Consider the following 230,686-nt stretch of genomic DNA (forward strand, 5'->3'; position numbering starts at 1 on the left):
AAAGACGGAAGTTTAGTAGAAAATGGTACTTTATTAACCACCTTGTCTCAGCTCAATGAAGTCTACGCTTACTTTTCGATTCCGGAAAATATGTACTTTGAGCTTCTGGCCAATGACAAAATCGGAAATCACCAAAAAATTGAACTTACCCTTCCTAATGGCGTAAATTATCAGTTTAACGGAGCTTTAAAAACAGCGGAAGGGGAAATAGACAGAGCTACCGGATCTATCCGTTATAAAGTACTTTTCCCGAATCCGGACCGACTGATCAAGCATGGAACTTCTGGAAAGCTTATTATCTCGGAGCAACAGAATAACGCCATTCTTATTCCGCAGAAATCTACCTTCTCTATTCAGGATAAAACTTACGTTTTTGTGGTAAATAAACAGAACAAAGTGAAAATGACCAATATTAAGATCGGAACAACCTTAAGAGATTCTTACATGGTGGAAAGTGGTCTTAAAAAGGGAGATTTAATCATTTATGAAGGAACTCAGTCTTTGAAAGATGGAGATATCATCAAAATCAAAAAGAAGTATTAACCTTTCATAATTTTTAAATCAATTAACAATGGTAGAAATGTTTATAAGACGAAAGGTTCTTTCGTTGGTTATTTCCATAGTGTTTGTACTCCTGGGAATTATGGCTCTTTTGAAGATGCCAATTACCCAGTTTCCGGATATTGTACCCCCTTCTGTAACCGTAACCGCAAAATACACGGGAGCCAATGCCGAAGTATCAGCCAATGCGGTGGCTCTTCCTTTAGAAAGGGCAATCAATGGAGTTCCGGGAATGACTTATATGTCGACCGTAACTTCTAATGACGGTCTCACCTTGATTCAGGTTTTTTTTGAAGTAGGAACAGATCCTGATGTGGCAGCAGTAAACGTTCAGAATAGAGTAACAACAATTCTTGATGAGCTTCCTGAAGAAGTAATCCGGGCTGGAGTAACAACTGAAAAGGAGGTAAACAGTATGCTGATGTACCTCAATATTACGAGTTCGGATCCAAGCCAGGACGAGCAGTTTATTTACAACTTTACAGATATTAATGTTCTTCAGGAACTGAAACGTATTGATGGAGTAGGACGTGCAGAAATCATGGGGCAAAAAGAATATTCTATGAGAGTGTGGCTGGATCCGCAGAAGATGGCTGCTTACAATATTTCAGCTGATGAGGTGATTACCTCATTGCAAAAGCAGAATATCTCGGCAGCACCAGGAAAGGTGGGGGAAACCTCAGGGAAAACTTCCAGCCAGCTTCAATACGTTATTAAATATAAAGGAAAATTCTTCGAACCTAAACAATATGAAGAAGTTCCCATAAGATCAGATGTAGACGGAACCATTCTAAAACTGAAAGATATTGCCAAAGTAGAATTTGGAGCTATGAACTATGGGATGGTTTCCAAAACAAACGGAAGACCATCCGCTTCAATCATGATGAAACAGCGTCCTGGTTCTAATGCTTCAGAAGTAATAGAAAGTGTAAAGACCAAAATGGAAGAGCTGAAAGTATCTTCTTTTCCTCCGGGAATGGAATATAACATGGCTTATGATGTGTCCAGATTCCTGGATGCTTCTATCAGTGCTGTACTTACGACTCTTATTGAAGCCTTTATTCTGGTAGGAATTGTTGTGTTCATTTTTCTTCAGGACTGGCGTTCAACCCTGATCCCTGTGCTGGCTGTGCCGGTAGCATTGGTAGGAACCTTTGCTTTTATGAATATGCTGGATTTCTCAGTAAATCTGTTAACCCTTTTTGCTTTGGTTCTCGCCATTGGAATTGTGGTAGATAATGCTATTGTTGTTGTGGAAGCTGTCCATGTTAAAATGGAAGAAGGAATGAATGCAATGGATGCCACAATCAGTGCTACCAAAGAAATAGCCGGAGCCGTAGTTGCTATTACCATTGTGATGTCTGCCGTATTTATTCCGGTAGCATTCCTTGATGGTCCTGTAGGAGTATTCTACAGACAATTTTCATTGACACTGGCGATCAGTATCGTGATTTCAGGAGTAAATGCACTGACACTGACTCCTGCGCTTTGTGCGATTATTTTAAAACCCCATAATCACCATAAAAAGAAAACAATCGTTGATCGGTTTTTCCAAAGTTTTAATACCGGATTTGAGCGGCTGACAAATGGTTACGTAGGGATTCTATCAAAATTTGCAACAAGAACCACAGTGACTTTCGGAATACTATTCTTATTCGTTGGGCTAACTTTTGTGACCAGCAAATTTTTGCCAACAGGTTTTATTCCTATGGAAGATCAGGGAATGGTATACGTAAGTGTAACTACTCCACAGGGAGCAACAGTAGAAAGAACGGAAAAAGTACTGGACGAAGTGACCGTTATTGCGAAGAAAATTGAAGGCGTAGAAAATGTAACAACACTTGCCGGGTACAGTATTGTGACAGAAATTGCGGGCTCATCTTACGGAATGGCGATGATCAACCTTAAAGATTGGAAAGAAAGAAATATCTCAGTGAATAACCTGATTGAAGAGCTTTCAGGCAAAACCAAAAGCATTGCTGATGCCCAGATTGAAATCTTTGCCCCTCCAACAGTTCCCGGGTTCGGAAATACGAGCGGCTTTGAGTTACGCTTGTTGGACAGAACCGGCGGAACCATCGAAAATACAGATAAAATCACCAAAGATTTTGTAAAGAAACTGAATGAGGCTCCAGAGCTCAAAAACAACTTTACCAGTTTTGATGCTACTTTTCCGCAGTATATGATTAATGTAGATTACGATATGGCGGCAAAAAAAGGAGTTTCGGTAGATAATGCCATGTCTACACTACAGACAATGCTGGGTTCTTATTATGCGACCAATTTTATCCGTTTCAGCCAAATGTATAAAGTAATGGTTCAGGCAAGTCCGGAGCACAGAGATACCCCCGAAAGTATTCTGAATCTATACTTAAAGAACGATAAAGGTGAAATGGTTCCTTTTTCCACATTTATCACCATTGAAAAAGTCTACGGCCCGGAAGTATTAACCCGATACAATATGTATATGTCTGCAATGATTAACGGAGAGCCTGCGGATGGGTATAGCTCTGGAGATGCTATTGCAGCAGTGGAGCGTGTGGCGAAAGAGGTGCTTCCGAGAGGTTTCGATATTGAATGGTCGGGAATGACCAGAGAAGAGATTTTATCAGGAAATCAAACCGTTTATATCTTCCTGATCTGTCTCTTATTTGTATACCTTTTATTAGCTGCCCAATACGAGAGTTTTCTTCTTCCAATGCCTGTATTATTAAGTCTTCCGACAGGAATTTTCGGTTCCTATATCGCTTTGGTACTGGCTGGCTTAGATAATAATATTTATGCACAGGTGGCTCTGGTAATGCTGATCGGACTTTTGGCTAAAAATGCCATCCTGATTGTAGAATTTGCCGTTGCCAGAAATAAGCAGGGGTTTGATATCATTCCGGCCGCTATTGAAGGTGCAAGACAGCGTCTGCGTCCAATTCTGATGACTTCCTTTGCATTTGTAGCAGGACTTATTCCTTTGTGTATCGCATCAGGAGCGGGAGCCATTGGTAACCGTTCCATTGGTACAGCAGCTGCGGGAGGAATGCTGATCGGAACGATCTTCGGACTAGTTGTCATTCCGGGGTTGTATATATTCTTTGCAAAACTTGAAAATAAGAAGAAAGATGAAAAGATTAAATCATAGAAATATAATATACGGAATTGCTGCATTGAGTTTAGTTTCATGTGCAGTTCCGCAAGTCGCAGATCTGAAAAAAGCTCAGAGCTTACCGGAATCACCTGTTAAACCTGCAAGTTCAGAAGAATTTCAGCATCTTAATCTCAAAGCATATTTTACAGATCCTCTATTGCTTGAACTTTTTGATAAAGTAGTACAGGCTAATCCGGATTTTCAGATTGCACAGCAAAGAGTGGAAATTGCCAACAGTTTTCTCCAGCGTTCCAAAATGGATCTTTTGCCCTCCCTTGAAGTGGGGGCAGAGGTTTCCGGTAACCGATACGGAAAATATACGATGGAAGGAGTAGGAAACTACGATACCAATCTTTCGCCCAATATTACGGAGGAGCAGAAGATCAATCGGGATTTCAATCCCAGCTATTGGTTAGGAGCCCGAAGCAGTTGGGAAATCGATGCCTGGGGAAAACTGAAAAATAAAAAGATTGCTGCCCAAAAGAAATTTCTGGCTTCTACAGAAGGATTGAGGCTGCTTCAGGTTGAACTTTTCACAGATATTGCCAACTTATATTATCAACTGGTAGCTTTAGACAATAGACTGGCGATTTATCAAAAAAACTATAACCTTCAGCAGAGAGCATTTGAAATTGTTCTGGCTCAGCGTGAAGTGGGAAAGGCTACAGAACTTGCGGTACAGCAGTTTAAAGCACAGAATAACAACTGGCTTGCTGAGATTGAACATATTAAAGTCGAGATTGTTACAGTAGAACAAGCCATTACAACTCTTACAGGAAGTTATGGTGGTGAAGTAAAACGAGGTAAAATGCTTATGCCAACCAATTTGGATGTTCTTAATAAAACGATTAATGTAGAAGCAGTGATTCATTCCAGACCGGATGTTGCCGCCAATTATTACGTTTTGGAAGCTTCTCAGGCAGATGCAAAGGCCGCAAGAGCTGCTTTTTATCCAAAAATTGACTTGGGAGCAGGTTTCGGATTAAACTCTTTCTCCGTTGAAACACTTTTCAAGCCAAGTTCATTAGCTGGGCAACTGCTAGGAGGGTTGATGGTTCCGGTTTTTAATAAAGGTCAGCTGAAATATGAATTTAAAGTAGCCAGTAAAGAGCAGGAAATTGCTTTTTTAAACTATCAGAAAAGCATTACAACAGCTTTTAATGAACTTCAGTCTATCCTGAAACAGACAAAGATCTATGAGCGTGTTTTAAAGCTAAAGTCTGAGGAAGTTGGTTTTCTGGATCGGGGAGTTGAGGTATCTAATGATCTTTATCTGACGGGATACGCCAATTATTTTGAGCTGATCAATTCTCAAAAAAGCAAACTTACCGCGGAATTGGATTTATTGCAGTTTCAGCATCAGAATACCAGAAATAACGTCCTGTTGTTTAAAGCACTGGGCGGAAAACTGGATTAATTTTTACTTTTTTACGATGTAAGAAAGCCACCTGAAAAGGTGGCTTTCTGTATTATTTACAATTCATTGGTAAGATTTTACAAATGAATAGATCAAATATTATTTAACAATCTGAATGTTAACCGCAGAAAATCCTTTAGGAGACTTTTCTTTTTCAAAAGATACTTTGTTTCCTTTTTTTACCGCTTCTGCACAGTTGTTGTTATGGAAGAAGATGTTTTCTTTGGTATTGTCTTCAGTAATGAAACCGTATCCTTTTTCACTGTGGAAAGTAATGATTCCGGTTTTTCTTGGATCTTCTTCAACGATAGGAGCTGCACCTAGCTGGATCTCATCAAGGTTTACTTCCTGTCTTTGTTCAGGGGGAGTAGAAGTCAATCTTCCGAATTCATCTACATACATGAATACATCCTCCATGTCTTTCCCTTTGTTGTTGTTCGTTTTACGTTCTTCGCGTCTTAGCGCCTTTTCTTTTTGCTTTTGAATTTTTTTCTTGAAATTTTCCTTTTTAGAAAAAGAATCTGCCATAAATTATTTTTAGTATTTAGTTTCTATAAATTGTATTGTTCACTCCGGTCTCCAATAGACCCCTATAAAGCCTGCCGATGTTTCCTGTTTTGGATTTTCCCAATCATACAGAGCTTTAAAATTCCGACAAGTATTGTTCTTAATAGAAGAATAAAAGTGTAAAATATGGCTGCTCAAAAAGCAAAGACTGAATAAAAAGTTATTCTGGTCGTTACAGAAAACAAAGTAATGACTTGGTTAATAATATGCAAATATACAACAATAAAATGAATAATGCTCTTTTAAATGATTGATTATCAGAAATGGTTTTTTGCTCCGAGTGCCAAAATTCTTTATAACAGGAACATAACAGGATATAAAGCTGTTTTTTGCAGATTTCACAAAAAATCCCCAGCTTGCTGAGGATTTGTGAAAAAAAATATATTATAGAATGAAGTGGTGTATAATACGGCTGATAAAGTATCAAATGTTGTGCCTAAAATGTATTGCTATTGGTGAAATATATTGAAGTGTTTAATAAATGTACCACATTGTAAAGTGTATCTATCTGGTAAATAGTGGAATATTGATGGAGTGCTGTTTGTGTAAAAATTTAAATTTATGATGAAGAAAACTATTTCATTTTTGATAAAAACGATCGCAACATACCCAGATAAATAAAAACCAATCATTCTTCCCAGCCATTATATTATGAAAAAATTAGGCAGAGTTTCAGTTTTAATCGAATGTCTTATAAAAATCATATGCATATACCGTAGTTGTGCTGAATCAATATCCAGAGTAAATTTTGAGATAATTCCCGAAAACTTCACCATGTTGAGATAACTTTTATTATTCATCTTTGTCTTCTTAACATTCAAAATAGAAAAAAATGTCAACACGAGATGTACAAGGAAAAGTTGTTTTAATTGCCGGAGGAGGTAAAAACCTTGGGGGATTATTAAGTAAGGATTTCGCTGCAAAAGGAGCAAAACTGGCCATCCATTACAATAGCGAAAGTTCCAGATCTGAAAGTGAAAAAACACTGGCCGAAGTTCAGGCGTTGGGAGCAGAAGCATTTCTGTTTCAAGGAGATCTTACCAAAGTAGATAACCTCACGAAATTTTTTGATGAAACAATTTCTCGTTTTGGCGGAATAGACATAGCCATCAATACAGTAGGAATGGTTCTTAAAAAGTCGTTTTCAGAAACTACGGAGGCAGAATATGACACCATGTTCAATGTTAATTCAAAGTCAGCGTATTTCTTTTTGCAGGAAGCTGGTAAAAAATTAAATGATAATGGTAAGATCTGTACTATTGTTACCTCATTATTGGCTGCTTACACAGGATTATATTCTACTTATGCGGGGGCAAAAGCTCCGGTGGAACATTTTACAAGAGCTGCTTCCAAGGAGTTTGGAGCAAGGGGAATTTCCGTAACAGCTGTGGCACCTGGCCCAATGGATACTCCTTTCTTTTACGGTCAGGAAACGGATGATGCCGTGGCTTATCACAAATCTGCATCCGCATTGGGAGGGCTTACCGATATCAAAGACATTGCCCCATTGGTAGAGTTTTTAGTAACGGACGGCTGGTGGATTACCGGGCAGACTATTTTTGCCAATGGAGGTTATACCACACGATAATCTGAAATAAACCTATAAAAAAACTCACTGAAAACTATTTTCAGTGAGTTTTTCATTTAGAAAATAAATGAAAAGTTAAGCGGTCTTAGTCTTTCCTTTTTCTAATATACTTTTAACGATAAAAAAGAGTCCGAGCAGAACAAAAGGAATACTTAGAAGTTGTCCCATATTCAATATCATTCCGTGTTCAAATTCAACCTGATCTACTTTGATAAACTCAATCAGAATTCTCATTATAAAGATAAGCAGAATACTGATTCCAAAATAAAACCCTTTTCCAATCTTGAAAATATTTTTCTTATAAATGAAATAAACAATCATGAAAATAATCAGATAAGAAATTGCTTCGTAAAGCTGAGCCGGATGTCTGGGTAAATTATCTACCTGTTTGAAAACAAAAGCCCACGGAACATTCGTAGGAACCCCTATAATCTCCGAATTCATCAGATTCGCCAGCCTAATGAATGTTCCTCCCAAAGGAAGTACAATGGCTATTGCATCCAATATCGTCATAAATGGAATAGAATATTTTCTTGCATACAAAAGTAGCATAATCACCAGTCCTATACCCCCTCCGTGACTTGCCAACCCCGCAAAACCTGTGAAATGATAAGCTCCGTCAGGTCCTTTCTGGATAGGCAGAAATATTTCTAACACATGATGAGAATAATAATCAAAATCGTAAAAAAGACAATGTCCCAATCTTGCTCCTACCAAAATTCCGATAAGGGCATAAGAAAAAAGTGCCTCGTGAGCCTGTGAGCTTAGATTTTCCTTTTTATAGATCTTTTTTAAAATGTTTAAACATAAAACAAGACCTGCAAGAAATAATAACCCGTAATATTTTAATGGAATACCCAAAATATTGACGATCTCGGGATTGATGTCCCAATTGATATATAGTAAATTCATTCCTGCAAAGATAATAAAACCATAATTTCTGAAGATAAAAGCCTTTTTTGATTTATTGTTTGTTTGATTTTTAAGGTCTTATGGTTTTTCTGAGCTGTGATATTGGCTTTTCAAAACAATGAATTATAATTGTTGTTAAACTGATAATCGGTAATCATTAAAGATCCTAAAAAAAATAATAAATTTTGAAATTGAAATCCTTATTATCTTTGTTGGTAAACCACTCATTATGAATAAACTTTTTATTGCTTTCACAGCATTTCTTTTGTGTATCGGTACTTCTCTGCAGGCTCAGAAAATACTACCATTGTCAGAAAAGTGCTATATCTATCTTACCTTCGACGACGGTCCGCTTAACGGAAGTGAAAACATCAATGATATTATTTTAAAAGAAAAGATTAAGATCAGTGTTTTTATGGTAGGTGAACATGTGGTAAAGGATAAGCAGATGGATACCTATGCTAAATATTATGACCAGAATCCTTATATAGACGAGTACAATCACAGTTTTACTCATGCCAACGATCATTATGAAGCATTTTATAATGATGTAGATAAATCGGTAAAAGATATCCTCTATAATCAAACCATTCTGAAACTTCCTTATAAAATTGTACGCCTTCCGGGACGTAATATGTGGCGGTTGGGAGGCCGTTCAAAAAATGATGTCACCAACGGAATACAGACTGCCGACCAACTGGCTGCTCTTGGTTATAAAGTTGTAGGTTGGGATGTGGAATGGCAGCATCGTCCTTCAGACGGAACTCCTATACAAACGGTGAGTGAAATGTATTCAGCGGTTCAAAAGCTTTGTACCTCAGATAGAACATTTACCAAAAATAATGTAGTGATGCTCATTCATGATGAAATGTTTCAGAAAACGTGGGAAGAATCCGAACTTAAACAGCTTATTGACCTGCTGAGAACCAATCCAAACTATATTTTTGAACAGATGAGGTTTTACCCTCAGTAAATAAGAGTAATTTAAAATCATTCTTGAAAAAACATTTGATAACTTTAACATGAGTTTAGGGAGAAGAAATCAGATGTATGAAAAATACCATGATAGCAATACTCCACTCGTTATTATAAGCTAAAACTAATACAGATATGCATCATACGTTAGAAAAACATTATGTAAACAGAGTAGGGTGGCTTCGGGCAGCTGTGTTAGGGGCTAATGATGGGTTGTTATCTACCACAAGTATTGTGATTGGAGTTGCTGCAGCAGAACCAGAGCGGCATATTATCATTCTGGCCGCTTTAGCTGGAATGATTGCCGGGGCAATGTCTATGGCAGCAGGAGAATATGTGTCCGTAAGTTCACAGGAAGATACAGAAAAAGCAGACCTGATCCGTGAGCAACGCGAACTTGAACAGATGCCTGAAATAGAACTGAGAGAACTTGCGAAAATTTATGAAAGAAGAGGGTGTTCCAAAGAAACGGCAATGCAGGTAGCCACAGAACTCACAGAGCATGATGCATTAGGTGCCCATGCCAGAGATGAATTGGGAATTAACGAAATTACTCAGGCAAAACCTCTACAGGCGGCTGTAGCTTCATTTGGATCTTTTGCTGTAGGAGCATTATTGCCGTTTACCGTTTCTCTTTTGGCGCCTATTCATCAGATGGTGTATTTCCAATATGGCTTTTCCATTATATTTTTGATGTTGCTGGGAGCAATATCCGCCAGAACCGGTGGATCGAGTATTAAAATTGCGGTATTGAGAATTTGTTTCTGGGGAACAGTAGCAATGGGCATTACCGCTTTTGTAGGACGCGTTTTCGGTGTCAATATAGGATGATGATTTTTTATAAGTTTTTGATTTATAGAGAGTCGTGTGCCTAACGGTTGTTAGTAGTAGAATTACTACACTTTTTCATTTTTATCCTTAAAAATCATTTTGTTATCGTAAATACATCTAAATTTGGTGATATAACCAACATCAAATCACAAAATAGTAACGATTAAAATTTACGATCATGGCAGAAAGAAATTCAAGAGGAATCTTAAAATTCAACAACGGAGAAGGACAAAAGCTATTGAGGCTTAATTACAGTGTATCAAGATCTACTGACGTTTCGGGACGTGTGGCTTCAGATCCTTCCAATGCACTTATCAAAATTACGGTAGAAGCTACAGAGAAATCAGACATTCTGGAAAGCCTTCTGAACGGGAAGTACAAACCGACTGTGGGAGAAATAACATTCAATAAATCTCACGAAGAAGGAACATTAACCACATTAAAATGGCAAAACGGGTACGTTATCCAGCATGAAGTAGATTTCGATGCAGTGGATGAAAACAGTATGTACATCAGTTTTGTTGTAAGTGCAGAACAGATTGATCTGGGAGATTCTTCTTACCATGGATTATGGCCTTCTGCATAAGAACCAATCCCTTAGAAATCAAATAAACATCAAAACAGAATGGTACATCCGATAGGGTGCTGTTCTGTTTTTTTGTCTGTTCTTATTCTACTCATGACACTGTATTTCTCGTATTGAATTGCCGTTATTTTAGAAAAAAACGTATAGATGTGACTTAAATGTTGTGAAAAAATGATAACTTTATATGAAGATCGTCTGTTTTTAGAATTTTTCCAAAAATGAACATCTTGCCAAACACCTTACATAATATGAACAAAAATGTCTCGAATTCCGAAAAGATTTCGGAGAATCATATTCCTGGAATCAACCGTGTGGTGAAACTGGATATCGTGATTGAAGGCAAAATGATAAAGCACTTCAAGCATTTCCGTTTACAGCAGAGTGTAAAAAAGCACCATGATTTTGAACTTACTTTGGCACACGATACCTTGAACGGTATACAGAATCATGATTTGGAAGAAGCCCAGCAGTTTTTGGGAAAACGCCTTACCGTGGTATTTAAATATAAAGATGTGGAAGGAAGCCCGGAAAGAACTTTTGTAGGAGTGATCACGAAAGTAGGCTTCAGCCAGGAAAATCATAGCCTTGGAAATATTGTTTTAAAAGGATACAGCCCAACCATTTTATTGGATGCTGCACCCCACACCCAAAGTTTTGGAGGGGATCAGCCCGTCAATATGGGAATCATTGCCACGAATGTTATTAAACAGGGAATAGAGAACGGTAAATTTGATGTGAAAATCAATGCTAAAGCTTCTTCACAAATTCTGTACAGTGCACAGTATAATGAAACCCATTACAATTATCTCTGCAGAATGGCGGAAGCTTATGGCGAGCAGTTCTATTATGATGGAGAAATCCTTCATTTCGGCAATATGCCTCCTCAGAATAAAGCCCTGGAATTGGTATACGGCAGTAATGTCTCTGATATCAGTGTAGAATTAAAGGCCGTCCATATAAAACCCAGTTTCTATGGGTATAATAGCAGTTCCAATGCTAAGCTTACCTCTGGAGAAACTCCCATACAGCATATAGGAAATCTGGCTAAAACTGCTTATAAAAATAACGACGGAATATTCAAAACTCCATCACTACAGGTGGCTCCTATAAAAGCTGCTACAGATATGGATGTGGTAATTTCCCAGACGAGTACTGCAGGAAGTAAAGCGGTGGAAGTGTTTACTGTTTCAGGGGGCACCACCATTCCTTTTCTGTATCCGGGATGTGTTGCCGATATTAATATGCGGAAAACAGATACCAATCAGACTTCTTATTTTACAAAACTGATGATGACAGAAGTCATTCATGAAGTAGATGCTTTAGGACGTTATTCGGGGAGATTTGAAGCTATCGCATCAGATACAGGGTATATTCCGACCCCCGACTTTACTTTGCCTATTGCACAGCCTCAGACTGCCACTGTAATTTCAAATACAGATCCTTTGGGGCAGGGAAGAGTTACCGTGCGATTCGACTGGCAGCTGCATGATACCACCAATTTTATTAGAATGATGTCTCCCGATGCAGGAGGTACAGATCAGATCACTCAGAATAGAGGATATGTTGCCATACCGGAAATAGGAGATCAGGTAATGGTAGGATTTGTACACAATCATCCGGATCGTCCTTTCGTGATGGGAGGGATGTTCCATGGGGGTACAGGTCTTGGAGGTGGAATTGATAACCACCTGAAGTCTATCCAAACCAGAAGCGGAATCCGCATTTTAATGAATGATACTGAAGGTAGCGTTAACATTATCGATCCTAGCGGAAACAACTACTTTATGGACGGCAAAGGAAATATATCGGTAACCGCTCCAAAGAATATGACCTTTAATGCCGGTGAAAACCTTACCATCAATGTAGGAAAAGATATGAAAACCAGTGTAGGAAATGATAATGCCATCAATATTATCAATAATCACCAGTTTACTTCAAAAAACTATGCACAAACGATCAATGAAAATAAAACGATCGACATTACAGGTGATCTGAAAGAAACAACTTCCACAACGACCCACAAAGCAAAAAACGGAGATATTTTATTACAAAGCTCAGGGGTTGCCAAAGTACTTGGTAAAATTGATGCCAAGGTAAATAAAGGATAATGTATGAAGAGAATTTCTGCTTTCAGACTTCCATAAATAATTGTATAATGAACAAGTTCATAAAATATCTATTAAGCATATTATTCTTTACCCAGATCTCATGTCAGGAAAAGAAAGACCATCAAAAAACAAAAGCAATGACAAAATATGAATGGCTGGAGGCAACTTCAGCTCCCTTAGGATTTCCCGTAGATGTATATCGAGGAGGATTGGAAGCCGCAGACGGAGAATTTACAAGCCTGTATAGCGGAACCACAGGCGGATCATGGGGAGAAGCCAACAGAGGAATGAGCAACGGAAACAAAAGCATTCCCAACCATTTGCATGTCATTTGGGTTTCTTATGCAGAAAAAATATTTTACGAAGTAGATACAGATATTGAGTACGACAAAATACAGAAACTTTTTAAAGACGGATATTTTGTACCCTCAACCAGTAAAGACAATCCTCAGCCGAGGAAAGAAAACTACGATCAGATTATTGTAGGGTTTGCTCCGGGAGGAACTGTTATTATTTGGCTATCAGGAGCGGGAAGACAACAGGAAGTAGGACGATACCAAGGGAAAAAGATCACAATACCTCAATCCGAAATTGATGCCCTCAGTCCCGGACCACAGAGAAATATGTTCGATCCCAATTATCAGAATAAAGTGATGCATGAGTTTGGAATTATTCCAAAAGAAGTCATAAAAGCAAACGAAGGTAAGCCTATTCCTTATAAACTATGGGATACATACAGACAGAGGTATGACTGGCGAACACAATTTGAATTCCCTAATACCGGAATAACCGATGAAGTAGATTATTATTTATTAAATGGAGAACACGAATTTTTATTTGGAGATCAGCAGATCAAAGAATACAAAAATATCCCGGATGAACTGAAATGGAACAGCAATAAAGAAAAAGCGGTACCTAAAAAAATATATTTCAGTTGGTTTAAAGGTAAGGAAATTTACGAAGGAACAGTAATTTTCGATCCACAGGAGATTACAAAAGCCTTCGAAACTTTGAATAAAGACAATCAAAAAACTCAAATCCAGATTCTTATCAGGGTTAATGAGCTGAGAAACTTTGCCTCTGTAAAATTAACGAAAGGAAAACAGGAAATCTGGTTGAAAAACAATGAAATAACGGTGAACTAGAAACAAAAAACACTTATTAATGATTGAATTATGAGTAAAACATTTGTTTATAATACAGGAAATCCCCAACCTCCACCCCCTGAAGAACTTCATATTTGTTTTGGAGTGTTTTTCGATGGAACCCGAAACAATCTCAAAAATACAGAGATTCGCAAAAAGGTTCAGGGGAAAGGAGAATTTCGTAATATTTCGGCCTCCGAAGAAGAAAGGAGGATCTTTGAAAAATATGCAAAAGATGATAATAGTTTCGGCAACGATTTCACCAATGTTGCAAGGAAGTATATGTGCACCCAAAGAACTTCTTACTCCATTTATGTAGAAGGAATTGCCACCATAGATAAAGATGATGATGAAGGCAGTGGTTTTAAATACGGCCGTGGAAAAACAGGCGTTATTGGAAAAGTAAGAATCGGATGTACGGCATTGGCCAAAGCGGTAAAGAAAGCTAATGATGAAGGGAAAAGTAAGAAAAAACTGAAGTCAATAGTTCTCACCGTTGATATCTTCGGATTTAGCAGGGGAGCTGCTGCCGCCAGAAACTTTGCTTATAATTTACAAATGAGAGCCTATGCCCCAAAATCTTACTATCCACCGGTTCAAGGTGCTACGAAGATTGAGGTTGATCATGAGACAAGTGAGTTTATGGGCATTGAAAAATCATGGGTAAAAGATGGTCTCCTACCTAAATTTGGACATTTAGGCACGGCTCTTTTACAGGCCGGACTGGATCGGGAATTGGTAGATTCTATGACGATTCATACCAGATTCATAGGCGTTTATGATACCGTTGCATCTTATGATCCAACCTGTCTTCTTCTGCCGAGTTTTCAAAAGAAAGTAGGCGAACTTCATCTCCATGAATTGGGCGCTCCAAGAAAAGCGGTTCATTTTACAGCCGCTGATGAACATCGTAAGAACTTCTCGCTGACGAGATTCCTTCCTGTAGATCTTAAATCAGGAATTGAAAGAAATTTCCCCGGCGTACACAGTGATGTTGGAGGAAGTTATAACCATGATGTAATGTCTGCAGCAGAAATCAGTGAAAGTGGCTACGCTCCGGATCCCGCAGAAGGAGTAACAGAAAGAGAATATGTCTGGCTTGAAAAGGCCTATTTCTCAAGCTCACTGGAAAGTTTCAGAAATGAATTAATAGAACAGGGATGGTTTAAAAATGAACAACTAGCCGTGGAAGCTCATTGGAAGTATGTACTTACAGGAACCCGGTATCTGTACAGAGGGTATAGTTTTATACCACTTCATTTTATGTGTGACTATGCTTTGCCTTATCTTAATGAGGATACCGATTACCTATATTATTCAAAAATAATGGAGGATTATGCACTGAATGACACCTTTTTGGATGAAGTAAAAGCATACATGAAGATACATATTATCGACAACAATGAAAACTGGACTCTTAAAGGAAACTTTAAGCATGAAAATGAAGAACCGGAAACAACGGAAGAAAACAATGCAGAAATGCCGGTAGAAACCACTGTCGAAAATCCCGTGGCGGCTGTACAATTGGAAGAAGTGGTTGTTACTGCATATAAGTCAGATTATCTGCTCAGAAAACTTAAAAACAGATATCTGCACCGGTCAGCAAAAATCAATACCCTGTTGGATACCCTTGCGTATTCGCCAACTGATGACCGAAGAAGAATGGAATTTTAAAAGATAAATAAAGCTGATATTGGAACATCCTCTTAAAAATTTCTGCAAAACATACAGATTGGAGACCGTGGTTATTTCTAATCCCGGAACCTCTTATTCATCAGCGAAAAGTTATGTGAGAACAACAGAGGTATATCATTTGGGAAATGAAAAAGAATATTTTAAATATCATGTTCTCGTGGTAGATTTCAATTTCTCAAATGATGATAATTCGATGGGAAAGTTATTAAAACAAATCAGTTATTTATTTGATGAGCTGGAAGTATCCGTTGATCAACACGGAAATATAGTTAAAATTGATAACCTTAATGCTCTTCGTTTAAGATGGATCGCAACCGTCACAAAACTTTCGGAGAATCATGAAGGTGATGCGATAAATCAATATTTCAGTCAGATCAGCAGTTTACTGGAAGATGAAAACAAGCTTATTGATTTTCTGAGTAAAGATCATATGTTTGGACTGCTTTTCAATGGATTATTACAATCATTTGATGAACCCAAAAAGAGAATCACTCCTGAAGGGTTTACAGAAATTACCCATCCCGTAAAAAATGGCAATACAGTAACTTTAACCATCTCCCCTGAAAATCTGGACTCTACAGATGTGGAACATTTCAGAGGATTATTTGTATTTAAAGAAGGACATCATGAAGAAGGCTTCACGGAAATTATAAAAGATAATACCCATTTAAAACATTCATTATTATGGATAGGTTAAATAACGATAAAGAAAATCCTTCTCCGGAAAACCAGAATCAGAGTCCCAAAACTCCGGATGAGGTAAAGGCTGCCAATAACCAAAAAATGGAGGAAAAGCGTGCTGAAAACGAGGAAAAAGATAAAACAGAAGAAGGTTTGCTGCTGGCTATAGATGGAGCGAAAATAAAATTCAATGCTCACATGGGAACGTTTAAGGTATTGACTGATGTTCCTACTACGCAAGATAAACTGACAGGAACGATTGTAGAAAAGCAAATTCCTAATTTTATTTTTAATGATGGTTTTCAAATGATTAACCTCACACAATGGCAAGATTTTGGAACAGCAAAAGTACAGGACAATTATGTATTACTCAAAAAATCTACTTTACCGGGAATCGGCAAAATGCCAGGAAATATTCCCCCCGAAAGCGGAAAAATAGAATTTGTAACCTCCGGACAGGTAAATGCTCCGGAAAGTGTTGATACTAAGGGAGCTCCGGTACCAGAACAAAAAGACGATAAAAAGTGTTTTTGTAATAGAGATTTTACACCTGATGAAATAAAAGAAATTGTAGTTGCATTAAGAAAGGGTGAAGTTACTGGATATACGACAAAAAAAACGGTTGAAGTTGTAAATGGAGTTAAGAAGAAAGTATCAAAAAAGGTTGCATTAACAGTTTATGATATGCCACATACTAAAGATCTATTATTTGCAAATCAAACAGATGTTAAAAGAGCAGAGCATCTTTCATTAGATGATTCAAGTTATGATAAAGTAACAGATGCAATTAATAAAGCCTTTAAAAATTATGATATAAATACTTGTATAAGAAAAATTCATTTTATAGCTCAAGCTCATCACGAATCTCACAGATTTCGGGCAACATTTGAAGGGCGAACAGAAAAAAATACTCCCTCAAATTATAGTGGTGGGTATAATTTTCAAGGAAGAGGTTTTATGCAACTGACTCATGATTATAATTACGTAAAATATTATAATAAAGTGTTTAAGACAAAAGAAGATTTGAAAGATAAAAAGTTTTATAATGATAAATTAATTCCTTTTGCTCAGCTATTAGCAACAAATGTTGAGTATGCATTTGATTCAGCTGGGTGGTATTGGAAAAATGATGATAAGGTTAATGCGATTGGAGTAAGTATGAATGTGGCTGCAGATCAGGATAATACACTTTATGTCTCACAAGGGATTAATGGTAAGGTAAAGCATCCTAATGGATTAGAAGAGAGAATTAAATACGTTGCTGATCTCAAAAAAATTATGAAATATGAAAACTGTACTAATAACAAAAAATAAAGCTATCTATTTATTAACCTTTATATTAATTGGGATTTTTACGAATGCTCAAGATATAAAAATCTGGAATAAAACTTTAAAGACCAATATTGTTGCTCATCAGAAAGTTGGTTCAGATAGTGTTTATTTATCAATAGATAAAATGGATAATGAATGGTTGGGAAGAAATGTAAATGTAAAAACGGTTAATTATTGGAACAATGCTTCGATTGAAGTTACCGCTGATTGTTGCAAGAAGAATGTTTTGATTATCAAACGAACTTTCTTGGGAAATAATATTGTGGGAGATAGACTTTATTTTAAGAAGAATAGAAATAAATATTATTTTAAAGCTCTTAAAGAATTTGAACAAAAAGTAGAATAATAAGACACAATTACAGCTGAAAAGATCAACAATATTTGTTACACTAAAATATAGTATAGTAAAAAAGGACATCTGCCGAAGCGCAAACATCCTTTTTATCTGTGTTAATAGAATCTTGTTTCCGAAGGTAAATGGGAACTGTTACCTGTTTTACTTAAATTCAAATAATGAATTAATCTATTCGAATTACATTAATGGTAAAAGGAGCTATAATATTGGTAGAACCTGCTGTTGACCCAAAAGAAAGGGCCTGAAATGAAAGTACTTCACCAGCACTTATCTTGAGTAAAGCTGAATTTGTACAGGTAATGAAGGAAGGAGCTCCCGATGTTTCCGGTAATGTTATCTTGGCACTTGTATAGGATTGCTGAACTCCGTTTAAACTGATTTGAGAATATCCTAAATATCCGTCTCCATCATCCTTATCAGCTCCTCTTTGGGGGTAATTAATTGTAAGATCAATCTTATATAAACCTGTTGAGGTGGGGATAAAAGTGTTTCCTGTCAGTTCATTCAGATTATCGAAACTTTTTGAAGAAATTGCTGTATCAGCAAATGTATTATTTGTCGAGATAGTTACAGAGCCGGTCCCTCTGGCAGCACTTATGCTAGATGAGTTTTGTAGTTGAACAATGCCTTTATTGTTTACAGTTAAAGTTCCTGTTGAGTTGGAAGAAGGTTGTAGTCCCTCCAACCTCATAGGATTGGTGGCATTAACGTGTAGTCTGTTTGTAGGGGCAGTTGTTCCGATACCAACACTTCCGGTAATAGGGTTAATCCTCACTCTTTCAATCAAACTTCCTCCTACTGAGTTTCCAATATAGAAATCTTCTTCTGTACCATTCGTTAAGGTCGCTCCGGTACGAATAGAACCCAATACCCAGTTTGCACCTGCGGCAGACGGCCCGTTATTGGTAAAGCCTAGTAAAGAATAGTTTCCTGTAGCTAAAGCAGAAGTGTTTCTTAAGGCCATAATTCCAAATTGAGTACTGCCGGTTGTGGCATCAATCAGATTATATCTGTTAGATATGGGAATAGTTGAAACTACATGAAGTTTTGTTTCAGGTGAGCTTGTTCCAAATCCAATTCTGTGATTGGAGGCATCCACGGAAAGCGTAGTTCCGTCAACAGAAAAACCATTAATAGAAGTAGACGTAAATGCTAAAGTATTACCATCCTGCGTTACGACTCTGTTTCCTGAAAGATATCCATCTGAATTGTAGAGATTGACTGAAAAAGGAACCCATTGTAATCCTGTAAAATAATGATATCCTGTACTATGAATACTGCCAACACGTGCTGCACTCGGTATTGTTCCGGAAGGCGCCGTAATATCTGTAATATAAACAATTGCTCCTGTCTGATCACTTCCATAGGTCCCGGATTCCTTTTCAGCCAATTGCTGCTTAGAAATTCTTGGAGGCAAAATACCATCAGTCATATTAGGGTTTGTACTAGCCACAACATCCAACGTTGCATGTGGAGTGGGGGTGTTGATTCCTATTTGAGAATAGGCCATAGTGACCGTCGTGCATAGGACGATCAGGGGATAAAATTGTTTGATTTTCATGCCTCTGTTTATTAGTTTTCGGTTTATTAGTTTTCGGTTTATTAGTTTTTTACAAATCACGGATGTATTTATGTTCTTAATTTTAAGTAAAACAAAATAGATCAATGAGATATTGTGAATTGATTGGACAAAACTAGTTCAATTTTTTATACTGTAATCACGTATAAATACGTGATTTTTGGCGAAAAATAAATAACTAAGTAGGGATTGAATAAATAATGTTTTTTTAAGAGAAAAAATTTAATAATTTCAGTGTTACACGAAAGGGATTAATGTTGAGATTTGCATGACTTTTTTAAGAGCGATGTGTTTTTAACAATCTCTACAATAGAACGTAAAGAAATCTATTGTTTCATGACCTTTATTTTCAAAAAGCTTAAACAAGTTTATATTTGTACAGAAATTAATAGCTATGAAAAAATATAAGGTTTCTGTAGATGATACGAAAAATGGTTAACTATTTATTCAGGCTTATAAAAGTTTAAATAGAAAATGTATTAAATAATGAAGGATTATATTGATATAGAAACATTACCTCATTGTAAAATTGAAGAGAAAAAGTTTGATTGGGGAGAACCTTACTCAGTACAAACGGCAATTTTTATTTTAAAAAAATTTTCCTCTTCCCAATTGGAGAATTCAATAATCTTCTTTGGGGAAAATAATTTCAAACAGCAATTATTATCTCTTTATAATGTCATTAATAATCATGAAGAATTTGAAAGGCTTGAAAATTATATGGGGGAAGAATTTAGCAGAAAAACAGTATTGGAATTAATTGATTCTTTCATTAAAAAAAATGAAAAAATAGCGGCTCCATGGGGGAAATATGATATTGGATTTACAGAATATGATTATATAAAATATGCCGAAGAGCAATTGAAAGAAAGCTTATACTATGTTAAAATACAGTAGATAATCGGTTGTAAAAGCAAAAACCTCTGAAAATCAAATGATTTCAGAGGTTTTTTGTACCCAGGACCGGGATCGAACCGGTACTCCTAAGAACTGGTGTTTGAGACCAGCGCGTCTACCAATTCCGCCACCTGGGCTTGATGTTTACTCCAAACATATTGTTTGTTTCAAATTGGTGTGCAAATATAGGAACTTTTTTCAATGTTCAAAAGCTTTTTGAAGATTTTTTTTAAAAAATAATTTCCAAACCATCGTAGGCTAAATGCATTCCGTCCGGAAGTTGTTTATCTTCAATATCATGCATACCTAAATGGTGACTGATATGAGTTAAGAATAAATTTTTAGGTTTTAGCTCTTCAAACAGTTTTATCACATCGGGAAGTATAAAATGGGCCGGATGCGGATCAAATTTTCTGATACAGTTTAATATCAAAACATCCAGACCTTTCAGTTTTTCCTTTTCAGTTTCAGAAATAAAGCCAGCATCAGTGATGTAAGCCAGTTTTTTAAATTTATACCCAAAAACACTGATTTTATAGTGGATCACTTCAATGGGGGTAATGTCCGTATTTAGCACATGAAACGGTTGATTTTCGATTTCGTGAAGCTCAAAAGCCGGGGCTCCGGGATATTTTACATCGGCAAAAGCGTAAGGAAAGCGATTTTTGATCTCATGCGCTACCCTTGAATGGCAGTACAACGGTACATCTTTTCCACTTTTGAAAATCAGCGGACGCATATCATCCAATCCAATAACGTGGTCGTTATGCTCATGAGTGATCAGGGCAATATCCACGCTGTGCTCATTGTTGGTGAGCATTTGTTGTCGGAAATCCGGACCGCAGTCGATCAATATTTTTTTATTTTCTTCCGTAGTTACCATCACGGAAGAACGTAAACGTTTGTCTTTGGGATTTGTGGAAGTACAGACTTCACATGTACAACCTATAACGGGTACACCTTGAGAAGTTCCAGTTCCTAAAAATTTCAACTTCATTTTGTTTTGAGGTTGGTTTAATTTTGGTAAATTTACAAAAAATTTCACGTCCTAATGTATCAGAAACTAACTCCTAAGCAAAAAGCATTAACAATTAATCTAGATCCTACTATTTATGGTACTTTCGCAGAAATTGGAGCCGGGCAGGAGACTGTTCGTCACTTTTTTAGAGCAGGGGGAGCTTCCGGTACAATTGCTAAGGCAATGTCTGCTTACGACAAAGATTTTAGTGATGCCATCTACGGAAAAGAAGTCAAAAACAGGTATGTAACCCAAAACAGACTTCGCAAAATGCTCCGTTATGAAGTCGCATTAATTGAAGAAAGAATCTCCAGAGATAATAATCCTGACAGAAAGTTCTTCTCTTATGCGAATACGGTAACAACAATTAACTTCGACAAAACAGTTAAAGGCCACGGTTGGGTAGGAATTCGTTTTCAGACCAAAGAAAATGAAGATTACAACGAGATCGTCATCCATGTAAAGTTCAAAGAAAATGATGCTACTTTACAGCAGGAAACATTAGGTAATCTCGGAGTCAACCTTATTTTTGGGGCTTTTAATTACTTTGACAATCCACGAACACTTGTTGAATCCTTGTATGATGATATCGCAAAAGACAACCTTGAAATTGATATGATCGATTTTAGCGGACCGGCTTTTGCTTATGTAGACAACAGACTAATGTCTTTACAGCTTGTGAAAAATGGAATGACAGACGCCGTTATTTTCAACTCTCAAGGGAGTAACATGCTTCCTGCCGATGTGCTGTACAAGAAAAATATCTTCGCTATAAGAGGAAGCTTCAGGCCCGTAACAAAAGTAAATATTGATATGCTTAAAAACGGGATGGATATGTTTTTCAAAGACGCTATCTGTACCCATGAAGAAACTGAAGTCCTTATTGAAATTACAATTTCCAATCTTAGAGCAGACGGTGATATTGATGAACGTGATTTCCTGGATAGAGTAGATATTCTTGGTAAACTGGGATATACGGTTATTATTTCAAACTTCTCAGAATATTATAGGTTGATTGATTATTTTGCGTCTTACACAAGTGGAGATATTGGTGTAGCCATGGGAGTGAATAACCTGTTGATGGTATTTGACGAAAGATATTATAAAGATATGTCCGGAGGAATTCTGGAAGCATTCGGTAAGTTTTTCAGAAACGGAATGAGAGTATATCTTTACCCATATAAAGACCCGGAAACCCACCAGTTATTAGATTCTTCAAACCTGAAAGTAGAAGAAAATCTGAAAGAACTCTATAAATATTTCAAACGTAATAATCGTATTGTAGATATTACCAATTATAATCCGGAGTTTTTAGAAATTTACTCAAGAGAGATTTTGAGAAAAATTGCCTGCTGTACCAAAGGTTGGGAAACCCAGGTTCCGGAAGGTGTTGCAGAAATGATCAAAGAGCGCGGAATGTTCGGCTATAAAGAAGAACTTTCCCTAAAACAATTCTCTTAAAATAATAAATACAATGTCAGAATTAAAGAAAAGACTTTCCTCAATTCTTGAAAGTCCTAAACATAATACCAACGAAAAACTTGAAAAAGTTTGCCACCTGCTGGATCAGGAAATTTCTTATTTCAACTGGACAGGTTTTTATTTCAAAAACGGTGATAAAGAGGAACTGATCTTAGGTCCTTACGTAGGAGCTCCTACCGATCACACCATTATTCCTTACGGAAAAGGAATTTGCGGACAGGTTGCCGTTTCCAATGAAACATTTGTTGTTCCGGATGTACACGAAGAAAGTAACTATTTAAGCTGTTCTATCGATACAAAAGCAGAAATTGTAGTACCTATATTTAAAGACGGACAAAACATTGGCCAGATTGATATTGATTCTCACACCATAGATCCTTTCACGGATGAAGACAGAGAATTATTGGAATGGCTTTGTAATGAAGTTTCAAAAATTTTGTAATTACAGTTTATAAGATGTAAAAAACCTCCAGCTTTCGAAAGCTGGAGGTTTTTTTTAGTTTCTAATTAGTATTTATCAACGAGGATTATTCGTCGTGATTACAAACATTATTAAAGGTTCATCACCTGTATTTTCAATAGAATGGTACCCTACAGAATGAATAGAAGTAATATCCCCCTTTTGAAGAATTTTTTTACGTATTGATCCTTCCAAAGCGGTTCTTTCCCGATATTCTCCAGTTCCGTGTACCACGACATATAATTCCTGTTCATTTCTTTGGGAATGGGTATGAAATCCCGACTCATCACCTTTATTCAGTAAAACCATATAGGCTGCGAGACGATTGTTGGCAAGTTCTACTTGATCAAACATCTGTATCATATAGACAGTGCCTTTTCCTCCATACATATTTTCCCGCCTATCGATGCGGGTGAAACTTCGTTCATCCTTTTCAAAGGGCATTGCATAGAGATTAATGTATTTTGAAACTTCCTGTACAACATGGTCGAACTCTGTTCCTTCGGATAATATAACTGTTCCAGACATGGGATAAATGGTAATTTAAATTACATATCCTTGCACCAAAAAGTATGCAAAAAGATAAAGATTAGGTTTGATAAAATAAATACCGTTGCTCAGTATTGTCTATCAATATAAAAATCAGCTTTGTTGTACCCAAAGAACTTCAGCAAGCATTTCCTTGAAATAATCTTCACACTTTGCAATATGCGTCCCATACCAGGAAAAAGCTTCACCATCTACAATCATTATTTTTTTTTCAGGATAAACGGTTTTCAGTTCAGCAATGTGTTTTTCCTTAAAAGGGAAAGGTTCTGATGAAAGCATGATTATATCTGCTTCCGAAAGATCTTCTGTGGTGATAACAGGGTAGCGGGTTTTGTTTTTAAAGATATTTTCAAATCCTATTTCGGATAAAATCCTATGAATAAAGGTATCAGCCCCAATGGTCATATAAGGATTGTTCCAGATCAGATACGCAACTTTTATAGTGTTCTCAATCTTAGTCTGATTTAGAATTTCGTAAATTTTAAGATTGAAAATCTGTGCTCTTTCTTCTTTGCCAAGAAGGTTTCCTAGGTTTTTAAGAAGGTAATAATTGTCTTCAATGGTTTCAACATTGGTAACAATTACTTTACAATCTTCCATTAAAGCTTCAACCTGCTCTTTGATGTTTTCTTCTTTGTTGGCAAGAATAAGATCTGGTTGTAAAGCTTTGATTTTCTCTATATTGATATTTTTTGTACCTCCTATTATGGTTACTTTTTTTACTTTATCCTGAGGATGAATACAAAATTTCGTCCGTCCGATCACTTCATTTTCGGTCAGCCCCAAGTCGAATAAAGCCTCTGTAATAGAGGGTACAAGTGAAACGATTTTCATATTGGCATTTTAGATGATGCCTAAAATTACAAAAGTTTTCCGGTTAAGAAAAGTCCGGCTACGGTAAAATAAATGATAAGACCTGTTACATCCACTAATGTTGCTACAAAAGGAGCAGAAGAAGTCGCAGGATCGAGCTTTAATTTTTTTAATACAAAAGGAATCATAGAACCTGATAAAGTTCCCCAAAGCACAATAGCGATAAGAGAAATGGATACACTCAGTCCTACATATACCCAATATTCACCATAATTGAAAAAACCGATCTTCTGCCATAGCATGATCCTGATAAAACCAATGGCTCCTAAAATAGCTCCCAGGCATAATCCGGAGATTATTTCCTTTTTCATGACATACCACCAGTCTTTCAGATTGATTTCCTGAAGGGCCATCGCACGAATGATAAGAGTAGCAGCCTGCGATCCTGAATTTCCTCCACTGGAAATGATCAACGGGACAAATAAGGCAAGGACGACTGCTTTTTCAATTTCTTTGTCAAAATATCCCATTGCTGAGGCGGTCAGCATTTCAGATACGAAAAGAATGATAAGCCAAGTCGCTCTTTTTTTGATCATTTCAGTCCATGAAGTCTGGGTATAAGGAAGGTCTAATGCTTCCAATCCCCCAAATTTCTGAATATCTTCCGTATTCTGCTGTTCAATCTGATCAAGAATATCGTCAATCGTTACAATACCTACCAAAACACCCGCTTCTGTGATGATCGGAAGAGCTCCACGGTCATATTTTTCGAAATAAGTGACGGCATCTTCCTTGGAAGTTGTAGTAGTAATGGCAACAAAGTGATTGTCTGTAATATCAGAAACCAGAGTGTCTTCTTCTTCAAGAAGTAAAGTTCCGATAGCAAGGTCATCAATCAGGCGGTTTCTTTCATCCACTACATAGAGGTAGTTCATTGTTTCCACCCTTTTTCCTACCTTTTTAATCTGTTGAAGACATCTTTTTACGGTCCACTCCTTACGGATCTGGATGTAATAAGGAGTCATCAGACGGGCAATAGAGTCAGAATTATAGCCTAGTAGTTTTAAGGCAATTCTTCTTTCCTGAGGGTTAAGATGATTGATAGAATACTTGATAAGCTCATCCGGAAAATCCTCGAAAAGCGCCGTTCTGTCATCCGGAGTCATGGCATTCAAAATTTCAGAAACTTCATCGCTTCCGATACTCCTGATGGTATCCTCCTGAAAATCAGGGTCAAGGTGAGAGAAGACTTCCGCTTTGTATTCTTTCGGAACCTTCAAAAACGCGAGCAGCCTCTCATCAGCAGGAAGTTCGCTGAGAGTTTCGGCAATATCGGCAGGGTTGAAGATAAGTTCGTCTCTAGAATTCAAAACGTGAAATTTTTTGGATATGCAAAAATAATTCAAATTTTTAAGACTGACCAATAAACTGGGAAAATTAAGGATTAATTAAAGTGTAATACTTTTTGATACCCAAAAAAAACACCCACCGAAGCGGATGTTCAAAAATTAAATTTTAAAAAATTATAATGCCTATATTATTCAAAAATAGGTTCACATTGTAAGATAGGAGAGAGTAAACACATTCCTCCTTCGCAGCATTCACCAGGGCCACATTGTGCGCTGGAACTGCATTTTTTGATAGGGCCGCTGCCTTTAATGGCTTTTTGTTCCTGTCTGTTCAGCCTTTTTAGATTAGAGTTTTTCATGAAATTAATTTTGATTGTTAATACATAAAAGGGTACTATTCTTCAAAACAGGCATTTTCCATACATGCACCTCTACAGCAAATTCCAATAAAGCAAGGTCTTGTTTCACTGCATCGGATGGGGCCAGCACCACCATTAATTTCTTTAGCAGCTTTTCTACTGATTTTTTTTAGATTTTTCATATGTTTTAGATTTTAATGCAAAACTAAAATAGTAATTTTTTTTAAATTATTCATTATTTGGTGAAAATATTTAATTGTTAATCAGCTTATTGTGTAGGTTTAATAAAAAAACACCTGTTGGAAGCAGGTGTCTGTATATAAATTTTTGTAAGATGTTATTCTAAAGGACATGGATATAAAACACATCTGTTGCGGCAGCATGACCCACCCGGACATTCAAAATGCTCTGTACATCCTCTGATGATGCCATTTCCTTTAATTTCTTTTTGCTCTTGTCTGTTGAGTTTCTTAAGATTTTTCATATGATTTAGGTTTTAATGTAACACTAAAATAATAAATATTTCGCAATTATTCATTGATTTGTGAAAATTTAAAACCTTTAATCATTTGCTTTTGTGATGTTTATGTTAGTGATTTAGATTTTTTTTAAATTTAAGTATGGAAAAATATGCCTGTGAAGCGATGTCAGGCCATAAGAATAAATTAATAAAACGCTGCTTTATATTGAGGTCTAAAGTTCAGCTTCCGTTGGTTTTAGCTTTCTCAGTTTCTTGATAATTCCTTTAATAGCTCCTTCGGTACCAATTTTAACGGAATTTACAGTAGAACCCAGCAGACGCATATTTTTACGATAGGTATCATGGTCTGATTCTGTTACCAAAGTTCCGTCAGCACCAAAAAGTTTCATGCTTACAACTACCTGATTAGAGAAAACATATTTCCCAAAACCTACTTTAAAATATCTCACTTTGGAAACAATAGCGAAGTCAGCATCATTATTAACACAGTAATCCATTATGGTCTGCTTATCGATGCTGTCGTACGGAATCTGAACTTCAGCTCGGAGCATTTTGTTCCTTTTTCCACCGAAATTGTCGGAAACTGCATCAAAAAAAGCATGATTGGTAGGGTCTTTTATCTCCTCAATATCAGGCTCTACTTCGGGATTGAAGTACAGTACTTTTTTTATTTTATCATCAGCATTTCTCTGGGCTTTCACTGAAGTAAAACCGATCAAGAAAAAACTAATAACTGCCGTAAAGAATATAATTTTTTTCATTTGTAATTCGAATGCAAAATTACTGCCTTTTCGTTGTATTTTGTAAAATTTATTAAGAATTTTTTAACATTTTTTTCTATCAAATTTGATTTATGAAATCAATAATGTTTGCAGAATCAAAAAATAGTCGTAATTTTGCACCCGTTACATAATAATCATTAAACAATATTGGAATGTACTTAACAACAGAAAAAAAGCAGGAAATTTTCTCAAAACACGGGAAATCTGCACAAGACACAGGAAGTGCTGAAGGACAAATCGCTCTTTTCACTTTCAGAATCAACCACTTATCTCAGCACTTAAAGGCTAACCGTCATGATTTCAACACAGAGAGATCTCTAGTGAAATTGGTAGGTAAGAGAAAAAGTTTACTAGATTACCTTAAAAACAAAGATATCGCAAGATATAGAGCAATTATTGCTGAACTAGGTTTAAGAAAATAATCTATAAAGATTTTCAAAATAAAAGCAACTTCGAAAGAGGTTGCTTTTTTTGTTTGTTGAACATTCGTACCATTGTTATTCCTATCCTTAACGAAAAATTTTCACTATTTTATTTGTACGCAGCATGATTGCGTATTTTGTCTTTTACTTTGCCGTATCAAAATAGGAATTCTAATTCCAGTAAAAGTAATACCATGAAAATACGTTTCAAAAACAAAGAATTAATCACACGTCCCCATTTACTTCAGGATGAATACAGAGTTATTATCAAAGAAAAAACTCTTCAGGGATATTATTGTTATACGTTTTTTAATGATCAGCTGCATGAGTTGACCGTGAATGAAAATGAAGTGGAAGTAACAGATCATGATATGTCTGATATGATACAGAGGAATGATCTTGGCTATGGAAGAGAATTATATATCAATGAATTTTTAATAAAGTTATTACCCTTACAACCAGGACAATTTATAAGTACAAGATCTCTTTGGACAGCAGGTAAGCTTTTCAGGTATTTTGAGAAATATAATTATGAAATTCCGGATTCTTATAAAGAAAAAGTATTGAATGAAAGTTATAAAATGAATCTTATCGAAGGTTTCCTGATGGCGATAAATCCTTATATGGAAAGAAAGTTTAAAGGTGGAAATTATTTTGAAAGTTTTGAATTGTATAAAGGGAAGGCTGTTTCGGAAATTGACCTTAAAATTAATGATAGTCTTAATGAGCTTGATCGTAAGGATTATAAGGATCTACTGAAATACTTTATTGAAAAGGCTTTATATGATACCGATGATAATGAGATGCACTCTAAAAACTTTTCAAGTACCCTGTTTGTTTTAATAGACTCTTTATTCGTTTATGATATTACCCGTATCTATTCCTATAAAACCTTCTATGATAATTGTTTTGTTATAGAATATCAGAATGAATATTATTATTTGAATCAGTTTTGGTGGGGATAATCAAATTATTCCCTGTTCTTTCCGATTTTGCCCAGGTGTGTATTCTGGAAGCTGTCAGGATATTTCAATCCGTACCCTAAAATCCTGTCAAAGGAAGAATGAGAAAATAAGATGGCTCCGATCATCTGCAAATAGGGAAGAGATAGATATACTCCCGCAAGATAAACAAGGATGGCTACTCCCAAATGATGAAAAAAATTATAAAGAAGTGCACCTGTTTTCGTATTAACTGTATACCCCAGCATGGAAATATCCGGCGCAAAGAATAACCCTGCAAACCACCACCAGGAATATTCTGTTTGGGCAAAAGCATATATTCCTAGTAATAGAAATGCAGCATATTCGAGTTTTAATTGTAATTTCATGAGCATCATACTTTGTAAAGGATATCCAATAAGTTCTTTTTTTTCGCGAAAAGTTACATTTCTGAATCTAAAAAAGCGGAATATCTTGAGATACTCCGCTTTATATATTTTTGTATAATTGATTTTAGTGTCCTGATTTGTTTTCTGTGCTTTCTACGTGCCCAAGATATTTGGTGCAATAAGCTCCGAAAATCAGAATAATAAGATAGCAGAATACAGGAATGATAAACGAATGCTGTACTCCAAACTGATCCGCAAGATACCCCTGGAAAATAGGAACAATTGCTCCTCCTAAAATCGCCATTACAACCAAAGAAGATCCCTGACTGGTATATTTTCCAAGCCCGGAGATGGCCAGAGTATAAATATTGGAGAACATAATAGAATTGAAAATTCCAATTCCCAAAATGCTGTACATCGCTAATTCACCATGATTTACCATCGCTGAAATCAGTAATATAACATTGATAGCAGCAAAGATGGATAATGTTCTTGCAGGAGCCGATTTGCCAACAAAAAACGCAATAAAATTAAGCACAATAAATACAAGGAAAAAGCTGACCTGTGCAAAATTAAGGTTAACAATGCTGAAAATAACAAGGAACACAGCACCTGCTGCGCCAAGCATATAAAGCGCTTTCTTTTCCTGGCTCAATGACTGGTTTAAAGAGATAGCCCCAAGGAAACGTCCAATCATAGCACCTCCCCAGTATAGTGAAAGATAGTTTTTACTGATAATTTCATTAAAGCCCATAATCTGTGGCTGCTCCAAAAAGCTGATGATGAAACTTCCTACGGCAACTTCACCTCCTACATAACAGAACATGGCAAAAACCCCAAATTTCAGGTGGCTGAACTCAAGAGCTCCCCAGCCCTTTACAATCTCTTCTTCTCCTCCCGTTTGGAAAGACGGAAGTTTTACGCGGGAAATCAGTAATGCTACCAATAAAAGAATCCCTGCGAAGATCAGATAAGGTATACGGGTTGCTACCGCACTGAACGACCCGTCTGGAGACGAGAAAAACTCAAAAATAAGGTGGCCACCCAATACCGGAGCAATGGTAGTTCCGAATGCATTGAATGCCTGAGTCATATTCAAACGGCTTGAAGCAGAATCTTCACTTCCTAATAAAGAAACATAGGCATTCGCTGTAATCTGTAACACAGTGAAACCTAATCCTAAAATGAATAAAGCACCCAAAAACAAAGGGTAATACGAAAAAGTAGCTGCCGGATAAAATAAAACACAGCCAAAAGCGGCCAGAAATATTCCAAACAGAATTCCTTTTTTATATCCTAATTTATTAATAGGATCTCCCTTGGTGATGGAAATTATGAAATAGATCAGCGATCCGATAAAGTACGCTCCGAAGAAACAGAACTGTACCAGCATGGATTCGAAAAAGGTAAGATTGAAAAGTTGTTTCAGATAGGGAATCAGGATATCATTCATACAGGTAATGAAACCCCACATAAAAAACAGCAGGGTGATGGTAATCAACGGTACCGTATAATTCCTGCTTTGCGGTTGTACTTCTTTATTAATCATAAACATTTATTTATCTGTGTAAGGAAAGGTCCTTAACTTTTTTGCCTACAGCATGCTATTTTGTGAAGTAGGGCAAATATAGGGATCAGCCTATATTTTTGCAATTATTTTGAGATTTTTTATAAGGAAAAATATATTTTTTGCCGGTTTAAAATATTATTTCCATTTTTTGAGACAATAATACAAAAAGAACAGGGTTTTTCAATGCAATATATTTAAAAAGACCGCTTTTTATTTTAATAAATCATGAACAGGTTTGAATGAACAGTGTTAATTATTTAATCTTTCATGAAACTGATAGCCAAAATTTTGTATTTTAAGGGCCTATTTAAGCAATTGAAAAATTTAATATATCATTATTATATAGTACCTTTGCAAACGAAATTTAAAGAGTTTAAATATTAATCATACTCAATACGGAGTATAAAGAAGCAATTTTATGAGTATACCTCAAGCGTTTACAGAAACGATTATCCTTGCAGACGGCAGGGAAATCACTATTGAAACGGGAAAGCTGGCGAAGCAGGCTGACGGATCTGTAGTGGTTAAATGTGGTGGAACAATGCTTTTAGCAACTGTTGTAGCCAATAAAGAAGCAAATCCTGGTGTAGACTTTTTACCATTAACGGTAGATTACAGAGAAAAGTTTTATGCAGGTGGAAGAATTCCTGGAAATTTCTTCCGTAGAGAAGCAAAACCATCTGATGATGAAGTGCTTACAATGAGATTGGTAGACAGAGTTCTACGTCCACTTTTCCCTGAGGATTTCCACGCGGAAGTACAGGTGATGATCTCATTAATTTCTTACGATAAAGAAGTAATGCCTGAAGCATTAGCAGGTTTGGCAGCTTCTGCAGCTATTGCGATTACAGATATTCCTTTCAACGGGCCAATGTCTGAAGCAAGAGTAGTAAGAATCGACGGACAATTAGCCGTGAATCCAAGTTACGAAAACTTATTAAAATCAGATATCGACATTATGGTGGGAGCTACTAAAGACTCCATCGTAATGGTAGAAGGAGAAATGAAGGAGATTTCTGAGCAGGAAATGCTTGAAGCAATCAACTTCGCTCATGCAGAGATCAAAAAACAGATCGAAGCTCAGGAAAGACTTGCTGAAAAAGTAGGAAAATCTTTCCCTAAAAGAGAATACAGCCATGAAGATCACGACGAAGAAATTCGTGAAAAAGTATGGAAAGAGTGCTACGACAAAGTATATGAAGTAGCAAAAACTCCATCTAATAAAGAAGAAAGAGGAGAAAAATTCAAAGCTGTTCTTGCAGATTTCTTGGCACAATATGCTGAAAACGAAGAAGAATTAGCAAGAGTAACTCCTTTCGTTAAAGTATACTACCACGATGTAGAAAAAGAAGCAATGCGCCAAATGATCCTTGAAGACAATATCCGTCTTGATGGTCGTGATCCTCAAACGATCCGTCCTATCTGGTCAGAAATTGATTATCTTCCGGGTGCTCACGGTTCTGCAGTCTTTACAAGAGGAGAAACTCAGTCTTTAACAGCAGTAACGTTAGGCTCTGTGAAAGATGCAAACATGATCGACAGCGTAATTACGCAGCACGACGAGAGATTCTTCCTACATTACAATTTCCCTCCATTCTCAACAGGTGAAGCAAGACCTTTAAGAGGAACTTCAAGAAGAGAAGTTGGACACGGAAACTTAGCTCAAAGAGCTTTAACAGCAGTAATTCCTGCTGAGAATCCATACACTATCAGAATTGTTTCCGATATCTTAGAATCTAATGGTTCTTCTTCAATGGCAACCGTTTGTGCGGGAACATTAGCATTGATGGATGCTGGGGTACAGATTACAAAGCCTGTTTCCGGTATTGCAATGGGATTGATTACGGATACAAAATCCGGTAAATTCACCGTACTTTCCGATATCTTAGGAGACGAAGATCACCTTGGAGATATGGACTTCAAAGTAACGGGTACTGCAGACGGTATCACAGCGTGTCAGATGGATATCAAAATCCAGGGACTTTCTATGGACATCATGGAAAAAGCTTTGATGCAGGCTAAAGACGGAAGATTACACATTCTGAATAAAATTACTGAGACAATTGCTGCTCCTAGAGCAGACGTTAAACCTCATGCTCCGAAGATGGTAGTAATGGAAATCGCTAAAGATTTCATTGGTGCTGTAATTGGACCTGGTGGAAAAATTATTCAGCAGTTACAGAAAGATACTGAAACGGTTATTGCTATCGAGGAAGTTGGAGAAATCGGACGTATCGAAATTTCCGGAACAGACAGAGAGAAGATTAATGCGGCTATCGCAAGAATCAATGAAATTACTTTCGTACCGGTTATAGGAGAAGTTTACAAAGGTAAAGTTGTAAAAGTAATGGATTTCGGTGCTTTCGTGGCGATTGCTAAAGGTACAGAAGGACTTCTTCACATTTCAGAAATTGAATGGGCTCGTCTGGACAAAGTTCCTTATGCAGAAGGTGACGAAGTAGAAGTGAAGTTCATGGGTTACGATGATCGTAAGAAAATGAAACTTTCCCGTAAAGTTCTTTTACCAAGACCTCCAAGACCAGAAGGACAGGGTAGACCAGAAGGGCAAAGAAGACCGGAAGGACAAGGTAAGCAGGATGGACAGAGAAGACCGGAAGGGCAAAAGCCACAAGGTGAGAAACCAGCTGAAACGCAAGAACCTTCTAACGAAGCTTAATAAGATTTATTCTTAAATATATGAAATCCCTCATTTTTGAGGGATTTTTTTATGCTTTTATTCTTTCCATGCATTTTTTTGTAAAGCATTATTTCCATGTACATGACAAGAGTTTCTGTAAGCATTACGGAGCCTCCTTTCTCATCAGGGTTGATCTGGCTGTTTCCCCAAAGGTGAGAAAGCTCATGCCCGGAAAGTTCATTGATGACATCCTGCTTCTTATCCGCATCAATATGGGCATGAAAAACCATATCTTCAGGCATAAAAATAGCAGATGGATAAGCCGTTGCAGCAAATCCTCTTGTAAAGGATAAATCTCTGCAAAAGTGTCGATTTAAAAGGATATGGAGCAAAATTTTGCTGACAGTAATTCAGGGTAAGTTTTGCATTTAATCACAGTTTTTGATTAATTTTAAATAACAAAACAATTGAAGTCATGGCTTACAGTACAGAACTTGCCGATCGGGTACGTGAACGGCTTTTTATGGAAAATAATATAGAGATCGAGGAAAAGAAAATGTTCGGCGGATTGTCTTTTCTTGTGAACGGAAAGATGTGCATCAATATCAGTCGTGATAACCTGATGTGCCGTTATGATCCTGAAATAGAAGACGAAGTTTCGGAGAAGAAAGGTTTCTTACCGATGATCATGAAAGGAAAGCAGCTGAATGGCTATTGTTACGTAGAACCTATTGGCTTCCGAAAACCCGATGATTTTGAATATTGGATAAAAATAGGTCTTGATTATAATCTGGTGGCGAAGGCTTCGAAGAAGTGAATTGTTGGAGTTGAGGGCAGGAGAGTGAGAGTGTTGGAGATTGAGAGTTTTTGAGAGTGGGAGTGCTGAAATGTAACAGTCCCACTATTCATAACTCGTTATTGATAAAGGTTTTTCCTCATTTCGATCAGTATTTTGGTCGTTTTTTCTACATCCGGATAGTCAGGTAAATGGGAGGTAGAATAAAGGTTATCAATAGATTGAATGAGCTCCTCGGCTTTTTTCATTACTGCCTCGTAAGATTGGTGACCTGCTTTGATATCAAGAAGTTCTTCACGATTATCAACACGAGTCTGAAGGGTGTTATGTTTAAAAATAGATTCACATGACTGAAGCAGTCGGATAGTGTGCATCATATTTTTGCTGTCGTAATTCTGCCCATGAGTCTGATTAACATTGTAACGGTCTTCATTGCGCTCAGTGACCCATTTCCAATATTCCCTGTAGTCTTTACAGTAAACAGAGTAGGCATCGAGATTGCAGAACAGATAAGCAACGGGTTTTTCGCCTTTGGGAATGGATGATACAGAAACCTGATTCGCTTCTTCATTCTGAATAATTCCTTTGTATCCCAATGTTCCCGATTCATCATAGAATAAAGCATACATACCTTTTGTATGATCAATGCTTATCAATCCGCAATTTTCCTGTGATGAACCATCTCGTCCTGCGAATACTCCTTCAGAGGAAGAAGATTTATGTAGCCATTCTTTCAGGGGCACAGAACCTTGTCCCTCAAGAATAAAACAAAAATCCAGAATTGATTTTCTTTCTTTATCTATTGGGTTTAAAATTTTTTTGTTGAGACCTTTTGCCTTTTTAATCTGTGAAACAGCATACCCGGCAAACGTATCTTTGCATAATTTTGACAGGAAATCTTCAGTTTTCAGAAAATCCATCAACGGATGTTTGTATTGAATACAGTCTTCCGGACTTGCCAGAATTTCCAGAATATTAGGATTGTTTTTCTGAAGCAATTCTACAAACCTCCCGATTTCATAATACGTAATATCATTCGTCTCATTGGAAATCTGCGAAATATAGTTCAGTCCAAAGAAATCCTCCTTAGGCAAATAATATACTCCACGAATATCTGTATCCGAATTTTCTGTTGCCAGCCCAAAAGCCCGGCTTCCGGAAATAGCTTCGAAGAGGAGGAGGTTTCTGTTTTTTAAATCCTGGATCGTCATCATTTTTAAAGAAATTTGAGTCTTTCGTATTGTAGTTTCTGAATAGTATTTTTTAAATATTTTTCTCTTTTTTTGTCGTTTGTAGCGATTCTTCCATGTAATATACCACCGGTAATGACATATTCATTGTCTTGAATGGGAATGGCAATATGTAAGCAATCATAGGTGTTTTGATTAAAATCCTTAAAACATCTGTTAATGAAGGCAAGATTTGTTTCTTGTGATATAAATTTATTTTCCAGTAATGAAAAACTGTTTTGTGCAATGTCAACCATCTTTTGAAGGCTATCGTAGTTTTCGTTATTGGGATATATTTTGAAGTATGTTTGGGCAATATATTTTATAAAGTCAGGTTTATAAAAAACTTTACAGCCTTTAAAATTTTTAATGGCCAGATACATGGGGTCCTCAGAATCATTTTTAGGTTGCGATCCCCTTATTTTGATCGCTTCCGGTACCTCAATTCCGTATTGGGTATATAGGTCTTCACAATGTTTGAGAAATATATTTCCATCTTTGTATATCACTTTTATTTCTCCTTCTGCAATGGCGTTATGAATGCTTGTAAATGCAGGGTTTGCCCCTTTTTGCCAGATTCCATTCAAAAAAATCAGTGAGAAATATTGATACTCAGTTCTGTTTTTTGCATTAAAACTAATAAATAATGTGTCTCTTTCCTGAGCTAAATACTCAAAGTCGAAAATGTTGTTTCCCGTGTTTAATTTTAAGAGTATTCTTTCCATCGAAATTCCATTCTCAAAATCTTCGATAGGTTTCATTATTTTTCCTCTTATCCGCGACTCTTTTGTTCCGATATAACTTTTTAAAGTCCAGATATAAATATTTTTTAGATCAAAAATATTTCCCTCCAGACATGTACAAAACTTTATTTCATTATTAGGTACACACATATTGATTTACTATAAAAAATAGGGTGAAAAGCTAATTCCCTGGATGCCTCCCGGAACAGGAAGTACGTTGTCTGAGTTCATGGTTACTTCATAATCCTCACATGTAAGCTGAGAAACATTTTGATACCAGTTTTTGTGATATTCTTTTTTAATATCGTCTGTTTTGATGAGACAATGTAATCCTCCATTAGTTTTGATAAAGGTCAGACAATCAGAATTAATACAATTTTCCATGTCTTTTTTAAATCTTTCAATGGCAGCCTGATGATTTTCAGTTTTAAAATCAATATCCAGATCAAAGAATATTTTTCGTGATGCAGAGGTCTGAATAATATTCAGAGAAAGAGTATGAGGATTAATAGCTTTATCATTCCTGATCAGTTTATCGGAGATCTCTCTCATCATGAGTAGAGATGCTTTATGAAGATCTCTGGGATTGGGGGTGATGTAGAGCGCCAGATTATCCTGAGAAACTTCAGTATTTCCTGATTCATATCTTCCTGTAGGAAGCTCAAGCTGACTGATTTTGTGAAAAAGCATTTCTTTGGTAGAAATAAAACGCTTTAATTGAGCTTTGTCAGACTTCAGTCCGGTTTCTTTGTTATATTTTTTTCTTGCTAGCAGCTGCACATAGTATTGTTCATTAGGCAGCAACTCAGGAAGCCAGTTGATGAATTCCTTAAGTTTTTCTTCGTTGTATATGATTTTATAATTCATGGTTATTGCTTAGAAAAGACTCTGAAAAACCTTAGTTTTCCAGAGCCTTAATATAGTGAAATACTTTGTCACTCCATCCATTGATTTCTGCGGTCCAGTTTCCTGTTTTTATACCGTGGGTATGAGTTGAAATATCAATGATATAAGAGTTTTTATAGGGTGAAGTATCCGGTTTTCTATCCGATCCGTAATGGGCATCAATATCCTGACTGTCTGAGATTACTACCAGACGTTCTGCATCTTTTGCATACCCATTTTCTTTCAGCCATTCGCATAACTGATAAGTGAAGATTCCTCCATAACCGATTTGAGCATTGATCTCTGTTGCCTGATTGAAAATCCCAAGTCCTTTACCATTATTTACCACCAAGTGTTTTCCCACTCTGTGATGATCGTCTCCGGCGGTAAATACAAGGATGATATCTTCAAAAATATAGGAACCTGTTGCTGCCATAGCAAAAGCAAGATCCATTCTTGAAAAACTCGATTGTGATGAAGTTATTTGCCCCATGCTTCCAGAGACGTCAATAGCCAGTATAGTAGTCCCTTTGATTTTCTCACCGGAAAAACAGTTTTTCATCGCTTCGTCAATATCAGCAGTATATTCTATTGCATTTCTTTGAGCAGCCAAGAAGTTCAAAGGGGTTAGCCATGAACTTTTTACCTGTGAAATAGCTGTTTGTATCATTGTTCTGGATAATCCAGCTTCTTTCATATTTCTTACGTTTCTCAGAATGGCCAGAGAACCCAGACTTTTTTCAGAAATCATTCTTTCGAAAGTTTCCTTTTTATCGGCTCCTTGGGATAATGCAGATTCCCATGTATTAGCGGCTTGTAAATTGTCGTTTACAAGAGCTTTTAAGGCAACCTCATTTCTGGCTGTTGGCTTTGGGTGTACCAAATTAACAACATCTACCAAGGATAGCTCCATATTACTTTTTCTATATTTAGCGATCTGGTATTCGTCATACTGATCAAAGGCTTTTGCCAGACCTTTTTTGATTGGTTTTGACATTTTATAAGATCCGTTTCTTACTTTCAGCATCTGAAGCAGATCAATAGTCATATCCGGTCTGTTAGCAACTTTGGCAATAGCATCTTTTACAGAAATTCCGTGAATTTCCTGAGCGAGAATAAGCAGCCATAATGGAGTGTGTCTCAACTTTTGCTGAAATCTACATTCTATAGCCAGTTCAATAATCTTTTCAGGATCTACTTTATGACACAAATCTTCAATTTGCTTCATAATCTCATCGGAAGATTGGTAATAATCAGATTCGAAAAGAAGATTGGCTAAAGTTACTCTTCTTAATAGTTCATAATCTGAATATTTTCCTGCTTTATCTGTCAATGTTCCGGCAATAATACCAGAGTCGAACCCAGTTTTTTTTGTGTTAAATTTTGACATTTCTATTAGTTTTTATATTGATAAAAAAGAAGTGGTTAAAAACAATTAAAGTGTAGTTTTGTCTTGAAATACGAAGTAACTTTAATCTCACACCACTTCCTCTGAAAGACTGGCCGGAATCGAACCGGCATACACGGCTTAATAGGCGAAGTAACTTTATCATAACACCTGGTTGCCAGGTTAAAACGTAATAAAGTAATGTACGTTGCTCTACCTTTTGAGCTACAGTCTTTCTTAATTATGATGCAAAGTAAAAAGGTTAATGCGCATTGTTTTTGCGTACCATAAAATTTTTTTAAATTTTCTATAAAAAATAAGTCTGCTTCAAAAATGAAACAGACTTAAGATCGTAGTTATTTATTTTTAATACAGCTTTGTACAATCACTTGCAGGGCTTTTTCGGCATCACACGCATACAGTCCGGAACACCATGCAGGGTTAGCTTCAATCAATGCCCAGCCTTTTCCTTTTATAATTCCGAAATCCAGAACGATGGCAACGGGCAGCGTGGAAGAATATTTTTGAATAAAGGAGTCAAAAAAGCTAAACATATCGTTTTTTTCTTTTTCTGAAAGTTGATGGGTATCAAATACATTATTTCGCCAATAAGAAGAATAGGTTTTAATTTCATTATTTAAAACAAAACATCTTACTTCAAGTTCCCATTCTACAACTTCAGAGGTAAAAACCATACTTTCTAGATCCAGTGTTTCAAAACCTTTAATATTCGTTACTTTATCGAAAACACCTGCTTTAAAGCTTTTAAAGTCTGAACATTTGATGAAAATATTTTCTTCATGTGCAAAATCTTTCAGCTTTCCGTAAACAATTTTCCGCTTTGTAAATTCTTCTGAGACTTTTGAAAGCCAGTTATCGTCAGGTTTTGTTAAGGTTAAATTACATTGGTCTGCAACAATTTCTGCATAAATATCTTCGCCATACACTGCCATCACATCGCCGCGAAATTCTTCAGGAACATTCCATTTTGCATTGAATCGGTTAAGTTCATAAGGAGAGTTGAGTGATGCTTTCTTGAGATTGTTGCTGTCTTCCGTATACATGGGAGACAGGGCGATTATATTTCTCATTTGATTTTATTTAATAAGATTAATAATGATTTTGCTTATTGTCTAAAGTTTCTTTGATGATTTCCTGTAAAGGTCTGAATTGTGTAAGAAATTTATATTGTATTCCTTCAGTTGTTTTATAGGATGATAAATTATACCCTACATTACCTTTTTCTTCATTATTGAGAACGAGATTGTCATAATTTCCCAGATCCATGGTGATAATCAGTTCTTCTCCAGACTTTTTGAACTCTTCATAACAATTGTTGATAAAGTCAAAAGAAGGATTTTTTCTGTCAAAACAATCTTCTTTTATACGGAATTCATAAACTGCATCATCAAGCTGCTGTAACAACGTATACAAATCTGCATCCTTTCCGTGAGCTTCTTTGTATCGGGTAACAACTAATTTAATAAAAGCTTCCGTATAGAAAATGATAAAACTGTCATCACTCACATCCCAAAAAATACTATAAAAATAATTGTGCTTGGGAAGATTATATCTTGTAAAAGTTTCGATCACAGAGAGAGGAACTTCAATTCCCATTTCGTCCTTTAAAAATTTACATCTTTCAATAAATTCATGCATTTTCTCTTTGGGAATCAATTTATCAGTCTCCTCTTGAAGGGGTTGAGTATACTTCTTTTTGAAGAAGTTAAATATTTTCATGTTATCTTTCTTTAAAGTGTTAATATCTCCCTAAAAACCCTCTCCATCTCTGCTTTATTAGCCTTGCCTCCTGGAAGACCCTTTGATTTTTCTTCATTCTCAGCGATCGTTTTTTCAAGAAAATCAAACAGTTCCCAATCGTTCGGATGATAATAAGATTCTCCTTTGGATGCTTTTAAGGCAACAAGATCTTCTATTTTTCGTCTGGTTGCATCATCTGTTAACACTAACAAATCACTGAATAGTACAGGAGGAACTGTTCTTTTCTCTATGATCCATTTTCCGGTAAGGGTAGTTCGGAGACAATAAAAATAACTTTTTAATTTTACTTCATCACTTCTGCATGCTTCCAGATACTTCTTGCTCATGCTCAAATAATGGTAAGAAACCGCTATTGGTGAAAAGCAGGCATTAGCCAGAGGTTTGAAAAGCTCTACGAATCTCTCATTTGCTTTATAAACGATTGGAGAGTAGAACCAGCTCAGCAAAGCAGCGTTCGATTTTAGTAAAAGATGAAAAGTCTTTCTCAGATCCCAACCGGAGCCGTCCAGATCGTCTTCTGTCATAAATTCTATCGTTTCATCCTTATCCCAGGGAGAAAGATACCAGTCTTTTTCATGACGGTATATAAAACGTATATCATAATCACTGTCAGGAGAAGCAAAACCCCACGCTCTGCTCCCTGATTCTACAGCAAGAAGTACTTCTACACCACGTGTAGTCTCAACCTCTTTTATTTTTTCAAGTATTTTTGATGTCATTGTTTTTCATTTATAATGCAAAGTAAGGGGTGTTGTGCGTAATGTACTTGCGTATTTTTTTGAGTTGCAGGATTTGAGTTGTAGGGTTTGAAGGTAAGAGAGTAGGAGAGTTGTTGTGAGAGAGTTTGTGAAACGATGATTTTTAGTTTCTAGATTTAGGGATATGGTTTTCCACTTGTAAAAATTGCAGACAAACGTTACATAATATCTCCTGTTTTACTAATATTGCATTTTTCCATTTAACATAACTATCAACATCCATGTTATCATCAGAGTTACAACACAAAATTGATTTTAAAACAAAACCTTTAGGGGCATTAGGACATCTTGAGCACATTGCTCACAAAATTGGAATGGTTCAGAAAACGACTTCTCCTAAGCTACTGAATCCTCATATGGTGGTTTTTGCTGCCGATCATGGGATTGCTACAGCAGGAGTAAGTGCTTATCCGCAGGAAGTAACCTATCAAATGGTGATGAATTTCCTTGGAGGAGGAGCTGCCATCAATGTTTTTTGCAGACAGAATGATATTAAGATTAAAATTGTGGATGCCGGAGTGAATTTTGATTTTCCCGAAGGACTGAATCTGGTCGATAAAAAGGTCAGAAAATCCAGCCGTAATATTCTGGAAGAACCTGCTATGACTCCTGAAGAATATCAGCAGGCGCTTAAAAATGGAAAAACCGTGGCTCACGACATTGCACGGAAAGGTTGTAATATCATTGGTTTTGGAGAAATGGGGATCGGGAATACTTCCGCTTCTTCTTTAATGATGAGTAAATTGTTTGATATTCCGATTAAAAACTGTATCGGACGCGGAACGGGACTGAATGATCATCAGTTGCAAAACAAGGTTCATATCTTAACTGAAGCTATAAAAAAATATCCGTCCGAAATGACTGAAGACGAAATTGCGCAAACTTTCGGTGGATTAGAAATAGCCCAAATGATTGGAGCAATAGAAGAAGCGTATCACCAGAATATGCTGATCATGGTGGACGGATTTATTGCCACTGTAGCAGTAGCTACGGTCTGGAAAAAGAACCCGGAAATTCTGAACAACTGTATCTTCTGCCATGTAAGCAATGAAAATGCCCATCCTCAATTGCTGGGACTGATGAGAGAAAATGCTCTTTTAAATCTGAATCTGCGTTTGGGTGAAGGAACGGGATGTGCATTGGCATACCCGCTTATTCAAAGTGCGGTTAATTTCCTGAATGAAATGTCAAGTTTTGAAGATGCCCATATTTCCAATCAATCATCTTAAATTTAGATAAAAATAAAGGGGCTATGATGCCCCTTCAATGTTTTTACAGTACAATGTATTAGTACGTTTTTACAATATTTTTGCCTACAAACATCATACGTACAGGCTTTCGCTGAATAGAACTTTCTTTGAATCTAAATGCATTAAATGTCTGCGTATCGGGAATGTATCTGTATAATCCATCATCTACCATATATATTTTACCGTCGTTGGTATTTTGTACGAGCTGGGCTGATGAAGTGATATCAGGTCCTCTGTCTCCGGTAAGTTCTTCGTCTACATTTCCAGGAAAAACAATAAGGGGAGAGAATAGGTTATTCATAACAGCTGCGGACTCAATACGTCTTAGAGTACTTTCAAACACTACATACAGTGCTCCCGTATTATTATCCTGGTAGAATTGTCCGTCACGAATTCGATACGCTTTAGGTTCTGAATCTTTTAAGTAGAAAGCAAGTCCCTCATAAGCATACCCGTCTTTTCCATCTCCCAGTTCATTCTTGTCTCTGGTATAGAAGTGAGTTTTTTTACCGGAATTGAAATACCTGTAAATAGGGAAACTTCCAGGCTCATCACCATTGTAGCTGGTTCCAAGATCTCTTCTTTCCCAGTTGCTCTGGCCTACAAGTTCATTAGGATTAGTTGTTAATACCAGATCATTACTTACGGTGTTAAACCATCTTGTAATGGTTGCCCCAGGCCCATCTGCAGAACCTAATAATCTCTCCTGAAAATAATAGCTCTGTCCGGCATAGGATTTAGGAAGCTCTGATACTAAAGGAGAGGTATTGTACAGGTGCTTTTTGGTAAGATCACTGTAGAAACCGTAAATAGGATTGGTTAAGTAAAAAGATTTTGCCCAGATTCCTGAAGGTGGAGGGCTTGGGGTATCCGGATTGTCTCTGAAGCCTCCTTTGGCAAGCATGTTGGATTTTGATCCGTTAAGAGTCTGTAAGTTGTTAGACTCATCCTGACTTAGCAGTTCATCGCCTGGAGCTGAGCAGCTGGTCATAGCGATAACGCATAGCGCAATGAAATAAGATTTTTTCATTTGATTTTTTTCATGGTTATTACGATGCAAAACTAAAAATACTTTGGAAATAAAAAGTATAAGTTGTGAATGATAAGACTCATGTTTCTTTTTTTTTTTTTTTTGGATCTCTTTATCATTGTTAAAAGCTTTCCTAATTTTACAGAGAATGATTAATCCAGTTTTTATATTAAAAAAGTATAAATGAAAGTCCTAAAAAATGAACTGATCTACTTGGCAACGGCATTGATGTTTTTTACAAGAATTCCCGTACCGTTCAAGATCCCTTATTCTTCGGATATTATGAACAGATCCCAGAAATATTTTGCCTGGGTAGGACTCGTTGTGGGATTCATTAACGCAGTAATCTTTTATCTTGGCAATTTGCTTTTTAATCTGGAAATAGGAATTGTCTTGATGATGATTTCCAGTGTTTTGCTTACCGGGGCATTTCATGAAGATGGTTTTACAGATATGTGCGACAGCTTTGGAGGAGGATATGGAAAAGAAAAAATTCTTACCATTATGAAAGACAGCAGAGTAGGAGCCTATGGAACCATTGGAATTATTCTTCTGCTTGCTTTGAAATTTTACAGTATTCAGGCATTGGGTACAATAGATGTAGTAAAGACTTCATGTATTATCATAGTAGCTCACACATCAAGCCGATTTATTTCAGGAACCATGATTTATACACATCAATATGTGACCGATATCGACGTGAGTAAATCTAAACCTTTAGCCAATAAACCATTGAATGGGAAAGCATTATTAGTAGGGTTTGTCGGTGTTTTAATTGCTTTTTTCCTAATCCCGGATTGGAGGCTGATCATTGCTTTTACCCTGGCGTATTTAGGGAAAATTTATCTCGGATGGTATTTTAAAAAGCATATTGGTGGGTATACCGGCGATTGTCTGGGCTCTGTACAGCAGGTTTGCGAAGTTTTATTTTACCTTGGAACAATTATCGTATGGAAATTCATCTGATCCGTCATACTGCTGTAGATAATCCTGAAAATTTGTGCTACGGATTTGCAGATATCCCTTTAAAGGAAAATTATCAGGACGATTTTAAAAGAATTCTTACAGACCAGGATTTTGATCTTGTGGTTTCGAGCCCGTCTTTACGGTGCCGTCTCTTGGCAGATCATTTTAATAGTGATTATAAGACAGATGAGAGGCTGCGCGAAATGAATTTTGGGAATTGGGAGTTAAAGAAATGGAGTGATATTCCAGAAGAAGAAATCAACCCGTGGTATAATGATTTTGTGAATATTAAAGCGAACGGCGGTGAAAATCTTCGTGAAATGCAAACCCGCGTGCACAGTTTCTGGTATGAACTGACATTGAAAAAGAATATCAATAAAGTCCTTATCATTACTCATGCAGGAGTAATACGTTTGATGCTGCAGGCTGTGCTTCAGTTCCCATTGGAGAATATGTTTACGATCCAGATTGATTACGGAAAAAAAGTAATTATGAGTTTGAATGATGGACTCTTCTCTATTAAAAGTATAAACGTATAGGATATGTTTAATTCTGATAATAAAAAAACCGCTAAGAGAAGCGGCTTTTCTATTGTGAAATATTTTAAAATCTTCTGAAAGGTCTTACCCTAACCATGTTGTAATCTTTGTTGTATTCCCAAGTATGTCCTACATATCCGTCAAGAATTCTTGCTGAATTAATAGCCGGTACTTCAGTAGAACTCCAAAAATATTTTTGTGATACATCATTCCATGGGTTTGATGCAATATTGTAAACATTCTTGGAACTTTTATAGAATGCCATAAGTTCGTCTTCAGACGGCAGGAACCAGTTATTAATACCATTTACTGTATAATTGGCGCATAATCTGGCAGCACAGTTGGCATCTGAACACTGGGAAATAATTCTTGCTGTATTAGCCGGACCTGATCCCATTGCAGCCTGAGTCTGATTGATGATATTAAACGTACAACCCCATCTGATCTTATCAGAACCATTATAGGTAAGGTTGGCAGGTGCCGCTTCCAGATATCTCCAACCATCCGTAAACTCTCCTTTATCATAAAAAACATATCCACCTGACGCCCCAATAGCACCCGCTGTTGTAAATGTTTTTTCATCCGAATAATATACCTGTGCACCCTCTTTTACATAAGACCTTACATAATATGTGGTGTTGGGAAGTAAGGCCGTAGCTTCCAGTTCGTATGCTGAATAATTATTAGGATTCGATATTTTAATGATTTGACCGTTGGAAATATTGACTCCAGTACTGGTTCTGTAGCAGAATCCTTTTTCATCAGGATAAAATGATTCAAGATAATTTACCGCAATATCTTCCGTACTTAATGTAGCTGAGGTTGTATATATCGCTTTAGCCATTTTGAAAGTAATATCCATTTTTGCAGGAGTAACGAAGGTCACATTTTCTCCATACGTAATATTCCCATTATTAGACTGAATATATGCTCTTACATAATAAGTAGTTGATTTTTCAAAATCAGTACTGTACATTGCTGTAAGTTGAAAATCTCCCGTTGTATTCGTATATTCTTCAACCGTTTTGGAATTGCTGATAGTAGGATTTATATTTTTCCCCCAGCAGAAGCCACGCTTTAAATATCCGGAACCGGAAGAAATGACTGTACCCGCAAATTTGAACTGTGCATTGCTGAAACTAGGTTTGCCTGTTACCACTTTTGGAGAGGCATTGACGTTACTGGCCGTGCCACTTTCGTCATCTCTGCCGCTTTCTGATCCACATGATGCAAGCGTAAGAGATAAGAATAGAAATAATAATTTCTTCATGATTATGTTATTAGTTTTTTAAATTAGGTCGGCAAATATAGAGAAAAGATAATCTATTTTAAAAAATAATTTTATTGCCGTAGAGAACGCTTTATGTAAGGAATATAAAATAAAAACGCCACCTGCTGTAATCAGATGACGTCATAGAATTTACTTGAAAATTCTGATAAAACTATCTTTTTCAAGACTTTCCAGTGAGAAGTCAAAATCAGCGTCCGCTTTTTCTGTAGTCATCTCACCACCCAGTTCTTTGATTAGCTCATTGAAGGACATCGCTTCGTACCATTGCTGATACAATGCATTTGTGGCCATCATAGACACCTGATTATTTCCTGAAACATGAGAATGCCCTGCTCCGAAATTCAAGAGTACAAAACATTGTTTTTCGTTTTTTGCCACTAGCATTCCGAGGATCATTTGCTTCTGAACAGAATTACATTTGGCTTCAGCAAAAAGATTATTGGGGTTCATCATATAATCGTAAGAAATATGATCTCCTTTTCCGATTACAATTTTATATCCGCAATTCGCATCTCCACTGAAAACATTATTCATCACAAGCGTTGGTGCGCTTAGTCCTTTATTAGCGTAAAGATATTCAACCGCACCGTGAGGAGCTGAGGTCATATCTCCAGAATACATCAATTGTCCGTCATTATAATTATAAGCGGCATTCCAACCTATCTTTCCGGAAATATTTAATCCCGAAAGGTCAAGGTCATTAGCTCCCCACTGATCTTCCCAATAAACACCTACGGCCAGTCTTTCACCATAAAAACGAGTTCCGGTAGGAATATTTCCCACAAACATTTTCTCAGAAGTGGGAAGGGCAAATTCTACATTTTCAGGAAAATAGAATTTCTTTCCGGACAGGTTTTCATATTTCAGTTTCAGGAAATCCAAAATGAATTCATAGTTAAATTGAGTCACATAGTTTTCCTTACCCTTTTTTACCCAAGATTTTCCGTTTCTTACTCTGTACACAAAAGTATCCTGACCATACATTCTCGAGTAACAGGCTGACAATGCCTTGAATAGCGCGAATGGAGTTGCATTCTCCAACCAGTGCCAATCACCAGTTTCCAGCAATGTATTGGAGGCAGCATTCAAAGGATTTGAAACCAATGGTTTATGGTGTATTTTGGAAAGCTTGGAAATTTTATTGATGGCTTTTGGCGCTCTGTTTTTATAAGCAAGGAATAATGGTTTAAATCTGTTGAAAATTTCCGCCATTTTTTCCATTCCAAAACTTTCAAATAAGAAGCTTGGGTTAAAATTACTCTGCTTGATTGTATTAATCAAATCATCATTTTTGATTAAAAGCGTTGTAAGAGTCGTTTTATAAATAACATAACGGAAAAACTCCACCGGATTTTCAGGATAAATATCGTATAGATCAGCGATTTTTATAACTGCTTCTTTATTTCTGATATTTTCTTTTCCTGTAAAATCATATTCCAGTTCCGTATGTAAAATATAAAGAAGCTCATCAATAGTTTCTTCTTTCAACGCAATTCCGGATCTTAAAAGAGACAGGCATTTTTCCTGCATTTCTTCTACAGTATAAGCCTTAATGATCTTAAAAATCAGCTTTGTATCAGGAATGTTTACTATTTCATTAGGAATATAGATTTCACTTTGAAAATTACTTCCATAGGTTGAAATATAGTGATCGATCTGGTCAAAAAATAAATCGATTCTGGAGGCGTTTTTTATCTTTTCCCAGGATTTATGAAAGGTTTTATTCAAATCATTTCCATTCAGCTTTTCTTTGGCATAATAGGCAACGATTTCTTTTCTTGCCCATAAAGCATCAGACTCAATGATAAAACCATTATCAGAAATAAATGGCTTTTCATCCGATTTTTTTGCCAGTACAGCATTGAATAATTTTAGTGTTTTCATTGTTTTTAATTTAAAAAATAAGTGAGGAGTAGATTCATTAAAAGTGAAGTGTATAGGAACTCCTTTTACCTATAGTTTATAAAAAGCGGGGAGTAATTTGTCCAAAAAATATAGGAACTCCCTTTGCCTTGTAGTTGGTAAAAAGGCGGAAAGTAATTCTAAAATATAGGAACTTTCTTTGCCTTCAGTTTTTTACGTCTGAAAATTACTGATACATGAATATAAGTATTTTCTGAGTGTTGAGGAACAGGCAGGACTCGAACCTGCGACCTACAATCTTGGTAATTTATAGGAACTTTATTTTGCCTGCAGCGAAAAGTAATCTTGTTGCTCTACCATCTGAGCTACTGTTCCTGCCGTTATGAAAAAGTTTTCATTTACCTTACAGGTTTTTACGCCTGTAAGGTTGGTTATTAGTTTTTTGATTGTTTTTCATAAACCTTATAGGTTTTAGAAACCTATAAGGTTTAACATGTGAATAATATATGAAGCAAGATTTTAGTTATAAAAATTATGCTTTTCTATATTTTTTCTTTTTTTTCCATGGCGCATTTTTCTGCACATCCCCTGCCATAATACATCCGTATGGCATCACTTCATCCAGAACTTCACAAAGTCCGAACTCTTCAATCTGTGCTCTTACATTTTTAGCACTTTTATAAGCACTCGGAAGTTCAGAAATATCAATCTCGTTAGAATAGAAACGAATATCAAGTCCTGCTGTTTCTTCATTGAAAATTTCTTCAGTCGTTTTATGAGCCATAGACTTTTTATGCTGACTTCTGCTGAAATTTCTTCCTGCTCCATGTGGTGCAAAACCTAAGTTTCTTTCATTTGTCGTTCCCTGAACAATAAGCACGGGCTCAGACATATTTAAAGGAATCAATCTTGGCCCTGTGATATCCGGCATAAACTTATCATCCAACGGAGTGGCTCCTTTGGCATGGTAGAACTGGTCTCCATCTTTGAAAACGAAGTTATGTTCGTTCCAATATCTGTTTTCCTTCTCTATTTTCAGCTTGTTCAATACAGCATCATGAATAGACGTATGATTTTCTTTAGTCCATTGTCTGATCAGTTGAAGCGCCTCCCAATACGATTTCCCTTCTTCCGTATCATAAGGGATCCATGCATTCTCTCTCAATGTTTCAGGGGAAATTTCCTGTCTGAAACGGTTGGCGGTTTTCATTCCTTTATCATATAATGCGGCTCCCGGAGCTCTTGATCCGTGGTGGGTTACCATCATTGTATTTCCTGTATTTTTGGACGTTCCAACGAAAAGGAAATGATTTCCGTCTCCCTGAGTTCCCATATGAGAACGGGCAATACTGATCAGTTTTTCATCATTCAGGAAATCGTTTTCTCTGAAAGCATCCATCAGTTCCTGAGACATCGGCATCTGTTCTCCTCTTGGTCTTCCTCCGTATCCGAAATGAGTCACAGAATGGGCTGCATCCAATACTTCTTTAGGATCTGCTTTACCAAGATCCGTCAGCATTACCGAACAACAGATATCTGCGCTATGGAATCCCGGATGAATCGCATTCTGAGCAACTACCACACCTCCTACAGGAATCTGTCCTTCTGGACCTGTGGGACAGGCATCCGGCATTAATGCTCCTTCGGTTAGGGTTGGTGTTTTCATCAGGACTTTCATGGTTCTGATTACTTTTTCAACATTATCATTTTCACTTTCATGTTCAGCTCGGATGTTGATCACAAAATCTTTTGCTTTTTCATGAAGCGGGATAAGATCAGGTTGTTTAAACTGCTCCAGATATTCTTTGATCTGAATTTCGTCCAGATTATTTTCATTGATATAAGCAATGGCCTCTTTAAACCATTGTGCAGATCTATATCCTAATTCGATTAAGTGATTTCCATTAAATTCCATCTTATTCTTGTTTTGATGATGCAAAGTAAGTGTATAATTGCGCAATAGTTTTGCGTAGATGTAAAATATTAATTATTTTTACAAAAAAAATAAAAAAAGGGGATACAATGACTGAAACAGTTGGATAATCTCCCCAGGAAGTAATCTTTAAAAACAATACGTATGGTATTATTAGAACAATTAACTCATTTTCCTGAAACCATCCAGTTTGCGGATGTTATTGCCTATATCGACGATAAATATGATTTTATGCCTACCGCTTTTAAAAATGGTGATACTACCAATCAGGCTGGGCAAAACAATGGGTCATGTAAAGTTTTCAGCTACGCAAGTATTCAAAATCTTTCAGAGGAAAAGACGCTTAAACTTTTTGGAGAATTTTACAGAGAAGATGTTTTGAAAAACCCTGAAGGAGAAGATCATCAGAATATCAGAAACTTTATGAAATTCGGATGGGAAGGTATTACTTTTGAAGGAAATGCTTTAAAGGAAAAATAGTTTTCAACGAAAAAAGAGCACCAAGGCAAATCGATCATTGAATTTATTTGTCACCAAAAACACTAATCATAAAACACTAAGGTATGTCATCCAATAAAAATGCTCTGATTCGGTATAAAACATTAGATAAATGCCTCAAAAACAAATACAGGAAATATACACTCGAAGATCTTATTGACGAGTGTTCTGAAGCTTTATTTGAATTTGAAGGTAAGGAATCTTATGTGAGTAAGCGAACCGTACAGCTTGATCTGCAGAATATGCGGAGCGAAAAGTTCGGGTATGAAGCTCCTATCGAAGTTTATGAAAAAAAATATTACCGCTACAGTGATCCTGACTACAGTATTCACAATATTTCCGTGAACGAAAGTGATTTGAAGGCGATGAATAATGCTGTTCAGATTCTGAAGCAGTTCAAAGATTTTTCTATGTTTAAAGAAATGAACGGGGTCATTCAAAAGCTGGAAGATTCCATTCATGCCACCAATCAGAAATCCATCATCCATCTGGACAAAAATGAGCAGCTGAAAGGTCTTGAACATATAGATATTCTGTATGAAAGTATTGCCAATAAAAAAGGATTAAAAATTCTTTACAAAAGCTTTACAGCAAGAGAATCGAATATTTTTACCGTTCATCCGCAGCTGTTGAAGGAATTTAATAACCGTTGGTTCCTGATCTGTCTTTACAAAGATAAAATGTATAATCTGGCGTTGGACCGAATGGAAAGTATAGAAATAGATGATGCTCTTCCGTATGTTGATAAAAATCTCGATGGCGACGACTATTTTAAAGATATTGTAGGTGTTACTGTCGCTGAAGGAATGTCGCCCAAAAATGTTGTTTTCTGGGTGGATGCCGGTAATGCTCCTTATGTGAAGACAAAACCTTTGCATAAAAGTCAGGAAATCATCAGTGAAGATCATGAAGGAACGGTTTTCAAAATCTGTGTTCAGCTAAATTTTGAGTTGGAAAGACTTTTATTAGGATTCGGAGATTCTCTGATTGTCCATAAACCTCAGAGATTACGATTGAAAATGGAGAAGAAATTTAATGCAGGAAGTAAGAACTATCAAAATTTTATTGTTCCGGACAAAAACTAATTCATGAACTTCTTTATCGGCAAATGAATAAATGTTTTCAGCTTGGCTCAGAAATTGTATTATCAATGAATACAAAATCACGTTGTTTATGAAATCAAGAATATTTAAAGCATTAGTTGCAATTTTAGCACCACTGGTAATAGAATATGTTGTAAAAAAAATATCTGAAAAACTTGATAAACAAGATGATCAGAACGAGAAAGAACCTAAGCAGATTACTGCATAAAAAACAAGTAGTAAAATTTAATAGTATTGAAAAAGAGACTGTACATTATAATGACAGTCTCTTTTTATTGTGAATGTATGATGACAATTCGGTCAAAGGATTGAAATTTTCACGTCTTCAGTTAGGGTATTGCTCAGTAATGTGATTTTCCCATTATTTTTATCCTGATTATAAAGTCTGGATTCCTTCGGAATGTATAGTTGGAATAAAGTTTTATTCATACAGTTTGTCATTCCGAAGGAATCTAAACATCCTTATTTTGCATTATTTATATCAGAATTTCTTAAAAGACTTGTGTGTATTTTGTGATTTTCCTACACAAAGTCGTAAATTCCGTCTTTCCAACCCAATACTTTAGAAGAATCGGCTTTGAGCCAGTTTTTTAGAATCGTAGCATATACTTTTCTGAAATCTTCCTTATAGATGAGATCTCCTTCATTCAGGTTTTGAAGATCGGGGAGTGTATTCAATAATCCTTTCTTTTTAAGATTTCCGCTGATGAAGAACATTTGGTTGGCGGTTCCGTGGTCTGTTCCATTACTTGCATTCTGAGCAACACGGCGTCCAAATTCTGAAAATGTCATCAGTAAAATATTGTTGAATAGCCCATTACTTTTCATATCTGCGACAAAAGATTTTACCGATTCATTGATGTCTTCAAATAATTTTTGCTGTCTTTCATTTTGGTTGACGTGCGTATCAAAACTTCCGATTGAAAGATAATATACCTGTGTATTGATGTCAGATTTTATTAAAGAAGCTACCGTTTTAAAATCTTTTCCCAACTGAGAATTAGGATAAGTCTGTTCGGTCTTTTTCGCTTTACTTTTTTCAAAAATATAATCTGCATTATTAATCGTTGATCCTAATGTCTGATACAGATATGAAACCGTTTCGTCATGGTGATGATGATCATATAACGATTTGAAATACTTTTCCTGGCTGGTTTGGTACAGTCTTTTAGGATCTTTGAAGGCAAATGCTTTGTTGTTTTGTCCCTTTAGCGCAAGGCTTAGCATATCATCAACTTCCAAAGCTTGGGTTGGATGTTCGCAACGGTAACATTCTTCATCAAGGAAACGTCCCAGCCATCCGGTTTCCAGAAATTGATCACTTCGGCTGGCAGATTGCCAGATATCCATACTTCTGAAGTGAGATTTGTCGGGATTGGGATATCCTACATTATTCATCACAGAAAGCTCTCCACTGTCAAATAATTCTTTAAAATAAGAAAGGGAAGGGTTGATTCCTGCTTCATCCGTAAGTGCCAGTGAGTTCTGAATGGCCAATGTTTTCCTTTCTCTGAAATAAATATCATTTTTTGCAGGGATGATGGTATTCAAACCGTCATTTCCACCGGTAAATTGCAGCACGACAAGTATATTCTGATTGGGAACCAGAGCCTCATCCAATGTCATTGATTTTAGAAAGTTAGGCATCAGCAGGGAAGCAGTAGCCAATGAACTTATTTTGAGAAAATCTCGTCTTTTGATTAGCATAACTTTGTTTTTAGGTTAAAGGTGGCTGATGATGCCAGGCTGAAAAGTGAAATGATCAACAATTCGCTATCATCTTTTATCTGTAAACTTCTGTCTAGCACAACTGATATTCCGGGGTAGACATGAGGTTGATGACATTCATTTTTATACTGTTATCAGAAAAATTCTTCACCGTATTAAGATCCATACTTTGGATATTCTGGATGAGATAGTCTTCGCAGTTTTTATGAGCAAATACATTGTCTATACGGTTCCAGTCGATGATAATATTCGGATTTTTAAACGTCTTATTTAAAGCTGTTTCTTTGGATTTCATTCCCATGTCAATATCATCATCCTGTCTGGGAGTGTATTCCAGAGGACGAAGACCGGACCAGATCTGTGGAACCTGAAGCCGAAGCATAAGAGTAGAGCTGTCAATCCATGATTTTCCATTAGGCCAGCCGGCTACATTGGGAGGATACAGCAACATTTGTCCCAGCAGTTTTTGATAAACGATGAGGTTTTCCGGATTTTGAATCTGCATGGGAAGTATCCGCATTATTCCCGCCATAAGCTCTATCGGGGATTTTATGCGGTTTCCCATATTTTTCGGATCATAAAACCATTCGCTTGAAAAAATATCATTCATCAGCTTTTTGATATCATATCCTGAATTATAGAAGCTGGTGCTTAAACGGTTGATTGTATCGTTATCTACCTTTTCATTGACGAAAAATTTATAAATCTTAGTCGTTATAAATTGAGCAGTAGCCTTTTGTTCCAAAATGATATTTAAAACATCGCTACCATCGAAGTTTCCAGTTTTTCCTAGAAAATTTTTAGTTCCTTCGTCATGAAGATTCTTTCTCTCTTTGAAATTTCCTTCCTTATCATAACTCCATCCTGTAAAAGCTCTGGCGCCTTCACGAACGTCTTTTTCTGTATAATTCCCTCTACCCATTGTGAAAAGTTCCATCACTTCCCGGGCAAAATTTTCATTAGGATGATCTTTCTTGTTTTGCTGATTATTGAGAAAGTTTAGCATCGCTGGGGATTGGCTGACTTCAAAAAGCAAATCTTTAAAGTTTCCCAACGCATTCTTTCTGATAGTATTCAGAAGTTGTCTGTTGAATTTAGGGTTCTGTACTCTTGAAGCAAAATGTCCGTGCCAGAAAAAAGCCATTTTTTCCCTCATCTGTTCTTTGCTGTTCACTATTGAATTCAGGAAGTTCAGATTCAGTTCATTATTTTGTTCCCTGTAAATACGCTGCATTTCCTTTTTCTTTTCTGCGGTAGCTGTACTGTTCATATAGTCTGCTACCTGATCTGCATCTGGTGTGTCATAAGTGATCTCTGTAAAATTACTTTCTTTAAATAATTCACCTAATAACGTTTTTGTGTTTTTATTTTTCAAATCATCGATCTGATTAATTCCAACACCGAAACCTGCGCGCCAAAGAAGATGCTTGTTTTTTAATAATGAATCAGCCATGGTGAGAATATTTATTTTTTTGATACTTCTGCATGAAAAAAGTTAAAATTATAACGGGTTAATGATTGTTAATATTATCGTTTCAAGAAAAAGAGGAAGCCCGAAAAAACAAAGATGAACCATGAATTTCATGTATTGGAGGATATTTGCCAATGTTATCAACAATGTAAATAAATTAAAGTTGATGATGGAAAATATTACTTAATTTATTGTTTTTGATTATTTATTTGGTGAATGAGGAAGTTTTTACTGTATAAAAAGTAATGAAATATTTGTTTAAATTGTCTTTTAATAAAAGAATATGAATAAACTGCTTGTACTATTTTTAACCTTTTTTGTTCTGTCTCCTTTATTGTATGGACAGAAAAACATATTTAAAATGAACGATCAAACCATTGCATTCGATGGTAAAGAAGAGCTCAATTATATCCTTTCTTTCGAAAAAGAGAAAACATATGTAATAAAAGTATATCAGGAGAATATTGACATCGAAATCAATCTTTACAATTCAGACAATCAAAAGATCTCTTCGGTTGATGTTGCTGATGGAAGCAAGGGATATGATAAATTAGAATACAGTCCCGAAAAGAATGGAGAATACAGAGTCAATATCAAATCCGTTTCTCCCAACCCGGTTTCCAACGGAATTGTCCGAATACATATAAGAACATTAGATAAATCGGAGATTGAATGGCGTGCCAAGCAGTCGGAGGATTTAAAAAAAGAAGACGTAAAAGATATAACAACTATTGACATCCAGCATTTTTGGGACGCTTATGACAAGTTGAAATACAGTAAGTCTTATCAGGACAGTGTTCAGACCATTCAGAAATATTATTTGGACCGTGGCACCAATGGTTTAAAAGAATTTGAGAAGGTGAGATACTTTTCCGCCGAGTTTTTTGTGGAAAGAATCAAAAAATATAAGAAATACTATACAAGCGTCAGAGATAACTCGATCAGTATTTCAAAATCGGAGAAATTCAAAACTATTATTTCTGAGTTTGCCGAATTTTACCCCAAAAGTAAACCCGCTAAAATTGCCTTTACAATAGGACCGGTATCCACAGGAGGAACCATCTCCGGTCATTATCTGCTGATTGGTGTTGAAATGTTTGCAGGAGATAAAAACAGCGATCTTTCCGAAATAACGAATGAAAACCTAAAGGCTGATATTGAGTCCCGTTCCAATCTCAAGGATGTTATCAATTATGTGAAAGAAACCGTTGTTCATGAGTATATTCATACCCAGCAGGTACCTGTAAACAAATATGCCTGCCAATGTAATTTGTTAGAAAACGTAATAAAAGAAGGAGTTGCCAGCTATATTTCCGAAGAACTGATCATGAACAGAAAGGAGGAAGTTAAAAGCCGTGCTGCATTGTATGCCAATGCCAACGAAAAACAGTTATGGGAGGAGATGAAAAGCGAACTCTGTACAAAAAATCCGCAAAATTGGCTATTTAATGCGGCCAGCAGTAAAGACAGACCAGGAGATTTAGGATATAGAATTGGCTATAAAATTGCTGAAGCCTATTATAAAAATACTGTGGATAAAGAAAAAGCGATCAAAGAAATGATTGAAATGGATAATCCTATGATATTTTTAGATAAAAGTAAATATGATTTGAAATTCAGGTAAAAAGACTGACCTATTCGAAGATAAGAATAAAAATGATTACAATATCTGTTTTTTATGAAGGTGTTTTGATATCGTTTTTTTCCTTAATTCACTTTTTAAGATACTTTTTTGATAAATTTTGTTAAACAAACATTTAAATTTTGTTAAAAATAATAGATTGATATTCATTTGTTTACGTTGTTTTAGAGTGTTAAAGTCGTAATGAAAGCCTTGCTTGGCATGATTTTTACATCTTCTAGTTTAGTAAAATTAAAAAATTAGAGTTATGAAAATGTTTAAACAAGCAATCTTGCTGGCTGGAATTTTAACAGCAGGTGTGGTAAGTGCCCAAAGTGCTCAAATGAACAATATGATCAAAGTAGGTGCAAATGTTGGTTTAGCAGTTCCTTCAGATAATCTTTCTGCCGCTGTAGGTGTAGATGTAGCTTACCAGAACCTGATCACCCCAGGGTTTGGATTAGGTATTGCAACAGGATATACTCATTATTTCGGAAAAGAAAACAACGGTTATAAAAACAATGATGTAGGAGTAGTACCTGTAGCAGCGTTAGTAAGAATCTATCCAAAACAAACCGGTTTCTACTTCGGAACTGATTTAGGTTACGGATTCCTGGTTGGAGATAAGCAAGTTGCTTCCAACACGAATGTGGAAAGAGCAAGTGGTGGTTTTTACATCAAACCGGAGATCGGATATCACAACAGAGACTGGAACTTTTTCGTACAATACCAGAAGGTTTTTGTAGGAACTAAAGGAGATTTAGTTGGCCAGGACTATAATGTGGGAAATATCGGAGTAGGATTCGGTTACAATATTCCGTTAGGAAAGTAGTTAGATTTAATATATAAACAATTATTAACCAAAACCTTTTCACGAAAGTGGAAAGGTTTTTTTGTTCTGTGCAGGATTTACAAAAACAATTATTATATTTGGTAAAATTTGAGGTTATGATTCTGAATCCAAAGTTTCCACTTTATTTACCAGGAGTAGAGAACAGTAATAATGATAATGTTTCTATCATTGGAGCAAGTCTCCGTGAAGATATGACCATCTTAGGCTATTTTGTTTCCGGTAACGGAGGTCTTGAGATAAAACTTCAGAACGTATATTCAACAAAAGAATATGCTTCTTTTTCTGATATTTTGAAAAAATTTATTCAGGACAATCAGCTGGAAAACGTAAAACGCCTTGGAATGGCTGTACCAGGTCCGGTACTCGACGGGAAAAGTAGCCCTGCAAGACTAGGCTGGAGTTTAGACATTGAAGAGTATACAAGAGACTTTGGGTTTGAAAAGGTAGAAATGCTGAACGACCTGGAAGCATCTGCTTACGGAATGGCTCTTCTTGAAGACAACGATCTTGATGCCATCTATACCAGCGGACATCTTGAAAAAGGAAATGTTGCCATCCTGGCTCCCGGAAACGGATTAGGAGAAGCAGGATACTTCTTTGACGGGAAAAACCTAAGACCTTTCGCTACAGAAGGGGGGCATTCTGAATTTTCACCGAGAACCAACGTAGAAGTAGAATTCTACCAGTTCCTGAATAATATCTATGGAATTGTAAGCTGGGAAAATGTATTGTCTAAAACAGGTTTATTCAATATCTACAGATTCCTGAGAGACGTAAAAAGACACCCGGAACCGGAATGGTTGGGAGAACGTCTGGCACAGGGTAATTTCGTAGAAGAACTTTACAAAGCAGCTGTAGAAGAAAATGTTCTGATCTGCAGAATTGCTTTAGATACTTTCCTTGAGTTCCTGGCCCGTGAAGCCAATAACTTAACATTGAAATTGAAGGCGACAGGAGGATTGCTGATCGCAGGAGACCTTCCTCAGTTGATGATAGAATATATCGACAAAGATAAATTCTATGAGAAATTCAAAATCAGTGATAAAATGGAAGGAATGCTTCGAAATATCCCAATCTATCTGGTAAAGCAAAACCACACGGCATTAAAAGGGGTAGCCCTTTATACTGCCTATTATCAACTATAAAATATAAACTCCGAAGAAATTCGGAGTTTTTTTATGGGATGATATTATTCATAAAAATAATTGATTTTATTGATATACATCAATGCTGTCTATGAGAGAAGATAGCTACATTTGCAACATCAAAATAAACAAACAACTCTATTCAATGAAAAAAATATTTTTATTAGCAGTTTTAGCTGGTGGTTTAGCTTTCGGACAATCTAAAAAAGTAGTAGCGTCTGATGTACACTGGTGGGGATATAAAGTGGCAAAATCTGAGGCAAGCTCTCACGACGGTACTGTAAAAGTGAAGTCAGGAGATCTGGTAATGAAAGGAAACCAATTGGTAGGTGGAAACTTCGTATTGGATATGACTTCTATTACTTCAACTGACCTTACAGGTGAGTACCAACAAAAATTAAATGGTCACCTTAAAAATGGTGATTTCTTTGAAGTTGAAAAATTCCCTACAGCAGCTTTCAAAATTACTGGTGTAAAGAAAAATAACGATAAAGTGTATAGCTCTTTAGTAACAGGTAACCTTACTGTAAAAGGTAAAACAAGCGCTATTACTTTCCCTGCAAAGATTTCTTACAGCAAAGGTGTAGTAAGCTTAGTATCTAACAAATTCTCTTTCGACAGACAGAAATTTGATGTAGCATACAAGTCTACAATGCAGGATGTTTTTGTGAAAGATGATATTGATATGCTTGTAAAGGTTACTGCTCAATAAATTAATCAAAAAAAGATTATTAAAAGTGTAGAAGTTCTACACTTTTTTTTATTTTTGTTGAATTGTAAATAAAAAAGAATGAAAAGATTACTATTGTTTGCTATGGTGTGCGCAAGCATATCATTTGTTTCTGCCCAAAAGAAGTTTGATAAAGTTGCAAAAGTGACTTCATCAGAGATCAGATGGTGGGGATATAAAGTTGTAAAAACCGAGGCTTCATCCCACTCAGGAACCGTAAAGCTGAAAAGTGGAAAATTCAATTTTGACCATACTGTATTGGTAGACGGAGAATTTGTAATAGATATGAGAAGTATGATGGCAGGAGATGTTTCTGATGAAGATCAGATCAAACTTACTGACGACCTGAAAAGTACTAATTTCTTCGAAGTAAAAAAGTTCCCGGTTGCAAAATTCCACCTGACTAAAATTATTCCTTTAGCAAACAGTGAGTATAACTCTACCGTATACGGAGATCTTACGTTGAAAGGAGTGAGAAAAACAATCTCTTTCCCGGCTAATGTATATGTAACTCAGTTTACAACTTCTATTGAATCGGCTAAATTCTCTCTGAACAGAAGAGACTTTAAAGTATTCTACCAATCTTCATTGAAAGATTATTTCATCAAAAATGAAATGGACATTCAGTTTAAAGTTACTACCCAAATGCTGGATAACGAGAACAGAATTCCTGTAAAAAAGAAAAAATAATATTAGATATTATATTGATCAAGAAGAGCAGTTCATAAGAATTGCTCTTTTTTATTGGCTTAATGCCATAAAATTCTCTTTTTTCAATCCGGAAAGTTTTTCATTGCCACTTTTAAATTCTCTTCATGTACGCTTTTCTCCTTTCTGCTTTTCTGTAATTTTTATAAATTAGTAAGATGAAACTTTACATTGTAAGCGGTCTGGGTGCCGACTTTAAGGTGCTTGAAAGAATAGAATTTCCCAAAAACTATGAATTGGTCTTTATAGACTGGCTTATTCCGGAAAAAAATGAACCATTTGATCATTATGTCAAAAGAATGGCTGAAAAAGTAGATGACTCTGAGCCATTTTCACTTCTGGGATATTCCTTTGGAGGAATTATTGTGCAGGAAATCAATCGATTGAAATCTGCAGAAAAAGTCGTAATCCTGGGAAGCATAAAATCTGATAAAGAAAAATCCAAATTCATCAAAACAGGAGAAGTTACAAAGATCCCAAGAATACTGCCTGTAGGATTGTTCAATGATAAAGCAGGTGTAATTCAAAAGTTTTTTGACTCTAAAAATTCAAAGATATTTCAGTATTTCAAAGTAAGAGATCCTTATTACCTGAAATGGTCGGTGGAAAAGGTTGCCGAATGGAAGTTTGAAGAAAACCCTAAGGTTATTCAGATTCTGGGAGACAAAGACATTATTTTTCCCATCAAATACTCGAATCCGGATTATGTCATCAAAGGCGGAACCCATCTTTTTCCTGCTACAAAATCTAAAGAAGTTTCAAAAATACTTAAAGAAGTTTTTAATAAAAATAAAATAATTGCTCATTGATCGGTTTTTTATAGGGGTATTTTGTTGAAAAAATATGTTTTTATAATATTTATGTTTAATTTTGATAGGGTTAAATGTAAATTTTATGAAAATAGGATTAAAATGGATTGTTTCTTTTTCCATTATCGCTCTCGTAGCAATTGGAGGTTTATTCTGGAACCCTTCTTCTGATACTGTCAATACAGGAGAATTTCTTAGTGAAGATAAATTAGTAGGAGCAGATGTAGCCTGGATTCTCGCAGCTGCAGGTCTTGTACTTCTAATGACTCCCGGTCTTTCTTTCTTCTATGGCGGAATGGTGGGGAAGAAAAATGTCATTTCCACAATGTTGCAGAGCTTTATTGCTTTAGGAGTGATCTCTATTTTGTGGGTAGTGGTTGGTTTTTCCTTGTCTTTTGGAGATTCACTGGGTTTTACCCTTAATGGTACCCATTATGGAATTATTGGAAATCCTTTAAGCTATCCTTTTTTTAGCAGAGTAGGAGTGTTGCCACATCATCAGATGGCTTCTACCATTCCCTTTATCCTTTTTGCCCTTTTTCAGATGAAATTTGCCGTTATTACCCCTGCTATTATTACAGGTTCTTTTGCCGAGCGGGTGCGGTTTATTTCCTATCTTTTATTTATTGTTCTTTTCAGTCTCTTCATTTATACGCCGCTTTGTCATATGGTGTGGCATCCGGACGGTCTTCTGAATAAATATTTTGGAGTAAAAGATTTTGCAGGTGGAACAGTTGTGCATATGAGTGCCGGGTTTGCAGCATTGGCCGGAGCAATGGTAGTAGGAAACAGAAAAAATCCTCATCATGAGCCTTCCAATATTCCTTATGTACTTTTGGGAACAGGGATGTTGTGGTTTGGCTGGTTCGGATTTAATGCGGGATCGGCATTAAGTGCTTCCGCTTCGGCAGCTACAGCATTCGGTACAACAACTATTGCTTCTGCATCAGCAATGATGACATGGATACTTTTTGACAGGATCAATGGAAGAAGTGTTTCCGCATTGGGAGCCTGTATCGGAGCGGTGGTCGGATTAGTTGCAATTACTCCAGGTTGTGGATTTGTTACCATTCAGGAGAGCCTTTTTATAGGGTTTATTACTGCTATTGTTTCGAATGTGATGGTGAACTGGAAAGCGCTAAAGAAGTTTGATGATACGCTGGATGTATTTGCCTGTCATGGGGTAGGAGGAATTATGGGAATGATTCTCACGGCAATTTTTGCCCATGGTGAAAAAGCAAGTCTTCTTCATGGTGGTGTAGAGGTTTTTCTTCATCATATGGCAGCATTAGTTCTTGTGTCTGCTTTTACATTTTTCGGGTCTTTATTACTGTATAAAATAACAGATTCCATGATCACACTGCGGGTATCCGAAGAGTCCGAGAATAAAGGGCTCGATCTTTCCCAGCACGAAGAAAGTCTGATGTAGTTTTTTTCAATTTTTAAACGGTTATGAATGCTCAGAACCTTATTTTTATTAAGATTTATCATGTATCTTTGTTTTTGAGGAAAATGACGAATCATTTATGGAATCAATATCGGTTTTTGAAATTATTAAAGTAGGAATAGGCCCCTCCAGTTCGCATACGATGGGCCCTTGGAATGCCGCAGCTGCATTTATCAGGATTATAAAAAGAGAAAGGTCAATTGAAGAGGTTAAAGAAGTTTTCCTCGAATTCTTTGGTTCACTCGCAAAAACGGGGATCGGTCATGGCACAGATATCGCCGGAATGCTTGGGTTGAATGGTGAAGATTTTAAAACCATTGATATGACCAAAATTGATGAAAAAATAGATTATATCAAAAATACTCAAACCCTTAATCTGGGTGGAGAGAAGGTGATTCCCTTTGTTTACGGGCACCATTTGGTTCTTAATATGAAGAAATCCCTTGATTTTCATCCTAATGGAATGATCTTTAGAGCCGTTTTTGAAGATGGAACAGAGCTTGTACAGGATTTCTATTCTGTAGGAGGTGGTTTCATCGCCAGTCAGGAAAAAAACTCAATCCAAAAACAGTGTGTACGTACATTATATCCGTGTCATAAATCTTCAGATATTGTAAAATACTGTGAAAAACTAGGATTCAGCAGAATTTCAGATCTGATTATGATTAATGAAGAAAGCTGGAGACCCCAGGAAGAAACGAGACAAGAAGCATTATATATCTGGAGTCAGATTAAAGAATGTATCTATAAAGGAGTGAATAAAGAAGGCATTCTCCCGGGAGGATTAAATGTTACGAGAAGAGCGGCAGGTCTTAACAGAAAGCTTCTTGGCGATAAAATTTATAAAAACAAAGACGAATGGTTTAAGCTGGTAGTAGATGCTGAGGAAAATTTCACCAATATCAATAAGTGGATTGCATGTTTTGCATTGGCGGTAAATGAAGAAAATGCAAGCTTTGGAAGAATTATCACAGCGCCTACAAATGGGGCAAGTGGTGTTATTCCGGCAGTTTTGATGTATTCACAGGCCTTTACTGCATTCAAAAGTGAAGAAGACATTGTAAGGTTTTTACTGGTTGCAGGAGAAATTGGAACATTATTCAAGAAAAATGCTACCATTTCTGCAGCTATGGGAGGTTGTCAGGCAGAAATTGGCGTGTCTTCGGCAATGGCGGCAGCAGGACTTACTGAAATCTTGGGCGGAAGCGTAGGACAAGTATTAATGGCGGCAGAAATTGCAATGGAACATCACCTTGGATTAACCTGCGACCCTATCAAAGGTCTTGTGCAGATCCCTTGTATCGAAAGAAATACTATGGGAGCCATGAAAGCCATTACGGCAGCCAACATCGCATTGGAAAGTGATCCTACTAAAGCCAAAGTAACTTTAGATGAAGTCATTCAGACGATGTGGGAAACGGCTCAGTCTATGAGTGACCGCTTTAAAGAAACTTCTGAAGGAGGACTTGCGATTGCCGTGAATGTCCCTGAATGTTAATAGAAATGAATGAATAAAATAGAAAAACCTTAGATTACGATCTAAGGTTTTTTTGGGGGTATTGGTATATTTTATTTTCTGTCGAACACATATGTTTTTCCTCCTTGTGTAAGTTGTAGCTGTTTTTTTTCAGGAAGGAAAGTGATACTCAAATCTGCTTGATCAAATTTAAACTGATCCTTTTCTATATATTCCAGTTCAAACTCCGGTTGTCCGGTTCCCTGAGCATACAGCTTGTCATTTTTAATAAATATTTTTAATCCTAGCGGAATATCTTTGGATGAATACTCCCCGGGGTATTTTTCCAGGTCAGACGCAGATATTTTAGAAGTCTCAAACACAGGATATTCATAATTTCTGTCATACATTAAATTCAAAATACCTAAAAACAGTTGGTTGTGCGGAAAATTTTCCCCGTTGATCGTGACTGCAAACGACAGCTTGTCTTCAGGCTGGTAAGATACAGTAGAGTGGGTGCCGGCCGTATCGCCACCATGTCCGTAAGAAATAATATTATAGAAAGGCATTTTCATAATTCCTTTACCGAATATTTTCTCATCCTTATCGGAAATCATCATTTTCAAGGTATTATCACTAATGAATTTTCCATTGAATAGAGCATTGATGAAAATATTCATGTCTTCTGTCGTAGAAACAATATCACCCAGGCCTATACAATTATTAAAATCAAAATCTTTTACTTCAGTCCAGTTTCCATTGGAAAGCTCATAAGATTTAAAAATATTATCGGGATGATCAAGAACCGAAAAAGTATGGTTCATTTTCGTTTTATTAAGAATATTTTCCTTTAAAATAATATGATAAGGCTGATTGTACAATTTTTCTAAAATCCTGCTCAGTAGAAAATAAGCCGAATTGGAATATCTCAACTTTTTTCCGGGAAGAGAATTTACACCTTCTTTGGTAATCGCAGAAATAATGGCAGCATCTCCTACCGGTTTTCCGAAAAGCCAGTTGTTTTCAGGTTTTCCTACATAATCCCCCAATCCGCTGGTATGGTTCAGCATCTGTTTAATCGTAATGCTTTCCGCGTAAGGAATTTCCGGGTGAAATTTTGATAGCTTGTCATTTAAACTGAGTTTCTTCTGTTCAACAAGCTGTAACAGCATAACAGCAGTGATAAGTTTGCTTACAGATCCTATCTGATATTGAGTGTTTTTATCATAAGAAACATTTTTAAGCTGTTCTTGCCCGAAATCTTTGTGATAAACTTCCGAGCCGTTTCTGAAAATCGTTACACTGCCAATTCCCTGGTTGTTTTGAACAATATAATCTAGGAAATCATCAATCTTTTTGGAATTGATGGCTTTACCGTTGAGGTAGGGAACATCCTGGCTTTTCTGAAGCTCTCTGAAGAAATTCAGTGGAAAAGTCCTTCCTTTTTGGGTGAAATTTCCTTCAAAATGATCGGCTTTGAATGTTCCTTTATATGAGGCACCAAGATTTTGGATTTCGAAATTAAGCTCATCATTGCTGAACTGTGTTTGATCAGCATTAATACTTTGGGAGCTTTGCATTGGACTGGTGAGAGCAGAGCTATATCCGTTTTTCTCCTTTTTTACTTTGATGATAATAGGAAGTTTTGTGCTTTTAAGATCGAGTTCTCCTTTCCATGTTCCTTCAATTTGGGCGTGACAAAGGTGTGCCAGGAAGACCAGCACTGATAATAATTTGATTTTCATGGTATTTTTAAATAAATTTAGACGTAAGAATTTGGCAGATTAAAGTGGTGATGAGAGAGACGATCACAAAAAGAACAATATGCTGCCATTTTTTGATATTGGTTGCCGTTTTAAAACCATTATAAAAGATTACAATGCTATAAGTAAGCAGAATAAGACTTAGCAAAGCCATTCCCATCATCACACTCATATCCAGCAATGGAATAGATTCCGTGGGATTTTTAGAATACAAGATCATTCTTTTCTGAGCTGCATTGATAAAGGGAATCTGATCAATCGGCTGCAGAATAATAAGAACAAGTTGTGAAAGTAAAACTGTATTTACGATGTCTATCAATCTGGTTTTGATATTTAAGATTTTGCCCAGTATAAAAAGAATAATGATGGAAAAAGCGAAACTGGCTAAAGTAGGTACAGCGATGGCCTGAAGCGAAACGTTTTCTACATTGTTTATTCTATAAATACTAAAGAAAGCAGTACCGGACCAATATCCCATGGCAATAGAAATAATAACGGTGACAATGCTGGCCAGAAGAAGCAACTTTTCGTCGAATTTCTCAAAAGGGTTGAAAATGGTTTTCCAGTTCATAAGAAAGAGTTTATTGGTTATTGGTTTTTAGTTGATCAATCTTAGTGATAAGGTCATCCATTTTATTCCTCATTGTTGGATAAGACAGGCCGGCTTGTTTAGCCATTTCTTTGATGCTTCCGCTGGATAGAAAAAAGTTGAGAATAAAATCCTGTTCCTCACGATTGAGTTTAAGGAGAACAGGAAGCTCATAGTCGCCACTTACTTCTGTTTTGCAGCTCGGGCATTTCATCTGGCTTACGTTAAGAGTATGATCACAGCTTGGGCAGACTATGGGTAGTTTCATGGATTATCTTTTTTACGAAAGTAATGTTTTTTTTAATAAAGTTAAAATATTTTTTAATTTTATTAAAATTCAATTGAATGTAGTGAGTGAACAATGAGAAATTTTGAGAGTAGAAAGAAATCAAAATTAAGAATGAAAAAATAGGATGGAAAGCTCAAATCTTGATAAAACAAAATTCCTTCGAAATGACATCCAGGCGTTTAATGTATCCGCAATCTCTGTCATTCCGAAGGAATCTCAGTAATCTATATTTATAATCTGAAAAATTAAAAGAAGAAGTGAGTACTCATGTTCCTTCCTTCCGATAATTTCTATCTTAAAATTCCTCTGATTCTGTTGGCATTTGTAATCAATTCCTCAAGGTATTCATAGTTTTCTTTTTCCAGGGCAGACTTGAATTTTCTGAGCTGAGAAATATGCTCGTTCAACACATCCAGTACATTTTCTTTATTTTGTTTAAATATAGGAACCCACATTTCAGGATGCGATTTGGCAAGACGTACAGTACTTGAAAAACCTGAACTGGCAAGCTGGAAAATAGTTTCTTCCTCACGTTCTTTTTCCAACACGGTATTGGCAAGAGCGTAAGAAGTAATGTGAGAAATATGGGAAATATAAGCGGTATGGATATCGTGATCTTCAGCATTCATATAGATCATATGCATATCCAAAGCTTCAACAATTTTTTCAACCGTTTGCAATGCATCTTCGGCAGACTCTTCTTTGTTGCAGATAACTCCAGCTTTTCCAGAGAAACTTTCAGCAATAGCGGATTTTGGACCACTGTTTTCTGTACCCCACATCGGGTGGAAAGCAACAAATCTGGATCGGTTCGGATGGTTTTCTACCGCTTTTACAATACCCGCTTTGGTGGAACCGGCATCCATAACAGTTTGATGTTGTGATACAAGGTCCAAAACTCCCGGAAGTATCTTTCGGGCGGCATCCACCGGAATTGCAATAATGATAAGATCGGAATTTTTTACTCCTTCTTCAAGATTGGCTCCCGCATCAATGATCTTCAATTCCAATGCATCGTTAATATGTTTCTGATCGTTATCAATTCCATAGATGAAGTCAGCAATTCCTTTTTCTCTTAACTTCAACGCCATCGAACCACCGATTAATCCTGTTCCAATAATACTTATTTTCATCTTTTAAACTTTTTGTAAATAAAAAAACCTCGTCAAGGACGAGGTTGTAAGTTATGTTCATAAGAATCCCTATCCCAGTTCTGAGTTAAAAATTCTATAATAATATGTTCCGTTGTTAAAATTCACGAAGCGAAGGTATAAAATATTTTTTAAACTTTATAAATTTCTTATCTAAATTATATATGGATGGTATCTATACAATTCTGCTCATCGCTTATATTTTCGAATGATTAGGATCTATTATTTGCTTTCCTTGATAATATGAAGCCTTTCTTCTACTTCCTTGATCTTGCTGATCCAATAGTTTATTCCTTCCTGATTGGTTACTGTTTCTTTAAAAGCATTACGGCTAACAGTCCACAGATGGGAGCCATTTTTCTGGTATTCCATTTCTCTTTTCTTTTTAGTTTCAGGTTCTATACGATATCTCCAGAATACCAGAGAATGCATATATGCTGAACGAATTTTTTCAAGGTAGGCAATGATCGCTTTACGATCCTGAGGAATATATCCCGGGCCAGAGCAGCCACACGAATGAAAAGTTATCCCGACCGTGTAAAGATCGCGGATGTGTGCCCATTGCTTATGATCATTTTTTGCCGGAGATTCAAAATCAAGACCCATATTGGCCATGAGATTACCGCATTCCGGGCATTTGGCTTCTACAGAAGTGACCGCATCTTTGTTCACATCTTTCAATATACGTCTTTTGAAGGTTTTTTGGCAGTTAAAACAGGCATAATGACCTTTGTAAACCATCATGGCATATCGGCACATATTATGATCTTATTCTTTGGTTATTTTATATTTTTTTATCGTGAAAGAGAAATCGCATTATCCTGAAAACTGCAAATTTCTTTATATAAAGGCGCCAACGGGATATTGTATTTTTTCTTTCGAATGAGAGGTGTTTCCCAAAAAAGGAAGCCATAAATATACTCGTTTTTTCTTTACAGACAACGAATAATATTTACAGCTTCCGGTAGAAATAGAAATATCGGTGTGTGTTTATGGGTTTGAAATAATCAAAGTGGAAGGAATGTCCGACAGCCAAAGACTTTTGGTATCGATGAGGTTCTTCCAGCTCTTGCTGCTGATGAGCATCAGATCCTGAGAATTCAGGAATTCTTTCTCAATCTTTTTTTCATTATATAAGGTGATATGATTTGGTGCAACCTGTTCAATGCTTCTGATAAGCTCTTTCACTTCAATATTGTTGCGGATCTGTCCTGCAGCATCCAGAATAATAATCTGAGAATTGTTGTTATTGATAAGTCTCTTTGCATATTCCAGCAGGTAAAAATCACTAAGATTAAAAATCGGGACAAATACTTTATCAGCTGCTTTGAAGTCTTTTTCTACCAAAACGCCTACAGGAATATTCGTTTTATCTAAAATCTGAAGGGTAAAATCGTCAAAAGGAGAATTGTTAAAGATATTTCCTTTGCCTTTTACAGTATTCAAAAGTTTTTCAGGGTTGATAATTTTGGTGGTAAAGCCTAATAGTCTTCCCAGTAAACTTCCTTCATACATAGATTTTCCAAGCATGATCAGCAGAAGGTCGTAATGGCCTTTATTGGTAATGCTGGTAAGATCATTTTCAATATCGGTAGATGCTTTGAAAAGGGTAGTGACTTCCAGGTTCAGCTCATGAGAGGTGTCGATCACATTCTGAAATTGGGTGTTTTCATATTCATTAATGTCATAGGCGTGCATTTCGTCTACCGGGGCAATATTCATGGCAGTAATACTTTTATTACCATTCATCTTATTGGTGAAATCGTGAGCCAGTTTCAACAGAGTGCTTCCGGATTCAGGTTTATCAAAGGATAAAAGGACACGGTATTTGGAATCGTTTTCATGAACAGGTTCATCATGTTGTTTTTTAGATTTAAAAATAAAATTAATAAAGTCTAAAGCTGGTCCCGTCATAAAAGTGGTAAATAGAGCCATGATAACAAGCATTGCAAAGATTTCCGGGCCTAAAACACCAAGATCATACCCGATATTCAATACAATAAGCTCCATTAGACCTCTGGTATTCATCAATGCACCAATCGTTAAACTTTCTTTCCAGTTGATGCCGACGAATTTGGCCGTTAATGCGCTTCCTGCAAATTTACCAATAACAGCTGTTAAAATAATAAACCCTGCTGTCATCCATAAATGACTGTCATTCAACAGACCGATTTGGGTACGAAGTCCTGTAAATACAAAGAATAGAGGAAGAAGAAGAACTAAAGCAACATCTTCTACCTTATCGATAAATAATGTTCTGAATTTTGCATTTTCCGGCATAATAGCTCCCGCCATAAAGGCACCGAATAAAGCGTGAATTCCAATTACTTCTGTAGCGTAAGAAGAAAGGATCAGGGTAAGGAAGAAAATAGCAACCATTGGTTTGTTGATCGTGTTTTTTCCAGCCTGAAGATCACCAATTCTCTTTAAGAAAGGTCTTACGATCTTTATCATTAAAAATACATAAGCAATCGCCATCAGAATAACGTAAATGGAACTTGCAAAAGATCCTGCTTTTACAATCGCAATTACTGCAGCAAGAATACACCATGCCGTAATATCGTCTGCAGCAGCACAGGTAATCACAATGGTTCCGAGTTTAGTTTTCTGGAGATTTCTTTCCTGTACAATTCTTGCCAATACCGGAAAGGCAGTAATACTCATGGAAATGGCTATAAATAATGCAAAAGAGGTAAACTGAATACCATCAGGTGCAAATTCCTGATAAATAAAATAAGACAGTCCTATTCCCAAAGCGAAGGGAATAATAATGCTGGCATGACTGATAACCACTGCATCGTGGGCCTTTTTTCTCAATACACTCAGGTCCAACTCCATTCCTACAATATACATGAAGAGAATAAGGCCGATCTGGCTCAGAAACTGTAAGTTACCTAAAGATTCTTTCGGAAATAAAAATGCTGAAAACTCTGGAAAATACATTCCTACAAGTGACGGACCCAAAACAATCCCGGCAATCATCTCTCCAATTACCGTTGGCTGTTTGATTTTCATGCAGATCCATCCGAACAGTCTTGCCGTCATAATAATGGTGACAATTTGTGCCAGCAATAGAGCAAGAGGATGATGAAGGTTGGTTTTAAAAGATTCCAGGAAGTTTTCCCAGGTAGAGCCGCTGCTTGTTTTCGCAACAATATTTTCTTTGACCTCCAGTGTCTGACCTTCTATGATGAAGTAGTACATCAGACAGGAAAAGGCTGCTATAGTAGTGATGTAGAAAATTAAATTTCTGTATTTTCCCCAGTTCATGATTCCAATATTTTTTGCAAAGTTGATAAGAATATAGTTATGTTAAATACCCTTTTTAGTAAAATGTAATGAATGTTTCAAAAAATGTAACAAAATCTATTTGAAAGAATATCCGATCCCGACACCCATTTTCCATTTTCCGTCCTCTGTAGAGGTTTTGGTATTATAGTAGAAAGGAATCTGGAGGGCTATCTTTTTATAAACCATTGTAAGTCCGGCTCCCAGATTAGGTGTTATAGGGCTATTTTTAGTTCCCGATGAACGATCTTCTTTAATCCTAAGAGAAGGAAGCATTCCTACGATGAACTTGAAACCTTTGTAAGTAGCATTCACATTAGGGCCGGTAAAGTTGATGAAAGCTCCATGGTCTACATATCCGGCAACTGCAATTCCCTCAAAAAGTGATGCTTTGATTTTTGTATGGGTTTCCTGAGAAAAGCAGAGTCCGGATAAGAGAACTCCCACTGCATAAAGAAAGTTTTTCATTATTATCATTTAATCAGCAGCAAAAGTACAATGGCAGATCACTTCAAAACATGAAGATGTAATAAAGGGAAAGCTTTCTGTAACGAAACCGGAAATGTTTGAAAAGTCTATTTTCCGAACAGTTCCATCAAAGAATGTTTATAGGTATCTCCAATCTGAAGTTTCAGGAAGTTTTCTCCCTCGGTGAAGATGGAGGTAATAATTTCGTTGGTGGTAAATACTTTAATGGAAGATAATGCAATGATCTCTTTTTTGTTGACCTGAGCAAAATCTCTTGGAGGAAGCATTTCCAGAAGGTTTTTAAAGTTGAGGTTTTTGAGAACGATAATGGTACCGTCATTAAGGGTAATGTCTTTATCTCGGCTGTCGATTTCAGAGGTTTTGATGTAAACAATCTGTTCTGTAGGGATAATGGTTTTACCAATATTGGTATTCCATTCGATAAAGGTTTTTTTCTGAACAGTACTGATCTGTTCTTTCGCTTTTTCAAAGGCCTGAATCAGTCGTTCTTTTTTGATGGGTTTTCTTACATAGTCTACCACATTCAGATCGAAGGCTTCGGCAGCATATTCTTTGTAAGCTGTAGTGAAGATTATTTTTTTTGAGCCTGAGATCAGCTCTGCCACCTGAAGACCTGTCATGCCCGGCATTTCAATATCGAGTATACAAAGATTACAATCCAGGGTATCAATTTCTTTCAGAAAAATTTTAGGATCGTTGAATGCTTTTACAATTTCTACCTCATCAATCTGTTCACATAGAAGTTTAAGATAGCTTATCGCAAGCAGCTCATCATCCAGAATAACGCATTTTATCATAGAATTCTCCTAAATTGATTTTTAATTCGGCTGTAAAGATTCCGTTTTTTGAACTTCTTTCCAGTTGGTAGTACGTGCTGTAGATCATTTTAAGTCTCTGATCAAAAGACTGGCTTCCGAAACCGCTTTTTTCTTTTGTAAGAACGTTTTTCAGAGACGCTTTATTGCTGACCTTCATGGTGAAAATGCCGTTTTCAAGCTCCATATAAATAGAAATAAAGGAATCCTGAGCCAAAAAATCGGTGTGTTTGAAGGCATTCTCAATAAGATCAACCGAAATCAGCGGTGCAAATACCTTTTCTTCGTACACAGAATCGGTTTTATCAATTCTGGATTTAATTCTGAAATCAAAAAGAGGATTGATTTTTATCTTATTGATTTCAATAAGGCTTAATGCAAAATTCAGTTCTTCTTTTGGGCTGACGTATTTGTTATTGCTTTCGTACAAAATATAATCCAGGACATTAGCCAGTTTGTCCAGCGACATATACGTCTGGTAGGCATGAGATTGAACGGAATTAAGAATGTTTTTAAACAAATGTGGGTTCAGTTTGGTACCAATATGTTCAAGACGGACTTCATTCAGCCGTTGCTCAATGATTTTGTTGGCTTCAGAGAGCTTGGCATTTCTCAGTTTTATCTTTTGATTCTGACTGAACAGGTAAATGCTTGTTGTCAGAAAAAAGAAAATGGCAAAAACTCCGATGAATATCAGATAATCATGAATCATGTAGTAATTGCCTTCCATATTGTGTCAGTTACAGAAAACTATTTAAGTTTTTTCAGACTGTTTAAGGTTACCGTTTCTTCACACTTTTCAAAAGTGATCTCGTAAGACGGATTTTTGTCAGGATAAGTAATAACGTAGTCCGGGCACGGTTTTTTCTGTGCATGGCTTCTGTCGAAATCTACTTTTCCGTTGGTAATGATGCTGTCTTTTACAAACTTTTCATCAATTTTATAAGTAGTCATGGCTGCTTTAGCCTCTTCGGAATATTTGAATTCTTTGGAGAGTGTTTCTGCAATTACACGGCTGTTCGGGAGATAACCGCTACAGCTTGCTCCTTTTTTGTTTAGAATAAAAAATACAATCACAAGCCCCGGAATGAAGCCTATTGCATAAAATTTCAGTTTTTTCATTAGAAAATTAAAAGATTGATATCGTGGTAGGTAAGTCCGAAGCGGTCACAGATGATCTTTTTGGTATGTCTTCCTTTGTACATATATAAACTCTGCTTCATTTCGTTTTTGCGGATCAGCATATTTTCAAAGCCGCCTTCTTCATCATAATTCAAAATATAAGAAAGAAAGAAATTGGAAATCGCCTTTGTGGTGGTCCTAGGCATTCTGGAGGTAAGGTTCGGAAGTCCACAGTGAATCACTCCATGCTTGATTATGTAAGGATCTTCCATAGTGGTCAGTTCTGATGTTTCAATGACTTTACCGTTGTCGATCGTAATATCAATGATAACGCTGCCTTTTTTCATTTTCATGACCATGTCTTCTGTAACGATAGGGGTCATATTTAACCTTGGAAGGGCCCCAATCACTACATCGGCACGTCTGAGGCTTTTGCTGAGTTCTTTAGGATCAATAATGGATGTGGGAACGCGGCTGTCTACGATGGTATGAAGCCTTCTCAGCTTGGATAATGAGTTGTCGAAAACTTTTACGCTGGCTCCGAGTCCTATTGCTGCTTTTGTTGCAAATTCACCTACAATTCCGGCTCCCAGAACAACAACTTCAGTGGGTCTTACTCCTGTAATTCCACCAAGCATTAATCCGTTGGATAAAGCAAGAAGCTCAGATGCATAAAGAATAGAAACGGTTCCTGCAATTTCTCCTATTAATCTTACCAATGCTAGCTGCTTGTATTCATCTACAATAAATTCGAAAGCGATGGCATTTATTTTTCTTTCTGCAAGTTTTATAAAATATTCTTTGTCTCTAAGATTGATCTGAAGCGCTGAAACCAGATAGGTATTGGGCTTCATATACTCAATTTCTTCTTCGGTAGGTGGATTGATTTTTAAAATCAAATCCTGCCCGAAAGCCTCTTTAGGGTCGTTGGTGATCTTAGCTCCGGATTCAGAATATTGTAAATCTGTAAAAAATGAACCTTGCCCGGCTCCGGCTTCTATAATAATCTCATGACCATGTTCTACCAGCACCTGTACAGCGTCCGGAGTAATGCATGTTCTCCTCTCGTTCAGACAGGTTTCTTTAGGAATTCCAATGCTGAACTGTTTTCCTTTTTTTATAACGTCCAATTTTTCCTCTTTCGGCATCAATTCTTCTTCTGTGAAAGGAGTAAAAATATTTGTACTCATCCTTAAATTAAATTATGTCTTACAGATTGTTTTTTACACTCAATTAATGAGCAAAGATACATAATATTTAATCGAATGAAACTTCTCTGTTTTCACCCGTGTTCACAATACTCATTGTGTGGTAGTTGAGCCCGTAGAGCTCTTCTTCATACACTTCCGGCCATTCTATGATGCATAGGAATGAATTATCAAGATATTCTTCAATCCCAATATCGTACACTTCCTCAATGTTTTTTAGGCGGTAAAGATCAAAATGATATATTTTTCCTTTGGGAGTAATATATTCATTGACAATAGAATAGGTAGGGGAGTTGACTTCATCTGTGCTGCCAAGATTTTTAAGCAGAAATTGGGTGAAAGTCGTTTTTCCGGCTCCCAGATTTCCTTTTAATAGCAGAATATTATGCTTTAATTGAGGAAGGATGCTGTCAACAACTTCCTGCCAGTCTTCGATGGTGTGGATGGTATAATTCATTGTATATCTTTCAAATTGCTCAAATACAAATTGTAAAAATGCATGGTCCTGTTTTTGGTGTGTTCAGGATTTCTATATCGGTCATTTTTACGTGGATTTTCATATAAGGCAAGTATTTCTGCCATTTCCACAGGCTGTAATTTTTCTGCAGATTTATTAAATAAATTCTGAGAAATCATTTCGATACCTTTTCTGTTATTTAAGAAGTCAAAATTACTGAAATTAAAGTTTAAACAGTCTTTCTGTGTATAATTTTGCTCAATGTATCTTATTAGGAGAATATAATTCCATGATATTTTGTTTTGAATATCTAAAGTCGGCATAATTCTGTTACCACTATAACGACAGGGACATTCATTTATATCGAGGTGAGACTGACTAAGGTTTGTTAGAGAGAAATCCCATGAATTTTGTGATAAAGATTTAGGATATACAGTATTATAAAAAATGATGAAATTCTGAGGTAACTGATTACTACTTTGTAGATATTCAGTAATCATTTTCTTGTCCGTATTTTTCATAATATATGAGCCACCCCATTCCAGATACATAAACAACAGAATCATGATGGTACAGATGGAAATTAGTCCTCCTTTAAGATATTTCATAGATTAGATTTCATAGTTTTTCAAAAATAACGAATGTAAATATATTTTTACTTATTATTGAAAATATCCAACACTTTACTCGAAGAGTCTTCAACCAAAAAGCATTCAACTTCTCCATAAAATACTTAATTTTACAGCATGATTTCCAAACAGACCATTGATAAAATATTCTCCACGATCCGCGTTGAAGAGATTGTGGGTGAATATGTGCAGTTGAAAAGAGCCGGGTCTAACTATAAGGGACTGAGTCCGTTTCATGAGGAAAAGACACCCAGTTTTGTAGTGTCAGCCAGTAAACAGATCTGGAAAGATTTCTCAACCGGAAAAGGAGGGACAGCAATCTCTTTCCTGATGGAAATTGAGAACTTTACCTATCCTGAGGCCCTTCGTCATGCCGCCAAAAAATATGGAATTGAAATAGAGGAAGATCAGCGTGAAATTTCTGAGGAAGCGAAAAATGCCCAGACAGAAAAAGATCTTCTCTATAAAATTCATGAGGTTGCCAATACCTACTTTCAGGAAATCCTTTGGGACGAAAAAGAAGGAAGAAGTATTGGTTTATCATATTTTAAAGAGAGAGAACTGAAGGATGATATCATCAGGAAATTCCAGCTTGGATATTCTCCTGAAATAAAAAATGCCTTTACAACATATGCCTTGGAGAAAGGATACTCCAAAGAAATACTGGAAAGATCAGGACTTTCTATTTTCCCGGAAAATACCCCGGCAGGAGTAGACCGTTTCCGTGAAAGAGTGATCTTCCCGATTCATAGCTTTTCAGGAAGGGTTCTTGGTTTTGGAGCCAGAATTCTTAAAAATAATGTCAAAACGGCAAAATATCTTAACTCGCCGGAAACAGAGATTTATCATAAATCGAACGTCCTTTACGGACTGAATCAAAGTAAGCAGGCTATTTCACGAAAGAATGCATGTCTTTTGGTGGAAGGATATATGGATGTGATTTCACTTCACATGTCTGGAATAGAAAATGTGGTGGCAAGTTCCGGAACTTCCCTGACGACCGAGCAGATTAAACTGATCAAAAGACTTACGGAAAACGTAACCATTCTTTTCGACGGAGATAATGCGGGAATTAAAGCCAGTTTCCGAAGTATTGATATGCTTTTGACGGAAGGCATGAATATCCGTGTATTACTTTTCCCCGACGGAGACGACCCGGATTCCTTTGCCAGAAAACATCCGCAGGATTACGTTGAAAAGTATATCGAAAATGAAGCGATGGATTTCATCGATTTCAAAGCGGAAATTCTGTTAAAAGACATTGGAAATGATCCTATAAAAAAGGCAGAAGCCATAAGGGATATTGTAAAATCTGTTTCCTTTGTACAGAATGCTCTGAAAAGAGAGGTTTATCTTAAAGAGGTTTCCAATAAATTCGGTCTTTCTGAGCAGAGTCTCTTTAATGAGCTGGATGTTCAGAAGCAGATCACGCAGAACCAAACTCATCATGTTCAGCAGCAGCAAAAAGATAAGGTGGCTCCGAAGATGGAGATTGTGCCTTTAGATGAGGAAAAAGAAGATCCTTTCCTGTTTCAGGTGTTGTTTATGGAGAATAAGCTGGTAGAACATATGCTGGCATTTGGAGATATTATCCTGAAGCGGAGAAATGAAAAGAACGAAGAATACGAAATCACCGTGATTGAAGAAATTCTTCACCATTTTGAAGAGGAACAGTATGCATTTTTGATTAAAGGAAATGAAATCATCATTGAACAGGTGAGGGAAGGGATTCAAAAAGATGAGTTGAGAAGTGGAAACTTTTTTGTATCTTTTATGGATGAAGCGATCACCAACAAAGTAGTAGATGCTTTGATTCCTCTTGATGATCTTGAAAACTGGGCTTCCAGAAATATTTATCCTCCCAACTATGGAGATAAAGTTGCAGATCAGATTCAGGGAGATGTTCTCCTGCATAAATACAGATATATTGATTACCTGATTACAGAAACGGCAAAAGAACTGGATCAGTACAGCAATACTGACGAGACAAAGTATTATGAACTGATCAAAAAGATCACTCTGCTTAAACAGGCTTCAATAAGGCTGAGCAATATTATTGAATATTCCCCGATCAAAGGAATTTATGTAGATAGAAAAAGGTAGTTTAAAGACAATTTTTTGTATTCTGTGACAAAAAGTCCTATAAAATTTTAGGAATAAATATTGTAATTTAAACTTCGAAATATTTGTTTAAAATAATACATAATAGAAATATGGACATTAAAAAAGAATTCAGAGATTTCTCTGTAAAACATTTAGGAAACAACGGTCTGGTTACCGATCAGTATATGGGAATGTATGGCCCAACGAATCTTACCCCATACATCATGGAAGAAAGAAGATTAAACGTTGCTCAGATGGACGTTTTCTCCCGTCTGATGATGGACAGAATTATTTTCCTGGGAACAGGTATTGACGATCAGGTAGCGAATATCGTTACAGCACAGCTTTTATTCTTAGAAAGTGCCGATCCTTCAAAAGATATTCAGATCTATATCAACTCTCCTGGTGGTAGTGTATATGCTGGTTTAGGTATTTATGACACGATGCAGATCATCAAGCCTGATGTAGCAACAATCTGTACAGGTATGGCTGCTTCAATGGGAGCTGTTCTTTTGGTAGCAGGTGAAAAAGGAAAGCGTTCTGCACTTAAGCACTCAAGAGTGATGATTCACCAGCCTTCAGGAGGAGCTCAGGGGGTTGCTTCTGATATGGAGATCAACTTAAGAGAAATGTTGAAATTAAAGCAGGAGCTTTATGAAATCATCGGTCATCATTCAGGTCAAACGTACGAGTGGGTAGAGAAATCTTCTGACAGAGATTACTGGATGACTTCTGAAGAAGCTAAAGGCTACGGAATGGTAGATGAGGTTTTACAAAGATCTACAGAGAAAAAATAATTGATTGCAAAATCATAAGAAAAGCGCACCCAATTGGATGCGCTTTTTTATGTTATCAACAATTACCAAATCTTATTTTTAAGCCATAGCAGAAATTGTTTAGTCTTCCTATAAAATGACAAATTGTAAGGAAATTATAACGATTATTCAAAATGAAGACCTACAAATTCCCCTCCTCTGGAGGGGTGGCAAAAATTCAAAGAATTTGTGACGGGGTGGTTATTATACATTCATAAAAAAAAGCGCCTTTACGGCGCTTTCATTATTTCTTTACAATTTTATGTACTGTTGTACTGTTAGTGGTTTTAATCTCAACAAAATACATTCCTGTGGTTAAAGACTGAATGTTGATTTTAGAAGTCTGAGTCGTTATTACTTTCTGACCCGAAACATTATAAATATTCACTTCTTTAATACTTTCAGGACTTTCAATCTGAATAAAATCACTTGCCGGATTTGGATAAATACTGAAATTTTTCTTACTTACATTGGATATTCCCAGTGTAATATTAGAAGCTTCAGTAGGAGTAAAGGGTCTTCTCTGCCCGAAGCTTAATCCAAACCATTCATTATTACTCAATGTGATTGCTGAAAGATTGGCGTTACTTTTCCAGTTTGACAAATTATTTCCTTTGTATAGCTTCCAGGAATTGGTTCCGTTGGCTGTTCCGGAAAAAGAATTTAATGATAAAGAAGAAACCTGATTGGCCGCTGAAGTATAGCTAAATGTGCTTGTCTGAGCAGCAATCATCTGCATAGCTTGTTCAGCAGTGATGGTTCCATTGTATTGGATTCCGAATACAAAAGAATCTGCAGTTCCATTAGCATTATCCGTTCCAAAATCTACAACCACTAAGCTTTTATTAGCCCCGATACCTATCCAATGGGTAATCTGAGAGGCATTATACCATGAAGAACCGTAAGCGGCAATAGGGGTAGCAGGTGCCTGTGCTGTAGGATTGTTGAATCCGTAGCTTGCACCATACCATTTACCATCTACAATAGTTCCGCTGTTCATCCATCCTCCCAGACCCCAGCTACTGGTACTGTCACCAGTCCATAGGCTCCACCAATCTGGTGTGGATTGCTGTGAATGGTTATTGAAACTTACCTTATCAAGAAAACCATTATTAAAGGTTGCATTATAATCAAAAGCAGGTTCTGCGTTTTTGATCATCTCAAGCATCTGAGCTCCGGTTATATCTTGTCCGGGATTAAACCTTACTCCCCAGGCATATGATCTGTCATCCGTTCCATCTTTAAAGTCTGCTACAAAATAGGCGATCTGAGAACCTGTTCCCACGAAGAACTTTACGTCATTGGCAGTGAATTGGGCAAAACACAAACCAACGATAAAGGTACATATAAAGCTTACTATTTTTTGCATTGTAAATCTTACTTGATGATTAGTTTCTCGCTGAAGCTATTGTTTTTATCAGTGATTTTTACAACATATACTCCTTTAGGAAGATTATTTACATCAACTCCGTTTTGAGTGTACTGAGTATTGATGATCATTCTGCCATTCGCATCATAAACCTGAACGTTTCCACTGTTTAAGCCTTGTACATAGAATTTGTCACTCGCAGGGTTTGGATATAGTGACAATTTAGATGTTTTTATGTTTTCAACGGTTGAAAGACTTGAAGATGCGCTGTTGTAAGCAATAATTTGATTAGGAAGTAGGCCTACTGTAAAAGTATTTTGTAATGTTCCCTGTAAGTTATACATGTAGATTTTTCCAGGAGCAACATAGCCTTGGGGATCCGCTATATAGATATTGTTATTAACGATGTTAAATCCATAAGCTGAACCATAACTGTTTACTGTAATAGGAGGAGTTGCAATTGCATTGGTCGAAAAAGAAGGTGCTGCAATAGAAGTTTTATAAATAGAAGCATCTTTCACATAGTAAATATTCGTACCATCCGTATCCATATAAGCTGGTTTTGTTCCGGCAGGAAATGTTGTAGTGGAAGCAACACTCTGAGTGGTTGTATTGTAAACCGTAAAAGTTCCAAAAGAATTGGAAACATAAGGATTTCCGGAACTCATGATGTAAAGAAGGTTATCTTTTTCAAAAATACTGTGTGGAAAATCTCCTACATTTATTTCTGATAAAACTGAGTTGCTGGTTGCATCAATAATATCCATAAAATGGTTGATTCCGAAACCTCCTTTTAGCAAAACATACAGTTTATTGTCTTTGCTGTAGATTTTTTCAGGTCCTTCTCCAACCGTGATATTAGCCTGATGGGTATAAGTGTTGAGGTCATAAACAGCTACATAGTTGGTTTGTCCGCCGCTTGCTCCCCAGTTCGTTACAAAGAATTTATTCCCACTGAAGGCAATGTATCTTGGGTTTTTAACATTGGATGTAATAGTGGTAATCAAAGAGAAATCCGATTTATTAAGAACTTTTATCTGATTGGAAATATTAAGAACTACAAAAATTTTATCACCAAAAATTTTAATGTCCTGTGCAGTATCTCCTAACGCCGCATTATTGTTGTGTGTTTTATAATAGTTGTTGGTAACAACCGATTGGTTGGAGATCAGCGATACTTCAGCATTATTGCTTCCGGCGCCGCCTTCGTTGAGTACCAGGACTCCTTCAGTTTGAGCATTTGCAAAAGAAATGACAAATGCAAGAATAAGAAAATAGATTTTCTTCATGATATTATTAAATTAAAGTTTTATTCCCGAAACTTCACTTCAGGGCAAAACATTCATGAAAAAATCTGTTGAGATTTTTATTTCATAAACTTTTATTCCCGAAAGTTGAAATTGGTATAAGGCAGGTCTCCTGGCTCACATCTTATAGCTACCTTCCCGGATTTTGGGTCCAGTGGTGTCATGTACTATAAGTTGAATAGTTTACAGTTGCGGGTACAGCTCAGGATTTAAATAATATTTTTACCTGATTCCCTATTAATGAACAGTGTTCAACCTTAAAACGCTGCAAATATATCACATAAATTATAAGTGATTTTTTATGAATTATATCTGATTTTTAGGCTTTTCTGACATTAAATAAATTTTTTCACAACTGTTTTTGCGAAATTATCAATATGTTATGGGTTGTTGTTAGGTTTTTCGTATTAAAATAAAGAAGATTGTGACGTATGATCTATTCATTTTATAAGTTCTTTATTAAAATGAAATCTCATAACGGAAAAAAGACTTCCTCAAAAATTGAGAAAGTCTTGTTGTATACTGTCCTCCTTAAACCATCAAAATATTGGAAAAGGTTGGTCAGCGATATCAATTAAAATAGAAATACGGTAATGTATCTCTATTTTTTTACAATCTTATGTATTGTGGATTGGTTAGCCGTTTTAATCTCTACAAAATAAATTCCTGAGCTTAATGCCTGAATATTAATCTTTGTTGCTTGTGTTGTAATCACTTTTTGGCCAGAAGCAGAATATATATTCACTTCTTTCACATTTTCAGAGGTTTCAATCTGGATAAAGTCACTTGCCGGATTGGGATAAATATGGAATACTTTTTTATTCACAGAAGCAACCCCTAATGTAGCATTCGCAGCTTCTGTAGGAGTAATAGGTCTTCTCTGCCCAAAGCTTAATCCCATCCAGTCGTTATTGTTTAATTGAATCTGAGAAAGATTAGATTTTGCCTGCCAGCTTGAAAGATCTTTTCCCTTGTATAATTTCCAGTTTCCGGCTCCTGCAGAATTTCCTGTAAATGTATTCAGTGTCAGATTAGAGATTTGGTTATTGGCGGATGTATAATTAAAATAAGAAGCCTGTGACTGTATCAGCTGTAAAGCCTGTTCCGCAGTTATAGTTCCGTTATACCTGATTCCGAATACAAAAGAATTGGCAGTACCAGCAGTACCATCTGTTCCGAAATCGATAACTACAAGACTTTTATTGTTACCTGTCCCAATCCAGCTGGTGATCTGAGAAGAAGTATACCATAAAGAGCTGTAGGCAGGAACTGGAGTAGAAGGGTGGGAAGGAGGATCATAACCATAAGAAACCCCATACCATTTCCCATCAATTAGTGGATCATTATTAACCCCGTTATTAAATGACATAGCCTCAGAAGTAGTTCCTGACCAGGTAGACCAGTAGTCATCAAGGCTTGGAATATGATGGTTATAGCTTAGGCTGTAAAGAAATCCTGAAGGGATTTCAATCTCCATTTTAGGTTCTGCGGCAGCAATAGCCGTGATCATATCTTCCATCGTTAAAGAATTGGAATCAAAACGATATCCCCATGCATAAGAAGTTGGAGTATTATTATCGTTAAAATCAGCGATGAAATAGGCTTTCTTGGAACCGGTTCCTACCCAGAATTTAATGTCGTTTTCTGTAAACTGGGCCGACAAAAACTGCACAACTAGCAGTAAGAAAAAAAAGTAGATTTTCTTCATGATATCATTAATTAAAGTTTTATTCCCGAAACTTACTTGCATAAAAACAGTGTTCTTTTGAAGTTTAAATTTAAGGCAGGTCTCCTGGCTTACATCTTATAGTCACCTTCCCGGATGTGGAATCCAGTGGTATCATAATACTATAAGTTGAATAGTTTACAGTTGCGGGCACAGCTCAGGATTTGAATAATATTCTCACCTGATTCCCTATTAATGAACAGTGTTCAGCCTTAAAAGTCTGCAAATATATCATATAAATTTTTAGGCTGTATTTTGTGAATTATCTTTTGTTTTCAGGCTTTTCACAAAGGAAATCGTAGTTTTCGAATAACCATTTTATGATATTGATAGCTAATGGTTGGGAGTTATTTGCTTTTAAGAATTAAAATCTAAAGTTTTATTGTTTATATTGAATTCATTTTGCAGGATCTATTATTAAAATACAATTATCATTGTATTCAAGATCAGTTTACAATCAGTTTCTATTTTCGCAGCCATAAAAGTGAATATGAAAAAATTACTATTGCCTGTTTTAATGCTGGCAGTATTGTCTTCGTGTAATACTGATGGAGATAATACTGTAATCAACAGCCCGGATATTAACTATTCCAAACTTCCTCAGGAATTTCCATTTACGAAAATGGTTACCCTCAATGGAGTAGATGTTATCAACGGAGGTTTTGGCTCCGGTGCAGCAGCTCACCCAACAAGAAAAGGAGAATTTTATGTGATTACAGACCGCGGTCCCAATACCGATTATCTGAATGGTAAAAAGTTCCTCACTCCCAACTTTACCCCAACCATTATGCATTTCAAGATCAATGCAGACGGAAATATAGAAGTAATTAAATATATAAAGCTTAAAAATCCATCCGGAATGCCTATTACAGGACTACCAAATCCAGTGGGAATGGGAAGTACGGGAGAGGTCGCTTATGATGCTTCAGGAAACATCCTTGGAACTGATAATTATGGTTTAGACAGTGAAAGTATTGTTGCTGCTGCGGACGGTACTTTCTGGGTGTCCGATGAATATGGTCCACACATTGTACATTATAGTGCTGACGGAATGGAACTGGAAAGAATAAGCCCGGTTGGAGTAAACACCGGCCCAAGAAAACTGCCTGCTGTTTTGGCTAAAAGAAGAGCAAACAGAGGAATGGAGGGTCTTGCTCTTACGCCTGATGGCAGAACTCTTGTAGGGACAATACAATCTATGATGTATGTTCCAAGTAAAGCTTTGGCAACCAATACAACATTGACGAGAATTGTAACTTTTGATACGGTTACAGGCCAAACCAAACAGTTTTTATACAGACAGGATGGTGGAGCTTCAGACTCTGTTTGTGATATTACAGCGTTGAGTAACACCGAATTTTTGGTGATTGAAAGGGATGGTAATTTTGGATCTCAGGGTGGGATTAAAAAAGTATACAGAATCAATCTGGCCAACGCTACCGATGTAACGGGATCTGATATGAATGCCGTGGATGGAATGAAAGTAAACGGTAAAGCCTTGGAACAGTGTTCATGGGATGAGCTTACCAATGTAGGAATAAAATCGGTGTCAAAAACATTAGCGGTAGATCTGGTTGCAAAACTGGGGTACGAGCATGATAAGTTTGAAGGAATTGTGTATTTAGGAAATAACAAGCTGGCCGTTTTCAATGACGATGATTTCGGTGTGGTAGATGATGGAAATGGAAATCCAAAAGCGAAAATTTTACCTAAAACGGGAAAAGTAGACAAAGGTACTATGTACGTAGTCGATATTCAATAATTAGATTTTTTTTAACAGAAAACGGCGGAATCGAAGATTCCGCCGTTTTTATTATAGATTGATATAATTTCAATACTAGTTGAAACCCTCAATAATTTTAGAGAAATCCTCTAATTTTAAAGCCGCTCCTCCGATAAGACCTCCGTCAATATCAGGCTGAGAGAAGATTTCTTTAGCATTATCAGGTTTTACAGAACCCCCGTAAAGAATAGAAACCTCATCGGCAACTTCCTGTCCGTACTTAGCGGCAATAATATTTCTGATATGAGCATGAATCTCCTGAGCCTGTTCCGGCGTTGCTGTTTCTCCAGTTCCGATAGCCCAAACAGGTTCGTAAGCAATAACTACCTTTTTGATTTCTTCCGCAGAAAGGGTGAAAAGAGCAACTTCAGTCTGATTTTTTACAACCTCAAGATGCTGTCCTGCTTTTCTCTGCTCAAGAGTTTCCCCATTACAATAAACCGGGATAAGTCCTTTATCTAAAGCTAGTTTAACTTTTTTATTACAATGAGAATCTGTTTCTCCGTGATATTGTCTTCTTTCAGAATGCCCGATTAATGACCCTGTAGCGTCAATAGATTCCAGCATATCTGCAGAAATTTCTCCTGTATAAGCACCACTTTCATGCTCGCTCATATCCTGAGAGAATACACCTATTTCATCCTTTTCAAAGATATCTTTTGCCATCATCAAATACAAAGATGGTGGCGCAATCCAAACCTCACAGTTGGTAGCATTATTGTTTTTATAACTTAGTAATTGGATCATCAATTGTTGAGCATCAATTACATTTTTGTTCATTTTCCAGTTGCCTGCAACTATCTTTCTTCTCATAATTATTTTTTATTTAATCTTCCTGTATTTTCGTGTCGGTAAATACGTAGGTATTGTCTTTTTGTCCCATTAGCTCTATGGAGTGAAATTTAACATCTCCAGTTGCTAAAACTTCATAATTGTAGATATCTGTAACGTTATCTACTTTGTGAAGCTCATAATATTTACCTCCGCTGGTCCACCAACTGCCGTTTTCAGTCTGTTGCGATACTTGGCCTTGTGAATTAATGGCTACATACATCAATATGCTTTTGCCCTTTTCCAGTCTGCAAGATATCCAGTATTTCGACATTCCGTCAACCTGTTGGTTTACTTCTGATCCTTTATAGCATCCCATTACTTTGGGGTCATATTCTTTCTTTTGTGCAGTTAGCCCTGTTGCAATAGCAATCAGAGATAAAACAAATAATTTTTTCATGGTTGTTTATTTTTAATTTATGATAATCCCCATAAGTTTTTCAGAAGAATATAGAAAGTGTGTTCCTCATCTGTTACTTTATTGTCTGCTTTGATTAATGACTTAGCAAACTGTGCAAATTTTACGCGCTCATCCTCTGTAGAATCTTCATGGAAGCATCTTGCATGAAATTCGAAGTGGTCTTTCCATTCTTCAGGCTGTAACAGAGCAAGAGTTTCCAGTTCATTGTCAAGATTCATTCGGAAAGGGAATTCATCCGCAAGATACTGCTGAACAAGCATACCTTCTTCAGGTGCAAATTCACCGTCTACGGAAGAAAGAATCATTAGTAAATGGTAACCTGCGATAGATTTATTTGATTTTTGCATGAGCTGTTTTATGTTTAAGTTTAGTGTTTCAATTGAAAGGGCCGATAGCTAATGATTTTTTTATATTTTCTAAATCATTATTATTCAACATAGTCCTTTGCCGGTTGCTTATCTATGATTTTACCGTTTTGAAGAATCAATACAAAAGGATTACTTCTTGCAATGGTCTTAATGGCAGTACCATCCATCATCGCATTTTTAATCGTTTTAAAAGTATGAGGTTCTGTAGAAATACCATAAATTAAAGCTCCTTTTTGAGCATTTACTTTAGCTTCTACCTTGCTTAAAAGTTCAGCCGGAACCTCTTTTGGATGGTAAGAAAATACCAAAACTGCTTTCGGAGCATTGATGATTTCTTGTGTAAGCTCCATTCCTGTAGGATCTTCGATTTTGAATTTAACAATCTCAGACTTATATCCTTCCTTGATAAGAACAGATTCGTTTTTTCCCTCTTCAATTTTCCATGGAGAACCTTCTGCCCAATATTTTGTTTCTTTAATATAATCGTCCTGATTGACTTTCTGAACTTCTCCCGTTTTCTGATTTTTAAGAGTGTAAAAAGTCTTATATTCAGAAGGGTTTTTATTGATTTTCTCTTTTTCTCCTTTAATATTTGTTCCTATTTTATAGTCGCGGAAATCGATCATCGGTTCGTGCATAATTCCCTGTGCCATAACGTAGATCATAGCCAGAGAGAAAACGGCTAAAAGAATATATTTAAAAGTATTGGATGGCTCTTTCTGAGTTACTCCATATTCGTCTTTCTTACGGAATTCTTTTCTGTACAGGATAAATACAACGATCAGCCCTACCAGAAGTACGACATCTTTAAGGAAGCTCTGCCACGGTGTAAATTTGATGGCATCTCCAAAACATCCGCAATCTGTTACCACATTGAAATAAGCAGAATAAAAGGTAAGGAATCCAAAGAAAATACAAAGGGCAATAAGTATGGATAAGGTAAATTTAAGCTTTAGTTTCAGAAGCAGCATAAATCCTAAGAAAAGTTCCAGCACCACCACAATAATGGAGAATAGCAGGGCAAACTTCTCAAAAAACGGCATATTGAAAACAACTGGCGAGAAATATTCTTCCATCTTAAAGGAAAATCCTACCAGATCCACAGCTTTTACAAAGCCGGAAAGGATGAAAATAACAGCAATAATAAAGCGTAATAAACCTTTGATCATGTTAAATAGTTTTGGGTTTGAATTGATTTTCTTGTTCTGAGAACTTGATCAGACAGAAAACAGCATAGTTCAGCATGTCGAAATAATTGGCGTCAAGACCTTCAGAAACAATAGTTTGGCCCTGGTTATCCTCAATCTGTTTAGTTCTTAATACTTTCTGATAAATAAGATCTGTAATTGAAGAGATTCGCATATCTCTCCACGCCTCGCCGTAGTCATGGTTTTTTCTTTCCATTAAAGCCTTTGCTTCATTGGCATATTTGTCGTACAGACCTAAAATTTCCTCTTTATTTTCATTGAAATCATTGGAAAGACCTTTCTCTAGCTGAATAAGCCCAATGATAGAATAGTTGACAATTGCGACAAATTCACCTTCCTCACTCTCATCCACCATTTTTTTATCAGTCATCTGCAGCGTACGGATTCTATTGACTTTAATGTAAATCTGATCTGTAATGGAACTCGGTCTTAAAACCCTCCAGGCTGCACCGTAATCCTGTAACTTTTTACCGAAAAGATCACGACACTCACTGATAACTTTCTCGAATTGTACTGACGTCTTTAGCATAAATTTTCTTAATCTTCCAAATATACGAATTCACTTTTATATTTTTAAAAAGAAGGTGGAGAGTTTGAATGTAGTAGGCTGCGAGAGGTGAGTGATTCAAAAAATTTAGAATACAGTCAAAATTAAAAACAGAATGCTTAAAGATCGTCTTTCAAAAGTCAGTTTGACCAAAAATACATTACCTATACATACGTCAGTAGACCTTACAAATTCTTAATTTTGTTCCATCAACCATCAATAATAAATTCAATGCTCCCGAGCTCTACAACACTCAAACCCTCCAACTCCCTCACTCATAGCCTGAATTGTCGTGGTCATTTAATCCAATTAGACACTCCGAAAATCATGGGAATTCTAAATCTTACTCCAGATTCCTTTTCTGATGGAGGAAAGTTTAATAATGACAATGCCGCATTACAGCAAACTGAAAAATTAGTAAAAGAAGGGGCTGCAATCATTGATATTGGCCCGCAGTCTACACGACCTCATGCTGAATTTCTGACCAGCGAAGAAGAGATTCGAAGAATGGGAAATATGATCTCTAAGATTAAAAAAGAATTTCCGGAAACGCTGATTTCTCTTGATACATTCTATGCAGATACTGTAAAGTTTGGTTTTAACGAAGGAATGGATATCATTAATGATATTTCAGGCGGTCAGTTTGATGAAAAAATGTTTGACACAGCAGCACAAACGCAACTTCCTTACATTCTGATGCATATTAACCCATCTTACGACACAATGCATCAGAAAATCAGATTTGAAGATATTACTTTAGACGTCAATCAATATTTCTCTGAAAAAGTAAATTTACTTTTGAAAAAAGGAGTAAAAGATATCATTCTAGACCCCGGTTTCGGCTTTGGAAAAACAGTAGAAGATCAGATGAAAATGATCAGTGAAGTGGAATATCTAGGTTTTGGAAGATTACCTTTATTGATAGGGATTTCCAGAAAATCTTTCATCTACAAACCTCTTGGCAAATCGCCGTTGGATATCAATGAAGAAACACAGAAACTTCATATGAAAGTATTAGAACAGGGGGCCATGATTTTAAGAGTTCATGATGTAGCTGAAGCAAAGAAAACTGTTGATTTGTTTTTACAAAAAAAATAAAAAGTGTTAAAAAAACTTGTGAGTATTTAAAAAATTTATACATTTGCCACATGAATTTTACGAATCAGAAAAATATTATTGTCATTTCTATTATTGCTGTTGTCATTAACAACAGTAAGGAAACGGCAGTCTAAAATAGATTTTAATTTAAATTATATACGGGCCGTTTCATATTTGAAACGGCTTTTTTTGTTTTAATTTTTTATTTGTACAGGATATGTATCAGTTATTAACAGTAATTATTATCGTCATTATTATTCCCTTGCGTCTGTGAGAAGGAAAGTGTATGACTGTACATATATTGAGCCCTCTCACATCGTGAGAGGGCTTTTTTTATTCCCTTTTGTTAAATTTTAAACCCACACAATATGTATTACAACGACAACACTGTCATCTATTTCGACGGAAGCTTTATGAAAGCCAAAGAGGCAGGAACAGATCTTTACGGACAATCTCTTCACTATGGATACTCTGTTTTTGAAGGCATTAAATCTTATTCTACAGACCACGGACCACGGATTTTTAAAGCAGAAGAACATTATGAAAGACTGAAAAGATCAGCAGAACTTATGCATATTCCGTTCGATTATTCCGTAGAAGAGCTTACGGCACTTACCTACGAGCTTTTGGAAAAAAACGGTTTCACTGATGCTTATATCCGTCCACTAGTCACCTGTTCACCCAATATGTCTCTTTCAAAAGGTAAAAAATCCTATCTCTCTTTACTCGCATGGGAATGGAGCAACGGATACCTCGCAGATAAAATGAAAATCATGACGTCAGAATTTCAACGTCCCAATCCTAAAGCTTTCAAAGTAGAAGCTAAAGTGGGTGGTCATTATGTAAACTCTATTCTTGCCTGTCAGGATGCCAAAGATAAAGGATACGACGAAGCGTTGGTCTTGGATGAAAACGGTTATGTCGCTGAAAGTTCGGGAGCCAATGTTTTTTACGAAAAAGAAGGAAAATTATACACCCCTGCCAAAGGAAGTATTCTTCCGGGAATTACCCGACAGACCGTATTTGAGATCTGTGATGAGCTGAATATTCCTGTTGAAGAAACCTTTTTTACTCCTGAAGAAATGAGAGGTGCCGATGCCGGATTCTTCTGTGGAACAGCAGCCGAAATTGTCGCGCTGGATTCATTGGATGATGTCCCTTTTACAAAAGTATGGGAAGATACAGTAAGTGAAAAAGTTCAGAAGGCCTATGTAAAAAAGGTAAGACTTCTGTCATTGTAAATTAAATGAATTTAAATATTTGATTATTAGTTTTTTATAGGTGTTGTAAGAACGATTGAATATTGTAGTTTTTCAGAAAAGTGAAAATGATAAAAATATGACAAGCTGTAGTTTTGGATCGGAATTAATTAAATATTTCATGGAAATGATGAGAAAAATAACAAAATTAGGATAGTATGTTAAATAAATATTCAAAAACATTTACCCAGAATAGTGAGCAGCCGGCAGCAAAAGCAATGCTTTACGGAATAGGCTTTACAGAAGAAGATATGCATAAAGCTCAGGTCGGAATCGCCAGCATGGGGTATGATGGAAATACGTGTAACATGCACCTCAACGATCTTGCTCAAATGGTAAAAAAAGGAACATGGGAACATGGTTTGGCGGGATTAATATTCAATACAATTGGAGTAAGTGACGGAATGAGCAATGGGACAGATGGAATGCGCTACTCACTCGTAAGCCGCGATGTAATTGCCGACAGCATTGAAGCCATCTGTGGAGCGCAATATTATGACGGAGTGATTGCCTTACCAGGCTGTGATAAAAATATGCCGGGAACTATTATTGCAATGGGAAGATTGAACAGACCATCTATTATGGTGTATGGCGGAACAATTGCTCCCGGATGCTATAAAGGAGAACAGCTTAATATCGTTTCTGCCTTTGAAGCATTAGGTAAAAAAATAGCAGGAGAAATTTCAGAAGAAGATTTTGATGGAGTTGTAAAGAACTCATGTCCCGGCGCTGGAGCCTGTGGTGGAATGTATACCGCCAATACAATGGCATCCGCAATAGAAGCATTAGGGATGAGTCTTCCTTATTCTTCATCCAACCCCGCATTAAGTAAAGAGAAGAAACATGAATGTCACGAAGCAGGAAAATATCTGAAAGTATTACTGGAAAGAGATATCAAACCTTCCGATATCATGACCCGCAAAGCTTTTGAAAATGCACTTCGTATGATTGTTATTTTGGGAGGAAGCACCAATGCTGTATTACACTTTATTGCGATGGCTAAAAGTGTTGGAGTTGCTCTTGATCAGGATGATTTCCAAAAGATGAGCGACTGTACTCCTGTACTGGCAGACCTTAAACCCAGCGGTAAATACCTGATGCAGGATTTGTATGAACACGGAGGAATACCTTCAGTGATGAAATACCTTTTAAAACAGGGATTATTACATGGAGATTGTTTAACGGTAACAGGAAAAACATTGGCCGAAAACCTAGAAAATATCCCGGATCTGGATTTTGATAAGCAGAAGATCATAAGACCTCTTTCGTCACCAGTAAAAGCAACAGGCCACCTCAGAATACTCTATGGCAATCTTGCAGAAAAGGGAAGTGTAGCCAAAATAACAGGAAAAGAAGGAGAACGATTTGTAGGAAAGGCCAGAGTATTTGATGGGGAAAAAAAACTCATCCAGGGAATTCAGGATGAAACAGTACAGCAGGGAGATGTGATCGTTATCCGAAATGAAGGACCAAAAGGGGCTCCCGGAATGCCCGAAATGCTGAAACCTACAAGTGCTTTAATCGGAGCAGGACTTGGAAGCAGTGTGGCATTGATCACAGATGGAAGATTCAGCGGAGGTACACATGGATTTGTGGTAGGACACATTACACCCGAAGCTTATGAAGGAGGGCTCATTGCCTTTGTAGAAAATGACGACCTCATTGAAATAGATGCTGTAAACAACACAATACAGCTAAAAGTTTCAGAAGAAGAAATTGAAAAAAGAAAACAGCGATGGCAAAAGCCTTCACTTAAAGTAAAAAAAGGATTACTCTATAAATACGCATTAACCGTATCATCAGCTGCAGAAGGTTGTGTAACGGACGAAATCTCATAATCAGAATATCATGGAGAATGTAAATACATCTATCGAAACAGAACTTAGCGGAAGCCGGATCATTCTTGAAGCTTTTCTTCAGGAAGGGGTAAAAACCATTTTCGGATACCCAGGAGGTGCTATTATCCCTATTTATGATGCCCTTTATGATTATCAGGGAAAGCTGGAACATATCTTGGTCCGTCACGAGCAGGCAGCAGTACATGCAGCCCAAGGGTTGGCGAGAGTCTCAGGAGAAGTAGGAGTCATACTGGCAACCAGCGGACCCGGAGCCACAAATCTTGTTACAGGACTGGCGGACGCTTTATTAGATAATACTCCTTTGGTATGTATTACAGGACAGGTTTTTGAACATCTCTTAGGAACAGATGCTTTTCAGGAAATAGACGTTATCAACGTGACAAGTCCCGTTACCAAATGGAATTATCAGGTGGCCGATGCTAATGAGCTTCCTGAAGTATTGGCCAAGGCTTTTTATATTGCAAAATCAGGCCGCCCAGGTCCTGTATTGATTGATGTCACCAAAAATGCCCAATTACAGCCTATTTTGTATAAAGGCTATTCTCCATGTTACTCATTAAGAAGCTATAAGCCTGATCCTATACCTTGCCATGAAAGTATAGAAAAAGCCGCATTTCTGATCAATAACGCTGAAAAACCTTTTGTCATTGCAGGGCAGGGAATTATGTTGGGAAAAGCCGAAAAAGAATTTCTTCACTTTGTTGAGAAGTCGGGAATACCGGTAGCATGGACGGTACTGGGAATGAGTTCTATTCCTACCAATCATCCACAATCAGTAGGAATGGTAGGAATGCACGGAAATTACGGACCTAACGTACTGACCAACGAATGTGACGTTCTTATCGCTGTCGGAATGCGCTTCGATGATAGAGTGACAGGAAGATTGGATCAATATGCAAAACAGGCAAAGATTATTCACTTAGATATTGATAAAGCAGAAATCGATAAAAATGTAAAAGCAGATGTACCGGTATTAGGAAACTGTAAAGAAACATTGCCGCTTCTTACCGCATGGATCAAAGAAAAAAAATATCCGGAATGGCTGCAGAAGTTTAAATCCTGCTACGAAGTTGAAGACAGTACTCTGATCAGTAAAGAACTATACCCGTCCGAAGGTGAAATTACCATGGGAGAAGTCATTCGTTCCCTCAACGAAATGACCGAAGGTGAAGCTGTAATCGTCACCGATGTTGGGCAGCACCAGATGTCCGCCTGCAGATATTCAAAATTTAAACATCCAAGAACCAATATTACAAGTGGAGGACTTGGAACCATGGGATTTTGTCTTCCTGCAGCTGTAGGAGCATCATATGGAGAACAAAACCGTCCGGTTATTGCCATTATGGGAGATGGCGGTGCACAAATGAATATTCAGGAGCTGGGAACCATTATGCAGTATCGTCCCAATGTTAAAATCCTCATTCTGAATAACTCCTATCTGGGAATGGTAAGACAGTGGCAGGAATTGTTTCATGAAGAAAGGTATTCTTCAGTAGATATTCAGAGTCCCGATTTTGTACAGGTAGCCAAAGGATACGGAATTGAAGGCAATAAAGTATCCCAAAGACAAGAGCTGGAAAAAGGACTTCGTGAAATGCTGGATCATAAAGGTGCATTCCTTTTAGAAGTGATGACCGGAAAAGAGCATAATGTGTTTCCTATGATTCCTCAAGGAAAAAGTGTTTCAGAAATTGTATTGAGTAACAAATAAATAAAAAATAAAAAGATGAAAACAGAACAGAAAGAATATACCATTACGGCATATACCGAAGATTATTTAGGACTGATTAGCAGGATCAACGCTATTTTTTCCAGAAGAAGAATTTCCATGGTCACCTTTAATGTAGGGCCTTCCGAAACAGAGCGTGTAAAAAAGTTTGTGATTGTGATCAGAGAAACAGAAGATTCTGTACAGAAAATTACCAGACAAATGGAAAAGCAGGTGGATGTGCTGGAAGTTCATTATCATAAAAATCCATATTTCACCGCAATGGAATATGCAAGCTAAATAGAAACGATTGTGACTAAAAATAAAGAATTATACAGTTTATAAATCAAAAAGTAGCTAACAAATAAAATTAAAAAAAATGGCAAAATTGAATTTTGGAGGAGTTGAGGAAAACGTAGTAACAAGAGATGAATTTCCATTAAAAAAAGCTCAGGAAGTATTAAAAGATGAAGTAGTGGCAGTTATTGGGTATGGAGTACAGGGACCTGGGCAGGCTCTTAACCAGAAAGATAACGGAATAAATGTGATTGTAGGACAGAGGAAAAATTCGAAATCATGGGATAAAGCTGTAGCAGACGGTTTTGTTCCCGGTGAAACATTATTTGAAATAGAAGAAGCCCTAGAAAAAGGAACCATCATTTGCTATCTTTTGAGTGATGCCGCACAAATTGAATACTGGCCTAAAGTGAAGCAGCATCTTACGCCTGGTAAAGCTTTGTATTTCTCTCACGGTTTTGGAGTGACTTTTAATGAACGCACAGGTATTGTTCCACCTTCAGATGTAGACGTATTTCTGGTTGCTCCTAAAGGATCCGGAACTTCATTGAGAAGAATGTTCCTTCAAAACAGAGGATTGAACAGTAGTTTTGCCATCCATCAGGATGCGACAGGAAAAGCAAAAGACAGGGTAGTAGCATTGGGAATAGCCATTGGAAGCGGATATTTATTTGAAACAGATTTTAAAAAAGAAGTATACAGTGACCTTGCCGGAGAACGCGGTACACTGATGGGAGCCGTACAGGGAATATTTGCCGCACAATACGACGTGTTGAGAAAAAATGGACACAGCCCTTCGGAAGCATTCAACGAGACGGTTGAAGAACTTACCCAATCATTAATGCCTTTGGTGGCAGAAAACGGTATGGATTGGATGTACGCCAACTGCAGTACTACCGCTCAAAGAGGAGCTTTGGATTGGTGGAAACGTTTTAGAGATGCCACTTCGCCATTATTTGAAGAATTGTATGACAACGTAGCCAAAGGAAATGAGGCCCAAAGGTCTATCGACAGCAATAGCAAGCCTGATTACAGAGAAAAACTGGAAGTGGAACTGACCGAGCTGAGAGAAAGCGAAATGTGGAAGGCCGGAGCAACGGTACGAAGCCTGAGACCGGAAAATAATTAATCAAACCATAAAAAATGATGAAAGAAGAAACCTGCTCCTCTGTTTTGGAAAAAGTCTGTAAAGCAGCGGAACGTCTCAAAAATGTAGTTGTTAAAACCCCTTTAGCCATCAACAATAACCTTTCGAATGTTTATAAAGCCAGAATAAGTTTTAAAAGGGAAGATCTTCAGCAGGTAAGATCCTACAAAATAAGAGGAGCTTATAATAAAATGGCAACCATGTCTCCGGAAGCTCTAGCCAAGGGAGTTGTATGTGCCAGCGCAGGAAACCATGCACAGGGAGTCGCTTTTGCGTGCCACAAGATGAAAGTGAAAGGAACCATTTTTATGCCTTTGCCAACCCCCGGACAAAAGCTGGAGCAGGTTAAAATGTTTGGAGGAAATTATATTGATGTAGTACTCTATGGAGATACTTTCGACGAAGCCAAAGATGCAGCGTTGAGGTTTTGTAATGACCATGATGGAGCCTTCATTCATCCCTTTGATGATCCTGCTATTATTGAAGGACAAGCCACTGTAGCAATGGAAATTTTAGAACAGTCGGAAGCTCCGATAGATTATCTTTTCGTTCCGATTGGTGGCGGTGGATTGGCGGCCGGAGTTTGCTCTGTCTTTAAAGAACTTTCCCCTCAAACCAAAATAATCGGGGTAGAGCCTTCTGCAGCCGCAAGCATGAAAAAGGCAATAGAAAAAGGCAAACCTGTCCTTCTGGAGAAAATCAGCAGATTTGTAGACGGTGCAGCCGTACAACAGGTAGGGAACCTTACTTTTGAGCTTTGCCAAAACGTTCTGTATGATATGGTAACAGTGGAAGAAGGACTGGTATGTGAAACAATTCTTTCCCTATATAATAAAGACGCTATTGTTGTAGAACCTGCTGGAGCACTTTCAATAGCTGCTCTGGAAAAATACAGAGATCGTATAGAAGGAAAAAATGTAGTATGCATCATTAGTGGAAGTAATAATGATATTACCAGAATGGAAGAAATTAAAGAAAAAGCATTGCTGTATGCCGGTTTGAAACATTACTTCCTTGTCCGATTTCCACAACGTCCGGGAGCACTGAAAACTTTCGTAATGGATGTATTGGGACCTGATGATGACATCACCTATTTTGAATACACCCAAAAAAATTCAAAAGAAAAAGGAATTGCCGTGGTAGGCATTGCTTTGAAAAAAAACACAGACTTTACTCCATTAATTGATAAAATGAAAAGTTATGATTTTTTTGTCAATTACCTGAACAATGATCCGTCTCTGATGAATCTGCTCATTTAAAAAAGGCATGATTTAAAAAGGGATACACTTCTTGGATTTCCAGGTTGTATGGGCATGTTCTTATTTTCGTATATTCTAAAAACACAGATGAAAAAGAAAAGCTTCACAAATCGTGAAGCTTTTTCTGTTTTTATCTTTCAAGCGTAAAACCCGGAATAACTTTCGGACGTTCCGTTTCATTGGCTACTTTCCAGGATGTTCTGTACATCCATTCAGTCATTTTATAAAGTTTTTTGTAATTGATGTTTTCAGATTCATCCTGTGGAGTATGATACTGATCATGCAAAACACTGGTAAAGAAGATCGAAGGAATTCCAATCTTAGCATACGGAAGATGATCACTTCTGAAATAGAAATATTCTGCATGGCTTGGAGAATCCCAATCTTTCAGGTACTTGAATTTTGTACTTTCATTATTGGCTTCTTCTGCCATTTTTACCAGTTCTTCAGAGTTTTTATGAGGAACATTTCCACCCAGTAAAGCCGCTTCATTATTATCATTTCTTCCAATCATATCGCCATTTAGAACTGCCACAATTTTTTCTTTAGGAACCACAGGATGGGCAGCGTGCCATCTTGAACCCAGTAGTCCTCTTTCTTCCGCACCATGGAAGACAAAAAGGATACTTCTTTTTCCTGGCTGCTTTTTGTAGGCTCTTGCCATAGCCAACATAGCAACACAGGTACTGGCATTATCATCCGCACCATTGTAGATGGTGTCATTTTTTACAGGATGTCTGATTCCGTCGTGATCCTGGTGCCCGCTTAGCAAAACATATTCGTTTTTAAGAACAGAATCTGTTCCTTCTATTGTTCCGATAACGTTTACAGAAGGATATTTGTAAGTTTCTGTGATCAGGTTCAAAGAAACTTTAGAATTATTTTTTACCCAGCCCGAATTCTCTCTTTTAATCCATAAAACCGGAATGTTATTGGTTACTTTTTCTCTCAAACCTTCCACACCATAGCTCCCTCTTGTCATTTGAGGAAGTACTTCTACCCAGCTCTTCTCAGAAATATCATCGGTAATGAAGATAATCGCTTTCGCACCCAGTTCAGCCGCTTTATTATAGTATTTGGTTCTTACAAAACCGGGATATCTTCTTACGAAAAGAGTCATATCTTTCGAAATGTTTTTGTCAGAAGCATTTACAGCAAGTACTTTTCCTTTGATATTCAGTTTTGAAAGGTCTTCAGGTTCAGCATTTCCTGCATAGACAATCTCAGAGTCTATAGACGCGTTTACGGGTTCCGATACGAGAAAATCTTTCCATAATGTAAGATTCTTATCTGCGATTTTAAGGCTGCTTTGAGGGATCACCTGATGTCTGTACATATCAAAAAACTGGAAAAATGTTCCATTATCTCCAGCGGGTTTCATGCCTGCCTCTTTGGCTTTGTCTGCAAGCCACATAGAAACTTTCAGTTCATCAAGAGTTCCAGCTTCACGGCCCCAGAAAGAGTCTGCTGCCATCTGGTACATGTCCGTACGAAGGTCAGATTCTTTGATGGCAGAAACCAAGGGTTTTTTATAGTTTTGAGCGTTTCCGATTGCAAATAAGAAAAGGCTCAGCAGAGAAAAAACATAATTTTTATTCATGGAATTCTTAGTTGAAGTTAGCTAATTTCTCTGAAAATTGTTTGGAAAATTCTTTTCTGTCTTCTTCCAGTTTTTCAGGATTAGAAGGTAGAATATAATTAAAAAGGATCTTGTCTTCATTGTCTAAAAAGATAATTTCCTTTTCATTTCCATCGATCATCTGTGAGAAGATTTCCCACATCGGAGTGTCTTTTAATCGTAATAATTCAAAAAACTGTTCTGCTTTGATTTCGATTTTCTGCATATTCTTTTATATATATTGTCGTTGAATGCGTTTGAAAAATATTTCAAAATTAAAGATTTTGTCTTTTCCGGAAGGTTAAAATTCCAAAAACTTCAGCTTAAACTGAATGGCAAAATTTTCATTGAAATGAGGCGTTGCGTAATAGCCAACTCTGTAGAAAACTCCCAGATTAAAATAGCTGGACAGGAAGTTATTCCATTCCAATCCAACCTCCTGATACAGGTGATCAAGCTTTCTAAACTTGAACTGATGATATTCCTGATGTTTCATATCCCCGATAGTTCCTCTTAAAACAAAGTCGAAACTGGAAACATTGTGTCCAAAGCTTTTAAAATACAATGGAAGTTTATGAGTGAAATAATACGCTACAAATTTATCATTATAATATTTACCTCCTTCCAGTGTCGCAAATCCGAGATAAGAAGTAAGGTTAAAGTTGAAGTCTTTGCCCGGAGATGCAAGTCCATTCATAGTAAAGTTTTTCCATATGGGAGCTTGTCCCAGAACAACACCCCCATATAATCTGAAACCTGTGGTTCCGATCGGAGTTTTGAAATTATGCACAAAAAGAGCATCAAAACGGGAATAGTTAAAATCCCCACCAATGGCTTTATAACTCTGTTCATAATTGAAATACAGTTCAGGATATTTCTGATCGATCAGAGATTTCCCCTGAGGAGTCATAATATTGGTTGAGTTTGGAGAATATTTTAAGGTAAATAAAGTGTTAAAGTTTTTATATGAAGTTCCTCTGTCTCTGAATTCGTAGTCGAATTCTGCACCTTCTATATTTCGTCTTACGGCAAGAGCAAGAGTAAGGCCATTGGTAACATCATTCAGATAGGATAACGAAGCTCCTTTATAGTGAAAATATTTGTCATTGTTTAGATTATTCCCGAAGTTCATGGTTCTCATTTTGAAATTCCAAAGCTTTCGGTTAAATTCTCCAGATGCTGTTACATCATCATAAAATTCAAATCTGAAGAAGGAATTTTTTTCCAGCGTAGTTTTCACATCAAGACCCATCCCGTATTTCCAGGTTCTGTCTTTTACTCCATAAGCGAAATAATAATCCGGAGAAAAATAAGGATTGAAATTTTCATTCAGCTTGGCTTTTAATCCCAGTCTGAAGCCTTCGTAAGAGTTGAAATTGACAATCTCATCTACGGCAAAATCTACAGAACCTACTCTAATCTGGCCGTTAAGAAGTCCCGATAAAATCTGGGCTTTACTGTCGATTTTATACTTTTTTCCTAAGCTGTCAATTGTTTTATAGGTATTCTGTTCTCTGCTGGTGAGAGGATCTGTTCTGTACTTATCCAGAGAATGCCCGTCAATGCTTTTTACAGAGAAGGTATAGCCTTTAAAATCTTTGGCATTTTCTTCAATGGGAGCTTCAAAATCAAAATATTTTGAGGTTAGGAAAGCGTAGGTGCCAAAGCTTTTTTTATCTTTTTTATTGATACGTTCTTTATCATCCATGGCCATTTTACCCATTTTAAGCTTTGCTTTTTCGTGGGCAAGAAACCATTTGTTATTGTAAAATACCCAGGTACTTGTGATGATCCCGTCGTTTTTATTTTTGCTGAAATTTTCAATTTTTTTGATCCCGTAGGTTTCGGTGTCTACATAGATAGCTCCGTTGTATTTTCTTTTTCTGTCCGGGTTTTTATAATTGACTTCACGAAAGCGGATCACAAAGTTTTTCCTTCCGTCAAGCTCAATAGTATCTGAAAGGAAGAATCGGTAAAGACCTCTGTTTTCTGGCTTTACCTGCTCGGGAACAATATCTCTGTTACTTTGCTGAAGGGCAATCATTTCATAGATGGGCTGTCTCAGTCCGGAGATTCTGTTATCCAGAATGTTGATCTTTTCACCATATTTTTTAGAATACAGAAATTCCTGTGCTCTTTCCCAAAGAAACAGCTTACTTTTTGAAAATACTTTTCTGGCCGTGATATTATTTAGAGAATCTTTTTCTCTTTTTTTCTTGAAAACATTTAAGTCATTGAAATACTCCTGAAATTGAGAAATACTGTCTTCATCAATATCCAGAGAAATTTTTTCGTAAGATTTGTAAGAATAGGAGCGGAGACTTTTAGGCGAGTTTTCGTTGAAAAGCTTATTTACTTTTTTCAGAATTTCCAGTGCTCTTGGGTCACTTTTATCTTCAATCACTACCGCTTCTATTGCCGTTGTTTTTGAACCTTTTTTAACAAGTGAAATCTCCATACTGCTTTCAGGAGAAGCTGTTGCTTTCTGATAAGCGTCTGCTTCAATCTCTATATTGTTGCAGTGTGCTGTAAACTCTAGAATTCCCTGATCGTTGGTGTAGCCGAGGATCTTGCTGTCACAAGATATTTTAGCATTAGGGACAGGTTTTTCATTGGCGTCATCTACAACCTTAATTTTTGATTGCGAATACCCCAGAAAAAATATCAGAAAAAATAATAAAAATAAACCCCTTTTCATGTAAAAATACTACGCCAAAAATAATAATATTTATTGTGTTTAAAAAGTTTTTAACAGAGTATAACATTGATTTAATCTAAACGCACGATGGGAGATTTTCATGAGCTTTAAAAGGGTGTATAAAGTGAAATATTAAAGAGTGTGAACCTTTATGGCTGGAGAATAAAATTTTTCATAAAGAAACTCCTGAACATCATATATTCAGATGTTTTTCAATATTGTAAAGAAATAGTATTTTAAAATTCTTTTATGTGGTTGTCCGGTATGTTTCTTTTAGATTGGAAATAAAATTCCTTTTCTAGTGGAGAATTATTTATTTTTAGCGAAATTATAGTTTGGATTAATATATTGCCTACAACCGAGTGTAATGTATTATTGTAAACACTTAATCAGAAAATTAAACTAATTACAACCATGAAATATTCAACCACTGTTCTATTTTTTGCTCTTATTGGGTGTAAAAGTGCCCATACAATCAATAACCCAAAAGTTGATAATGCGATTACGAAAAATGCGGTTCAGCTATTAGAGGACAAAAGATTTCACTCTGTTTCTATTGTGGTATTGAAAGATGGAAAATCTATCACAAGACATTTTGGAGAATTAACGATAGGAAAAGGAAACAAGCCGGACGATTCTACACTTTATGAACTGGCTTCTGTAACTAAAACTTTTACAGGATATATCGCTTCTAAAGCCATTCTTGATAAAAAACTCAATTTAGATGATGATATTAGAATCTATCTTAGCGAACCTTATCCCAATTTGGAATTTAAAGGAGAACCTATAAAAGTGAAACACCTCATCACACATACAAGTGGATTTCCGAATTTTCCGCCAAAGAGCGAAAATAAAGAGGCTTTTTTTGAAGGTTTAAGACTGATCAACATTGAAACGAAGCCCGGAGAAGTATATTCTTATTCAAACACAGCGCCTGAGCTGACAGCATATATCCTTGAAAAAGTGTATCAGAAACCCTTTGAGGAATTGGTAAACGAATTTGTTTTGAAACCGAATAAAATGGATCAAACTAAATTTACACTCAATGAAAATGACAGAAATAGATTGGTAAAAGGGTATAACGATAAAAATGAACTAATGCCCAACTTCAACAGAACTTTGTGGGGCGGAATTTCAGGGTTGCACTCTACGACTACGGATTTAGTAAAGTATATGAAATTGCAGCTTGACAAGTCGAATGTTACCGTCAACGAATCTCATAAAAAATTATTTAAAGAAGGTTCGGATTTTTGGGAAGGTTATCACTGGTACATCATAGAAAATGATAATCAATTAATCTATAGACATCACGGAGGAATATACGGAATGCAGAATTGGTTTGTCATTTATCCCAAACAGAATATGGGAATATCTGTATTAACCAATGCAAGCTTTAATGAAACAGGAGAAATTTTAGAAAAAGTTGTTGATAACCTGTATAATGATATAAACGCAATACAGTAAATGCATAAAAAAGACAATCCCTTTCAATTTTTTGAAAGGGATTGTTGATTAATTTAAATTAGGATCGTGAAATCCATACATCCGCAAGCGGAAATATTTTGATACGATTGAATTAAATATTCAATGCTTTTTGGTATGCATTTTCAAGTCCATCCAGGTTTTTACCACCAGCCGTTGCAAAACCAGGATTTCCACCGCCACCGCCTTGGATCTCTTTTGCAAGGTCTTTTACGATAGCTCCCGCCTGATAACTTGCTGCCAAATCATCGGAAACTCCTACTGTAATCATTGGTTTACCGTCTGCATCAGAAAGAATGACCGTCACAGAAGTTGGAATCTCCTTTTTCAGTTGGAAAACGATATCTTTTACCGAACCTGCGTCCAGAGAAGTCTTCTTTACCAGAAGCTGTTTGTTGCCTTTCTGTTCATAAGCATTTTTCCAGTCGCTGATTTCTCCTTTTGCCTTTTCTTTTTTAAGAGCGTCTACTTCAGATCTTAATGAAGCATTTTCATCGATCAGTTTTTCAATAGATCTTACAACGTCTTTTGATTTCAGCAATTGAGAAAGTTCTGCAATCTGCTTCTCAAGGTTTTTGAAGTATTCTTCAGACTGATCTCCGGAGATTGCTTCAATTCTTCTGATTCCTGCAGCAGCCGAACCTTCAGAAACGATTTTGAAATGTCCAATTTCGCTTGTATTTTTTACGTGAGTTCCACCGCAAAGCTCTTTTGAACTTCCAAATTGGATCATTCTCACATTGTCACCATATTTTTCACCAAATAAAGCCATTGCTCCTTTATCCAAAGCTTCCTGAATCGGAATGCTTCTGAATTCCTGTAAAGCAATATTTTCTTTAATCTTTTGGTTTACTTTTTCTTCAATTAAAGCCAGTTCTTGCTCAGTCATTTTATTGAAGTGAGAGAAGTCGAAACGCAGATAATCGGGACCTACATAAGAACCTTTCTGCTCTACGTGAGTTCCTAAAACATCTCTTAAGGCTTCATGTAAAAGGTGAGTTCCAGAGTGGTTAGCCTGAGAATTTTTTCTGTCGGAAGCATTTACTTTAGCCATAAATACAGCCTTTGGATCTTTTGGAAGACCATTGATCAACGAAATGATTAATCCGTTTTCTTTCTTGGTTTCCAGAACTTCAAAGCTTTCAGAAGCATTTTCCAATACTCCTTTATCTCCAACTTGTCCACCACCTTCTGGATAGAATGGCGTAGAGCTTAGTACTACCTGATAAAACTCTCCGTCTTTATTTTCTACCTTTCTGTATCTTGTAATATAAGTTTCAGATTCAGTTTGGTCGTATCCTACAAAATTTTCTTCACTTTCTTCTAAGGCTACCCAGTCATACACTTTTTGAGCGGAATCTTGCTGAGAACGCTTTCTTTGCTTTTCTCTTTCTGCTTTGAAACCTTCCTCATCAATGGTTAATCCTTTTTCTTCTGCGATAATTCTTGTTAAATCATCAGGGAAACCATAGGTGTCATACAATTCAAAAACCTCAAGGGTTGGTAAAACCTTTTGATTGTCTGCAATGGTTTGCTGAATTAATTTTTCAACACGGATTAGTCCTGTTTCAATAGTATTCAAGAATGAATCTTCTTCACTTTTAATAACCTCGGTAACCAGTTTTCCCTGTTTTTCAATTTCCGGGAAGAAAGGTCCCATCTGCTCCTGAAGAACGGCAACCAATTTATATAGGAAAGGTTCTTTCATATCCAGGAATCTGTAAGCATAAGAAATTCCTCTTCTTAGAATTCTTCTGATCACATATCCTGCACCTCCGCTTGAAGGAAGCTGCCCGTCTGCAATCGCAAAAGAAACAGCTCTGATGTGGTCTACCACAACTCGGATCGCAATATCTTTTTCGTTCTCTAAAATTCCTGTATATTTTTTACCTGAAAGTTCTTCAACTTTAGAAATAAGAGGAGTGAAAACATCTGTATCATAATTGGAAGATTTCCCTTGAAGTGCCATACAAAGACGCTCAAATCCCATTCCTGTATCTACGTGCTGAGCAGGAAGTTTTTCTAAAGATCGGTCTGCCTTTCTGTTGAATTCCATGAATACCAGGTTCCAAACTTCCACAACCTGCGGATGATCTTGGTTCACCAATGTAATTCCCGGAACAGCAGCTTTTTCTTCAGAAGTTCTAAGATCGATATGGATTTCTGAGCACGGTCCGCATGGTCCGCTTTCACCCATTTCCCAGAAGTTATCTTTTTTATTTCCGTTGATGATTCTGTCCTCAGCAATATGAGATTTCCAGAAATCATAAGCATCCTGGTCTCTGTCAAGGTTTTCTGAAGCATCACCTTCAAAAATCGTTACGTATAAATTTTCTTTTGGAATTCCGTATACTTCAGTCAGTAATTCCCAGGCAAAAGCAATAGCCTCTTTTTTGAAGTAATCCCCGAAAGACCAGTTACCCAGCATCTCAAACATCGTGTGGTGATAAGTATCTCTACCTACATCATCCAAATCGTTATGCTTCCCAGAAACTCTCAGACACTTTTGTGTATCGGCAATTCTAGGGGCGGTAGGTGTTTTGTAGCCAAGGAAAAAATCCTTAAACTGCGTCATTCCGGAGTTGGAAAACATAAGGGTAGGGTCGTCTTTCAGCACAATAGGAGCTGAAGGAACGATAAGGTGTCCCTTACCTTTAAAATAATCTAAAAATTTTTGACGTATCTCTTGTGATGTCATAATATTGCTTTTGCTTTTTTTACTATCAAATTTTGATAAGATGCAAATTTAAGATTTTTAAGCGATTTGTAATAATTTTATACTATGTTTTGAATGTGATGTGTGGTGTGATAGTTATTTAATTTTTTATTGAGATAGACTTTAAGTAAACCTTATAAGGTTTGTAAGAGAAGCAGGAGCGTAATGGATATTAATTAATCTGATTTTGCAGTTTCTCATTTAACTTATTATCTTCGTTGTGATCTGAGATAAGATAAAATCTTCCCCATGACAAAAGATGAAGAGCTGAAAAGCTGGATAGACCAATATTCCGGGCCGCTTTTGAAGCGGGCGCTGTATGTGCTTTCCAACAAAGAAGATGCACAGGATGTTGTTCAGGATGTTTTTCTTGCGGCTTATTCATCGTATGATTCCTTTGAAGGAAAAAGTCAGACTCTTACATGGCTTATGGCAATTCTGAACAGAAAAGTGGCCGATTTTTACCGTAAAAAATATAAATCTGAACCCAACATCAGGCTCGATCATTTTTTTGATGAAACAGGATCGTGGAAGAGGGATGATGTTTTAAAAGATTGGAATGCTTCAGGAGCTGAAGATGAACTTTTAGACAACGACGAATTTAATAAAACACTGGAAGAATGTATTGAAGAATTACCTTCACGGTGGAAAATTCTGCTGAAGATGTATTATATTGAAGAAAAAAAAGCACCGGAAGTAAGTCAGGAATTGGAACTTTCTACGACTAACCTTTGGAAGATTCTTCAAAGAAGCCGGATGCAGCTCAGGGAATGTCTGGAATTCAACTGGTTTTCAAGATTATAGTCATGATTAGAAAAATTCTACATATATTATTTTTACCATGCAGTGAAGCTACTCTGCTCATGGAAAAAAGGAATGCCCAATCTATTTCTGCCCGAGAAAACAGAATGCTTACGATGCACCTGATGATCTGTAAATGGTGTAAGATGTACAATGAAAAACTAAAAGTTCTGGATAAGATTTTCAAAAAAACATTTTCAGAAAAAGAAACTGAAATAAATGACTCTGAAATTCAGGATTTTAAAAATAAAATGTTCGATAAATTAAATTTTTAAAAAAAATTTGTCAGGATTTTGAAATGGCTCCGACTATACTTCTGAAAACAACAAAGTATTCATTCAAAATCTTAAAATTATGGTCGGATCAACAACACAATTCAGAAACAATCAATTACTAGGCAGATTAGGATATTATATTTCGCTTTTCGGGGCAGCACTTATATTACTCTGGATCGGAATTTTCAAATTCACTCCTACAGAAGCAGCCGGGATAAAACCATTGGTGGAAAACCATTTCCTGACTTTTTTCGTATATAAAGTTATGAGCGTTCAGGCAGTGTCAAATCTTATCGGAACGATAGAAATTATCATTGCTTTACTACTCATTTTTAGTGCGAAATTTGCTGTACTAAAAAAATATGCAGGAGCAGGAATGATAGTCACTTTTCTGGTAACGCTCAGCTACTTGTTTACCACACCGGGAACATGGAAAATAGTAGATGGAGTACCGGTAACAGATTTCTTTATTATAAAAGATCTCATGTTGTTAGGATTTGGATGTATGCTGTTTCAAAATAATACTAATGAATAATGAATAAAAAGGATAAAATGAAAAATATATTAATTGTACTCGGAATCATTCTGGGTATCGCAGTATTTGCTGCAGGATCAGGGGTTTTCAAAAAAAATAAACCCAATAATGTAGCGGAAGAAAAAAAAGAGGACGTTATGGATAATAAAAACAGCAAAGAAATTTATTTTGCAGGAGGTTGCTTCTGGGGAACAGAACATTTTTTTCAACAGATCAGAGGAGTGGTAGGAACCGAAGTGGGATATGCCAATGGAAATACTCAAAATCCTACCTATGAAGAAGTGGTGAGTCATACAACTGGTTTTGCAGAAACCGTTAAAGTCAAATATGACCCAGATCAGGTAGATCTTAAGCTGCTGATTGACCTCTATTTTAAAACAATTGATCCAACCAGCAAAGATCAGCAGGGAAATGACAGAGGAAACCAGTACAGAACAGGGATCTATTTCACCAATAAAACGGATGAAGCTGTCGTAAAAGATGAAGTTCAGAAACTAGCGAAAAACTACAGTAAACCATTGCTTGTGGAAACAATACCTTTGAAAAACTTCTACAAAGCGGAAGATTATCATCAGGATTATCTGGATAAAAACCCTGGAGGATATTGCCACATTGAACCAGGTCTTTTTGAAATGGCTAAAAAAGCCAATCCTCTTCCAAAGCCTGCTTATCATAAACAGGATAGAAAGGTTTTAAAAGAAAAACTGACTGCAGAACAATACAATGTAACTCAGGAAAACGGAACGGAAAGAGCCTTCCAAAACGAATACTGGAACGAGACCAGAGAAGGAATTTATGTGGATATTACAACAGGTGAACCTTTGTTTGTCTCAACAGATAAATTTGAATCCGGCTGTGGATGGCCAAGCTTCTCAAAACCGATCACGAAAGGTTTAATTGATGAGAAAATGGATCGTACCCACGGAATGGATAGAGTAGAAGTAAGAAGCAAAACTGGTGACGCTCACTTAGGACACGTTTTCACAGACGGTCCTGCAGATAAAGGAGGTCTCCGCTACTGTATCAACAGTGCTTCTCTGAAGTTTATTCCTAAGGCTGAAATGGCGGGTAAAGGATATGAAAAATACCTTCCGTTGTTAGATAAAAAATAAAAAGACACTTTTTGGTGTCTAAATGTAAAGGAGCTGTTCTATTTAGGACAGCTCTTTTTATATCAATCTTTTTCTGCTAATCTGAAGATTTTCTTTGATGCTGAACATGGAAATATTCAGAAATATGAGAAACCCGAAAATAATGTAAGCCATTTCTTTAGAAGTCTTAATAAATAAATTAAAAATTTTCCCATAGAAAGTAGATCCAAAAATATCCACAGTTTCTGCTGGTCCAGAATATATAGCGTCATTACAAAGCCAACATTCGTAGTCAGGATCAATATAGCTGTAAACAGCAAAAATATGTCCTGTCTTCTCAAGATCAACTGCATACTGTTCTGTTTAGCTATTGCTAAATCATTCAAAACAGAGACAAAATCACCATAGCTATTATTTTTATCTAAAATAAATTCAATACCAGACTCTTTTTCATTTCTTTTTTGAAGGTTTTTCAGTTCAGAAACATATAATTTTGAATGCTCTCTGGCTGTACCAGGGTCTATTTTTATCTTTTTATAATTCCAGTTTCTCGCAGGTTCGAAACTTGCAAATGTATTTTTAGTCCCTTTTCTTTCTTTGGCAGGAAGTCCAATATCTATTACAGAAACATTAATATCTTCAAACTTTTGGTTTCCGTAATACCAAAATAAAATTGGGATTATAACAGCGCTGATCAATCCGGGAAAGTAGTATATTTTTTTCATGGGTAGTATTTTTTGTTGAATGAAAATTTTAAGCCAAAAAAAGTGGCCCGAAACGAACCACTTTATAATACTATTTAAATTCTTCAATCTTTAAATTTAAAATACTACCAATCTCTTTTTTTCAAGATCCAGTACGATCCGAAAATGAAAATAACAGACCATACCAAACAGGCAATAAGACTTTCCGTAGGGTAGTGAAACTCATATTTTACGCCCATCATTTTAGCCATATTCAGTCTCATCATAGGATTAGGAATCAGATTAGACATACTTTCCAACGGTAAAAGATGGCTAAAGAAAAAGTCATTCTGAATGATTTCATTTCTTTGTGGCCCCTGCATTCCTGCTACTTTTGAATAGACCTCAATAGCTGTTAAAATACCTTCACCAATCCAGAAAACGAAAAGGGCCAGAAATACAAATACCGACTTTCTCAATAAAACAGAAAGAAACATGAGGAATGAGAAGAAGGTAAATAGCTTTACGAGATAATTTCCAATGAAGAAAATCTCTGCGAAAACCTTCGTAGACTCCTTTGTATTAGAATACTTGTATCCTAAAAATATTGTGATAGCAAATACGAGAATGGTAGAAACAATGGTGAAAATACCTATAGTAAGCAGCTTTGAAGTAATAAATTCTTCTCTGCTTAGTCCGTCGATCGTATTTTGCTTGAACATTCTGTTGCTGAATTCCTGTGAAATAGAGAAAACAATAATTAAACCCAGGAAAATTTTCAATAAAGCCACGATCCATGTTGTGAAATTCCAGATCTCAGGGAAATTATAAATTCCCTGTTCTTTAAGGTTAATCGTTCCTCCAAAAAGATCAAAATCTACCAAACCAACGAAAAGAAGTGCAATAAGAATGGCAAAATAAAGTATCGTAAAAACCTTGAATGGTCTGTAGTTCAGGTTTTTATAATATTCAAGTTTTAATAATTTTATCATGATTAATTTGTGTTTTTTACAAGTTCAAGGAATTGAGATTCAAGAGAAAGCTTTTTCTTGGTTAAATGAGAAAGGAAAACTCCTTTTTCAGCCAGCTTCTGATTCAGGGCTGAAGCCGAAATAGAAGCATCATCACGAATCTGAGCTTTAATAAGCTCCCCATCCTGATTGATAGAGGTAAACCACTGAAGCTCATTCAGAATACTTACAAGCAAAGTATTGTTGTCTGCTTTAAGTTCAAAATAACCATTATTAGACGTCATTTCATCTACTCTTCCACAATAGATGGAATTTCCTTCTTTCAATACAATCACATGGCTGCAAATTTTCTCAATTTCATCCAGAAGGTGGCTTGCTATAATAATCGTAATGCCTTGTTGAGCAATATTGTTGATGATTTCTCTGATCTGAATAATTCCCTCAGGATCAAGTCCGTTAGTTGGCTCATCCAAAATAAGAACTTCCGGGTTGTTCAGCATAGCAGAAGCAATAGCGAGACGCTGTTTCATTCCTAAAGAAAAGGTTTTGAAGGTATCTTTTCTTCTTTCATATAAATTAACGATTTTCAGAACTTCTTCAATTCTGGAATAGTTTGCTCCTTTGATTTCAGCAACGATTTTAAGATTCGTCTCTGCACTTAAATACGGGTAAAAGTTAGGCTGCTCGATAATAGCTCCGATTCTTTTTAATGTTTCAGAGTCGGTTCCTTTTTTACCGAACCAGAACCAGTCTCCGCTGGTAGGATTAATAGTGGAAAGAAGCATTCCAAAGGTGGTAGATTTTCCGCTTCCGTTAGGACCGAGAAGTCCATATACATTTCCTTTTTCTACATCAAAAGAAATATTGTTCACCACAACTCTTTTGAATTTTTTCGTCAGATTTTTTACTGATAAAATTTTTTCCATGTAATTTGTTTTACATAGTAGTAGTCTATATAAATTATAAAATGTTACAGAATTATCATAAATCAATTTAGATCTATTTAGAAATACATTAAATTTGATAGAATTAATCAAAAGTTATGAAATTAATTGAACTGGCAGAAAAATTGAATGTTTCTGCAGAAGCCATAAAACAGTTTATCCAGGATTTCGATCTTGAATTGGTAGACTGTATCAGCACCAACTTTGATGTAAAGGAGGATTTCGAAAAATTTGCCCGTGAAAATGTAGACTTTTTAAGACTCTATGAAAAAGATCTGGACAAAAATAAAACCCTTGAGCAAATTGCTGAAGTCATCAACCAGCCCAAAGAAAAAGTAGAAAAAGCGATTAAAGATAACAATCTTAATATTTTCGATAACGGCTTTTTCAAATCTTCCATTTCAAGCTACGGAATTGATAACAAACTGGGAGGAAACTATAAATTTGTTTATGATTATTTTGGGCATCAGACCAGCTTACAAAAAAGAGATTTTATAGGATACAGAGATCTGTTCTTTTATACATCGGCTGTATTGGAGCCTTTCTTAAACCCTCAACAAATTAAAGATTGGGGAATCAATAAACCGGCCGGTATTATTCTTTATGGTCCTCCGGGAAGCGGAAAGATCTTCTGGGCTAATAAAATTGCTGAGATCATAGGATATCAGTTTAAAGAAGTTAAAAAACATTATCTGGGAACATCTTTGATTGACGGAAACGAAATCAATTTCAGTGATTTCCTTCTGAATATGATGAAGGAAAATAAAATGTTGCTTTTCCTTGATGATTTTGATGAGATTATGATGCAGAGAAAAGCAGAAAACGATGTGGCTTCCTGCAATCTTGAAGCTCAGGAACTTATTCTTCATTATATAAGCAAATTTGGGAAAGAAGAAGTTTTGATGGTAGGTTCTGCCAATTCTGTTTCAGAGATCGACGAAGAAATTCTGGCTCCCGGAAGATTCGATGTTATGATTCCTATTTTCCCACCGAATGCGTCAGAACGCTCAGAAATCATTTTATATGCTATGACGAGAGGGCTCGAAGAAGATTCTCTCCTTTACAAAATACTCAAGAACAACAAAGCTGATAAAGTTCCGTTCTGGCACGACATCGCTTCAAAGATGAAAGCATTCAGTAACACGATGCTGATCGATTTTACTCAAAGTTTAAAGAAAAGAATTAAAAATCTTTACCAAAGAACCAGAAATGAAAAGCTTAAGATAGATCAGAATCTTTTGAGCGGTGCTTTAAGGGATGCAGGTTCCAAACTTACCGAAGAATATCTGGATCAGGTAGCCCACTTCTTAGCTGATGCCATTATCAATAATTTTGATGATTTTAAATTTAGAATTCAGGCATTAAAGAGCGAACTGGAAACCTATAGAGTTGTTGAAGAACCTCAAAGAGCTATTGGGTTTCAGCATAATGATGAAGGAGATAAAGGGTAAATCGTTCAAAGTTTAGTGTTTTTCAAAAATTACTTAGTATTCATTACTCATGAACAGCATCTGGGAACTGGACACTTTTTACAGAAAAAGGAATATCATCATCATTGGAGCAGGATTTACCGGGCTTTGGTCTGCAGTTGCCATTAAAGAGAAATATCCGGAAAAATCTGTTCTGGTGATCGAGCGAAATTCTATTCCATTAGGAGCTTCAACCAGAAATGCAGGCTTTGCATGCTTTGGAAGTCTTACCGAAGTGATTGCCGATGCTCAGAAAATGGGTTGGGAAAAAACACTGGAGCTTGTTACAATGAGATTTGACGGACTTCAGAAAATTCAGCATTATTTTAGAAATGATGAAATTGATTTTGAACTCAACGGAGGTTATGAAATTGTTAATAATGAAGAACCTTTAGTCCATATTGATACAGTAAATGACAAACTGAAAGCAATAACCGGATTGGATCAAACTTATACTTTGAGACAGAATAAAATACAAGAATTTGGACTTGGGAAATCTGCATTTTTGATTGAAAATCCCTGTGAAGGAAGTCTTCATTCCGGGAAACTGCTGCAAAAATTGCTGGAAAAATGCCAAGAACTGAAAATTGAATTTTTATTCGGAACAGAGATGAATAACATTGATGAAAAAGTAAATGACGTTGAAATTTATGTTTCCGATAATCTTTCGATAAAAGCGGATAAAATTATTTACTGTACCAACGCATTTACATCAAAGTTTCTGGAAAATGAAAATATCATTCCTGCCCGCGGGCAGGTTCTTCTGACAGAACCAATAGATGGATTGAAACTTAAAGGGACATTCCATTATGATGAAGGTTACTATTATTTCAGAAATATAGGAAACAGAATATTACTGGGTGGCGGAAGAAATCAGGATTTTAAAACAGAAGAAACAATCACTTTTGAAACAACAGAATTCCTGCAGAATCATTTGGAAAACTTTTTGAAAGAAGTCATTCTGCCTCATCAAAGCATTAAAATTGCGCTTCGCTGGTCAGGAATTATGGCTATGGGGGATGAGAAAACACCTATTGTAAAACAACTTTCGGAAAGACAGTTTTGTGCTGTAAGACTTTCAGGAATGGGGGTTGCTTTAGCTCCTAAGATTGGTGAAATGATTGCAGAAATGATTTGATAAATGATAATACTATATTGAGATCTTAATCTGAGATTTTACGAATAAACTGAAATAAAACAGGATGAGTAATTATAAATATACAGTATGGTTTTCTATGTTAACTATTCCTCTTGGCTTTCTTGCAATCTTTGTAGGAGGTGGAGGCCACGGGACTTATTTTCCTTTATTAGCTATCTTTCCGTTTAGTTTACTGGGGACTTTTTTTAATGAAGAAGTACCTCTATTTATAGGAATCATACAATTACCTGTTTATGGTTTTTTAATGGATAAATTGGGAACTAAAAAAGCTCTTCCTGTTATTATTGCAATACATGTTATAGGTATGTATACTGTTTTTATGTTGAAAAGAGATTACTTTTCTAGTTAATTATTTTTCCACGAGTTAGAACCTGTGCTCAAATCCTGTAACTCGTAACCCGAACCCCGGAAAACTCAGAACTCAAAACGCTCCACTCCAAAAGAATTCCTTATTTTTGCAAAAAGAGAAAATCGTGATCAACAACGACCAGATAAAAGAAGTTCAATCCAGAATTGAAGACTTACACAGATACCTTCAGATTGACAAAAAGAAGATTGAAATTGCCAATGATGATGAGAAAACCGCTGCTCCTGAATTTTGGGACAATCCTAAAACAGCAGAAGCATTTCTAAAGCAGCTCCGTTCCAAGAAAAAATGGGTGGAAGGCTATGATGAAATTCAGACCCAGTTTGAAGACATGCAGGTTTTGGCTGATTTTGCTAAAGAAGATCCGGATTCCGAAAAAGAGCTGGACGAAACCTTTCCTCAGTTGGTAGAGAAAATTGAAGATCTTGAATTTAAAAATATGCTTTCCAATGAAGGAGACGAGCTTTCCGCCGTTCTTCAGATTACAGCAGGAGCAGGAGGAACAGAAAGTTGCGACTGGGCATCTATGCTGATGAGAATGTATACCATGTGGGCAGATAAACAAGGCTATAAAATCCGTGAACTGAACTTCCAGGAAGGAGAGGTTGCCGGCGTGAAGACGGTTACCCTGGAAATTGAAGGCGAATTTGCTTTTGGATATTTAAGAGGCGAGAATGGAGTACACCGTTTAGTAAGAATTTCCCCTTTTGACAGTAATGCCAAGCGTCATACAAGTTTTGTATCCGTATATGTCTATCCGTTGGTAGATGATACCATTGAGATCAATATCAATCCTGCCGATATCAGTTTCGAAACCATGAGATCTTCCGGAGCAGGAGGGCAGAACGTAAACAAGGTAGAAACTGCTGTACGTCTTCGCCACGCACCAACCGGAATTATCATTGAAAACTCAGAATCCCGTTCTCAGCTTCAGAATAAAGAAAAAGCAATGCAGCTCCTTCGTTCAAGACTATACGAAATGGAATTGGAAGAGCGTATGAAAGCAAGAAACGAGATAGAAGCCAACAAAATGAAGATCGAGTGGGGAAGCCAGATCAGAAACTATGTGATGCACCCTTACAAACTGGTGAAAGATGTACGTTCAGGTCATGAAACTTCAGATGTGGATGCCGTAATGAACGGAAATATCACTCCATTCCTGAAAGCTTTCCTAATGGCCGATGGGACGGCAGTTTCCGATGATGATCTTAACCTGTAAAATATTACATGAATTTTAGTTAAAATCTTATAATTAATTTTTGTTTAAGACATTTTAGAACTACTTTTGTTGTTCATCGATATTTATGGAAGATTTCAATAGCTGGAAGGATTTATTAAACCCTGAGTTTTATATTAAAATGGGAGGGTTTTGGCTTATTTTATTTATTGTTTTTGCTGAAACAGGTCTTTTTGTAGGATTTTTCCTCCCTGGAGATTCATTACTTTTCGTTTCAGGAATTTACGCCGTTGAAATCATCAAAGAGACTTTTGGCTCAACAGGAAGCGATTTTATGGATACCACGCTATTGGCTTCCGGAGTTGCCCTTGCAGCCATTATAGGAAACGAAGTAGGATATTATTTCGGTAGAAAAGCTGGACCTGCCTTATATAAAAGACCGGATTCAATGCTTTTTAAAAAGAAATATCTTTATCAGGCACACGATTTCTTTGAAAAACATGGAGCTTTGGCTATTATTATGGCTAGATTCCTACCGGTGGTGAGAACTTTTACTCCCATTGTTGCCGGAATTGTAAAAATGGATAAAAAAGAGTTTCTGAGAGATAATGTTATCGGAGCTGTATTGTGGTCATTTATTTTGATTTTTGCAGGACATTACCTGGATAAACTGTTCATGGAACAGTTTGGCATCAATCTTAAAGAAAAGCTGGAATACATCATCATTGTTATTGTTTTGGTAACGACACTTCCGGTTATCTTTAAATTTGCTTTCGGAAAAAAAGAGGATTTCTCTAAATATGAAGATAAAGACCTTGAATAAGAGGTACTGCTAGTAATATAAAAAAAGCTGTTTCAACCCTGAGACAGCTTTTTTTTTGCTTTGAATGCTTCATTCTTCTAAGTTGATGAATTTATTTATGTCAACACTATAATTGATAATATTCTTCTTCTGTAAAGGATTATTTTCTTATCCATTCCAAAATGTTGGGATAAATGATACTGTCCCTTTTTCTTTTACTGAAAAACCTTGGTACATGGCCTGTTCTTTTCATAAAGATAAATTTGTGGGGGACATTCATTCGGGTAAGTGCAGAATCCATCGCTAATCCCTGATGCTGATTGACAAGAATATCATTATTTCCCTGAAACAAAAGCGTAGGCACATTGGTAATATTGGCAATGGGACTTGCTTTTTTAAAGGCTTCGGAGATATTTTTACGGTCAAATTTGCTTCCCACCACTTTTTGAAAAGTAGGAGAGGTGTATTTGGAATAAAATGAATGAAGGTATTCCGGGCTGTAAAAATCTGTAGGGCCACTTAGAGAAATGATTTTCCTGATCTGGTAAGGATTTTTATATCCGTAAAGCAAAGCAAGATGTCCACCGGCACTTTCTCCCAGAATAATATAATTGTTGGGTTGAAGTTCTGCTTTTTCCGCTAAAGAATTAAATGTATCAATGGCAGAGCTAATATCTTCCAGTTGCTGTTCGTAGGTTATTTTCTTTTTTTGCGAAACCAGACGATAATTCATATTGATGCTTGGAATTTTATTTTCGAACAGCATCTTTTGAACCTGAATCATATGTTCCTTCCTTCCCATCGTCCATGCTCCACCATGTACAATAAGCACGACCGGGGAATTCTGAGGATAATCTTTAGGGAGAAAGACATCCATTTTCTGTCTTTTATGTTCTCCGTACTGTAAGTTGTAGATCTTTTGCTGCCCTCCAGGACCTACCCAAACTCTGAATTTTGTATTACAGGACTGCAGAAGGAAACCAACGCATCCCATAATGAAAAAATGATACCGGAGAATGAGCTTTTTCATAGATTAAATATACAGAAAAAAGGGCTGTAAAACTAGTGAAAATAGATGATTAATGTGGGTTTTTATTTTGTTTTTTCAGATTGTTGTATCTATTCAGGAATAATATTCGGAGAACATTTATTGTGATCCCAATACAAGTATGATGCTTCATAGTTGGGATCATTCATTTTTTCACTTTTGTAAAGTAGAAGGTACTTTTGAGGAGAATCTACATCAATAGATTTTACTTTTTTTAATATTCTCAGTTCCTTTATATAGCAATTTAGAATACGATCCAGAATATGTGAAATATAAAGGACTATTGTTTTTAGAACCACGGGAATAGTGAACATTATTTAAACTGTCCTATTTTATTTCTTCGGGGCAGTTAAAACTAATTTTATCTTTATATTTTTTTAATGAACTTTCAGATAATCCTTTTTGCAAATCATTGAATCATCCATATATTTTAATGCCTCTGTTGCTGCTGATTTCCGAAATTATTTTTCTGCTGTTTTCATTACAAACTGTGGTAAGAGATTGTAAATAGCATTGAAGATAATCAGGTTCTTTCTGGGCCCAAAATAGCCTAGGAAATAAGGCTGCCAACAAAAGTCTGATTCTCATCGGTTATAATGATTATGGGCTTCCTGGCTTACAAGATTCCATTGGCCATTGTTGTATTCATAAGTGAAAGATTGAAAATCATTGTTCTTTACGAATTCAACGGTTACTCTGTTTTTGCTTTCATATTCAGGGAAAAGTACTCTTATTCTAAGGTTTTCAAATTGTTTGAATTCAGGTTTCTGTGTACTTCCCGGATAATAGTAAATTTCCTGGTCCGAAGAAAACTGGTGAATGCCGGAAGCTTTGGGAAAATTTTCCATAAAACCGTAATATCCATCAGATTCATAATTATCCAGTACTACACGGACTATAGGATATTTTCCAAATCCTACGGTCGGGAAAATGTTTTTTTTCAGTTTGTTACCAATGTATTTAAAAGTTTCCTCATTCCAGAAAAGCTGGTCCAGAAACAGCTGTTTTTCATGCGATAGAGAAGACCTGGAAGCACAATCTTTAATATTGTCATTGATGAAGGTATCTACATGAATACTTACAATGATATTGTTTCCGGTTAAAAACTTCTTAGGAATATTATTAAAGATTATTCTTCTAAGTTGGGCAAACCTTTCCTTTTCTGCATTTTTTTTTGTTTTGAAATCTTCAAAAATTTCATGCTGTTTTTTTAGGTATGCTTCACAGTCATTCTCAGGGCATCCCTTGTTATGCGCTGTACCCGGAAGAGTAGGGCAGGCATCATCTTTGTCCAGGATTCCATCACCATCGGTATCGGGCCATGGGCAGCCATTATTCTCAGGATCTCCTTTTACATTGGGACAGCCATCATTTTTATCAATAACCCCATCATTATCAGCGTCCGGCCAGGGACAACCATCGTTTTCTATAGGTCCGTTTTCTTTCGGGCACTTATCGAGATAAAAAAGGATACCATCTTTGTCTTCGTCAGATAAACATATTTTCTTAGAATACTCTTTTTTTACATTTTTTAAACACTTGTTTATCCTCTGTCTCTTGAGATTGAAACAGTGAAAATGAGAATAATAAGAAGGTGAAATAGGTTTTCAAGGTTTAGTTTCAGTATTTGATTTGAAAGATACAAAATGATTCTAAAATTATTGTTCTAATAAACCGTTTGTAAATAGAATTAAATATTTATTTTTGCTGGACTTAACAAATATTAAAAAAAAATTAAAATATGGCATCAGGCTTTTTTGCAATTTTGGACGATATTGCTGCATTGATGGACGATGTAGCGGTTACGAGTAAAATTGCAACCCAGAAAACGGCGGGTATTTTGGGTGATGATCTGGCAGTAAATGCAGAAAAAGCAACAGGCTTTATTTCTTCCAGAGAACTTCCGGTTTTGTGGGCGATTACCAAAGGTTCATTTATCAATAAGCTTATCATTTTGCCTATTGCATTTCTTCTCAATTGGCTTTATAAACCAGCGATCGAAATTATTCTCGTTCTTGGAGGGCTCTATCTTGCGTTTGAAGGAGTAGAAAAAATCATAGAATTTTTGTTTCACCGCTCCCATAAAGAAGAGACAGCTTCAACTGAAAGTGTGATAGAGGAAAATTCTGAAGTTTCTGAAAAAGCCAAAATCAACTCGGCGATCAGAACAGATTTTATACTTTCTATTGAAATTGTAATTATTGCACTGGGAACTGTTATTCAACAGGAGCACCCGCTGATTACCCAGATTATTACAGTCACTTTTGTTTCGTTTTTGGCTACGGTAGGAGTGTATGGAATTGTTGCCCTGATTGTAAGAATGGATGATGCAGGTTTTTCACTGATTAAAAAAAGCCATGATAAAGGATTCTTTTCTAAACTTGGCCATCTTCTGGTAAAAGCATTGCCGGTGATCATTAAACTTTTAGGAGTGGTGGGAACTATCGCCTTGATTTTGGTATCAGGAGGGATTTTTGCCCATAATATTCACTATCTGCATGAGCTCTTTCCAACTTGGCCGGATATCTTAAAAGAACTTACGTTTGGAATTGTAGGAGGATTGGCTACCGTAGCTGTATTTACTATTGGAAAAGCTATCTATTCTTTGGCCACAAAAAAATAAAACAGAATTAAATTTAAATAACCGAAAATTCTGTATTCGAAAGAGTACAGGATTTTTTTATTAATGGGGAAAACTCTTACTTATAAAATCACACGATAAGCAGTATCATATCAATAAAAAGCGATATTATTTATTCGTTAGCTTAGTAAAAATCAATGAAATTGATTAAACCCTTTGCCTTTCTTACTATGAGAAAGAATAATAATCCTTTGCGTTAAAGAATAGCTTTTCTCCTAAACTTAAAACAAAAAAGAGACCTTAAAGGCCTCTTTAGTATATTAGTTGAATAAGTCTTTCACTTTATCAAAGAATGTTTTTTCTTTGCCGGATGGTTCTGCCACCATTTCTCCGCTGGACATTTGCTTTTCAAAGAAGTCTTTCTGTTCTTTAGTAAGCTTTTGAGGAGTCCATACATTGATGTGGATGAACATATCTCCTTTTCCATAGCTGTCGATGCTAGGAAGTCCTTTTCCTGCCAGTCTTAAGATCTTTCCGGATTGTGTTCCCGGATCAACAGTAATTTTTACCTTTCCGCCTACTGTAGGAATTTCCTTTTTGGTTCCTAATGCTGCTTCTGCAAAAGAAACATAAAGCTCCTGGTGAAGATTATCGCCCTCTCTCTTTATGGTTTGATCCACTTCCTCTTCAATAATAACCAATAGATCACCTGGAGTCCCTCCGAAAGGGGCATCATTTCCTTTTCCTCTTACATTAAGCTGAATTCCGTCTCTTGCTCCTGCAGGGATGTTGATTGTAATTTCTTCCTCATCTTTCACAAGACCTTGTGCATTGGCACCCGCTGGGATTTTATCGGCAACTTTCCCGATTCCCTGACAAGTACCACAAGTCGTTTGTGTCTGCATTTGACCAAACATGGTGTTCATTACTTTTAGCTGAACACCAGAACCGTTACAGGTAGGACAGGTTTTTGAAGTGGCACCTTCTGCCATCTTCATTTTTTTTACTTTGATGGTTTTATGAGTTCCGTTTACCATTTCCTCAAGGTTCAGCTTGATCCTGATTCTCAAATTAGAACCTTTTACCTGCTGACGGCCACCGCCGCCACCGCCAAATCCTCCGAAACCGCCACCGAAAATATCTCCAAACTGACTGAAAATATCCTCCATGTTCATTCCACCACCGAAGCCACCGCCTCCGAAACCTCCGTTTCCGCCCATTCCGGCATGACCGAACTGGTCGTATCTGGCACGTTTCTGATCGTCGCTTAATACCTCATAGGCTTCAGCAGCTTCTTTAAATTTTTCTTCAGCCTCTTTATCTCCCGGATTTTTATCAGGGTGAAATTTGATGGCCATTTTACGGTATGCTTTTTTTATTTCGTCGGCCGATGCAGATTTGCTGATCTCAAGAACCTCGTAATAATCTCTTTTTGACATGACAATTGAATAATTGATTGTTGATAAATGATAAAAGATATTTTAAAGTTAATAAGTGAGATAATCATCTATTATCACTCATCATTTATCATTTATAAATTTTAGTTTCCTGTTACTACTTTTGCAAAACGAATCACTTTATCGCCTAAAGTGTAACCTGTTTCGATAACGTCTACGATTTTTCCTTTTAAATCTTCCGATGGAGCAGGAATTTGGGTAATAGCTTCGTGGAAATCTACATTGAAGCTGTCACCAGCTTTTACTTCCATCGTTTGTAAGCCTTTTTCAGTAAGTTTACTTTTGAATTTCTGATAGATCAGTTCTACACCCTGAAGATCAGCAGGATTTCCGTTTTTAGCGATTTCCTTTAAAGCTCTTTCGAAATCATCCAAAACGCCAAGCATAGAAACCATCATTTCCTGGTTAGCATATTGGAAGAATTCCATCTTCTCCTTGGTAGTTCTTTTTTTATAGTTTTCGAATTCAGCATATAATCTGATGTAACGGTCTTTTTCTTCTGCCAAAAGTTCCTCTGGAGAAGGCGTAGCTGTCACATTGTCCTGAGCCGCTGTTTCGTTCTGAACATTGTTTTCTTCCTGATTATTGATGCTTTCTTCGTTAATATCCTGGTTTTCCATAATTCAATATTTATTTACATGAATGTTTCGCAAAGAACCTGCCAAAGGAAAAAATAAGACATTTAGGCAGAAAAATGATAGGCACTGAAAGTATCGTGAATGGTAGAAAGTGTATCGTTTGATAAAAATAAAAATTGGCTATTGAATAGTCGTCTTAAAGAGTATCCAATAGCCAATTTTGAAACTGTAGTTGTATTTTTTATTGTCCTGTAAACGTTTGATACAATAAATATAAGTTTAGAATAATAATGATAATTGAAATAAGCCAGACGCAGATTTTCATAAAAGGTTTATTGACAAATTCTCCCATTTTGGCCTTGTCATTGGTAAACATCACTAAAGGAACCACAGCAAAACTTAGTTGCATAGATAATATTACCTGGCTTAAAACCAACAATTCGGTTGTTCCCTGTTCTCCATAAAGAATCGCTACAATTAATGCCGGAATAACCGCAATAAGTCTTGTTATTAATCTTCTCAGCCAAGGTTTCAATCTGATATTGAGAAAACCTTCCATTACTATTTGCCCTGCTAACGTACCAGTCAGGGTTGAATTTTGTCCGGAAGCCAATAGTGCGATAGCAAATGCAATACTGGCCATTGAAGCTCCCAGAATAGGCGTCAACATTTTATAAGCATCATGAATATCTGCAACGTGTTCATTTCCTGTAGTATGAAAAGTGGCTGCTGCCAGAATAAGTATGGCTGCATTAATGAAAAATGCGAGCATAAGAGATACTGTACTGTCCAGTGTTGCAAACTTTATCGCTTCTTTTTTTCCTTCCGTATCACGGGTATAATCTCTTGTCTGAACAATACTGCTGTGAAGATAAAGGTTATGCGGCATGACAGTTGCCCCCAAAATCCCGATGGCGATATAAAGCATAGCTGGATTCTGAATGATCTGTTTTTGAGGAATAAGTCCGCTGAATATTTCATTAAGAGCAGGCTGGGAAATTACTATTTCGTATACAAAACAGGCCAGAATGATGAAAATAAGACCTCCTACGATGCTTTCAATCCATCGGAAGCCCTTTGCCTGAAGCAAAAGTATGACGAGAACATCCACCGTTGTAATGACGATACCCCAGGTGAGCGGAATTTGAAATAATAAATTTAAGGCAATGGCAGAACCAATGACCTCGGCGAGATCACAGGCGGCAATGGCTATTTCACAGAATATCCAGAGGATAAAATTGGTAGTAGGGCTGAAGTGATCTCTGCAGGCCTGTGCAAGATCTCTTTCTGCAACTACTCCGAGTTTTACAGATAAGTGCTGTAAAACCATTGCGAAAATATTGGAAATAAGGATTACCGAAAGTAGCGTATATCCAAATTGCGCTCCTCCAGCAATATCTGTTGCCCAGTTTCCGGGGTCCATATATCCCACAGCAATCATTAATCCGGGACCTGCAAAGGCTAGGTATTTTCTCCAAAAACCTGCTTTTTTAGGAACTTTTATAGAAGAATAAACTTCTGGTAATGAGTGCAGTGTTTTATCTTTTCGCCAGGCGTTTTTTATATTGAAATTCATAAATGTTAGAAATGACTAACAAATTTAATTAAATAAATGTAAACACAACAATCATGACATAAAAAAATCCCGGAAATTACGTTCCGGGATCTAATTTTTATTGAGTCTAAAGATTATTTTGCAAATCTTACTGCCATTTTTCTATCAGCAGCTCTTTCTGCATCAGAAGCTTTAGCGTCTACTTTTGCAAACTGACTTCCGTATCCGTCAGCAGCAATTACTTGACTACCTACTCCAGCTTTACCTAGAGTAGCTTTGATGTATTCAGCTCTTGCTTTTGATAATTTTACGTTGTTGGCTTCGTTTCCTGTTTTGTCAGTATAACCTCCGATTTTAACTTTTGCTTCCGGGAAAGCTTTAAGGATAGCTACTAAGTTATCCATCTGTCCTTGTGAACCGGCTTCCAGTTCAGTAGAACTTCCCATTTTAAAGTTAACATGATCGAAATCGTACCATTTATCTTTCAAAGCAGAATCATCAGCTGCATTTTTGTACCCTCCTGATTTCAGGAATGCAATCATCTGATCTTCCATTCCTCCTTTGTAACCTTTTAACATCACTCCGTTAAGATCTATGTTTTCATCGGTTTTGGTTACAGGAGCAACTGTTCCAGATGTTGTGGTTGCCGCTGTATCTGTTTTTGTAGCAGTAGAATCAGACACGGTAGTTGTTGTAGTGGTCTGTTTTTTCTCACACTGCTTCCAAAGGAAATATCCGGCAGCAATTAATAATAAAAGCGGAAGCAACCATTTCCAGATGGAGCCTCCGCCTTGATTGTTATTGTTGTTATTTTCAAATCGCTCTCTTACTTCTCTTGCTCCTTCTGTTACGTTTTCTCTTGCGGTAGCCACTCCTTCTGCAAGGTTGTCTTTAGCCGTAGAGGTTACTGAAGAAACAGTTTCTTTTGCCTGGCCAAACCAATTTTCAGCTCCTAATCCGAAGGATGCCAAAGAAAGACCTGCCGGCAATAAAGAAGAGATAATGCCTTTCTGATCATGCAGTAAGCTGGAAATACCTGAAGCACCCAAATTATTGTCTGCTGCATATTTTCCCAGAGTGCCTACTGTAGCCCCAGTAACCAGGTTTAACAAAGAACCTGCAGAATTATTGCTGATTCCTGAAAAACTGGCAATGGAGTTTACTAATCCGCCTACCTTATCTCCAAAAAGGGATGATAATAAATTGGTAATAATAGGATTGCCAGACGAACCGCCTAATAAATTTCCTAAAATTCCGCTTGATGAGGCTTTCGTAATAGCATCCACAACTCCTGGGTTGTCTGCGTTATTGGCCAATCCACCTACTACTGCAGGTAATAAGCCACCAATTGCTTTAGAAATACCAGATTCGCTTTCTCCAAACTGTGATGCAGCCTGTGAAACCAAAGCGGGACCTAATTGTCCTTTAATTAAATCAATGACATTTAAAGACATAATAAATTTTTTTAGATTAATGTTGAGATAAATTTAAACAAAAATCCTTCCAAATGTCACTTTTTTTTGAATATTTCTTTAAGAATTAACGTTTTTTTTTAAAATCATTAAAATTTTTAATAAGCTTTTGCGAATAACACACGTCTCTTAGAAGGTTTCCCGGAAATCAGAGAAATTCCTTCTTCTACGTCATCATCTAATGGAATACATCTGATGGTTGCTTTGGTTTCGTCTTTAATCTGCTCTTCTTCTTCAGCCGTTCCGTCCCAATGTGCATAGATGAAACCTCCTTTTTCTTCTAAAACTTTTTTGAACTCTTCGTAAGTATCTACTTTCGTGATATTGTTCTTTCTGAATTCAAAAGCTTTATTGTAAATATCCTGTTGGATTGTTTTTAATAATTCTTCGATGTAAGTATCCAATCCTTCAATAGAACGTACTTCTTTGGTCAGATTATCTCTTCTTGCAATTTCTACAGATTTGTTTTCAAGATCTCTTGGTCCCATTGCAATTCTTACAGGAACACCTTTCAATTCATATTCTGCAAACTTCCATCCCGGTTTGTTCTGAGTATCGTTGTCAAATTTCACAGAAATACCTTTAGCTTTCAGTTTGGCCTGAATATCCAAAGCCACTTCGCTGATTTGTTCCAGTTGCTCTTCTCCTTTAAAGATCGGAACAATTACAACCTGGATCGGAGCAAGGGTAGGAGGCAATACCAATCCGAAATCATCGGAATGAGTCATAATTAAAGCCCCCATCAAACGAGTTGAAGTTCCCCACGAAGTTGCCCAGGCATGTTCTATTTTGCCTTCTTTATTGGTGAATTTTACATCAAAAGCTTTTGCAAAGTTTTGACCAAGGAAGTGGGAAGTACCTGCCTGAAGTGCTTTACCATCCTGCATTAACGCTTCAATACAGTATGTTTCATCAGCTCCTGCAAATCTCTCTGATGGAGTTTTCAATCCTTGAACAACAGGCATTGCCATAAAGTTTTCTGCAAAATCAGCATATACTTTGTTCATTTTTTCCGCTTCTTCTACCGCTTCATCTTTGGTAGCGTGAGCGGTATGCCCTTCCTGCCATAAGAATTCTGCCGTTCTAAGGAATAAACGGGTTCTCATTTCCCAACGTACAACATTCGCCCATTGGTTAATAAGTATCGGTAGATCTCTGTAAGACTGAATCCAGTTTTTATAAGTGCTCCAGATAATTGCTTCCGATGTAGGACGTACGATAAGCTCTTCTTCCAGTTTTGCATCCGGATCTACAATCAGTTTTGATGGATTGTTGGGATCTGTTTTTAATCTGTAGTGAGTAACAACGGCACATTCTTTTGCAAAACCTTCTGCATTTTTTTCCTCAGCCTCAAACAAGCTCTTGGGCACAAAAAGCGGGAAATATGCGTTAACGTGACCTGTTTCTTTGAATTTTCTATCCATTTCATCACGCATTTTCTCCCAGATTGCATAGCCATATGGTTTGATTACCATACATCCACGCACACCTGAATTTTCAGCTAAGTCAGCTTTTACAACAAGCTCATTATACCATTTGCTGTAATCTTCGCTTCTTGAGGTTAATTTTGCCATTACTTTTTAAAATTTTTTTAACTTTTGTACATTATTGTTATCTAAAAATAAAAATCTATTTTTGATAGATTTTTTTACCAGTATTTTGGTACATTTTTGGTACAGATTGCAAATATAATTTAAATTAAAAATTTTTACGTTATCATGAAAAGAAATATACATAAAAATTTGCTCGGTCTGCTAAGATCCAAAGGGATATTGGCAGTATCTGGCGGATTATTGCTTGTGTCTTGTGGTGCTCAGATGGGAGGGTATAGCGAGACAGATGGGGTTTATTACGACCCTAACAAGGATACGCTACCTGAAGGAGTTATCATTAATGATAGCGGAAACAGAGTAGGAGAATACTATGACTATTATCAGGATTCGAATTTGATTCAAAATGCAGAAGCGAATTCCAGAGAACAGCAAAACAGATATAGTGACTGGAGCGGAACCAACACAAATTGGAGTTCCAATGCTACCGATTCCGATTGGGGGATGTATGCAGGTTCACAAACCAACTACTACGACAACTCATGGGGATGGGGATCTCCGTATGGCTGGGGTGGTTGGTACGGAGGCTATAACCCTTATTGGGGATGGAACCGCGGCTGGGGCTGGGGTGCAAGTCTTTCATGGGGTTGGGGCGGATCATTCGGCTGGGGCTGGGGAGGCTCTTTCGGATGGGGAAGCCCATACTGGGGTGGAGGATACTATGATCCATTCTGGGGTGGTGGCTACTATGGAAACCCATATTGGGGCTACGGTGGTGGCTACTGGGGTAGTGGTTACTACAACAGACCTATCTACAGAAGAAGTGGTGCTACAGGAAGAGGATTTGTTAATCCGGGTGTAGCTAATGCAGTTTACAGAACCAATACCACTAATTCGGGATTCAGAAATACAACTAGTGGAGGATTCAGAAACTCTACCAATGGCGGTTTCAGAGATGGTAATGCCAACGGAGGATTCAGACAGGGAAATTCTGGTGGATTCAGACAAGATGGCAATTCTGGTGGATTCAGAAACGGTAATTCCGGAGGATTCAGAAATACCCAATCTGGTAATGGCGGATTCCGTAATTCGACTCCACAGCCAAGACCAGAGTATCAGCAATCTCAACCAAGATATAATAATGGAGGTTTCAGATCTAATGATTCTGGAGGATTCAGATCCAGTGGAGGCTTTAATTCTGGCGGCGGAGGCTTCAGAGGAGGTTCCGGTGGTGGAGGTGGTGGCTTCAGATCCGGCGGAGGCGGAAGAGGTGGCTTCAGATAATTATTCAAACTAATAAACTATTTAAAAATAATGTTAAAAAAATCTTTAGTAATAATGAGTATTTCTGCGGCATTTTTTGCGCAGGCTCAGGATGTTTCTGTGATCAGAAATACTGTGGAAGCTTACTCAACTACTCCTATGGTGGGATCTGCTAAGTTCAATGCAATGGCTGGATCAAATGGAGCGTTAGGGGGAGATGCGAACTCTTTGCTAACGAACCCTGCAGGTTTGGGGGTTGCAATATCAGGAGAGGTTTCGGGAACTTTATCTATTTCAGGAAATAAGAACAGTAGCTCTATGGCGGGTTCTACATTAGATTATAGCAAAACAAGAGGTGATCTTGGAAACGTTGGAGGAATTATTGCTTTTCCTTTAACATCAACATCAGCGTCAGGTTGGAAGTTTATCAATATAGGTATTAATTTCTCCAATCAATCCCTGGATAATGAAATTCATTCACCAGGTAACAATAATATAATCTATGATTTTAGTGCAACTGATCCAAGGTTGGGTGCTGCAATGTCAGGACATTCATATCAGCGATACGGAAATGTATCTAAGATGAGTTTCGGGGTAGGGGCAAACTATAATCATAACCTTTATATTGGTGCGGGATTAAACTTTTTTAATGCGTCAATTGACCAGTATGATACATTAGGGTATAGAAATCTTGTGACTAATTCTGTAAGTTTATTCAGCAAGCAGGATACTCCTTTCTTCGAAAGATCTTCAGGTTTTTCAGCTTCATTAGGGGTTATCGGAAAACTGAGTCCTAACTTCAGACTTGGTGCTTCCCTTGAGACGCCAACCTTCTGGTCAATAGACAGAACATATCAATTCTATAACGATGCTAATTATGGAGATGGTATGGGGGCTGAAAACAGAAAATTTACTTCTCCACTTAAAGCAACGGTAAGTGCGGCTTTTGTAGCAAGTAAAAATTTCTCATTGAACGTAGACTACACGCTGGGGCTTACAAAACCTGATTATAAGGTGTATGGACCTGCAGAAAGAGAATACAATGATTTCTTCAAAGACAACTATAAAAATCTTTCAGAAGTTAGAGTAGGTGCAGAATATCGTGTAAAACAGTTCAGATTGAGAGGAGGGTATGCTTACCAGTCTAGTCCGTTTGATGCTCTTACCGTTAGCCGATTTAATGATGCTGGAGTTTCAGGAGATCAGTCGTACAGCAATCTTTTGTTAAGCGATAGAAATACGGCTTCATTGGGTATTGGATATGACTTCAAGTCATTTTATATTGATGCATCTTATCAGAACATTACTTCCAAATACAGCAATCCTTTCATGAGAGGATATATAGATGGTAATTTTGATACTGCTTACTATTCTTCTACTCAAATTGCTCAGAGTGATACTTATGCAGTAAGTGAGGTAAAGAATACCAGAAACAACTTCTTCCTTACCGTTGGATGGAAATTCTAAGTTCTTACACAACGATAGTAAAAATAAAAGCTCCGAAATTCTCGGAGCTTTTTTACGTTTAATGAATATGTGTACCAGGGTGCTGATGAAAAAGATGCATGACTAATGCTAAGGAAACTCCCAGCACTACCAGACCGATTTTTACCCAGTCAATATTGTGGTTTTTATTACTTTCAAAAATAATAACGGATGAGATATGTAGAAAAATTCCTCCGACGATCGCCAGAAAATAAGGCTGAAGGTTTGGATTGAAATAATTTCCAAGCAACATTCCCATCGGAGAAGCTAATGCAAATAAGGCTATAATCAGAAAAGAAGGATAAGAACTACTTTTGGAATCCTTTTTTCCATTAAATAAAAATGCGCCCAAAATAAATGAAATAGGCAAATTGTGAAACAGAATTCCTAAAAGATAAGGCGAAAGCGTATGTTGTTCATTAGCAAGCGGAATTCCTTCAATAAATGCATGAATAAACAGCCCTACCATTAAGGCAACAGGCAGAATATTGTGCTCATTATGATGATGAAAGTGACCGTGTTCAAAACCTTTGGTAAGGGCCTCAAGAATCATCTGCAGAAGAACTCCTGCAATAACGAATATCCCAAGGCTACTGCCTGCTGAAGAAGTGTATACCTGAGGGAAAACCTCATTCAGACAGATGGTGATCAGAAAACCGGCACTCAATATCAATAGATTCTTGGCCAGTTTTTCCTTTTTACCAAAGTGCTTCCCCAGAAATACTCCGGAAACGACACTTAAAACCAGTAAAAGTACTGTTGTCATTATTTTTTCTTAAATAAATTGATACAACGTGGTGAGGTTTCCTTATCAAATTCATTGAGCTGGTAATCTCCCCAAATTTTTATTCTTTCAAAACCACATTCCGAAGCATAGTTATGAATAGCTTCCAACGTATGAAGTTTTACTTTCTCAAAAAAGTGAAAAGGTTTGCCTTCCGTTTCGAAACGAATATCTTTGATAATATGTCTGCCTTCTATTTTTTTCAGTATCTTGAAATCAATATCCCCTCGGTTGACTACCATTTCAGGAACCAGCACATTTCTTACATATTGCTCATTCAGATAATCCAGAACGAAATATCCGCCAGGCTTTAAAGCATTATACACCGATTGAAATACTTTTTTGTCGTCATTTTCGTTATCAAAATACCCAAAGCTTGTAAAAAGATTGAAAACAGCATCCATAGGATCTGCATCAATGGGATTTCTCATGTCGTGAACTTCAAAAATCAAGGTCTGATTTTCGTATTGTTTATCCGATTCAATACTCTGTCTTGAAAGATCCAATCCCAAAACATCGTATCCTAATTTGTTGAGAAAAACAGAGTGTCTTCCCTTTCCACAGGCAAGATCTATGATTTTGGACTGAGGCGGCAGCTGAAGATCCGCAGTAAGCTTTGTGATGAAGTTTTCGGCTTCAGTATAGTCTCTGTTGCTATAGAGCAAATGATAATAAGGGGTATCAAACCAAGATTCAAACCATTCCATAATGCAAAAATAACTAAATTTGTGCGGTTAAAAGCAAAGTATTTTACAACATTAAGAGATTGAAAAATTCAATTGGACAAGAAATTGAATAGCTAATCTTTTAATTGTTAAAGCTTTAAATCTTTTAATTCTAACTTATGGATACAGAAAATATTAAAATACAGATAAAAACATTCTTCGGATTGGAGCATATTCTGGCAGAAGAAATCAAGAAATTGGGCGGAAGAAATGTTGAAATTAAAAATAGAGCGGTAAATTGTGAAGGTGATCTTGGTTTCCTTTATAAAATTAATTACTCTGCGAGAACAGCATTGAAAATCCTTGTGCCTATTCATGAATTTAAGGCTTTTAACCAACATCAGTTCTACGACAGACTATTCAAATTTGAATGGGAAAACTTTATGGATGTTGATCAGTCTTTCTCTATTGATGCAACCGTAAATTCTGAAACCTTCAAACATTCTCAGTTTGTTACTTTAAAAATGAAGGATGCGATTGTGGATTATTTCCAGGAAAAATTCAAAAGACGTCCGAATGTAGAAACGAGAAACCCGGATATCAAATTCCATCTTCATATTGATCGAGAGCTGGTAATGATTTCTATGGATTCTTCAGGGGATCCTTTATTCAAAAGAGGTTATAGAAGAGAGCAGGGAGAAGCGCCTATCAACGAAGTATTGGCAAGCGGAATGCTTCAGTTGGCTGGTTGGGATGGAAAAGGAAACTTCCTTGATCCAATGTGCGGTTCCGGGACATTATTGATTGAAGCAGCGATGATCGCCATGGATCTTCCGGCTCAGATTTTCAGAAAAAGATTCGGGTTCCAGAACTGGAACAACTACGATGCAGATCTGTTTGCAACAATCAAAGAATTCAGAATTAACAGAGTAAGACAGTTTGATGGCAAAATTGTAGGCTATGATATTGATGCAAGAATGCTGAATGCTGCAAGAATGAACGTAGAAGCTGCCGAAATGGAAGATGTTATTGAGATCAGAAAACAGAACTTCTTTGAGTCTAAAAAAGATCTTTTCCCATTGTTAATGGTCTTCAATCCGCCATACGATGAGAGAATTTCTATTAACGACGATGATTTCTACAAAAAAATAGGAGATACTTTCAAAACACATTACCCGAATACATTAGCGTGGCTGATTTCTTCAGATTTGGAAGCGGTGAAGAAAGTAGGTCTTCGTCCTTCAAGAAAGATCAAACTTTTCAACGGAAAACTGGAAACGAGATTTTTACAGTACGAAATGTATGAAGGAACAAAAAAGGTTCATAAATTGGAAGATAATAAATAATAACCTCTGAGATTAGAATGTCCTGGAATTTTTTTGACATATTTGATGTAATTTTTGATTTACTAGAGCTGTTTGGTTATGCATCAAAATCGTCACGGTCATCACCGTCTAAACCTGAAAGAAAAGCATTAAATCATAATGTAATATCTCAAAAGAGGCAATCAAAAGATTCAGATATTTCAGAGAAGAAATCACTGAGGTAATGAACAGTTTACTTACATAATAAAAATAGGTTGTACATATTCGTATAACCTATTTTGTTTTTATCGTGCCAGGGAAGGAGCAAACCCATATTGTTTTTTGAAAGCATGAGAGAAATGGGAGAGGTCTTCAAAACCTACTTCCAGAAAAACATCGGAAGGTTTTTTCCGCTTTTCTGATAAATAATAATAGGCCAGTTCAAGGCGTTTTTGGGTAAGCCACCGTTGTGGAGTCATTTGAAAAATCTTCCTGAAATCTCTGTTAAAGGTTGATAAACTTCTTCCGGTAAGGTAGCCAAATCGTTCCAGAGACATATTGAACATGAAGTTTTTTTCCATGAAATTAATCAGATCTACTTTTCCCGGTTCATAAAAATTGGCCAGAACAGAGTCTATTTCAGGATTTATTTCTCTGATAATACTGATAGCTTCGGTAATCTTTAAATGAGCAATGTTTTCAGGAAAGACGCCTTCTATTTCAAAATAAGGAATCAGTGAAGCAAGACAGCTGCTCAGAAGAGGATGGCTACTGAAACTGTAAATACAGGACTCCCGGGATATGCTTTTCTGATGATCAATGTTGGCGTAAAACTGTTTCAGGCGTTCTGTGGTAAGATGCATGACTACAGCTTTATGTGGCAGTCCATCCTTAGGATAATTGATGATTGTAGCCAGATGATTTCTTGGAATAAGAAAAATATCTCCGGCCTTAAAAAGATAGGTTTTATCTGTCTGAATAATTTTCGTTTCCCCTGAAATAAACCAAACCAGCATGTGGTACTCAAAAACCGTTTCTGTTTTGAATAGCTTGTCATCATAACTCGAAAGCTTGATGTCCGGAGTGAGATATTGAATCTGGAAATCCATTGTCAAAAGTTTTTCATTACAAATGTATTTAAAAAGTAATTATTGAGCATCAAACTGAAATCCCAGCATTTCTTCACTTAATTTCCATAAAAGTTCCGCATTATTTCTATCAACAGAGTAGGGTTGTACTCCTCGAATAGTGACTGGTTCATCGAACCTGTGCTCAATTTGACCGTTGTCTATTTCTGCAATATCACAGTTTTCACAATATACTCCGCCAATTTCATTAAGTTGAGGACTTACAGCGCACCAGATTGTTGTTGCAGCACCTTGTGGAATGGTTTTCAATCGTGCTTTCACTTCAGGTTTGATATTTCCGTTTTCGTCATGGGTACCGAGTTGTTTATAAAGTTCAATAGGCTCTTCTCTTCCTAGATCAGTTCCAAAAACAGATCCCGGATGAAGAGAATAGGCTCTGATATTCGATTTCTTTCCTCTGTTATCAAGTTCTACCGAGAATAAATTGCAGGCCGTTTTAGACTGTCCATATCCTAAAAGCGTTTCGTAATCTCTATTTTCAAAATGAGGATCTTCAAAGTCAAAAGGAGCCATTTGGTGTCCGTAAGAAGAAACATTCACGACTCTTGCTCCGTTTGCTTTTTTCAGAGCCGGCCATAACTTTGCAGTAAGGTGAAACTGACCGAGATAGTTGGTCGCCAGCTGAGATTCGAAACCTCTGCTGTCTCTACGCAAAGGAACCCACATGATTCCTGCATTGTTGATGAGGAGATCAAGTGTTCTGCCTGATGAGATAAATCTTTCTGCAAAATGATCAATAGAGGTGGGATTCATAAGATCCATTACTTCGAGTTCAATATTGTTAATTCCTGAAAGATTTTGCGCTGCCTTTTCAGTGTCTCTCGCAGGGACAATTACCTGAGCTCCGGCAGAAGCGAGTATTCTTGTCGTTTCGAGGCCAATTCCGGCATAACCACCGGTGATAATAGCTGTTTTTCCTGTAAGATCAATACCGTTAATCACTTCTTGAGCTGTTGAATAAGCTGTGAACCCTGAATGTAAAGGTTGTTGCATTGGATTGATATTCTGTTCCATTTTTTTGTTTTTAAATTTCTATAGCAAAGTTATGAGGTATCATTTGCGTTCATTTTGTTTAAAATGTCAAATAAGTTGGTTCAGAATTTCACCTGTTGTATAGGTAGGTACAATAAGTGAATTTTGTGTCCGTTAATTTATCAGAATAAGCTGTTAAACTGTTTGCTGTTTTATTTTTGAATAAGTAATTTTGAAAAATTTTTAATTTGAAGCCTACTATTTCTATTGTTGTTGCTATTTACAACCGAAAAGATGAACTTTTTGAGTTGCTGACCTCTTTGACCCAACAGACCGATAAAGAATTTGAAATGATTATCGTAGACGATGGTTCTATGATTGATCTTAAACCCACAATCAAAAACTTTGAAGAAAGTCTGGATATCAAATATTTCAGAAAAGATAATTCCGGGCCGGGGCTTTCAAGAAACTATGGCGCAGCAAGGGCAGCCAATGATTGGCTTGTTTTTGTAGACAGTGATGTGATTGTAGAAAAAGATTATATTGAACATATTAAGAACGATATTCTTACCATCCCCTGTGATGCATTTGGTGGTGCAGATAAAGCACACAAAGGCTTCAATCTGATGCAGAAAGCGATTTCATATTCCATGACTTCCGTTTTTACAACAGGAGGGATCAGAGGAAGTAAAAAAGCGGTTTCAAAGTTTCAGCCCAGAAGTTTTAATATGGGAGTGAAAAAAGCTGTTTTTGAAAAGGTCGGAGGTTTTTCAGAGATGAGAATAGGAGAGGATCCAGATTTGTCGATGACACTTTGGGAAAACGGATTTACCACTGCTTTTTTTGATAATATTGCCGTTTATCATAAGCGTAGAGTAGATTTTGGAAAATTCTCCAAACAGGTGTATCAGTTTGGATGTGCAAGACCAATCCTGAACCAGAGACACCCTAATTATGTGAAAATTTCCTTTGCTTTTCCTACTTTATTCATGCTGGGATACATGATGGGGTTTTTAGAATATTTCATTTTAGGCCGAGGAATTATTCTGGCTTTTTATGGCTTATATACATTTTTGGTACTTTTCCATGCTTTATTACTGACTAAAAACATCAGTATCGCCGGAATGGCGGTTATTTCTACCTATATTCAAATGTTTTCTTACGGCTATGGATTTTTAAAATCCTGGATTCTTCTGAATGTTTTGAGAATGAAGCCGGAAGATGCTTTTCCTCATCATTACTATAAAAAGTAACTGAGAAGATCTTTTTAATTTTGGTTAAGATTATATGGCGTTTTTCTCTAATAAAAAGAGACTGTCAAAAAAGATTTTATAAAAGATGATAACATATAAAGAAATTGAAATAAATGTAATTAGTAATACTTATGTTGAAACTAGGGGATTGAATTTTTATCTGGATAAAGAAGTTAGAATTGTCATTGGTAGAAATCTTCCTGAAAACTATATAGATGTTATTAAATATATTATCGATTATATTTTAGATAGTAAGCGTATTATTTCTGAAAACCAAAATATAGGCTATTATTCATGGTTGTTGCAATTTAGATTAGATAAAGACAATTTCTATACTATTTATGAAGTCAACTCTGAAGGTAGTGATTTTAATAAAGGGTGTGATACGGCCATTTCAGTTGTTAGGCATCAAGGAGAAATTTGTTGGCAAGAAAGTTTTATTCCACTTTTTCCAAACTTTAATCAATCGATAGTAATATCAGATGGAGTTTACGAAGGGAAAGATATAGAAGGGATTAGATATGATTCACCTCAGGATGAGTGTGGCTGGTATCTTATTACAGATGATTATAATAATGATATTAAATCATTAAAAGTGGTGCATTTTTACCATGTTGCTTTTTCTCGCCCAGATATTTTAAAATATCTGGCTATACCTTTCGGATACCGATTCCTTATGAAAGAAGGAAATGTTGAAATACGTAAAAATGAGGAGGAATAACTCTGAACTTAAAAATGACTTATGACTAGTATGCCAAGAGAAAGAAAAAGGCTGCTCTACCAGCAGCCTTTACAATAAAATTAGGATATAGAAATGTTTTCATGGTTAAGAACGCCTACTTTCAGCATACATTCTTTCATTTTATGATAGGTTCTTTTAATGTCGTGATCTAAGCCGATAGAAAATCTGATCAGACCATCAGAAATCCCGATAGAAGCACGTTCTTCTTCTGGTATTTCCGAAGAGGTAGATTTTCCTGAGCAGGAGAATAAGGTTTTGTAGAATCCTAAACTTACAGCCAGGTAGCCCAAATTCTCTGTTTGCATCATTTCCATCAGTTCGTTGGCTTTTTCAGTAGTTCCGGCATCCAGGGTCAATAATCCCCCAAATCCGTACTCCTGATCAATCATGCTGCTCATTAATTCATGATTTTTATGAGACGGCAGCCCTGGGTAGGATACTTTTAAGCCGTCTTTTTCAAATCTTTCAGCAAGATACATCGCGTTGTGGCTATGTTGTTTTATTCTGATGTGTAGTGTTCTTAAGTTTTTTAAGATGCTTGAAGATCTTAAGCTGTCCATTGTGGGACCAAGAAGCATACATGCACCAGAATTTACATTTTTAGTATCATCAATGAAAGCCTGAGTTCCACAATATACTCCTCCCACTGTATCGCTGCTTCCGTTGATAAATTTCGTTAAGCTATGGATAACAACATCAGCTCCAAATAGTTGGGGTGAAATTGAAAGTGGTGAAAATGTATTGTCAACAATCAGTTTTAAATTGTGTTTTTTACAGATTTCGGACAGTTTTCTAAGATCTGCCACCTCAAGAAGGGGATTGCTTACACTTTCACAGTAGATTACTTTTGTATTAGGTGTAATTGCATTTTCTATAACTTCAAAATTATTGATATCCACGAATGTTGTCGCTACATTGAACTGTGGCATAAAGTTTTTCAGAAAAGCATACGTTCCTCCATAGATGGTTCTGCTGGAAATAATGTGATCTCCGCTTTTACACAGCTGCATAAGAACAGAAGTGATGGCTCCCATTCCGGATGCAGTAACGTTGGCAGACTCTGTGTTTTCCATTTTGGCAAGAGCCTGCGCCAGATAGAGATTCATAGGTGATGAATGTCTGGAATACAGATAACATCCTTCCGCATTTCCTTCAAAAGTGTCAAACATCGTCTTTGCAGAAAGGAAAGTATAGGTAGAACTGTCGGAAATGGAAGGATTCACTCCTCCGAATTCTCCAAAATACTGAAGATCCTGAATCTCATTGGCTGCATTAAAGTTTTCCATAAATGTTGTTTTTATTTTATTGGCCTAATTTGCATTATTTTCCTAATTATTACAATGTAAATTTGTATTTATAGTATATAAAACTGCTAAATGTTATTTATTTAGAAAATATAATTAGTATCTTAGTGGATATTAAATTTTCACCAAAAAATTATCTATGGAACTTGATGAAATTGATAAAAAATTGCTGTTGTTTTTGCAGGAAGACTGTAAGCAAACCACCAAAGAGTTGTCCGGAAAGCTCGGGTTGTCTGTTACTGCTGTGTATGAAAGGGTAAAAAAGCTTGAAAATGCAGGGGTTATTTCCAGATATGTTGCGTTACTGAACAAAAAGAAGATTAAAAGAGATTTTATTGTACTTTGCCATATAAAACTGACACAGCACAAAAAAGAGTTTGTACTGCAGTTTGAAAAAGAAGTAATGAACCTTGAGGAAGTTACAGAATGCTTCCATGTAAGTGGAGATTATGACTATATTCTCAAAATAAGTGTGAAAGATATTGAAGATTACCGTAATTTCATGCTTACGAAGTTGACAACACTTCAGCATATTGCCAGTACCCATAGTTCCTTTATGATTTCTGAGGTGAAAAATACAACCGCTATTGTTTTATAAATAAAAGTACTTTTTTATTTGGATCCTATAAAGTAAAGTTCTCAGATTGAATCTTTATTGATGAAAAATGCAGTTATTTCAGGCTTTTTTATCAGTTCCTGCAAAAAAGGATTAATCGTTTCTGTGCTAAGATCTGCTTCATTTTTGAGTTGCATACTTCTTAGGCTTCCATCTTTCTGAGGAGCAATCAGAATGATATTACCATATTTTAAATGATAAAGTTTCATATTAATAATGGCAAAATCATCTCCTTCAGGGGTAGTGAAGGCCGAAAAATCAATTTTATGAAGGGATGTTTTTACAAATCCTTGTCCGATAACGTCCGGAAAATTCCTTGAAACAATATGCATTTTACTGGAAGAATATTTTTTGTCATCAATGAAATCTGTAAGAACAAGAACGCTGAAAAATACTCTGTCTTTTCCTTTCACTTTGTGTGAATTTATATTTCCCCAGTTCTTTTCTATAAAGCTTGTAAAAACAATTCTTTTATCCTGAAGTTTCAGACCGAAAAAATTTCCCGATGTTCCCACTCCTTTAAAACCATCTTTCTGAATACTGTCATAGATAGGATAAGGGAAAACCCCGTAGGTAAAAGGACTTTCGTCTTTGCTTTGTTCCTTAAGTTCGGTTTCCATTCTTTTAAAATCCAGAGATTCGGTTTTATTTTGAAGGTTGAGTTGTTTTTCTCTTACCTTTTTAATGGATTCATGAGATTGTGCAAAAGACATTATTGTTGATAACAGGAGAAGGAAAATGGTATATAGTTTACTATTCATTTCAATGTTTTGTAAGTTCAATAGTCTGCTTTTGTGATTTTGTCGATGAAATAATGCAGTCTTTTGATCTCTGATCTTCCTCTGTTTTTATCATTCAAAAAGCAGGTGGTCACGATAACCATTTTTAGATCAGGAATGACACAGATTAGCTGACCGCCATAGCCAGTTGCTACAAAAGCCTGATGTCCGTTACTTGTTCTTCTCCACCAATAGTAACCATAGCCGTTGGCATTGGGCATTACATCCCAGGAATCCAATTTTGCGTGTTCTGAGGTAGATTCCTGAATCCATTTTGAAGATACGATTTGCTTTCCTGATAGTTTTCCGTTATTAAGGATCATAGAACCGAATCTTAGCATGTCTTCTGATCTCATGAATAGTTCAGAACCAGCAAAATTTCTGTTCATGGAATCAGTATCCCATCGGGTAATATTCATTTTTAAAGGTCTGAAGAGGTTTTCAGTTGCGAATTGCTTCAGGCTGGTCTTTACAATTTTTGCCAATGCAGCCCCGAAAATATGGCTGTCGCCACTGCTATAATTGAATACGGTTCCGGGATATTCTTCAAAAGGCAGATCCAGAACAAACTTTACAGGATCACTGGAAAAGAACATGGCTGTTGAAACTTTTGAATTATCACTCCAATCGAAACCTCCCTGCATGGTCAATAGATTTTTTAAAGTTAAAGTGTTTCTGATAGAATCATGAAGTACTTTACCTTCTATATCGGAAATGTTTTTGAATCTGCTTCTTGAAATATTATATTCCGGAAGAATTTTTAAAACTGGAGTATTGAGATTGGGAAGTAAGTTTTTATCCTTTGCAATTCCTGCCAAAACAGAAACAATACTTTTAGTAACAGATTTTACACTAAAAACAGTCTCTTTATTAGCTCCATGAAAATAGTGCTCATATAGTATCCTGTCGTTCTGAGAAACAATGAACGTCCCAAGAGATGGGATGCTGTCATTTATCTCTTTGGTGAATTTTTCTGCAAAATCTTTTGGTAATTCTTTATTGAAAGCTGATTGTGATTTTGCATCAGGGCAGAAAATGATAAGGACTACTATCGCTAGAATCTGCAGGAGTTTTTTGGATTTCATTGTTTTAAAAAAAGAGGAGATAGAATTATTAGCTGGTGAAAAAGTAATTGTATGTTTCCAAAAACAGAAATGCATACAACACTTTTTTTCAATTCCTCTAAATTATAAAAAACGATGAACTTTTAATAGGTATTTCACAAAATATATTGAATCTTTTTCCTGTATGTAATATGATTTTACGATAGCTGAAAAACTACACGAGTACTCCGTTTTTAGAAGAGATAGGTTCGGGAAGGTCTGTTTCTCCACTCATTTGAAGCAGGTCGATTTCAATGGTTCTGCATATAGAAAGCATTGGAACATCAAACATGAGCCCTGCAAATGGGTTTTCAGAATAATCTCCTACGAGTTCCATGATGATGTAGATCCACCCGATGATGATACAGAACGGAATGGAAGTCCAGATTCCCCAGTCTCCAAGTTTTGCAAATTCATTGACTAGTCCCAGAGGGAGCAGCAGGATGAAAAGAATGTTAAAAACGAACGCTGTGCTAGCAAATTGTCTGGGAGAGGGAAATTTTTTGATTCTTTCCGCCTGTCCCTGAAAATTATAAAATTCGTTCAGACTATTTTGAAGCTGAGTCTGATTGAAATCTGTGATTGCGTCCATGTTTTTCAATTCATTAATGTCTTTGGCCTGTTGAGAAATCAGGTAGGTAGCAAAGTTCTTATAATGATTTTTAAGATCATATTCTTCTTCTGAAAGATATTTGTGAAGGAAAATAGGGGCTCTTCCATAATCGGGAAACCCAGCTTTGATAAGCCTGTTTCGTCTGAGATTGACATTTACGAATTTATTTTCACTGCTTATATGTTCCCATTCTGTGGGTACCAGAAGTTGTTCGCGGAAAGTATACAGCCATGCAATATGTCGGAAAACGATCCTTTTTTTACGATCTTCGAGGTCAAAAGCACCAATTTCTTCATTTTTGGTATCAAATGCATAGACCATGGAGGCCAGCGAACGGCTGGAATTCACAATGCCGCCCCATATTTTTCGGGCTTCCCAAAGTCGGTCATATGCCTGATTGTTTTTGAAGCCTACCAGAAATGCTTCTGCCGTACCAATAAGAGCAAGAGGAACCCAGGGAATGGTCATCCAATGCCAGTTGAAGAAATAAAAGAGAACAGCAATTAATGTGCACCAGATAGAAATAAGGACAAGATGTACACCTGCAAGATTGAGAACCTGTTTATAATTGACGTATTTGGTTGTGATCATAAAAATGGGATGTGTTTTTGGAGTACAGACAAAATAAATACCAAACTACAGTAAGGGTTACTTTGTATGGGAGGTATGAGATGGATGTTTATGTTTTTTTTCGATTATAAAAGTCTAACATTGAGATTAGTAATCTTACATAAAAGTAGTAAAATAATTCATAAAAAAACCTCTAAAAATATTTTAGAGGTTTTTTTATGAATTATTTAATAAGCAAGCATTTCTTCTATTTTTTTGGAGAGCTTCTCTGCATTAGGAAGCATTTCTTTTTCCAGAACTAGGTTGATAGGTACTGCCGGAACATCTAAGGATCCCATTGCTTCTACAGGAGCATCAAGATGTTTAAAGCAGTTTTTCGAAATACGGTGAGCAAATGCTTCTGCAAAAGAGTTGTTCAGCTGTTCTTCTGTAAGTACAATACATTTTCCGTGAGCTTTTACTCTTTCAAAAACAAGTTCTTCATCTAATGGAATTAATGTTCTAAGGTCAATCACTTCAACTCTTCCATTGAACTGCTTCACGGCTTCTTTAGCCCAGTAAACACCCATTCCGTAAGTAACAACCAATAAGGTTCTGCCTTTTTCGGTTTCCTTTTTATCAGCTTCCACTACCACTTTTCCTTTTCCAAAAGGAAGAATGTAGTCTTCTGCCGGTTCTATTGTTTTTGCATCTTCAGTTCCCGGAACTTTGCTCCAGTATAAACCTTTATGCTCCAGCATAATAACTGGGTTAGGATCATAATAAGCTGCTTTTAACAATCCTTTGAAATCTGCTGCATTACTTGGATAAGCTATTTTGATTCCTTTGATATTCGCTAAAATACTTTCAACACTTCCACTGTGGTAAGGACCGCCACCACCATAAGCTCCAATAGGAACACGGATGATATTGCTTACCGCATATTTTCCACCACTTAGGTAGCTGGATTTTGAAATTTCTGTAATAAGCTGGTTGATACCAGGATAGATATAATCGGCAAACTGAACTTCAACAATAGGTTTCAAACCTACAGCGCTCATACCGGCAGTAGAACCAATGATATACGCTTCCTGAATGGCTGTATTGAAAACTCTTTTGCTTCCAAATTTTTTCCCTAATGTAACGGTTTCACGGAAAACTCCGCCAATTCTTTCTCCAACATCCTGTCCGTAAAGAAGAGCTTCAGGGTGTTTCCACATCAATTCCTGAATGGCGTGAATAGCAGCGTCTACCATCACAATTTTTTCTCCGTTTGCAGGCTCACGTGTTCCAGTTTCCTCTGTAATAGGAGTAGGAGCAAAAACGTGTTGCATTACGGTTTCAGGTTTTGGATCTTCTGCATTTTTAGCTTTTTCAAAAGCTTCTTCTGCTTCCAGACGTGCTTTTTTAGTAATTTGTTTCAGCAGGTCTTCATCTACACCTGATTCTAGGAGCTGTCTTCTAAGGATTTCTCCCGGATCTTTAGCTCTATGTTTTGTTAAATCTTCTTCGTCTCTATAGAATTCTCTTCTTACTCCGGATGTGTGGTGGCCAATCAATACGGTTTTGGCACAGACAACCAAAGGTTTTCTTTCTGTTCTTACAAAATCCACGGCTTTTTTCATAGCTTCGAAACTTTCTACAAAGTCAGTTCCATCCACTCTCATTCTGCTTAAACCTGTAAAACCTGCTACAAAATCGTAAGCATCACAAGTTCTTGCTTCTTCTTTTGTTACAGAAATTCCCCATTCATTATCCTGTACAAGGAAAATAATAGGCAGTTGGTGCAGTGCTGCAAATTGTAAAGCTTCACTTACTTCACCTTCAGTCACAGAATTGTCTCCTAAGCTACAAACGACAACCGGATTGTTTTCAAAATTCTGAAGTTTGAAATCCTGAATATATTTTATTCCCTGAGCAACTCCGGTAGTTGGAATGGTCTGCATTCCGGTAGCAGAACTCTGGTGAATGATTTTTGGCTTGTTTTCATCGCGGCTTGAAGGGTGTGAGTAATAAGATCTTCCTCCTGAAAAAGGATCGTCAGCTTTAGCCAATAGCTGAAGCATCAGTTGATAAGGCTCAAAACCAATTCCTAGAAGAATGCTTTCATCTCTATAATAAGGAGAAACCCAGTCTTCTTTCTTAAGCTGATAAGCTGTTGCCAGTTGTATGGCTTCATGACCTCTTGAAGTACTGTGAACATATTTGCATACATTTCTGTTTTCTTCATAAATGTCGGCCATGGCTTTTGCCAGCATCATATGATTGTACGCTTTAAGTAAAATATCCTGAGAAACTTTTTCGTGAAGTGTATTTTCCATAGGAAGCAAATATACATTAAAAAAACAAAATACTAACAGTTGTTAGTATTTTGTGAAAAATCTTTGTTTTTAAAGGTTATTCCTTGATCACTTTTTTAGAAATAACATCTTTGTCTGTCTTTACTTCAACGATATAAATTCCTTTGATGTAAGTGGATAAATCTATGGATTGCTTATCATTATTTACAGTTCCGCTTTGTAACTTTTTGCCTGTAAGATCATATACATTGAAAGTTGCTTTTTTAGGAGCATTTACAATATTGGTGAAGTCTTTCGTAATTGTTGGAGCAATGGCAAGATTTGCTAAAGGATTTGTAGTTTCTTTTGTTCCTAATAATTCTGTAAATCCTGTTACAATAATGGAGTAATTTTGAGGAGCATTGCTTCCCGCATTATTTTTTAATATTCCTTTATTGGTAATTTCAATCTTATAAGATCTTCCTGCAGTGGGAAGATCTACTACAACCTGCTCTACATTATCTACCGTATTATCTCCTTTTGTTGCCGGAGTCATAGGATTGTTGGCATCAAGTTTCCATGGATAATAAACGGTATTGGTTACCAGGTCAGTGATTTTTAAATCCAGGTCATTCACAAGTTTGGAGGTTCTGTTGTTGTAAATATCAGACCATTGGTTGGTGAAGTTAGTGAACTCTGGGTCTACCCAAGATATGGTTACTTTTAACGGTTCTGATCCTGATGCTTTTACTGTTTTTACATTAGATACTCCGCTATTTAATACTTCATCATTGAATATAATGCTGTTGTTAGATTTTCCTACCAGAAGTTCAGCACCTTTTTTCGCATCAATAAAACCCCATCCGAATTGTGGGTCTGGGCCAATGTTGCCAGCTTCCTTTGCGGAATGTATCATTAATGTTTTTGCCGATGCAGCATTTAATAAACTTCCTGAAAACAGTTGTTTGTTAATTTGAGTCCAAAGTCCAATAATTCCCGTTACTACAGGTGCAGAATAAGAAGTACCGTCTCCGATATCTATCTTGCTTCCACCAGTTGCTGAATTATCTGTCCATGCGCTGGCAACGTCTGTACCAACAGCGGTGATATCAGGTTTGATGCCTCCATCATCTCTTGGTCCTGCGCTGCTGTAACTGGAATGAACAACATCGGTAGAAGCCGCATATCTTCCGTCATTCGTGGTAATTTTGTCAACAGCACCAACAGAAATAATATTTTTTCCTAAAGAACCAATACCAATACAGTCGTATCCCAACGCACAGTTATTTGGAGGTAACGTGTCTGTGGCAGCAAACTCAACATAATTTCCGGAGTTATCCTTGTAGTATTTTTTGAAAGTACTTGTGGCAGCACTAGGTCCCTCTCCAAAAGAATTCCCCGCAGATTTTACAATAATGTAAGAAGGATTGTTGTAAACAATCTGATCATAATTTTGATCATCTGTAAAATAAGTTCCCTGAGCATCAAGCGAGGTGTTGGGGCTTACGAATAAACCATTCCATACCCATGCAGTTTCGTTGTTAACTGTTTGGGGATCTCCCCATCCCTGGTTGCTTCCATAAGAGTGGTTGGAGATATTAGGTTGGGCTTTAACAATTTTCTGGAAAACTGTACTTTGGGCAGTTTCTCCATCCAATACAGAAGTTCCAAATGCATAAGCTTCTATAGTAGAATTAGGGGCAATTCCTCTAAAATTAACCTGTCTTGTTGTTCCATTGTTAAAGGTAACCTGATAAGGATAATCTCTTGCTCCTATAAAACTGCTTACCGCTGTTGCGTGGTCACCATAATTCACAGTGCTGCTTTCCTTATTGATTATTCGGTTGGGAATATTGTTAAAAAAAACATGGTTGGCGTATACTCTGGCAACTCTTGACGTAGTACTACCGTCAAAAATAGTAAACTTAATACCTTCACCATTGAAAGAACCTGTCAAACCGGTGATATTTCCTCCCTGTAGAAAATCAGAATTGGAGTTTTTAATCTGGTCGATATCAGTTGCTTGCAGGAAGTAAGGTCTGTTGTTAGGGAGAAAAGCTGCCAGATTGGTTCTTTGCAGCTCAATTTCTTTTAACGCTTCAGGACTTCTGTTGGCACCGTATTTCTTCGAAACATAGGCTTCAAACCTCTCGTTATCATCAGCTCTTTGTTTTTCGAGCTTTCTGTTTAATTCATCATTGTTTTGTGCACTTATTAGCGAAATAGCGAAAGTGCTGATTAAAAGTAGCTGTTTCTTCATTTTTTGTTAGTAAATTATTAAAAATTAGGTTGATCAAAATTATAGTAAAAATTTAATTCTTAGATAGTTTTAATGAATAACTCTAATTTTTTAAGCTAATTTTAATTTATGTTTTTAATAGTTAAAATCATTGTTTGGAAAGATTTTATTTTATATTTTTTTTAATATTCTTATATTATAGGTTTGATGAGTATAATAAGGCAATAATTAGAAAAAATGAAGTAACTTTACATTCTCTTTTTATAAAAAGTTAGAAAATTATATGTATTTAATTTTTGACACAGAAACAACCGGTTTACCTAAAAACTTCAACGCTCCGCTTTCAGATTCTGATAACTGGCCAAGAATGGTTCAGATCGCATGGCAGGTACATGATGATGATGGTAACTTAATTGAAAATCAGGATTACATTATAAAACCTGAAGGGTATGATATTCCCTTCAACGCGGCAAGAATTCACGGGATCACTACCAAAATCGCCAATGAAGAAGGACGAGATCTTCAGGAAATTCTGGAAGAATTTTCTAAAGTATTGGAGAGAGTGAGGGTCGTATCCGGACACAACGTTGAATTTGACTACAATATTGTAGGAGCAGAGTTTTACAGAAAAAATTTAAAAGATAATCTACAGGAAAAGCCTAAGGCTGATACGATGATTCTGGGAACAGACTTTTGTCAGTTAGGTGGAGGACGAGGTGGTAGATTTAAACCTCCAAAACTTGAAGAGCTTTATGAAAAACTTTATGGAAATAAGTTTGATGAAGCCCACAACGCGGCGGCTGACGTAAACGCTACTGCACAGGTTTTCTTTGAAATGATGAGGATAGGCGTAGTTCCTGCTGAAACACTGAAAATCTCAGAAGACCAGCTCGCTTACTTTAGAAGCCTTTATCCTGATCCTATAAAACCTTTCGGAATTGTTATCCGAAGACAGGTTGCTGATTTTCACAACAAGAAAAAACAGCAGGATTTCGGAAGTGTTGACGAGATTGATCTGGGGAAATATTTCAACTTTGATAACCATAGTGTTTTCTCTACATTAACAGCTACCTCAAGCATTAATGACCTTATCAAAAAAGCTTCTGATGAAAATTTCCCGGCAGTCGGTATGGTGGATCTGGGAAATATGATGGGAGCTTTCAAGTTTGTTTCAGCAGTAGAAGGTGCCAATGGAGACAGAGCGAAAAAACATAAAGAATATCTGGCCAAAAAGCAGGAGGCAGAAGAAAACGGAACAGAATTCAATGAAGTGGAACCTGTTTCAGAGCCGCTTATTCCTGTCGTAGGCTGTGAATTTTATATCTCAGACCGGTATGAGCAGAAGCAATTTACCAAAGATGATCCTGATAGAAGGACTCAGGTGGTGCTTCTGGCCAAAGATTTTGACGGGTACAAAAACTTAGCAAAGCTTTCAAGTATCGGTTTCCTGAAGGGGTTCTATTTTGGAGTTCCAAGGATCAGCCGTGAATTGATTTCTCAGTACAAAGATGGACTTATTGCTTTAACTTCAGGAATTCTTGGAGATATTCCTGATGCTATTTTAAATACCGGTGAACAGAAAGGGGAGGAACTTTTCAAATGGTGGAAAGATACGTTTGAAGATGATTTCTACGTACAGATTCAAAACCACGAACTGCCAGAAGAAGAGCATTTAAATGATGTCTTACTGCATTTTGCAGATAAATATAACGTTAAGATTTTAGCACAGAACGAAACTTTTTATACCAATAAAGACGATTCTAATATTCAGGATATCGTAAGCTGTATAAAAGATGGCGAAAAATTAACAACTCCCGTAGGTAAAGGATTTGGGAAAAGGAGAGGACTGGCAACAGGAGAATATTACATTAAAAATTCTGATGAGATCAAAGCGGCTTTCTTGGCTTATCCTGATGCGTTTGAAGCTTATGATGAGTTCTTTGCGAAATTTAAGCCTTATACCTTAAAAAGAGATGTACTTCTTCCTAAGTTTGATATTCCTGAAGAGTTTATCCATGCAGAAGATGACTTAGACGGAGGAAAAAGAGGGGAGATGGCTTATCTTACTTACCTTACCTATGAAGGGGCAAAAAAAAGATATGAATCTACAGGTATTACCGATGAAATTAAAGAACGTCTTGACTTCGAGCTTGAAGTAATTGCCAATACCGGTTATCCCGGATACTTCCTTATTGTACAGGATTTCTGTAATGAAGCCCGTAATATGGGAGTGTGGGTAGGTCCCGGAAGGGGATCTGCTGCGGGATCTGCCGTTGCTTACTGTATCGGGATTACCAACGTAGACCCTATTAAATATGATCTCCTTTTTGAGAGATTCCTGAATCCGGAAAGGGTATCCATGCCCGATATTGATATCGACTTCGATGACGAAGGACGAGACAAAATTATCAAATGGGTTGTTGAGAAATATGGTAAAACTCAGGTAGCACAGATTATTACTTACTCCGTATTGGGAGGGAAATCCGCTATTAAAGATGCTGGAAGGGTTTTAGATGTTCCTATTCCTGATACCAATAATATTGCGAAACTGATTCCTCCAAGCCCGGGGATGAATATCGCAAAAGCGTTGGCAAAATATGATAAACTGAAACCGGAAGAACAGATGCTTGTCGATGAGATGAGGTATGTTCTGGACAGTCCGGATGATGCGCGTCACGGTGTCCTAGCCAGTGCTAAAAAAATGGAAGGCTGTATCAGAAATACAGGTATTCACGCCTGTGGAGTAATTATCACGCCTGAAGATGTAAGTAATCTCGTTCCGGTAACTATTGCTGCGAAAGATGCCGATATTTTGGTGTCTCAGTTTGATAACTCCGTAGCGGAAAGTGCAGGTCTTTTGAAAATGGATTTCCTGGGGCTGAGAACCCTTACCATTATTAAAGATGCTCTGAAACTGGTGAAAGCGAGATATGGATTGGATATCGATCCAGATCTTATTCCGCTTGATGACACAAAAACATATCAGTTATTTAAAGAAGGAAGAACGGTAGGGATTTTCCAGTATGAAAGTCCGGGAATGCAAAAATACATGAGAGAGCTTAAACCAACAGTTTTTGCCGATCTTATTGCCATGAATGCATTGTACCGTCCGGGTCCTATCAAATATATCCCAAACTTTATCAACAGAAAGCATGGGATTGAAGAAATTGTCTACGACTTACCGGAGACAGAAGAATATTTAAAAGAAACTTACGGAATTACCGTTTATCAGGAGCAGGTAATGCTTTTATCCCAGAAGTTGGCCAACTTTACAAAAGGTGAAGCCGATACGTTGAGAAAGGCAATGGGTAAAAAGCAGATTGACGTTCTGAATAAAATGTATCCGAAATTCATTGAAGGAGGACGAAAGAATAATCTGAATGAAGAACGACTGGAGAAAATCTGGAACGACTGGAAAGCCTTTGCAGAATACGCTTTCAACAAGTCTCACTCAACCTGTTATGCCTTTATTGCCTATCAGACTGCATACTTAAAAGCGAATTATCCGGCAGAATATATGGCGAGTGTAATGAGTAATAACATCAACAACACCGATTCGATTACCATGTTCATGGAAGATTGTAAGAGTATGGGAGTGGATGTTTTAGGACCGGATGTGAATGAATCTCAATATAAATTCTCAGTAAACGAAAAAGGGCAGATTCGTTTTGGTTTAGGGGCGATCAAAGGAATTGGAGAAGGACCAAGTGAAGGAATTACCAGAGAAAGAGAAAACGGAAGATTTAAAAATATTTACGATTTCTTCGAAAGAATACTTCCGTCTCAGATGAATAAAAGAGTAGCAGAAAGTTTGGTGTTGGCAGGTGCTTTCGACGAATTGCACTCTTATCACAGAGGACAGTATTTCGATATTGATATGGCTGGGAAAACCAATCTGGAAAGGCTGATCAGATACGGGCAAAGCTTCCAGGAGAGTAAAAACGAAATGGAGCATTCACTCTTTGCTGATTTTGCTGATGAAGTTCAGATTGAACAGCCGAAACTCGCGCCTTGTCCTGAGTGGCCCAATATGCACAAACTTAACAAAGAAAAAGAAATTATCGGCTTCTACCTTTCTGCCCATCCGCTGGATGAGTTTAAGTATCAGTTTCAGTTTATGCAGGGGCAGCTTTCCAAAAAATCTGTGCTGGAAAAAGAAGAAGAGGAGAAAGCTCCAACGGATGAAGCGCCTGTCCTGGAACAGGATGCTCAGGATGACTCGGTGGATCTTACAGAAATTGTATCCGATGATGTTGTAGCCGGAGAAGAAGAAGTTGTAGAAGAGGTGACAAAAAAGGCAGAACCAAAAGGAACTTTTTCATTTTTAAATTTGGATGAGGTAGATGCTTATAAAGAGCAGGCTTTTTCCAACAAACAGGAAGAATTGTTTGAGGAGAAAAAGAAAGACTGGAAGACTCTTCAGAAAGAAAGAGAAAATGGCGGAGGCGGTAAAGAATACACCGTAGCTGGTCTGATTACAGAATATAGAGTTCAGGATGGTTTTAGAAGTGGAGAAAAAGTAGCTTTCGTTACGCTGGAAGATTATTCCGGTTCATATTCATTCAGGTTGGGAGACAGGGATTATATGAGGCTGAAGGAAAAACTGGAAGTTCAGAGATTTGTTATTTTCAAAATAAAATTTGCTCAGGTAAAGGATGGGAGAGTTTTTGTGAATGTAGTAGATGTGATAGAACTACAGGAAGCATTTGAAAGATTTGCTAAAAGTATTTCTTTGGTGATGGATGTGATGGATGTGAGAAAAGAAGACTTGGATTTTTTCAGAACAGTACTCGACAGAAATAAAGGAAACCAGAAACTGAAATTCTTTATTAAAAATATTGAAGACGATTCCCATATTGAAGTTCAGTCTATGAAACACTCCGTAGATCTTAATGGTGATCTGATTAAAGAAATTCAGCTACTTAATAAGTATGAATTTTATCTGAATTAAAGAAAATTTACAATGTATTAGTTCAAAAGCGGCCTAAAAAGCCGCTTTTTTTTGTTTGTACAGAATTTTATGAAATTTATTTTTTTTGTACTCAAATAATAAAAGAGAGATTGTGTATCACTGTTTTGTTTTTAATAATGGTTTGATAACCAGTATTTTGTGTTTTATAACTGAATTGTGAAATAAATGTTAATTTTAAATAAACGTTTGATTTTATTTTAAAATAATAGCTATTTTAATTGTTTTAATTTAATATTTTAAGATAATTTTTAATATTTAAATTAATATTTATACATTTACCTCCCTAACTTTTATTATTACTAAGTTTATGAAAAAAATTCTACTGTCGTGCTTAGCGCTCTTAAGTATGGGTGTCTATGCACAAACAAACGTCGCCAATTATGCTTTTTCGAAAAGCACCGGGGTAACTTATGTGCCTATTACAGGCGGAACAAAATTATTTCCTTTAGTAAACAATACCACGTACGACAATGAGGTCTCGGCGGCAATTACTTTGTCTTCTCCGTTTAATTTTGGAGGTGTTGCAATGAACAGTTTGTACATCAGTGCGAACGGATACATTACTTTCGGAGCTGCGCCCGCTGGATCAAACTACACGCCTTTGTCCACCCTGGGAACTACAACAGGCGCAATTTCTGCTTTTGGACAGGATGGTGGTTTTTCATCATCGGATGCTACGCAGCCTTCAGGTAATCACGAGGTAAGGTATGAGGATCTAGGCTCAGAATTTGTAATTCAATGGCAGGATCACGCTAATTACAGCAATCGCTCTACAGAGAGATTGAATTTCCAGATCAGACTGGTATACGCTACCGGAGAAATTAAGATAATATACGGTAACTGCACAGATCCTGGAACCAGTACGTCGAACAGTGCTCCACAGGTAGGGATTAGAGGAAATACAGTTACCTATTCCACCAACGTAAGCCCGTTGATGATTGGAAATGTGCCTTCTGGTACTACTTGCGACTGGTCTAAAGCGGTAACTGGAAATGCGAATACCAGTGCTATGCTTTTCTCCAGCGGAACCAATGCCAATGTTAAAATTCCAGCGGGACTTCAGTATACATGGACTCCGGGAACTCTATTGCCGGTAAGAACTTTTGCAGCAACAACAGGAGTCACAAATGCAGGTGCTACTGTTAGCTGGACTGCTCCTACTGGTGCAACAGCTTATAATGTTCAGTATAGAGCACTGGGAAGCTGTGACTGGACAAATTTGAATGGTAATCCAGTGTCTGCAACAACGGCTACTATTTCAGGATTAACTCAAAATACGACCTATCAGTATCAGGTACAGGCTTTAAATGGAGCTGTACAGGCCACGTATTCACACATTCCGAATGCAGCAGGAACAGGAAATGGATATGCAACAGCAGGATCTTTTACCACTGCTCTTAATTGTGCAAGCACAGTGACGGGGCTTACTTCGTCAGCATTAACTCCGGAAACTGGAACTATTAACTGGACGGCTTCTACAACTGCTCCAGGGAATGGATATGAATATTATTATGCTACATCATCTACCACTCCAGCTTCCACAGTTACTCCTTCAGGATCTGTTGGTGCAGGGGTAACCAGTGCGAATTTATCAGGGTTAGTCCCTTCAACTCAGTATTATTATTGGATAAGAGCCAACTGTAATGGTACAGATAAAGGTGTATGGTCCAGCTCAGCTAACTTTACAACATTAGGACTTTGCCCTACCGTTACAGCACCAGCATCCAGTGCAACAGGTGTAAGTGTTAATCCTACCTTTACTTGGAATACAATAAATGGAGTAGCTGGCTATAAGTTAAAAATTGGAACCACTTCCGGCGGCAATGACGTGCTGGATGCGGACATACCGGGAGGAACCAATACAACTTACACTGTACCAACTTCATTGAACAATGGCACTAACTATTACTATTCTGTATCAGCCTATACTGCCACTACAGCAGGTCCTGCTACAGCTTGTACCGTAAGAAGTTTCCAAACGGCTTGTGTACCAACTAATTTGCCATATACTTTAGATTTTGAAAACGTTACAACTCCGGCGTTGCCAATTTGTACAAGCGTGGTTAATAGCGGTACAGGAAATGCATGGAAAACTGCTACTGCACCAACTGGTTTTGTTGGTAAGGTACTTAACTATTCATACAGTTCTTCCAGTGCTGCCAATACATGGTTCTTTACACAAGGTCTTAACCTTACAGCAGGTGTTAGCTACAGAATTAAATATAAATATGCCAATGCAGCCGGAACAACTCAATATGCTGAGAAAGTAAAAGTAGCCTATGGATCTTCTGCAACAAGCGCTGCTATGACCAGTACAATAGCTGATCACTCGAATATTCTTACCGGTGGAACTCCGACAAGTACATTTACTGATTTTGTGCCAACTGCTTCAGGAGTTTATTATATTGGATTCCAGGCTTATTCTGTTGCAGATATGAATCAGATTTATGTAGATGATATTAATATAGATGTTACTCCAACTTGTTCAGAACCTACTGGGATTGCAGTTTCAGGGATTACAACTTCAGCAGCCAATGCTTCCTGGACGGCTCCTACACAAGTTCCGGGTGGTGGTTATGAATATTATTATTCTACAAGTAGTACCGCACCTGCAGCTTCTACTCCTGCTTCAGGTACAAGTACGACCAATTCTGCGCCTTTATCGGGGCTGGTACCTTCCAGTACGTATTATTTGTGGGTTAGATCAGTATGTAGTGCTTCTGATAAGAGTGTATGGTCTTCTCCGGCTACTGTATTTAATACTCTTTGCGGGGTAGCAACGGCTCCGTTTATTCAAACCTTCGATTCTGGTAATGCTCCGGGATGTTGGAACAGTTTAAATCCTGTTGCTACAAGTACCGATGCTAATCTTTTCTGGAAATTCTCAGGAAGTGCAGATTATGGCGCAAGTCCTGCCAATAACGGAAAGGCAGCGGGTACTTATGCTTGGGTAGATGCAAGTTCACCTTATAATGGTGCAGGAGCTAATACTGTACAACTGGTAACACCATCAATCAACTTAACAGGGTTGGCACAACCTTTCATTTCTTTTGACTGGTTTAAAAACCATTCCCAATCTACCGGAACAACTGTGGTTCCTTCAACTAGTGATAACAATAAGCTTACAGTAGAAGTAAACGATGGAAATGGATGGGTATCTGTTTTCAGTGATACAACCAACTCCAACCAATGGAGAACTGTAGGGGTTCCTTTGGCGGCTTCTTATATCGGAGCAACCATTCAGGTAAGATTTACGGTTGATAAAAACGTAAATGGCAATGGATATTTCTACGATGATGTTCTTCTTGATAATGTTGAGGTGAAGCAGAATCCTAACTTAGGAACGTCTGAAGTAGTAGCGAAAATTAACAGTATTAAAGTATATCCTAATCCATTCACAGAAACACTTACGATTTCCGATGTGGCAAAAGTACAATCTGTTTCAGTGATTGATGTTGCGGGAAGACTTGTTAAAACTATTGAAAACCCTTCTACAGTACTTCAATTGAGAGACTTAAAAGAAGGTTTGTATTTAGTGGTACTTAATATGAAAGATGGTTCTAAGCAAACCGTGAAAGCCATTAAAAAATAATTTTTCATTTAAATAAAAACTGAAGACTGTCTTGTAAAAGGCAGTCTTTTTTTTGAGATTACTTCTCATAAAGAAATCCTGCCGGTACATGATTTCTTAATTAATAAACAGAATATTGATTTTTCAATGATATAGTGTTTTATTGGTTTGGTTAAATTTTGTTTAAAATATATATAATTTTATTGAAGTATTTTGATAAATTTGATTAACTAATGTACATTGTATGAAAAATATTTTACTCGCGAGTTTTTTAACTTTTGGATCTTTATCCTTCGCACAAACCTATTGCGTGCCGCAATACGCCAGTGGTTGCGATGGAGGAGATATGATAGATTCTTTTACAATTCCTTCAGCAGGATTTGATCACCAGAATACAGGATGTTCTCAAGGAGCATATGGAGATTATACTTCTATGACGATTAACCTGAATGCTGGATTAAGCTATGACTTTTCCGTTACTCACAACTTTGCTAATCAAAACGTACGTATTTGGATAGATTTTAATAATGATGGAACCTTCGATGATACTGCTCCGGAACTTGTGGCTGCAGCAAGCAGTGCTTCGGTTGGAGGAAATAATGTTACGTCAGGCATTATTACAATTCCTTCCACTGTTACTCCAGGTACATACAGGATGAGAGTTGGAGATCGATATTCCAGCCAGCCTATTCCTTGTAACATTTCAGGATATGGTGAGGCTCATGATTATACGGTGGTTATAGGGGCAGTTCCTACCTGCCTTGCTCCTAGTGGATTGACGGTATCTTCCGTAGGCGCGGGATCTGCCCATCTTGCATGGACAGCTGCTACCTCTTCTCCTGCTAACGGATACGAATATTATTTTTCAAGTACTACCGCAGTTCCTACCGCCAATACAATTCCTTCGGGAAGCACGAATGCTTTAAACGTAGATTTAACACCTCTTTCTGCCGCTACTTTCTATCGTGTTTGGGTACGTTCCGCATGTAGTGCTACAGATAAGAGTAACTGGTCTCAAATGGCCACATTTACTACAGAATGTACTGCGGTGGGAGTGCCTTATGTACAGGATTTCGAATCTGCAATAGTTCCGGATATGCCAATCTGCAGTTCTGTAACTAATGATGGTAACGGGAATTTATGGGAAACTTACGATTTAGCTTCTCAAGGATTTACAGGAAAAGTCCTTCAATACTCTTATAACTCTTCCAATAGTGCCAATACATGGTTCTTTACCTCCGGAATTAATCTTACTTCGGGAGTGAGCTACAGAATCAAGTACAAATATGCCAATGCAGAAGGAGTTATTGTTTATCCTGAAAAATTAAAAGTAGCCTATGGAACTTCGGCAGCAGGTTCGGCGATGACCAATCCACTTGCCGATCATCCTAATGTAGTTAACAGCACAGCTACCAGTAACTTTGTAGATTTTACTCCTACAGCGACAGGAGTCTATTATTTTGGATTTAATGCTTATTCGGATCCTGATATGAATCAGCTGTTTGTTGATGATATTAAAATAGATGTAACACCTACCTGTAGCGAACCGAGTCTGTTAACTGTTTCAAATATAACATCTTCGGGAACTACGCTTTCGTGGACAGCTCCAACCCCGGCTCCAGCAGGAGGATATGAAATCTATTACAGTACATCCAATACGGCTCCAACAGCAGCAAGTAATCCTAATATTACGGGTATTACCGCTGCTACTTATAATATTCCTAGTTTGTCTTCTGCTACTCATTATTATGTATGGGTAAGATCTGTTTGTAGTGCTGCTGATAAAAGTGCATGGAGTGACCCTACTTCTTTCACTACTTTATGTACAAGCGCCAACCTACCGTACGTTTTGGATTTTGAAAACGTAACTCCACCAAGTCTTCCAGGTTGTACCGAAAATATTAATGCCGGATCAGGAAATAGTTGGGAAACATCGTCTGCTCCTTTCGGAAATAATGACTTTACAACCAATGTACTGAGATATTCATATAATTTCTCAAGCGCTGCTGACACGTGGTTCTTTACCCAAGGTCTGAATCTGACGGCAGGAGTACAGTATACTATTAGCTATAAATATGGTAATAACTCAACAACGTATACCGAGAAAATGAAAGTAGCTTTTGGAACATCTCCAACCATAGCTGCAATGACTGGCGCTATAGCAGATTATCCTTCAATTAATGATAATACAGCGCATAACGAATCTGTTACATTTACTGTTCCTACATCTGGGGTTTATTATTTCGGATTTAATGCCTATTCAGATGCTAACCAGGACAACCTGTATCTGGATGATATCAGTGTTAATCTGGCCAACCTTGCAGTGACAGAAGTTTCTAAAGCGAAAAATGATATCAAAATATATCCTAACCCATTCACTGATGTACTGAATATTTCAGATGCTAAAAATGTGAAAAATGTTTTGGTAAATGATGCTTCAGGAAGGTTGATGAAAACGATCGCAAATCCTGATTCAACAATCCATTTAAACGAATTGAAACAAGGTGTTTATCTTGTTACTTTAGAAATGAAGGATGGATCTAAACAAACTGTTAAAGTAATTAGAAAATAGATAATAGTTTTGTTAAAAATGAAGCCGGATCATGATACATGATCCGGTTTTTTGAACAAAATACGAAAGTTTGTACAAAAAAATGAGTGATTTTATCACTCATTTTTTATAATAATCTATTCTTTTTTCAAAGTTTAATGCACTATTTTCAATTACTTATTAGGGACCGGTTGTATATCTCCAGTATTCATAAGGTCAAAAACAGTAGGGAAGAACATGGCTAATATAAAATAAATAATGACCATGAGTACAATCAGAGCAAAAAGAATGACGACTAAGCTGTTCGGTTTGTTTTTCTTTGTTGATTCCATAATTTTGTGGTATTTAGTAAAAAAAATGCATTAATAACATTCATAATATGTATTAAGCTAATTTCTTGCCACACTGTTTACAATACCTTGCATCATCATCAATATCTTCATTTCCGCATCGGTCGCATATCTTTTCCAGATTTTGTCTTTTATTGCGCATTTCTGCTGTTACAATCCCTGTAGGAACCGCAATAATGGAATATCCTGCAAGCATGAGAACAACCGCAAATAATTTTCCTAAAGGAGTAATAGGAGATACATCACCATATCCCACAGTAGTTACCGTTACTACTGCCCAATAAATAGATTGCGGTATAGTTTCAAATCCTTTTCTATTGCCTTCCACCATAAACATAAGTGAACCGACAATAACCGAGAAAATAATAAGGAACAACAGGAAGATGTATATTTTTCTTGAACTGTTTTTAAGTGCCCGTAAGATGAGGTACCCGTCATTCATAAAATCCAGAAGGTTGAAAATTCTGAAAATCCTCAACATTCTCAGCATTCTGAAGATCAGGAAATACTTGGTAACCGGAAAGAAAAAACTAAGATAAAATGGAGCCAGCGCCAGAAAATCTATGATACCCAAAAAACTGAAAATATAGTTTTTTTTATTTTTTACCACCGTAATTCGCATTAAATATTCTGCCGTGAAAAACAGAGAAATAATCCACTCAAGGATAAGAAAAGTGAGATGAAATCTTATATCAAGTTTAGGAACACTTTCCATCATAATAATGGCGGTGCTTACAAGAATCAATGACAGTAAGATAATGTCAAAAAGCTTTCCAAGTTTTGTGTCAGAGCGGTAAATGATCCGGTAAAGAAATCTTTTCCAAAGCTTGTCTTCAGGAATAAGATTGTGCTCTCTTTCCATATTTAATGTTTTTTAAAATTAACAAATTATCGTTATTTTCGTAGCAAACATACAGAATAAAATGACAATAAGAAAAGTAATTGCAGAAATAGATAAACTCATTCCGCTACAGCAGGCAGAAGGATTTGATAATGTAGGATTGCTGTGTGGAGTACCTGACAGAAATGTGTCTGGAATCCTGGTTTGCCACGATGCGCTGGAAAATGTTGTACAGGAGGCGATTGAGAGAAACTGCAATCTGATTGTATGTTTTCATCCTATTATCTTTTCAGGATTAAAATCTTTAACAGGCAAAAATTATGTTGAAAGAGCAGTTCTGAAAGCAATTGAAAATAAAATCGCGATTTATGCCATTCATACCGCATTTGATAATCACTTCTTTGGAGTGAATCATGGCATATGCCGTCAGTTGGGTTTAAAGAATATGAAGATTCTTCAGCCCAAAGAAAATAATTTGAAGCAACTGACTGTTTTCGTTCCGAAAGATCACTCAGAAAAAGTAAAAGAAGCTTTATTTTCTGCGGGAGCAGGAAGTATCGGTTTCTACGACGAATGTAGCTTCACCATAAATGGAAACGGAACATTTCGCCCCATTGAAGGATCCAATCCGTTCTCCGGTCAGCAGAATATTAGAGAAAATGCCGATGAAGATATGATTTCTGTGATTTTTGAAAGTTTTAAGCAAGGCCAGATCGTAGGAGCGATGAAACACGCCCATCCTTATGAAGAAGTTGCTCATCAGATTTACAGTCTTGATAATAAGAACCATCATGTGGGTCTGGGAATGTATGGAGATCTCGAAGAAGAAGAAATGGATGAGAAAGATTTCTTAGGATTGGTAAAAGAAAAATTTGGTCTGGAAGTGATCAAACATTCGGCTTTTAATAACAAAAAAATTAAAAGAGTAGGGGTGCTGGGAGGTTCCGGAGCCAGTGGAATACGTTCTGCAGCATCAAAGAAATGTGATGCTTATCTTACCGGTGATCTGAAATACCATGACTATTTTTTAGCAGAGTCTAAAATGCTGATCTGCGATATAGGTCATTATGAATCAGAACAATTTGTAAGTCAACAATTATTTGAAATTTTATCACAAAAATTTAGTACATTTGCAATTTCAAAATCTATTGAAAAAACAAACCCAGTAAATTATTTCATTTAAATATGGCAAAAACCAACGATATTTCAGTTGAAGAAAAATTAAGAGCTTTATACGATTTACAGATCATTGATTCAAGATTGGATGAAATCCGAAATACTAGAGGAGAATTGCCAATTGAAGTTGAAGATCTTGAAATCGAGATTGAAGGTCTTGAAAAGAGAGCTGAAAAATTTCATGCAGATATTAAAGATCAGGACGATCAGATCAAAACGAAGCATGAAGTAATTAACCATGCTAAAACTTTAATTGAGAAATACAAATCTCAGCAGGATAATGTAAGAAACAATAAAGAGTTTGAAGCATTAGGAAAAGAAATGGAATTCCAGGACCTGGAAATTCAGCTTGCTGAAAAAAGAATTAAAGAATTCGGAGCTAAAATTGCTCACAAAAACGAAACTTTAAGCGAACTGAATGCAAAGATCAACGACTTGAAAAGCCACTTGAAATTCAAAAAAGAAGAATTGGAAGGTTTGATCTCTGAAACTCAGAAAGAAGAAGAATATTTGATAGAGCAGTCTAAAGAATATGCAGGTAAAATTGACGAAAGATTACTGGCTTCTTACAACAGAATCAGAACAAACTCTATCAACGGTCTTGCTGTAGTAGGATTAGAAAGAGGTGCTCCAAAAGGATCTTTCTTCACAATCCCTCCTCAGAAGCAGATGGAAATTGCTCAGAGAAAGAAAATTATTATTGATGAACACTCAGGAAAAATTCTTGTTGATGACGAATTGGTAATCGAAGAAAACGAAAGAATGAAATCTGTAATTAAATTCTAATTATCGATTTTAAATCATACAAAAGCTTTTTCAGAAATGAAACAGCTTTTTTTGTATACATTCAATAGAAATGGGCTTTAGCCCGTTTAATTTTTTTGCGGTATCCTTGTCATTCTCTAGGAATCTATACCATATTAAAAGAATGTGGAAAGATTCCTACGGAATGACACAGGTGAAGTTAATTTAATCACTATTGTTGACAGAAGCTAATACAAGATCATCAATAGAAACGGGCTTTAGCCCATCATTCATTTATCAGAAAAAATAATTAATTCCATTGGCTCTACCAAACCCATAAAAAAACCGCTTCAAAAGGAAGCGGTTGATATTATTTAATCCTGATGATCATACATCTTATTATACAAAGCCATAAACTTCTCTTTTACAGCTTTTCTCTTAAGCTTTAAAGTAGGAGTAAGCAATCCGCTTTCAATGCTCCATACTTCAGGGGTAAGTTCTATTTTTTTGATTTTCTCCCAGTTTCCTAGATGCTCATTGATGCCGTCAATTTCTTTTTCAATTCTTTGTTTCAGCTCAGGACTTTTGGCAATTTCTTCCGGTGTAGAACCAATGTTCAGATTATTTCTCATGGCCCAGCTCTTAGCAAAATCAAAATCAGGTTGTACCAAAGCACATGGCATTTTTTCACCATCACCTACTACCATGATCTGTTCTATGAATTTAGATGCTTTTGCCAGGTTTTCAATCGTTTGAGGAGCAATATATTTACCACCAGATGTTTTGAACATTTCCTTTTTACGGTCGGTAATCTGCAGGAATCCGTCGCTGTCAATATTTCCGATATCTCCGGTCTTGAAATAACCATCTTCCGTAAAGGCTTCTCTGGTCATTTCATCGTTCTGGAAGTATCCTTTGAATACTGACGGGCCTTTCACAGTAATTTCCCCATCTTCCTGAATTTTTACTTTTAAGTTATCTAATGGAACCCCAACCGTTCCTACTTTCATTTTGTCGAAACTGTTAACAGAAATTACGGGAGACGTTTCCGTTAAGCCATATCCTTCTAAAATAGGAATTCCGGCATTCTGGAACATTAAGTTAAGTCTTGTAGATAAAGCGGCAGATCCTGAAACTAAAGTAACGATCTCACCTCCTAAACCTTCTCTCCATTTAGAAAATACAAGCTTATCTGCGATAATTTCCTGAAGTCCCGAAGGTTTGGATATCGTTTTCTTTTTGCTGATTAAATTCAAAGCCCAGAAGAAAATTTTAGATTTCAATCCTCCCGCAGAAGAACCTGTATTGTAAATTTTATCATACACTTTTTCTACCAACCTAGGCACTACGGTCATATAGTGAGGTTTCACTTCTTTTACGTTTTCTCCCATCTTTTCAATGCTCTCTGCGAAATACAAAGAAAAACCATTGTATTGATAAAGGTAGAATAGCATTCTTTCAAAGATGTGACAGATAGGAAGGAAGCTTAGTGCTCTTGCTTCCTTATAATCAAAATTTCTTTTTTTAGGAATTCTCGGGATAGCTCCCAATATGTTTGAAACGATATTATTGTGAGTAAGCATTACTCCTTTAGGTCTGCCTGTTGTTCCTGAAGTATAAATAACGGTTGCCAGATCTTCCGTATTAATGGCATTAGAAAGATCTTCTACTTCAATTTGTGTAGATTCATCTTTACCCAAATCCAGAATTTCTCTCCAGTTGGCCGCTCCACTGATATTATCAAAAGTAAAAATTCCCTGTAAACTTGGAATGTTATGCTTTACCTTCATCACTTTATTCAAAAGCTCCTTATCGGAAACAAAACAGTACTGAATTTCAGCATTATTGAAGATAAATTCGTAGTCTTCCGGAGAAATACTTGGATATACCGGTACAGAAACGACCCCGATCTGAGACATTCCAAAATCCATAATAGCCCACTCTGTACGGGAATTGGTCGTGATCAAAGCGATCTTGTCACCTGGTTTAATGCCCAGTTTCAGCAATCCCCTGGATATTTTATTCCCTTCATTGATAAACTCCTGAGTAGAAGTTTTTTTCCATTCACCCTGGTATTTTGTGACAAACATATCCGTTTTAGGATATTTTTCTAAAGCATAGTGCGGAATATCGAATAATCTCTTGATCGTCATGATTTTTTAAATAATTTTTAAAGAAACTTAAATATAAGCATTTTTTTTAATTACGGACTTCTGATTTTAATAATTAGAATTTACTTAAATGCTAACCATAATATATTCATCAAAAAAAGGGCCGTAAGCAGCAACAGATGAGCTATAATAAACGATTTATTAATAAAATATCTTCTTCTTATTTATCATATTGAGGTCCCATTTCCTGTGAATACAGAATAGCTTATCTCACCTTTCTAAAACTCTGAAAACAGCCTGTATGAATGCCTTTTTCCTGATTTTAATTTCTTTTTTCATATTTGGTTAAAAAGTGTAAATTTACGGCTATCTAATTATTTTTTTTATGGACTTTAATTTATCTGAAGAACAGCTGATGATTCAGCAGGCAGCAAGAGACTTTGCACAAAACGAATTATTACCGGAAGTGATTGAAAGAGACCGCGACCAGAAATTCCCTGCAGAACAGGTAAAGAAAATGGGAGAAATGGGTCTTTTGGGAATGATGGTTGATCCAAAATACGGAGGTGCAGGAATGGACAGCGTTTCTTACGTATTGGCAATGGAAGAGATTGCAAAAGTGGATGCTTCTGCAGCGGTGGTAATGTCTGTAAACAACTCATTGGTTTGTGCCGGTCTTGAAAAATTTGCATCTGAAGAACAAAAAGTAAAATATCTTACTCCTCTTGCAAGCGGACAGGTAATTGGAGCTTTTGCATTATCTGAGCCAGAAGCGGGTTCTGATGCAACTTCTCAGAAAACTACTGCAGAAGATAAAGGAGACTACTATCTTTTAAATGGTATTAAAAACTGGATTACGAATGGTGGTACAGCTTCTTATTATATCGTAATCGCTCAGACAGATCCTGAGAAAAAGCATAAAGGGATCAATGCTTTCATCGTAGAAAGAGGATGGGAAGGTTTTGAAGTTGGAGTTAAAGAAGACAAATTAGGAATCAGAGGAAGTGATACACACTCTTTGATCTTCAATAACGTAAAGGTTCCGAAGGAAAACAGAATTGGTGCTGACGGATTTGGTTTCAATTTTGCAATGGCAGTATTGAACGGAGGAAGAATCGGTATCGCTTCTCAGGCTTTAGGAATTGCTTCAGGAGCTTATGAATTGGCTTTGAAGTATGCTAAAACAAGAAAAGCTTTCAAAACTGAAATCATCAATCATCAGGCGATTGCTTTCAAATTGGCTGATATGGCAACTCAGATTACGGCTGCAAGAATGCTTTGCTTTAAAGCTGCTTGTGAGAAAGATGCAGGAAAAGATATCTCTGAAAGCGGAGCTATGGCAAAATTATATGCCTCCCAAGTAGCAATGGATACTACTATTGAAGCAGTACAGATCCACGGTGGATACGGATATGTGAAGGAATACCACGTAGAAAGATTAATGAGAGATGCAAAAATCACTCAGATCTACGAAGGAACTTCTGAAATCCAGAAAATCGTGATCTCAAGAAGCATCGCAAAATAAAAATTATTTAAAACACACTACTTATGAAAAAATCTTTGTGGATCACTTTAGGGGTCGTACTTCTTCTTTTAGGAGTATTGGTATGGTATAAGTACTTTTTCGTTTTCGGAGAAGGAGTAAAGTCGGGATATCTGAACTATGCCATGAAAAAAGGCTATGTCTTCAAAACGTATGAAGGTAAGCTGATTCAGGAAGGTTTTGGAAGCGGAAAAACAGGAACTATTACAAGCTATGAGTTTGAATTTTCTGTATCTGATCCGGAAGTTTTCAAACTGTTGGAAACCAATAGCGGTAAAACTTTTGACCTTCATTACAAAGAATATAAAGGAGCCCTTCCATGGAGAGGAAACACAAGATACATTGTAGATAAAGTAGTGAATATGAAATAAAACAAATAGGGCTCTCAGTTGAGAGCCCTATTTTACACCAAATCACAAAATATTAATATATGAAATAAAAATTTCCTGGTTCATGCTGAATTCCGTGAGATCACTAAAATTCATTTATTTAATAATAAGCTTACCGGAGGTTGGAAACTGATCGATAATTTCATCACCCACTCCAAAATTTCCTTTTAAAATATCTCTTGGATTTCCACCGATCCAACTGCTCAGATCAATGGCTTCATACAATCCGTTGTTAAATCCTAAGAGAACAATAAGCTTTTCTGTTCCTATATTTTTTATGTAGTGCCCGGCTCCCATGGGAACATAGCCTACATCACCTTTATTAAATTCGTCTTTTACAAACTGTCCTTCTGCAAGGAAAACCCCCATCTCTGCTTTTCCCTGAATGTAATATTGCCATTCGTCAGCATTGGGATGCCAGTGTAATTCTCTTAATCCTCCTGGTTCTATTTCAAAAATACTTCCGGTAATTGTTCTGGCAATCTCAAATTCCTTCTGCGTCACCACTCTCTGTAAACCTCCTCCGGGTACCACAATAGGTTGCTGTGCTCCCAGCGGATAACGGTGTTTAGACACCAGCGAGATTTCATTTCTTGGCGAAGCCAGCCCGGAGCGGATATCGGGGAGGTCACATTTTGCAAAGTAAGCTTCTCCCTGATGAAGTTTCTGAACTTCTTCTTCTGTGATTCCTAAGTTCTGTGCCGCAATTTCCACCGGAATACTGGAAATAAAATCGGTGATGCTGAAAGTATGATCTTCAGAAAAATCACCATTATCAAAAATCAATATAAAATGACAGCTTTCGCTGCTTATACATTGTAGAACGTGGCCATAGCCTCTTGGGAAATACCATACATCTCCCGGATTAAAAATATCAATAAAAACGTTACCCTGAGGATCTATTACCGTGGTACGCATCTGCCCCTCCAAAACATATCCCCATTCTGCAGCATTGGCATGCCAGTGAAGTTCACGGATGGCTCCCGGTTCAAGGTGCATACTGACTCCGGCCAGGTTTTGAGAGGCTGCAAATTCTTTTACAGAAACTCCTCTTGTGATTCCACCAGGGCCTAATCTGGGGTCCTTTTTTTCTAACTCATATTTAAAGTTAGGAAGTTCTTTACTCATGAATCGGGTGTTTTGGTGTTGAATATTTTTATAAATTTAGAAATAAGAAATCACTTGGAATTCTAATTGTCATTAAAAAAATATTAAAAATAATCTCCAAAAAGACTAGATGTTTTTATCAGAGATATTTTTGTTTCTTTTTTTATAAAAATAATATCCTGTTCCCCCAATGAGTAATACTGGCCATAAAGGAAGAATAAATAGGAAGATGGACGTAATAACATCCCAGCCTGATTCGATGGCTGCCAGAGATTTTCCTCCGAACGTTTTAGGCTCTTTTTCTGCCATGGTTTTGTCTGTAATATTAATATTGATGCTGCATATGGTATTCTCAATGTACTGATGACCTGAAACCTGAATATCTTTAGTATCAATATCAGCAATACTGGAGTTGAGTGTATTCATAAGTTCGTCAAAATGCTGAATAGGAACTTTAATATCTAAAGTATATACTTTTTGATCTTCTTCACGTCCGTTGTCTGGCTCCATATAGCCAAGGCTTTCGGATTTGATATAACCGTTATTTTTAAGAGCTTCTTCCCGGATAATTTCTTTAACGGTTTCAGCGTTGTCTGCTTTTATCCCAAGATATCCTGCTTTTACCATTCTGTCTTTGGGTAGGCTTTTTTCATAGTTAGTATTCTGAGGCTTATCTTTATAAACGATCTTTGTTTCTTTAATAACTTTTGGTGCCGGAACATTTACAATTATTTTTTCATTCTTATTTACAGCAGAGTCTTTCTTTTCAATTTTAGAATCCAGCTTTGCTGAAGCCATTTTGTCGGATAGCGAGTCTACGATTTTTGAAGTGTTTTCTATTTTCTTCTGGATTTCGTCTTTGGTATTGTCAAAATCTTTTATTTTGATACTGGCAGAATCCATAGCCTGGTTTGCAACAGTAGCTGCGTGATCAATCGATTCATGAGCGACGGTAGAAATACTGTCCGTTGCTTTCATGGCTTCCTCAATTTTATCTTGTGAAACTTCACCTTTTTTACACATAATGAAAGTGCTTGATACAGCAACTAGTAATATGAACTTTTTCATAACATTAATTTTTTGATGAAGTAAAATTAGAAGGGAAGCTCTTGTAAAGATTGTAAATGGAATGTATTGTGCTGGTAAAATTGTAACTGTTTTATTGTTAGTGTTTTGTATTTGTTTTACAAAAGATTTACAAAAACATTCATCCTTGTTTGAAACCTTGAAATTACCTGAAACCTTTGTCGTTTCTCTTTATGTTCTATTGAAAACCTAAAAATTCCCATTCTCTGGGTGTCAAAAATTCAAAGAATTTTTGACGGGGTGGTTGTAAAAGCATATCATAAAAAAAATCCGCAGAAATTTTCGGCGGATCTATATTATTAACAATTTCGCTTTTTGGCGATTCTGTTTTTTACTTAGTGGTCTCTGAATTCACTGATGAAATGCAGTTTCACATTCGGGAATTTCTCCTGCGTCATATGAATAGTGAAAGAAGAGTCTGCTAAAAATACCAACTGATCATACTTATCTCTTGCTAAGAATCTCTGTTTTAACCTTGCAAATTCTTTAAATTCTTCAGACTTTTCATCAGCTTCTACCCAACAAGCTTTGTGCATAGAAAGTGGTTCATAAGTACATTTAGCACCATATTCATGCTCCAGACGGTACTGGATAACTTCATATTGAAGAGCTCCAACAGTTCCGATGATCTTTCTGTTATTCATTTCAAGGGTAAATAGCTGTGCAACTCCTTCATCCATCAATTGATCAATACCTTTGGCCAACTGCTTAGCTTTTAACGGATCATTATTGTTGATATAACGGAAATGCTCCGGAGAGAAGCTTGGAATACCTTTGAAGCTCAATTTTTCTCCACCTGTAAGAGTATCACCAATTCTGAAACTTCCTGTATCATGAAGACCCACGATATCACCTGGGAAACTTTCTTCCACCACTTCTTTTTTATCTGCAAAGAACGCGTTAGGAGAGGAGAACTTCATTTTTTTGCCTTCTCTTACCAATAGATAATTTTCGTTTCTTTTGAAAGTTCCGGAAACAATTTTTACGAATGCAAGTCTGTCTCTATGTTTAGGATCCATATTGGCGTGGATCTTGAAAACGAATCCTGTGAAAGTCTCTTCTTCAGGTTTTACCAAACGGGTCTCACTTTCTTTAGGCTGTGGCATTGGAGCAATATCAATGAAAGCATTCAATAATTCGCGAACCCCAAAGTTATTTAAAGCTGAACCGAAGAACACAGGCTGAAGATTGCCATTCATATAATCTTCACGATTAAACTCCGGGTAAACAGATTGAATCAGATCAAGCTCTTCTCTTAATGTTTTTGCTGCTTTTTCACCAATTACTTCATCAATGGAAGTATCATTAATATCATCAAACTTAATAGAATCTCCAACTTTCTGTTTTTTCTCTTCCAGGAATAACTGAATGTTGTCTTCCCAGATATTATAGATTCCCTGGAAATCACTTCCCATACCAATAGGTAATGAAAGCGGACAAACTGTTAATCCAAGTTTTTGTTCTACTTCATCCAATAGATCAAAAGCATCTTTACCTTCACGGTCTAGCTTGTTGATGAAAACCAACATCGGAATGTTTCTCATTCTACAAACCTGAACCAGTTTTTCAGTTTGTTCCTCAACCCCTTTTGCAACGTCAATTACAACAATTACAGAATCTACAGCCGTTAATGTTCGGTAAGTATCTTCAGCAAAGTCTTTGTGACCGGGCGTATCCAGGATATTGATTTTATGATCTCTATATTCAAAAGCCAATACGGAAGTTGCTACAGAGATCCCTCTCTGTCTTTCAATCTCCATAAAGTCGGAAGTAGCTCCTTTTTTTATTTTGTTGGATTTTACTGCACCCGCTTCCTGAATAGCACCTCCGAAAAGAAGCAGCTTTTCAGTAAGGGTTGTTTTTCCGGCATCCGGGTGAGAAATGATCCCAAAGGTCTTTCTTTTTTGTATTTCTTTGATTAAGTCTGACATATCGTATTTTGAAGTTGCAAAAATCGGGATTTTTTACGAGGTTTTCAAATAAAATATGAATTAGGTTTTATAGGCTGTGGAGAGGTAAGTTTGAGTACTTGAGAAGATAGATTAGATAAATTCTCAAAATGAATCAAACCGTGTCAAGGTTTTAAACCTTGACACGGTTTGACGGTTGTTTAAAGAAGAGATCGTATAATAATGAAAAAAGCATAGATCACTGCTAAAATGATTAACAGAAAAAAAGCCGTCATGAAATATTCAAACACTCCAAATGTACTTTTAGGAGGTTCTGAGGTAAGATAATATTGATCAATGGTTTGTTGGCTTATCTTCAGATCTGGACGAAACCGTTGAACACCTTTTAGAAAATGACGATACAGATCATATTGGTTATCCAGAATAGTCATTTCAAAATTGAAATCAACACTTGTGAAGATGATTTCATCTTTTATATTTTTCAGATAAATATGTAAAGTGGTTTTAGGATATCTTACGCTCTGTGTATTATAAACATATACATCGTCGGATTGATTTTTAGCAGATTGAAGATCACGATACAATATGGTTTCAATGATGGTATTTCGGTTGTTGTAAAAAGTGGCTCCTTTTTCATCTACAATCACTCTTCTTGGCTTTTGTTTTTTTCTAAATGTTACAGACATGATAAGGGCAACACAGCAAAATAGGAGAAGAAATAGCGCAAGAATAAATAATATAAAAATACCCAGGTCGTTTTTTACATAATATTTGAAATGATCATAAATATTCTCAAAAATAAACCCAATAACCGAAAGGATTGCAATGATGGCGAACCATATCATCCCCAGAAAAAAATAGGTTAATGGTTTGTTGGCTTTTGATTCTATTGCTGGAAATTTTTCAATCATATTAATTCTTGGTTTCAGATAATAAAAAAACAAATCCGATGATTAATGCGGTAATAATAAGTGCCGCCAAAATTACAAGCCAACCTCCTTGTGAAACCCCTTTGTTATTAACTTTCCATGTTGCTGTATCAATAGAATAAACGCGGAAGGTCGTTGGATCTATCTTTAAATCTGGTCGAAAAAGGGTAATTCCATAGAGAAATTGAGCATAAAGCGTAAACTTATTTTTAATGATTGTAAGAGGAAGATTCATATCAATACGTTTTACCGTTTCCTCGTTTTTTTCCTGTTGTAAAGTCACTTCAGTCATGGGAACAATTCCTGATCCTACCGGATTTACGGTGTAAATATCAAAATTTTGTTTTGAAGGCCGAAGTTCTGAGTACAATATCTGATCTGTTATTTCATTTTTTGAATTGTAATATACAATGCCCGTTTCATCCACGACAATTTTATGAGCAAGTTTTTTTCTTTTGATGATATAATAGCGAGTTGTAGGAATTAGAATCAGCAATGAAAGTCCCCAGCAAATCAAAGTCGTAGAAAGCATGGCTTCAAATCCTCTTTTATAAATTCCGTAAACTGGTCCTAAAACAAAAAGGAAAATGAAGGAAATACCCAGAACAATGTAAAGTGCATACAGAAGAACAGTTGCAAATAGGTTAGTGGTAGACTCAATCCTTTGAAATGGAGATTTAGTATTCATTTTGTGAGGTTCATGGATCAGGTAACGAAAATAAGAAATTCCTTTTTTAGTTGCCTGTAGCAGTCAAAAAAATTATCTTTGTTTCTATAAACTTTTACAGAGAAAGGATGGAAAATAGCAAATATCCGAAGTTTACCTTCACATGGATTGGCGGTGTTGTTTTGGTGGTTGGATTATTCGCTGGAACAATGGCGGTTTCTTTATTCAGCACTTTTTGGAAAGTTGTTTTCAAAGAAAATCTTGAAATTAAAGAATGGTTTCTAATGGTTGCCAATTCTGTAGGATTTCTTACGGCAATCGCCTTTTTCGACTTCTTCATTGTAAGACGTACTACGAACATGAAGCTTAACTTCAACTTTTCGTCTGTTAATTTTTATACCTATCTCCTTATTTTTCCCATGATGATTGGGATGATGTTTATTTCGGAGTTTATTACTGCGCAGATTCCCACTACAGGTCCTTTCTTTGGAGATTTTTATGAGTATTTTACCCGATTGATGAGCCAGCTTACCGACGATCCGGTGATTATGCTGATCATGACCGTTATTATGGCCTCAATTTTTGAAGAAATTATCTTCAGAGGAATCATTCAAAAAGGATTGATTAATAAGGGAGTAGAACCATGGAAGGCCATTTTATATGCATCCATCATCTTTGGAGTGGTTCATGGAAATCCATGGCAGTTTATCAGTGCAGTAATGCTAGGTTGCGTGTTAGGATTAGTTTATCATAAAACAAAGTCATTATTGATGCCAATGCTGCTGCATGGATTTAATAATTTGACCCTTTCATTATTGGTTATTTATGGTAAAAATGAAAGTTTTGCACAGGCTTTTAAAGTTTCAGAATGGCTGATATTGGCAATCGGAATTGTCCTTTTTTCAGTATTTTATTATCTTTTTATGAAAAAGTATAAAGTGCATTACGCAGAGCTGTAAACGCTCAAAATAGAAAAAGTAAAATTGAAAATGAATATAGAAATGGAATTATTAGTAGCTACACACAACGAACATAAAAAAGAGGAAATTCAACAGATTCTGGGAAATGAATGTGTGGTGAAAAGTCTTACCGACTACAATATTCACGAAGAAATTGTAGAAGACGGAGACTCATTCAACGCGAATGCCCTGATCAAAGCAAAATATTGTTTCGAAAAAACAGGAATTCCAAGTTTAGGAGACGATAGCGGTTTGGTGGTAGAATCTCTGGACGGCAGACCCGGAATATTCTCAGCCCGTTATGCCGGCGATCATGATTTTGCTAAAAACATAGAAAAAGTATTGGAAGAAATGCAGGGAATCGAAAACCGAAAAGCCTATTTCATTACCGTTTTATGTTATTATGATGAAAATGGAGCACAGTATTTTGAAGGCAGAGTCTATGGGAATTTATTAACGGAGAATAAAGGATTCAAAGGTTTCGGTTATGATCCTATTTTTGTTCCTCAGGGATACGAAAAAACTTTTGCCGAAATGAATCCGGAAGATAAAAACAAAATCAGCCACCGTAAACAGGCTTTGGACCTATTCATGGATTTTTTAAAAGTGACAGATTGAGTTTTATTATAAAGGTAAAATATCCATTTAGATTTTCTGTCGTACATTTGTTACAATAAACTATTGATTTGAGTACTTATTTAACGATATTAGGCTTTAACTCAGCCATTCCGACCATTAATTCTTCTCCTACAGCGCAACTGCTGGAAATGGAAGAAAGACATTTCCTGATCGATTGTGGGGAAGGCACGCAGGTGCAGCTGAGAAAGGCAAAAGCAAGATTTTCAAAAATCAACCATATATTTATATCTCACCTTCATGGTGATCACTGTTTCGGACTTCCAGGGCTTATTGCTTCTTTCCGCCTGTTAGGAAGAGAGAATCCCTTACATGTATATGGGCCGAAAGGAATTAAGAAAATGATGGAGACCATCTTCCAGATTACGGAAACCCATCGTGGTTTTGAAGTGGTATACCACGAACTGGATAAAGATTATTCAGAAAAGATCTATGAAGATAATAGAGTAGAAGTATATACAATTCCTTTAGATCACAGAATCTATTGCAACGGTTATTTGTTTAAAGAAAAACCGAAAGACAGACATATTAATATGAAGGAAATTGCCAAATACAGCGAAATTGAAACCTGCGATTATCACAACATAAAAGCAGGGAAAGATTTTGTACTGAGCGATGGCTATGTTTTGAAAAATGAAGTTCTGACCATAGAACCAGCACCTTCTGTATCGTATGCTTTCTGTAGTGATACCCGTTATCTTGAAAGTGTCATTCCGATTATTAAAAATGCTACGGTTCTCTATCATGAATCAACATTTTTACATGATCTTAAAGAAATGGCCGATTATACGGGACATACGACTGCCTTGGAAGCGGCAACAATAGCGCAGAAAGCTGAGGTTGGAAAACTTATTCTCGGACATTTTTCCAACAGATATGCAGACCTGACCGTGTTTACCGATGAAGCACGAAATATTTTCCCCAACTCATTCCTGCCAAAGGCTTTGGAAAGTGTAAAGATTTGAAAAGAATATGCTGAAATTTGAAGAACTAAGAAGTTTTCTTGACGAGAAAGCAGATCAGTACAACTCGCCAGATTTTATTGAAAATGACCCGATCCAGATTCCGCACCGTTTTGCTCTAAAACAGGATATTGAAATTGCCGGTTTTCTGGCGGCTACTATTTCATGGGGAAACAGAAAATCGATCATCAAATCTGCTGAGAAAATGCTGGATATCATGGGAAATTCACCCTATGATTTTGTACTGAACCATTCAGAAAAAGATTTGAAACCAATTCAGGATAAAAGCATTCACAGGACTTTTAACGGTGAAGATTTTTCCTACTTCATTAAGCAGTTTGGCAGAATTTACAAAGAAAATGAAAGTCTGGAAACTTTATTTGAAGTAAAAGAACAGGAAACAAATTTTTTATACGCTATAGAAAGATTCAGAACAAACTTCCTCGAAACTGAAAAACACCGAAGTCATAAACATATCAGTTCGCCTCATAAAAACTCTTCCGCCAAAAGGATCATTATGTTTCTCAGATGGATGGTTCGGAAAGATAAACGTGGAGTAGATTTTGGAATTTGGGAAAATATAGATCAGAAACATCTTTCTATTCCTTTAGATGTTCATACGGGAAATATCTCCAGAAAGCTGGGATTGGTGTCAAGAACACAGAATGACTGGAAAACAGTGGAGGAATTGGATGTGGCTATCCGCAAGTTTGATGAAAAAGACCCTGCAAAATACGATTTTGCATTATTTGGATTAGGAGTTACCAAAGAACTGTTGTAAAAAATAAAACGAAGGATGAGAAAATATAATGAAAAAGGAGAAATACTTGAAAAAATAGCAGACAGCATCACCTCATGGATTGGCTCTATTCAGTCGCTTATCGTGCATACCCTGCTTTTTCTTACCTCATTTCTGCTCCCTATGGTAAAACTGGTGGAGTTTGATAAGATGCTTCTGATCCTCACGACAGTACTTTCTCTGGAGGCGATCTATCTGGCTATTTTTATTCAGATGTCCGTAAACAAGAGCCACGAGAAAATTGAAGATATTCAGGAGGATATTGAGGAGATCAGTGAAGATATTGAAGACATTCAGGAAGATATTGAGGAGATCAGTGAAGATATAGAAGAGATCAGCGAGGATATAGAAGAGATCAATGAAGATATTGAAGATATCCAGGAAGATATTGAAGAGATCAATGAAGAAGAGGAAGAAGAAGATCATAATGAAAGGGCAAAGAATGTAATTCTTAAAAGCAACGTGAATTCTAATAAGAATGAAATCAAGGCTTTGAAGGATATTATCTCTCAGCTTCAGAATGAAATTGACCAATTAAAAAAAGAGGAAGAATAGAAAATCAACCTTTGAAGATATTTTATTTAAACAAAAACATAAAAGCAGATCATTTTTTGGTCTGTTTTTTTTATTCCTGAAATTTAATCTATTAATTTATGAATAATGTAATAATAAAAAACATTTACTGCTAATATTTATTAAAAAATAAACAGAAAGGCTATTTTGAATTAAAATGATTAAGATAAATTCGCTACATTTGAGCAAACGAAAATAAAATGTTTAATTATAGAGTAAAAAACTATTTTTTCTTTTTTTCCTTTTTGTTGGCCTCTGTTTCTGTGTTTTCTCAAAGAACACCTGCCAGAAAAACGGAAAAGATAAGGCCTTCCACTGCCAGTCTTAGAGCCGGAGCGTTTATAGATGTTAATGTAGCTTCTTATACACCGTCAAGCTATACACCTGAGCAGCTGGTGAAGAATATTCTGATCAATGGCGGTACAAACTGTTCTACTGCCAATGTGACAAACGTTACAGTTTCTCCTAATCATGATGTTGGCAATAGTGATAGATTCTGGGGATACTTTCATAAAGGAACTACAAACTTTCCTTTTACCGATGGAATTGTTCTCACAACCGGTAAAGCTTCGGAAGCGGGAAACAGCTACATTGCCGGAGTAGGAGCATCTGTAGGAACAGGAAGTGATCCGGATCTGGTAACGGCTACGGGTGCAACTGTAAGTTTAACAGACGCGGTAGCTCTGGAGTTTGATTTTGTACCTAATTCTAATCAGGTTAAATTTAATTACATATTTGCTTCGGATGAATATACTTCGAACTATCCATGTCTTGGATATTCCGATGCATTTGCTCTTTTATTAAAGAAAGTAGGAGATCCTACTTATACCAATCTTGCGATATTACCAGGCGGTGCAGGCCCCGTGAGTGCAACCAATATTGTTCCTTCTGGAAATGGATTCTCATGCGGACCCATTAATGCCACTTATTTTGGCGCACTGACAAGCCCGCATTTGGTTACTAATTATTTTGGAAGAACAACTCCTCTTACGGCTGTGGCAGATGTTATCCCTGGGCAAACCTACCATTTTAAAATGGTATTGGCCGATGCAAAAGACCCTTCCCACGACTCTGCTGTTTTCCTGGAAGGAGGATCTTTTGATGTAGGGATTAAAATTGTGGATGAAGCTGGTACTGTTTTACCAGGCAGTATCAATATGTGTGACAATACACCGAAGCCGTTGAAAGCTCAGGTAGCAGCAATTCCGGGAATGACCTTCCAATGGTATAAAGACGGAGTAGCCATTCCGGGAGCAACCAGTGCAGTGTATATTGCGACTCAACCGGGCGTATATACTGTAAAAGTAATGGTACCAGGAAATCAGTGTCCGAGCGAGGCTACGATTACCGTGGTAGGAGGAACAAGTCCTACCGTACAGGATGCGGTGATGAAGCTTTGTACAACGCCTACCATTACAACTTTTAATTTAGAAAATGCTAAACCTTTAATAAGTACTACACCAGGGGCTGTATTTCGTTTTTACCTAAACCAGGCAGATGCTGTAGCTCAAAATAACAGTTTTATTACGAATCTTACTGCCTATAACGGAACAGATGGACAGGTGCTCTATGTTTTCGTTTCAAATGGTGCATTTTGTAGCAGAATTGCAAAGCTGACTTTAAGAAAGGAAGAAACTCCAACAACGCAGCTTATTGCTTCAAAACTGAAAATATGTGTGGGTGAATCGGCATTGTTAACCGCTTCCGGAGGAGTAACCTACGAGTGGTCTGACACTTCAAGCACCGGAGGAATAAGAACAGTGAGTCCTACTAAAACAACCACTTATACCGTATATGCAATAGGAGCTCAAGGATGTAAATCTTTACAACCCGTTCGTGTTACTATTGAGGTTGTACCTGCTATTGTTTCTACATTAAAAGGAGGACATATTTGTAAAGGAGATAAAATTGTTCTGGATGCAGGATCAGGTCCTGGATATACTTACGAATGGAATACCGGAGAAACAACTCAGACGATTACAGCCAGTACTTCGGGAGAATATACGGTAACGATCAGCAATGGAGTTTGTTCAAAAGCTTTCAAAACACAGGTGATTCAGGCGGTTATTCCTGAGGTAACCAAAGTGGATTATAACGAAAAAGGAACCATGATCCTTACCGCAAGCAATCCTAGTAACGGAATATTGGAATACTCAATTGATAATGGAGTGACATGGCAATCTTCGAATACATTCAATAATGTTCCTAAAAATAAGGTAATCGCCATTAGAGTACGGGTAAAATATACAAGCTGTGTGGGCTTTCTTGAATATTTTACATTCGTTATGAAAAATGTAATTACACCGAATGGAGATAATATCAACGATATCATAGACTTCAGTGGTGTTATAGATTATAAAGACTTCAGTGGGCAGGTTTTCGACCGTTATGGAAAAGAAGTTTTCAAGGCACAAAAGATTCGACCATATTGGGACGGGTATTTCCAGGGCAAGAAGCTTCCTACTTCATCATACTGGTATCAGGTAACCTTTGAAGATCCGGCCAGTAAACAGCTTACTGTGAAAACAGGTTGGATATTACTTAAGAATTTAGAGTGATTTTAAACTATAATTGAAAGACTGGCGGTATTGTCAGTCTTTTTTTATTTTATTAGAATAAATAGAGTTGATATTCTACGATAAATAAATTTACATTAGTAATAATGTAAATTATGTTAAGTTGAATTTTAATTAAAAAAAATAGTATTTTTGTTTAAAATAATATAAAATGTTAAATAGGAGGATAGGAAATTTATTTTTAATATTGTTTTTCGCCTTTATCGGGAATTTTATCCTGGGTCAGGGTCAGGACAGATCACGCTTAATTAATACAAAGAGACCTTCTTCTTCAGCAATGAGGGCGGGGGCTTTTATCGATGTTAATGCTGCAAGCTATCCTGAGTCCAGTTACAATATTGAACAGTTGATAAAGAATTCTCTTATTTCCGGAGGAACCTGTGTTTCTTCCAGTATAAGTAATGTTGTGGTATCGCCCAATTTAGCGGCGTCCAATCCAAATAGGAGCTGGGGATATTTTAACAAAGCTTCAACCAATTTTCCTTTTGCTAAAGGAGTAGTGCTTTCAACAGGATACGTTAATAAAGCAGGAAATGTTTATCAGCCCAACTTAAGTGACGACTTGGGAACTGCAGGAGATATTGATCTTGCCAACGCTTTAGGAATTAATAATAACAGGTTAAAAGATGCCACGTATATAGAGTTCGATTTTGTGGCGGTTTCTAATGAAATTGCATTCCGTTATTTATTCGCTTCAAAAGAATATGATCCCAACTACCAGTTTCCTTGTAGAATTACAGATGGTTTTGCATTATTGCTGAAAAAAGCTGGTGATCCTACCTATACGAATCTGGCAGTACTTCCTGGAGGAGCAGGACCTGTAAGTGTAACGAATATTCACCCAACAATTCCTGCCGGAAACTCTGCAGGTTGTGCCGCGGTGAATCAAGCTTATTTTGGAGGGATAAACACTGCGCATATTGAAACAAACTTTGATGGGCGTACTGTTCCCTTAACGGCAAAAGCTACCGTTATACCGGGACAGACTTACCACTTCAAAATTGTACTGGCAGATTATGATGACTCAAGTTTTGATTCTGCCGTATTTTTTGATGGAGGATCCTTTGATCTGGGAGTGAATATTTTAGATGCATCCGGAGCTCAGCTACCGGCTTCTATTAATGTATGTGATAATGCTCCACAGACTTTTACAGCTTCTGTACAGTCTACGAATGTTACTTATCAATGGTTTTTAGGAACCACTCCTATTCAAGGAGCGACAAATGCAAGTTATACTGCAACACAGCCAGGTACCTACACCGTTAAAGTGTATATTGTAGGAAACAGCTGTCCTGGAGAAGCTTCCGTTACCATCGTTGGAGGAACAACCCCTACTGCTCAGAATGCAACATTAACGGCCTGTTATGCTCCTGGAAATGCAACGTTTAATTTACCTTTAGCACAACCTGCAATAAGTACGACGCCGGGTGCTGTATTTTCCTATTATCTGACACAGGCAGATGCTCTGGCAGGTAATGCGAATACCATTCCTACACCTACGGCTTACTCAAACCCTGGGGGACAGACAATATATGTAAGAGTAAGAAATGGTTTTTGTTCAAAAGTAGTACAGTTGCAGCTGGTAAAAGCTCCGCAGATGACAGCTTCTATTGTGCCGCCACCAATACTTACCTGTGCCAGTTCTCAAACCACACTGAATGCATCTGCTTCAGTTTATCCTGCGGGATCTACTTTCACATGGACTACCACAGGAGGGAATATTGTTTCGGGAGGAAATACTTTAACACCGGTTATTAATGCTCCGGGAACATATACTTTAACTATCGCTCAGACTTATCAGCCGGGGAATGTAAACTGTACATCCGTAGCAAACGTTACTGTTACAGGCGACAGTGCACCACCGGTTTCAGGAATTACAGCGAGTAAAATAAAAATATGTAAAGGCGAATCTGTTATCCTTACGGCTTCAGGAGGAGTGACGTACAACTGGGTGGGCCTTCCGGGAAATGGAAATACACAAACCGTATCACCAACCACTACAACTACTTATACTGTAACAGCCGTTGGAGCTAATGGATGCGTATCTCAAAACCCAGGTACAATAACAATTCAGGTATCAGAACCTTTTACAGCTCAAAATGCGGTATTGCATAAATGCTATCAGCCGGGATTAACTTTTAACCTTACAGAAGTTGAAACTCAGATTACTTCTGCTACGGGAGTTACGTTTACTTACTATATTAATCAGGCGGATGCCAATGCTGCCAATGGTAATTTTATAAACAATCCTACCACATATGCTCCACCGACAAACCAAACTATTTATGTATTGGCAAGCAATGGCGGTTGTAGCTACGTAGTCTCTCTGCAATTGATAAAGACTGCAGAAACGACATTAACAGCCGCAGCGGTTCCAACTATTACGTGTACAACACCTCAGGTAACCATCAATGCCTCTGCATCTGTAATACCAACAGGCTCTACCATTGCATGGACTACGACTGGAGGAACTTTTGTTTCAGGGGCTAATACACTTACCCCAATTGTAAGCGCAGGCGGAGTTTATACTCTGACAGTAACCAATATTTCTCAACCAGGAAATCTAAGCTGTACTTATACGATGAATGTAACAGTATTGGAAGATAAGGTAAAGCCAATTGCAGCATTGGTTTCATCTCAACCTCGTATCTGTGAAGGAGAATCAGTTACTCTTACTGCTTCAGGCGGGGTGACGTATAACTGGGGAGGTGGTCTTACCGGAAATGGAAGCACTCAGGTAGTTTCTCCAACCACTACAACTGTATATACCGTATATGCGGTGGGAGCTAATGGATGTATTTCTGCAACACCTGCAACCGTTACGGTTCAGGTAGGTCCGCCAATTGCAGGAATTGCAGCCTCTAAATCCAAGATTTGTGCAGGAGAATCTGTTACCATTACTGCTACTGGAGGAGTTACTTATAATTGGATCGGTCTTACCGGGAATGGTAATACTCAGGTGGTAACACCTACAACAACTACGGTATATTCAGTATATGCGTTGGGAGGGAATGGATGTAGCTCTCTGGATCCTGCCACTATTAAAATTGAAGTTGTTCCGGCTATTGTTTCCACAATGCAGGATGTGTATGTGTGTTCAGGAGATAATGGGACACTGGATGCCGGGCCGGGACCAAACTATACTTATTTGTGGAATACGGGAGCAACCACCCAATCCATAACTACGAATGTGCCTGGAACGTACTCTGTAACAATAAGTAATGGCGTATGTTCTAAGACATTCTCCGCTCAGATTATTAACCCGGATCTTCCACAATTTACGAATGTGGTGTATGATAATCATATTCTTACAGTTACCTCGAGTAATCCGACAGGTGGTATATTAGAATACTCTATAGATAATGGATTGACGTGGCAGGGATCTAATGTATTTTACGGTATCTTAAATAATACAATGTATAGTCTGATGGTGAGAGTGAAAGGAGCAAAATGTGGAACTACACTGGATTATTTCACATTGGTGATCAGTAATGCAATCACTCCGAATATGGATGGTGTAAATGATACCATAGACTTCACAGGAATTAGCGGATATAAAGACTTTGCTGCTTCTATTTTTGATAGATATGGAGCTGAGGTATTTAAAGCCGGAAAAGGAGATGTTATATGGAGAGGATCGCTAAAAGGAATCAATCTGCCAACCGGTACATATTGGTATAGAGTGCAGTGGGAAAATCCTGCAAGCAAGAAAATGGAACAACGGTCAGGTTGGATATTATTGAAAAACAGAAATTAAATAAATAGACAAAAAATCTTTCAGAAATGAAAGATTTTTTTTTTGTTTTTATGTATGATGTTATGTTATAAATGAAGAGAAACATAATAGGATAATATTTTCTATAAAAATTTCGTTTTTGAATAGAAAACGTAGAATCTTGGAAATTTAAATTATTACGAAATGAAGACTATTTTTATTAAATATTGAACATTTTGGAGGGTATTGTGCTATCTGTATTTTACTGAAATGAGTTTTGTTAATAAGAATTTCTCTTAAGAGTATTGTGTTTTTATATTTTTATTGTAAAAATAATGAATATGTGTGTGGTATATTTAAAAAAAAATTAAATTTGTTGAAACAAAAATATTATGTCAAGATTTCTACCGCTTTGTTTATTTTTTACCGTCATCTCTAATCTATTATTCTCACAAAATCAACCTACGTACCCCCGAAAAGGTGTAAAAGAACCTACATCGGCAATGTCTCGAAGAGCAGGGGCTTTTATTGATGTGAATTCACCTGCGTATCCCGCAAGTAGTTTTACAATAGAAAAGATGGTAAAAGATGTATTGATCTCTTCAGGAACCAATACTTGTTTGACTCCCAATGTAAGCAACGTAAAAATTACCCCGAATCATGCACCTACCAATGCAGACAGAGCATGGGGATATTTTCATAAGGCTACAACTAACTTTCCTTTTAAAGATGGTTTGATACTTTCTACAGGATATGCCAGAAGAGCAGGTAATTCTCTTGAAGCCGGTACTCTTGGAGATAGCAATGGAGGAGGGTCTGATCCCGATCTGGCACAGGCTATCGGAGTACCTGAAGTTAATTTGTATGATGCCGTACTTCTGGAATTCGATTTCGTACCTACGACCTCTCAGATTAAATTTAATTATTTGATTGCTTCCGAAGAATATACAAGTACTTTCCCTTGTAATTATGCGGATGCTTTTGCGATATTACTTAGACCAACTGCGGGAGGACCTTATGTAAACATGGCTGTACTGCCAAACGGAGCAGGACCGGTAAGTATTACCAACATTCACCCGGCCATTGGAACAACTTGTGGGGCGGTGAACGAACAATATTTTGCAGGATATAACACAGCAAACGTAGAAACAAATTTTAACGGTAGAACTATTCCACTTACAGCAACAGCTACTGTAGTGGCAGGTCAGCAGTATCATTTTAAAATGGTAATTGCAGATTATAATGACCATAGCTATGACTCTGCTGTATTTTTGGAAGGAGGATCTTTCAACATTGGAGTTGATCTTTTAGATCCTTCAGGAGCAAAACTTCCTTCAGATATTAACGTATGTGATAATGTACCTCAGGTGATTACAGCTTCTGTAAGTGATCCTAACTTAGTATATCAATGGTATTTTAATGGAGCCGTAGTACCTAATGCGACTACCAATTCCATTACAGCAACCCAACCAGGTACTTATACTATTGAAGTAAGTGTTCCTGGGAACCCATGTCCGGGTAAAGCTTCCATACAGATTCATGGTGGAACTACACCACAGGCTCAGGATGCTACTTTGCTGCTTTGTACCACACCGGATATTACCACTTTCGATTTAAGTACAGTGATGCCGCTCATAAGCCCTACACCTGGAGCTATCTTTAAATTCTATGTAAATCAGGCAGATGCCATTGCACAAAATGGAAATTATATCCAAACCCCTTTAAATTATAATGGAAACGACGGACAAATCCTTTATGTAGTTGTTTCAAACGGTGGTTTCTGTAGCAAAATGGTTGAACTGAAGCTACTAAAAGAAACAACCCCAACAGCTAAAGTAAAATCTTCAAGAATAAAAATATGTCCGGGAGAATCGGTAACACTTACTGCTGAAGGAGGTGATACTTACGAATGGAGCAATTTCCTGGGAACCGGAAATATGCAGACCGTTACTCTATATCAAACAACAACATTTACAGTATATGCATTGGGAACAAAAGGTTGTAAATCTTTGAACCCTGCAACCATAAGAATTGAAGTTACTCCTGAAATCACCTCACCGCTTAAAGACGTTGAAATATGTGTAGGAGATAAAGTGACTCTTGATGCAGGCGCAGGCCCAGGATTTAAATACCTTTGGAGTACAGGAGCAACTACTCAGAAAATAGATGTAGATCAGTGGGGAATTTATTCTGTAGAAATTGATAACGGTTTCTGTAAAAAGATTTTTGAAGCCAAAGTAATGGGAGCAGCAACTCCTTTTGTAACAGGTCTAAACTATGAAAGCATCAAAAAGACCGTAACGATTACTGCAGAAAATCCGCCAATGAATAATTTACCAAGCACTTTGGAATATTCAATTGATAACGGAATCACGTGGCAGGATTCAAACGTATTTTCCAATCTTTTAGATAATACCAATTATACTGTTTTAGTAAGAAGAGTAGGAACGCACTGTATTGGTTCCTTAGACTTCTTTACTCTGCAGATCAACAATATCATTACTCCAAACGAAGACGGAATCAATGATGTGCTGGATCTTAAATCATTTGGACAATTCAAAAACTTTACAGGTTCTATCTATGACAGATATGGAGTAGAAATGTTCAGATTCTCAAAAGACACTCCTATTTGGGACGGAACAGTAGGAGGGAAGAGATTGCCTACCGCAACATACTGGTATAAATTTAATTTTGAATACCCGAAATCAAAAGCTCAAATGAACTGGTCCGGATGGATTATGCTGAAAAATAGAAATTAATATTGATAATGTATAATAATAAACCGGCTGTCTCAGAAATGAGACAGCCGGTTTTGTTTTGTTCCGATGTAATACTAAAAAAGAGACTGAACATAGGTAGAACAGCCTCTTTTTATTAATGATGAACCTAATGGCTGATAAAGCCTTTTCGGTTACAAATGGATTATTGATTTTCTTTCCAAAGATTAGCAAAACCGATGAAATCTGTTACACTCAGTTCTTCTGCTCTTTTGTCTAAAAACTCATGACCTTTCAGCGCTTCCGGAATGTTCAATATTTTCAATGCATTAGAAAGCTTTTTTCTTCTTTGGTTGAAACCTGCCTTTACAATCTGCTTAAAAAGTATTTCATTACCTGCTAAACCTTCTTTAGGATTTCTTGTCAGTCTGATAACTCCCGATTTTACTTTAGGAGGCGGATTGAATACATTCTCATGAACGGTAAACATATACGATACATCGTAATACGCCTGAATCAGGACAGATAGAATACCATAGTCTTTAGTTCTGGGTACCGCAGCAGTTCTTTCAGCTACTTCCTTCTGGAACATTCCTACCATCTCAGGGATCTGCTCATAATAATCTACAATCTTGAATAAGATCTGCGAAGAAATATTGTAGGGGAAATTACCAATGATGGCAATCTGCTCATCTTTAATAAAATTGAAATCCTGCTTCAGAAAATCACCTACAAAAGTATTTTCTGTTGCTCTCGAATAGTTCTTTTTCAGGTATTCAATAGATTCCGTATCTATCTCTGCAAGATAAATGTTCTGTTCCTTTTCGAAAAGATATTTGGTAAGAACCCCCATTCCGGGACCTACTTCCATGATGTTATTATAGTTCTCAAAACTAAGACCTTCTACGATTTTTCTTGCGATATTTTCATCTGTCAGGAAGTGCTGACCAAGATGTTTTTTTGCTTTTACACTCAAAGTTTTTTATGATTTTATTAACAATGATTTTCTTTATTTCGTCCCAAATTTCGGAAGTTTTTTTCTATTTTAGCCAAAAATTTTAATATTAATGGCTAAATCTGTAGATGAATTTAATAAGAAAAGGCTTCGGTCCAGCAATATTACGGTAGTGATAAGTATTGCTTTAGTGCTGTTTTTGTTGGGATTAATGGGGCTTATTTTAATTAATGCCCAAAAGTATTCCGACTACATCAAAGAACAATTGGTAGTAAATGCCTATTTTGATGAAAACTATGATGCTAAAGACTCTATTAAAATTGCAAAACTAGAGGACGAAACTTTTAAACAAGTACAGATGTTGGCTCCTGTAAAAAAGGCAACCTATATTTCCAGAGCAATGGCTGCCAAAGAAGCTAAAAGAAGTATGGGTATTGACAGCGATGCTTTATTTGAAGAAAATATTTTCCCTTCATCCATTGAAATTGCTTTAAAGCCTGAATACGTAGATCCTACAAAAATTGACGAAGCAATCAAAGTCATCAAATCCGTTCCGGGAATTATAGATGTGAAGAATGACAGTACTTTGATGGTGGATGTATATAATAACCTAAGCAGAATCTTAAAGTGGATCTTAGGATTTTCAATTCTGTTTTTGGTATTGGCAGTGGTATTGATTAACAATTCCATCCGTCTGAAAATATTTTCCAAGAGATTTATCATTAAAACCATGCAGTTAGTTGGCGCAAAAAGAAGATTCATCCTTAAGCCGTTTATTGTAGAAGCTATTATTTTAGGAGCCATAGGTTCCGTAATAGGACTTATTGCATTAGGTGGAGTTTGGTATTACTTCACAAGTCAGATTGGTTCGGCATTCGTACCGGATAATAATCAATATTTCTGGCTGGTAGTTCTGGTACTGGGAGTAGGAATTTTCATTTCTGTCTTAAGTACAATTTTCGCTACATGGAGATTCTTAAAATCAAACGTTGACGATTTATACTATTCTTAATAATGAGTAAAAAAACAAATAAACTTTCTGCTTCAGATTTTGGAAAAGAAGCAGAAGTACCACAGGAAAACACATTTTATTTCGGACAGCAGAACTTCAAATGGATGCTGATCGGGTTGGCTTTCATCGTGGTAGGGTTTCTCCTGATGATGGGACCGGATGCCAATACGATAGACGGTAAATTGGATCCCAACTCATGGAATGATGACATCTTCTCTATCAGAAGGATCAGAATAGCTCCTCTTTTTGTTGTAATTGGTTTTGCAATAGAAGTGTATGCTATCTTAAAAAGAAAATAAATAAATTTTACATTTAGAGATTAAGAGATTATGAAGTGTAGTATATCTGCTAGATTTCAGAATCTCTTAATCTTTTAATTTTTTAAAAGAATATGGATTTAATCAAAGCAATTATTATTGCCATTATAGAGGGGCTTACAGAATATCTTCCGATTTCCTCTACCGCACACATGGGATTCACTGCAAACCTTATGGGGCTGGAAGAAACTGAATTTTTAAAAATGTTTCAGGTTTCTATTCAGTTTGGTGCTATTTTATCAGTTTTAGTGGCTTACTGGAAAAAGTTTTTTGATTTAAATAATATTCAGTTTTACTTTAAACTGGCTTTTGCAGTAGTTCCTGCGTTGATTTTAGGATATTTATTTGATGATAAAATTGAGGCTGTTCTTGGAAATCAGATTGCTATTTCTTCAGTATTGGTACTGGGAGGGATTGTTTTGCTGTTTGCCGATAAGTGGTTTAAAAATCCTAAAATTGATGACGAAAAAGGAATTACCATCAAAAAGGCAGTCACTATTGGATTTTGGCAGTGTCTTGCAATGATGCCGGGAACTAGCCGTAGTGCGGCATCTATCATTGGAGGGATGACACAGGGGCTTACAAGAAAAGCGGCTGCAGAGTTTTCTTTCTTTCTTGCAGTTCCTACCATGTTAGCGGTAACTGTTTATTCTGTTTTTGTTAAAACCTGGGGTAAAGAAACTCCCAATCCACAGAAAGGATATGAAATGATCATGGCATCACAGGATCATATTATGATCTTTATCGTAGGAAATGTAGTGGCATTTATCGTTGCTCTTATCGCCATCAAAGCATTTATTGGAGTGCTGAATAAATATGGTTTCAAACCTTGGGGATGGTATCGTATTTTTGTGGGAGTGGCTTTGCTAATCTATTTTTACTTCTTTAAATAAAAGAACACTTATTCATTCATGACCGCTGAAGATCTACAATCAGGACACATATTTTTATTAGATAAGCCATTGGACTGGACTTCCTTCCAGGCTGTCAATAAAATGAAATATAAACTTAAAAGGGAATTCAATCTTCCTAAAAAATTTAAAATTGGGCATGCAGGAACACTGGATCCCAGAGCAACAGGACTTTTGATCGTTTGTTGCGGAAAATTTACCAAAAAGATTCCCGAAATTCAGGATGCTCCTAAAGAATACTGGACAGAGATCAAAATCGGGGTACAGACTGAATCTTACGATACTGAGAAACCGGAAATCCTTCATCAGGATATCACCCATATTTCAGAAGATCAGGTAAAAGAAGCTTTAGAGAAATTTGTCGGAGAAATTGAACAGAAACCTCCCATTTATTCTGCCATAAAGATTGATGGCGAAAGAGCTTACAATCTTGCAAGAGCAGGAGAGGAAGTGGAGATGAAATCCAGAAAAACAACCATCCATTACATTAAAGATATTACCATCAATTTTCCTTTAGTAAGTTTTACTGTAGGATGTTCAAAAGGAACCTATATTCGAAGCCTTGCTCATGATATCGGTCAGGAATTGGGAGTTGGAGCATATCTTACCCAATTGAGACGTACAAAAATCGGGGACTATGCGATTGAAAATGCGACTGATCAGTTTTTAAATAATGAATTTAGATTCGAAAATTTATAATCACATTTCATCTTTTATTCTTTACAATAGTTAAACAATAAAGATAAACTTAAAATACCATGAAAACAAAATTATCCATGCTCCTTACAGTATTGGCATTGTGTAAGGTATTTGCTCAGGATACGGAACAGAAAAAACCGAAAATGGATTTTTATTTTAATCCCTCTCTCAGTGTAGGTTTTAATATTAATAAAAGAAATGAAAGTTCCCATTCGCAATATATTGAATCTAAGCCATTATTAGGTAAATTTACCTATGGAGTGACGGCGATAGGAGGATATCATTTTCTTCCTAATTTTGCGATAGGAACAGGATTCAAATATAGCTTTGCCCAGGACAATTATCATCTGATCTATTGGGTTATTCAGCCGAAAATCATTTTTTCACCTGGTGACCGCCCTTTTTTCATAGATCTTAATTATGGAAAACAGCTTAATCGTTCTGCCGTTTCAGACACAGAATTTTGGGGAGGAAAAATTGGAATGCAGGTTTCTTATTCAAAAAGATTAAGCCAGGAAGGAGGTTTGGTTTTTGAATCCCATCATCTGAAAAATGGTGACAATGGAGCGTTCATAGGATTGAGCTATGGAATTACAGTATTTAGTAATAAAAATTATACCGGTTACGGGATAGACTAATGGAAAAGACACGTATCAATAAATATTTATCAGAAGTAGGATACTGTTCTAGAAGAGCAGCCGATAAATTGCTAGAAGAAGGCAGAATTAAAATTAATGGAAAAATTCCCGAATTGGGAACCAAAATTTCTGATGATGATCTTGTGGAAGTCGATGGAAAACCCATTCGTGAACTTCAAGAAAAACCTATATATATTGCTTTCAACAAGCCGGTTGGAATTGTTTGTACTACCGATACAAAACGTGAAAAAAACAATATCGTAGACTATATTAATCATCCAAAAAGGATTTTTCCAATCGGAAGGCTTGATAAACCCAGTGAAGGCTTGATTCTTCTAACCAGTGATGGTGATATCGTAAATAAAATTCTTAGAGCCAGAAATAATCACGAAAAAGAATATCTGGTACGGGTAGATAAGCCGATTACGCCAAGATTTCTTGAAAAAATGAGAAATGGAGTTCCTATTTTGGATACCGTAACCAAAAAATGCGAGGTGGAAAAAATTGATGAAATGAATTTCAGAATTGTTCTTACGCAAGGGCTCAATAGACAGATCCGTAGAATGTGTGAACATCTTGGATACGAGGTGAAAAAGCTGAAAAGGATCCGTATTATGAATATCAAATTGGATCTTCCCATCGGAAAATGGCGAGATTTAACCAATGAAGAATTGAATGCATTGACCAATTTACTTACAGATTCAAGTAAAACAACCGATTAAGATTATTTAATTTTAAGTTATAAAAAATAAGCAGGAAATATTTCCTGCTTATTTTTTGTCTGTTGTTATTAATGAGCTATTTCTTTATAAAATTCACATATTGGTGTAATATTTTAAGTTTTTTATTGGATTAGTGTTATATTTATAATACAAAACAATTGAAAACCATGAAATTAAAATTTAAACACATTCCCTCGTTTATCATTATTCTGATGATACTTTCTAATTGTCAACACGACAATCACCCAGAGATTCCACACGATACAGCTTTTTATATTGACTATAGAAGCCTGACAGGACAATCAGATGGAATTGCCGTCTTAGAGCTAGATCCAGAAGCTCCTGATTTTGGAAATATAAGCAGTAAACTTGAATTAGGTGTTGGTGTACTGCCTCATCATATTTATTATAACCAGAGCGCAAATAAGCTATATACAACTGCATTGGGCGGAAGCTACCTATATGAAATAAAAAGTGAAAAAGACAAAATCGGACAACCCAAATTAGTAAGTGCAACACCTATTAATACAGGAGAGAATACGGTAGGAGAAAATTTATTTTTCACCAATGACGGAAGGTTTTTTATGACTTTTATGGGGGGAGCAGGAGGACTAAGAGACGGCAGTGTAGGTGTTTTTAATGCTAGTAATAATCAGCTTATCAAAACCATCAAAGCTCCAATTCAGGACAATCCAAATAAATTTATCATGTATCCGCATGGCATTTCTGTAAATGAAGAAAAAGGACTGATGATGGTAACTTCAACCATTCATCCGGATCTTACCAGCGGTTTTGGAAATACCTGTACTTTGTTGGATTTAAATACTTATGAGTTAAAAGAGACATATCAGATTGCAGACTCGCCAACAGATATGTCCAGTCCTGTAGAAGTGTTGTTGCTTCGTGGTAAATTTCCACAATATGCCCTTGCGACTACCATGCTCGGAGGAGATATCTGGATTGCCCCCTACAATGCTGCAACTAAGAAATACGATGCTTTTACCAAAATATTTGATGGAAGTACACAGGGATTAGGTTGGACTCTCGAAATGTATATTGATGATAATAACAGGTTGTACGTAAGCTTTGCAGATCCTGGGAAAGTCCTTGTCTTTAACATCAGCAATCTTCCCCAATTAAAACTCTTAAAGACCCTTACAGCAGATAAAGGAGCACATCATATGGTTTTCTTTAAAACTAAAAAAGGAAAAGAAGTAGTAGCAGTACAGAATAATCTACTGAATATACCTCATTTAAATTCCGGAACCATTAGCGTCATTGAAATCGAGTCAGGAAAAACGCTGGGAACAGTTGATTTACGTGGCAAATATGGAATACTCCCTGAATCAATAGAAGGAACCAATGGCCCTAGCAGTTATATGCATCACTAAAGCATAATCCAATTTTGAATATTAATGACTCCCCAAAATAGACATACTGTTTTGAGGAGTCTTATATTCACTGAAAAACAGCATATTATTTTAAATATAACTTCATTCTTTCTTCATATTCAGGCTTTAATTTCAGAAACTTCCATATTTTTCTATCATCAGGATTGCTGATGCGATAGTAGATAATCTTATCTGCAGAATATTTGAAATAAGGGTGATTTTTTAGCCATTCTTCCGGTGCTTCTGTTAAGGTATACTTTGGAACTCCTGACGGGTCCAACGGTGCCATTGAAATTAATTTCTGTACAATTTCCTTATCAATATTATAAGTGTCCAATATTTGCTGCTTATTGACGAAGCCGCCCAGTTTTTTTCTGAAACCTATCATAGAACCGGCACTTCTTTCATCCAGTCCGAATTCTACAAGCTGTTTGAAGGTGATTGCATTCAGATCAATTTTAGAGAAATCTGTTTTCTCCTGCTTTATGTTTTCTATTTTGGTAGAAACAGTACTAAGTTTAATATAAGGTTTCATTTCCTGGAACTTTTCGGAGGAAATAACAAAGCATTTTTCAAGTTCTTCCAGGTTTTTGAAACTTCCTTTCAAATTTCGGTCACGGTAATTGATGATCGTATTAGCCTGCTTTTCTGAAAATCCAAACATTATCCAACCCTCTTTGTTTAAATGATTAGGATCAAAATAATGATATTGAATCCTTGCTTTCCCGATCATATTTCCAGCCATTTTTTTGAAATTATCCGGAGTTTTTTCTGGCAACAACAAATAAGGTTCAAGTTTTTGGTAATTTTCTGTGGAAATAATAAAGCAATCTTTGAATTTCTCTTTGCTGATAAAGCTTCCTCCCAAATAACTTTTATATTTTAAAATGGCTTCACTTTGCTTTTCACTGAACCCTATTTTCATCCATTCGTCTACAGAATACCTATCCGGGTTGAATTTCCCTGTGATGCTAATCTCTTTCTTTACATTTTTAAATGTATTTGAAAAGCTCTTCTCAGCCGTTTCCGGAAGTACAATAAATGATTCCAGTTCATTAAACTTTTCTTCAGAAATCGCATAACATTTTCTCAGTTGTTCTTTCGATGTAAAATATCCTCCCACTATTTTTTTGTATTTAAGAATGGTAGAAGTTTGCTTCTCGGAAAATCCCAGTTTTTGCCATTGGCTTTCATCCAGAGAATTAGGGTTAAAGCTTAGCAGATGGGTAGATGTAGAGGATTCAGCAATGAATTTTATATCAGGGAAAGGTTCTTTTTCCCTGCTCGTATATTTCTGATAGATCAGTAGAATGGTCAAAAGCGTGACCATAAAAGCCAGTTTTTGGTAATAGTTTTTTCTCATCATAGAGTAAACATATTAATAAAAACAAAGCATGGCAAGAGCTGGTAATGAAATGGTTAAATAATATAGTGAATTACTTTTAATTGATTGAAAATGAAATAGACTAGTTATTTTTTGTATGATATAATTCAATATTTGAGATTGAGGAATTTATATTGGAGCTTATTTTTTAGAGTTGTTCATTTAATGCGACATGTTATGTCGTTTTGTGTTAATAATTTTGCAATAAGATAAAATAATTAATAAAAAATGTCAAATCATGTTTTATATATGATTTAAATATCTTAAAAAATGTTAATTTTACATGGTTTAAAAACTAATTACTAACTCAAATATAATGTGAGAATGAAAAAACTCTATCTCAGTGCATTGACTTTATGCACGGTCTTGGGTATTTATGCTCAGGAAGTTGTTTGGCAGAAAGATATCAAATCCTCAACGCAGGATTTCTTAAGCCAGGTGACCATCACAATTGATCAGCAGTACCTTATTACAGGAAGCTCTATTCAAAGCGATAAACAGCAAGCTTCTGGAAGTAAGCAAAACAATGGGTACGATTTCCATCTTATTAAATTGAATCAACAAGGACAGGAAGTCTGGGAAAAATACTTCTCAGGAAATAATCATGACTATTTATCAGCTACGGTGACCACTCAGGATGGAGGTTTTCTATTAGCCGGAACATCTTATTCCGGAAAAGGGTTGGATAAAAAGGAGGATTCCAAAGGTGGTTCAGACATCTGGCTGATCAGAATCAATGAATTTGGAGATGAGTTGTGGCAGAAAACACTCGGAGCCTCTTCTGATGAAGAAGCCCGATCGGTTATTCAAACAACAGATTTAGGATTTTTTGTAGCCGGAAATGTTCAGAACTCTTCCAAAGGCTACGGTTCCAAAGATGTTTGGATTAGTAGAATTGATAAAGACGGAAAAGAACTTTCCCAACTTATTTTAGGAGGAAAAGGTCTTGATGAAGTGGAGAAAATGATTCCCACGAAGGATGGAGGCGCTTTACTGGGAATTTATTCAAGAAGTGGAATTGTTAAAACAAATAACCCACCATCCACAAGCACAACTCCTTTATCGCCTGAAAAAACTGCTACCCGCAACCTAACCTCTGTTACCTCCAAACAAAGTGACAACTTTGGAGAAGGCGACTACTGGATTGTCAAATTAGACAAAAACGGAAAAGTAGAATGGGAGAAGAATTTCGGAGGAAAAGGAGATGATCACATCAGAACCTTAGCTTTAATATCTAATGGATTTATTATCGGAGGAGAATCCCGATCAGAAAGATCCGGAAACAAAACGGTAGGCATCGAAGAAGGATCTGATCTATGGTTGATTTCTTTGAATGAAAGAGGCGAAGAGCAGTGGCAGAAATCTTACAATTTTAAAAACAGAGATATTCTGATGAGTATGAGTGTGCTGCATTCAGCAGATGATAAATCTTCTAAAGGAATTCTTTTAGGCGGTTATACTCAGGCCGAAGGCAGAATAGAAAAAGATGATGAAACCTTCTGGATGCTTTATTTAGATGAGAATGGCAATGAACAGTGGAGAAAACACATCACCGGAGAATCCAGAAAGAGAGAAGAAAGGTTAGCTGACTTAAAACTGAACAGAGACGGTTCCATTATCCTTGCAGGAACGAGCGCTGAAGAATTGGGAAAGGAAAACTGGAAGATCGTCAAACTTGGAGACAAACAGGTTGATAAGCTGATCGAGGAACAAGACATTAAGATTTATCCTAACCCAGTATCCGACTATGCTTATGTAGAAATCGGTTTTGATTTCAAGGAAGCAGATATTTTACTGTATGATATGGGAGGCAGACAGCTTCAGAATATAAAAACAAAGAATAAAGTAACGAAGATTAATACACAAGCTTTGATACAGGGAGCTTATCTGGTGGTCATAAAAACGGACACGAATAAAACAGCCAATGCAAAGCTGATCAAGAAATAAAACTAAGAATCATGAAAAAAATACTATTAAGTGCTTTTTTACTCACTGCTCTTTTAGGAAACGTTAATGTTTCAGGACAAGATAAGATAGGACTCCAGAAATATGATTATGTTATTAATGGAGAAACTAATATGTTTCAGGGTATTCCTAATATCTCATTGCCTGTATTCAGTTTAAATTCTCCTACCGCAAATATTACCATCAATTTGTCTCTCAACTATACAACAGAAGGAGCTTCTGCATTTAATCTCATAAGCGATGTTGGTAAAGGATGGAGTTTATCTTCTATGGGAAGTATTGTAAGGGCAAAAACAAGACATGAAGATGATTTTTTTATTAGTGATGGAAATGTATACGAAGCTAAATCTGATGTTTATTATTATACTTATCCTGGTGGTAATGGAAAATTCTATATAGGAATGGATAAAACAACCCATGAGTTGATCGGTGTTAACATTTCACCTTCTAATGATAAAATTTTTATTACAAAAGATAATACAAAACCAAATAAAGTTAAGACATTTTCTATTGTTGACACTAAAGGAAACAAGTATGTATTTGATAAAATCAATATTAATATTTTTGAAAGATTAAAAAATGATATAGAGTTTAAAACATTAATTAATAGCGGATTTTTCCTATCTAAAATTTATAATATAAAAAATGAAGAAGTAGTAAATCTTGAATATGAAACTGCAATCCAAGAAACTTCAATAGGTACATTACAGCAACAAAAGATAAAGAAAATAACTGTACAGGGGATAGGTAGTATAGAATATCAATATGTAAATAAGATGGGGCCACCAATTTTGAATAATGCTAATGGAAGAGACTGGTATATTCTGGATAAAGTGATGCTTAAAAATTTTAAAAATCAACTTATAAATCAGTATGCATTTAAAAATTGGGGAAGTGATTATCTTAAAGAATTAATTAATCTTGATAAGAATAATAACCAGATCCAAAAATTTTCTTTTGAATATAATACTGAGACGGGGTATCCTTATTTTGACCACTATGGATATCCTATTGATTATCATTATTGTAATCTTGAAGAAGGATTGTTGACTCCTTTTAAGACCAATCGAAATACAATGAGCTATAATACTTTGAAGAGGATTATTCTACCGACAGGAGGAATTACAGAATATGAGTTTGAACCTCATTCTATAAAAGACAGCCAGTTGAATAATATTTGTTTCGGAGGTAACTGTTACTATGATAATTATGATGTTGATAAAATTTATACAGTTAATTTTGATACCAAGTTAACAAACATTTATAATGTCACTATTCCTTCGGGATACCAGAATAAAATATTTGCAAAGTATAATTATACAATGTATCCAAATCAACCGGGAAATCCTTCTATACCAAATGATATAGATTATCAAATAAATAATAATACAGGAAATGTGTTTCTAGACCCATATAATCAAACTGAATGTCCAGAAATAAATTGGTTTGACATAACGACTCAGCCATTAAAAATTGCTTTTTATGGTTTAAAAAAAGGATATGGTACTCTTGAACTTTATGCTCCAAAACAACAACGGAAAGATAATAATGAATATGGTTTTGGCCTTAGGATTAAAAGTACTAAAAATTTTAATCCTGGTTCCTCTATTCCTTTAAGCTATACAAAGTATGAATATAATATATTTAATGATTCTCAAACATCAAGTGGTAGTCAGCTAGGTCCTTTTGGGTAGGAAACCGATTATACTAATGGGAAAAAAGAAATGCCATCTATAGGCTATACCAATATAAAGGTCATCGATATGATTAGTGGTAATTATTCCAAATATTTTTTTGCACAACAAAATGCAATAGCTTCCAATTTTATACCATCTTTTATTCTAGAAGATAGGAATATGGCTCAATATTTTTATACTATGGGAATTTTAGAGAAAAAAGAAGATTACAGCCCATCTAATCAACTTTTACAGAAATCAGAAATAACATATCAATATAAAGAGGTTTCTTTAGATGTGACAGCTTCTGGTGAATCAGTGAAAAAAGTTGTGATTTCAAAACAATTATCTAACCTAGAAAATTATATTTCAACTTCAAAAAAGCTGAATTCAACTTCCGAAAACATTTTTGAGGATCAATATAGTACATTAAGTTACTCGAAAGAAACTCTTCCTGATGGAACAGTTATAGAAAAGAATTTCAAATATCCTCAAGATAAAGGAATTCAGAAACTTATTAATGCAAATATGGTAGAAACTGTTGTAGAAAGCACAACAAGTAAAAATGGCAAGCTCACTGGAAAATCTGAAGTTAAGTTTGAGGATTTATCGCATTTTTATCCAACGTCAATTATAGCTTACGACTTGCAAACTCAGCTTCCTATAACTGTTAATACAATGGATATGTATGACAGTAAAGGTAATTTAGTACAGACTACCTCCAAAGAAGGAATACCAGTTACTACAATATGGGGATATTATCAGAGTCTTCCTATTGCTGTTATTTCTGGGGCAGCTTATACTCAAGTTTCTTCGCTTCCTTCTGTTGCTGCGGTAATAGCAGCTTCCAATTCTGATTATGATAATCCGGCAACTGAACCTGTCCTTTTATCTGCTCTTGAAGTTATGAGAAAAGATCCTGCCATGCAAAACTATACTATAACAGGTACAACTCATGATCCTTTGGTAGGGGTAACAAATACAGTATCTTCTAATGGAATAAGAGCCACAAATGTATATGATAATGCAAATAGACTTGTCAAAATAACAGATGTTTCCGGAAAGGTTTTGAAAGAGTATCAATATAATTATAAACACTAACTATGATGATTGTAGAATTAATAAGAATAAAAAAAGCCACATTTGAAAATGTTAGGATGAAGTATTTTTCTTTTTTCACTTTTCTTTTTTCGTTTACTGTTGCATTGGGGCAGACAAATCTTAGTACATCAGAAAACTTTCTGTATACCAAAAATTGTATGGATGCAGATTGTATAAAAAAACTGAGGTTGTATCGTATTTTGACGGATTAGGAAGGCCAGTTCAAACGATTGCTATTAAAGCAACTCCTTTGGGAAGAGATGTGGTAACCCCGGTAGAATATAATAATGTAGGTAAGCAGGTTAAAGATTATTTTCCAGTCCCTCAGAAGTCCACTCAGAATGGCGCAGTATATACGAATCCGTTAGAGGATGCTTCAGTTATGTATGGAAATGAAAAAATATTTTCCGAAAAAGTTTATGATAACGTATATACAAATAGAATAAAACAGATGGTGCCTGCAGGAAATGCTTGGTCTCAGAAACCTTTAAATATGGGATATGATACCAATATAGACGGAGAAGTAAAAAGATATACAATATCTACATCATGGTTGGAAAGCAGAACAGAGTCTGGTATAATCCTTTTAGATCCTTATTCTGGAAATAAATTAATAAAAACTTCTGTTACTGATGAAGAAGGAAATACTACTACGGAATTTCAGAATGGTGAAGGACAAATTATTTTAGTAAGGAAAAATGATGGTACGCAGGATGTAGATACTTATTATCTTTATAATGAATACGGGCAGCTAGTATACGTTATTCCACCAAAAGCATCAGCAGCAATCAAAAATCTGACAACAGGACAACAGATCTCTGTAGATGTATTAAATAATCTCTGCTATCAATACCGCTATGAAGGTAGTGGTAAACTAGTTGAAAAAAAACTTCCAGGAAAAGGCTGGCAATATATGGTGTATGATAAGCAGGATCGTTTAATACTGACACAAGATGCTAATTTGAGATCTGCTGCTGATAATAATTTTGGAGCTAAAGGTTGGATGTTTACTAAATATGATAAATTTGGAAGGGTTGTATATAGTGGTTTCTTTATCAGTGATGCTACAAGGTCAGATTTACAGACGGCTATTAATAATATGTCTGTTAATCCAGGGAATAACGAAGAAAGAAGTGCCTCTTCATTTAGCTATAAAGGAATGGATGTTTTTTATACAAAAAATGCATTTCCTACAGAAAATACAATTATACTGAATGTTAATTACTATGATAATTATCCTTCTTATCCTTTCAGTCCCTCATTTCCAACAACCATATTCAATCAGACCATCATCAATGATTCTCCCAATATGACAATCAATACAAAGACTTTACCCACAATGAGTCTTGTGAAGAATATTGAAGATGATACTTGGACAAAAAATTATATTTGGTATGATGAAAAAAATAGAGCAATAGGAACCTATTCCATTAACCACTTGGGTGGATATACCCGAACAGAAAGTGAATTGGATTTTGTAGGAGTAGTAAAACAGTCTAAAATATATCATAAAAGAATAAGTGAAGATCAAGAAAAAGTAATTGTACAAACTTTTGAATATGATCAGCATAACAGGCTTAAAAAACAATGGCATCAGGTTAACAACAATCCCAGTGAGCTTTTAACAGAAAACGTATATAATGAAAAATCACAACTTTCCAATAAGAAGGTAGGCAATAATCTTCAAAGTATTGATTATGTATATGATATAAGAGGATCCCTTGCTAAGGTAAACGAACCTTCAAATCTTGGAACAAAATTGTTTGGATATGAAATACACCGGCATGACCCCTTGGACGCTTCATTATCTTCGGGTAAATATAATGGTAATGTGACGGAAGTAACCTGGAAAACAGCTGTTGATAGTAAATTAAAAAGATATAATTATTCGTATGATCCACTGAATAGATTAAAAAAAGGAACTTATTCTGAACCTGACACTTCAATTCCAAAGAATGATTTCTATAATGAAATAATTAACTATGACATAAACGATAATATCATATCACTACAGAGAAATACAAAAGGTGGTTCTAATAATGCTTCTTTAATAGATAATCTTACTTATGATTATACAGGCAACAGACTTAACCACGTGGTAGATCTTTCTGGAAATTATAGCGGTTATCCGGACGTATCAGGAAATACGATTTCCTATGATGATAATGGAAATATGAAGGATCATATTGATAAAGGTGTTTTACAGATTAACTATAACTATATGAATCTTCCATCATACATCAAGTTTGATAAAGGTTTAATAACAAGAGGTGGGTTTATTAATGAGAGTATATATTATACATACCGTGCCGATGGAACAAAAATAAAAAAAATATATAATCGTACTCCTTTTGGAGGGGCAACAATTATGGAGACTGAAATTACTGAATATCTGGATGGTTTTCAGTATCAAACACTGAAGAAAAAGAATGGAGAAGTTAGTTTAGCTTTAAAATTTATACCTACTGCTGAGGGCTATTACAATTTTGAAAATAATAAGTATATTTACAATTATACGGATCATTTAGGAAACATACGCCTTAGTTATTTTAGTAATTCAAATGGAAGTGCAGAAGTTCTTCAAGAAAATAATTATTATCCTTTTGGGCAGAAGCATGAAGATTACAATGGCTTAGTGGGAAACACTTCTTATCATTACGAATATAATGGGAAAGAATTTCAGCAAGAAACAGGATGGAGTGATTATGGAGCAAGGATGTATATGCCTGATATTGCAAGATGGGGTGTCATAGATCCTTTAGCCGAAACAAGTAGAAGGCTCTCACCTTATAATTATGCGGTCAATAATCCTATAAATTTCATAGATCCAGATGGCAGAAAGGCAATGCCGGACCGTTCAATGCCTGATAATGGCCCTCCACAGCCAATGGGTGGCATATTAGGCTTCTATGCAAGAGGAGGAATAGGGACACGAGCTGGTATTCTAGGCTTAGTAGGATATGAAGATGGAATAGGGGGCTTTTACAGTAGTGGCCTTGAAGGAGGTGGAGGAGCTACATCAAAAGGGTTGTCATTTAGTAGTAAGGAAGGTATAATGTTTATACAATCTTATTTTAGCAATGGAGGAAGTATTGGAGCATTATTTTCTATGGTAGACCAATTAAAGAATGCTGGCTGGAAAGACCCTGCAAATACTAAAGCAAAATTTGACGATATAAGCACTCTAACTGGAAAAGTACCCGGTTTAGTTGAATTAGCGACAATGACTAAAGCGGAGTTTATAGACAATACGGGTGGGAACTGTCCAAATAAAACAGAATTCCATAGAATTTGGATTAATATGAATAATGCTCAAAATATTTTAAAGCTAGCTTTTACTGTTGGACATGAAATGAATCATTCATTTGGAGACTTATTTTTCAGAGGTAAGTTTGGTGAAATTACTCGACAGTCTCAAAGCTCAAGATTTTTTCAGGATTCATTTGGCTTTTTTCAGGAGGTGATGGGATTATCGTGGGAAATAAAGTTAGGCTCCGAAAGGTATGGTGAACGTTCAGGATTTAAGGCTGCTGAATTTTATTATGGTCCAAAGGGTCTCGGTTATACTCAGAAAAGCGTTGATACTATAAGTAATTATTTATATGAATTAAATACAGCTTGGAATTTTATATATCAATCAAAATTAAAATAACATGAAAAACTTAATAATTTTTTTGTTTTCATTATTCTTATCCAATTTTTACAGTTCTCAGGTTACGATGAAATGGGAATATTCTGTAATTGAAAAAAAGGCAACAGTTTATATTTACAATAATAATGCTGAAGATATTATATTGCCTGTAGACTTAACATCTTTAAAACCTTATTTTGAAAATCAATGTTCTATAGATGATTATGAGAACTCTTACCCCATTTTAGGGGCTACATTAGTGGTAGAAAATAAACAAGGGAAAATGATTGGCAATATTCATAATAATGAAATATCAGACGATGATCATTTTAATATAATGATCAAGGAAATTAAAAAAAATGATAGTATATATTTAAATACGTTAAAAAAATGGAGTAAAAAAAACAAAATTCATGATCGGTATTTTATGGAAAGAAACTACTATTTATCAAATCATCTAGTTGTTATAAAATCTAAAGACCATATTAATTTTAAAGTGAGTATTAATTTTGACAATATAACTAATCAGAAAAATATTTATTATTATTATCCAATTAATTGGGCAGAAAAAAATGAAGGAGCATTATCCATTTGTGTAGATCCAAGCATCTATCATTATCTTACTAAAAAACAAAAACAAAAGCTGAGCGCATATAAACTCTTTACAGGCAGAATTGAAAGTAATAAGGTGTTATTATAAATATATTGAATATTGTTAAGCATAGGTGGTGTTTTGTATTTGTCTGTGAATGAAGTTGTTATGTTTTGTTTTTAGAAAAATATCAGTTTTTAGACTCAAAATATAAAATACCGTAAAATATGAAGTACGTTCTACTATTAGCTTTAGCTATAATACATGTAAAGTCTCACTTATTATTAAATATTTAAAAACGGAAAATAATAGTATAAATAGAAAGATGAAGAAATATTTAGGATTATTAAGCTTACTAGTTAGTTTTATTTTTCAATCTCAAATAAAGATTAACTATACGATTCAATCTCATGTAGAAACGTATCAATTAACATTAAAAATCGATGTAATTAATCTTACTGGTGATTATTATTTACTTCCCTTTGATATAAATGGATTTAAAGGATATTCTGATTCAGAATACTGTGGAATCTACAATGAAAAAGACTATCCTTACAATTTTTTTGCTCCCACAATAATGATAAATAGAGATTATGATCAAAATTATCTCTATACTGAATCTTCAAGAGGACATTCAGATAGAGAATCGAAAGAAAACATAAAAATATTACAGGAAACCGCAGGTGATGAAGTTAATAAAGTTAATAAATGGAAAAAAGAACATCATTTTAATTCTTATGAATATGCTTTTAAAAATTATTACATAACAAATAACTTATTAATACTGAAGCCTCATGAAAAATATAGTTATGAAATTTTTGTCGATTTAAGTAATTTATCCAGAACAAAAACTTCGTTTTTATATGATGCCTATTTTCTGGAATTCTCTAGATATAATCTTGGGCTTCACCTTTGTATTACAGATGATGCGTATCAATGGCTAACAAGGGAGCAGAAAAAGAAATTTGAAAAATATAAATTCTTTTTAGGAACGATTAAAAGTAATAGTATTTCGTTTGAAGCTTATAAATAACAGATATTTTACTAAAACAAAGTCATTAAAAGAGTAGTGGCTTTAAAGTGAATACACATATTATATGCATGGACCTAATTCTCCAGCTAAAGAGACTCGTCATACACAAGCTGAAGTTGATTTTATAAATAATAATTTAAAAACACTACTTCAATTATATAATAATTTTACAACAATTCAAAAAAAGTAAAAACTGATGAAAAAAATATTTATACTAATATTCCTATATATATACACTTTATCTTTTGCGCAAATCAATATTAGCATCCATTTTTCAGATGAGAAAAGACCTTTAAAGATAGTAATAACTCTCACTAACAAAACAAATGAATACTATGCGGTACCTTTCGATAAAAAAGGATTTAAAGCATATAATATTGAAGAAATTTGCAGTAGTCTCAATACATTAGATTATCCTCATTATTTTTTTGCGCCTGCCTTAATTTTTAAAGATCCTCAAAATAATAATACAGTGGAATCTTTAATAGGAAGTTATCATATAGACAGATTAAGTAATGAAAATGCTCAAAGAATCAAAAAAGAAGAGTTAAAAGAAAAAGAAAGAATTTTAAAATGGAAAAATCAAAATAACTTTACAAATGATATGGAAGCGATAAGAAATCTGTATATAAATGAAAATTTAGTTCTTTTGTCGCCAAAAGAAAAATTAAATATTGAACTCGAAATGGATGTTTATAATATTAGGAGAGGTAATACTTATTTTTATAATTATTATGTTTTAACAAATGAAAAGACATATAACTTATCTATTAAACTATGTGCTGATAAGAATATTTATAATTATTTAACAAAAAAGCAAAAAAAGTATTTGGAAAAATATATACTTTTTACGGGGAATCTAGAAAGCAATACCTTGTCTTATGTATATAATTAATTAAATGGCCCACTAAGTTTTTAAACTTTGAGTTTCTTACCAATTAGAGTTTTATAGCTCAGCATGTCCAAACCAGAGCTGAAATTTTTTTCTACTCTGTTTTTTTTCTACATTAAAATTTTATATCATTGGTATTGTGATCACTTAAGAAATGCACGGGGGCAGAAGCAGTGCAGATGCTTCCCGAAGTTTAGGAAGTCAACAATTATTATTATCCAATTAATTGGGCAGAAAAAAATGAAGGAGCATTATCCATTTGTGTAGATCCAAGCATCTATCATTATCTTACTAAAAAACAAAAGCTGAGCGCGTATAAACTCTTTACATGCAGAATTGAAAGTAATAAGGTGTTATTATAAATATTTTGAATATTATTAAGTTTGGATATGCTGATAAATTGAATAGCGAGAAAAGTGATCTAGGAACAAAAGCCTATAAATTATTTTTAGAAAAATATCAGTTTTTAGACTCAAAATATAAAATACCATAAAATATGAAATACTTCCTAATATTTGCTTTAGCTATAATACATGTAAAGTCTCAATTATTGTTAAATATTAAATCTTTAAAAACGGATAATGACGGTAAAATAATTATGTTGGAACTTTTTAATTCTTCAAATACAACATATAAGATTCCAATAGATACTGTAAGTTTTAGACCCTTTACAGAGCATAATAATATTGGTGATTTAAAACCTGTAATTGAAATAAAGTATAATAATAAATCATTAAAATTCAACAATAATATATTAGAGTTAAATGAAAATCAGTTAGACAAGGCTAATAAAGGTAAAAAGATGGTATATCATGAAAATGAAACTAAGTTAATTGAAATTAAGCCCAAAGAAAAATTCTTAATACCAATTCAATTTAACCCATTTGAGTTTAATATCGAAAACGGAATTTATAATAGCTATAATATTGTAAATGATCAGGATTATACAATAACTGTTTATCTCAATGGAAGGCTAATCAAATATCAAGCTGAAAATAGTAATGAAGGTTATTTTCGATATTTTACTGGTTCCATCAAAAGTAATCCTATTAAAGTAAAATGGAATTTAAAAAATAGAAAACATATAGAATGGTAGCTAGTGTGGAATAATATTATGATCAGGATTATCAATAATTATCTATTTCATATATTTCCAAAATCTTGTAAAAAAGAAAAATACAATCAAAACAAATATGCCTGCAAAATATTTGACTTTATTACTAACATGCTTTTATCTATCTGTATTTGGGCAATTGAGACTGGAGTTTCAAGTAAATGGTTCAGTTGCTAAGGTAACAATCTCTAACAATTCTAAAGATAGTTATGCAATTCCATTAGAAACAGAACATTTTAGACCATATGAACCTCTCTGTGATAACTATCAGGAATATGAAGATAGTTTTCCAGGTTTGGGATTAATGTTAATGATTGAAAAACAAAGTACTAATGAATTATTAACATATTATGTTCAGGATTATGTTGATCCTGATAAATTTGATTCTATAGCTAAAGAATATCAAAAGCAGAAAATTGCTAATGATCATTTAATAGAGGAGTGGAAAAGGATTCATAAAATAGCTAAAGTAAAAGACGCTAAGATAAATTATGATATAATGAATAATTTACTTTTTTTGAAACCTTATGAAAGCATAAGTTATAAGGTCAATATAAACTTAAATAATATTACTAATCAAAAATTTAAGTTTTACTCATATTCCTATGATTCACATCAATCCTATAGGTATTATTTAGAATATTGTAGTCCTGCAAAGGCTTATGGATACTTAACAAAACAACAAAAGAATACAATAAAAGAAAAGGGATATAAATTGTTCTATGAAAAATTAAGGTCTAATGTAATTATGGTAAAATAAAGAGGAAAAGATTATATCTATATCTACCGAAATGGAGAAGTAAAAACTTATAAATATTAACAGAAAAGCCACTCAATGAGTGGCTTATTTATGCAATTTTGTTTATTTTAAAAAAATAAGACACAGCAGATACGCTGCTTATAGTTCTTGTACATCTAAATTTTAGAGGTCATATCTTATTTATTAGAATATCTGTAAAATTATATATGATAATTCCAAGACACTTCAAAGGCTAATATTCTCTTTTTTTGTACCTTATAAACACAAAAAAACTTACTCTCCATCCCTTTCTCCCAAAGACTCTTTAAGTTTTATGAGCTCTGCTTTTACAAATTCAAGGCGGTCAATAATCGTAATGGTTTCCGAAATCTTGCTGTTGGTTGTTAAAGCCACTCGAGCCCCATCTAATGTGTAACCTTTTTCTTTAACCAGATGGTAAATCATCTGTAGATTTTTGATATCTTCAGGAGTGAAATATCGGTTTCCTTTTCTGTTTTTTTTAGGTTTAATAATTGGGAATTCCTGTTCCCAATATCGTATTAATGAAGTGTTTACATCGAATGCTTTCGCAACTTCTCCTATAGAATAATACAGCTTGTCAGGTAAATTTATTTTCATTTTACAACTCCTAAACTTCAAAGATAAAAATTTTTTAAAGATTCACCCAAATATATCTTTAAAAGAGTGCCCAGACCCTGATATTATTCAATTTCTAAGATAATTTTTACGGGTAGATTCATGGAGAAATTGTTTTAAAAACACAGAGATAAACCTCTCTTTTTTCTAAATTTGTAAGACATTCAAACCTGATACCATAAAAGGATCAGATATTAATGGTGTTTTTTCTAATATTTAGTTGATGAATCCAATCTCCGTTCTTCATATCGATCTTTTTCAGAAAGGCAAAACTACCTCAGATTTTTATTTTAACACAATGAAAAACCATTTGGTAGTGGGGCATAGCCATATTGAGAAGCCACACAGACATGATTTTTACGCTGCCGTTCTTTTTACCAAAGGGACTGGGGTACACGAAATCGATTTTCAGAAATATGAAGTGGCTGAAGGAAGCCTTTTTTTTCTTTCACCAGGCCAGATTCATAGCTGGGAGCTTTCAGAAGATATTGAAGGATATATTTTTTTCTGCTCTCAGGAATTTTACGAAATGCACTATGTCAATCAGAAACTAAAGAATTTTCCTTTTTTTGGATCGGTATCTTTTCCCAGAAAACTTCAGCTGGATACTTTGGAGTTAAAGAAAAATATTAAATTATTTCAGGAACTTGGGAAAGAATATCAAGCTAAAAACTTGATGAAAGAAGGTATGATATTGTCACTCATGTCCCAGATTTTCATCAATGCTACCAGATTATTTTCCAGGGATTTTGATCCCTTGGCTTCTGCTGCCGGACTTTCCTATTTTAAACATTATCAGGATTTTGAAAACCTGATTGAACAGCATTTTACGGAACAGAAATCTATTGCCTACTATGCTTCGCTGCTTGGGATTTCCTCTAAACATTTAAACAGAATCGTACAGGCTGTGGTTCAGAAAACAGCTACCGATGTTATTACAGAAAGAGTAGTGCTGGAAGCCAAAAGAATGTTGATGTATCTGGATGAAAGCCTTGTTGAGATTTCACTGAGGCTGGGATACGAAGAATATTCCTACTTTGTAAGAGTATTCCGGAAAAGCTCCGGAATGACCCCTACTCAGTTTATGAGGAAATATAAGGCTTAATGAGTTTAATGTTTATGGTTTCTTGTTTAAAGTTTGAGAAGGATGGTAGAAAAAAGGAAGATTGTTGTAAACCACCCCGTCAAAAATTCTTAGAATTTTTGCCACCCCTCCGGAGGATGGGAATTAAGGGAATCTCAACTACTTTTCCTAATCCCTATTACCTTCTAACTGTCACCTACAAAGCTAGCTTGAATGGCCCTTCAAAGGTGGTTTTAAATGAATCTACAAGATTCCCTTTTTCATCAAAGACCCCAATCACCATATTTTGTTTTGAAAATTTAATATCTCCTTCAGGGAAAGAAATGTTGATATTACCTTTCAGTATTTCGTCTCCTTTCAAAACAATTTTTTCAGAGCCGAAATAAGTAATGTCTGCGTGAGCTGGTGTAATGACTTTAATGGTCAGTATTTTTTTCTCATTAGACTTATTCAGTAAAGTATAAATGAAGGTATTGGTGATTTTACCATCCTTGATGAAGAAGGTAGATCCTGCAGGTTTAATGAACTTTGCTTCCATAGAACCACGGTCATACATCAGAAATCCAAGGAATCCTATCAGAAGGGCAAGCATAACAGTTGTGGCCTTCATTCTCGATGTAAATTTGAATTTTTCCTGATTCTCGATCTCCGATTCTGTAGCATAACGGACAAGCCCTTTTGGCAAGCCTACTTTTTCCATTACCTCATCACATGCATCTATACAGGCAGTACAGTTCACGCATTCCAGCTGTTGTCCGTTTCGGATATCAATTCCTGTCGGGCATACTACCACACATTGGTTACAGTCGATACAGTCACCTTTTCCTGCCGCTTTTCGGTCTTCGTTATTTCTCCATTTTGATCTTCCTTCCCCTCTTTTAAAATCATAATATACATTGATCGTCTGTTTGTCAATAAGTACACCCTGTAATCTTCCGTAAGGGCAGACCAAGGTACATACCTGCTCCCGAAGCCATGCAAAAACGAAATAGAAGGTCATGGTGAAAAAGATCATGGTGATAAATTTCAGGGAATGTTCTGCCGGTCCTTCACTCATAATACGGAAAACCTCTTTATATCCTACAATGTACATAAACATAAAGTGAGAAATAACCAATGAAATGAAGAGGAAAACAGACCATTTGGTTACCCTTTTTCTGATTTTCTCAGCGTCCCATTCCTGTCTGTCCAGCTTCATCTGTTTGTTTCTGTCACCTTCAATCCAGTATTCTATTTTGCGGAAAACCATCTCCATAAAAAGCGTTTGCGGACACAGCCAGCCACAGAATATTCTTCCGAATACTACAGTGAAAAGCATTACAAATATCACGGAAGTTACAGCCCCTAATGCAAGAATAAAGAAATCCTGAAGATAAAAAGGCTGACCGAGAATAAAGAATTTCCTGTCGATCACATTAATCAGTAAAAAAGGATTATTGTTGATCGTGACGAAAGGTAATCCGAAAAATAAGGCAAGAAGAAAATAACTGGTGTAATCCCTGTAATTGGTATATTTTCCTTTAGGTTTTCTTGGGAAAATCCATTTTCTTTTTCCCGTTTCATCCATGGTTCCTACTGAATTTCTGAAATCTTCATTTTCAACTTCTAAAGATTTGATATTGTTGGACTCTGCACTCATTATAATTGGCTATAAAAGTATTTTAGTAATATTTTTTATCAGGATCAGTTTTGTTTTTCAACCTTTGTTTGACGGAAAAAAAACTGTTGATCCCGTTACTGCAAAGCTCCGTAATATATTACTCCAGTCCTAATATGATCCACTTCCAAAATAGTACAATTCGGACATTTTTCTTGTGTGAATTATATTGTATCAAAATGAGAAAATATTTTGAATCCGATGAAGCATATTGTAAATTGCAGTCTTTAAAAGTATAGCATGAAGAATATCTGCAAAATAGGAATGATTGGTTTGGTTTTAGCATTAGTAAACTGTCAATCAGTAAATAGTAGTAAAATGTTTTATGAAGGCGTAAAACCGGAGAAGGTTTCAGATCAGTTTAGTTTTACAGAGGGACCCTCTGCAGATAAAGAAGGAAATGTTTATTTTACAGATCAGCCTAATGATAAAATTTATTACTGGGACTGGAAAACAAACCATATTGTAGAATTTTTGAATAAAACAGGAAGAGCTAACGGAACCCATTTTGATAAAGACGATTATCTGATTACCTGTTCTGATGATCAGGGGGAAATGTGGAAAATTTCAAAAGATAAAAAAGTAGAGGTTTTATTCAAGGGTTTTGAAGGAAAAAGACTCAATGGTCCCAATGATGTTTGGAACGACGAGTTTGGAGGAATGTACTTTACGGATCCTCTTTATGAAAGAGATTATTGGGTGAATTTCAAGCAGGAAATACCTCACAAAAGCCTTTATTACAGAAATAAAGAAGGAAAAATATCCAGATTGGAAACTTTTACCCAACCCAACGGAATTGCAGGAAGTGAAAAGTTGAAAAAGCTGTATGTATCAGACATTGATGCCGGAAAAACTTATGTTTATGATATTTTGGGTGAAGGCAGGCTTTCTGAGAAAAAGCTGTTCTGTGAAATGGGATCTGACGGAATGGAATTGGATAAACACGGAAATCTTTATCTGACAGGAGATGGAGTACACGTTTTCAATCGATCCGGAAAGAAAATTTATCATATTTCTATTCCTGAAAAATGGACCTCCAATGTAGCTTTTGGTGGGAAGAATAATGATATTCTGTTTATTACTGCGTCAAAATCTGTGTATACTTTTCCTACCAGAGTGAGGGGGATAAAATAATACAACGATAAAATATATAAATAAAAGAGCTCCGAAGTTTTAAAACTTCAGAGCTCTTTTATAATGTTGGGCAAACCACCCCGTCAAAAATTTTTTGAATTTTCGACACCCATCCAGAGGAGTGGAATTCTCACATGTTGTATTACTTTTGTGGTTTATAGAAATGGATATAAGGCCTGAATACTAATAAGCAACCTCCATTTTCACTTTCTTTCCTTTCAGTTTTTCGTTCTGAAGCTTTCTTAGAAGAGCATTTACTTTATCTCTGGAAACAGCAACATAAGAGGTGGTGTCTTTTACTTCGATAATTCCTACGTCTTCTTTTTGCAGTTCACCTTTCTTCAACAAATACCCTACAATGTCCACTTTATTTACTTTATCTTTTTTTCCTGCACTGATATAAACAGTCTGGAAAGGTGTTTTCTGTGGAACTTTGGTAAAACCTGCAACACTTTCTTCCGGTGTGTTATTTTTAATAAACGGAAAGTTGTCATCCTCATTCATGATCAGGTAAACAAACCCTTTGGCATTCATTCTTGCTGTACGCCCGTTTCTATGGATAAAAGCATCTTCTTTAGGAGGCAACTGATAATGAACTATAGATTCCACTTCAGGAATATCCAGTCCCCGGGCTGCCAAATCTGTAGTAATAAGAATTCTTGCAGAATCATTTCTGAATTTCAGTAAAGCACGTTCTCTTTCGTCCTGTTCCATACCGCCGTGGAAGGTTTCTCTATCAATTCCCATCTGATGAAGGAGCTCAGAGATACGGTCTACAGCATCGCGGTGATTGCAGAAAATAAGTGTTCTTTTGTTTCCGATTTTGCAAACCAGATTGAAAAGAGTGTCCAGTTTTTCTTCCGGAATTGTCATCACTTTTCTCAGCTGAAGATCAGGTTTTACATCATTTTCTTTCAAAAAACTGATCACTTTTTCATCCTTTAGTCCTGTAAAAGCGGGAACTTCATCCATTGCTGTTGCAGAAGTTAGAATTCTTTGAGAAAGCCCTTTTAAAGAATGGGAAATAAACTCCATATCATCATGGAAACCTAGTTCCAGCGCCTTATCAAATTCATCAAGAACCAGTGTTTTGATGGTTTTTGGGTCAAAATTATTATTCCTTACATGATAAGTCACTCTTCCCGGTGTTCCGATTAAAACTGCCGGAGCTTCAATTAAATTATTGACTTCAATCTTCTTATCGTGCCCACCATAGCATACAGATACTTTAAAATCTGTTCCCATTGCTTTAAAAACCTGCTCAATCTGTAATGCCAGTTCTCTTGCGGGAACCAATATCAATGCCTGAACTCCCTGCACATTCTTTTTAAGATTCCTAAGAACCGGAAATAAAAAAGCAAGGGTCTTTCCCGATCCTGTAGGAGAAAGTAAGACAACATCCTGATTGTTCTCTGTAGCTTTATAAGTAGATTTCTGCATCTGATTCATATCCTGAATCTGCAGTTTTTGATAAATTGATTGTAGTTCCATGGTGCAAATTTAGAATAAAGGAATGGTTAAATGAAATAAACTATTTTTTTAGTCGCTTCATTATTTCATTTCCTCTCGTCAGAGTTACTGGGTAAGCTTCATTCGGATTGCTGATAGATTTTGCATAAAGATCTTTCCCTGTTTTAGTATTTCCCTGCACAAGATTAATAAAACCCGATATTTCGTACATAAAATTACGAAGCTTTGGATCTTTATTTTCGTGGGCAGATAAATAGGTTAAAAGTTTTTCGGCAGAGATGAGCTTATTGTCTTTGTACTTCTTAATATCATATCCATTAGGTTTACTGAACCAATAATCCCAGGATCCTCCATTATTATGTTCAATCCATGAAAATTTGATGAGTTGTAAAGCGACTTCCAATAAGGCTGAATTTAATTTTTCATTTTTAGGCGATGTCTTTTCACTTTCTGCAATATAATGATCCAGAGTTGCATCCATACCTTTCTCTTTCATTTCCTGAAGAATAGACTCCTTAAGATATAAAGAATGATTTTTTGAAAAATTTTCATAAGCAAATGAAGCTGGGAAATGATCCGCAAGATTTTCTATTCTGTATCCTTTTTTCAATTCGGATTTCAGATCAATGGTATAAACTGTATTGTAATCGTGAAAAAGATATACGTAAATAATTCCTTTTTTTAAATCGTAAATAGTAGAATACAATGTGTTGAGCTCTCCTTCCTGATGGGTTTTATTCAGGATTTTCTTTAGAAATTCTATATTGTTTTCCTTAGATACGGAAAGCATCTCATTGGCAATTTCGGGCCTTCTGCATGATAATTTCCCATTGATCATATTGCAGTTTGAATTGACCTGGAAATCACCATTTTTTTCGATAATACCCTTGGGATTAATCAGAATTGAGTTTCCTTCTCTGTCTGCTAATATAACTTGAGATTGAGATATATAATCATATTTTTTTAAGATAGGTAGAGCTTCTTTTACGGTTTTGCACTTTCCCAGTACTTCCCACATGATATCTCCCGGATAAGGATTGGCAAGACCCAGCTTGCTGAGATCATAGTTGGCTGCAGCATAATCAAAGAACAGTCCATATTCATTCATTGCTGCGGCTATCTGCATATCCGGAGCCCCGAAACAGACAGATGCATAACGATCTTTGGTAGCCGGATTATACCAAATTCTGGTGAAAGGTGTCATATCATCCTCATTGGCGGCTACAAATACTTCACCGCCTCTGGAGCAGGAGAAAATAGTACAGGCTTTCATGATAGAAGTATAACCGGATAAAGTGATTAGAAGTAATAGAAGATATTTTTGCATGATATAGTTTTTATGAATATTGTTGTTTTGATTGAAAAGAAAAGCCTTTGTTAAAATAGTCTATTAAAATTTACATTTTGCTAAATGGTTGAGAATGTATAGAGGATAAGATGTTGGATGAAAAAATCGTAGAAAATAAAATAATGTTCAGGAATCAGAGATCTGACCTGAGAGGTCTTGGATTTTGATTGTTTTAAAGAATAGATGTTGAAAATCAATCACTTGAGTTGATATTTCATCACAGGAAAGATATTGTTTATCTCAAATTAAATTCATATCTTTGCACCCACTTTTGTGGCGAAAAGGTTTGAAGAGTAAATTACTTACAATTAATTACTTCCGTATTTTTTAATCCGCATTTATTCAAACCGTTAAAAAAGAAGGAATACAAATTTTTATTAGAAAATGTCAAAAGAGACAAATTCAGCAGAGGTTTTATTAAACCAAAACGTAGCACCAGAACAATTTGATTGGGATTCTTTCGAATCAGGTCTTGATGCAGATGCGAGAAAAGAAAAAAGCGATTTAGAAGAAATCTACAACGGATCTTTAAACAACCTAGACGATAATGACGTTTTAGTTGGTAAAGTTGTAAGATTAACTGACAAAGAAGCTATCGTAGACATCAACTTCAAATCTGAAGGTGTTATCTCTCTAAACGAATTCCGTTACAACCAAGGCCTAAAAGTAGGTGATGAGGTAGAAGTAATGGTTGACAAGAGAGAAGACAAAACTGGACAATTACAGTTATCTCACAGAAAAGCGAGAACGCTTAAAGCTTGGGATAAAGTAAACGAACTTCACGAAACTGGAGAAATCGTTAACGGTTTTGTTAAATCTAGAACTAAAGGTGGTATGATCGTTGACGTTCACGGAATCGAAGCATTCTTACCAGGTTCTCAAATTGACGTTAAGCCAATTAAAGATTACGATCAGTTCGTAGGAAAAACTATGGAGTTCAAAGTTGTGAAAATCAACCCTGAGTTCAAAAACGTAGTAGTTTCTCACAAAGCATTGATCGAAGCAGATATCGAAGGTCAGAAAAAAGAAATCATCGCTCAACTTGAAAAAGGTCAGGTTCTTGAAGGAACTGTTAAGAACATCACTTCTTACGGTGTATTCATTGACTTAGGTGGTGTAGATGGATTGATCCACATTACAGACCTTTCTTGGTCTAGAGTGAACCACCCATCTGAAATCCTTGAGGACGGACAAACTGTAAAAGTTGTAATCCTTGATTTTGATGATGAGAAAACAAGAATCCAATTAGGTATGAAGCAATTAGAAGCTCATCCTTGGGATGCTCTTTCTGCTGACTTAAAAGTAGGAGACAAAGTAAAAGGAAAAGTAGTAGTTCTTGCTGACTATGGTGCATTCGTTGAAATCGCTCCAGGTGTTGAAGGATTAATCCACGTTTCTGAAATGTCTTGGTCTACTCACTTAAGATCTGCTGGAGATTTCGTAAAAGTAGGTGATGAAGTAGAAGCTGAAGTATTAACTTTAGACAGAGAAGAAAGAAAAATTTCTCTTGGTATCAAGCAATTATCTAAAGATCCATGGGAAAACATCGAAGCTAAGTATCCTGTAGGATCTCAGCATGTAGGAACTGTAAGAAACTTCACTAACTTTGGTGTATTCGTAGAGTTAGAAGAAGGTATCGACGGTCTAATCTACATCTCTGATCTTTCTTGGACTAAGAAAATCAAGCACCCATCTGAGTTCTGTGCAGTAGGTGATAAATTAGATGTTGTAGTTCTTGAATTAGATATCCAAGCTAGAAGATTATCTCTAGGTCACAAGCAATTGACTGAAAACCCATGGGATAAATTCGAAACTAAATATGCTGAAGGAACTATCCACGCTGGTAAAGCTGTAGAAGTTCACGATAAAGGAGCTTCTGTACAATTCGAAGATGCTGAGGTTGAAGCTTTCTGTCCTTCAAGATTATTAGAGAAAGAAGATGGATCTAAAATCAAGAAAGGTGAAGATGCTCAATTCAAAGTAATTGAATTCAACAAAGAATTCAAGAGAGTTGTAGTTTCTCACACAGGGATCTTCAGAGACGAAGAAAAGAAAAACGTAAAAGAATCTTCTTCTAGAAACGTATCTTCTTCTTCTAACAACGAAGAAAGATCTACTCTTGGAGACATCGATGCATTAGCAGAGTTGAAAAGAAAAATGGAAGAAGGTAAATAATCTTTGAACCATTTATAAATAAGGAGCCGCTCATTTGAGCGGCTTTTTTTATGCCATTTTATCTTAGTATTTTGACGCCTACAAGACTATTCAGGTCTGTTTTGTTTGTATCTTACACTTGCTCTAATAAACCGGAATTTGTATACAAATTCTTCCCAAATGTATACTTTATGACACCTTATAAATAAAGAACTTTGTCTCATTAATTTAAATAAAATGAAAAAGACAATCTTAATTACAGGAGCCAGTTCTGGTATTGGAAAAGCAACCGCGAAACTATTTCAAAGTAAAAACTGGAATGTGATAGCAACCATGAGAAATCCGAAAGCTGACATGGAGCTTAAAAACCTTAAACATGTCTTGGTGACGAAATTGGATGTGACCGATGATCAATCTATTTCTGATGCAATACATAAAGGTATCAAAGAATTTGGTAATATTGATGTTCTGTTGAATAACGCAGGATATGGAGCTTATGGTCCATTAGAAGCATTTTCTAAAGAACAGATTGTTCGACAGTTTGATACCAATGTGATCGGGTTATTAGAAGTAAGCAGGGCGTTAATTCCTCATTTTAGAAAAAATAGAAATGGAATGATCATCAATATTTCATCCATGGCAGGAAAAATGACATTGCCCTTTGGCGCATTATATCATGGATCTAAATTTGCAGTAGAAGGTATATCGGAAGCATTAAGCTTTGAGCTGGAACAATTTGGTGGTAGAATGAAAATTATTGAACCAGGTGCCATTGCAACTGAATTTGCAGGAAGATCTTTGGAATTGCAAAATGATGAAACAATCATTGAATATCAGGACCTGGTAACTAAATTGATGGGAAATGTGAAAGTAATGTTCGAAAATGCAGCAGAAGCAAATCTAGTGGCAGGTGTTATTTATGAAGCAACTACCGATGGTACGGATAAACTTAGGTATACAGCTGGTGAAGATGCAGCAGTAATCATAGAAAACCGACATGCGTTGGGAGATGATGCATTTATACAAGAAATTAAAAAACAATTCGGAATACAATAAACATAATAATCTATCTATAATAATCTTTTTACGATGAGCTCTGTAATCAATTTAACATCGGTTTCTGATATATATTCATTCTTCAGATTGAAGTCTCCGGTTTTCCACCCTTTGGTAGCGGTTATAGATTTTCGTTTGGTTAAAAATTTTATTGAAGATTACACCAGAGTTTCTGCAGGTTTCTATTGTCTGATATTTAAAGATATCAATAACAATAATGTAAAATATGGAAGGAAAATAGTCGATTTTCAGGATGGCAGTCTAATATGTCTGGCTCCTAATCAGGTCCTTGAAATGGAGCAGGAAGAAGATGGTAATGAAAATCTGTCAGGATGGGGACTGTTTATTCATCCCGATTTATTGAATGGCTATTCTTTATCAGGAAAAATTTCTTCCTATTCATTTTTTGAATATCAGGCCAATGAAGCGCTTCACCTTTCTGGCTCTGAAAAAGAAATTCTTTCAGAATGTGTCTCAAATATCGAAAAAGAGCTTCGCACAAACATAGATTTGCATAGCCAGGCAATACTTGTCTCTTTGATAGAAGTTCTGCTAAATTACTGTACAAGATTTTATGACAGGCAGTTTATCACTCGAAAGTCATCAAATACTGACATCGTTGCAAAATTTGAACGGTTGCTGAAAGATTATCTAAGAAGTGAAGTGCTAAAAACTGAAGGATTACCATCTGTTCAGTACTTTGCGGGTAAAGTATTTCTTTCTGCTAAATATTTTAGTGATCTGATCAAAAAAGAAACGGGTAAGAACGCCAAAGAATTGATTCAGTATCAACTGATTGAATATGCAAAGGAAAATTTGTTAACATCTGATGCATCAGTAAGTGAAATTGCGTATAACCTTGGATTTGAATATCCACAATATTTCAGTCGATTATTTAAATTAAAGACCGGAATGACTCCCTTGGAATTCAGAAATTCGTTTAACTAATCCGTTAATAATTAGAATTTTGGACTGTGTTTGCTTATGATCATATTCTTGAATTGCAAGATAAATTTCACCTATTCTATTATACCTTTTGAATATAAGTCTGTGATAACTTAACCACAACAGTTTTTATTTTTTAACACTTTAGTACACTGAATAGAAAAATCAAAGATTTTTTAAACTTATGTGGACTTATTCTGTGCCAGGATATCCTCTTAAGCTCACTTAAGTGTTTCAATCTTTTGTGGCGTTTAATTTCATTGAATTTTCGATTTGTGGTTTAATAAAAACACCTAAAGAATGATAATTTCTAAGGCTGGATTCTTTCGGAATGACAAGCAGAACGTTGAGTATATCCGTACACTTCGTCATTCCGAAGGAATCTAAACATGGTATCATTTTCAAACACTTTAAAGGGGGTAAGGAAATACTGCACAATGAATTTCATAGAGGATGAAAACCCTTGATTTTCAACAAAAGGTTAGTTTACTCCTTGTACACAAAGTATATAACTTCAATAGCTTAAGTGTTTAAAAAGCTTTTGTGACTCTAGTGGTTTAATAATCAGAGATGTGACAGGAAACATAGTCTACTAAAGGATTGAACAGAGAAAAAGAATTGGATATCAATATAAGTTCTAGAAAATAAGGAGTTTACATTATCTCGCAACAGATAAAAATGAAACCTATTCAGAAAAAATCATCAAAAAATAAAAGATCTAAAGCTGTCCTTTTGGGCAGTTTTTTATTTTTAAGTATAAATCTATTTTGGGATAAATATTGAAAGTATTTTTGTTTTAAATGTTAAAATTTTAAATTTATTTCACTGGTTTTGGAAAAAATATTACTTTCATGGAACTAAATTAAAACTTTTAACTATGAAAAAAACATTCTTATTTTTCTTCATGGCATTCCTGATGCCGTGGAGTTATTTCAACGCACAGTCCGATTACATCATTATGTTGGATAATGGATCTTCTACCAATCAGCTGGAGTATACTCATATGAGACTTGGTGCTATTAAATTAACAGAGCAGCTTTTAGGCTGTAATGCTGAAAACAGGGTCGCCATTGTACAATATGGAGCAGGAATAGAAGGTAACAATACAGGGATATATAAACCACTGGTTTATATTGAGTCTGATTTTACCAGTGACCATTTTACGGCACAAAATTTTGAAAGACGATTGAACTATGGAGATTTCTTCGATGAGTCTTTAGGTTTGATAGATGATGCTTTAAATGGAATTCCTAATGCAAATATTGTAAGCAGCCAGACAACATTAAACGTATTGCAGCCTCTGCATGTTATCGTTCTGACTGATGCGGAAAGAAATACCGGCGGTATTAATATTAATAACTCATCATGGATTGTAAACAGTGATCCTAATGCCCCTTCAGAATTTTATAATATGTTGAAATTTAAAAATGAAAGAGATGCAAAATTTACAGTCGTTCATCTAAGTAATAAACCTGTGAATATTCAGGCAGCTGCAGCTGTTGCAAGTTCAAATCCTACAGGGCCTTATTCCGGGCCGATAGAACCGGTTTCCGGAAATTCAGGAGGTACCCCGATAATGTATTATAACAGAACGAATGGGTTTGGTCTGTATGATTTTGAATCAAAGTATTGGTATAATATGGCAGAGAAAATTTGTAAACCTGCTAAAGGCCAGCCAACAATAAGTTTTAGATACGAACCGTCGGGCTGTGGTGCGGATTATGAATCATTTGATGGATTATATGACCTTCCGCCTGGAACAACTTTGATAGATTTAAAAGTAGACGTTGTAAGTCTGACTACCGGGCAGGTATACCCTATAGCTGCGAATCCTGTGTCTATAGGCTCAGGTGCTTTTGCGTATGCTCTTGAGCCTTGGGATCTGAGTATCCTAAAATATCAAGGAGCTACAGGATGGCATAAGTTCAGAGTAACTATGAATTATGACAATAATGGTACTATTGGATCTATCTATGGTTGGAATAATTATCCGTATTTTGAATTTGATCTTAATATGGATTGTCCAAGGCCAAGTGCAGCTCTTGCTTCGGAGAAAGAAAAGATGTTCAGATTGACTCCAAATCCTACAAATGGTCAGTTTAAAGTTGTGTTGAAAGAAAAAATAGGAACATTAGAAATAAAAGATCTGGCGGGAAATACGGTTTACAACAAAATACTTCGTGGAGAAAAAGAAGTAAGTGTTGATTTAAGTTCCCGAAAAGAAGGAGTATATATCGTTAATGTAATAACAGATACAAACGAAAGGTATTCAGAGAAAATTATTAAAAAATAAGTAAAATGTAAAACTGCTCTTACGGGCAGTTTTTTTTTGAATGTTTTTCTCTATTTGTGAAAATAAATTGTATTAAGTATTGTTAAATATAATGTTAATGATATAAAATGAATATGATCTTCTCTATATTGAGAAATATATAAACCTAAAATTAGAATTATTTTATATTCGTATTTGCTTTTTTTTGAATTTTATTGAATTGAAATAGGTTTTGTTTTGTGAAATATTTGTAGATTAGCGGCTTTAATAATGGATATGAAAAATAGAACTCTACCTCTTTTGTTTGCGGTTTTTTCTGCTTTCCCAACTGTATTGTTTGGACAAGATAATGAAAAACTGATTAAAGATTATATTTCTCAAAATAAAATAAGAGAATATAAGAAGTCCGATCTTAATAATATCATAGTAGATAATGTAGATCCTTCAAAATCACTGAATGGTAACGTTGTGAAATTTTTACAAACGTTTAATGGCTTGCCAGTATACAATTCTGTAGGTACAGCTCTTATTAAAGATAACAAGATTGTTTATTATACAGATAATTTTGTGAAAAACTACACCAGCTCAACTTCTGGTACAGCTGTAATCAGTAAGTCTACAGCCTTACAAAAGATTGCTGAGGAACTGAAAAATTCTGATATTGCCAACTTTACTATTCTTGAATATCTTCAGAAAACTAAAGAGAGAGCTACTTCAGCCAACCAAAGATTAGTCTATACAAGCGATGAAAGTGGAAATCTTCGCCTTGCCTATGAATACACTTTGGAAGAGCCAAAATCTCCAAATTATTGGAATATCTTGGTGGATGCCAACAATGGAAATATTTTGTTAAAGAATAATCTTACCGTATCATGTAATTTCCATCCTGATGCATACTCATATTCTGCGGATAGTGATCATAACCATGCTGATCATTTTCAAAATACACTTATAGGACCTCAGAATCTTTTCGTAGAGAAAAATTCTACATTACTTTCTCCTGATAATGCAACATATAGGGTATTTCCTTTACCAATTGAGTCAGCAACTTTCGGTTCCAGATCTCTTGTTACTAACCCTTGGCTTTTAAATGCTTCTCCTGAAGGGTGGCATTCTGATGCAGTAAACCATTATACTGTTACCAGAGGAAATAATGTATTTGCTTACGAAGATGTTGCAGGTACGGCTTTAACTCCTCCTGCTTATAACACTGGTACTCCTGCGGATGGAGGAGCAACGAGAAGTTTCGACTTTCCGTTTACCATTAACGATACTCCTGCTAATAATAGAAATGCAGCCATTACAAACTTATTTTACATGAACAATAAAGTTCATGATATATTCTATCAGTTTGGTTTTACTGAAACTGCCAGAAATTTTCAGCAAAATAATTTTGGAAAGGGAGGAGTAGATGATGATTCCGTATTTGCAGAGGCACAAGATGGAAGCGGATTAAATAATGCAAACTTTTCATCTCCAGAGGATGGTTTTAATCCTAGAATGCAGATGTACCTTTGGTCTCCTGTAGGTCGTGTATTCTATTATAATGCGCCCACGGCTGCTGTTTCACGTACACCGGGAGCAGGAGTAGCCCTTTTTGGAGGCCCTCTGCCTGTAAACGGAATAACTGGAGATGTTAAACTATCGTCTGTTTTAAATGGTTGTACAGCCTTACCGGCAAATTCTCTTACAGAAAAAATAGGTTTGGTTGAAAGAGGATCATGTGATTTTACTATAAAAGTAAAAAATCTTCAGGATGCCGGTGCAATAGCAGCTATCGTATATAATAGTGCTGCCAACGGTGCTACCATAGGTAATATGTCAGGATCTGATCCTACAATAACTATTCCTTCAGTACTTATTAATAATGCAGAAGGAGAATATATTAAAACTCAGCTTGCAGCAAGTACAAATGTTAACGTTACCCTAAAAGCAAACATGACTCCTGATGGAAGCTTTGATAATGGAATTATAACGCACGAGTATGGTCATGGAATTTCAAATAGACTGACGGGAACTGGAGTTGGCTGTTTAAGTGTTAATGCAAGTAAAGAGCAGATGGGAGAAGGATGGTCAGATTTCTTTGCCTTGATGTTAACTAATAAACCTGGTGATAATGCTTCTGTGGCAAGAGGAATGGGAACATACGTTATTGGGCAGGCTACAGACGGAAATGGAATCAGACCAGCAAAATATTCACCGAACTTTGCTGTGAATCCCTTTACTTACGGTAATACTAATGGAATGGAATTTATGAGCAATGGATCACTGGTTACCGATGTACACTCTATAGGTTTTGTTTGGGCAACTATGTTGTGGGACCTTCACTGGAAATATGTTGAAAAATATGGATATTCTTCAGATGTATTGGCAAACACAACCAATGGAAGCACAAGGGTATTGCAACTTGTAACAGATGCCTTGAAGCTTCAGGCATGTAATCCAAGCTTCATTGAAGGACGAGATGCCATATTAGCAGCGGAACTAAATACAACTGCAGGTGTAGATAAATGTATGATCTGGAGCGTCTTTGCAAAAAGAGGATTGGGGATAAATGCTTCAGCAGGAGTTAAAAATAATATCAATGATCAGTTTCAGGACTTTACGCTACCGGCAGAATGTTTATTATCTACCAACGAAGTAAATTCTTCTAAGGATACTAAAATCTCAATTTATCCAAATCCGGCAAAAGATGAGTTCTTCATCAGCTTCCCAAGCAATACTATCGGGAAAGTAAGCGTAGAGCTTTATGATATGTCTGGAAAACTGGTTTCTTCAGAAGATAAAATTTCACCTGATGCTAAAAAAGCAGTTTCTACAACAAACTTAGTAAATGGTACCTACATGGTAAAAATAAAAGGACTTGGTTTCGAAGCAACTTCAAAAGTGCTGGTAAAAAAATAAGTGACTTATATAATCTAACTTTAAAATCGCCACAAGCAAAGCTTGTGGCGATTTTATTGGTCATTGTAGTTTAAAATGATTTAATTTATATGTTGTACCTTTGCAGGCTGTTAAAAAAATTATGAAGAAGAAAAATATACTAAAAGGTGTTTTATTTGTAGGAATCGGGGCTAGTATATATGGTATGCTGGCTACTTTCGTGAAAATGGCTTACCATGATGGGTTTACCACTTCGGAAGTAACCACTTCTCAATTTGTATTAGGTCTCACAGGGCTTTTGATCCTGAATTTTATTCAGACGTTAACTGCAAAGCAAAAACTGTCTTTACCAAGTTCGAAAGAAGTAAGAATGCTGATACTGGCCGGAACTTCACTTGGAGGTACCAGTTTGTTTTATTATATAGCAGTTCAGTATATCAATGTTTCTATTGCTATCGTTTTATTGATGCAGTCTGTGTGGTTTAGCGTTGTTGTAGAGAGTATTATCACAAGAAAGCTGCCCAATGCAAGAAAAGTAATTTCTGTAGTCATCGTATTGCTGGGAACTATTCTGGCAACCAATCTTATTAATATGGAAATTGAACTAGACTGGCATGGCGTTTTCTGGGGACTGATGGCAGCAGGTTCATATACACTGACGATGTTTACATCCAATACGCTCGCCACTCATCTTCCTGTTTTCAGAAAGAGTATTATTATGCTGGTGGGAGGTTCAATCGTGATTTTTGCATTTTTGTTCTTTGCCCAGATAGGACCTATGTATTTTGATGGCTTGAAGGCATTCTATTTAAACTTTACAGAAAATACAGAACATATTCACTCGTTCAATTATTCGATCTTCTGGACGTATGGTGCCGTTCTGGCTTTATTTGGAACCATTATTCCACCGGTCTTATTCAATATAGGTTTCCCGAATGCAGGGTTAGGACTTGGAAGTATTGTGTCATCCCTGGAACTTCCGGTTTCTGTAACGATGGCTTTTGTTTTATTAGGTGAAAAAGTATTCCTGATACAGTGGGTAGGGATTGCCCTTATCCTTTTTGCTATTGTTTTAATGAATCTTCCCTCTAAAAAAAAGAAGGAAACAACAGTGGCAGAATTATCGTAAAAAATCATATTTAAATAAAAATATCAATTAAAAGCCGTTTCTTTTGAAGCGGTTTTTTTAATTTTAAAAATCTAAAATAAAATTTCATGAAATATTTCAGAAATCTCGCCACAGCTTTTACCCTTGCTGCATCTGCGTGTATGTTTTCACAGGTAAAACCTCTGGATGCAATGTTGTCTGATTATCAGTATCCTTACGAAGTTCATTTTCTCAATCTAAAATCTCAGGATAATGATCTGAAAATGGCTTATATGGATGTAAAGCCTCAAAAACCAAACGGAAAAACGATAATGCTTCTCCACGGTAAAAATTTTAATGGAGCATACTGGCAAAAAACCGCTCAGGATTTGTCAGATAAAGGATTCAGGGTGGTTATTCCGGACCAGATTGGCTTTGGAAAATCCTCAAAACCTCATAGCTACCAATTTTCATTTTCTCAACTTGCTGAAAATACCAAAGCTATTTTGGATGAATTAAAAATAGATAAAGCGATTGTTTTGGGACACTCCATGGGAGGAATGGTAGCCACCAGATTTACACTGCTGTTTCCGGAGAAAGTTCAAAAACTGATTCTGGAAAACCCGATTGGGTTGGAAGATTACAGAACTTTTGCAGGATATCAGACTATTGATCAGGCATATCAGTCTGAACTTAAAAATACTGCGGAGACCTATAAAAATTACCAGTTGAAGTTTTATTACGACAATCAATGGAAAGAAGAATATCAGCCGTGGCTGGATCTTATAGCCGGTTGGACGCTTCATAAAGATTACCCGCAAGTAGCATGGGATGCTGCCCTTACTTCCGACATGATCTACAATCAGCCGGTTTGCTATGAATTTAAAAATATAAAAGTCCCTACCTTACTTATCATTGGAACGAGAGACAGAACGGCGATTGGTAAAGACAGAGCGCCGAAAGAGCTTCAACCGAAAATGGGGCAGTATCAGGAATTGGGGAAAAAGACCCAGCGTGAAATTGCCGGTTCAAAACTGGTAGAAATTGAAAATGTAGGACATTTGCCTCATATTGAAGTCTATCCTCAATTTTTCAGTGCGCTTTATGATTTTATTAAATAAAGAGAAGAAAATCTCAATATAACAAAAAAGGTTGTTTCAACAGTGAAACAACCTTTTTATAATATTTAGAATTGCATTTCAGGAATTTCACCTTCAATGATCAGATCTGCTTCTGTGGCTTTGATAATATCTTCAACCGATACGCCCGGAGCTCTTTCAATCAGTTTGAAACCTTGTGGAGTAACATCCAGCACAGCTAATTCTGTAACCACTTTTTTCACACAGTTTACTCCTGTCAGAGGAAGCGTACATTTTTTAAGAATTTTGCTTTCTCCTGCTTTATTTACGTGCATCATTGCAACGATAATGTTTTCAGCAGAAGCAACCAGGTCCATAGCGCCACCCATTCCTTTCACCATTTTTCCGGGAATTTTCCAGTTGGCAATATCTCCGTTTTCTGAAACTTCCATAGCACCCAGAATGGTAAGATCTACTTTCTGACCGCGGATCATTCCGAAACTAAAAGCAGAATCGAAGAACGAACCTCCCTCTAAAATAGTAATGGTTTGTTTTCCTGCATTAATGATATCAGCATCTTCTTCACCTTCAAAAGGGAAGGGTCCCATCCCCAAAACTCCGTTTTCACTCTGAAATTCTACAGAGATCCCTTCCGGAACATAGTTGGCAACTAAAGTAGGAATTCCTATCCCCAGGTTTACATAATAACGATCTTTCAGTTCTTTTGAAATTCTTTTGGCAATTTGTTCTTTTGTAAGCATAATAAAAACTTAGACTGCAATTTAATTATTTTCAGCAGAATACAAAAGAGCTTTGTTGTGTTCAATAATTAACACTGTTAGTTAAAATAATATATGTAATTTTGCTCCATTATTTTTTACTGGAATGAAAATACTTTTTAGATACCTTAAACCTTATCAGTGGCTGATAGTCATTTCTTTACTGTTGGCTACCGTTAACCAGGTTTTCTCTTTATTTGCGCCGGCTATTACAGGAAATATCCTCGACCAGCTGGTTACCCATCCTAATTTTTTTGATAAAGAAAAACTGCTGCCAAGAAACCTGAATGAATATTTATACGGAAGTTCTGCCTATCATGGTGCTTTTTACTTTTTAGGATTGCTTATCGGAACAGCTATGATAAGTAGAATTGCCAAAGCTTTTCAGGACTATGTGGTGAGTGTCATTACCCAAAAATTTGGAGCAAAAATATTTACAGATGGTTTGAAGCACTCTATGGCGCTGCCTTACCAGGAATTTGAAGACCAGAGAAGTGGTGAAACCCTGTCAATTTTAACAAAAGTAAGAGAAGATACCGTGAAATTCATCAGTAATTTCATTAATATTTTCTTTGGAATTTTGGTGAGTATCATCTTCGTTTCTGTCTATGCGATCCGTTTACACTGGTCAATAATGCCAGTTTATATCTGTGGAATTTTCCTGATTGCCTTTGTTACCAATTTGTTGAGTAAGAGAATAAAAAGCATTCAGAAAAATATTGTAACGGAAACAACCGCTTTGGCAGGAAGTACTACGGAAAGCTTGAGAAATATTGAAATTGTTAAAAGTTTAGGACTAACCAATCAGGAAGTAATCCGTTTAAATAACAATACCTACAAAATTCTGGGTCTTGAGCTTAGAAAAGTGAAGAGTATCCGTTCTTTAAGTTTTATTCAGGGGACAATGGTTAATTTTCTTCAACAGATGATTACCCTTACTTTACTGTACCTGATTTTTAAGAACATTGTGACTCCGGGGCAATACCTTTCACTTATGTTTTATGGGTTTTTTATTTTTGGGCCTATGCAGGAAATAGGGAATATTATTATCTCTTACCGTGAAGCAGAAGCTTCTCTTCAGAATTTTGACCGCCTGATGAATAAAGAAGTGGAGGAAAAACCTCTTCATCCTAAACAGATCGGAGCGATTGAAGAACTGGAGTTCAAACATGTTTCTTTTAAACATCAGTCAGCTCAGTATAAAGCTTTAAATAATATCTCCTTTGATCTCAAAAACGGAGAAACCATTGCTTTCGTAGGGCCAAGCGGTTCCGGGAAAAGTACATTGGTAAAACTGCTTGTTGGTTTGTACAGACCTCAGGAAGGAAATATTTTCTATAATGGAGTGAATGGAAAAGAATTTGACTTTGATGAGCTGAGAAATCAGATTGGTTTTGTAACTCAGGACACTCAGTTATTTGCTGGGACGATCAAAGAAAACCTTCTTTTTGTGAACCCTTCTGCTACCGAACAGGAACTGGCTATTGCTTTACAGAAATCAAGCTGTACAGCTTTACTGGAAAGAGCAGAAAAAGGAATAGAAACTGTTATTGGTGAAGGCGGTCTGAAACTGAGTGGCGGTGAAAAGCAAAGAATTGCTATTGCCAGAGCACTTTTAAGAAAACCTCATCTATTGATTTTTGATGAAGCTACTTCTGCGCTGGACAGTATTACCGAAGAGGAAATTACCACTACAATCAAAAATATTTCGAAAGAAAGAGAGCAGATTACAGTACTTATTGCTCACCGTTTAAGTACCATTATGCATGCAGACAAAATTTATGTTCTGGAACGTGGACAAGTAGTAGAAACAGGCTCTCATGCTAACCTGATTGCTGAGAAAGGGCTTTATTACGCGATGTGGAGACAACAGATCGGAGAAAGAAAAACACTTACCATCCAAGAATAAAAAAAGCGCTGAATGTATTTTCAGCGCTTCTTATTTTATAGAGAAATTTTATTCTTTACTTCTTACGGTTCTCTGTTCAATTCTCTTTTCGAATTTTTCTCCCTGGAAAATTCTCTGAATCATGATTCCCGGTATATGAATCTCGTTGGGATCCAATTGTCCAGGTTCTACCAATTCTTCCACCTCAGCAATGGTAATTTTTGCAGCACCCGCCATCGGATGGTTGAAGTTTCTTGCAGATCCTTTGAAGATAAGGTTTCCGGCGTGGTCTCCTTTCCAGGCTTTTACGATAGAGTAGTCTGCATCGTAAGCATGTTCAAGGATATGAGGTTTTCCTTTGAATTCTTTTACTTCTTTACCTTCCGCTACTTCAGTTCCATAGCCTGCAGGAGTATAAAAGGCTGGAATTCCTGCTTGGGCTGCTCTGCATTTTTCTGCTAAAGTACCCTGTGGAGTAAGCTCTACATCCAGTTCACCTGAAAGCATCTGTCTTTCAAATTCTGCGTTTTCTCCTACATAAGAAGAGATCATCTTCTTGATTTGTCTTTTGTGAAGCAATAATCCCAATCCGAAATCATCTACACCAGCATTGTTTGAAATACAGGTAAGATCTTTTACATCGCTTTCTACCAATGCGTTAATCGAGTTCTCAGGAATCCCACAAAGTCCAAACCCACCCAACATCAGCGTCATTCCATCTTGTATACCTTCGATGGCTTCCTTTGCATTTTTTACTCTTTTATCTATCATGAAATATTAGATTTTTCTGTTGGCTAAATTTAATAAATTTTCTCATATATCCGACATTTAGGCTATATCTTAACTTTTCTGTATTTTTGACAAATTAAAATCTTAAACACCAATGAGACAAAAAGAGAATTTTAATAAGGCTGCTGACATTTTTTATGTCATTTGCAGAATATTCATAGGCCTATTTTTCTTTATTACCGGCTTTAACAAATTATTTGACCCTATCTTTCATGGCTATATGCTCAAAACAATAAGCAGCCTGGGATTTTCTTCACCTCAGCTTATGGCCAATTTTGTTGCTTTCAACGAAATGATATGGGGCTTATTCCTTCTCATCGGCTTATTCACGAGATTCAGTGCACTTTCACTTATTGTGATTATGCTGGTAGCACTTTTTTCAAAAGATATTCATTCTATTCCTACAGAACTTATTCCTATAGATCCTAAAACACCTTCAAGAGTAATGGACCGATGCACCTGGCTTACTTATTTCTTTTTTCTTCCTCAGGTGCTCTATATTATGCTGTTGGGCTTATTTTCCCTGTATGGCTATAAAGCTTTTGGAGTTGATCGATTTATTGGAAAAAAGAAAAACCACTTTAGATAAAAAAACAAATACCCTGAAATTTTACATCACAATATATAAACTCAATAAAAAAACATGAAAAAATTATTTACGTCCGCATTACTGGCTTTAGTGATCAGTATCAACGTATATTCACAAGAGAAGACTTATTTCGACGAGAACTGGGAAAAAACAACCCAGGATAAAATGGAATATTACCGTGAAACCTCACCTAAGGGCAAACTTACACTCATCAAAGATTTTTATAAAGACGGAGTTCTTCAAATGGAAGGTCTGGCTTCTGATACAACTCCCAACAACGAAGTTTTTGACGGAAAAGTAGTATGGTATACACCTGAGGGAAAAGTAATGAGCTTTGCCACTTATTCTAAAGGAAAGCAGGCAGGGCCTTCTCAAACATATGATACGAAAGGCAGGCTCGTAGAAGATGTTGTCTATAAATCAGATGGAACTTTCTCTGGAAAATCTTTTATCTACAAAGATCCTGAAAGTGAATATTTTTATAACAGTGTCAGTGATTATGAGAATTCCGTAGCTGTAAAATCCACTGTGTATGATGACGATATCAAAGGTATCCGACATGAAACTCTTACCAATAAAGCAGGGCAGTATGAAACAAAATTTTATGGAGATAAGGGGAAATATTTGGGAAGTGCATCTTCAGGTTCTGGAGAAAGTACGCAGGTAGATTATCATCCAAATCCTATGAGAATTGCCAAGATTGAAAAATATAAAAGTGACGGCAGCATCAAAGAAGGAGTGATTTATTCAAAAAACGGGAAGCTTTTGCAGGAACAGAAAAGAAATAAAAAAGACGGATATAAAACCACTTACGACCAATCAGGAAAAAAGATAGGCCATCTGGTATATCAGTATGATAAAGAGAATGATGTTTACAGACCAACAGAGGGGGAAGATTATCAGTTTGCTTATGGCGACGAGCTAATTTCTACGATAGATGTTTACCAGAATGGAAAAGTTACTGCTAATAAGGTCTTTGATGAAAACGGAAAACTGTCAACCGAAACATTTCTTAAAGATGAGGTAACTCAGGAGGTTAAGTATTATTCTCCGGAAGGCAGTCTGAAGTCAGCTTTGACCTATAAAGAAGGGATGCCTTATAATGGTACTGCCTATGAAGGACTTAGTGAAGATCAGTATAAAGACGGAATTGTAGTGAATACAAAGACGTATACAGAAGAGAGAAAACTGAAGTCCGAAAAAAAGCTTAATGCAAAGCAGAACGGTTATGAAGGAACGGTTTACAACAACAAAGGAGCTGTTGTATACACCTTTACCCAATCTCCTAATGAAGACGGAGATTACTCAAACTTTACAGGCCAAATTGTACAGTATGTAAAAGGTAAAGCAGCCAACAAAGCTACTGTAAAAGGTGGTATTCTTCAATCCGGTAAGGTAAAACTAAAAACCATAAACGGAACCAAAGAATTGGAACGCAGTGGAAAATGGATATTATTGAAAATTTATAATGAAGAAGGAAAGTTGGTTCAGGATTCTAAAGTTCTGGCCAGCACAGGAGACGATTCCTTCTCCAATGCCAATCAGACCATTATTCTGGAAGATGATTTATACAATAGTTTTGACTAAGTATTAAAAAATAAAAACAGGCTGTCGGAAAGGACAGCCTGTTTTTTTATCATTACACTTCGTTTGTTTCTTACTGAATGATTAATTTCAAAGTAAAGAGCTTTCTACCATGTACTTTTACAAAGTAAACGCCTTTCGGAAGATTTTCATTTACCAAAGAGAAACGTTGGTTATTAATATTTTTAGATACATACAGTAGCTCTCCGGAAGCAGAAACCAATTCTATTTTTTCAATCGGATAGTCACTTTTAATGAAAGTTGGCTGCCCCGGTTTTGTAGGATTTGGATATAGAACTACATTTTTCTCCGTACTTTTTGTTTCTTCAACACCCAAAGTAGGAGAGGTAACCTGAAACTGTACCCTGTTGGAAACCTCAGTATAAGAATCATTGGTAAACATCACCATATAATAATTTCCGGGTGTAGCAGGTACCGCAGTCCCCTGAATTGTTTTTGTTCCCTGAGTGACTCCATCAAAATAAGTATAAGAAACAAAATTATCGTCTGGCGTCTGAATATTTTGTGGGTAAATTCCTAACCAGTCTTTAATGATTCCTGGAGAATCCGTCCATGAGGCCGTGATATTTTCTCCCAAAGTATACACTGGCTTGTTGATCCATAAATCCGTAACAATGTCACCTACCTTAAAGAATACCTTTTCTCCAATTCCGTTATAGCCGTCTTCCAGCAAATACTGAGCATAATAATATCCTTTTGGAAGCCCTGTAAAATTAAGGGTTCCCGATGCTGTTGTTACATAGCTCCATTTGATAGAAGCAGTAGTTCCGGGAGTTTGTCCCATTTTATAAATCCCGATCCAGTCTTTCTGTAAACTTGGTGCATTGGTGAAGTTAATCACTACTGTTCCTCCTACAGGATAAGTATCGGCAGTCGTCTGAAGCTGAACTTTAGGTCCTACATAGAAATTTTTCCTGTCTGTAATTTCCGTATAACCACCGTTGGCGAAAAAGCCTGCAAAATACTGACCTTTATTGGCTAAACCGCTATTGAAGGTCACCGTTCCTGCCGTTTGTCCATTGGTATAAATATATCCCTGGGAAGTTGTAGAAGCAGGGGTTTGTCCTTTTTTATAGATACCTACCCAGTCCTGCTGGTTTCCGGGACCATCTGTGAACGTAGCCGTTATTGGCTCGTTTTGAGTATATTCTGTTTTATCTAATGCAAAAGTAGGATTGGATACTACACTTCCCGTGATCTCAAACTGCTTTACATCACTCCATTCACTCCATTCCAGGTTTCTGTCTCTATAACGGGTTTTTACATAATAAACCCCGTTGGGAATAGAATTTGAGGCGAAGGTAACTTTAGTAATGTCAACACCTTCATTGAGGTTCTTTGTTTTATCAGGAGTACCGTTTCCGTCTTTACCGAACCAGTTTTCAAAATCACGGTACACTTCTTTTTCAATCACAGAAAAATTAGACGCTTTACTGATCAGGAACTGGGTTGTATTTAAAAGCTCTCCGTTTGAAGAAGAAAAGGTACTTCCATTTAATGTCAAAGGTAAAGTAGTAGGACCGGAGAAGGTATTGGTAATAGAAGGTTTTGCCGGTTTAGGCTGATTTTTATATCGATGGAAAGAATCTACCAGTACATTGTTTTTTTTGTTATAAACTCCACCAATAGAGTAACACTCAATATCCACTTTCCCCGTCGGAACATCTACCTCCACGATTTGGTACGTCCAGTCTGTTAAGGTTTTTTGTACATCATCAAAATCTTTTTCATTAGACATTCCCCAATATTGGTCCCAGGCAGTCCCCCCTGAAATAATCTGATAATTCGGGGTGTTTTTAAGCTGTCCTCTGTGATAAAGATGATGGTGCGCTCCTACGTGCATCAGATATTTATCGGAGGTTACCAAAAGCGGTACTGCATTTTCTCTAACCCATGTAGAAATATCTCCTACATATTGCTCTGCCTGGTAAGGTCTGTGGCTTAAAGAGATGATCCAGTCTACGGTAGTATCACTATTGGCGGCTGTTAAAACCTGTTGAAGCCATGTCTGTTGTGCAGATCCCGTATGTTCTGAACTTAAACTTATGAATAATACATTGCCAGCCTGCTGAGCATAATAATTTTCATTTCCTGAGCTTATGCCCTTATAACTAATTTCATCAATGTAAAAATGGGCATAGTAAGAATTCATTCCCATCGTTCCATACGTTTCGTGATTTCCTACCGTTGTTTGAATAGGCAGGTAAGGGGATAATTTAATATTCTTTTTAAAATGAACATTCTCATAGTGATCCAAAGTACCAACATCCACCTGATCTCCCACCATAAAAGTAAGAGCAATATTATCTGATGGATCGGAGGTGGCGCCAAACTTTTGTTTCAGCTTTTTAAAAGCATTCAAAGTAAGACTGTCATATCTGGGCTCTGCCTTTATTTGGTTATCCCCCATGATCAGGAAACGGATCTTTCCATTGGCTGTTACGGGCTGGCCCGGTAGAGGCAACGTTCTGAAGTTATAAACAGCAGATTCATTGGCTCCCGTTTTTATTTTGTAATAATATTTTGTATTAGGTTGTAAATTAGTGACTTTAGCTGTGTGGTAATAGTAGTTGTTATTATATCCCGTATCTGAAAAGATATTGGTGGTACCCGTTACCGTTACGTTGAGGTTGGTTGGAGAATCTCCATAAATTACCGTTGTTTCGTTATCGGAAGACGTTTTCCAGTTGACAATCATAGAGTTCGGGGTTGGGTTTTGTAGATAAGGAAACAAAACCTGCCCAAAAGCCATCTGGACCGCGAAACAAAAAAAGAAGAAATAATGTTTCATAATAGTTTATATTTTAAGTAGTGTGTAGAGGTGTAGTATGTAAATCAGTGATTTGAAAAAAAATCATTCAGATTTACATTTCGGGCAAAAGTATGTTACCCATATAAACTCTATCTGATGGAATCTTAAATAAACCATTAAATTTTTAACAGAATGGAAATTGAAAAATTATAGTTTTTAACACATTAATTGTTTGGTGTATTCAAAAAGTATTTTGTACATTTGCAACCTGTTATTCAACCTCTGACGAAAAACGTGTAAGTTGCTTAGCTTTAACATTTTATTTTATTAATAATGGATTTATTAAAGTACGTACAAGAGAAGTACATTGCTAAAAAAGAATTCCCTGAATTCAAAGCGGGTGATACAATTACTGTGTATTACGAAATTAAAGAAGGACAAAAGACTAGAACTCAGTTCTTCAAAGGAACAGTTATCCAATTGAGAGGTACTGGATCTACAAAAACTTTCACAATCAGAAAAATGAGTGGTGATGTAGGTGTAGAAAGAGTATTCCCTATCAACATGCCTGCACTTCAGAAAATCGAGGTTGACAGAAGAGGTAGAGTTAGAAGAGCTAGAATTTACTACTTCAGAGACCTTAGAGGTAAAAAAGCAAGAATCAAAGACGCTGCTTACAAGAAGAAATAATTCAGACAACAATAAATACAAAAAGAGGCTGTTTACAATACGTAGACAGCTTCTTTTTTTATACATAAACTTATATTATCTATCCAGAATCCAGATATAATTGTAATAATATAGCATCAGCTATCCTATTTTTTACCATCAAAGAAACACAAACCTCTGTGTAAATCTGCGCCATCCGTGGTCAAAATAAAATAAACACCTTCATATAAATCACATAAAACAAATACCAAAGGAATGTTTTATCAAACACAAGCATCTGTGCAAATCCGTGCCATCTGTGGTTAAAAAATAACAACATCCAATAACAACACACTCCTAAAACATCACTCATTTTTCATAAGATACTGTAAAGGTGTCGACCCTGTATGCTTCTTGAAAAACTCTATAAACGCACTATCCGAGGAAAACTCCAAAAGATGAGACACTTCTCCTATTGAA

The 230,686-nt window shown here is 36.2% G+C and carries 195 protein-coding genes, 3 tRNA genes, 1 pseudogene and 2 riboswitches (2 of these 201 cut by a window edge); of the genes and pseudogenes, 105 read left to right on the plus strand and 94 right to left on the minus strand.

Annotated features, from left to right (window positions below; all coding sequences use genetic code 11):
* The 3 genes in view from ACQ76T_RS00590 to ACQ76T_RS00600 are tightly spaced (at most 28 nt apart) and all read left to right on the plus strand, a layout consistent with a single transcriptional unit that may run on beyond the window.
* Positions 1–543 carry the 3' portion of an efflux RND transporter periplasmic adaptor subunit gene (locus ACQ76T_RS00590; RefSeq protein WP_431341417.1) on the plus strand. It extends 546 nt beyond the left edge of the window, so only the last 543 of its 1,089 coding nucleotides appear in the window; its start codon lies off the left edge, out of view; the stop codon is at positions 541–543.
* 28 nt (positions 544–571) lie between these two features.
* A complete protein-coding gene (locus ACQ76T_RS00595) occupies positions 572–3,694 on the plus strand; it encodes an efflux RND transporter permease subunit (protein ID WP_431341418.1) in 3,123 nt (1,040 codons plus the stop codon).
* Positions 3,675–5,117 (plus strand): TolC family protein, encoded by a 1,443-nt coding sequence (locus tag ACQ76T_RS00600; protein ID WP_431341419.1) that lies wholly within the window; start codon positions 3,675–3,677, stop codon positions 5,115–5,117. The genes ACQ76T_RS00595 and ACQ76T_RS00600 overlap by 20 nt, the downstream gene beginning before the upstream one ends.
* 99 nt (positions 5,118–5,216) lie before the next feature.
* On the opposite strand, the gene ACQ76T_RS00605 is transcribed toward ACQ76T_RS00600, so the two are convergent.
* Complete coding sequence (locus tag ACQ76T_RS00605) at positions 5,217–5,645, minus strand: cold shock domain-containing protein (protein ID WP_431341420.1); 429 nt, start codon at positions 5,643–5,645, stop codon at positions 5,217–5,219.
* An 871-nt stretch (positions 5,646–6,516) separates the two neighbouring features.
* Between ACQ76T_RS00605 and ACQ76T_RS00610 the strand changes: the two genes are divergently transcribed.
* Positions 6,517–7,272, plus strand: a complete 756-nt coding sequence (locus tag ACQ76T_RS00610) for an SDR family oxidoreductase (protein WP_431341421.1) — start codon at positions 6,517–6,519, stop codon at positions 7,270–7,272.
* Positions 7,273–7,347: 75 nt separating this feature from the next.
* On the opposite strand, the gene lgt is transcribed toward ACQ76T_RS00610, so the two are convergent.
* Positions 7,348–8,184 (minus strand): prolipoprotein diacylglyceryl transferase, encoded by an 837-nt coding sequence (gene lgt / locus ACQ76T_RS00615; protein WP_431341422.1) that lies wholly within the window; start codon positions 8,182–8,184, stop codon positions 7,348–7,350.
* A gap of 229 nt (positions 8,185–8,413) precedes the next feature.
* Between lgt and ACQ76T_RS00620 the strand changes: the two genes are divergently transcribed.
* The 9 genes from ACQ76T_RS00620 (at position 8,414) to ACQ76T_RS00660 (ending at position 17,883) form a co-directional block, all read left to right on the plus strand.
* Positions 8,414–9,157 (plus strand): polysaccharide deacetylase family protein, encoded by a 744-nt coding sequence (locus ACQ76T_RS00620; RefSeq protein WP_431341423.1) that lies wholly within the window; start codon positions 8,414–8,416, stop codon positions 9,155–9,157.
* Positions 9,158–9,294: 137 nt separating this feature from the next.
* Positions 9,295–9,990 (plus strand): VIT1/CCC1 transporter family protein, encoded by a 696-nt coding sequence (locus ACQ76T_RS00625; protein ID WP_431341424.1) that lies wholly within the window; start codon positions 9,295–9,297, stop codon positions 9,988–9,990.
* Between the two features lie 178 nt (positions 9,991–10,168).
* Positions 10,169–10,576, plus strand: coding sequence for a type VI secretion system tube protein TssD (tssD, locus tag ACQ76T_RS00630; RefSeq protein ID WP_431341425.1), 408 nt, complete (start codon positions 10,169–10,171; stop codon positions 10,574–10,576).
* 248 nt (positions 10,577–10,824) lie between these two features.
* Positions 10,825–12,684, plus strand: coding sequence for a type VI secretion system Vgr family protein (locus tag ACQ76T_RS00635; RefSeq protein ID WP_431341426.1), 1,860 nt, complete (start codon positions 10,825–10,827; stop codon positions 12,682–12,684).
* A gap of 47 nt (positions 12,685–12,731) precedes the next feature.
* Positions 12,732–13,829 carry a DUF2931 family protein gene (locus tag ACQ76T_RS00640; protein WP_431341427.1) on the plus strand — a complete coding sequence of 366 codons (1,098 nt, stop codon included), beginning with the start codon at positions 12,732–12,734 and terminating at the stop codon, positions 13,827–13,829.
* Positions 13,830–13,859: 30 nt separating this feature from the next.
* The gene (locus tag ACQ76T_RS00645; RefSeq protein WP_431341428.1) at positions 13,860–15,503 is read left to right on the plus strand and encodes a phospholipase effector Tle1 domain-containing protein; all 1,644 of its coding nucleotides are present in this window, start codon (positions 13,860–13,862) and stop codon (positions 15,501–15,503) included.
* 19 nt (positions 15,504–15,522) lie between these two features.
* Positions 15,523–16,221: a hypothetical protein gene (locus tag ACQ76T_RS00650; RefSeq protein WP_431341429.1), complete on the plus strand. Its 699-nt coding sequence runs from the start codon at positions 15,523–15,525 to the stop codon at positions 16,219–16,221.
* Positions 16,209–17,519 (plus strand): hypothetical protein, encoded by a 1,311-nt coding sequence (locus ACQ76T_RS00655; RefSeq protein WP_431341430.1) that lies wholly within the window; start codon positions 16,209–16,211, stop codon positions 17,517–17,519. The genes ACQ76T_RS00650 and ACQ76T_RS00655 overlap by 13 nt, the downstream gene beginning before the upstream one ends.
* Positions 17,491–17,883: a hypothetical protein gene (locus ACQ76T_RS00660; protein ID WP_431341431.1), complete on the plus strand. Its 393-nt coding sequence runs from the start codon at positions 17,491–17,493 to the stop codon at positions 17,881–17,883. The genes ACQ76T_RS00655 and ACQ76T_RS00660 overlap by 29 nt, the downstream gene beginning before the upstream one ends.
* A gap of 172 nt (positions 17,884–18,055) precedes the next feature.
* On the opposite strand, the gene ACQ76T_RS00665 is transcribed toward ACQ76T_RS00660, so the two are convergent.
* Positions 18,056–19,453 carry a hypothetical protein gene (locus ACQ76T_RS00665; protein WP_431341432.1) on the minus strand — a complete coding sequence of 466 codons (1,398 nt, stop codon included), beginning with the start codon at positions 19,451–19,453 and terminating at the stop codon, positions 18,056–18,058.
* A 504-nt stretch (positions 19,454–19,957) separates the two neighbouring features.
* Between ACQ76T_RS00665 and ACQ76T_RS00670 the strand changes: the two genes are divergently transcribed.
* Positions 19,958–20,368, plus strand: coding sequence for a hypothetical protein (locus ACQ76T_RS00670; RefSeq protein WP_431341433.1), 411 nt, complete (start codon positions 19,958–19,960; stop codon positions 20,366–20,368).
* A gap of 57 nt (positions 20,369–20,425) precedes the next feature.
* Here the strand turns inward: ACQ76T_RS00670 and ACQ76T_RS00675 are convergent.
* Together ACQ76T_RS00675 and ACQ76T_RS00680 are read right to left on the minus strand one after the other, a co-directional pair.
* Positions 20,426–20,505, minus strand: a tRNA-Leu gene (locus ACQ76T_RS00675).
* Positions 20,506–20,597: 92 nt separating this feature from the next.
* Entirely contained in the window at positions 20,598–21,365 is a 768-nt protein-coding gene (locus ACQ76T_RS00680; RefSeq protein ID WP_431341434.1) for an MBL fold metallo-hydrolase, read from the minus strand.
* 54 nt (positions 21,366–21,419) lie between these two features.
* On the opposite strand from ACQ76T_RS00680, the gene ACQ76T_RS00685 reads away from it, so the two are divergent.
* The gene (locus ACQ76T_RS00685) at positions 21,420–22,847 is read left to right on the plus strand and encodes a TonB-dependent receptor (RefSeq protein ID WP_431341435.1); all 1,428 of its coding nucleotides are present in this window, start codon (positions 21,420–21,422) and stop codon (positions 22,845–22,847) included.
* 13 nt (positions 22,848–22,860) lie between these two features.
* Complete coding sequence (locus tag ACQ76T_RS00690) at positions 22,861–23,310, plus strand: GAF domain-containing protein (protein WP_431341436.1); 450 nt, start codon at positions 22,861–22,863, stop codon at positions 23,308–23,310.
* Positions 23,311–23,385: 75 nt separating this feature from the next.
* Here the strand turns inward: ACQ76T_RS00690 and ACQ76T_RS00695 are convergent, their stop codons facing one another.
* The 7 genes from ACQ76T_RS00695 to ACQ76T_RS00725 all read right to left on the minus strand — a co-directional run bounded on the left by ACQ76T_RS00695 (position 23,386) and on the right by ACQ76T_RS00725 (position 27,640).
* Positions 23,386–23,856, minus strand: coding sequence for a cupin domain-containing protein (locus ACQ76T_RS00695; RefSeq protein ID WP_431341437.1), 471 nt, complete (start codon positions 23,854–23,856; stop codon positions 23,386–23,388).
* Positions 23,857–23,970: 114 nt separating this feature from the next.
* Positions 23,971–24,711: an ABC transporter substrate-binding protein gene (locus ACQ76T_RS00700; protein ID WP_431341438.1), complete on the minus strand. Its 741-nt coding sequence runs from the start codon at positions 24,709–24,711 to the stop codon at positions 23,971–23,973.
* Between the two features lie 26 nt (positions 24,712–24,737).
* Complete coding sequence (mgtE, locus tag ACQ76T_RS00705; RefSeq protein WP_431341439.1) at positions 24,738–26,060, minus strand: magnesium transporter; 1,323 nt, start codon at positions 26,058–26,060, stop codon at positions 24,738–24,740.
* A 167-nt stretch (positions 26,061–26,227) separates the two neighbouring features.
* Positions 26,228–26,398 (minus strand): hypothetical protein, encoded by a 171-nt coding sequence (locus tag ACQ76T_RS00710; RefSeq protein ID WP_431341440.1) that lies wholly within the window; start codon positions 26,396–26,398, stop codon positions 26,228–26,230.
* A 35-nt stretch (positions 26,399–26,433) separates the two neighbouring features.
* Positions 26,434–26,580 (minus strand): bacteriocin-like protein, encoded by a 147-nt coding sequence (locus ACQ76T_RS00715; protein ID WP_431341441.1) that lies wholly within the window; start codon positions 26,578–26,580, stop codon positions 26,434–26,436.
* Between the two features lie 155 nt (positions 26,581–26,735).
* Positions 26,736–26,882, minus strand: a complete 147-nt coding sequence (locus tag ACQ76T_RS00720) for a bacteriocin-like protein (protein ID WP_431341442.1) — start codon at positions 26,880–26,882, stop codon at positions 26,736–26,738.
* Between the two features lie 209 nt (positions 26,883–27,091).
* Positions 27,092–27,640, minus strand: coding sequence for a pyruvate decarboxylase (locus ACQ76T_RS00725; protein ID WP_431341443.1), 549 nt, complete (start codon positions 27,638–27,640; stop codon positions 27,092–27,094).
* 173 nt (positions 27,641–27,813) lie between these two features.
* Here ACQ76T_RS00725 and rpsO point away from each other — a divergent pair, with 173 nt between their 5' ends.
* Together rpsO and ACQ76T_RS00735 are read left to right on the plus strand one after the other, a co-directional pair.
* On the plus strand, positions 27,814–28,083 hold the full coding sequence (gene rpsO, locus ACQ76T_RS00730) for a 30S ribosomal protein S15 (RefSeq protein ID WP_048509788.1): 270 nt from the start codon (positions 27,814–27,816) through the stop codon (positions 28,081–28,083).
* Positions 28,084–28,277: 194 nt separating this feature from the next.
* Positions 28,278–29,048 carry a hypothetical protein gene (locus tag ACQ76T_RS00735; RefSeq protein ID WP_431341444.1) on the plus strand — a complete coding sequence of 257 codons (771 nt, stop codon included), beginning with the start codon at positions 28,278–28,280 and terminating at the stop codon, positions 29,046–29,048.
* 5 nt (positions 29,049–29,053) lie between these two features.
* Here the strand turns inward: ACQ76T_RS00735 and ACQ76T_RS00740 are convergent, their stop codons facing one another.
* Entirely contained in the window at positions 29,054–29,413 is a 360-nt protein-coding gene (locus ACQ76T_RS00740) for a DUF4260 domain-containing protein (protein WP_431341445.1), read from the minus strand.
* A 124-nt stretch (positions 29,414–29,537) separates the two neighbouring features.
* The gene (locus ACQ76T_RS00745) at positions 29,538–30,962 is read right to left on the minus strand and encodes a sugar MFS transporter (protein WP_431341446.1); all 1,425 of its coding nucleotides are present in this window, start codon (positions 30,960–30,962) and stop codon (positions 29,538–29,540) included.
* Between the two features lie 439 nt (positions 30,963–31,401).
* Here ACQ76T_RS00745 and ACQ76T_RS00750 point away from each other — a divergent pair, with 439 nt between their 5' ends.
* On the plus strand, positions 31,402–33,660 hold the full coding sequence (locus ACQ76T_RS00750; protein ID WP_431341447.1) for a polyribonucleotide nucleotidyltransferase: 2,259 nt from the start codon (positions 31,402–31,404) through the stop codon (positions 33,658–33,660).
* Here ACQ76T_RS00750 and ACQ76T_RS00755 read toward each other — a convergent pair.
* Positions 33,657–34,013, minus strand: a complete 357-nt coding sequence (locus tag ACQ76T_RS00755; protein ID WP_431341448.1) for a hypothetical protein — start codon at positions 34,011–34,013, stop codon at positions 33,657–33,659. The two genes, ACQ76T_RS00750 and ACQ76T_RS00755, sit on opposite strands and share 4 nt — an antisense overlap.
* A gap of 83 nt (positions 34,014–34,096) precedes the next feature.
* On the opposite strand from ACQ76T_RS00755, the gene ACQ76T_RS00760 reads away from it, so the two are divergent.
* Entirely contained in the window at positions 34,097–34,438 is a 342-nt protein-coding gene (locus ACQ76T_RS00760) for a TfoX/Sxy family protein (protein ID WP_431341449.1), read from the plus strand.
* Positions 34,439–34,536: 98 nt separating this feature from the next.
* Here the strand turns inward: ACQ76T_RS00760 and ACQ76T_RS00765 are convergent, their stop codons facing one another.
* From ACQ76T_RS00765 to ACQ76T_RS00800, 8 genes are all read right to left on the minus strand, one after another.
* The gene (locus ACQ76T_RS00765) at positions 34,537–35,628 is read right to left on the minus strand and encodes a nucleotidyltransferase domain-containing protein (RefSeq protein WP_431343703.1); all 1,092 of its coding nucleotides are present in this window, start codon (positions 35,626–35,628) and stop codon (positions 34,537–34,539) included.
* 5 nt (positions 35,629–35,633) lie between these two features.
* Positions 35,634–36,407 carry a hypothetical protein gene (locus ACQ76T_RS00770; RefSeq protein ID WP_431341450.1) on the minus strand — a complete coding sequence of 258 codons (774 nt, stop codon included), beginning with the start codon at positions 36,405–36,407 and terminating at the stop codon, positions 35,634–35,636.
* A gap of 141 nt (positions 36,408–36,548) precedes the next feature.
* Positions 36,549–37,256 (minus strand): hypothetical protein, encoded by a 708-nt coding sequence (locus ACQ76T_RS00775; protein ID WP_431341451.1) that lies wholly within the window; start codon positions 37,254–37,256, stop codon positions 36,549–36,551.
* A gap of 31 nt (positions 37,257–37,287) precedes the next feature.
* Complete coding sequence (locus ACQ76T_RS00780; RefSeq protein WP_431341452.1) at positions 37,288–38,664, minus strand: TROVE domain-containing protein; 1,377 nt, start codon at positions 38,662–38,664, stop codon at positions 37,288–37,290.
* Positions 38,665–38,768: 104 nt separating this feature from the next.
* Positions 38,769–38,896, minus strand: a tRNA-OTHER gene (locus ACQ76T_RS00785).
* A 121-nt stretch (positions 38,897–39,017) separates the two neighbouring features.
* Positions 39,018–39,752 carry an ATP-grasp domain-containing protein gene (locus ACQ76T_RS00790; RefSeq protein ID WP_431341453.1) on the minus strand — a complete coding sequence of 245 codons (735 nt, stop codon included), beginning with the start codon at positions 39,750–39,752 and terminating at the stop codon, positions 39,018–39,020.
* A 19-nt stretch (positions 39,753–39,771) separates the two neighbouring features.
* Positions 39,772–40,401 (minus strand): hypothetical protein, encoded by a 630-nt coding sequence (locus ACQ76T_RS00795; RefSeq protein ID WP_431341454.1) that lies wholly within the window; start codon positions 40,399–40,401, stop codon positions 39,772–39,774.
* A gap of 11 nt (positions 40,402–40,412) precedes the next feature.
* Entirely contained in the window at positions 40,413–41,162 is a 750-nt protein-coding gene (locus tag ACQ76T_RS00800; protein ID WP_431341455.1) for a nucleotidyltransferase domain-containing protein, read from the minus strand.
* 260 nt (positions 41,163–41,422) lie between these two features.
* Here ACQ76T_RS00800 and cobT point away from each other — a divergent pair, with 260 nt between their 5' ends.
* On the plus strand, positions 41,423–42,430 hold the full coding sequence (gene cobT, locus ACQ76T_RS00805; RefSeq protein WP_431341456.1) for a nicotinate-nucleotide--dimethylbenzimidazole phosphoribosyltransferase: 1,008 nt from the start codon (positions 41,423–41,425) through the stop codon (positions 42,428–42,430).
* Positions 42,431–42,488: 58 nt separating this feature from the next.
* Here cobT and ACQ76T_RS00810 read toward each other — a convergent pair whose 3' ends face one another.
* On the minus strand, positions 42,489–43,481 hold the full coding sequence (locus tag ACQ76T_RS00810; RefSeq protein WP_431341457.1) for a hypothetical protein: 993 nt from the start codon (positions 43,479–43,481) through the stop codon (positions 42,489–42,491).
* 183 nt (positions 43,482–43,664) lie between these two features.
* Between ACQ76T_RS00810 and ACQ76T_RS00815 the strand changes: the two genes are divergently transcribed.
* The gene (locus ACQ76T_RS00815) at positions 43,665–44,447 is read left to right on the plus strand and encodes an adenosylcobinamide-GDP ribazoletransferase (protein ID WP_431341458.1); all 783 of its coding nucleotides are present in this window, start codon (positions 43,665–43,667) and stop codon (positions 44,445–44,447) included.
* Positions 44,432–44,986, plus strand: coding sequence for an alpha-ribazole phosphatase (gene cobC / locus ACQ76T_RS00820; protein WP_431341459.1), 555 nt, complete (start codon positions 44,432–44,434; stop codon positions 44,984–44,986). Before ACQ76T_RS00815 ends, cobC begins: the two co-directional genes overlap by 16 nt.
* Positions 44,987–45,050: 64 nt before the next feature.
* Here cobC and ACQ76T_RS00825 read toward each other — a convergent pair whose 3' ends face one another.
* The 4 genes from ACQ76T_RS00825 to ACQ76T_RS00840 all read right to left on the minus strand — a co-directional run bounded on the left by ACQ76T_RS00825 (position 45,051) and on the right by ACQ76T_RS00840 (position 50,055).
* Complete coding sequence (locus ACQ76T_RS00825) at positions 45,051–46,256, minus strand: hypothetical protein (RefSeq protein WP_431341460.1); 1,206 nt, start codon at positions 46,254–46,256, stop codon at positions 45,051–45,053.
* Between the two features lie 150 nt (positions 46,257–46,406).
* A complete protein-coding gene (locus ACQ76T_RS00830; protein ID WP_431341461.1) occupies positions 46,407–48,161 on the minus strand; it encodes a hypothetical protein in 1,755 nt (584 codons plus the stop codon).
* A 242-nt stretch (positions 48,162–48,403) separates the two neighbouring features.
* A tRNA-OTHER gene (locus tag ACQ76T_RS00835) sits at positions 48,404–48,515 on the minus strand.
* Positions 48,516–48,672: 157 nt separating this feature from the next.
* A complete protein-coding gene (locus ACQ76T_RS00840; RefSeq protein WP_431341462.1) occupies positions 48,673–50,055 on the minus strand; it encodes an RtcB family protein in 1,383 nt (460 codons plus the stop codon).
* Positions 50,056–50,217: 162 nt separating this feature from the next.
* Between ACQ76T_RS00840 and ACQ76T_RS00845 the strand changes: the two genes are divergently transcribed.
* From ACQ76T_RS00845 to ACQ76T_RS00855, 3 genes are all read left to right on the plus strand, one after another.
* The gene (locus ACQ76T_RS00845) at positions 50,218–50,553 is read left to right on the plus strand and encodes a HopJ type III effector protein (RefSeq protein ID WP_431341463.1); all 336 of its coding nucleotides are present in this window, start codon (positions 50,218–50,220) and stop codon (positions 50,551–50,553) included.
* Between the two features lie 83 nt (positions 50,554–50,636).
* Positions 50,637–51,656, plus strand: coding sequence for a helix-turn-helix transcriptional regulator (locus ACQ76T_RS00850; protein WP_431341464.1), 1,020 nt, complete (start codon positions 50,637–50,639; stop codon positions 51,654–51,656).
* 88 nt (positions 51,657–51,744) lie between these two features.
* A complete protein-coding gene (locus tag ACQ76T_RS00855) occupies positions 51,745–51,882 on the plus strand; it encodes a hypothetical protein (protein ID WP_431341465.1) in 138 nt (45 codons plus the stop codon).
* 314 nt (positions 51,883–52,196) lie between these two features.
* Here the strand turns inward: ACQ76T_RS00855 and ACQ76T_RS00860 are convergent, their stop codons facing one another.
* A complete protein-coding gene (locus tag ACQ76T_RS00860) occupies positions 52,197–53,381 on the minus strand; it encodes a DUF1501 domain-containing protein (protein ID WP_431341466.1) in 1,185 nt (394 codons plus the stop codon).
* 94 nt (positions 53,382–53,475) lie between these two features.
* Entirely contained in the window at positions 53,476–54,855 is a 1,380-nt protein-coding gene (locus tag ACQ76T_RS00865; RefSeq protein WP_431341467.1) for a DUF1800 domain-containing protein, read from the minus strand.
* 379 nt (positions 54,856–55,234) lie between these two features.
* On the opposite strand from ACQ76T_RS00865, the gene ACQ76T_RS00870 reads away from it, so the two are divergent.
* From ACQ76T_RS00870 to ACQ76T_RS00905, 8 genes are all read left to right on the plus strand, one after another.
* On the plus strand, positions 55,235–56,497 hold the full coding sequence (locus ACQ76T_RS00870; protein WP_431341468.1) for a DUF2268 domain-containing putative Zn-dependent protease: 1,263 nt from the start codon (positions 55,235–55,237) through the stop codon (positions 56,495–56,497).
* Between the two features lie 265 nt (positions 56,498–56,762).
* Entirely contained in the window at positions 56,763–57,326 is a 564-nt protein-coding gene (locus ACQ76T_RS00875; RefSeq protein WP_431341469.1) for a hypothetical protein, read from the plus strand.
* Between the two features lie 116 nt (positions 57,327–57,442).
* Positions 57,443–58,492, plus strand: coding sequence for a glucokinase (locus ACQ76T_RS00880; protein WP_431341470.1), 1,050 nt, complete (start codon positions 57,443–57,445; stop codon positions 58,490–58,492).
* Positions 58,493–58,637: 145 nt separating this feature from the next.
* The gene (locus ACQ76T_RS00885) at positions 58,638–59,204 is read left to right on the plus strand and encodes a YceI family protein (protein WP_422691385.1); all 567 of its coding nucleotides are present in this window, start codon (positions 58,638–58,640) and stop codon (positions 59,202–59,204) included.
* A 78-nt stretch (positions 59,205–59,282) separates the two neighbouring features.
* Complete coding sequence (locus ACQ76T_RS00890; protein WP_431341471.1) at positions 59,283–59,912, plus strand: YceI family protein; 630 nt, start codon at positions 59,283–59,285, stop codon at positions 59,910–59,912.
* 176 nt (positions 59,913–60,088) lie between these two features.
* Positions 60,089–60,739, plus strand: a complete 651-nt coding sequence (locus ACQ76T_RS00895; RefSeq protein WP_431341472.1) for an alpha/beta hydrolase — start codon at positions 60,089–60,091, stop codon at positions 60,737–60,739.
* Positions 60,740–60,824: 85 nt separating this feature from the next.
* Positions 60,825–62,168, plus strand: coding sequence for an ammonium transporter (locus ACQ76T_RS00900; protein ID WP_431341473.1), 1,344 nt, complete (start codon positions 60,825–60,827; stop codon positions 62,166–62,168).
* Between the two features lie 97 nt (positions 62,169–62,265).
* Positions 62,266–63,684 carry an L-serine ammonia-lyase gene (locus ACQ76T_RS00905; RefSeq protein WP_431341474.1) on the plus strand — a complete coding sequence of 473 codons (1,419 nt, stop codon included), beginning with the start codon at positions 62,266–62,268 and terminating at the stop codon, positions 63,682–63,684.
* 71 nt (positions 63,685–63,755) lie between these two features.
* Here the strand turns inward: ACQ76T_RS00905 and ACQ76T_RS00910 are convergent, their stop codons facing one another.
* The 13 genes from ACQ76T_RS00910 to ACQ76T_RS00970 all read right to left on the minus strand — a co-directional run bounded on the left by ACQ76T_RS00910 (position 63,756) and on the right by ACQ76T_RS00970 (position 75,421).
* A complete protein-coding gene (locus ACQ76T_RS00910) occupies positions 63,756–65,387 on the minus strand; it encodes a serine hydrolase domain-containing protein (RefSeq protein ID WP_431341475.1) in 1,632 nt (543 codons plus the stop codon).
* Between the two features lie 7 nt (positions 65,388–65,394).
* On the minus strand, positions 65,395–65,976 hold the full coding sequence (locus tag ACQ76T_RS00915; RefSeq protein ID WP_431341476.1) for a YIP1 family protein: 582 nt from the start codon (positions 65,974–65,976) through the stop codon (positions 65,395–65,397).
* Positions 65,977–65,986: 10 nt separating this feature from the next.
* Positions 65,987–66,262, minus strand: coding sequence for a DUF2089 family protein (locus ACQ76T_RS00920; RefSeq protein ID WP_431341477.1), 276 nt, complete (start codon positions 66,260–66,262; stop codon positions 65,987–65,989).
* Positions 66,263–66,573: 311 nt separating this feature from the next.
* The gene (locus ACQ76T_RS00925; RefSeq protein ID WP_431341478.1) at positions 66,574–67,416 is read right to left on the minus strand and encodes a prephenate dehydrogenase; all 843 of its coding nucleotides are present in this window, start codon (positions 67,414–67,416) and stop codon (positions 66,574–66,576) included.
* Positions 67,417–67,656: 240 nt separating this feature from the next.
* A complete protein-coding gene (locus ACQ76T_RS00930) occupies positions 67,657–68,178 on the minus strand; it encodes a hypothetical protein (protein ID WP_431341479.1) in 522 nt (173 codons plus the stop codon).
* Between the two features lie 246 nt (positions 68,179–68,424).
* A complete protein-coding gene (locus tag ACQ76T_RS00935; protein ID WP_431341480.1) occupies positions 68,425–70,704 on the minus strand; it encodes a cation:proton antiporter in 2,280 nt (759 codons plus the stop codon).
* Positions 70,705–70,800: 96 nt separating this feature from the next.
* Positions 70,801–71,190, minus strand: coding sequence for a hypothetical protein (locus tag ACQ76T_RS00940; RefSeq protein ID WP_431341481.1), 390 nt, complete (start codon positions 71,188–71,190; stop codon positions 70,801–70,803).
* A 107-nt stretch (positions 71,191–71,297) separates the two neighbouring features.
* The gene (locus tag ACQ76T_RS00945) at positions 71,298–72,008 is read right to left on the minus strand and encodes a LytR/AlgR family response regulator transcription factor (protein ID WP_431341482.1); all 711 of its coding nucleotides are present in this window, start codon (positions 72,006–72,008) and stop codon (positions 71,298–71,300) included.
* Positions 71,983–72,756, minus strand: coding sequence for a histidine kinase (locus ACQ76T_RS00950; RefSeq protein ID WP_431341483.1), 774 nt, complete (start codon positions 72,754–72,756; stop codon positions 71,983–71,985). The genes ACQ76T_RS00945 and ACQ76T_RS00950 overlap by 26 nt, the downstream gene beginning before the upstream one ends.
* A 20-nt stretch (positions 72,757–72,776) precedes the next feature.
* Positions 72,777–73,148 (minus strand): hypothetical protein, encoded by a 372-nt coding sequence (locus ACQ76T_RS00955; protein WP_431341484.1) that lies wholly within the window; start codon positions 73,146–73,148, stop codon positions 72,777–72,779.
* Positions 73,148–74,338 carry an alanine dehydrogenase gene (locus ACQ76T_RS00960; protein WP_422691400.1) on the minus strand — a complete coding sequence of 397 codons (1,191 nt, stop codon included), beginning with the start codon at positions 74,336–74,338 and terminating at the stop codon, positions 73,148–73,150. Before ACQ76T_RS00960 ends, ACQ76T_RS00955 begins: the two co-directional genes overlap by 1 nt.
* A gap of 67 nt (positions 74,339–74,405) precedes the next feature.
* Positions 74,406–74,813 carry a tRNA (adenosine(37)-N6)-threonylcarbamoyltransferase complex ATPase subunit type 1 TsaE gene (gene tsaE / locus ACQ76T_RS00965; RefSeq protein WP_431341485.1) on the minus strand — a complete coding sequence of 136 codons (408 nt, stop codon included), beginning with the start codon at positions 74,811–74,813 and terminating at the stop codon, positions 74,406–74,408.
* Positions 74,810–75,421, minus strand: coding sequence for a transglycosylase domain-containing protein (locus ACQ76T_RS00970; RefSeq protein ID WP_431341486.1), 612 nt, complete (start codon positions 75,419–75,421; stop codon positions 74,810–74,812). The genes tsaE and ACQ76T_RS00970 overlap by 4 nt, the downstream gene beginning before the upstream one ends.
* A 138-nt stretch (positions 75,422–75,559) precedes the next feature.
* Between ACQ76T_RS00970 and dnaG the strand changes: the two genes are divergently transcribed.
* Positions 75,560–77,545: a DNA primase gene (dnaG, locus tag ACQ76T_RS00975; RefSeq protein ID WP_431341487.1), complete on the plus strand. Its 1,986-nt coding sequence runs from the start codon at positions 75,560–75,562 to the stop codon at positions 77,543–77,545.
* 110 nt (positions 77,546–77,655) lie between these two features.
* Positions 77,656–78,342, plus strand: a complete 687-nt coding sequence (gene clpP / locus ACQ76T_RS00980; RefSeq protein WP_027373257.1) for an ATP-dependent Clp endopeptidase proteolytic subunit ClpP — start codon at positions 77,656–77,658, stop codon at positions 78,340–78,342.
* A gap of 262 nt (positions 78,343–78,604) precedes the next feature.
* Here clpP and ACQ76T_RS00985 read toward each other — a convergent pair whose 3' ends face one another.
* From ACQ76T_RS00985 to ACQ76T_RS00995, 3 genes are all read right to left on the minus strand, one after another.
* Positions 78,605–79,729 carry a T9SS type A sorting domain-containing protein gene (locus ACQ76T_RS00985; protein WP_431341488.1) on the minus strand — a complete coding sequence of 375 codons (1,125 nt, stop codon included), beginning with the start codon at positions 79,727–79,729 and terminating at the stop codon, positions 78,605–78,607.
* An 8-nt stretch (positions 79,730–79,737) separates the two neighbouring features.
* The gene (locus tag ACQ76T_RS00990; RefSeq protein ID WP_431341489.1) at positions 79,738–81,018 is read right to left on the minus strand and encodes a T9SS type A sorting domain-containing protein; all 1,281 of its coding nucleotides are present in this window, start codon (positions 81,016–81,018) and stop codon (positions 79,738–79,740) included.
* 103 nt (positions 81,019–81,121) lie between these two features.
* Positions 81,122–81,311: riboswitch (cobalamin riboswitch) on the minus strand.
* A gap of 326 nt (positions 81,312–81,637) precedes the next feature.
* Complete coding sequence (locus tag ACQ76T_RS00995; RefSeq protein WP_431341490.1) at positions 81,638–82,744, minus strand: T9SS type A sorting domain-containing protein; 1,107 nt, start codon at positions 82,742–82,744, stop codon at positions 81,638–81,640.
* 57 nt (positions 82,745–82,801) lie between these two features.
* Positions 82,802–82,992: riboswitch (cobalamin riboswitch) on the minus strand.
* A gap of 260 nt (positions 82,993–83,252) precedes the next feature.
* On the opposite strand from ACQ76T_RS00995, the gene ACQ76T_RS01000 reads away from it, so the two are divergent.
* A complete protein-coding gene (locus tag ACQ76T_RS01000; protein WP_431341491.1) occupies positions 83,253–84,524 on the plus strand; it encodes an esterase-like activity of phytase family protein in 1,272 nt (423 codons plus the stop codon).
* 75 nt (positions 84,525–84,599) lie between these two features.
* Here the strand turns inward: ACQ76T_RS01000 and tpiA are convergent, their stop codons facing one another.
* The 5 genes from tpiA to ACQ76T_RS01025 form a co-directional block, all read right to left on the minus strand.
* On the minus strand, positions 84,600–85,358 hold the full coding sequence (gene tpiA / locus ACQ76T_RS01005; protein ID WP_431341492.1) for a triose-phosphate isomerase: 759 nt from the start codon (positions 85,356–85,358) through the stop codon (positions 84,600–84,602).
* 13 nt (positions 85,359–85,371) lie between these two features.
* Positions 85,372–85,776, minus strand: a complete 405-nt coding sequence (locus ACQ76T_RS01010; RefSeq protein WP_431341493.1) for a hypothetical protein — start codon at positions 85,774–85,776, stop codon at positions 85,372–85,374.
* Positions 85,777–85,793: 17 nt separating this feature from the next.
* Entirely contained in the window at positions 85,794–86,144 is a 351-nt protein-coding gene (locus tag ACQ76T_RS01015) for a TerB family tellurite resistance protein (protein ID WP_431341494.1), read from the minus strand.
* An 80-nt stretch (positions 86,145–86,224) separates the two neighbouring features.
* Positions 86,225–87,334, minus strand: coding sequence for a BT_3928 family protein (locus ACQ76T_RS01020; protein WP_431341495.1), 1,110 nt, complete (start codon positions 87,332–87,334; stop codon positions 86,225–86,227).
* A 1-nt stretch (position 87,335) separates the two neighbouring features.
* A complete protein-coding gene (locus tag ACQ76T_RS01025; RefSeq protein WP_431341496.1) occupies positions 87,336–87,902 on the minus strand; it encodes a DUF1599 domain-containing protein in 567 nt (188 codons plus the stop codon).
* A 345-nt stretch (positions 87,903–88,247) separates the two neighbouring features.
* On the opposite strand from ACQ76T_RS01025, the gene folP reads away from it, so the two are divergent.
* The 7 genes from folP (at position 88,248) to ilvA (ending at position 96,547) form a co-directional block, all read left to right on the plus strand.
* On the plus strand, positions 88,248–89,018 hold the full coding sequence (folP, locus tag ACQ76T_RS01030) for a dihydropteroate synthase (protein ID WP_431341497.1): 771 nt from the start codon (positions 88,248–88,250) through the stop codon (positions 89,016–89,018).
* A gap of 368 nt (positions 89,019–89,386) precedes the next feature.
* Entirely contained in the window at positions 89,387–90,259 is an 873-nt protein-coding gene (ilvE, locus tag ACQ76T_RS01035; RefSeq protein WP_431341498.1) for a branched-chain-amino-acid transaminase, read from the plus strand.
* A gap of 176 nt (positions 90,260–90,435) precedes the next feature.
* A complete protein-coding gene (ilvD, locus tag ACQ76T_RS01040; protein ID WP_431341499.1) occupies positions 90,436–92,115 on the plus strand; it encodes a dihydroxy-acid dehydratase in 1,680 nt (559 codons plus the stop codon).
* 10 nt (positions 92,116–92,125) lie between these two features.
* A complete protein-coding gene (gene ilvB / locus ACQ76T_RS01045; RefSeq protein ID WP_431341500.1) occupies positions 92,126–93,847 on the plus strand; it encodes a biosynthetic-type acetolactate synthase large subunit in 1,722 nt (573 codons plus the stop codon).
* A 15-nt stretch (positions 93,848–93,862) separates the two neighbouring features.
* Positions 93,863–94,144, plus strand: a complete 282-nt coding sequence (locus tag ACQ76T_RS01050) for an ACT domain-containing protein (RefSeq protein ID WP_422691416.1) — start codon at positions 93,863–93,865, stop codon at positions 94,142–94,144.
* A gap of 79 nt (positions 94,145–94,223) precedes the next feature.
* A complete protein-coding gene (ilvC, locus tag ACQ76T_RS01055) occupies positions 94,224–95,270 on the plus strand; it encodes a ketol-acid reductoisomerase (protein WP_431341501.1) in 1,047 nt (348 codons plus the stop codon).
* A gap of 14 nt (positions 95,271–95,284) precedes the next feature.
* Positions 95,285–96,547, plus strand: a complete 1,263-nt coding sequence (ilvA, locus tag ACQ76T_RS01060; RefSeq protein ID WP_431341502.1) for a threonine ammonia-lyase — start codon at positions 95,285–95,287, stop codon at positions 96,545–96,547.
* Between the two features lie 130 nt (positions 96,548–96,677).
* Here ilvA and ACQ76T_RS01065 read toward each other — a convergent pair whose 3' ends face one another.
* From ACQ76T_RS01065 to ACQ76T_RS01075, 3 genes are all read right to left on the minus strand, one after another.
* Entirely contained in the window at positions 96,678–98,147 is a 1,470-nt protein-coding gene (locus ACQ76T_RS01065) for a M20/M25/M40 family metallo-hydrolase (protein WP_431341503.1), read from the minus strand.
* A gap of 7 nt (positions 98,148–98,154) precedes the next feature.
* The gene (locus tag ACQ76T_RS01070; protein WP_431341504.1) at positions 98,155–98,391 is read right to left on the minus strand and encodes a hypothetical protein; all 237 of its coding nucleotides are present in this window, start codon (positions 98,389–98,391) and stop codon (positions 98,155–98,157) included.
* Between the two features lie 75 nt (positions 98,392–98,466).
* Positions 98,467–100,863: a hypothetical protein gene (locus tag ACQ76T_RS01075; protein WP_431341505.1), complete on the minus strand. Its 2,397-nt coding sequence runs from the start codon at positions 100,861–100,863 to the stop codon at positions 98,467–98,469.
* A 414-nt stretch (positions 100,864–101,277) separates the two neighbouring features.
* Between ACQ76T_RS01075 and ACQ76T_RS01080 the strand changes: the two genes are divergently transcribed.
* Complete coding sequence (locus ACQ76T_RS01080; protein ID WP_431341506.1) at positions 101,278–102,327, plus strand: serine hydrolase domain-containing protein; 1,050 nt, start codon at positions 101,278–101,280, stop codon at positions 102,325–102,327.
* Between the two features lie 112 nt (positions 102,328–102,439).
* On the opposite strand, the gene alaS is transcribed toward ACQ76T_RS01080, so the two are convergent.
* Positions 102,440–105,043 carry an alanine--tRNA ligase gene (gene alaS / locus ACQ76T_RS01085; RefSeq protein ID WP_431341507.1) on the minus strand — a complete coding sequence of 868 codons (2,604 nt, stop codon included), beginning with the start codon at positions 105,041–105,043 and terminating at the stop codon, positions 102,440–102,442.
* A gap of 267 nt (positions 105,044–105,310) precedes the next feature.
* On the opposite strand from alaS, the gene ACQ76T_RS01090 reads away from it, so the two are divergent.
* From ACQ76T_RS01090 to msrB, 4 genes are all read left to right on the plus strand, one after another.
* Positions 105,311–105,865 (plus strand): sigma-70 family RNA polymerase sigma factor, encoded by a 555-nt coding sequence (locus ACQ76T_RS01090; protein WP_431341508.1) that lies wholly within the window; start codon positions 105,311–105,313, stop codon positions 105,863–105,865.
* Positions 105,866–105,924: 59 nt separating this feature from the next.
* The gene (locus ACQ76T_RS01095; RefSeq protein WP_431341509.1) at positions 105,925–106,137 is read left to right on the plus strand and encodes a hypothetical protein; all 213 of its coding nucleotides are present in this window, start codon (positions 105,925–105,927) and stop codon (positions 106,135–106,137) included.
* Positions 106,138–106,216: 79 nt separating this feature from the next.
* Positions 106,217–106,672, plus strand: a complete 456-nt coding sequence (locus ACQ76T_RS01100) for a DUF417 family protein (RefSeq protein WP_431341510.1) — start codon at positions 106,217–106,219, stop codon at positions 106,670–106,672.
* 17 nt (positions 106,673–106,689) lie between these two features.
* Entirely contained in the window at positions 106,690–107,784 is a 1,095-nt protein-coding gene (gene msrB / locus ACQ76T_RS01105; RefSeq protein ID WP_431341511.1) for a peptide-methionine (R)-S-oxide reductase MsrB, read from the plus strand.
* 116 nt (positions 107,785–107,900) lie between these two features.
* Here the strand turns inward: msrB and ACQ76T_RS01110 are convergent, their stop codons facing one another.
* From ACQ76T_RS01110 to ACQ76T_RS01120, 3 genes are all read right to left on the minus strand, one after another.
* Positions 107,901–108,488 carry a hypothetical protein gene (locus ACQ76T_RS01110; RefSeq protein WP_431341512.1) on the minus strand — a complete coding sequence of 196 codons (588 nt, stop codon included), beginning with the start codon at positions 108,486–108,488 and terminating at the stop codon, positions 107,901–107,903.
* 104 nt (positions 108,489–108,592) lie between these two features.
* Positions 108,593–109,438 (minus strand): ABC transporter permease, encoded by an 846-nt coding sequence (locus ACQ76T_RS01115; RefSeq protein WP_431341513.1) that lies wholly within the window; start codon positions 109,436–109,438, stop codon positions 108,593–108,595.
* A 2-nt stretch (positions 109,439–109,440) separates the two neighbouring features.
* The gene (locus ACQ76T_RS01120; RefSeq protein ID WP_431341514.1) at positions 109,441–110,343 is read right to left on the minus strand and encodes an ABC transporter ATP-binding protein; all 903 of its coding nucleotides are present in this window, start codon (positions 110,341–110,343) and stop codon (positions 109,441–109,443) included.
* A gap of 116 nt (positions 110,344–110,459) precedes the next feature.
* Between ACQ76T_RS01120 and ACQ76T_RS01125 the strand changes: the two genes are divergently transcribed.
* The 5 genes from ACQ76T_RS01125 (at position 110,460) to ACQ76T_RS01145 (ending at position 115,356) form a co-directional block, all read left to right on the plus strand.
* Positions 110,460–111,812, plus strand: a complete 1,353-nt coding sequence (locus ACQ76T_RS01125; protein ID WP_431341515.1) for an AAA family ATPase — start codon at positions 110,460–110,462, stop codon at positions 111,810–111,812.
* Between the two features lie 49 nt (positions 111,813–111,861).
* Positions 111,862–112,968: an NAD(P)/FAD-dependent oxidoreductase gene (locus ACQ76T_RS01130; protein WP_431341516.1), complete on the plus strand. Its 1,107-nt coding sequence runs from the start codon at positions 111,862–111,864 to the stop codon at positions 112,966–112,968.
* Positions 112,969–113,032: 64 nt separating this feature from the next.
* On the plus strand, positions 113,033–113,338 hold the full coding sequence (locus tag ACQ76T_RS01135) for a hypothetical protein (RefSeq protein ID WP_431341517.1): 306 nt from the start codon (positions 113,033–113,035) through the stop codon (positions 113,336–113,338).
* A 124-nt stretch (positions 113,339–113,462) separates the two neighbouring features.
* Positions 113,463–114,575: a peptide chain release factor 2 gene (gene prfB / locus ACQ76T_RS01140; RefSeq protein ID WP_431341518.1), complete on the plus strand. Its 1,113-nt coding sequence runs from the start codon at positions 113,463–113,465 to the stop codon at positions 114,573–114,575.
* 85 nt (positions 114,576–114,660) lie between these two features.
* Positions 114,661–115,356, plus strand: a complete 696-nt coding sequence (locus ACQ76T_RS01145) for a DedA family protein (protein WP_431341519.1) — start codon at positions 114,661–114,663, stop codon at positions 115,354–115,356.
* Positions 115,357–115,495: 139 nt separating this feature from the next.
* Here the strand turns inward: ACQ76T_RS01145 and ACQ76T_RS01150 are convergent, their stop codons facing one another.
* The 3 genes and pseudogenes from ACQ76T_RS01150 to ACQ76T_RS01160 form a co-directional block, all read right to left on the minus strand.
* A complete protein-coding gene (locus tag ACQ76T_RS01150) occupies positions 115,496–116,365 on the minus strand; it encodes an alpha/beta hydrolase (RefSeq protein WP_431341520.1) in 870 nt (289 codons plus the stop codon).
* 602 nt (positions 116,366–116,967) lie between these two features.
* Positions 116,968–117,231, minus strand: a complete 264-nt coding sequence (locus tag ACQ76T_RS01155) for a hypothetical protein (protein ID WP_431341521.1) — start codon at positions 117,229–117,231, stop codon at positions 116,968–116,970.
* Between the two features lie 378 nt (positions 117,232–117,609).
* Positions 117,610–117,873 (minus strand): annotated as a pseudogene (locus tag ACQ76T_RS01160) (thrombospondin type 3 repeat-containing protein); the annotation flags it as partial.
* Positions 117,874–118,124: 251 nt separating this feature from the next.
* Here ACQ76T_RS01160 and ACQ76T_RS01165 point away from each other — a divergent pair.
* Positions 118,125–119,006 (plus strand): DUF808 domain-containing protein, encoded by an 882-nt coding sequence (locus ACQ76T_RS01165; protein ID WP_431341522.1) that lies wholly within the window; start codon positions 118,125–118,127, stop codon positions 119,004–119,006.
* 278 nt (positions 119,007–119,284) lie between these two features.
* Here ACQ76T_RS01165 and dnaJ read toward each other — a convergent pair whose 3' ends face one another.
* The 5 genes from dnaJ to proS all read right to left on the minus strand — a co-directional run bounded on the left by dnaJ (position 119,285) and on the right by proS (position 125,600).
* Entirely contained in the window at positions 119,285–120,403 is a 1,119-nt protein-coding gene (gene dnaJ / locus ACQ76T_RS01170; RefSeq protein ID WP_065393720.1) for a molecular chaperone DnaJ, read from the minus strand.
* 101 nt (positions 120,404–120,504) lie between these two features.
* Positions 120,505–121,041: a nucleotide exchange factor GrpE gene (locus ACQ76T_RS01175; RefSeq protein ID WP_422691437.1), complete on the minus strand. Its 537-nt coding sequence runs from the start codon at positions 121,039–121,041 to the stop codon at positions 120,505–120,507.
* 199 nt (positions 121,042–121,240) lie between these two features.
* Entirely contained in the window at positions 121,241–122,575 is a 1,335-nt protein-coding gene (locus ACQ76T_RS01180; protein WP_431341523.1) for an Nramp family divalent metal transporter, read from the minus strand.
* A 113-nt stretch (positions 122,576–122,688) separates the two neighbouring features.
* The gene (locus tag ACQ76T_RS01185) at positions 122,689–124,008 is read right to left on the minus strand and encodes a DUF937 domain-containing protein (RefSeq protein ID WP_431341524.1); all 1,320 of its coding nucleotides are present in this window, start codon (positions 124,006–124,008) and stop codon (positions 122,689–122,691) included.
* Positions 124,009–124,124: 116 nt separating this feature from the next.
* Positions 124,125–125,600, minus strand: coding sequence for a proline--tRNA ligase (gene proS, locus ACQ76T_RS01190; protein WP_431341525.1), 1,476 nt, complete (start codon positions 125,598–125,600; stop codon positions 124,125–124,127).
* A 144-nt stretch (positions 125,601–125,744) separates the two neighbouring features.
* On the opposite strand from proS, the gene ACQ76T_RS01195 reads away from it, so the two are divergent.
* Positions 125,745–126,860, plus strand: coding sequence for a prolyl-tRNA synthetase (locus tag ACQ76T_RS01195; RefSeq protein WP_431341526.1), 1,116 nt, complete (start codon positions 125,745–125,747; stop codon positions 126,858–126,860).
* 54 nt (positions 126,861–126,914) lie between these two features.
* Entirely contained in the window at positions 126,915–128,306 is a 1,392-nt protein-coding gene (locus tag ACQ76T_RS01200; protein WP_431341527.1) for an OmpP1/FadL family transporter, read from the plus strand.
* A gap of 58 nt (positions 128,307–128,364) precedes the next feature.
* On the opposite strand, the gene ACQ76T_RS01205 is transcribed toward ACQ76T_RS01200, so the two are convergent.
* On the minus strand, positions 128,365–129,090 hold the full coding sequence (locus tag ACQ76T_RS01205; protein WP_431341528.1) for a ZIP family metal transporter: 726 nt from the start codon (positions 129,088–129,090) through the stop codon (positions 128,365–128,367).
* On the minus strand, positions 129,090–129,815 hold the full coding sequence (locus ACQ76T_RS01210; RefSeq protein WP_431341529.1) for a class I SAM-dependent DNA methyltransferase: 726 nt from the start codon (positions 129,813–129,815) through the stop codon (positions 129,090–129,092). Before ACQ76T_RS01210 ends, ACQ76T_RS01205 begins: the two co-directional genes overlap by 1 nt.
* 137 nt (positions 129,816–129,952) lie before the next feature.
* Between ACQ76T_RS01210 and ACQ76T_RS01215 the strand changes: the two genes are divergently transcribed.
* Complete coding sequence (locus ACQ76T_RS01215) at positions 129,953–131,119, plus strand: THUMP domain-containing class I SAM-dependent RNA methyltransferase (RefSeq protein WP_431341530.1); 1,167 nt, start codon at positions 129,953–129,955, stop codon at positions 131,117–131,119.
* Between the two features lie 263 nt (positions 131,120–131,382).
* Here ACQ76T_RS01215 and ACQ76T_RS01220 read toward each other — a convergent pair whose 3' ends face one another.
* Both ACQ76T_RS01220 and ACQ76T_RS01225 read right to left on the minus strand, forming a co-directional pair.
* Positions 131,383–132,186 (minus strand): helix-turn-helix domain-containing protein, encoded by an 804-nt coding sequence (locus ACQ76T_RS01220; protein WP_431341531.1) that lies wholly within the window; start codon positions 132,184–132,186, stop codon positions 131,383–131,385.
* A 39-nt stretch (positions 132,187–132,225) separates the two neighbouring features.
* Positions 132,226–133,239 (minus strand): SDR family NAD(P)-dependent oxidoreductase, encoded by a 1,014-nt coding sequence (locus ACQ76T_RS01225; RefSeq protein WP_431341532.1) that lies wholly within the window; start codon positions 133,237–133,239, stop codon positions 132,226–132,228.
* A gap of 206 nt (positions 133,240–133,445) precedes the next feature.
* Here ACQ76T_RS01225 and ACQ76T_RS01230 point away from each other — a divergent pair, with 206 nt between their 5' ends.
* Positions 133,446–134,450, plus strand: a complete 1,005-nt coding sequence (locus ACQ76T_RS01230; RefSeq protein ID WP_431341533.1) for a glycosyltransferase — start codon at positions 133,446–133,448, stop codon at positions 134,448–134,450.
* 85 nt (positions 134,451–134,535) lie between these two features.
* Entirely contained in the window at positions 134,536–135,171 is a 636-nt protein-coding gene (locus ACQ76T_RS01235) for an immunity protein Imm33 domain-containing protein (protein ID WP_431341534.1), read from the plus strand.
* A gap of 80 nt (positions 135,172–135,251) precedes the next feature.
* Here the strand turns inward: ACQ76T_RS01235 and ACQ76T_RS01240 are convergent, their stop codons facing one another.
* Positions 135,252–136,478 (minus strand): aminotransferase class I/II-fold pyridoxal phosphate-dependent enzyme, encoded by a 1,227-nt coding sequence (locus ACQ76T_RS01240; RefSeq protein ID WP_431341535.1) that lies wholly within the window; start codon positions 136,476–136,478, stop codon positions 135,252–135,254.
* A 157-nt stretch (positions 136,479–136,635) separates the two neighbouring features.
* On the opposite strand from ACQ76T_RS01240, the gene ACQ76T_RS01245 reads away from it, so the two are divergent.
* Positions 136,636–137,094 carry an Lrp/AsnC family transcriptional regulator gene (locus ACQ76T_RS01245; RefSeq protein WP_431341536.1) on the plus strand — a complete coding sequence of 153 codons (459 nt, stop codon included), beginning with the start codon at positions 136,636–136,638 and terminating at the stop codon, positions 137,092–137,094.
* A 41-nt stretch (positions 137,095–137,135) separates the two neighbouring features.
* On the opposite strand, the gene ACQ76T_RS01250 is transcribed toward ACQ76T_RS01245, so the two are convergent.
* The 5 genes from ACQ76T_RS01250 to ACQ76T_RS01270 all read right to left on the minus strand — a co-directional run bounded on the left by ACQ76T_RS01250 (position 137,136) and on the right by ACQ76T_RS01270 (position 144,695).
* Positions 137,136–137,873: a hypothetical protein gene (locus ACQ76T_RS01250; protein WP_431341537.1), complete on the minus strand. Its 738-nt coding sequence runs from the start codon at positions 137,871–137,873 to the stop codon at positions 137,136–137,138.
* A gap of 17 nt (positions 137,874–137,890) precedes the next feature.
* Positions 137,891–138,976, minus strand: coding sequence for a serine hydrolase domain-containing protein (locus ACQ76T_RS01255; RefSeq protein ID WP_431341538.1), 1,086 nt, complete (start codon positions 138,974–138,976; stop codon positions 137,891–137,893).
* Positions 138,977–139,169: 193 nt separating this feature from the next.
* Positions 139,170–140,198, minus strand: a complete 1,029-nt coding sequence (locus tag ACQ76T_RS01260; RefSeq protein ID WP_431341539.1) for a bestrophin family protein — start codon at positions 140,196–140,198, stop codon at positions 139,170–139,172.
* A 206-nt stretch (positions 140,199–140,404) separates the two neighbouring features.
* Entirely contained in the window at positions 140,405–142,477 is a 2,073-nt protein-coding gene (locus ACQ76T_RS01265) for an alpha-ketoacid dehydrogenase subunit alpha/beta (RefSeq protein ID WP_431341540.1), read from the minus strand.
* Between the two features lie 76 nt (positions 142,478–142,553).
* Positions 142,554–144,695 (minus strand): S8 family peptidase, encoded by a 2,142-nt coding sequence (locus tag ACQ76T_RS01270; RefSeq protein WP_431341541.1) that lies wholly within the window; start codon positions 144,693–144,695, stop codon positions 142,554–142,556.
* Positions 144,696–144,957: 262 nt separating this feature from the next.
* Here ACQ76T_RS01270 and dnaE point away from each other — a divergent pair, with 262 nt between their 5' ends.
* The 3 genes from dnaE (at position 144,958) to ACQ76T_RS01285 (ending at position 155,789) form a co-directional block, all read left to right on the plus strand.
* Complete coding sequence (gene dnaE, locus ACQ76T_RS01275) at positions 144,958–149,625, plus strand: DNA polymerase III subunit alpha (RefSeq protein WP_431341542.1); 4,668 nt, start codon at positions 144,958–144,960, stop codon at positions 149,623–149,625.
* A gap of 328 nt (positions 149,626–149,953) precedes the next feature.
* Positions 149,954–153,238 (plus strand): fibronectin type III domain-containing protein, encoded by a 3,285-nt coding sequence (locus tag ACQ76T_RS01280; RefSeq protein ID WP_431341543.1) that lies wholly within the window; start codon positions 149,954–149,956, stop codon positions 153,236–153,238.
* 223 nt (positions 153,239–153,461) lie between these two features.
* Positions 153,462–155,789, plus strand: coding sequence for a GEVED domain-containing protein (locus ACQ76T_RS01285; protein ID WP_431341544.1), 2,328 nt, complete (start codon positions 153,462–153,464; stop codon positions 155,787–155,789).
* 152 nt (positions 155,790–155,941) lie between these two features.
* Here ACQ76T_RS01285 and ACQ76T_RS01290 read toward each other — a convergent pair whose 3' ends face one another.
* Together ACQ76T_RS01290 and ACQ76T_RS01295 are read right to left on the minus strand one after the other, a co-directional pair.
* Positions 155,942–156,100, minus strand: coding sequence for a hypothetical protein (locus ACQ76T_RS01290; protein WP_431341545.1), 159 nt, complete (start codon positions 156,098–156,100; stop codon positions 155,942–155,944).
* Positions 156,101–156,152: 52 nt separating this feature from the next.
* Entirely contained in the window at positions 156,153–156,980 is an 828-nt protein-coding gene (locus tag ACQ76T_RS01295; RefSeq protein ID WP_431341546.1) for an ion transporter, read from the minus strand.
* A gap of 61 nt (positions 156,981–157,041) precedes the next feature.
* Between ACQ76T_RS01295 and ACQ76T_RS01300 the strand changes: the two genes are divergently transcribed.
* Together ACQ76T_RS01300 and ACQ76T_RS01305 are read left to right on the plus strand one after the other, a co-directional pair.
* Positions 157,042–158,142, plus strand: coding sequence for a Nif3-like dinuclear metal center hexameric protein (locus ACQ76T_RS01300; RefSeq protein WP_431341547.1), 1,101 nt, complete (start codon positions 157,042–157,044; stop codon positions 158,140–158,142).
* Between the two features lie 2 nt (positions 158,143–158,144).
* Positions 158,145–158,921 carry a zinc ribbon domain-containing protein gene (locus ACQ76T_RS01305; RefSeq protein ID WP_431341548.1) on the plus strand — a complete coding sequence of 259 codons (777 nt, stop codon included), beginning with the start codon at positions 158,145–158,147 and terminating at the stop codon, positions 158,919–158,921.
* 332 nt (positions 158,922–159,253) lie between these two features.
* Here ACQ76T_RS01305 and ACQ76T_RS01310 read toward each other — a convergent pair whose 3' ends face one another.
* Positions 159,254–161,032 carry an AMP-dependent synthetase/ligase gene (locus ACQ76T_RS01310; RefSeq protein ID WP_431341549.1) on the minus strand — a complete coding sequence of 593 codons (1,779 nt, stop codon included), beginning with the start codon at positions 161,030–161,032 and terminating at the stop codon, positions 159,254–159,256.
* A 343-nt stretch (positions 161,033–161,375) separates the two neighbouring features.
* On the opposite strand from ACQ76T_RS01310, the gene ACQ76T_RS01315 reads away from it, so the two are divergent.
* Together ACQ76T_RS01315 and ACQ76T_RS01320 are read left to right on the plus strand one after the other, a co-directional pair.
* Complete coding sequence (locus tag ACQ76T_RS01315; RefSeq protein ID WP_431341550.1) at positions 161,376–162,515, plus strand: acyl-CoA dehydrogenase; 1,140 nt, start codon at positions 161,376–161,378, stop codon at positions 162,513–162,515.
* 23 nt (positions 162,516–162,538) lie between these two features.
* Entirely contained in the window at positions 162,539–162,904 is a 366-nt protein-coding gene (locus ACQ76T_RS01320; RefSeq protein WP_431341551.1) for a hypothetical protein, read from the plus strand.
* A gap of 114 nt (positions 162,905–163,018) precedes the next feature.
* On the opposite strand, the gene ACQ76T_RS01325 is transcribed toward ACQ76T_RS01320, so the two are convergent.
* The 5 genes from ACQ76T_RS01325 to ACQ76T_RS01345 form a co-directional block, all read right to left on the minus strand.
* Complete coding sequence (locus tag ACQ76T_RS01325) at positions 163,019–164,050, minus strand: cupin domain-containing protein (protein ID WP_431341552.1); 1,032 nt, start codon at positions 164,048–164,050, stop codon at positions 163,019–163,021.
* Between the two features lie 105 nt (positions 164,051–164,155).
* Positions 164,156–165,097 (minus strand): DUF4349 domain-containing protein, encoded by a 942-nt coding sequence (locus ACQ76T_RS01330; protein ID WP_431341553.1) that lies wholly within the window; start codon positions 165,095–165,097, stop codon positions 164,156–164,158.
* A 353-nt stretch (positions 165,098–165,450) separates the two neighbouring features.
* Positions 165,451–167,046, minus strand: coding sequence for a peptide chain release factor 3 (locus tag ACQ76T_RS01335; RefSeq protein WP_431341554.1), 1,596 nt, complete (start codon positions 167,044–167,046; stop codon positions 165,451–165,453).
* 179 nt (positions 167,047–167,225) lie between these two features.
* The gene (locus tag ACQ76T_RS01340) at positions 167,226–167,936 is read right to left on the minus strand and encodes a hypothetical protein (RefSeq protein WP_431341555.1); all 711 of its coding nucleotides are present in this window, start codon (positions 167,934–167,936) and stop codon (positions 167,226–167,228) included.
* A 1-nt stretch (position 167,937) separates the two neighbouring features.
* Positions 167,938–168,642 (minus strand): hypothetical protein, encoded by a 705-nt coding sequence (locus ACQ76T_RS01345; RefSeq protein ID WP_431341556.1) that lies wholly within the window; start codon positions 168,640–168,642, stop codon positions 167,938–167,940.
* A 107-nt stretch (positions 168,643–168,749) separates the two neighbouring features.
* On the opposite strand from ACQ76T_RS01345, the gene ACQ76T_RS01350 reads away from it, so the two are divergent.
* From ACQ76T_RS01350 to ACQ76T_RS01385, 8 genes are all read left to right on the plus strand, one after another.
* Positions 168,750–169,580: a CPBP family intramembrane glutamic endopeptidase gene (locus tag ACQ76T_RS01350; protein ID WP_431341557.1), complete on the plus strand. Its 831-nt coding sequence runs from the start codon at positions 168,750–168,752 to the stop codon at positions 169,578–169,580.
* A gap of 42 nt (positions 169,581–169,622) precedes the next feature.
* Positions 169,623–170,198 (plus strand): RdgB/HAM1 family non-canonical purine NTP pyrophosphatase, encoded by a 576-nt coding sequence (rdgB, locus tag ACQ76T_RS01355; protein WP_431341558.1) that lies wholly within the window; start codon positions 169,623–169,625, stop codon positions 170,196–170,198.
* A 68-nt stretch (positions 170,199–170,266) separates the two neighbouring features.
* Entirely contained in the window at positions 170,267–171,181 is a 915-nt protein-coding gene (locus ACQ76T_RS01360; protein ID WP_431341559.1) for a ribonuclease Z, read from the plus strand.
* A 7-nt stretch (positions 171,182–171,188) separates the two neighbouring features.
* Positions 171,189–171,959: a TIGR02757 family protein gene (locus ACQ76T_RS01365; protein ID WP_431341560.1), complete on the plus strand. Its 771-nt coding sequence runs from the start codon at positions 171,189–171,191 to the stop codon at positions 171,957–171,959.
* A gap of 15 nt (positions 171,960–171,974) precedes the next feature.
* Entirely contained in the window at positions 171,975–172,532 is a 558-nt protein-coding gene (locus ACQ76T_RS01370) for a hypothetical protein (RefSeq protein ID WP_422691479.1), read from the plus strand.
* Between the two features lie 218 nt (positions 172,533–172,750).
* Complete coding sequence (locus tag ACQ76T_RS01375; RefSeq protein WP_431341561.1) at positions 172,751–175,108, plus strand: choice-of-anchor L domain-containing protein; 2,358 nt, start codon at positions 172,751–172,753, stop codon at positions 175,106–175,108.
* 169 nt (positions 175,109–175,277) lie between these two features.
* Positions 175,278–178,883: a choice-of-anchor L domain-containing protein gene (locus ACQ76T_RS01380; protein ID WP_431341562.1), complete on the plus strand. Its 3,606-nt coding sequence runs from the start codon at positions 175,278–175,280 to the stop codon at positions 178,881–178,883.
* A 350-nt stretch (positions 178,884–179,233) separates the two neighbouring features.
* Complete coding sequence (locus ACQ76T_RS01385; RefSeq protein WP_431341563.1) at positions 179,234–181,600, plus strand: choice-of-anchor L domain-containing protein; 2,367 nt, start codon at positions 179,234–179,236, stop codon at positions 181,598–181,600.
* A 163-nt stretch (positions 181,601–181,763) separates the two neighbouring features.
* On the opposite strand, the gene rsmA is transcribed toward ACQ76T_RS01385, so the two are convergent.
* The gene (rsmA, locus tag ACQ76T_RS01390) at positions 181,764–182,534 is read right to left on the minus strand and encodes a 16S rRNA (adenine(1518)-N(6)/adenine(1519)-N(6))-dimethyltransferase RsmA (protein WP_431341564.1); all 771 of its coding nucleotides are present in this window, start codon (positions 182,532–182,534) and stop codon (positions 181,764–181,766) included.
* Between the two features lie 91 nt (positions 182,535–182,625).
* Between rsmA and ACQ76T_RS01395 the strand changes: the two genes are divergently transcribed.
* From ACQ76T_RS01395 to ACQ76T_RS01425, 7 genes are all read left to right on the plus strand, one after another.
* On the plus strand, positions 182,626–183,525 hold the full coding sequence (locus ACQ76T_RS01395) for a cell division protein FtsX (protein WP_431341565.1): 900 nt from the start codon (positions 182,626–182,628) through the stop codon (positions 183,523–183,525).
* A gap of 2 nt (positions 183,526–183,527) precedes the next feature.
* Positions 183,528–183,824 (plus strand): DUF3098 domain-containing protein, encoded by a 297-nt coding sequence (locus ACQ76T_RS01400; RefSeq protein WP_431341566.1) that lies wholly within the window; start codon positions 183,528–183,530, stop codon positions 183,822–183,824.
* Positions 183,825–183,916: 92 nt separating this feature from the next.
* Positions 183,917–184,735 carry an undecaprenyl-diphosphate phosphatase gene (locus ACQ76T_RS01405; protein ID WP_431341567.1) on the plus strand — a complete coding sequence of 273 codons (819 nt, stop codon included), beginning with the start codon at positions 183,917–183,919 and terminating at the stop codon, positions 184,733–184,735.
* Positions 184,736–184,753: 18 nt separating this feature from the next.
* Positions 184,754–185,452, plus strand: a complete 699-nt coding sequence (truB, locus tag ACQ76T_RS01410) for a tRNA pseudouridine(55) synthase TruB (protein ID WP_431341568.1) — start codon at positions 184,754–184,756, stop codon at positions 185,450–185,452.
* Between the two features lie 59 nt (positions 185,453–185,511).
* Positions 185,512–186,090: a hypothetical protein gene (locus tag ACQ76T_RS01415; RefSeq protein ID WP_431341569.1), complete on the plus strand. Its 579-nt coding sequence runs from the start codon at positions 185,512–185,514 to the stop codon at positions 186,088–186,090.
* Positions 186,090–186,812 carry a 23S rRNA pseudouridine(2604) synthase RluF gene (rluF, locus tag ACQ76T_RS01420; RefSeq protein ID WP_431341570.1) on the plus strand — a complete coding sequence of 241 codons (723 nt, stop codon included), beginning with the start codon at positions 186,090–186,092 and terminating at the stop codon, positions 186,810–186,812. Before ACQ76T_RS01415 ends, rluF begins: the two co-directional genes overlap by 1 nt.
* Positions 186,813–186,979: 167 nt before the next feature.
* Entirely contained in the window at positions 186,980–188,203 is a 1,224-nt protein-coding gene (locus tag ACQ76T_RS01425; protein WP_431341571.1) for a YncE family protein, read from the plus strand.
* A gap of 85 nt (positions 188,204–188,288) precedes the next feature.
* Here the strand turns inward: ACQ76T_RS01425 and ACQ76T_RS01430 are convergent, their stop codons facing one another.
* Complete coding sequence (locus tag ACQ76T_RS01430) at positions 188,289–189,569, minus strand: hypothetical protein (RefSeq protein WP_431341572.1); 1,281 nt, start codon at positions 189,567–189,569, stop codon at positions 188,289–188,291.
* A 342-nt stretch (positions 189,570–189,911) separates the two neighbouring features.
* On the opposite strand from ACQ76T_RS01430, the gene ACQ76T_RS01435 reads away from it, so the two are divergent.
* The 9 genes from ACQ76T_RS01435 to ACQ76T_RS01475 all read left to right on the plus strand — a co-directional run bounded on the left by ACQ76T_RS01435 (position 189,912) and on the right by ACQ76T_RS01475 (position 202,351).
* Positions 189,912–191,534 (plus strand): T9SS type A sorting domain-containing protein, encoded by a 1,623-nt coding sequence (locus tag ACQ76T_RS01435; RefSeq protein ID WP_431341573.1) that lies wholly within the window; start codon positions 189,912–189,914, stop codon positions 191,532–191,534.
* Positions 191,535–191,545: 11 nt separating this feature from the next.
* The gene (locus ACQ76T_RS01440; protein ID WP_431341574.1) at positions 191,546–193,246 is read left to right on the plus strand and encodes a hypothetical protein; all 1,701 of its coding nucleotides are present in this window, start codon (positions 191,546–191,548) and stop codon (positions 193,244–193,246) included.
* Between the two features lie 30 nt (positions 193,247–193,276).
* A complete protein-coding gene (locus tag ACQ76T_RS01445; protein WP_431341575.1) occupies positions 193,277–194,329 on the plus strand; it encodes a hypothetical protein in 1,053 nt (350 codons plus the stop codon).
* A gap of 169 nt (positions 194,330–194,498) precedes the next feature.
* Positions 194,499–197,981 carry an RHS repeat domain-containing protein gene (locus ACQ76T_RS01450; RefSeq protein WP_431341576.1) on the plus strand — a complete coding sequence of 1,161 codons (3,483 nt, stop codon included), beginning with the start codon at positions 194,499–194,501 and terminating at the stop codon, positions 197,979–197,981.
* Between the two features lies 1 nt (position 197,982).
* A complete protein-coding gene (locus tag ACQ76T_RS01455; RefSeq protein ID WP_431341577.1) occupies positions 197,983–198,660 on the plus strand; it encodes a hypothetical protein in 678 nt (225 codons plus the stop codon).
* Between the two features lie 217 nt (positions 198,661–198,877).
* Positions 198,878–199,585 carry a hypothetical protein gene (locus ACQ76T_RS01460; protein ID WP_431341578.1) on the plus strand — a complete coding sequence of 236 codons (708 nt, stop codon included), beginning with the start codon at positions 198,878–198,880 and terminating at the stop codon, positions 199,583–199,585.
* 196 nt (positions 199,586–199,781) lie between these two features.
* Positions 199,782–200,480: a hypothetical protein gene (locus ACQ76T_RS01465; RefSeq protein WP_431341579.1), complete on the plus strand. Its 699-nt coding sequence runs from the start codon at positions 199,782–199,784 to the stop codon at positions 200,478–200,480.
* Between the two features lie 493 nt (positions 200,481–200,973).
* Complete coding sequence (locus tag ACQ76T_RS01470) at positions 200,974–201,573, plus strand: hypothetical protein (RefSeq protein WP_431341580.1); 600 nt, start codon at positions 200,974–200,976, stop codon at positions 201,571–201,573.
* A gap of 97 nt (positions 201,574–201,670) precedes the next feature.
* Positions 201,671–202,351, plus strand: coding sequence for a hypothetical protein (locus ACQ76T_RS01475; protein ID WP_431341581.1), 681 nt, complete (start codon positions 201,671–201,673; stop codon positions 202,349–202,351).
* A gap of 273 nt (positions 202,352–202,624) precedes the next feature.
* On the opposite strand, the gene ACQ76T_RS01480 is transcribed toward ACQ76T_RS01475, so the two are convergent.
* Positions 202,625–202,969 carry a MerR family transcriptional regulator gene (locus tag ACQ76T_RS01480; protein ID WP_431341582.1) on the minus strand — a complete coding sequence of 115 codons (345 nt, stop codon included), beginning with the start codon at positions 202,967–202,969 and terminating at the stop codon, positions 202,625–202,627.
* 241 nt (positions 202,970–203,210) lie between these two features.
* Here ACQ76T_RS01480 and ACQ76T_RS01485 point away from each other — a divergent pair, with 241 nt between their 5' ends.
* The gene (locus ACQ76T_RS01485) at positions 203,211–204,092 is read left to right on the plus strand and encodes an AraC family transcriptional regulator (protein ID WP_431341583.1); all 882 of its coding nucleotides are present in this window, start codon (positions 203,211–203,213) and stop codon (positions 204,090–204,092) included.
* A 175-nt stretch (positions 204,093–204,267) separates the two neighbouring features.
* On the opposite strand, the gene ccoG is transcribed toward ACQ76T_RS01485, so the two are convergent.
* A complete protein-coding gene (ccoG, locus tag ACQ76T_RS01490; protein WP_431341584.1) occupies positions 204,268–205,710 on the minus strand; it encodes a cytochrome c oxidase accessory protein CcoG in 1,443 nt (480 codons plus the stop codon).
* Positions 205,711–205,968: 258 nt separating this feature from the next.
* Here ccoG and ACQ76T_RS01495 point away from each other — a divergent pair, with 258 nt between their 5' ends.
* Positions 205,969–206,862: an SMP-30/gluconolactonase/LRE family protein gene (locus ACQ76T_RS01495; RefSeq protein WP_431341585.1), complete on the plus strand. Its 894-nt coding sequence runs from the start codon at positions 205,969–205,971 to the stop codon at positions 206,860–206,862.
* A gap of 183 nt (positions 206,863–207,045) precedes the next feature.
* Here ACQ76T_RS01495 and ACQ76T_RS01500 read toward each other — a convergent pair whose 3' ends face one another.
* Together ACQ76T_RS01500 and ACQ76T_RS01505 are read right to left on the minus strand one after the other, a co-directional pair.
* Positions 207,046–208,353 (minus strand): DEAD/DEAH box helicase, encoded by a 1,308-nt coding sequence (locus tag ACQ76T_RS01500; RefSeq protein WP_431341586.1) that lies wholly within the window; start codon positions 208,351–208,353, stop codon positions 207,046–207,048.
* A 40-nt stretch (positions 208,354–208,393) separates the two neighbouring features.
* Complete coding sequence (locus ACQ76T_RS01505; protein ID WP_431341587.1) at positions 208,394–209,659, minus strand: carcinine hydrolase/isopenicillin-N N-acyltransferase family protein; 1,266 nt, start codon at positions 209,657–209,659, stop codon at positions 208,394–208,396.
* 405 nt (positions 209,660–210,064) lie between these two features.
* Here ACQ76T_RS01505 and rpsA point away from each other — a divergent pair, with 405 nt between their 5' ends.
* From rpsA to ACQ76T_RS01540, 7 genes are all read left to right on the plus strand, one after another.
* Positions 210,065–211,855: a 30S ribosomal protein S1 gene (gene rpsA, locus ACQ76T_RS01510; protein ID WP_149834761.1), complete on the plus strand. Its 1,791-nt coding sequence runs from the start codon at positions 210,065–210,067 to the stop codon at positions 211,853–211,855.
* A gap of 216 nt (positions 211,856–212,071) precedes the next feature.
* A complete protein-coding gene (locus ACQ76T_RS01515; protein ID WP_431341588.1) occupies positions 212,072–212,890 on the plus strand; it encodes an SDR family oxidoreductase in 819 nt (272 codons plus the stop codon).
* 33 nt (positions 212,891–212,923) lie between these two features.
* Positions 212,924–213,838, plus strand: a complete 915-nt coding sequence (locus tag ACQ76T_RS01520; RefSeq protein WP_431341589.1) for a helix-turn-helix domain-containing protein — start codon at positions 212,924–212,926, stop codon at positions 213,836–213,838.
* 874 nt (positions 213,839–214,712) lie between these two features.
* A complete protein-coding gene (locus tag ACQ76T_RS01525; RefSeq protein WP_431341590.1) occupies positions 214,713–216,128 on the plus strand; it encodes a T9SS type A sorting domain-containing protein in 1,416 nt (471 codons plus the stop codon).
* Positions 216,129–216,383: 255 nt separating this feature from the next.
* The gene (locus ACQ76T_RS01530; RefSeq protein ID WP_431341591.1) at positions 216,384–219,011 is read left to right on the plus strand and encodes a T9SS-dependent M36 family metallopeptidase; all 2,628 of its coding nucleotides are present in this window, start codon (positions 216,384–216,386) and stop codon (positions 219,009–219,011) included.
* Positions 219,012–219,132: 121 nt separating this feature from the next.
* Positions 219,133–220,119, plus strand: coding sequence for an EamA family transporter (locus ACQ76T_RS01535; protein WP_431341592.1), 987 nt, complete (start codon positions 219,133–219,135; stop codon positions 220,117–220,119).
* 86 nt (positions 220,120–220,205) lie between these two features.
* Positions 220,206–221,198, plus strand: a complete 993-nt coding sequence (locus tag ACQ76T_RS01540) for an alpha/beta fold hydrolase (RefSeq protein WP_431341593.1) — start codon at positions 220,206–220,208, stop codon at positions 221,196–221,198.
* Positions 221,199–221,263: 65 nt separating this feature from the next.
* Here ACQ76T_RS01540 and ACQ76T_RS01545 read toward each other — a convergent pair whose 3' ends face one another.
* Positions 221,264–221,917 carry a CoA transferase subunit B gene (locus ACQ76T_RS01545; RefSeq protein WP_431341594.1) on the minus strand — a complete coding sequence of 218 codons (654 nt, stop codon included), beginning with the start codon at positions 221,915–221,917 and terminating at the stop codon, positions 221,264–221,266.
* A gap of 124 nt (positions 221,918–222,041) precedes the next feature.
* On the opposite strand from ACQ76T_RS01545, the gene ACQ76T_RS01550 reads away from it, so the two are divergent.
* The gene (locus ACQ76T_RS01550; RefSeq protein WP_431341595.1) at positions 222,042–223,844 is read left to right on the plus strand and encodes an ABC transporter ATP-binding protein; all 1,803 of its coding nucleotides are present in this window, start codon (positions 222,042–222,044) and stop codon (positions 223,842–223,844) included.
* A gap of 48 nt (positions 223,845–223,892) precedes the next feature.
* Here ACQ76T_RS01550 and ACQ76T_RS01555 read toward each other — a convergent pair whose 3' ends face one another.
* Complete coding sequence (locus tag ACQ76T_RS01555) at positions 223,893–224,594, minus strand: CoA transferase subunit A (RefSeq protein WP_422691505.1); 702 nt, start codon at positions 224,592–224,594, stop codon at positions 223,893–223,895.
* Positions 224,595–224,706: 112 nt separating this feature from the next.
* On the opposite strand from ACQ76T_RS01555, the gene ACQ76T_RS01560 reads away from it, so the two are divergent.
* The gene (locus ACQ76T_RS01560) at positions 224,707–225,201 is read left to right on the plus strand and encodes a DoxX family protein (protein WP_431341596.1); all 495 of its coding nucleotides are present in this window, start codon (positions 224,707–224,709) and stop codon (positions 225,199–225,201) included.
* Between the two features lie 54 nt (positions 225,202–225,255).
* A complete protein-coding gene (locus ACQ76T_RS01565; protein WP_431341597.1) occupies positions 225,256–226,788 on the plus strand; it encodes a membrane-binding protein in 1,533 nt (510 codons plus the stop codon).
* A gap of 70 nt (positions 226,789–226,858) precedes the next feature.
* On the opposite strand, the gene ACQ76T_RS01570 is transcribed toward ACQ76T_RS01565, so the two are convergent.
* Positions 226,859–229,597 (minus strand): fibronectin type III domain-containing protein, encoded by a 2,739-nt coding sequence (locus tag ACQ76T_RS01570; RefSeq protein ID WP_431341598.1) that lies wholly within the window; start codon positions 229,595–229,597, stop codon positions 226,859–226,861.
* 294 nt (positions 229,598–229,891) lie between these two features.
* On the opposite strand from ACQ76T_RS01570, the gene rplS reads away from it, so the two are divergent.
* A complete protein-coding gene (rplS, locus tag ACQ76T_RS01575; RefSeq protein ID WP_065393784.1) occupies positions 229,892–230,248 on the plus strand; it encodes a 50S ribosomal protein L19 in 357 nt (118 codons plus the stop codon).
* A 323-nt stretch (positions 230,249–230,571) separates the two neighbouring features.
* Here the strand turns inward: rplS and ACQ76T_RS01580 are convergent, their stop codons facing one another.
* Positions 230,572–230,686, minus strand: the end of a protein-coding gene (locus ACQ76T_RS01580) for an AraC family transcriptional regulator (RefSeq protein ID WP_431341599.1). It continues 668 nt past the right edge of the window; 115 of the gene's 783 nt are visible here — the last part of the coding sequence; the start codon falls outside the window, past its right edge — the gene reads right to left on this strand; it ends in the stop codon at positions 230,572–230,574.

This window comes from Chryseobacterium sp. JK1 (genome assembly GCF_050632815.1).
Lineage (GTDB): Bacteria > Bacteroidota > Bacteroidia > Flavobacteriales > Weeksellaceae > Chryseobacterium.

What these genes read in the sequence shown, in the direction of transcription:
- ACQ76T_RS00595 (WP_431341418.1), top strand. Translation starts at nt 572, where the DNA reads ATGGTAGAAATGTTTATAAGACGAAAGGTTCTTTCGTTGGTTATTTCC.
- ACQ76T_RS00600 (WP_431341419.1), top strand. Translation starts at nt 3,675, where the DNA reads ATGAAAAGATTAAATCATAGAAATATAATATACGGAATTGCTGCATTG.
- ACQ76T_RS00605 (WP_431341420.1), bottom strand. Translation starts at nt 5,645, where the DNA reads ATGGCAGATTCTTTTTCTAAAAAGGAAAATTTCAAGAAAAAAATTCAA.
- ACQ76T_RS00610 (WP_431341421.1), top strand. Translation starts at nt 6,517, where the DNA reads ATGTCAACACGAGATGTACAAGGAAAAGTTGTTTTAATTGCCGGAGGA.
- lgt (WP_431341422.1), bottom strand. Translation starts at nt 8,184, where the DNA reads ATGAATTTACTATATATCAATTGGGACATCAATCCCGAGATCGTCAAT.
- ACQ76T_RS00620 (WP_431341423.1), top strand. Translation starts at nt 8,414, where the DNA reads ATGAATAAACTTTTTATTGCTTTCACAGCATTTCTTTTGTGTATCGGT.
- ACQ76T_RS00625 (WP_431341424.1), top strand. Translation starts at nt 9,295, where the DNA reads ATGCATCATACGTTAGAAAAACATTATGTAAACAGAGTAGGGTGGCTT.
- tssD (WP_431341425.1), top strand. Translation starts at nt 10,169, where the DNA reads ATGGCAGAAAGAAATTCAAGAGGAATCTTAAAATTCAACAACGGAGAA.
- ACQ76T_RS00635 (WP_431341426.1), top strand. Translation starts at nt 10,825, where the DNA reads ATGAACAAAAATGTCTCGAATTCCGAAAAGATTTCGGAGAATCATATT.
- ACQ76T_RS00640 (WP_431341427.1), top strand. Translation starts at nt 12,732, where the DNA reads ATGAACAAGTTCATAAAATATCTATTAAGCATATTATTCTTTACCCAG.
- ACQ76T_RS00645 (WP_431341428.1), top strand. Translation starts at nt 13,860, where the DNA reads ATGAGTAAAACATTTGTTTATAATACAGGAAATCCCCAACCTCCACCC.
- ACQ76T_RS00655 (WP_431341430.1), top strand. Translation starts at nt 16,209, where the DNA reads ATGGATAGGTTAAATAACGATAAAGAAAATCCTTCTCCGGAAAACCAG.
- ACQ76T_RS00660 (WP_431341431.1), top strand. Translation starts at nt 17,491, where the DNA reads ATGAAAACTGTACTAATAACAAAAAATAAAGCTATCTATTTATTAACC.
- ACQ76T_RS00665 (WP_431341432.1), bottom strand. Translation starts at nt 19,453, where the DNA reads ATGAAAATCAAACAATTTTATCCCCTGATCGTCCTATGCACGACGGTC.
- ACQ76T_RS00670 (WP_431341433.1), top strand. Translation starts at nt 19,958, where the DNA reads ATGAAGGATTATATTGATATAGAAACATTACCTCATTGTAAAATTGAA.
- ACQ76T_RS00680 (WP_431341434.1), bottom strand. Translation starts at nt 21,365, where the DNA reads ATGAAGTTGAAATTTTTAGGAACTGGAACTTCTCAAGGTGTACCCGTT.
- ACQ76T_RS00685 (WP_431341435.1), top strand. Translation starts at nt 21,420, where the DNA reads ATGTATCAGAAACTAACTCCTAAGCAAAAAGCATTAACAATTAATCTA.
- ACQ76T_RS00690 (WP_431341436.1), top strand. Translation starts at nt 22,861, where the DNA reads ATGTCAGAATTAAAGAAAAGACTTTCCTCAATTCTTGAAAGTCCTAAA.
- ACQ76T_RS00695 (WP_431341437.1), bottom strand. Translation starts at nt 23,856, where the DNA reads ATGTCTGGAACAGTTATATTATCCGAAGGAACAGAGTTCGACCATGTT.
- ACQ76T_RS00700 (WP_431341438.1), bottom strand. Translation starts at nt 24,711, where the DNA reads ATGAAAATCGTTTCACTTGTACCCTCTATTACAGAGGCTTTATTCGAC.
- ACQ76T_RS00710 (WP_431341440.1), bottom strand. Translation starts at nt 26,398, where the DNA reads ATGAAAAACTCTAATCTAAAAAGGCTGAACAGACAGGAACAAAAAGCC.
- ACQ76T_RS00715 (WP_431341441.1), bottom strand. Translation starts at nt 26,580, where the DNA reads ATGAAAAATCTAAAAAAAATCAGTAGAAAAGCTGCTAAAGAAATTAAT.
- ACQ76T_RS00720 (WP_431341442.1), bottom strand. Translation starts at nt 26,882, where the DNA reads ATGAAAAATCTTAAGAAACTCAACAGACAAGAGCAAAAAGAAATTAAA.
- ACQ76T_RS00725 (WP_431341443.1), bottom strand. Translation starts at nt 27,640, where the DNA reads ATGAAAAAAATTATATTCTTTACGGCAGTTATTAGTTTTTTCTTGATC.
- rpsO (WP_048509788.1), top strand. Translation starts at nt 27,814, where the DNA reads ATGTACTTAACAACAGAAAAAAAGCAGGAAATTTTCTCAAAACACGGG.
- ACQ76T_RS00735 (WP_431341444.1), top strand. Translation starts at nt 28,278, where the DNA reads ATGAAAATACGTTTCAAAAACAAAGAATTAATCACACGTCCCCATTTA.
- ACQ76T_RS00740 (WP_431341445.1), bottom strand. Translation starts at nt 29,413, where the DNA reads ATGAAATTACAATTAAAACTCGAATATGCTGCATTTCTATTACTAGGA.
- ACQ76T_RS00745 (WP_431341446.1), bottom strand. Translation starts at nt 30,962, where the DNA reads ATGATTAATAAAGAAGTACAACCGCAAAGCAGGAATTATACGGTACCG.
- ACQ76T_RS00750 (WP_431341447.1), top strand. Translation starts at nt 31,402, where the DNA reads ATGAGTATACCTCAAGCGTTTACAGAAACGATTATCCTTGCAGACGGC.
- ACQ76T_RS00760 (WP_431341449.1), top strand. Translation starts at nt 34,097, where the DNA reads ATGGCTTACAGTACAGAACTTGCCGATCGGGTACGTGAACGGCTTTTT.
- ACQ76T_RS00765 (WP_431343703.1), bottom strand. Translation starts at nt 35,628, where the DNA reads ATGACGATCCAGGATTTAAAAAACAGAAACCTCCTCCTCTTCGAAGCT.
- ACQ76T_RS00770 (WP_431341450.1), bottom strand. Translation starts at nt 36,407, where the DNA reads ATGAAACCTATCGAAGATTTTGAGAATGGAATTTCGATGGAAAGAATA.
- ACQ76T_RS00775 (WP_431341451.1), bottom strand. Translation starts at nt 37,256, where the DNA reads ATGAATTATAAAATCATATACAACGAAGAAAAACTTAAGGAATTCATC.
- ACQ76T_RS00780 (WP_431341452.1), bottom strand. Translation starts at nt 38,664, where the DNA reads ATGTCAAAATTTAACACAAAAAAAACTGGGTTCGACTCTGGTATTATT.
- ACQ76T_RS00790 (WP_431341453.1), bottom strand. Translation starts at nt 39,752, where the DNA reads ATGAGAAATATAATCGCCCTGTCTCCCATGTATACGGAAGACAGCAAC.
- ACQ76T_RS00795 (WP_431341454.1), bottom strand. Translation starts at nt 40,401, where the DNA reads ATGAAAATATTTAACTTCTTCAAAAAGAAGTATACTCAACCCCTTCAA.
- ACQ76T_RS00800 (WP_431341455.1), bottom strand. Translation starts at nt 41,162, where the DNA reads ATGACATCAAAAATACTTGAAAAAATAAAAGAGGTTGAGACTACACGT.
- cobT (WP_431341456.1), top strand. Translation starts at nt 41,423, where the DNA reads ATGTTATCATCAGAGTTACAACACAAAATTGATTTTAAAACAAAACCT.
- ACQ76T_RS00810 (WP_431341457.1), bottom strand. Translation starts at nt 43,481, where the DNA reads ATGAAAAAATCTTATTTCATTGCGCTATGCGTTATCGCTATGACCAGC.
- ACQ76T_RS00815 (WP_431341458.1), top strand. Translation starts at nt 43,665, where the DNA reads ATGAAAGTCCTAAAAAATGAACTGATCTACTTGGCAACGGCATTGATG.
- cobC (WP_431341459.1), top strand. Translation starts at nt 44,432, where the DNA reads ATGGAAATTCATCTGATCCGTCATACTGCTGTAGATAATCCTGAAAAT.
- ACQ76T_RS00825 (WP_431341460.1), bottom strand. Translation starts at nt 46,256, where the DNA reads ATGAAGAAATTATTATTTCTATTCTTATCTCTTACGCTTGCATCATGT.
- ACQ76T_RS00830 (WP_431341461.1), bottom strand. Translation starts at nt 48,161, where the DNA reads ATGAAAACACTAAAATTATTCAATGCTGTACTGGCAAAAAAATCGGAT.
- ACQ76T_RS00840 (WP_431341462.1), bottom strand. Translation starts at nt 50,055, where the DNA reads ATGGAATTTAATGGAAATCACTTAATCGAATTAGGATATAGATCTGCA.
- ACQ76T_RS00845 (WP_431341463.1), top strand. Translation starts at nt 50,218, where the DNA reads ATGGTATTATTAGAACAATTAACTCATTTTCCTGAAACCATCCAGTTT.
- ACQ76T_RS00850 (WP_431341464.1), top strand. Translation starts at nt 50,637, where the DNA reads ATGTCATCCAATAAAAATGCTCTGATTCGGTATAAAACATTAGATAAA.
- ACQ76T_RS00855 (WP_431341465.1), top strand. Translation starts at nt 51,745, where the DNA reads ATGAAATCAAGAATATTTAAAGCATTAGTTGCAATTTTAGCACCACTG.
- ACQ76T_RS00860 (WP_431341466.1), bottom strand. Translation starts at nt 53,381, where the DNA reads ATGCTAATCAAAAGACGAGATTTTCTCAAAATAAGTTCATTGGCTACT.
- ACQ76T_RS00865 (WP_431341467.1), bottom strand. Translation starts at nt 54,855, where the DNA reads ATGGCTGATTCATTATTAAAAAACAAGCATCTTCTTTGGCGCGCAGGT.
- ACQ76T_RS00870 (WP_431341468.1), top strand. Translation starts at nt 55,235, where the DNA reads ATGAACGATCAAACCATTGCATTCGATGGTAAAGAAGAGCTCAATTAT.
- ACQ76T_RS00875 (WP_431341469.1), top strand. Translation starts at nt 56,763, where the DNA reads ATGAAAATGTTTAAACAAGCAATCTTGCTGGCTGGAATTTTAACAGCA.
- ACQ76T_RS00880 (WP_431341470.1), top strand. Translation starts at nt 57,443, where the DNA reads ATGATTCTGAATCCAAAGTTTCCACTTTATTTACCAGGAGTAGAGAAC.
- ACQ76T_RS00885 (WP_422691385.1), top strand. Translation starts at nt 58,638, where the DNA reads ATGAAAAAAATATTTTTATTAGCAGTTTTAGCTGGTGGTTTAGCTTTC.
- ACQ76T_RS00890 (WP_431341471.1), top strand. Translation starts at nt 59,283, where the DNA reads ATGAAAAGATTACTATTGTTTGCTATGGTGTGCGCAAGCATATCATTT.
- ACQ76T_RS00895 (WP_431341472.1), top strand. Translation starts at nt 60,089, where the DNA reads ATGAAACTTTACATTGTAAGCGGTCTGGGTGCCGACTTTAAGGTGCTT.
- ACQ76T_RS00900 (WP_431341473.1), top strand. Translation starts at nt 60,825, where the DNA reads ATGAAAATAGGATTAAAATGGATTGTTTCTTTTTCCATTATCGCTCTC.
- ACQ76T_RS00905 (WP_431341474.1), top strand. Translation starts at nt 62,266, where the DNA reads ATGGAATCAATATCGGTTTTTGAAATTATTAAAGTAGGAATAGGCCCC.
- ACQ76T_RS00910 (WP_431341475.1), bottom strand. Translation starts at nt 65,387, where the DNA reads ATGAAAATCAAATTATTATCAGTGCTGGTCTTCCTGGCACACCTTTGT.
- ACQ76T_RS00915 (WP_431341476.1), bottom strand. Translation starts at nt 65,976, where the DNA reads ATGAACTGGAAAACCATTTTCAACCCTTTTGAGAAATTCGACGAAAAG.
- ACQ76T_RS00920 (WP_431341477.1), bottom strand. Translation starts at nt 66,262, where the DNA reads ATGAAACTACCCATAGTCTGCCCAAGCTGTGATCATACTCTTAACGTA.
- ACQ76T_RS00925 (WP_431341478.1), bottom strand. Translation starts at nt 67,416, where the DNA reads ATGAAAATAAGTATTATTGGAACAGGATTAATCGGTGGTTCGATGGCG.
- ACQ76T_RS00930 (WP_431341479.1), bottom strand. Translation starts at nt 68,178, where the DNA reads ATGATGGTTTACAAAGGTCATTATGCCTGTTTTAACTGCCAAAAAACC.
- ACQ76T_RS00935 (WP_431341480.1), bottom strand. Translation starts at nt 70,704, where the DNA reads ATGAACTGGGGAAAATACAGAAATTTAATTTTCTACATCACTACTATA.
- ACQ76T_RS00940 (WP_431341481.1), bottom strand. Translation starts at nt 71,190, where the DNA reads ATGAAAAACTTTCTTTATGCAGTGGGAGTTCTCTTATCCGGACTCTGC.
- ACQ76T_RS00945 (WP_431341482.1), bottom strand. Translation starts at nt 72,008, where the DNA reads ATGATAAAATGCGTTATTCTGGATGATGAGCTGCTTGCGATAAGCTAT.
- ACQ76T_RS00950 (WP_431341483.1), bottom strand. Translation starts at nt 72,756, where the DNA reads ATGGAAGGCAATTACTACATGATTCATGATTATCTGATATTCATCGGA.
- ACQ76T_RS00955 (WP_431341484.1), bottom strand. Translation starts at nt 73,148, where the DNA reads ATGAAAAAACTGAAATTTTATGCAATAGGCTTCATTCCGGGGCTTGTG.
- ACQ76T_RS00960 (WP_422691400.1), bottom strand. Translation starts at nt 74,338, where the DNA reads ATGAGTACAAATATTTTTACTCCTTTCACAGAAGAAGAATTGATGCCG.
- tsaE (WP_431341485.1), bottom strand. Translation starts at nt 74,813, where the DNA reads ATGAATTATACCATCCACACCATCGAAGACTGGCAGGAAGTTGTTGAC.
- ACQ76T_RS00970 (WP_431341486.1), bottom strand. Translation starts at nt 75,421, where the DNA reads ATGAAATATCTTAAAGGAGGACTAATTTCCATCTGTACCATCATGATT.
- dnaG (WP_431341487.1), top strand. Translation starts at nt 75,560, where the DNA reads ATGATTTCCAAACAGACCATTGATAAAATATTCTCCACGATCCGCGTT.
- clpP (WP_027373257.1), top strand. Translation starts at nt 77,656, where the DNA reads ATGGACATTAAAAAAGAATTCAGAGATTTCTCTGTAAAACATTTAGGA.
- ACQ76T_RS00985 (WP_431341488.1), bottom strand. Translation starts at nt 79,729, where the DNA reads ATGCAAAAAATAGTAAGCTTTATATGTACCTTTATCGTTGGTTTGTGT.
- ACQ76T_RS00990 (WP_431341489.1), bottom strand. Translation starts at nt 81,018, where the DNA reads ATGAAGAAAATCTATTTTCTTATTCTTGCATTTGTCATTTCTTTTGCA.
- ACQ76T_RS00995 (WP_431341490.1), bottom strand. Translation starts at nt 82,744, where the DNA reads ATGAAGAAAATCTACTTTTTTTTCTTACTGCTAGTTGTGCAGTTTTTG.
- ACQ76T_RS01000 (WP_431341491.1), top strand. Translation starts at nt 83,253, where the DNA reads ATGAAAAAATTACTATTGCCTGTTTTAATGCTGGCAGTATTGTCTTCG.
- tpiA (WP_431341492.1), bottom strand. Translation starts at nt 85,358, where the DNA reads ATGAGAAGAAAGATAGTTGCAGGCAACTGGAAAATGAACAAAAATGTA.
- ACQ76T_RS01010 (WP_431341493.1), bottom strand. Translation starts at nt 85,776, where the DNA reads ATGAAAAAATTATTTGTTTTATCTCTGATTGCTATTGCAACAGGGCTA.
- ACQ76T_RS01015 (WP_431341494.1), bottom strand. Translation starts at nt 86,144, where the DNA reads ATGCAAAAATCAAATAAATCTATCGCAGGTTACCATTTACTAATGATT.
- ACQ76T_RS01020 (WP_431341495.1), bottom strand. Translation starts at nt 87,334, where the DNA reads ATGATCAAAGGTTTATTACGCTTTATTATTGCTGTTATTTTCATCCTT.
- ACQ76T_RS01025 (WP_431341496.1), bottom strand. Translation starts at nt 87,902, where the DNA reads ATGCTAAAGACGTCAGTACAATTCGAGAAAGTTATCAGTGAGTGTCGT.
- folP (WP_431341497.1), top strand. Translation starts at nt 88,248, where the DNA reads ATGGGAATTCTAAATCTTACTCCAGATTCCTTTTCTGATGGAGGAAAG.
- ilvE (WP_431341498.1), top strand. Translation starts at nt 89,387, where the DNA reads ATGTATTACAACGACAACACTGTCATCTATTTCGACGGAAGCTTTATG.
- ilvD (WP_431341499.1), top strand. Translation starts at nt 90,436, where the DNA reads ATGTTAAATAAATATTCAAAAACATTTACCCAGAATAGTGAGCAGCCG.
- ilvB (WP_431341500.1), top strand. Translation starts at nt 92,126, where the DNA reads ATGGAGAATGTAAATACATCTATCGAAACAGAACTTAGCGGAAGCCGG.
- ACQ76T_RS01050 (WP_422691416.1), top strand. Translation starts at nt 93,863, where the DNA reads ATGAAAACAGAACAGAAAGAATATACCATTACGGCATATACCGAAGAT.
- ilvC (WP_431341501.1), top strand. Translation starts at nt 94,224, where the DNA reads ATGGCAAAATTGAATTTTGGAGGAGTTGAGGAAAACGTAGTAACAAGA.
- ilvA (WP_431341502.1), top strand. Translation starts at nt 95,285, where the DNA reads ATGATGAAAGAAGAAACCTGCTCCTCTGTTTTGGAAAAAGTCTGTAAA.
- ACQ76T_RS01065 (WP_431341503.1), bottom strand. Translation starts at nt 98,147, where the DNA reads ATGAATAAAAATTATGTTTTTTCTCTGCTGAGCCTTTTCTTATTTGCA.
- ACQ76T_RS01070 (WP_431341504.1), bottom strand. Translation starts at nt 98,391, where the DNA reads ATGCAGAAAATCGAAATCAAAGCAGAACAGTTTTTTGAATTATTACGA.
- ACQ76T_RS01075 (WP_431341505.1), bottom strand. Translation starts at nt 100,863, where the DNA reads ATGAAAAGGGGTTTATTTTTATTATTTTTTCTGATATTTTTTCTGGGG.
- ACQ76T_RS01080 (WP_431341506.1), top strand. Translation starts at nt 101,278, where the DNA reads ATGAAATATTCAACCACTGTTCTATTTTTTGCTCTTATTGGGTGTAAA.
- alaS (WP_431341507.1), bottom strand. Translation starts at nt 105,043, where the DNA reads ATGACATCACAAGAGATACGTCAAAAATTTTTAGATTATTTTAAAGGT.
- ACQ76T_RS01090 (WP_431341508.1), top strand. Translation starts at nt 105,311, where the DNA reads ATGACAAAAGATGAAGAGCTGAAAAGCTGGATAGACCAATATTCCGGG.
- ACQ76T_RS01095 (WP_431341509.1), top strand. Translation starts at nt 105,925, where the DNA reads ATGGAAAAAAGGAATGCCCAATCTATTTCTGCCCGAGAAAACAGAATG.
- ACQ76T_RS01100 (WP_431341510.1), top strand. Translation starts at nt 106,217, where the DNA reads ATGGTCGGATCAACAACACAATTCAGAAACAATCAATTACTAGGCAGA.
- msrB (WP_431341511.1), top strand. Translation starts at nt 106,690, where the DNA reads ATGAAAAATATATTAATTGTACTCGGAATCATTCTGGGTATCGCAGTA.
- ACQ76T_RS01110 (WP_431341512.1), bottom strand. Translation starts at nt 108,488, where the DNA reads ATGAAAAAAATATACTACTTTCCCGGATTGATCAGCGCTGTTATAATC.
- ACQ76T_RS01115 (WP_431341513.1), bottom strand. Translation starts at nt 109,438, where the DNA reads ATGATAAAATTATTAAAACTTGAATATTATAAAAACCTGAACTACAGA.
- ACQ76T_RS01120 (WP_431341514.1), bottom strand. Translation starts at nt 110,343, where the DNA reads ATGGAAAAAATTTTATCAGTAAAAAATCTGACGAAAAAATTCAAAAGA.
- ACQ76T_RS01125 (WP_431341515.1), top strand. Translation starts at nt 110,460, where the DNA reads ATGAAATTAATTGAACTGGCAGAAAAATTGAATGTTTCTGCAGAAGCC.
- ACQ76T_RS01130 (WP_431341516.1), top strand. Translation starts at nt 111,862, where the DNA reads ATGAACAGCATCTGGGAACTGGACACTTTTTACAGAAAAAGGAATATC.
- ACQ76T_RS01135 (WP_431341517.1), top strand. Translation starts at nt 113,033, where the DNA reads ATGAGTAATTATAAATATACAGTATGGTTTTCTATGTTAACTATTCCT.
- ACQ76T_RS01145 (WP_431341519.1), top strand. Translation starts at nt 114,661, where the DNA reads ATGGAAGATTTCAATAGCTGGAAGGATTTATTAAACCCTGAGTTTTAT.
- ACQ76T_RS01150 (WP_431341520.1), bottom strand. Translation starts at nt 116,365, where the DNA reads ATGAAAAAGCTCATTCTCCGGTATCATTTTTTCATTATGGGATGCGTT.
- ACQ76T_RS01155 (WP_431341521.1), bottom strand. Translation starts at nt 117,231, where the DNA reads ATGGAAAATTTTCCCAAAGCTTCCGGCATTCACCAGTTTTCTTCGGAC.
- ACQ76T_RS01165 (WP_431341522.1), top strand. Translation starts at nt 118,125, where the DNA reads ATGGCATCAGGCTTTTTTGCAATTTTGGACGATATTGCTGCATTGATG.
- dnaJ (WP_065393720.1), bottom strand. Translation starts at nt 120,403, where the DNA reads ATGTCAAAAAGAGATTATTACGAGGTTCTTGAGATCAGCAAATCTGCA.
- ACQ76T_RS01175 (WP_422691437.1), bottom strand. Translation starts at nt 121,041, where the DNA reads ATGGAAAACCAGGATATTAACGAAGAAAGCATCAATAATCAGGAAGAA.
- ACQ76T_RS01180 (WP_431341523.1), bottom strand. Translation starts at nt 122,575, where the DNA reads ATGAATTTCAATATAAAAAACGCCTGGCGAAAAGATAAAACACTGCAC.
- ACQ76T_RS01185 (WP_431341524.1), bottom strand. Translation starts at nt 124,008, where the DNA reads ATGTCTTTAAATGTCATTGATTTAATTAAAGGACAATTAGGTCCCGCT.
- proS (WP_431341525.1), bottom strand. Translation starts at nt 125,600, where the DNA reads ATGGCAAAATTAACCTCAAGAAGCGAAGATTACAGCAAATGGTATAAT.
- ACQ76T_RS01195 (WP_431341526.1), top strand. Translation starts at nt 125,745, where the DNA reads ATGAAAAGAAATATACATAAAAATTTGCTCGGTCTGCTAAGATCCAAA.
- ACQ76T_RS01200 (WP_431341527.1), top strand. Translation starts at nt 126,915, where the DNA reads ATGAGTATTTCTGCGGCATTTTTTGCGCAGGCTCAGGATGTTTCTGTG.
- ACQ76T_RS01205 (WP_431341528.1), bottom strand. Translation starts at nt 129,090, where the DNA reads ATGACAACAGTACTTTTACTGGTTTTAAGTGTCGTTTCCGGAGTATTT.
- ACQ76T_RS01210 (WP_431341529.1), bottom strand. Translation starts at nt 129,815, where the DNA reads ATGGAATGGTTTGAATCTTGGTTTGATACCCCTTATTATCATTTGCTC.
- ACQ76T_RS01215 (WP_431341530.1), top strand. Translation starts at nt 129,953, where the DNA reads ATGGATACAGAAAATATTAAAATACAGATAAAAACATTCTTCGGATTG.
- ACQ76T_RS01220 (WP_431341531.1), bottom strand. Translation starts at nt 132,186, where the DNA reads ATGGATTTCCAGATTCAATATCTCACTCCGGACATCAAGCTTTCGAGT.
- ACQ76T_RS01225 (WP_431341532.1), bottom strand. Translation starts at nt 133,239, where the DNA reads ATGGAACAGAATATCAATCCAATGCAACAACCTTTACATTCAGGGTTC.
- ACQ76T_RS01235 (WP_431341534.1), top strand. Translation starts at nt 134,536, where the DNA reads ATGATAACATATAAAGAAATTGAAATAAATGTAATTAGTAATACTTAT.
- ACQ76T_RS01240 (WP_431341535.1), bottom strand. Translation starts at nt 136,478, where the DNA reads ATGGAAAACTTTAATGCAGCCAATGAGATTCAGGATCTTCAGTATTTT.
- ACQ76T_RS01245 (WP_431341536.1), top strand. Translation starts at nt 136,636, where the DNA reads ATGGAACTTGATGAAATTGATAAAAAATTGCTGTTGTTTTTGCAGGAA.
- ACQ76T_RS01250 (WP_431341537.1), bottom strand. Translation starts at nt 137,873, where the DNA reads ATGAATAGTAAACTATATACCATTTTCCTTCTCCTGTTATCAACAATA.
- ACQ76T_RS01255 (WP_431341538.1), bottom strand. Translation starts at nt 138,976, where the DNA reads ATGAAATCCAAAAAACTCCTGCAGATTCTAGCGATAGTAGTCCTTATC.
- ACQ76T_RS01260 (WP_431341539.1), bottom strand. Translation starts at nt 140,198, where the DNA reads ATGATCACAACCAAATACGTCAATTATAAACAGGTTCTCAATCTTGCA.
- ACQ76T_RS01265 (WP_431341540.1), bottom strand. Translation starts at nt 142,477, where the DNA reads ATGGAAAATACACTTCACGAAAAAGTTTCTCAGGATATTTTACTTAAA.
- ACQ76T_RS01270 (WP_431341541.1), bottom strand. Translation starts at nt 144,695, where the DNA reads ATGAAGAAACAGCTACTTTTAATCAGCACTTTCGCTATTTCGCTAATA.
- dnaE (WP_431341542.1), top strand. Translation starts at nt 144,958, where the DNA reads ATGTATTTAATTTTTGACACAGAAACAACCGGTTTACCTAAAAACTTC.
- ACQ76T_RS01280 (WP_431341543.1), top strand. Translation starts at nt 149,954, where the DNA reads ATGAAAAAAATTCTACTGTCGTGCTTAGCGCTCTTAAGTATGGGTGTC.
- ACQ76T_RS01285 (WP_431341544.1), top strand. Translation starts at nt 153,462, where the DNA reads ATGAAAAATATTTTACTCGCGAGTTTTTTAACTTTTGGATCTTTATCC.
- ACQ76T_RS01290 (WP_431341545.1), bottom strand. Translation starts at nt 156,100, where the DNA reads ATGGAATCAACAAAGAAAAACAAACCGAACAGCTTAGTCGTCATTCTT.
- ACQ76T_RS01295 (WP_431341546.1), bottom strand. Translation starts at nt 156,980, where the DNA reads ATGGAAAGAGAGCACAATCTTATTCCTGAAGACAAGCTTTGGAAAAGA.
- ACQ76T_RS01300 (WP_431341547.1), top strand. Translation starts at nt 157,042, where the DNA reads ATGACAATAAGAAAAGTAATTGCAGAAATAGATAAACTCATTCCGCTA.
- ACQ76T_RS01305 (WP_431341548.1), top strand. Translation starts at nt 158,145, where the DNA reads ATGGCAAAAACCAACGATATTTCAGTTGAAGAAAAATTAAGAGCTTTA.
- ACQ76T_RS01310 (WP_431341549.1), bottom strand. Translation starts at nt 161,032, where the DNA reads ATGACGATCAAGAGATTATTCGATATTCCGCACTATGCTTTAGAAAAA.
- ACQ76T_RS01315 (WP_431341550.1), top strand. Translation starts at nt 161,376, where the DNA reads ATGGACTTTAATTTATCTGAAGAACAGCTGATGATTCAGCAGGCAGCA.
- ACQ76T_RS01320 (WP_431341551.1), top strand. Translation starts at nt 162,539, where the DNA reads ATGAAAAAATCTTTGTGGATCACTTTAGGGGTCGTACTTCTTCTTTTA.
- ACQ76T_RS01325 (WP_431341552.1), bottom strand. Translation starts at nt 164,050, where the DNA reads ATGAGTAAAGAACTTCCTAACTTTAAATATGAGTTAGAAAAAAAGGAC.
- ACQ76T_RS01330 (WP_431341553.1), bottom strand. Translation starts at nt 165,097, where the DNA reads ATGAAAAAGTTCATATTACTAGTTGCTGTATCAAGCACTTTCATTATG.
- ACQ76T_RS01335 (WP_431341554.1), bottom strand. Translation starts at nt 167,046, where the DNA reads ATGTCAGACTTAATCAAAGAAATACAAAAAAGAAAGACCTTTGGGATC.
- ACQ76T_RS01340 (WP_431341555.1), bottom strand. Translation starts at nt 167,936, where the DNA reads ATGATTGAAAAATTTCCAGCAATAGAATCAAAAGCCAACAAACCATTA.
- ACQ76T_RS01345 (WP_431341556.1), bottom strand. Translation starts at nt 168,642, where the DNA reads ATGAATACTAAATCTCCATTTCAAAGGATTGAGTCTACCACTAACCTA.
- ACQ76T_RS01350 (WP_431341557.1), top strand. Translation starts at nt 168,750, where the DNA reads ATGGAAAATAGCAAATATCCGAAGTTTACCTTCACATGGATTGGCGGT.
- rdgB (WP_431341558.1), top strand. Translation starts at nt 169,623, where the DNA reads ATGGAATTATTAGTAGCTACACACAACGAACATAAAAAAGAGGAAATT.
- ACQ76T_RS01365 (WP_431341560.1), top strand. Translation starts at nt 171,189, where the DNA reads ATGCTGAAATTTGAAGAACTAAGAAGTTTTCTTGACGAGAAAGCAGAT.
- ACQ76T_RS01370 (WP_422691479.1), top strand. Translation starts at nt 171,975, where the DNA reads ATGAGAAAATATAATGAAAAAGGAGAAATACTTGAAAAAATAGCAGAC.
- ACQ76T_RS01375 (WP_431341561.1), top strand. Translation starts at nt 172,751, where the DNA reads ATGTTTAATTATAGAGTAAAAAACTATTTTTTCTTTTTTTCCTTTTTG.
- ACQ76T_RS01380 (WP_431341562.1), top strand. Translation starts at nt 175,278, where the DNA reads ATGTTAAATAGGAGGATAGGAAATTTATTTTTAATATTGTTTTTCGCC.
- ACQ76T_RS01385 (WP_431341563.1), top strand. Translation starts at nt 179,234, where the DNA reads ATGTCAAGATTTCTACCGCTTTGTTTATTTTTTACCGTCATCTCTAAT.
- ACQ76T_RS01395 (WP_431341565.1), top strand. Translation starts at nt 182,626, where the DNA reads ATGGCTAAATCTGTAGATGAATTTAATAAGAAAAGGCTTCGGTCCAGC.
- ACQ76T_RS01400 (WP_431341566.1), top strand. Translation starts at nt 183,528, where the DNA reads ATGAGTAAAAAAACAAATAAACTTTCTGCTTCAGATTTTGGAAAAGAA.
- ACQ76T_RS01405 (WP_431341567.1), top strand. Translation starts at nt 183,917, where the DNA reads ATGGATTTAATCAAAGCAATTATTATTGCCATTATAGAGGGGCTTACA.
- truB (WP_431341568.1), top strand. Translation starts at nt 184,754, where the DNA reads ATGACCGCTGAAGATCTACAATCAGGACACATATTTTTATTAGATAAG.
- ACQ76T_RS01415 (WP_431341569.1), top strand. Translation starts at nt 185,512, where the DNA reads ATGAAAACAAAATTATCCATGCTCCTTACAGTATTGGCATTGTGTAAG.
- rluF (WP_431341570.1), top strand. Translation starts at nt 186,090, where the DNA reads ATGGAAAAGACACGTATCAATAAATATTTATCAGAAGTAGGATACTGT.
- ACQ76T_RS01425 (WP_431341571.1), top strand. Translation starts at nt 186,980, where the DNA reads ATGAAATTAAAATTTAAACACATTCCCTCGTTTATCATTATTCTGATG.
- ACQ76T_RS01430 (WP_431341572.1), bottom strand. Translation starts at nt 189,569, where the DNA reads ATGATGAGAAAAAACTATTACCAAAAACTGGCTTTTATGGTCACGCTT.
- ACQ76T_RS01435 (WP_431341573.1), top strand. Translation starts at nt 189,912, where the DNA reads ATGAAAAAACTCTATCTCAGTGCATTGACTTTATGCACGGTCTTGGGT.
- ACQ76T_RS01440 (WP_431341574.1), top strand. Translation starts at nt 191,546, where the DNA reads ATGAAAAAAATACTATTAAGTGCTTTTTTACTCACTGCTCTTTTAGGA.
- ACQ76T_RS01445 (WP_431341575.1), top strand. Translation starts at nt 193,277, where the DNA reads ATGCCATCTATAGGCTATACCAATATAAAGGTCATCGATATGATTAGT.
- ACQ76T_RS01455 (WP_431341577.1), top strand. Translation starts at nt 197,983, where the DNA reads ATGAAAAACTTAATAATTTTTTTGTTTTCATTATTCTTATCCAATTTT.
- ACQ76T_RS01460 (WP_431341578.1), top strand. Translation starts at nt 198,878, where the DNA reads ATGAAGAAATATTTAGGATTATTAAGCTTACTAGTTAGTTTTATTTTT.
- ACQ76T_RS01465 (WP_431341579.1), top strand. Translation starts at nt 199,782, where the DNA reads ATGAAAAAAATATTTATACTAATATTCCTATATATATACACTTTATCT.
- ACQ76T_RS01470 (WP_431341580.1), top strand. Translation starts at nt 200,974, where the DNA reads ATGAAATACTTCCTAATATTTGCTTTAGCTATAATACATGTAAAGTCT.
- ACQ76T_RS01475 (WP_431341581.1), top strand. Translation starts at nt 201,671, where the DNA reads ATGCCTGCAAAATATTTGACTTTATTACTAACATGCTTTTATCTATCT.
- ACQ76T_RS01480 (WP_431341582.1), bottom strand. Translation starts at nt 202,969, where the DNA reads ATGAAAATAAATTTACCTGACAAGCTGTATTATTCTATAGGAGAAGTT.
- ACQ76T_RS01485 (WP_431341583.1), top strand. Translation starts at nt 203,211, where the DNA reads ATGAATCCAATCTCCGTTCTTCATATCGATCTTTTTCAGAAAGGCAAA.
- ccoG (WP_431341584.1), bottom strand. Translation starts at nt 205,710, where the DNA reads ATGAGTGCAGAGTCCAACAATATCAAATCTTTAGAAGTTGAAAATGAA.
- ACQ76T_RS01495 (WP_431341585.1), top strand. Translation starts at nt 205,969, where the DNA reads ATGAAGAATATCTGCAAAATAGGAATGATTGGTTTGGTTTTAGCATTA.
- ACQ76T_RS01500 (WP_431341586.1), bottom strand. Translation starts at nt 208,353, where the DNA reads ATGGAACTACAATCAATTTATCAAAAACTGCAGATTCAGGATATGAAT.
- ACQ76T_RS01505 (WP_431341587.1), bottom strand. Translation starts at nt 209,659, where the DNA reads ATGCAAAAATATCTTCTATTACTTCTAATCACTTTATCCGGTTATACT.
- rpsA (WP_149834761.1), top strand. Translation starts at nt 210,065, where the DNA reads ATGTCAAAAGAGACAAATTCAGCAGAGGTTTTATTAAACCAAAACGTA.
- ACQ76T_RS01515 (WP_431341588.1), top strand. Translation starts at nt 212,072, where the DNA reads ATGAAAAAGACAATCTTAATTACAGGAGCCAGTTCTGGTATTGGAAAA.
- ACQ76T_RS01520 (WP_431341589.1), top strand. Translation starts at nt 212,924, where the DNA reads ATGAGCTCTGTAATCAATTTAACATCGGTTTCTGATATATATTCATTC.
- ACQ76T_RS01525 (WP_431341590.1), top strand. Translation starts at nt 214,713, where the DNA reads ATGAAAAAAACATTCTTATTTTTCTTCATGGCATTCCTGATGCCGTGG.
- ACQ76T_RS01530 (WP_431341591.1), top strand. Translation starts at nt 216,384, where the DNA reads ATGAAAAATAGAACTCTACCTCTTTTGTTTGCGGTTTTTTCTGCTTTC.
- ACQ76T_RS01535 (WP_431341592.1), top strand. Translation starts at nt 219,133, where the DNA reads ATGAAGAAGAAAAATATACTAAAAGGTGTTTTATTTGTAGGAATCGGG.
- ACQ76T_RS01540 (WP_431341593.1), top strand. Translation starts at nt 220,206, where the DNA reads ATGAAATATTTCAGAAATCTCGCCACAGCTTTTACCCTTGCTGCATCT.
- ACQ76T_RS01545 (WP_431341594.1), bottom strand. Translation starts at nt 221,917, where the DNA reads ATGCTTACAAAAGAACAAATTGCCAAAAGAATTTCAAAAGAACTGAAA.
- ACQ76T_RS01550 (WP_431341595.1), top strand. Translation starts at nt 222,042, where the DNA reads ATGAAAATACTTTTTAGATACCTTAAACCTTATCAGTGGCTGATAGTC.
- ACQ76T_RS01555 (WP_422691505.1), bottom strand. Translation starts at nt 224,594, where the DNA reads ATGATAGATAAAAGAGTAAAAAATGCAAAGGAAGCCATCGAAGGTATA.
- ACQ76T_RS01560 (WP_431341596.1), top strand. Translation starts at nt 224,707, where the DNA reads ATGAGACAAAAAGAGAATTTTAATAAGGCTGCTGACATTTTTTATGTC.
- ACQ76T_RS01565 (WP_431341597.1), top strand. Translation starts at nt 225,256, where the DNA reads ATGAAAAAATTATTTACGTCCGCATTACTGGCTTTAGTGATCAGTATC.
- ACQ76T_RS01570 (WP_431341598.1), bottom strand. Translation starts at nt 229,597, where the DNA reads ATGAAACATTATTTCTTCTTTTTTTGTTTCGCGGTCCAGATGGCTTTT.
- rplS (WP_065393784.1), top strand. Translation starts at nt 229,892, where the DNA reads ATGGATTTATTAAAGTACGTACAAGAGAAGTACATTGCTAAAAAAGAA.